Source organism: Hymenobacter sp. 102 (assembly GCF_049949205.1).
Taxonomy (GTDB): Bacteria; Bacteroidota; Bacteroidia; order Cytophagales; family Hymenobacteraceae; genus Hymenobacter.
Map to the genome: position 1 here is coordinate 4,872,535 of NZ_CP188172.1, position 224,793 is coordinate 5,097,327.

Here is a 224,793-nt window from a genome sequence, read left to right on the forward strand (position 1 = left end):
CGATATGAGCCTTTTCCCAAAAACGATTATGGGTACCTATATGACCTATGTGTAGTTTTTCATCGCAGCCTCAGCGCCCGCGATGGCCGTCGAGGACATGATAACAGCTACGAAGCAACCAGATTTTACAAAGCACTAGAAGCTAACAGAGCAGCTTCTACTCGCGAGAGAGTCACCCAGTTGCTTCTCAACGCTGAATGGGCCGAGAAGCTGAGAAATGAATTAACAGACACTCGTACTAACCTCAGAATGTACCTGAGCGCATTCATCTACCTTAAATTCCGGGGGGAATTTGAAGCAGAGGACTATCAGTTCAGCGGTAAACTTCTCGATTTAATTCGTCTGACGGCCGACCACTATCCATCGGAAACGAGAGTTGCCCTGCAATTACTAGGCGGTTTTTTAACATTCAATAAGATTTCAGGGGCTTACTATGAAGTAAGACAAATCCCCTTATTTCAGGAGCGAGGGCAGAAATATATTCCAATTTCAGAATATAAAACAAGTTCCCAGCGCAGGGCTGAATTATTTGCTGTGCCGCCGACAGCATCAATCCTTTCAGGGCCGAGTAAAAAGGTAGTTCCTGACGAAGAGGCCCCGGTTTTCGAGTGGAACTTGACAGCTGAACAGGATGCTAGGCAGAGAGCGCAGGCATCGCAGCAGATGGATGCTCCTACTCAGGAAGCAGCCTCGGTTGGGTTAGAGGAGTTGCAAAGCGGACCTAATATTGTTCCTCTTCCCGAAGCACCTGCAATCAAACCAAAGCGCTCATACCAGAAGAAAGGAAATACTTCAGCCGTTCCTAAAGCTGAGAAGCTAGTTAAGGTTAAGGAGTCAACTAAAACTAAAAATAGGAGGGGCTGCTTGATTCCATCTCTGGCCAGCTGACAATATCTTCAGAGGAATCGCATACCGAAGCACCAGCACCTGATTCTACGCCCGAGTCGTAAACCACTTTAATATGGAGCAAACTTCTTATTCGCCTCCTAGTGCTATCGATGATGCTTTCCGGTCCAGGTCTTTAGCATAAGAGCAAAGAAGCTCAACCATATCAGGGTTGAGCTTCTTTGCTCTTATGCTAGGCAGTAAATCTATTCACCGATTACATACACCGGCACAGCCTGCGCGTCGACGCCCCGGCCGGTTTCCTTCTTGACCTCTCTGCCATCCAGCAGGATAGAGCAGGTGATTTCCGAGGCCGCCGTGCCTCCGTCGATACTGGCCAGGATGGTCAGGTTGTCGCCTTGCTTCATGGTCCGCTTAAACTTGTAGCTCACCGGCAGCGGTGTGTTGCTGAGCGTCGTATTGCCGCCGCTTTCATTGGTGTAGCTCAGGTAGTCCGAGGTTGGAGCATTGGAGGTAACCTTGTATTCTACCTGATACTGGCCTTGGTTAAAAGTTTGGTCCCAAAATTACATCGGGCCACCCATGGTTAGTTCGCCACAGCAACACGGGCAGCCGTGTCGGCGGCACTGGTAACCACTTGAGCAAAGACCTTACTTGCTTGAGGGGCACTGATGCAACGGGATCCTTCGGCAAGTTCGATTATCGCCGCTTCAAGCAAGGAGGCTTCATGTGGTTATTAACCCGGCGCTCACGGGACGTCTTCGATGCCCTGTATTTCGCCCTGCGGGGAGTAGTAGAAGAGTTGGTGCTTCCGTACTATGTGGCCGAGCGTATCGCGAAACTGGTAGCGGTGGGACACGAAGCATACTCGCTGTCCTTGCTTTGTTTGACAGGTCTGCCGGCCAAACGCTACACTTTCGTAGCTGTCCGGATTCGACAGATGCTGTAGCAAATAGGAGTGCACCTCTTGTTCAGGTGAACTGCCCTTGGCGGTGTCAGTAGTGACTGATTCGGAATCCTGCTGCCACTCCTGGACTACCCGCCACCCAATCCACCCCCAACTACCAAAAGCCAGCAGCAACAGAATTGCGACGCTAGCGACGCTGACCACCCGCCATGTTGCCGTGGGAGCAGTCCTGGATTTTTTAGGAAAGCGACGCGCGTGCATGCCAGAAGTAGTGATGGTGGGTAGATACCTGAAAAGGCCCTGGTTGGCGTCAGGACTACAGCAGCACGCTGTCGACGGGCCGGGCAACGGCCGGCAGGACTGACTCACCCAGCATCTGCCGCAGGTCTACCTCGATGGAGCGGCACAGCGCGGTCATGGGCACGTCGTTCATGCGGTTTTCAAAAGGGTCTTCGCTCATGTCGCCTACCAACTCAATGGTGCTGAACACCCACGATAGGGGTCGCACTAGAGTAGGAACGGAAAACAACGCTAAGGCCAGTTGGTCGAATTTTGGCGGGTCGGGGTGTCTCAGAATACGTGCGTTTTTCCGCTCCGCTGGTCGCGCTCGTTTGGCCTCCTTACGAGTCGGGCAAAAACTGTCTCATATGCTGTTCTCACGAATCAATGGCTCGCTATCTTTGCTCCTGCTGACTTCCTGAGAATACCGCCTATGATTTTCGGCTACGCCCGTGTTAGTACCCCCGACCAGCAGCTACACCTGCAAACCGATGCCTTGCAGGCCTACGGCTGCGCGGAGGTCGCGCAGGAAAAAGTATCGTCCGTGAAAGAGCGCCCGGCGCTGCAGCACCTGCTGACCCGCCTGCGGGCGGGCGATACGCTCGTGGTCTGGAAACTCGACCGACTGGGCCGCTCGCTCAAAGACCTGGTCACACTGGTCAGCGGCTTTCAGCAACAGGGGATTCACTTTGTCAGCCTGCAGGACCATCTGGACACGACCACCGCCCAGGGCCGCCTCATGTTTAACCTGTTTGCCTCGCTGGCTGAGTTTGAGCGCGACATCATTCGGGAGCGCACCAAGGCGGGCCTGACGGCGGCCCGGGCAGGGGGCGCCAGGGCGGCCGGCCTAAAGGTCTTTCCAAAGAAGCCCTCTCCAAAGCCCAGGCCGCAAAAACGCTTTACCTGCAACAAGACAAGACGGTAGCAGAAATCGGGCAACTGCTGGGAGTGGGCCGGGCCACTATTTACCGTTACCTGGCCTATCTGGGGGTAGCAACCGGCGGAAAAGCGCAGGAAGCGGCGTAGTTCGGGCCGTTCTATCCAGACAGCTCAGTGCCCCCGTCAGAAAGTCTTCAGAATTGCCAGCTACCTTTCAGCCGTTCCTCACCTTGCACTCCCGTGAAGCTGCTGATTGTAGAAGACGAGCCGGCCCTGCGCACCTCCTTGATGGAGTACCTGCGCCAGGACGGCTACGTGGTGGAAGCAGCGGCCAGCTACGAACAGGCGCACGAGAAAATCAAGCTCTACCAGTACGATTGCGTGCTGCTGGATTTGACCCTGCCCGACGGCAACGGGCTGGACGTGGTGCGCACGCTCAAGGCCGACCGCTCCCCGGCCGGCGTGCTCATCGTCTCGGCCCGGGGCGCGCTCGACGACAAGGTGCTGGGCTTGGAACTGGGGGCCGACGACTACCTGGCCAAGCCGTTTCACCTCTCGGAACTGAGCGCCCGGCTGAAGGCCATCATCCGGCGGCGGCAGTTTCAGGGGCAGCGCCACCTACTGTTTCAGGAGTTGACCGTGTTTCCCGACCAGGCCCGGGTACTGGTCAACGGGGAACCTGTAACGCTTACGCGCAAGGAATTTGACTTGCTGCTGTATCTGCTCACCAACCCCGGCCGCGTGCTGACGAAGGAGTCCATTGCCGAGCACGTCTGGGGCGACGCGGCCGATGCGGCCGACTCCTTCGACTTCCTCTACACCCACCTCAAGAACCTGCGGCGCAAGTTGCAGGACAAAGGAGCCGGCGACTACATCCGCTCCGTGTACGGGGTGGGCTACAAGCTTAGCGCAGAATGAAGCTGCTGGCCGCCACCAACCGCTACTACCTGCTGCTGGCCACCGTGCTCTTCACGGCCGGCAGTGTGTTCCTCTACTACGGCGTGCGCTGGACGCTGCAAAGCGAAGTGGAGGAGCGCCTGTTTCAGCAGCGTGACTACTTGCGGGCGCAGGTGCAGCGCACCGGCCACCTGCCCGGCACCCCGTTTGAGGGCCGCATGCAGCTCAGTGCGCAGCCGCAGCCGGAAGGGCTGCGCGATACCCTGCTGCTGGAGCCCCTGGAAAACGAGTTGGAGCCCTACCGCCAGCTCACGTTTCGGCTGCCGCTGAACGGGCAAACCCAGTGGGTATCGCTCAGCAAGGCCCTGCTGGAAACCCATGACGTGCAGCGCCTGATTGTGCTGTTGCTGGTGGGGGTGCTGGGTACGCTGCTGCTGGGCGTGGTGGGGCTCAACCGCTGGCTGACCCGCCGCCTCTGGGCCCCGTTTGAGCAGACCCTCCACCAGCTGCGCGGCTACGACGTGCGCCAGCACCAGGTGCTGCACCTGCCTGATGCCCACATTGAGGAGTTCGCCCAGCTCAACCACACGCTCACCCACCTGAGCGAGCGGGTCGCGGCCGACTACATGTTGCTCAAAGCGTTCACGGAAAACGCCGCCCACGAAACCCGCACCCCGCTGGCCATCATGCAGGCCAAGCTGGAACAGCTGCTCCAGCTGCCGGATTTGCCCGCGCCGGCCGGCCCTTGGTGGGCGACCTGTACGCGGCCGTGCAGCGGCTGGCCCGCCTGCACCAGGGGCTGACGCTGCTCAGCAAAATTGAGAACCAGCAGTTTGCCGCCGCCCAGCCGGTGCCGCTGGCCGAGCTGCTGCGCGAAAAGCTGAGCCAGCTGGAGGAATTCATCCAGCAGAAGGAGTTGCAGCTGGACGTGCAATTAAATGCCGCGCCGTTGCTTATGCTGCACCCCGCGCTGGCCGATTCGCTGCTCAGTAACCTGCTGCACAACGCCATCCGGCACAACTTGCCGGGCGGCCTGTTGCGGGTGCAGCTGCGTGCCACCGAGCTGGTCATCACCAATGCCGGCCCCGCCCTGGCGGCGCAGCAGAAACCCGCACAGTTTTTCGAGCGGTTTCGCAAGCAGAATGCCGCTTCGGACTCGCCCGGCCTGGGGTTGTCCATCGTGCAAAGCATCACGACCTTCTATGGCTTTACCGTGGCATACGACTACGCCCCGGATTCGGCGCGGCATACGCTGCGTGTCCGGTTCGCTTCAGCGGTTCCCCGCCCCTGACCCCTACAGAATGTGCACAGAATTGCGCTCTACGTTTGGGGCGTACCTGCTGCTTTTTTGTATGCCCCGCTCCGTGTTGCTCCCCTGGCTGTGCTGGCTGCTCCCCTGTTCCCGTCCCGGGCCCAGACGGCGCCTGCTGTTTCGGTACCGCCTTCCCTGCGTGACTCCACCACCCGCCCGCCGCTCTGGCAGGGGCCGGTGGCGCGGGCGCTGCTGGTGCCTACGCTGCTGCTCACGGCCGGCGCCCTGACCACCCATCGGGTGGAGGCGCTGGAATCAGACGAGGAGCTGCGGGAGGAAATCCGCGAGCATATGGGCCGGCCCACGACGACGCTCGACAACCAGCTCCGGTACCTACCAGGGGCCGTAACGCTCGGCCTGGGCCTGGCCGGGGTGCCGGGCCGTCACAAACCCGTGGACCAGCTGCTGCTGGCGGCGCTGGCCTTCACCCTCAACGATGCGGTGACCAGCAACCTGAAGAAGCTCACGCAGGTGCAGCGCCCCGACGGTTCCGACTTCCATTCCTTTCCCAGCCAGCACACCAGCCTGGCCTTCGCCTCGGCTACGTTTCTGCACAAGGAATACGGCGGGCGTAGCGTCTGGTACAGCGTGGGCGGCTACTCGCTAGCAGCGGCCACGGGAGGTATTCGCATGGCCAAAGACGTGCATTGGTTTTCCGATGTGCTGGCCGGAGCCGGCGTGGGCATTCTGTCAACGCAGGCCGCGTACTGGCTGTACCCGCTGGTAACAAAACCACTGCGCAAGGTGCTGGGCAACCGGGCGCTGGTCGTGCCCAGCTACCAGCAGGGGGCCATCGGGGCCACCGCCGTCATGGCGTGGTAAGGCAAGAGAAGGAAACTACAGAATGCCTTCAGAATCGTGCGGGAGCTTTGTCGGGCTAACCTGCGCCAACGAGCCAGCGCATGGCTTCCTCACTAACGGTCCCTCCCATTGCCCAGCAAAAAACAGATAAAAACAAGCCTGTTGCGTACCTGGCTCACGGCCTCTCTGGGCCTGTGCGCCGCCGCTGCCTCCGCCCAACAAGTGGACAGCCTCTCCTTTATCCGCTCCAAGCGCATGTCGGATGCCGACCTGGCCAAAAAACGGGAAGGCCTGTTCGTGACCGGCTTGCCCGACCTCTCGTCCGACCCGGTGACGGGCTTCGGTGTGGGGGTTAAAACCAACATCATCTGGAACGGCACCCGCGACAACCCGCTGTTTGCCTACACGCCCTACCTCACACGCCTGCGCGCCAACGCGGCGTACTTTACCACCAACGCCCGCGAGCTGACGCTGTCCCTGGACGTGCCCTACTACAAAGGCACGCGCTGGCGTTACCGCGTGGACTTCAAGGCCCAGCAAAACCCGGCCAACCTGTACTTCGGCTCGTCCGAAACCACGCTCGGCCGCCTGCGCCTGCCCTCCAACCCGGACGAGACGTTTGCCACCTACGCGGAATATGACGCGGCCCGCAAAACCCTGCGGCCCGGGCAGGCCGGCGAAGCCGCCGAGGTCACCGATGCGCTGTCCAACCGGTTCCGGGAAACCGAGTTCATGCTCAACCTCAAAGCTGACTACGCCCTGGGCAAAGGTCGCTGGCGCGTGATGGGCGGCTACGAGATTCAGCACCTCTCCTACGACACGTTCCAGGGCACCAAGGCCGAGGCCACCCGTAACGGCGAAGAAACCACGGCGCCTAACGGCACGTCGCTACTGCAGCGCGATGCCCAGCAGGGGCGCATCTTTGGCCTGGACGGGGGGTGGGTGTCCATTATCCAGACGGCGCTGATTCACGACACGCGCGACTTTGAGCCCGACCCGACCCGCGGGGTATACTTTGAAGCCGCCAACGAGTTTTCCAGCCCCGCCATCGGTTCGCAGTTCAGTTTCAACAAGCTGTTTTTCCAGGGCCGGGCCTACCGCAAGCTGCCCGTGGGTCCGCGCACGGTGCTGGCCGGGCGGGTCGGCGCGGGCACCATTTTCGGGAAAGAAGCGCCGTTTTTTGAGTTTCAGGACCAGTGGAGCCCCGACGGCAGCATCAACGCCCTGGGCGGGCGGCAGTCGCTGCGGGGCTACCGGGCCAACCGCTTCCTGGCCCGCTCGCTGGCCTTTGCCAACGCCGAGCTGCGCATCCGGCTGGCCGATGTCAAGCTGGGCAAGCAGAACTTCGGGCTGGGCGTGGCCCCGTTCGCGGACGCCGGCACGGTGCGCGACCGGTGGCAGGACCTAGGCTTTCGCGACGTCCGGTTTTCGTACGGAGCCGGGGCGCGCATTGCCTGGAACCTGTCCACCATGCTCTACGCGGACTACGGGGTGTCCAAGGAAGACCGGCTGTTCTACTTCGGCATCGGCCAGAATTTCTAACCCCGTGGCGGCGCGGCGCTTCCCGGCCGGTTGTTCGGGTTTGATAGCGGCACCGTGCGCCATTTGGCTTATTCTTTCGCGCCTCCCTGGCCCATGCCCGTAGAATTCCTCAGTGACGAGCAGGCCGCCCGCTTCGGCTGCTACGCCGACGAGCCCAGCCCCGAACAGCTGGCCCGGTTCTTTTACCTGAGCGCAGCCGATGGCCACCTCCTGGCCGCGCGCCGACGCCCCGCCAACAAACTCGGGTGTGCCGTGCAGCTCTGCACCCTGCGCTTTTTGGGCACCTTTCTGACCGACCCGCTGCGGGTACCGGCCGTGGTGGTGCAGACGCTGGCCGAGCAGCTGCACCTGCCTGCGGACGCCTTGGCCGCGTACCGGACCCGGCCGAACACGTGGTACGACCACCAGGCCCGGATTGTGGCCCACCTCGGGTACACCCCGTTTGACGGGCGGCAGACGTTCCGGCTCACCCGCTGGCTCTACGCGCAGGTGCTGACGAGCACCGTCCGGCCCAGCGTGCTGTTTGATTTGACCACGGCCCACCTGGTCGCCCAGCGGGTCGTCTTGCCCGGCGTTTCGTTACTCGCCCGCCTGATTGCGCGGGTCCGCGAGCGCACCGGCCGCCACCTCTACCGCCAGCTGCGCACCCGCCTGAACCCGTCCCAGCAAGCGGCGCTGGAAACCCTGTTGACCGTGCCGGCCGGCGAGCGGCTCACCCACCTGGAGCGCCTGCGCACCCGCCCACCCGCGTGTCCGCCCCGGCGCTGGCGGCCGCTTTGCGCCGGGTGGGCGAAATCCGCGCCCTGGGCGTGAGCGCCGTGCCCGTGGCCGACTTACCCGAAGCCCGGTTGGCGCGCCTGGCCCGCCATGCCCAGCTGGCTTGGGCACAGACGCTGGTGCGCATGGGCGAGGAACGCCGGCTGGCCACGCTGCTGGTCTTCGCCCAGACCCTGGAGCGCACCGCTACGGACGACGTGCTCGACCTCTTCGACAGCCTGCTCACGTCGCTGGCCCTGCGGGGCGAAACCAAGCGCCGGCGCGAACGCCTGCGCTCGCTCAAGGACCTGGACCAGGCCGCGTTGCTGCTCCAACAGGCCGTGGAACTGCTGCTCGACGAGGCCGTACCGGCCGGGCAGGTACGCCAGCAGGTGTTCGACCGCCTGGGCCAGGCGCCCTTGCGCGCTGCGGCGGCCACCGTGCAGGAACTAGCCAGTCCGCCGGAGGACCCGCTGGCCGAAGCCTTGAGCGGCAGCTACGCCACGGTGCGCCGGTTCCTGCCCGCCTTGCTGGCCGGCGTCGCCTTCGAGGGGACGCCCACCGCCAAACCGCTGCTGGAGGCCTGGGCCTTTTTGCAGCAGCAGGAAGCCGGCGGTCGGGGCCGCCCGAAGTGGTCGGCCGCGCCCCGCACGGTCGTCCCGAAGGGGTGGGCCCGGCGGGTGTTTCCCGCCAAAGGGGAAGTGAATCCCCAGGCGTACACCCTCTGCGTACTGGAACGGCTGCAGCACGCCGTGCGCCGCCGCGACGTGTTCGTGCCGACCAGCGAGCGCCACGCCGACCCACGGGCCGAACTGTTGCGCGGGGACGCCTGGGAAGCCGCCCGGGATTCGGTGGCCCGGGCCCTGGACCGCTCCCTGGACCCGGCAGTGGAACTGGCCCGTCTGGGGCAACTGCTGCGCACGGCGTATGCGGACGTTGGGGAGAACCTGGCGCAGCACACCACCCTGCAGGTGGTCGAGCAAGACGGTCAGCCGGTCGTCACCCTCAGCGCCTTACCGGCGCAAGAAGAGTCCGAGCACCTGGTGCACGTGCGCGAGCAGCTGGCGGCGGCCCTGCCCCAGGTCGAAGTAGCGGCCCTGTTGCGGGAGGTGGACGCGTTTACCGGCTTTTCCCTCGCCTTTACCCACGTGGCCGACGGGCAGCCCGCCGCCGCCGACCTGCCGCTCAGTATCTGTGCCGTGCTGTTGGCCCAGGCGTGCAACCTGGGGCTAAAAACCGTGGCCCGGGCCGACGTGCCGGCCCTGACGCTGGCGCGCCTGGCGTGGGTGCAGCAAAACTACCTGCGCGCCGAAACGCTCACCGCCGCCAATGCCCGCCTGGTGGATGCCCAGGCGGGGCTGCCATTGGCCCAGGCCTGGGGCGGCGGGGAGGTGGCCTCGGCCGACGGCATGCGCTTCGTGGTGCCCGTGCGCACGCTGCACGCGGGCTGGAACCGCAAATACTTCGGCTCCCAGCGCGGGGTGACGTACTATAACTTCACCAGCGACCAGTTCACGGGCTTTCACGGCATCGTCATTCCCGGTACGCTGCGCGACTCTTTGTTCATCCTGGCCGGGTTGCTGGAACAACAAACCCGCCTGGACCCGCGCGAAATCATGGCCGATACCCACGGCTACAGCGACGTGGTATTTGGCCTGTTTTCGCTGCTGGGCTACCGCTTCAGCCCCCGCCTGGCCGACTTGGCGGACCAGCGCTTCTGGCGGCTGGAAAAAGAGGACGACTACGGTCCGCTCAACGAGTTGGGCCGCCACGTGGTCAACGCCCGCCTGATTCACGCCCACTGGGACGACATGCTGCGCCTGGCCGGCTCTCTGAAACTCGGCAAAGTCAAGGCCACGGCCGTCATGCGCACCCTGCAGCGAGCGGGCTCGCTCTCGGGGCTGGGGCGGGCGGTCGCCGAATTGGGCCGCGTCGAAAAAACATTGTATTTATTAGCCTACGTGCAGGACGAGGCCTACCGCCGGCGCATCCTGGTGCAGCTCAACCGGGGCGAGGGGCGGCACGCCGTGGCCCGGGCCGTCTTTCACGGCAAGAAAGGGGAGCTGCGCCAGCGCTACCGCGAGGGCATGGAAGACCAGTTGGGCGCCCTTGGACTCGTGGTCAACGCCCTGGTGCTGTGGAACACCCGCTATCTGCAGCACGCCCTGGAACGGTGGCAGCAGACGGAAGGCGTGCTGAACCCGGACGACGTGGCGCGCCTCTCGCCCTTGCTGCACGAGCACGTTAACATGCTGGGCCGCTACGATTTCAGCCTGCCCGAAGACATTGCCGCCGGCGAAATGCGCCCGTTGCGCAACCCCGCCAACTGGGAAGAACGGCTGGTCGAATTTCCTTAGCGTTGTTTTCCGTTCCTACTCTAGTGCGACCCCCGATACCAGCACCGAGAAGGGCACCGTCAGCCAGAAGTGGCCGTGGCCGAGCTTCTCGAACTCCGCCAGCAGCCCGAGCGGCAGAATCAGGATGAACACCCACACGAACACCAGGCTGGAGAAGGCATACTGGCGCGGGTACGGGGTATTCTTGATTCGTTCGCAGCCGCCTTGCAGGTTGGCTAGCTCCCGCAGCTCCTCCATCAGGGTCCGGCGCTGCAGGTCGTTGAACAGTCCCTCGGCCTGGGCTACGGCGCGGCCCTGTAGCAACAGCAACTGCGCCGGGGCGTTGGCCACCCGGCGCAGCTGGTTATCTTCTTCGGCGGTCAGCAACGGGGTCACGGCTTCGGCCCACAGCTCGGGCTGCCGGCGTAGGTGCAGGCGGAGCGCGTTGCACCACGCCAGCTGCCGCAGCACCAAGGCTCGTTGCGGAGCGGTGATGGTCGGTGCCGGCTCTGTATCGGTCTGCTGGGTGTTGGTTAGCACGAATACCGACCAGCTACGGCTGCGGTTGACGATGCCGCCCCAGAGCGTACGGGCCTCGTTGAAGCGGGCGTAGGCACTGTTGTTTTTGAAGCCGACGTAGAAGGACACGGCCACCCCCACAATGCTGACCAGCTGCCAGGGTACGTCCAGCCAATGGAAACCCAGCGGGCCGAACAGCACCGCCAGCGTGAGGTCATAGAGGGTAAACAGCAGCACATTTTTCCAGGCGTAGCGCCACGCTATGCGCCAATGAATATTGCGACGAACGTACATACAGGGAGAAGCAGGAAGTGAATGGGGGAGTTAGGTCCGGCTACGCCATCATGCCCAGCAGCAGGAACAGCAGAAAGCCGCCGAAGAAGGCCAGCGTCTGTAGCGTGGTTTCGGGTAGCTCGTGCGCTTCGCTCAACAGCTCTTCCGTGACCAGATACAGCAGCGAGGCCAGCCCGAAGGACAAGACGGCCTCCACGAACTGATCGGAAGCGCCCTGCAGCACAAACAGGCCCAGGCCGGCTCCCACCAGAATCATACTGGCCAGGGCCGTCAGAATCAGGACTGTCTTGCCCCGGCTCTGCCCGCTCCGGCGCAGCTCCACGGCCGTGGTCAAACTGAGGGTGAGCATTTCCAGCGCAATGGCAATGGCTAGCAACGTCCCTTCCTTGGCCCCCACCGCGAAGCCGATGCCCAGCAGCAGTCCGTCGATAACGACGTCGATACTCACGGCCGCCAGCATCCCCCAGGGCAGCGCCTCGGGCGCGTCTGGCGTCGGCGTTTCGGTCGTGGAACCGGATTTCTCCAGGCGCTGAGTGAAGTACCGCAGGCCGAACATCACGGCCAGCCCCAGCGCGAAGCCCAGCCCAACTTCCAAGGGCGCGCGACGCTCCACGATGTCCGGCAGCACATCAACGGCAACGACCGAAAACACGACGCCGGCCGCGAAGTGCAGCAGCGCCCCGCGTAGCGCGGGGCTCGGCACGCGCCAGACCCCAAGTAGGGCCCCAATGACCATGACGCCGACTGGCAGTAGGGCATAGCCCAGCACGGTGGTCCACGGGGCCAGTGCTTCGGTGGGCACGAGCAACAGGATGGTAGTTAACAGCATATTACACATCGGTTGGGAGTACCTGAACGTCCTGAGCGTGGGCGGTGCCGGTGCCGTGCTGGTGCCCGGCCGCCGATACCGGGTCGGTGTGGACCAGCGCGGTATTGAGGTACTGCACGTCGCGGATGAGCTGCGCTTCCACGCGGCTGCCCAGGTCGTGGGCCTGACTTACCGTCAGCGAGTCGTCCACCGCCACGTCTACTTCGGCGTTGAGCTTGTGGCCCAGCCAGCGCAGCCGAATGGTATCGACGCCCTGCACACCGGGCACTTGCTGGGCACTGGCCCGCACCGCGTCCACCATTGCCGGGTCTACGCCGTCGAGCAGGCGGGTGAAGATGTCCTTACCCGAGCGCCAGACGATTTTCAGGATGACCAAGCTGATGAGCAGCCCGATAATGGGGTCGGCCAGCGGGAAGCCGAGCCAAATGCCGATGACGCCCAGCAGTACCGAGAGACTGGCAATACCGTCGGTACGGGCGTGGTAGCCGTCGGCCACCAGCGCGGCGCTGCCGATTTCCTTACCCACCTTGATGCGGAAGATGGCCACGGCTTCGTTGCCCAGGAAGCCGACTACCGAGGCTACCGCCACGGCCCCAAGATACTTCACCGGCTCGGGGTGGTAGAAGCGCTGGATGGACTCGTAGCCCGCCACGATGCCACTGGCCAGGATGATGACCAGGATGATGAGGCCGGCCAGGTCTTCAATGCGGCCGAAGCCGTAGGTGAAGCGCTTGGTAGGCGGCCGGTTAGTGAAGCGAAACGCAATCCAGAGCGGGACGGCCGTAGCTGCGTCGGCCACGTTGTGGATGGTATCGGCCAGCAGGGCAGTGCTACCCGAGTAGAAGAACACCACGATTTGAAGCACCGAGGTAATGGCCAGGCCGATGAAGGACCATTTCAGGGCCCAGATGCCGCGTTCCGAAGACGTAACGACGGCATCCAAGCCCTTCTTGGCCCCAGCGGGTCCTTTCTTCAGGAAGTCCTGCAGGAATTGAGGGAGTTGCATGGGTGAATGGGTTGTGGTGGAAAAGATGATGGCCCGGTAGGCCACGGCGTACACCCAGCCGGATGCACGCCGCGGCACTGGGTCTACTGCCCGGCGGCGGTTGCCTGTTGAATGTCCTGGGCACCACGCACCACCACCCGCTCACCCTCCCGGACGCCGCTGAGCAACTGTACCTGTTGCCCGTTCGTCGCGCCGGTCTTCACCGACCGCAGCTGAAACCGCTCGCCCGTGCGCTGCACGTAGACGTGCGGCTTGCCCTTGACGTCGACCAACGCCGTGCGGGGCACCACCAGGCCGGTGGTGGCCTTCTTCCCGCTGCCCACGCTACCCTTCGTCAACAGCTGAGTGGCGAAATCCGCCAGCACCCAGGACTTTTCCTTGATGTAGGTGATGTCGCCGGCTTCCTCGTTCTTCGGCTGCTGACGCGCGGCTTCCGCGTTGGCGTACACCATCACGTTCGGGATGGTGAACTGGTCGGTAAACTCCGGCGTCACGATGTCGATGACCAGCGTGCCGGTGCCAGCCGGGGCGGGCGGCAGCTGAAACCGGAAGATGCCGGGTGCGGCCGGCGCATCCGCCGACGCCTTCACCGTGTTGCCGCCTACCTGCAGGCTGACTGTCACCTGCCCGGCCGTGTAGGGCTTGAAGGTGGTGCCGAGCTTGGTGAGGTGGGCCGTGAAGCGGTTCGGAGCCCCCGCAATGAGCGGCTTCGATTCGGCGTACAGCTCCGATTTGGTGGTGAACAGCGTGTACGATACCGTCGGCAGCGACGGGGCGGCGGGCTTGGCGCCCTCGCTCGGGCTGGGGTGCGGATGGCCGTGGTCGGCTTCCGAGGTGGTCGGCACCTGGGCTTGGGCGGCAAGGGGAGCAGCCGCCAGCAGGCAGGCGAGGACAACAAATGTGTTACGAGTCATGGAAATGAAATCAGAAGTGAAGGAATGCGCAGCCGGCAGCTACCAGCTGCGGGGTGGGTTATTCGTCACTGGCGTTTTTGAGCTTGCTCAGCAGGGAGTAAGCGCCTTCGGTCACGTAGCGGGCGGCGGTATCGGCCGTAGCTTGCCCCGGTAGGAAGACCTCGCTGTAGCCGTCGGCCTGCTCTCCGCGCCGGACTTCGAGCATGCGGTAGCTGCGCTGGCCGTTCGCCGCCGATTCCTGCCGGAACACGTACTGCTTGCCCTCGTAGTCCACCACGGCCTTGTCGGGCAGCGCCGGCACGCGCCGGGAGGTGGTTTCGATAACGGCCCGCACGAACATGCCGGGGCGGAGGGCCGGGTCACTTTCCCGGTCCAGGTGGCCGTGGACGCGCACGGTGCGCTGTTCCTCGTCCACGGTGCGGCCGATGAGGTACACTTTCGCTCCCCGCTCGACGCTGCTGTCGTTGGGCACCGTGAAGCGGATGCGCTGGCCGATTTTCAGCTGGGCCGCATCCTTCTCGAACACGGTCAGCTCGGCATGCATGTGCTCGGGGTCCACAAGTTCAAACAGGGCGTCGGTCGGCGTCACGCTCTGGCCCACGGCCACGTTGACTGCTTTCACGAAGCCGTCTTTCGGGGCGCGTAGCGTCGCCGTGGACACGAACGGCTGCTTACCCACCGGCAGCCCCGCCAGACGCAGCTGGGCCGACAAACCGGCTGCCTGCGCCACCAGCATATCGTAGCGGCTCTGGGCCTGCTGCTCATTTTTGGCCGGGGCTACCTCTTCGCGCACCAGCTCCCGCTGCCGAACCAGATCGGTCCGGGCGTAGCGCAGCTGGCTTTGGGTTTCCAGGTACTGCTGCTGCAACTGGATAAACGCGGGGTTGCGGATGACGGCCAGCGCCTGACCCCTGCGCACGGGCGTGCCCTGCAGCAGCGAGGTGCTTTCCACGATGCCGCCCAGAGGCGCGTTGATGGAGAGCATTTTATCCGGCGGCACGTCGATGACGCCGTTGACTTTGAGGCCGGCGCCCAGCACGCGCTGGTCCAGCGTGGTCGTCTGGATGCCCGCGAGTTGCTGCTCGTCCGCGGTCAGCGTAATCAGGTCCGGGGCCGCGGCTGCAGCGGTGCTGTCGGCTGGGGCGGCAGTGGTTTCGGCGGCCGGCGTTTCGGAGGGCTCGTTGCCCTGGCAGCCGGCGCCGAGTACCAACAGACTCAGGGCCGCTACCTTATACAAAGGAGAGTTCATGCAAGAAAATATCAGATATGGGAAAGACGGCGCGGTGGCTTACTCGCCGGCGCTCAGCAGGTAGTCCAGCTCGATGACGGTCTGGTTGTGCTGCAGCAGCGCATCGAGGTAGTCGGTACGCAGACGTAGGGCGCGGTCCAAGTTGAGCAGGTACTCGGTGTAGCCGTTTTCGCCCGCCTTGAAGGCTTTGGTCGATACGCGGGTAATCACGTCGGCCTGCGGCAGCGCCGTCTGCTCGTAGAACTGCAGGCGCTGCTGCTGCTCGGCGCGTTGGGTGAGCAGCGTTTCCAGCCGACCGGCCAGCTCCGCCTGGTAGCGCACGTAGCCGATCTGGGCCACCCGCTCCTGCAGCCGGGCCGACTGCACCCGCGCCCGCTGCGGACCCTGCACCAGGGGCAGGGCCACGCTGGCCTGCACACCCTGAAACCGGTCGCTGCCGGTGAAGGTCCGCGTACCGCCGCCGTCGACCAGCTGCTCACCCCGGATGGACTGGTTGAAGTACCCCACGGTGAAACCGGGCTTGCCCTGTGCCTGCGCGACGCGGGTTTCGGCCTCGGCCACCCGAATCTGCTGCCGCAGCACCTGTGACAACATGCTGTTGGCCAGCAACGTGGTGTCGTCGGCCGCAGCGGCTACTTTGGGTGTGAGCAGCGTCAGGGTACTATCAGCCACCACAACCGGCTCGACGCGCTGCAGCAGAGCTTGCAACTGACGGATGGCGACCTGGTACTCCACGCGGGTCTGGGCCAGCCGGGTGCGGGTTTCGCCCTGCTGCACCAGCGCCGTGGATACTTCCAGCCGGGCCGTTTCGCCATTGCGGAAGCGCACTTGTGAGGCCCGCACAAACTCCGTGTACAGGCTGTCCTGCACGCGCAACGTGCGCAGCCGGTGTCGGGCGTATACGGCGGCTTCGTACTGCAGCCGCACCTGCCGGCGCACGTCGGCGCGGGCTAGGGCCAGTTGCTGCTCCTTGGTCACCACCTGCGCCTTAGCCAGGGCCGTGAGCGTGCGGTAGTACCCCGGCCAGGCCAGCGGCTGCGTGATGGTGAACAGGTTGTCGTTCTTGATGGAGTTGTACTGCCCGTAGCTGCCCTGAATGGTGGTGCGGCCTACTTCGCGGGCCGCCCGTACCGATGCCTGCTGGGCCGCTACCTGCTGCTGCGCGCCCAGCACCGTGCCGCTCTGGCCTAGCGCCACGTCCACGGCCTGCGTGGCATTCAGCACGTCGCCTTCCGCTGCTCCCGGCTTCTGCGCCCAACTGGTGCCAGGCAGCAGAGTCAGCGCCAGCAAGATGCTACCCGCGACGCCCAGCTTGGTGGTGTTCACCGAATCATCCTTCTTCGCGTCCCGTTTCGCCGTCCACGCTTCTTCCAGGTAATAGAGCACCGGCAACACCAGCAGGGTGAGCAGCGTGGCCGTCACCAGCCCGCCAATCACCACCGTGGCCAGCGGCCGTTGCACCTCGCTACCACCCGACGTGCTCAGGGCCATCGGCAGGAAGCCCAATGAGGCCACCATCGCCGTCATCAGCACCGGACGCAGCCGCACGTGCGTGCCCTCCAGAATGCGCTGGCGCAGGTCCGTCATGCCTTCTTCCTTGAGCTGGTTGAAGTAACCGATGAGCACGATGCCGTTGAGCACGGCCACCCCGAACAGGGCAATGAATCCTACTCCTGCCGAAATACTGAACGGCATGTCGCGCAGCCACAGCGCCAGCACCCCACCGATAGCCGACAGCGGAATGGCGGTGAAGATCATCACCGACTGGGTGAGGGAGTTGAACGTGGCGTAGAGTAGCAGGAAGATGAGCAGCAGCGCTATCGGCACGGCAATCAGGAGTCGGTCGCGGGCCGACTGCAGGTTCTCGAACTGCCCGCCGTAGGTCGCATAGTAGCCCGGCGCGAACTTCATTTCCTTGTTGATGCGCTGCTGGGCTTCGTTGACCAGGCTTTCCACGTCGCGGCCCCGCACGTTGAAGCCCACCGTGATGCGGCGTTTGGCGTCGTCGCGCTGAATCTGGCTTGGCCCGCTGATGAGCGATACCTTCGCCACCTGGTCGAGGGTACTTGCCGGCCGCTGGGCGTGGCAATGAACAACTGCCGCAGGCTGTTGATGTCTTGACGAGAACCCTCTTTCAGGCGCACCACTAGGTCGAACCGGCGTTCCTGCTCGAACACCTGGCCGGCTACCTCGCCCGCAAACGCGGCCTGCACCGTGCGGTTGACGGCTTCTACCGTCAGGCCGTACTGGGCCAGCCGGTCCCGGTCAATCTGCGCCACAATCTGCGCCTGGCCGGTAGCCCGCTCCACGTACAGGTCGGAAGCACCGGGCAGCGTGCGGATGATGTTGCCCACGCGGCTGGCATAGTCATCGAGCTGCTGCAGGTCTTCCCCGAAAATCTTGATAACCACGTCCTGCTTGGCGCCCGAAATCAGCTCGTTGAAGCGCATCTGGATAGGCTGTTGGAAGCCGAACGTCACGCCCGGAATCCGTCCCAGCCGCTCCGACATCTTCTCAACCAGCCCTTCACGGGTATCGGCCGTGGTCCACTCTTTCTTATCCTTGAGTACGATAATCAAGTCGCAGGCTTCCACCGGCATGGGGTCGGTCGGGATGGCCGAGGAGCCGACTTTGGCTACCACTTCCTTCACCTCGGGAAACTCCTTGAGCAGGATACCGGCCGCTTGCTGGGCCTTTTCGGCGGTGTAGGTGATGGACGAGCCGGGCAACACGCGGGTCTCTACCGCGAAGTCGCCTTCCTCCAGCTGCGGGATAAACTCGCCGCCGAGGGTGCGGAACAGCAGCAGCGCCCCGACGAAAAGCGCCACCGCTACGCCCAGAATCAACGTTTTGGCACCGAGTGCCCACTCCACCACGCGCTGGTAGCGCACGGCCAGGTTGCCCAGCACCCGGTCGGAGAGATTGGGCTTGTGCTCGGTGTTGCGGCTCAGGGTCAGCGCCGACATCATCGGCACGTAGGTGAGCGAGAGAATGAAGGCGCCAAGGATGGCAAACGCCACCGTCTGGGCCATCGGGCGGAACATCTTGCCCTCCACGCCGCCCAGCGCCAGCAGCGGCAGGTACACGATGAGGATGATGATTTCGCCGAACGCGGCCGAGGAGCGGATTTTGCTGGAGGCGTGGTACACCTCGTCGTCCATCTCCTCGCGGGAAAGTATCGTTGCTCCTGCGGCCCGGGGCAGGATGGCGAGCCGGTGCACGATGGCTTCGACGATAATCACGGCTCCGTCCACAATCAGTCCGAAGTCAATAGCGCCCAGACTCAGTAGGTTACCCGATACATCGAAGGTGCGCATCAGGCCGATGGCAAAGAACATGGCCAGCGGAATCACCGACGCCACCACGAGGCCAGCGCGCAGGTTGCCCAGGAAGATAACCAGCACGAAAATCACGATGAGCGCCCCTTCGGCCAGGTTTTTCGTGACGGTGTGAATGGCCTGGTCCACCAGCTTAGTGCGATCCAGGAACGGCTCGATAACCAGGCCCTCGGGGAGGGTTTTCTGAATCGTAGCCATGCGCTCTTTCACGTTCTTGATAACCTCCGAGGAGTTGGCACCCTTGAGCATGAGCACCAGTGCGCCCACCACTTCGCCCTCCTGGTTGCGCGTCATCATGCCGTAGCGCACGGCATGGCCGAAGCGCACCTCGGCCACGTCCCGCACCAGCACCGGCACGCCGTTGGCGTCCTCGGGGGCTTTTACCACCATGCGGCCCACGTCTTCCAACGACCCGGCCAAGCCCTCCGTGCGGATGAAGTAGGCGGCCGGGTTCTTGTCGATGTAAGCGCCACCCGTGTTCTGGTTATTCTGCTCCAGCGCGTTAAACAGCTCGCCGATAGTTACGTTGTAGCTGCGCAGCCGCTCGGGGTCCACGGCCACCTCGTACTGCTTAATGTTGCCGCCGAAAGACGACACGTCGGCCACGCCGGGCGTACCCAGCAGCTGCCTACGCACCAACCAGTCCTGCAACGTACGCAGCTCCGTGGGCGAGTATTTCTTCTCGTAGCCCTTCTTCGGGTGCAGCACATACTGGTAAATCTCACCCAGGCCCGTCGTCACCGGGGCCAACGCGGGCGACGCGACACCGGCCGGAATCTGCGCTTCGGCTTCCTTAAGCCGCTCTGTTACTTGGTTGCGCGCCCAGTACACGTCCACATCGTCGGGAAAGACAATGGTGACGACGGACAGTCCAAAGCGCGAGAAGGAGCGGACCTGCTCCACGTTGGGAATGGTCGCAATGGCCTGCTCGATGGGGAAGGTCACCAGCCGCTCCACGTCGGGGGCACCGAGGGAGGGCGTTTGGGTAATGACCTGAACTTGGTTGTTGGTGATGTCGGGGACGGCGTCGATGGGCAAGTGCGCCACGGAATAACCGCCCCAGGCCACAAGGGCCAGTGTCAGCAACCCGATCAGCAGCTTGTGCTTGATCGAGAAGCGAATAATGGAGTCCAGCATGAAAAAAGTCTAAATCAACACGATGTGCCGACGGCCACAGACCTTCCCTTAGGAAAAGCCGGACGTCGGAACGTAACCCAGAAAAGCGGGGGGTGATTTAGGCCCGGGGGGGCTGCCAGCACGGGCGCAGCACTCCTTGGCGGGCGGCGGGCTCGGCATGGTTCGGCAACCGGCTGGCCGCAGCGTACTGGGCCGGGTTGGGTTGCCAGGTTAGCGCAACCGGTAGCACGTACACTGCCGCAGAGGCCGTATCGTGGCCGTGGTGCAGCGGCAGGGACTGGTGGTCGGCGGCGTGGTCACCGCTGTGCTCATGCGAGTCAGCGGCCACAAAGTGGTCGTAGACGAAGTCCAGTAGGGTGCTGCTGGCGTGCTCGTGCGTGCGGTGCTGCCAAGCCGAAGCCACTTCCGTTAGCTCACGCGCATCCCCTCCCGGCAGCAAGCTGACGGCGAGCAGGTGAAAGCTGAGCAACAGAAGCAGAAAACGCGACATGGGCACAAATATACCCAGCGTTGGGCAAAGCGTCTACGTGCGCAACTAATTCAGGTTCATTTTTAATTCCGCAGCCGCCGGGTGGTGTAAGTGTCGTATGCTGTTTGCCTGGCTGTCCTGGCGGCTGGCACGTACACGGTCACGCATCACACTTGCTGCTATGCCTGTCGCTACCTTACTCGCGCCTTTCCAGACATTACGAAACCCGGTCTTCGCCCGCCTGTACGCGGCTCAGACCATCAGCCTCTTCGGTGACGCGCTGACCTGGGTGGGGTTGGCCCTGCTGGCCTACGAGCTAGGCGGAGCCGAATCGGCCGGCGTGCTGGCCTTTGCCCTGACGCTACGCGTGACGGCCTTCGTGGTTCTCTCACCGCTGGCTGGTCTGCTGGCCGACCGCTTCAACCGTAAGATCATTATGGTCACTGCCGACGCGGTGCGCATGATGGTCATTGCTCTGCTGCCCTTCGTCACGCAGGTGTGGCAGGTCTATGCGCTGATGTTTACCGTTAACGCCTTCACCGCGTTTTTCACGCCCACCTTTCAGGCTACGTTGCCGGCCGTCACGACCGACGAGGAGCTGGCGCCCGCCCTGAGTCTGGCCAGTGCTACTCAGGAGTTGCTGGGTGTACTCGGGCCGGGCCTGGCCGGCGGCGTGGCAGTCCTACTCGGCGCCCGCGACATCTTCTTTGTGGATGCCGTTTCGTTTCTCTTATCCGGCGTGCTGATTCTGACCCTGCCCGCCCGCCTGCGCGCCGAGAACGAAAACCAAGATGAACAGCGCATCACCGTGCCGAACCTGCTGGTGGGCACGCGCCGCCTCTGGAGCGACGGCCCGATGCGCTACGCCCTATTGCTGGAGTTGGGGGCCGCTGTGAGCGGAGCCCTGATTCTGGTGAACACTGTGGGCGACGTGAAGGGCCGCCTGGGCCTGGGCGACGCGGCTTACGGCTGGGTGATGGCCGCCTTCGGCATCGGGGCCACGGCCGCCGCTCTGCTGGCTGGAGGCCTGGCCAAGCGGGTGGCCCATGCCACGTTTCTGCTGGCTGGGGCCCTGCTCACCACCTTAGCGGTGCTGCCGGCCAATTACGCGAGGCTGGGGGGACTACTGGCGCTTTGGCTGCTGGCCGGGGCCGGACAAAACGCGGTGAATCTTGCCACGCAAACCATCATTGCCGAGCAAACACCCGAGGAATACCAGGGCCGGGTGTATGGGGCGCACTTCGCCTGGAGCCACCTGTGGTGGGCTTTCGCCTACCCGCTGGCCGGCTGGCTGGGTACCCGTTTCCCCACCCACTCATTTTGGTGGGGTGGGCTGCTGGGCCTGCTGCTGCTTGCTGGTTCTTGGTTATTCACGTGGCAAGCCATGAGGCCATCGGAGCCACGAAAACCCTGAGTGTTTGTTGCTCGCTGCGCTGGAGGAGACACATTTTCCTGTTAATCGTATTCTTGCGGGCTATTCCAGCGCTTGGTTTACTAAGAGGTGGTATTTTCGCGCACTTTACCACTCGTGCCGTATGCTATTCCCGGATTCTGCAATACAGTTACCTGCCGCCTCACTGCAACTCGACGCGGAGTTGATAGTACGCGTTACCTGGACTTCTCACCGGTATCAACCAGCGGAATTCCGGGCCGTATTGGAACAGGTGCTGCGGCTATTACTCGCCAGTGGTAGCGGCAAAGTCTTGGCCGATCAACGCCTGATGATGCCCATTCCGCCGCCCGAGCAGGAATGGTTGCTGCACGAGTGGTTGCCGCGGGCTCTGCGCGACGGGGGATATCGTTACGCCGCTGTTCTGCCCTCTCATGAAGTATTTGCTCGCCTAGCCAGCACAAATGTCAGTATGCGGGTTATGACTCCCTATCCGGTGTATCGGTGGTTTGACAACGAAGGCAGCGCCCTGGAGTGGCTGCGGCAGCAGTAAGTGTTGTCTGTGCGCAGTCTGCGCTGTATTGAACAATACAGTGCCCGCCTAATGCTCCGTGCCAGGCATGTGCTGTGGCTTGCTTTTACCTAGCTGGTTGAGGGCCAAGCGGAAGCCGGCGGCCAGCTGCGCGGCCGGGCCCCGGCCGTAGTAGTGCAGGAACACCATGCGGGGCTGGTCAAAAAGCATGTGGTTGTGCACGGCCACCACTTCCAGCTTGTGCGCGCGCAGGGCTTTGATGACGGGATTGACTTCGCCTTCGAGCATGGCAATGTCGCCGGCGATGTGGGCATCGTCCTGCTTGCCGGCAAACGCGGCCCAGGAGTTCAGCCCGATGGCGGCCGTCATTTCCGTGTTCATCATCACCACCTGCAGGTCTTCACGGCCGATGGTATACTTATAGGTGGGCCCGTTAACGGTGCCCTGGGCCCCCACCAGCTTGTCCAGCGCCGGCAGGTCGAACAGCTCCTTGCCCGTGGGGGCTGCCGGGGCGGCCGGCGTTCCATTATTGCCCGTCGCGGCACTGGGCGCGGCGGCCGAGGCGGGCTGGTTGGCGGGCAGCAGCTTGGAATTTTTCAGCGTGGCGGCAAACTTCTGCGCCAGCTCGGCCGGGCTGCCCATGCCGTGCACGTGCATGTAGAAGATGCGCGGCTCCTCGTAGAAGAAGTGGTTGTGCACCGCCCCCACTTCCAGCCCGTTGGCGTGGGCCGCGTCCATCAGGGGGGCCACTTCCTCCTGCAGCAGCACCGTGTCGCTCATGAGCATGGCCGACTTGCCATCGAGCGTGTGCTTGATAGCCATCCAGCCGCCGAAGCCGAAGGGAATGGGCACCGGCTCGCCCTTGATGCGCATGTTCAGGTCGTTGCGCGGTAGACTCACCACGTGCGTGGCCTGGGCCTCGTTGTAGGTACCCTTCTTGCCCAGAGCGGCGTCGATGGCGGCCTGGTCGGGCGCAGCCAGCGGGGGCGTCTTGCCCTTGCCGGGGGCAGCCGCCGCAGCCAGCGAGTCGGCGGGGTGTAGCAGGGAGGTGGCGCCGAGCAGGGCGGTGGCGCGTAGCGCGTCGCGGCGGGAAAGTAGATGGTCCATGGCGGGTGGGGCTAGTAGGTTGATGGGGCGTTGCTATGCCCCTTTACGGGCGCCGCCTTAGCCCGGCGGGGCTGGTGGTACAGCCAGCGGAACGGCGGCCGGCGCGGGGCAAAAATCGAGGTTATGGAAGAAAAACAGGCGAATGGTGTGCTGGTTGCGGTAGGTGTCGCCGGCCGGCAGCTGCTGAAACAGGTGCATGTAGCCCGCGTGCAGCTGGGCCTGCTTGCTGACCTGGTACACCAGCCCGGCGAAGGCCCGGTTCTGGTCGAAGTAGTTGTAGCGGATTTCCCGGCCCAGGTTCACCATCAGCTCGTCGTTGAGCAGCAGTTGCAGGCCGCCGGGCTCAAACCGGCGCTTGGTCAGCGGCAGAAACAGCGCCAGGTTGTAGCGGGTGCGCCAGTTGAAGTCGAATGCGTCGGTGCGCTCGTTCTGCACGATATGACGCCGAAACCGTTCTTCCAGCCGCACCCATTGCATCAGCCGGGCCTGCGGAAAGCGGGTGAACCACTGCACCTGTTGCCAGGGCCGGTGCTCGGCCTGCCCGATGGTGCGGGCCCCGTCGGGGAAGTGGTGCACGTAGGCGTAGCCGCCAGTCAGACGCACATCGTCGGTGAGGTAGTATGTGAGCCCGCCGCGGGCCACCGTTTGAAACAGGGCCTGCACGAAGTGGTCGTGCAGCCGCACATGCAGGTCGGTCCAGGTGCCCCAGTGCTGGGAGAAGCGCGTCTGGTTGAAGTAGCCCACCCAAGTCTGCTGCTCACGCACGAACTGCTTCTGCGCCCGCGCCGGCAGGGCCAGCAGCAGCCCCAGACCCCCGAGCACCACGGGGCCCTGCCAGGTCGAAGTAAGAAAGGAAAGTCGGTTGCGCATCAGGTCCGGCTGCTGCTCCCTTCACGCGAGAGGCACCACCCGACGGCAATGCTACGGCCCGCCTAGTGGGAAAAATAGAACGGAATTTTCCGTTGGTAGAATCTTTACCTCGCCGTGCGTTTCCGGCGGTAGGCGGCGGGGCTCTGGCCGGTGTGCTGCTTGAAAATGCGGGTGAAGTGGCTTTGGTCGGAAAAGCCCGTCAGGTAGGCAATTTCGCCCACCGGGTAGGTGGTCGTATCCAACAGCTGCAGGGCCTTGTCGATGCGCATCTTACGAATATACTCCCCAAAGGAAAGGTCGTCGAAATACCGGGCAAACTCGCGAGAGAGGTAGGTCGGGTTGACCTGTAGGGTTTCGGCCACCTCCGTCAGGCGCAGCGCCAGGTTCGTGTCGAGGTGGTCCTGGATCAGCTCGCGCAGCTGCACGGTCCACGCCGGGGGCGGGGCATTGCGGTCCTTGGCGCGCTGCAGGTAAGCGGTGTATACCTGCACCAACAGCTGCTCCTCGGGCTGCTGGGTGTGGGCCTGCCCCTGCAAGTGTTGGGCCCAGGTATAAAGCGCGTCGTAGAGCACCAGCCCCTGCTGCAACAGTTGCTGGTCGTCGCGGATGTTGTAGGCCAGCCCGGCCGAAATGGCCCACAGCCCGGCCGCCTGCTGGGCCAGGGCGTGGTTGTCGGTGTCGGCGCCGCGCACCACCGGCGCCATGGCCAGCAGGGCTGGGTCGCTCAGCTGGTACTTGCGCAGGAAATAGTCGAAAGTACATTCCGCCCCGTAGTGGGTGAACTCCACCCCCGGCACGTCAAACGGAATGGCGCCGGTGCGCTCGGCCGTGGCCGTTACCTCCGCCGCGGGCACGTAGATGATTTCAGCGGCCGGGTCGATGAAGCGTAGAATCAGCCAGGGGCAGGCCAGCCGGTCAATCTTGGGACGCTCGCGGGTAATCCAGTGCATGGGCAAGAGAACAATGCAATTACGGCCCTCAAACCACCGGGGAGGATGGTGCGCCAACAATGGCCTGGCTGCCCGTAGGAACGCCTAAGTGGGCTAAGTACCGGTAAATGGTTGCCCGGCCAACGCCGAGCAGTTGCCCGATTTCGGCCACGGTTTTGTCTTGCTGGAGATACAGCGTCTTGGCGGCCTGCGCCTTGGCCAGCGCTTGTTTCGACAGGCCTTTCGGTCGGCCGCCTTGACGACCCCGGGCACGGGCGGCCGTCAGCCCGGCCGTGGTTCGCTCGCGGATAATATCCCGTTCAAACTCGGCCAAGGAAGCAAACAGGTTGAACATCAGGCGTCCCTGGGCGGTAGTGGTATCCAGGTGGTCGTGCAAGCTGACAAACTGTACGCCCTTTGCCTGAAACCCGGTCACCAGTGTCACCAACTCTTTCAAGGAACGGCCCAGCCGGTCAAGTTTCCACACCACCAGCGTATCACTCGCGCGCAGTTGCGTCAGCAGCCGCTGCAAAGCCGGGCGCTCTTTCCCGGAAGAGACTTTTTCCTCTACTACTTCAGCGCAGCCGTACGCTCGCAGCGCATCGGTCTGCAAATACACCTGCTGGTCGGGGGTGCTCACTCGGGCGTAGCCGTACATCATGCGGATTATTCTCACAAAGTCAACGAGGCCGAAGATAGTGAGTTATTGATTCGTGAGAACAGGAAATGAGACAATTTTTGGGTAGGTTGGCGCGCAACGAACCGGCCGGGACAGATGCCTCGGTAAAACGTCCGTTTCGCGAGACACCCGATGGCCCGTACCCTACCCTTGCTCGACACGGCTCAGCGCCGGGCGTTCGACGCCCCGCCCCCGTTTACGCCGCTGCAACGCGAGTTATTTTTTGCCCTGCCTGAATGGACCGCGGCTGTGCTCCAACCCATGACGGCACCCCACATGCGCGGCGGCTTCATTCTGCAGCTCGGCTATTTTAAGGCCGCCGGCCGGTTTTTTCCCGTGGAGCAGTTCATGGCCGCCGACCGGGCCTACGTCCAGCAGCGGTTCCAGTTGGGGGCCGTGGACTGGAGCCGGTACGAAAACGTAGCCAGCTTCCGCCACCGGCCTGTGCTCTTGCACCACTTCGGGGTGCGCCCCTTTGCTGACGTGCTGGTCTTGGTGCAGCAGCAAGCCATCCATTTCGCCCGTCAGCAGCCCAACCCGGCCGCCGTCTTCCGCACCGTAGCCGATTATCTGCGGTCCCACCGGTGGGAAGTGCCCACTTACGCGGCCCTGGCCGGGGTGGTCACCGATGCCTTTCGCGCCGTTGACCAGCAGGTCACGGCCCAGTTGGCCCTGTTGCTGACGCCGACGTTGCGGCAGCGATTGGACGCTTTGTTCACCACCGCCGACGATGAGCCGGCCCATGCGCACCGGCCGTACCGCCTCACCACGCTCAAGCGCAGCCTGGAGCTGATGCGCCCGGCGGCCATCCGTGCGAATGTGCAGGACTATGCCGTGCTGCAATCCTTATTTAAGCAGGTACAGCCCGTCGTGCAGGCATTGGCGCTGTCGGACGAACTGGTCCGCTACTATGCCCGCTACGTCGAGCGGGCCCAGGTCTTCCAGGTGCAGCAGCAAGCGGAGAAGAAATACCTGATGGTGCTCTGTTTCGTGGTGTATCAATACTATCAGGTGGGCGACCTGCTCACCGACACCCTGCTGCAGGCCGTGCAGACTCACCGCAACGCCGCCCAACGCGACACCCAGCAGCGGGTCTACCGCCAGCAACAAGATACGGCCGCGCAGCTGCAGCAGGTGCTCGACGGGGTTGTCACGCACGGTGCCGCCCTCCAGGAACTGGAGCGGATGGCGTTTGCCTTTGATCGAACCAATGCGGACAAGGTAGCCGCGCTGCTGGCCTGGTTGCATACCCCGTCCGTAGCGGCGTTTGGGCAGTTGCGCTTGGCCGCCCAGCAGTTGCGGCGCACGAGTGGAGGCGGCTATGACCCGTATTTCCGCGTCATTGAGGAGCGTTCCCGGGCACTACAGCGCCGGCTCGGCGATATTTTGCGTACGGTAGCCTATGAAGGCCCTTCCGACAGCCCGTTGGCCCAGGCGTTGGTCCACTATCGGATGCGCGACGGACAGCTGGGTAACCACCCCCCAACGGCGTTCCTCAAAGCCGCTGAGCGGGCGGCCTTGCAGCAGGCGGAGAGTCCTGTATCGCTCTACAAGGCTCTATTGGCCGGGCACGTGGCGGACCACTTAAAAGCTGGCAAACTCAACCTGGTGCAGTCGCTCAGCTACCGTCCCTTCGAGGCCTATCTGCTCGACGCGGCGGCGTGGGCCGCACAGCGGGACCACTGGCTGTTTCAGGCCAGCCTCTCGCACTTGGCTGCTGCCGGGCCGTGGCTGGACGCGCTCCAGGACCGATTAGCTACCAGCATCACCCGTACCCTGGACCGCTTGACGGCCGGCACAAATCCCGGCGTGCGGCAGCGGGCCGGTGGCCGGCCGTATTTTCTGACCCCGGCCCGTGCGGCCGAAGACGCGCCCGCCGGGAGCCGGCCGCTGTTTCCGGGGCCAGGGCAGATTGCCTTGCACGAAGTGCTGCATACGGTCAACCAGCAGTGCCGCTTTACCGACTGCCTCGAGCACTGGAACCCGCGGCATCGCCCGCCCCGTCCCGCCGACCGGGTGTTCTTTGCGGGCGTGATGGCCTACGGCTGCAATCTGGGCTTGACGCGCATGGCCCATGCCACCAAACACGTGGCGCAGGCCACGCTGGAGAATACGGTCAACTGGTATTTTGCGCTGGAAAACGTGCGCCGAGCCAATGACGCGGTGATTGCCCTGACGGGCAAGCTGCCGGTCAGCCGCTTGTTCCGGCGGGTTCCCGACCAGCCAGTGCACACGGCATCGGATGGCCAGAAATACTACGTGGCGGTGGACTCGATCCACGCCAATTACTCCTACAAGTACTTCGGGCAGGAAAAGGGGCTCGTCTTCTACAGCTTCATTGATGACCGTCACCGCCTGTTCCATTCCGCCGCCTTCAGCTCGGCGGAGCGGGAGGCCCCGTACATGGTCGATGGCCTGCTGCACAACGAGGTGGTCGAGTCCGCGCTGCACTCCACCGACACGCATGGGTTTACGGAGGTCAATTTCGCCCTGACGGCCCTGTTAGGCATCGAGTTTGCCCCCCGCATCCAGTCCTTCCAGGAGCAACTGCTGTACCTGTTCGCCGGCATGGGCGCCCCCGACGTTGCAGCAGTCGGCCTGCGCCTGGGCAAGCCGCTGGACCGGCACCTTATCGAGGCCCACTGGGAGACGATGCTGCGCCTGGTGGTGAGTCTGAAGCTCAAGCACGTAACGGCCTCCACTGTGCTCAAGCGCCTCAATTCCTACGCGCACCAGCATCCCCTGTATGTAGCCCTGCGCGAACTGGGCCGGGCCGTGCGCACGGAGTTTTTGCTGCGCTACATGGACGACCAGGACCTGCGCAAACGCATCGACGACCAGTTGGACAAGCTCGAAAGCGCGCACCATTTCGCCCGGGCTGTCTTTTATGGGCAAAGCGGCCAGTTGCGCTACGCCGGCAAAGAGGAGCATCAGCTGGCCGACGCCTGCAAGCGGTTGGTACAGAACGTGATCGTCTGCTGGAACTGCCTGTACCTGAACCAGCAGCTGTTTCAGACGCCGGTTGCCGAGCGTCAGGCCGTGGCCGATGCTATTGCCCGCACCTCCCCCGTGAGCTGGCAGCACCTCAACCTGCAAGGGGAGTTCGATTTCTCCGATGAGGCCTTAACGGATGCCCTTCAGTTTGATGTGCAGGCCTGGCTGACGACTGATTGGCACATGGACTCGCCCACTATGTAATTTTTGGACCAAACTTTTAACCAAGGCCGATACTCTTTCGGGCCGGAGGGCGTGGCATCGTTGTCTTTCGAGCAGCTAGTGACCAGAGCCGCGCAGCTCAGCAGTAGATAGGCAAGTTGTTTCATAGGTTAGAAGGAGTGATTAGCGAAAGTGATACCGCAGGCCAACGCTGGCCAAGCCTGGCCACTGGTCGACCAACGGATTATTGAACAGGTAGCCTTTGGTGCCCGTGGCCACGAGCGAGAGCCGGTTGCCGAGGAAGAAATCCGCTTCGGCTCCTATCTGGGGGCCGTAAGTGAAGCGCTGCGGCTCTTTCGCACCGGTCATCATCTCCCCAGTGCCGTTCTGGTTGGTCCACTCGTAGCCCGCGCCAGCCCCCACCAGCAGATGCACGTAGGCCACCTCCCCGAGGCGGAATAGCTGGGGCGAGAGCAGAACCCGGCCCTGATACACCGAGTATTCGCCGCGAGTAGTAAGGGTGCCGTGCTCATAGCCCCGCTCAGGCGCAGGGCCAGGTGGTTGGTGAGCATGGGCATATAGCTCAACTCATAGTAGTTGCCGGTTTCGGAGCGGCCGAGGTGTGCCCCCCAAGAGGCCAGGTGCTTGACGTGCCGCTGGGCGGAGGCCGGCAGAATGCCGACCCCCGCGAGCAGGAGCACCACTAACAGGAGCTTTTTCATAAGATGCTAGCGCGGCCGTGCACGGTCCATTTTAATCAGAGCGTTCCGGCTGAGGGTCGAAGCGTACACTGCTTCGGCGGCCTGGTGGGCAGGGCCGGACTGCGAGGCTTCCATGAACAGCCGGTCGCCCTGCTCGCGCAGCTGCATAGCCTTAATCAGGTTGTCGTTCGAGGAGTTCAGGGCAGCTATCCGCTCCCCTTCCGTCATGGCGTAGCGGCCCGGATTCTTCAGCGTGGCCTGCATTTCCACGCTTTGCGCGGTCATCTCGTCGGCAATCTTGTAGTAGTTCACCGCCATGGCCAGCTTGCGCTTGGCCATCATCTCTTCGGCTGCAAACAGGGAAACCGTGGATTCCTCGCGCTTGGCTTGGTACTGGTCGCTGGTCATGTTGCCGTTGGGGTCGGCCGAGCTGGTGCCGAAGCGCGAGAACACGTCGTACATCGTATTCACGTCTTGCACGGGGTTGGTCAGCTGCAGGGCTTGGCGCAGGCGCTGGGCCTTGGCGTAGACGGGCATCATCTGGTTGGTCTGGCTGCGGCCGGACATGGCCAGGGCCCGCGCAAACAGCTCCTGCGGGTTGGAGAGCCGCAAGTCCTGAATGCTCTGCACCTTCCGCAGATCAGCCTGCACCTGCTTCTGCAGGTCGAGCCCCTCCTGGGTGAGGCTGCGAACCTCGCTGGTGATGTCCTTCGTAACGCCGGCAATCTGACGGGCGTCCTTTACTACCTGGTAATTCTGCACCGTGGAGGACCACTGCTGCAGGCGCTTGGCAAACTCGCCAATCTGCACACCCATGTGCAGCGGGTCATTCACCACCATCTGCGCCCAGGCCTGACCGGCCGGGGCCAGCAGCAGCGCAACGGCCGCCAGGGCCGGAAAAAGAGTCTTTTTCATTGTCGTAGAATTGATGAAAGGATTAGCGTCCCGACGCCGTAGCCGACCCCATTTGGCCGGCGGCAGCCGTAGTAATCAGGATGGGGTAGCCGTCGGGCAGCAGCACGTCCCGCAGCTTGGTGCGGGTTTTGGGCCGACTGAGCACGCCCATGGCCACGCGTCCGCCCACGCCCACCACCGAGTTGGCCGCCGAGGCGGAGCGGTCAATGGCGGTGCTGACCTCCTGCATGGACTGCTGCTGCAGGTCCTGGCCAGCGAGGCTGGCATCTTTGGCTACCCGCTTCACGGGGTCAATCATGATGCCGGGCATGTAGTTGTAGTCGTAGATGCTGGCCGCGACCCGGTTGGGCCCGAGGCGGTTGACTTCCAGCATCACATTGTTGGTACCCACGGTGGCAACGGCGGCGAAGACGGTATTCTTTGGGAAGGTCACGCCCGACACCACGGCGTCTTCCTGCAGCCGCAGCAGCACCACGGAGCCGGTTCGCACCTTTTGCTCGCCGTTGATGACGCACTTGAAAAAGACGTCGGGCACCAGCTCCACCTGGCTGCTCTGGGCCATCATCCGAGCGGAGCCCGCGGCCTTGACAGTATTAAAGCCATCCATACCGGGCGCGCTGGTGCGGCTGGCCAACGTCTGCGCGACGGCCCTGGGGTCGCGGTAGCGCTTGCCGGTTATGCGCTCGTAGGCGGCGCGGGTTTCGGGCGGAGATGTGCTCAGCATGGCCAGCACGTCCGGGTCGGTTTCAAACGGGGTGCCGTCGGTGTCGGTCGCCGGCAGCAGCGCGGCCCGCGCCCTGCGCGCCGCGCCGGAGCTGGTCTGGCGGGCAACGCTGCCGGCTACCTGGCCCGGCCGCCGCCGGGGCACCACCAGCGTCTGGGCATGGTACGAGCCCGTTGCGGGGTCCTGCACCGTGGCTTCAATGGTGTCCACGTCGGCCGCGGCGAGGCGGGCTTCCTCCTGCCGGCGGCGCGCTGCCGCCGTGAGGGCCGCCGCCCGCTGCTTCCGCCGCTGGGCCTGCCCCATCGTATCGGCCACGAAGGCTTCCGCGACCTCGTCGGTATTGAGGCGGGTGGGCGTGCTTTGGGCTTCCTGCTCCAGCCGGCGCTGCTGCTCTATCTGCGCGGAGGGCGACACTGGCTCTGCCGCCGCCGTGGGGGCCGCCTTAATCTCGGGCTCGATGTTTTCCGAGGCTGCCGCTACGACTTCCTTCTTCTGCTGCGCGGCCTGAGTGGCGGAGCGCAGCCAGAGAAACAGGCCCATGCCGACCAGCAGCACCAGCAGGCCGGTCAGGAGTAGCCAGTTGTTGCGCAGCGTTTCCAGCGGCGTGGCCTTGGGCTGGCCGGCGGGGGCAGGCCGCTGCGGGCCGAAGTGCTCCGCGTCGTCGTGCGGCGCGGAGCCCATGGCTGGGGGTTGGGTGTGGGGATTTGCGGGTTCCATAGCAGCGGCGTTAGATGGTAGAGGCTCGATTGATGACCCGCGAAGGCACTGGCAGCACCAGAACCCGCGCCCCGTTCAGCTCTCGCAGGGTCACTTCCAGGTAGCCCCGGTCGGTGGCCGCGTAGAGCGGAATAGCATAGGTTAGATAGCCGGTGGTGCGGCCCGTAACCACTTGGTTGGCTAAGCCGCCCGAGGGAGCCAGCGGCCGGCGCGCTTCGTTCTTCTTGCGGGCCAGAAACTTCTTATGGGCGTTTTCCACCAGCTGGAAGTCGGTGAAATCGACGTTGTAGTCAATGGCCGAGTGGTTGATGACCTTGAAGCGCAGGTAGGTAAAATCCTTGTCGTTGCGCACGTTGGCCAGCGACAGTACTAGGTCGTTGTCGACGACGGCCACGGCCTGGTGCTCTTCCCGCGTTTTGCGCAGCTGGCTGAGCTTGCCCTCCACGGCCGCTTTCTTCTCCCGCTCCTTGTCTAGGGCTAACTCATTCTCCGGGGCCGCGCCGGCCGCCGTGCCCTCGCTGCTGCCGCCGCTCACGCTCAGCGCACCGTCTTTCTGAAAGTCGTAGAGCTGCAGCACCGGCCGGTTCACGTACACGAGGCGGCCCATCCAGTACTTGGAGCCGTAGCGGATGAGGATGGGCGTGGGCGGCGCGGACTTGCGGCGGGCGCGCACGAACACGGCGTTAGCTTCAATCTTCACCAGGTAGTTGTTGGCCATGCCCACGTCGACCAGCGACACGGGGCCGCCGAAAACGAGGTAAGTAGTGGAGCTGTCGGACACGGCCACGTCCAGCAGCGCCGGGGCCGCCGGTGGTGCCGCGGCGGGCCGCAGCACGGCCGTGGAGGATTGGGCTGACGTGGCCGACGCCAGCAGCAGGGGCAGGCTCAAGGCCAGCAAAAGCTTGGAAAACATAGTGCGATGCGCTTGGAGAAAGGATAGGATTAGTTGCCCGCTGCGGGGGCGGCGGGTGTAACCGGAGTTGCTGCCGGGGCGGGCGCGTCGCCGGCTGCCGGAGCCAGGGCCCCGGCGCTGCGCTGGGCTTCCAGCAGGGCCCGCTGCCGGTCGGCTTCCTGCTCCTTCAGTGCCTGTATCTCCTCCCGCGACACCTGCGGGTTGTAGGGGATGTAGTCGAAGTTGGTGATGAGCATCCCGTAGGGGTTGGCATCGGAGCGGTTGGTTTCCGTCAGGTTGAACTTGGCAGCCAGCGGCAGGGGCTCTTTCTGCTCACCCCCGATGAAGATGCGCTGCTTGATATACACCCGGCCCGACCAGGGGCGGTGGTTCATGTCGATGCTCACGCTGTCGACTGTTACCACGTTGCGGGCGGCGTACCGCTCGTAGTTCTGCAGCACCTGGCCCCGCGTGAAGCCGTCGTAGATGCGCCGGCCGCCGCGGCCCTCAATCAGGGGCAGGGCCGCGTCCAGATTGGTTTTGTAGGTGTATTGGTCGTGGCCGAACATGGTCTGCATGAAGTTGCGCACCAGGTTGCGGGCCTCATAGGGCGTGTGGGTTTCGGTGCTGGGCGCGGAGAGGGCGGCCACCGAGCCGGTTTGGCCTACCACGTACACGCGCCGGCCGCTGTTCTCGTAGGCGCGGTACACCAGAAAGCCCGCCGCCAGCGACACGAGCAGCAGGGCCAGGACGCTCCCCATCGCCAGGTTGCGCATGGTGGAGAATGAGGTACTTAGGTTTTTGGCGGAGTCCATTAAAAAGGCTGATTAAGTCAACGAGAGGAGGTTTTTAAGGCCGGGGCTTTCTTCCCCACTGCCCTTAGTTGGCCAGGGGCAGATACACTTGCTTTTCTTGGTAGGGGTACACCAGCAGCCGCTGCGCATTATCCCGGTCGAGGTAGGTGTAGAGCACCCCCTGCACCGTGATGGGCTCCCCGGGCCGCACCTGCACGACCTTGCTGCCCACGCTCATCTCCGAGATGTAGAAGCGCATCAGCGAGTCTTTTGGCGTCTGCAGCACCAGCAAGGCCGATTTGGGCTTGGTCTCCACGTAGCCCGTGGGCTTCCAGCGCAGCACCGCCTCGAACGGAATCTTGTAGCCGGGGCCTACTTTGGGGTAGCCCGGCTTCACCCCGATGCGCCACATAGGGGGCAGGCCGAGCGTGATGGGCTGCAGGGCCTGCCCCTTCACCGACACCAGCTCCAGGTAGCCTTCGGCCGGCAGCAGCTGCTCCACGCCGGCCCGCACGTCAACCGCCGAGGCCGGCCGGGCCGGGGGCAGCGCGTAAGCCGCTTTTTGCGCCGCCATACGGGCCTGCTCAGCGGGGCTTTCCGCTTGCGCTTCTAGCGCGTCGGCGAGGGCCGCGTTGGCTTTTTCTTCTTTGGATTGACAGGCAGTGGCCAGGCCCAGGGTCAGCAGGGCCAGGTAGCGGGTGGGATAGTTCATCGGAAAGGAGGGGATTGGTTAGGCCGTCCACAGCCCGGAAGGCCGTTGCCGGTAGGAAGGATTGAGGGCATCGGACATGGTAATGGAGGGCAGGCCCGCCGAGGCCGAGCTGCCGCCGCTTGGGGCCGGGCTAGGGTCGGCTGAGCCGCCACCCCCACTATTGCCCCCGCCGGAGCTGCCCCCGCCCGAGGAGCTGCTGCTGCTCATGGCCCGGCCGATGGCCCCGGACACGCCGTGGCCGCCGCCGGCCATGCCAGCCGAAACACCGGCCGCCGCCGCTGCCGCCGAAGTGGCCATGCCCACCACGGAGCCCACGAACCCTTGCGCGGCCGAGGAGCCGATAAACAGGCTCGTCAGGTAAGGCACCATGAGGTAGAGCATGATGAAAGCCACCGAGACAATCAGCTGGCGGGTATCCGACTCCGCCGCCACCGGGGCGGAGAAAACCCCGCCAAACGTGGTGTTGGAAGCCGTGTAGAAGGTGTAGAGCAAATCCAGTAGGGCGAACGAGAGCCCCCAGAACTGCACGGCCAGGAAGTTCTGCAGCCACTTGATGGCCAGCTGGCCAAAGGCCGGCACCACCGACAGGCACAGGGAAATGGGGCCGCACACGAACAGGAATCCCAGAATGAACTGCTGGATGAACTGCATGATTTGCCGAATCAGCAGCACCACTTCCCCGGTCACCAGCTGCAGCAGAATGTTGGTCAGGCTGAACGAGGTGATGGTTTTGAGCAGGTTGGCTATTTCCTGCGCCCCTTGCTCCACCACCGTTTTCTGCGAGAGCGTTTCCGAGGTGCTGATGGTCGCGCCCAGTGCCGAAGCGGCCGTGGAGCCGTCTGGGGTGGCAAACATGCGGGTGAACCCGGCAATGCCCGAGCTAAGCGTGTCAATCAGCTCCTTATAGAAGAAGAGCAGGAAGAATATCCATACTGCCTTGATGATGGGGCCCCAGTCCATGGCCAGCCCGTTGCCCGAGATAAAGCCGCGCCCGATGGTGTAGAGCAGGGCAATGAGCATGAAGGTGGGCGTGATGTAGCGGCAGGCGCGCAGCACGATTTGCAGGGTCTGGTCGCAGGCGCTCAGAAAGCCCGGGTCGGCCCCGTAGGCGACCATTAGGTACAGGCTGCTCATTGGGCCAGGACGCCCTTGCGGGCCTGTTTATCCTCCACAAACTGGTCAACGGCGTAGTCCAGCCGCTGCACCTTCACGGGCTCGTATTGCGTGTTGCCCTCGGCGTCCAGCTTCGGCCGGCCGTTTCGGTCGAGCACCGGCTTCAGGTTGGTCTGCTGATAGAACTTGACCAGCTTGTTGAGGTAGTTGCGCTCCACGGGCTTGGAGGTCAGGATGGCGTCGAGCTGCGGCGAGGCCTCCACCCCGAATATCTTGCCCTTCGCGCCCTGCTTGATGAATATCTCGCGCAGCGCCTCGGTGGAGCGCACCGACTTAATCAAATCCATCTCGTGGCCGGTCAGGCCCAGCGGGGCCTGCAGCTGGGCCAGCGAGTCGGGGTTGACGTGGCGCAGGATAATCTTGGTGGCCGAGTTGTTGATGATGGCCGGCCCGATTTTGCTGCTGGTAATCTCGGTGATGCCCTGGGTGATGATGGTGACCGAGCCGTTGGTTTTGCGGATGGTGCGGTACATCGACTCGATGAACTCCGAGAGCACGCCCGAGAGCATGGTCCAGGCCTCGTCCAGGGCGATGTACTTGATGTCGTCGGGAAACTTGCGGAACAGGTCCAGGCTTAGCTCGGTGATGAGCATGGCCACCACCGGGTAGAGGTCGGGGTCGGCTTGCACCTTGGCCAAGTCAAAGCAGATGAGCCGGTACTCCGACAAGTCCACGTCGCGCTTGGCGTTGAGCACCCGCTCGTAGCGGCCGCCGGTGATGTACTGGCCCAGCACCAGGAAGAACTGGTGCATGTCGATGTACTTCAGGTTTTTCTGGTACTGCCGGCGGGCCCCGTCCAGCGGGTCGGGCTCCACCCCGTCGCCGGGCACGGCCACGGGCTTCTGCATCTCGTGGTCGAACTGCTCCACGAAGCGGTAGAAGCTTTCCATGCCGGGAAACTCCTCGTCCTTCTGGTTCAGACGGTCACTTTCGTTCAGGCAGGCGTAGTACTCAATCAGAAAGCGCGATAGGATGGTGCGCTCCGACTTGTCCAGCCCGGTATCCTTGCCGCCCTTCCACAGGGCGGCGAGCAGGGCCAGGTGGAAGTTGGTTTTCTCGTCGTTGTAGAGCCACTTGCCCGAAGCGTCGCGGGGCACCACAAAGGGGTTGAACTCGATGGGCCGCTGCGGGTCGTACTCGAAGTAGGTGTTATCGAAGTCCTCGCCGTTGAGCGACTGCAGCACGTTGCGGTAGGTGCCGCCCACGTCCATGATGATTTGCCGGGCACCCTTCTCGAAGCGCTGCACAATCAGGTTGCCGAAGGTGTAGCTCTTGCCCGAGCCAGAAGGGCCGATGACAATGGCGTTCTGATTGTCCAGGGCCGTGTTGAAGAGGTTTACCTGCACCAGATTGCGGAACCTGTCGGTGAGGTACTCGCCCACCGGGTCGGTTTTGTAGGTGGCCGTCCAGTGGGTGTAGCACGCGCCCCGGTCCGACGAGCAGGTCAGCCAGCGGTCCGGCACTTGGTAGGCGTTGCCGGGCAGCAGGCCGAAGAACACGGGCAGGGCCAGGTAGCTTTCCACCACGCTCTCGGTACCGAACATGTATCGAAAGGCGGCCGTGGCCCGCTCCACGTTTTCCCGGCGGCTGGTGTCGTTGGTATCCCACAGTAGCAGGGAGAGGTGCAGGCCCACAATCTGCTTGTTTTCGGCCCGCACCTCGGCGGTAAATTCCTCAACCTCCGCCGCCCGCAGCGCATTGTCCTGCGTGGAGAGAAACGAGAGCGAGGCATTGAGCTTGCGGTCGGTATCCAGCGAGCTAAGCTCGGCGCGGGTATCCTGAACCAGCAGCGCCTGCGTCAGAATGTGCGGGCACTGCAGGACGTGGGTGAGCGGGTAGAGCATGGGCGCGGTGACGCCGTAGCTGTTCTTCACCGCCGGGTGGGCCTCGCTGCCCTGACCCACCATCGAGAGAATGTTTACCCGGTGCTCGCCCACGCTGAGCGCGCCCATGTCGTTGCCAATCTCACGCTCCTGCCGGGTAGGCTGGCCATCAAAGCTGAGGTTGAAATACTGCAGGTAAAGCTGGTGCATCTCCCTCCCGCCGAGGCGCTCAAACGCAACGCCGCCCAGGTTCTTGATGCCCTGCACGAATTCTACGGCGCTGGCCTCGGCCAATTCGAGGGTCTGAACGAGTTGCGCGAAGGGGTTTTTCATCAGCGCTTCGCCGGCGCGGGCCACCAAGGCATTCACGGCGTTGGTGCGGGGCGCTTTCACGGCCACCGGGGCGAAGGAGAGAAATAGGTAGGACTTCTGAAACAGCACCAGCCGCTCGAAGAAGTGCTTGTTCATCTTGCCCTCGAAGTAGGTCTGCTGGGTTTTATCCTCGCGGTAGGGCCGGTCGTAGTAGATGTCGGTTTTCTGCGCAATGGTGCCCACGGGCAGGGGCCGCAGCACGCCCACCAGCGCGGTCTGGAAGGCCTCGTAGTCATCCACCGTCCAGCTTTCCATCTCGGCCGGCTCAATAGCGAAGCCCACCGCGACGCGACCATCTTTGAAGACCACCTTGTCGCCCTCGAAGCTGTGCACGGGCATCACGGCGTCAAACGCGGCCGTTTTTGGTTTTTTTGCCATGAAGAGTGGGAATGGGAAGGGAGCCCACCGCCAGGCGGCGGGGCTGGATGAAGGTGTAGGAGAGCCAGCCCATCAGGAAGCCGGGAGCTTGCGTGCGGGTGAGGTAGCGCAGGCTCAGAATCAGGCCCACTTCCGTGAGGATGACCACCAGATAGACCATGCGCGGAATCTTGACGGCCATGCCCAGGAAGCCCAGCAGCAGCACGGAGCCGATGAACAGGCCCACCAGCAGCCCCAGGTCCTGCAGGTTCATGCCCAGCACCTGCGCGGGGCGCTCAATGGATTTGTAGGAACGCATAGCAGCGGCCTAGTCGGTGATACCACCCCCGTCGCTGCCACCCACGGCGCTGACCAAATCGTCCTTGAAGAGCTGGAAGCCGAACCAAAGCAGCACCCCGCCCACCAGCCAGCCTAAGGAGCCCAGCGCGTCGGGTGAGCCCTGGATAAACTTCATTACCACCCGAATCAGGCCGATAATCAGGATGATTGCGAAGATGACCTGCACGATGCCAATCACCTTTTCCTTGACCTGGGTGAGGGCCGCTTCGGCGCTTTGCGCCCGCGCCGCGCCGGTGGAGAGGGCCAGCACCGTCAGCAGCGCGTAGCCGCGCTGCTCCAGCTTGGAAGGTTGGTAGGCTTTGCCGGCTACCACCAGGTTTGCCGCCAGATTGAGGGGTTTGTTGAGCATAGGAGTAAGAAAAAAAGGGGAAGGAAGCAGGGCGCTTATCGCCCGAAAAGCAGGGCAGAAAGAGCGCGGAAATAAGGTGTAGTGCCGGAGGGATGCATGGCTAGGCGGAGCCTTCCTTGATGAGGGCGGTCAGGGCGGCTTTCTGGCTATCGGTGCCGTTGCGGAGGGCCGCCCGGTTGCTTTTCTCAGCTCTGCGGCGGCTTTGCGGTTGGCCTCATCATTCTTGGTGCGCGTGGCTTCCGTGAGCGGGTTGCTGTAGATGGCCTGGGGCACGGTGGCTTCCCTGGCCGCTTCTGGCTCGGCCGGTTCGCTGTCGGCAACTGTCGCCGCTTCGGCTGTGGCCGGTGCTACTGTGGGCGCAGGCCTATCAGTGCCGAGTATATCCAGCACATTCACCTTTGCGCCGGGCGCGTGGCGCGAGGACTGCAGCGGGGCCGCTGCGGCATCTTTGCCGGAAGCCAGCCCCGGCGTGTCTGGCTGTTGCGCCTGTTCAGCGGTGCGGTTCTTGGTCGCTTCGCTGTCAGCTGCCGCTGCGGCCCGGGCCTGCTCTTGCTGTACCCGCTGGTCCTCGTCGGGCATGAGCCGGGCCAGCGCATTGCCGGTAGCCGGCGGCGGACTTGGCGCGACTACCTCCCGGGAAGGTAGAATAGTTGCGGGGCCATAATGAAAAGACCACACCGAGTGGTGGTTGCTCTTGGCCACGAGGTCAGCCGGCTTGCTCTTACTCTTGATGCGCCGCCAGGCCAAGCCGGACAGGGCAAACAGTAAAAACAAGGTGAACACAACGATAAAGGCCATTTTCATATGAGCCCTGCTTACGGCTTGTGTTCTGAAAGAGTTCTGAAAGATTTCTAAAATGATTCTTTTAATATTCTGTAAAACTTCTGATAAGTTTCTTCGTTAGGGATGGGCAACCGCGTTTAGGCCGAGCCAACTGCTGTTGAGCTGCTACCGGAGCGCGGGGTACCATTGCGGGTTTTGTATTAGCCATTTGCAGCGAATGGCTTGAATTCGTGTCTTTGTAGATTATGCCTCTCGTTAGGTCTACTAGCACACCTGTTCACCCTCACAAAGCCACCTCTTGCATGGTACCATCTGCACACATTTCGGCCCCCTTGGGCTTTCCCGACCTAAATCTCACCGTCCCTTATGCCGACGTTTTACGCTATGCCCAATTCCGCCTGCTGATGCTTCCTAAAGGGGAGCTGAAATCGTTCTGCGAGCAGCATGAGCTGCCCTACACCAGTATTGTAGGACTAAAAAACAACTCCCTGAAGCGCGAAGAGCCCCGCCTGCTGCAGCGCTTGCTCCGCAACCTCGACGTGGCCACTGAGCTAATCAGGATTCCGCCCAACAGCGAGAGCCCGCGCTTTCTATTTCCCAGCCAGGAGGCCCTGACCACTTTCCAGAAGCAGTTGAAGTGCTTCGACAGCGGCACCCCTCCCCTGCCCGGCACCGAGCACGCCGCCGGCGCATCGGCAGCCCCAGCCCCGTAACCTCGACCGGATAGTTTTCTGGGTAGCCAGGCGGACTCATTCCCGTCTGCCCTTCCCCGCCCGGAGCTACTGGTCATCAACGACCACTTGTAAGCTCCCCGCGATGAATGCCCCTATTCGAGAAAACGACCCCACCGAGCTTGACCGGTTCAAGCGTGACATCGACCTCGTAGACTACGCCGAGCGGCAAGGCTACCAAGTCAGGAAGGAAGGCAAGCGCGGCGACTGGCACCAGCTCGAAAAAGACGGGGAAGTGCTCATTGTCACCCGCAAGGCCGACCACCAGGTATACCTGAACACCGGCGACGACCGGGACAAGGGCAGCGTTATTGATTTCGCGAAAACCCGGGGCGGCAACGGCCACGGATTGAATTTGGGGCAGGTTCGCCAGCAGCTACGCGAGTATCTGCATGACGGGCCTGTCCCAGCCCGTGTCTACACCGCCCCGTTGGAGGTGAGCCGACTCAATGCCCTGCCCGTGGGCGACCCCGACCATGAGCGCCAGCAGCAGGAAGACCGCAAAACGCGCCTCATTGCCGAGGTGCTGGGCGTGAATAAGGAGCTAACCGACCGCAGCTACCTGCACAGCCGGAGTATTACCGATAGCACGATTGACAGCCCGGCCTTTCAGGGGCGCATCTTCACCGCGCAGCAGAACGAGCACAAGAACACCGCTTTCCCGCTCTACAACGAGCAGGGCTTGGCCAGCGTCGAGCAGAAGAACGAGCACTACAAAAACCTGCTGCCGCTGCCCAAAAACGGCATCTGGGTATCGCACCCCACCCAGGGTAAGGATACGCCGGTCGAGCGGGTGGTCGTGTCCGAATCGGCCATTGACTCCCTCTCTCACTACCAGCTGAAGCACGCGCAGGCCCCCCGGAACACGCTTTACGTGGCTACCAGCGGCACGCCCACCGAAGCGCAGGTGGCCCTGATTCAGCGGGTGATTGACAAGCAGGAGCCCAAGGAAATCGTGCTGGCCAATGACCGCGACGCCGGCGGGCGGCAGTTCAACATGAACTACATGAACGAGCTGCACCCGGCCCGCCCGCTGGTTCCCGTAGCCGACCAGGAAGCATACAAAGAAGCCAGTCGACCAGTGGAATGGCATGCCACGTCGGACAAGTACCACACGGCCCTGAAAGTGAGCTACCGCCACGACAGCGCCGAGAGCGGGGCAGCCCAGGTGCAGCAGCTGACCGAGCGGGTAGCCCGGATGAACGGCACCCAGGAAGCCGGCCCTACCATTGAGCTGGAAGTGCAGCGCAGCACCGAGCGGGAAACCGTTCTGCGCCTGTCGGTGGCCAAGGCCGATACCGCCCAGCTCGAAGTAATCAGCCAGGAGCTGTATCGCCAGCGGGAGCAGCTGCGGCCTGAGCAGGAGCGCGGCCAGGAGACTTTCATTCGGGTCGATTATCCGCAGGCCAAAGACTGGAACCGGGAGCTGGAGCTAACGGCGCAAGGCCTGAGCGCCGAGCAAATCCGCGCCCAGGCGCAGCTGGACGAGCAGCAGCGCGCCGCCGAGCGTGACCAGCGCGAGCAGCAGCGACAGGCAGAGTACGCCCGCTCCGCCGCGATGGAGCGCGCCGAGCAGGAAACCCGCCGCCAGTACGACGAGCGGCAGCGGCAGCAGCGGGCAGACGACAACAGCCCCGAAAGCCAGGCCGAGCAGCAGGAGGAGGACCGTCGCTTCAATCAGGCAATGATGGGAGGGGCAGTCGCTGACGCCGGCCGCCAGGATGCGGAGCAGCCGTTCCGCTCTTACCGAACCGAGCAGGAAGCGGCAGCGCACACGGCGCAGTTCGTGCACGCCCGTGATGCGGGCCTAGTGCTGCTAAAGGAGTACATCAACGATAACCCCCCTCCTACCGGCCGCAAAGTTGATGAGGCCGAGCAGGCTGAGCTACGCGACCAGGCCCGCTTCGCGGCGCGCCCGGCGGCAGCCGACCTGCCGGTAGCCCAGGCGGAGGTGAAGGTAGCAACCTGGCAAATCGATGAGTTGGAGCCCAACACCACCGGCCGCGCCGAAGCCTGGAAGGAAATTCTGGATAATTCCGGCTACTCGATGCGGACGAGTGAGATTCGCAGCACCGTGGATGAGCAGGGCATCCGGCGGGCGGAGTTCGACATGACCTACCGCAACGACCAGCCCGATATTGCCATCATTCACGCCATTGTGACGAATACCAACGCCCGCGCCGAGGCTGGGCGGGAGCAGTATGCTGGTGTGCGGGTAGCGGAGAGCGAAGCCAACCAGGCAGCGCGCCAGGCGGCAGCCGAAGTTGCTCCCATTCAGCCCCACAACCGGGACCGTAGCCTGGATGTGGCTGATAAACCGCCGCTGGAATCTACGGCTAATGCGCTAAGCAGCGAAAAGCAAGTAATCATCAAAGTGGATGAGCCCGCCATTACCCCAGGCGAGCGGGGCCAGGCCGAGGCCGTACAGGCCGCGGTTATCGGCAGCGGAGCCAAAGCCGGCGACATTCAGAGCACCACCGCTAACGATGGTATCCGCCACTCGGAAATGAAAGTCACTTACCGCACCGACCAGCCGGAGCTTAGCCGGATTAGCCACACGCTGGACGCAGTGGCAGAGCAGCCCGGTAGCCACGTTGTGGAGCACAGCAGCGACCGGGCCGAGCGGCGCGAGCTAAGCAAAAGTCAGGAGGTGGCCACGCCGGCGCGGAATACGGAAATCACGCGGTGAGTGCGGCGGTTTCGGCCGACTACCCCGCAAACACCCGGGCGCTGGTGACTTTTTCAAATGACAACTCAAGGCCTTCCTCACTCACCCAAAGGTCAACGGTTTTAGAATAAGAGAAAATGTGCAGCAGGGGCTTGGTAAGCGCATTTGTTACCATGCACACCCGATAGTTGGGGCTATCTGCCAACAGACTGCTGTACTCGTTGGCCGTCAGCTCGGCGGCAATGGCGGTTCCGGATAGCCCTTTCACCTCCAGCTTCAGTCTGACATTTCCGTTGGTAGCGGTCAGGTCCCACCCGACCTTCGCGGCTTCTACGGACTCTATGTCGTACCCTAGCTTTTGATAGTAGTCCCACGTTGTTTCAATAGCCTTTTGCTCGATGGCTAGCCGTTTGAGTACGTCGGGCTGCCTGGGCGACTGGCCTTTATTTCGGGTAGCTGGAGGGGAAAGTATCCCGCCCCTGGCAATGTAGGCTTGCACCTGCTGCACAAAGTCCACGTTGGCTTCATCGTCGGCGTACCAGACGTTCGTTTTGGCTATTTTCTTCCGATTGTATTAAGGGGCTTGTAAAACTATCGACCCTCGCTACTCTTATGGCACATTTATGCCTTATCAGTAGCATTCAAGCTGTTTGGCTTCCGAGTCGGAGGTTTTGCCAATTTGTTTAACTACACATAACTTTGGAGGGGGGGGAGCGATAGGTTTGGGAAGTTGTTGAGGGTTAAAATAGGAAAGCGCGCCAACCTCAAGCCCACCAACTCTCCGTGGAGACCAGCACCCACGCTAAAAAACGGGCCTTACCAACCAAACGTGGCGACATTACGCACCAAGCACCATGAAGATGATACAGGAACTTTTTTACGTTTACTGGCGCTGCAAAAAGTGCGGAGCCGAGAGCAACAAAGGCACTAGTAATGCTCCTGACCGTGACGGCTGTCCTAAAGCTGGTGGTCGCCACGATTGGGTATCGGTGTAAGCGAAAGTTCACCCAAATCGCCTCAAAAACACCCCGCATAACCGTTTCGCGGGGTGTTTTTAAAGGGTAGCTGATTACCCAAAAGACCCATGCCAACGGTCGACCCGGAAGAATACCAGAGTCATGAGGGCCGGGCGCATCACTTGGCCCGAGCCCAACCGCTGGACTATGCTGCCCTGCTGCGTGATACCCTGGCCCTGGCCAAATGGAAGCTCACCAGCCACGACGTGTACATGGTGCACATAAAGCACATCTACCGGGCCAAAAACCCGGCCGGCGCGTTGCAGCGCAGTGCTTTCGACTTCGACTATTTCCCGAAGCGCGACAGCCTGGTGCTGGTAGCCAACAACCCCACCTACACCGACGGGCCGACCGCGCCATGAGCACCGGCCTGCCCACCCGGCTGCTGCTGGCCGCCCCTGTTGCCCGCACCCAAACCAGGCCCGCCCCCGCGCCCGCCGGCCCAGCCTGAAAACCTGGCCTTGGTTAAAAGCTTAGTCCAAAGGTTAAGCGGATTGCTTACGATGGACACATTCACCCTTCAAAATAGGGCGCCCACAGGTTAATGAGGCTGGCTTGTTCAGTAAAATGTCCGTATTCTGAAACAGCCGCCCACGCAGTTTTTCCCTACCGATACTTTCTGCTCCTACTCTTGTGCTACCCCTATAGAACTCCATCAGGTGGTCCTGCCACAGGTGACGGGAGTTAGCTGGGCGCGGCTGTTCCGTGCGGAATAACGTTGCGTTCTTATACCAACCCACGATGTAGCTGCCACCACCCTCCTTCCCACCCTTGCTCCCTGGTATGGGCCCCGCCTCCCGTGATGGTGTCGAGGTTCCGGTGGTTGCCCGCGTAAGAATCCATCCAGCCGGTATTGAAAAAGATGATGCGCGGCATGGATAGCAGGGGTGATGGTTTTAATAGATTTTGCGGATACAAGGCTTAGGCAAGCGCGGATTTCGGTTGTAAAGAACTTCCTCGCATTTTAACAGACTTCAGTGCCCGCTCAGTGCTGCCTACAAACGGATGCCATTCCAGTTGGTCGTAGTCAGTGGGCTTGGGTGGGATTGCGCCCCGGTAGAACCCGTACAGCTGGTAAGCCCGGTACTTCAGTATCTGTTTACACTCTGGGAAATGGTCCGCGAGACTGTGAATGGCACTCGGAATGAGCACCAAATTTGGCAGTGCACAGTAATACAGCGGGTCATATGCTTCGCCCTGCTCGTCGTAGATGTGGCAGGTATGAAACTTCTTGATTTCCTCCGTTTTGGTACGGTAACCAAGCGCCGTTTTGATGGCAATATTTGCTTTGGAGTTATCATCCAAGTAATTGCCATCGGCGAAAGCGCGGACCGTCTCGTTATTTTTCGTCCGGGCCCGGCGCACGTTGCGAAACCACCGGGCTGTATCGTTGCCGTCTTCCTGGCGCAGGGCTTCAATTACCTTGGGATGCACCCAGAGTGAAGTAGATGCTACAAGTTGCAGAAGCGGAGTAATATGGGCATGGAGTAGGTCGTTTCCATTCATAGTACAGCTAAGAAAAGACGCTTCACCGTCATCTTAAGACGCGGCGTCCGTGAATTGGAGAAAGTCCGTCACCGCATCTCCTGCGCGCTGGCAGATGAGCTTTTGGACTTTGGGGAGCAATTAACCATTTGGTGATTTGCTGCTTGCGTCCAGCTTCTGTTGCAGTGAGGCAAAGCGAGGGTCCAAAGTAACCTGGGCGGGAGTATACTCCACCCATTCTCTTCTATGAGCAGGAGCCGCTGCAGGTGCTGCGAGCAGGACCGTGCCGCCTGTACCGTGGAAGCCCTGCACGGCCGCGTGGGGCTCAAATCCATCGGGAAGGCAATCAGACGGTACATGTACCCGGGCCTTGGCCCGCGTCAGGGCGACGTAAAGCAGGTTGATTTCCTCGAATACACGGGCCCTGACGCCCGTCTCCGGGGGCTTGGCTGCAAATTCCTCTTCCAGCTTGTCAACGGTGGCCTGCGTGATAAAATCCGGGGTGAGCTGCACTTGGTCGTACTCCAAGCCCTTGCAGCGGTGTACCGTGGAGAAGTAGAGTTGCGCCTGGTCGCGGGCACCATCAGCAACGTGCAGGCGCTTCAACTCTTTGATAAGGTCGATAACGTCGTTGCCGTAATCCTCCACGATGGTGATGAGCATCTGCAGCTGCCCATCCTCGGTCTGCTCGGCGTAGTCGGCCAATTCATCCAGATTGGCCATTTTGCGAATCAACGGGTCTTTAATGGCCTCGCTACGGCCGTTATAGAGGGCCAGTACATCCGTTAAGCTCGCGCCCTCCCCCGCGTAGGTGTAGGAGTTAATGTTGCCCTCGAAGTACACCCGACGCAGCTGCTGCCGGTGCTCCTTAACGTACTCAATAGCCTTGAGCAGCAACCCCAGGTTGGTGCGGCCAATTACGGCGCGAGTAGTTCCCTCGCTTGGCGCTTCCTGCGCGGCACCCGTCACCACGAGTTGGGGACCCGCGCCCAGTTGCGTTTTCCAGCTCAGAACGTGTGAGGCCAGTTTGGCGATGGGAGGTCCAAACCGGAAGCTGGTACTTAGCTGCAGGCTGGGATAATCCGTTCTTTCCAGCGAGTTGACCGCGTGCCGCCAGCCGTAAATCTGCTGATGGGTATCCCCGACAATCACCTTAGTAGCGGGTTGACGGAAGAAGATATCCAGCATGGCCCCGGAGGCGTCCTGGCCCTCATCGAACAGGATAACATCAGCCGGCAGCAGGGTGTGGCTCAACTGAAATTTCTTCAGGTAGAAGTCATGGGTAATAGCAATTTCACCGCGGTCCATGCGGGCCAGCAATTCCCGGCAGCTTCGCTCGATAGTAGCGTAGTGCTTGCCGACAAATTCCCGAGCCTTCGGGTCGATTAGCGTGGACAGGTAATCGAGCCGTTGCACCTGCGCCTGGTCGCTGTTGCAGAAATAGGTCACGAACTTGGCAATGTGGTTGGCCAGCACATACTCCTGGTGGCGCTCCTGCCCGGTGCCCCGGGGCAGCTTGAGCATTTCTACCAGCTCGTGCGCCCGATACCCTTTGTTGTTGAGTTGGTAGCGGCTGCCGCGCACCACGTAGCGGTAGGCCAAGGAATGCGCTGTTTCTACCACCACGTTCGGTAAGCCAGCTGCCTGAAACTTGCGAATGGCCTCCTGCCGCACCGTCTTGTTGAAGGCGAGGTACAGGATGCGGGCCGTTGCCGGTTGGGCGCGGGCATATTCGACCATCGTAGTGGTTTTACCACTCCCGGCAACGGCGTTGATTTTCAAATGGCCACGGGAAGCCAGGATGGCAGACTGCTCAGCCGTAAGATTCATCACGAATTATTTCCGCCGGCCAGCGGCTAACGCCCTGCCGGACTTGGTATAGTGTTGTCTGCTGGAATACACCTAAAGCCCGCGGGGCAGCTACGCGTATTCCAAGATAAGTTCGGCAGAGATACCCAGCTTTTGGTAAAGGCGCTTGGCTAGGTCCAGGTTGATGGCGCGCTTGCCGTTGAGAACTTCGCTCAGTCGGCTGTTTGCAATGCCGAGCAGGGCAGCCATATCCTGCTTTTTCAGGCGGCGCGCTACCATCTCCCGCTCCAGCATGCCGACCAGCGAGGTGGGCGAGATGGGACGGTGGCCATGGTCGTTTTCGTATTCGTTCGCGGCGCGACCGAGGGACTTGATTTCGTCCAGGTTGCCGGGCTCGTTGTCGATGAGGTATTCAAGCCGCGTCATAGCGGCCTGATACTCCTTTTCAGTGTGCAGGATGAGTGCCATTGTGCGTGTGGGGTGAATGATTGGGATAGAAGAAGGTGGCTCAGACCGTCGAAGTGTCGGGGATGCGGTCGTACTCAGCGTGGGTGCCCACGAAGCGGACGTACACCTGGTAAGCCGGGAAAAAGATGCGGACAATCAGGCGGAAGCGGTTGCCCAGAATATTGAACACGTAGCGGTTGTTGCCGACGTAGCGAGCGGGTACATCAGCGGCTGTCTGCCACTCAGCCGCCTCGGCCATCTCGAACCACTCCAGCAGGGCTTGGGCTACATCAGGGTGTTGGGTATTTCCATAGTCTCTCAATGTTTTCTTAGTAAGTATCTCCATAGTCAATAAGCATAATGTCTAGCAAAAAGCGGCGCGAGGGCACGGGTTACAGGTCTTAAGTAAAGATACGTAAAATTTCTGGATAAGGTAAAAAAATTTACACAATACAGAAATTGGGGCGTGTCCCTTCGGGCCGGGCTGTTCGGAGCTGCGGCTGCGCCTACGGTCCTGCGGACTAAACCCCTGCCATCCCTCACGCAAAAGGCCGTCGCACAGGCCATCAGACGGAGCCGCCGGGCTGCCGACGACTGTGCTGCGCTACATCGACCGCAGGCCGGTGGCTCCGCCTGATGGCCTCTTCCATTGAAAAGAGAGTCGGAGCTGTGAGCCAGCCGGCTGAAAAAGCCGCCCCACTCCCAGCAGAGCGCGGATAAGTCTTCTGCCATTTCGTGGCCAAGCGGAATTAGGGGCGGTGGGGAAAAAAGGCGGAGATAGAGGGACTATAAGAAAGAAAATAACTTGTATAAAATACGAATTATAATCGCATAAAGTGCAACTAATTGTGTGCCGCTGCCGTTTAATAAGTATAACAAACGAACGGAACAACAGCCTTTTAGCCATGAAAAAGACCAGCAAGCCTGCCGCCAAGAAAGCCACCAAAGCAGCCGCAACCCGGCCCGACGTGTACCAGATTGTGACGGACCGGATTATTTCGGCGCTGGAAGGCGGCATCATTCCGTGGCGCAAGCCGTGGAACGCGGTGTATGGCCTGCCCCGCAACTACGCCACCGGCCGCGTGTACAGCGGAATCAACCTGTTTCTGCTGCATTTCAGCGGAGCCCTCCCCTTCTTCATGACATTCAAGCAGGCGCTGGCGCTAGGCGGCAACGTGAGAAAAGGGGCCAAAGGCCATCAGGTAGTGTATTACAACATCAGCAAGCGCGAGAACAAGGAAACCGGCAAGGAAGAGAAAACGCCCTTCCTGAAGTATTACACCGTGTTTTCAGTGGAAGACATTGAGGGCATCGAGTTCAATCTGCCCGAGGTAACCAAGCAGGAGTTCACCCCCAGCGAAGTGGCCGAAGGCATCGTGGAGGCGTGGGACGGCAAGCCCGCCATTCAGTACCTGCACCAGCGGGCCTACTATTCGCCGGCGCTGGACTTTGTGAACATGCCCAAGCCGGAAACCTTCACCACGTCGGAGGGCTACTATCAGACCCTGTTTCACGAACTGACGCACAGCACCGGCCACCAGAGCCGCCTTGACCGCGCCGACCTGACCGCTGGCGAGGGAAAGCAGAGCAGCAGCTACGCCCGCGAGGAGCTGACCGCTGAAATGGGCGCATCCTTTCTGAGCGCGGCGGCCGGCATTGCTACCGAGCAGACCGAAGAAAACGCCGTGGCCTACATTCAGAACTGGCTGGAACGGTTGAAGAATGATAAGAGGCTTGTGGTACAGGCCGCCAGCAAAGCCCAGCGCGCCGCTGAGATGATACTAGGGACGACAGCGGAGCCGGAGGGCGAAGCCGACGAGGTACAGGCCCCGGCAGCCGCGCCGGTAGCCAGCGAGCCGGTTGCGGTGCTCGACGACATCGACCGCGAGTTTATGGCCGCCGAGCTAAGCTGGCTGCAGCTCGCATAGCCCGCCGGGCGGGGCTGGCCGCTTGCGAGCGGCTAGCCCTAGCCTTAATCCTAGCCCTAGCTCTAATTCTAGCCTGCTTATGAAAGCCAGTGAAGCCCCACTATCCAGAGCCCAGCTTGGAACGAGTACCGCAGCCGGGTGATTGCCGCCGTTGCCGACGTAGAAAATCTGATGCGGCAGCTGGATAAAGGCATTAACAGCGAAGTGCTTACCGAGGAGGTTGCCGAGCGGCTGGAACTGGAGATTGACACGTCAGCCGCCTACGAGTCCCTTTTGAAGCTGGTACGGGCAGTTCGCCCCATTGCCTGCGAAGGTCTGCGCCGCACCAGCGAGCAGCACGGCGGGCAGTTCCAGCTAGCACTATAACCCCTAACGATGAGCAGCCCCCTATCCACCATCAGGCACGCTACCCGTGACGTGCAGCAGGCCCTTGCCAACAATTGCTGGGCGGTATTTCACCAGCCCGCCGCCACCGAAGCAGCGCCAGCGCCGGCAGCGTACCGCGTGAGCCAGGCCCGGACCCGGCGGGGCCAGTTTCAGGTTCGCTACCTGCAGACCGGAGAGTGGCACCAGGTAGCACCGGCCGACCTGCTTTTTCAACAGTAGCCCCTACCCTTTTACAGCAAAGCGTATCGAAGGCTACACATCTGGCTAGTGAGGCAATCTTCAAAATCAATCAACGGGTTCATGCCAGTCTTCCCAAGTTCCGTTTTGGCCGTCTGTCAATTCTTCCCAGTTTTCACGGTCTGAATCGTCGTCGGCTTCAGAATCTTCGGAACGCCAAAACGCTTGACGATTTTGCCACACTCGTTTACGCCTGAGGTCATATGTTTTGATGTTATTTTTAGATTCATACCACTGCTTAGTTAACTCGTCAACTTCATCTGAATGATAGGTAAATTGTAGAGAGCTGAAGTATTCATATAATATAGTAGTGTTGAATAGATTTTTATTTGGAAACGCCTGGCGGTTAATTGTGTATGATTCTAATATCTCATCGAGCAAATTTACTGGGGCATATATTGGAATTTTTTTCTTGGAATAGTATTCTGGTGTCCTTTTTTGCGCATTCGGTTTGCGCTCATGAAAGGCGACTATGTCAGCTTCAATTTCAGCATCTGTCATCTCTCGGTCTGATATCCGTTGATTTATCGTGAGATGATTATTTGCGATATGCAAGACACAGTCGGCATCGTCAGGTAGAATCCTTATCCATCCTTCTGTGCCAAAACCCATACCCTGTGGACGAAAATTTCGGCAGTCCATAGCTAATGCAAGGACAACTAAGCCGCTAGACAGTAATCGTATAACTTCAAAAGTCTTGACTCCTGGCGTACAATAAGCGGCATCATATTTTTTGAACGTTCCAAAGTCTTTGAAGTCTATAATTCTCACGGAGAATTTAATTTTGTTCTCTTCCTCTCTTGTTAATTCCTCCTGTATATATCCTTGCTTGGCATATTGCTCTTCTAATTCAACGGCTATACCTTTTGCATTAACTGTACTAGCTTTTGCTCTTTTGAAACATGCTTTTAGTGTTATTTTATCCGTATTAACATAGGCTATTTTATTAATAAAGGTTGATAATGGCCGATTGCGGCCTTCATCGTTGTGGGTATTATTTCTCAAAATACGGTTTACTTCGAATATTTTATTAATATAATATATAAAATAATTTCTACTTGTTTCATTATTGAAATACTCTTTGTCTTGATTGTATATAGCATTCCATCCACTAGTGGTTAACGTGAATTTTGGTATGCTTTCCAGGCAGAAACCAATGTATGATGGGTCCTGCTTGAATACGTCAATGACTGATTCCCCTTTATGCTTGCCAAATGGGAATATGGACTTATCATCGAACTGCCAGAATCGAGCGTTAGCCAAAATGTCTTTCATATCTGGTTGTCTTGCATACTATTTAACAAGTAAGGTAGTGTCCGGATACCAAAATGAGCAAGGGCAGCCCGGTTAGGAACTGCCCTTAACAAGCGATTTGGAAGCCGAAGCACTTAATGATGAGGACTAGTGGAATGTCGACGCCCGAACCGGCTAGTCACTCTTAACCAGTCCTGCCAAGCGCGCTAATTGACTGGGGGGAGCTTGCCCTGCTTGCGCAGGTGCGCCTCGTAGTGCCGGTGGGCCGCGTGCAGGTAGCCGATGATATTTGTCGGCATATCCGGCCCTTTAGGAAGCTGAACGATAATCCTGCGAATCTCCGACCACACAGATTCCGCAATCCGCACCCCTTTCAACTCACCCGTTGGCTCCGGTCCCGCTGCTGCCGGCTTGCGGCCACGGGGTCGGCGCTCAACCGGGGCCGCTGGCACGGAAGCAGCTGCGGCTTCCGCCACCGGCTGCTCAGCAGACGGCGCGGGCTCTGGTGCTGGCTCAACTGCTGCTACCGGCTCGGGCGTTGGCACAGGCGCGAGCGCTACTGGGGCCGTTACCGCTTCTGCAGGGGCAGCCGCCGCTGGGGTAGTTGCCTTGCCTTCGGCTTCCAGGCGGGTTTGCTCCCCTCCCATCCCGGCGCGGGCTTCGGCGCGCAAGGTCTCATCAACCGGAATACGCTTCCGGGGGCCTTCAATTTTCGCTTTTACAAAGGGAGACTTTGCCATTACTTGATTTCGGTTGGGGTGGTATCGGTCGTTTCTTCCAGCTCAGCTTCGACGTCGGCTTTGCGCCGGGGCAAGTCCAGCTTTTCTATCAGCTCTTCGCATACGCGCCGGATTTCCTCTGAGCTATCTTTGGTGCCCCCGGCGTAGTTGCGGTAGGCCGGGGTCAGCAGGCTGTGCAGCGTGGAGGCGCGGCTGTACACCATGCGGTGGCTCAGATAGGACTGGAAGCGCGAGAGGCCCAGCTCGTCAATGTAGTCGTCCATCTCCTTTTCCTCCCGTCGGCCGCTGATGCGCTTCGTGGCCAAGCCGAAATACTGGAAATCCACCTCGGCCTTGTCGGCCGCCTTTTTCAGCGCTTCGAGGATGCCCATAAACTCGGCCGTGGAGGCGCGGTCCAGGTAATCCGATACCAGCGGCACTATTACCGCGTCGCAGCCCGTGAGGGCGTTGAAAACGTCTTCCCCGTCGGCCCGGCCGGGAATGTCGATGATGATAAGGTCGTAGTCGTTTTCCGGATTGTCGATGAAATCAAAGATGCTCTTCAGCGACATGGGAAACACGTCGTAGGGGTAATCTGCCGCAGGGTCTGACTCACGCAGGATAGCCAGGCTGGGCTCGTCCAGCTGCTTGCGGGTTTTGACGATGCTCTGCTGGTAGTCACAATCCAGGATGGCGATTTTCAGTCCGTACTCGATAGCCAGAGGAGCCGCGAGGACGAGGGCCAGGGTTGACTTGCCCGAGCCCCCCTTTTGGGTAGCAAAGCTGATGACTTTTGACATGGGGTTACTGATTAAGGTAAGCTAGCGCTGATGCCCCAGATGGTCAGGCCCGGGGAAAGCAAATGTAAGCGGAAATGTCGCAAAGTAGTAAAGTAGCTTTGTCGCAAAGTTGTGTAGTAGTAAAATGACTAAGTAGTAAAAGCAACAAATTGCAAAGTATTATTTACTACAAGTAGTAAAGTTACTTTGTGGTAAAGTTGCAATGTCGTAAAATATCAAAAATAAAGAAGCGGTGCTTTGATGTACCTTGTGAGTAGTAAAGTTGCATTGTAGTAAAGTAGTAAAAATTCGGGCGGGGGTACTTCATAAACGTAGTAAAGTAGTAATGTAGTAAAGTGGTAATATGGGTGCTGGTAGGCAAGGCTGAGCTTGATGACGATAACAGTTATTATACATGGGTTAAAGTCGTAAAGTAGTAATGTTGTAAAGTAGTAATAAATCTTAAAAGGCCTTTCTGAGATAATGAGAGTGGGAAAGGATAGCAACTATAACCAGTACCCAGACACAAAATCAGGTCGGGGTAACGATAAATAAAGGCTAACCCAATGCCGCTCGTAATACGTATCCGTGATTCTGAAATAGTTCTCAAATAATTCTGAAAACCCTCTTGGATGTAGTGTATGTAGTCTTAGCAAGAAGAGTATCACATACAGGGTGCTAAGCACCTGTAAGCGTGAGACTTGTATTTAAGCAGAGCTTAAATTTGCAGGTTTGTTAAGATAACTAGCTGATTTGTAGGTTAAAAATAACCTAGAGAGGGCGGGCAGAAGATTGATTCTACCTATGCCAACCAACCCCGCTACGAAGAGCGTCAACGTACCTGCGGCTACTCATTTTCTGCTGAGCAAAGAGGCTAAGCGGCTGCAGATAAGCCAGGCCGACTACACCGGAGCGGCCGTGCGCTACTTCGCGGAGCGCGGACTACACCCGGTGGAGGATGTGGCCCGCGAAGGCCAGCTGATTATGCAGCAGGTAAAGAAGCTCGGGGACCGGGTATTTGGGTATCTGCAGGAGCAGGAGCGTAGTCTGCTGGTACCAATGCTGGAGGAAATGCTTCGTAGCCGGGTGACGCTGGAGCGCGTGCTGCGCATGAATGAAATCCTGGTAAATAACCTGACGCAGCAGCTGAGCAGCCTTAATGAGGCGCAGCTAAACGAGCAGCGGGAAGGCTTAAAGCAGTTGCGGGCGCAGAACGAAGACATGATTGAGCGGCAGGCAAAAGAGGCAATAGCTGCCGCTCAACAAGCGGGCGCAGGCAGAATAAATGATGGCGATACAGTGGCAAAAGCAGTCAAGAATTAAGCACACAGCCACCGATGTATATCAAGCTAATCAACCCCGCGACGCACGGAAAAGCGGCTTACAGCAACAGCGGAAGCAGCGCGCAAACGCTCAATTATCTGAAGCAGGAAGCCGGACGCGATGGAGAGGAAGCCACGTTTTTCGGGGCTAAACGCGACGACCTCAGCGCGGCCGAGGTGGGGCAGAATATCGATTCTAACGTGAAGGGACTGCGGGCCGGCGAGGCCAAATTCTATTCCCTGGTGATTAGCCCCAGCGAGGCTGAGTTGACGCATATTGGCAACGACGAGGCCAAGCTGAAAAACTATACCCGGCAGGTGATGGCGCAGTACGCCGCCAACTTCAAGCTGAAGGATGGACGGGAGCTAGGCAGCCAGGACCTGGTGTGGGGAGCCACGCTGCACCAGCAGCGCAGCTACCGGGGCACCGACCCGGAGGTGAGTATTGGTCAGGCCAAGATGGGCGAGCAGCGGCCGGGCCTGCAGACGCATATTCACGTCATCGTGAGTGCCCGCGACGCGCAGCAGAGAATCACGCTCAACCCCGGCGGACGCCGCAGCCGCTTCGACCTGATGCAGTGGCAGGCGGCGGCCGGGCGGCAGTTTGAAAAGCAGTTTGGCTACACGGCCCAGGCGCACGAAAAGCTACGACCCAAGCAGCGCGATGGTAGCCGGGATGCCGGCCGGGCAGTCAGGATTGGGGAGCGGGTGGCCGCCCTCAACCTGCGCGTGCTGAAGGAAGAGCGACTGGACCCGCAGCGGGTCCAGCAGATTGCCCAGGGCCGCGAGTACGACAAGACGTTTTACCGCTCCCTGGCTACCGTCGAGCGGCGGGCGCAGCAGGGCCAGCCCATTGATAACGCCTATCATCTGCTGAGCACGGGCCGCGAGCAGCCGGCACCGCAGCACGCGGCCAGTACCATGCTCCACGCCGTGCAGCAGGCGGTGCGCTCCAACACGGGCCGCGAGGAAAAGACCGAGCACCTCAGCGAGAAAAGGGGGCGCAACAGCGCGGAGCTGGATATTGAAATGTAGCGTGCCCACTCGCCCCGTCATCATCCTACCCACCTAAATCAGCTTTCAAGCCTATGACCAGTCAAGCACCCCGGCCGGCGGCCGGTACCCAGGGCGCGGGCCTCTTTGTTGTCCTGCTGCTGCTGGCCATTATCGGCGGCGACTACTACGTGCTCCTGCACGGCCCCGAAATTGCCGAGGCCCGCCGGGCGCAGTTCATTCAGGCGGCCGGCATACCAGCGGACAGCCTGACGCCCAAAGAGCGGCTGGCGGCTACCACGGCGCGCATTGCCGAGCGGCAGCGCCAGGCACGCATTGCCAAGGCCGAAGCCGCTGCCCGCCCGGTGGTAGGGGAGGGGGCAGCTAGCGGCGCGGTGGCCATAACGCACTCCACCGACCAAGCGCTTACTAAGACCAAAGGCGGGACCGACGCGCTGGCCAAAGCCGGCAGCGGTATGGGCAGCAAGCTGCTGGTAAAAGCTGCCCGCTTCTACGGAGCGGCTGGGGTGTACCTGCGGGCGCTGCTGCTGCTGGCCGGGCTGGTACTCGTATTCGTGCAGAAAGCCCCGCAGGCGAAGCCCGGGCAGGGCAGGCGCAACGTCATCAACCGGCAGGCCCTGCGCGTCGTGGCGGGCCTGTGCGGGGCCTTGTTCCTGGCAGCGGGCTATACCCTGCTGAACATGCACCGCTACTCACCGGGCTTTATCGAGTTTGGCTATCCGGGAGCCGCCGTGGCCGTGCTGGGCAGTGGGGGAGTAGTGGGGCTGCTGTGGGCCATGACTAAAAAGCCGGCTTTCGGGCTGAGCACCGAGCGCCGAAAGGTGAAAAGCCCGGATGCCGTGCACTTCCCCACGGCGGACGGGGGCTGGATTACCGTGGCCAACCCGTACCGGGGCACGCTGGTGCTGGGCGGCGCGGGCGCGGGCAAGACCTACTCGATAGGAGAGCCGCTGATTGAACAGTTTGCCTACCAGAACTTCGCCGGGCTGGTGTACGACTTCAAGTTTCCGGTGCTGGCCGAGGCGATGCAGAAAGCCCTGGTACTGGCCGAGCGCCGCAAGGAGCGCGAGCAGCAGCAAGCCACCAGCTACGCGGCCAGCTTCCAGGGCCGGCTGCAGACCAGGCTGACAGGTCTGTTCAGCAAGGCCGAGCCGCAGCCGGCGGCGGAGCCGCCCGTGCAGCTGCACATCATCAACTTCCGGGACCTGACGCGCAGCGAGCGGGTAAACCCGCTGCGACCGGCGGATATGCCAGTGGTGGCCTTCGCCGAGGAGTACAGCAAGGCCATCATCAACAACCTGAACCCGTCGAGCATCCGCAAGATGGAGTTCTTCGATACCAGCTCCGTGGCGTATCTGACCGGTATCATCTGGTTTTACAAGAAGCATTACCCGCAGTACTGCACCATTCCGCACGTGGTGGCCACGGCCATGTACAAGGACTACACCCACGTCCTGAGTATGCTGGAAACTGATTTGGAGTGCGGCGACCAGGCCCGAAGCCTTATCTCGGCGGTGCAGACCCGCGCCGACAAGCAGGTGGGCGCGGTGCTGGGCACGCTGCAGGTGAACCTGACCAAGATAAACAGCCCCGAGGTGGTGTGGGTGCTGACCCCGGACGAGGCAAACGGCGAGGGCTTTTCGCTCGACCTGAACGACAAGCAGCGGCCCAAGCTGCTGTGCATCGGCAACGACCCGACGCTGAAGGATACGTTTTCGCCGGTGGTCAGCTGCGTGATTACCGTGGCGCTCAAGCTAATGAATCAGCAGAATAAGCACCGCAGCTACGTGTTTCTCGATGAGGCCGCGACGCTCTACGTGCCGGGGCTGGAGGTGATTCCGGCCACGGCCCGCAGCAACAAGGTGGCGATGGTGTACATGACCCAGGACCTGAGCCAGATGACGGACGCCTACGGCAAGGAGAAAATGCAGGTGATGGTGAGCAACCTCAACAACCAGTTTTTCGGCAAGGTGAACTCGCTGGAAACGGCCAAGTTCATTTCTGAGCTGGTGGGCCGCGAGGACAAGCAGATGGTAAGCACAAGCACCGGCACCAGCCAGGGCAGCGGGGCGCGCAACAACTCCACTAACCAGAGCACGAGCTACCAGGAGCGCAGCCTGGTGCGGGTGCAGGATACCATCGGCCTGCAGCAGGGCGAGTTTATCGGCCAGACAGTGGAAACCGGCAGCACCTTTTTCCAGGGCACCATTGCCCGGGCCGACGTTACGCCCGAGCGGTTTCCCCTGCACCAGATGGTGAGCTTCGGCGGCCCGGGGGAAGACCCGGCCAGCGCCCTTTCGCGCGGTGCAGGAGAACTTTCTGCGGGTGCGCCAGGAGGTGAAAGAAACCTTGGCCAAGCATGTAAACACCTTAGCAGTAGGGACAAAAACAGAGGCATAAAACCGCTTAAAAGTGACAAATAGGGCCGTTTTAGCGTTCTACTAGTACCACCTTCTATTTCCGAAAAGCCATGAGCAAGACCTTTTTTGCGCCCGCCCCGGCCGGCCTCATTGCCGAAGAGCTAGCCGCCCGCCAGCAGCGCGAGCACGACAGCAACAACGCCATTGCCACGATGATGAGCAACGGCCCCGCGCCCAGCCCGGAGGCTCTGGCCCTGATGCAGCGCCACGTCGACGGCGAGCTGACCATTGAGCAGGTGATTGAGCTAACCGACGAGATGCTCAGGGCCCGCTACGCGGCCAAGCCCGGAGCCGGCACGCCCACCAGCCCGGCGCAGTAATGGCGGTGCTCAATGACCGGTTCAGCGACGAGAACGGCGTGCGGCTGAACAAGCTCGGAATTACCAACAAGGAGGATTTGGCGCAGGCCGAGTCTGATTCCTCCATTCCCCGCCTGAAGCTGCTCAACACGCAGGGCGGCATTCAGGGCGGGAAGTACGACCAGGCCCACCTGAAGCAGGTGCACGAGCGGCTATTCAGCGGCGTGTACCAGTGGGCCGGCGAGACCCGGGCCGACCGCGGGTTTCAGGGCCATAAGGATACCCGCGTCACTGGCTTCCGCGAAACCATGACTTACGCGCCCCACAAGGAAATACCTGAGCGGCTGGATGCTATCGGGGCGCAGCTTAACCGCGAGAACAACCTGAAAGGCCTCTCGGACGAGAAGTTTGCCGAGCGGGCCGCCTACTACCTCGACCAGTACAACCATGCCCACGCTTTCCGGGACGGCAACGGCCGCACCATCCAGGCCACCTTCACCCAGCTGGGCAAGGAAGCCGGCTACGACGTGGACTTTAACCGGGCCAGCCCGGAGATTCTAAACCGCAGCCGCGACCTGGCCATCGTGCGGCAGTACCCGCCCGCCGAGGCGGCGAAGAATCTGCAGCCGCTGAAAGAGATGTTTCAGAAAATTATTACCCCAACCCCGGGGGCGATAGGGGAGGAGCTGCGCGACCCCCGCCAGGCCGTGACGCCCACCCCGGAGCTGAGCCCGGCCATGAAGGCAATGGATGCCCGGCGTGAGTTGGAGGTGACCGGCTACCGCGTGGCCAGCGTAGTGGCCAACATGCCCGGACCCGGCAACCGGGAGCAGGGCATCCGGCTGGGGCAGCAGGTGGAGGCCGTGAACCTGGACTCCAAGGCTATCCAGGGCAAAAGCATCACCGAGTTTCAGCAGGCGGCGGATAAGATTCTCAAGCACCCGGCCATGAAGGATACCCCGCTCGACCTGGCCGACGCCCAGCGCCTGAAAGCCGCTTCGGTGCAGGTGCTGCAGCTTGCCGAAGGCAAAGAGTTGGTAGCGCCGCCAGCACAGCGGCAGCCTGCGGCTTCGGCGGCAAGGAGTAGCGGCCAGCCGGTGCTTGCCGCCCCCAAGACACACGCCGAGGCCCAGCCCGTGTTTGCTACTGCCGCCCGCGAGGTGGCCAAGGCGCTGGAAGCCCACGGCCAGGCTGCCGCTGGGGCCGGCCTGCGCGAGGTGGCGAAGGACGTGGCTCGTAACCCGGTAATTGTCGGCCCCAACGCGGAGAGCTTCCGCCGGTCGCTCGACGCGGCCGAGAAGCTGCCGGGGCTGGGCACCAGCAAGCATCTGGAAGACTTGCGCAGCTCCGCCCAGGTACTGACCACTGTCCCGCCACAGGAGCGCGGCAGTTCCGGCATTGGTCGCAGCAGCGGTGGCATCGAACGGTAAGCCTCGTACCTTGCTGCTATGCAGGACGACGAACTACACTTTCTGGAAGAGCAGCTGGCCGGCACCGAGCTACTGGCTTGCGTGACGTGCGGAGAGGATACGCTGCACGCCCACTTGGAAGTGCTGGAAGTTTACCTCGTAGGAACGGAGTTGCTGATGCAATGCACCCACTGCCAAACCGAGCGGAAGTGGATGGACTGGACGCCGACCAAGCCGAAAGGTCAGGAGAACTAAGGGAAGCAGAGGAAGTATGACATTTATGTTGTAAATTCTAGGTGTACCTCTTCACTCTGTTGCCATGTCAACCGCATACTACCCGCTTCTGCACCTACTAGACGAACACGTTCCCGTTACTTTCACCCTGAATATGTTCGGCAATCATTGCCATGTATTCAGGGGGCAAACCGAGCTTGGCCATGTGGGCCTCTCTGACGAAGACGTGCGCCGTATCAAAGCCCACGCGTGGGGTAACACGCACCCCTTCACTCCCGGAATCCCCATTGAGCGGCTCATCAGCATCTTAGCCCCAGCCACGTCTTAGCGCGGTAGAAGCCCTTCCTGTAGCACAGAGCTACCAAAAGCCTTTTCGGTCACGCGGCCGAAAAGGCTTTTGAGTTTTTGCATGGCAATCAGATACACCACAAGACAAGAAATATTAGCATAAAGTGCTAATAAAAATTGTATAAAATGCAACTAAGGGCAAAGGGCGAATGTTGACCATTTAGAATCAATAACCACTCTAAACGCCCTTTAAAGCATGAAAAACCCCCATCTTGCCAGCTATCAATTTGAAGTTCTCCGCCAGTACGGGGACAGCTTCCCGGCGGCGCTGTTCGCTACCATTGCTGAGGCAGCAGCCTATTGCCGCGTAGAGTTGAGCGGCTACCTTAACCGCACTGACGACAGGGCCGAGGCGGCTTCGGTGGCGGCGGGCCAGCAGGTGCGGTTTCGTGGCCCACAGGGCCTACGCTGGGTGAAAGGCCTAACTCACCCTGTACCGGCCGGAACCGCACCGGCGCGCTTTAATCCCGGGCAGACCGTGCGCCTTTTTGGGGTAGAGCAGCCGCTGACGGTAGCGGCCCGCGACTTTGTGCAGGGAGCTTGGCACTACCAGCTCAAGGATGGTTCCGGGGCAGTGGCGGAGGCATTGCTGTTTGGGGTGGACGACGAGCCCACACCACCGGCGGCAGCCGTGGCGGCTGAGCCGTTGCTGTTCAGCCTGCACAGCAGCCAGATATTGGCCGGTGACGAACAGGGGCAGCCGTTCTGGAAGCCCTTGCCGCCGCGCCTGTTTGTGCAGGTGCAGGTGGGGCAGCCTGACCAATCGCGCATCGTGGCGCTGTGCGGTACCACCGGCAAGAGGTTTCTAACCCATGCCTACGAGCATGGCCCTTTTCAACTCGCGGACGGGCAGCGGCTGGCCAGCGTGAAGGCCCTGGGCGACTACTTCGCCCGCCAGTATCGCGCCATGCTCCCGGCCGAGGGGGCGGCCATGCTGTTGGGAGTCGACGGCAGTATCCAGGAGGTGCGACCCGTGAAGGGCCGGACGTTCAAGCTGGCGCAGCTGTATGCGGCTTTGGGATGCGACTACATCGACGTGCATCATCCCCAGCACGGAGCTTACCAGGACTGGATTCTGGTCTTCGACGACGAGGGCAAATTCAAGGAGCGCCCCATCAACCCGCTGGCCACGGCCCTGTGGTACGAAACCTATCCGCTTGACCAGTACTCCCCCGTGGATGTGGTGGCCGGTCCGGTCCTGCTCATGCGGTCTGAGATGATGAGGTAATGCCCGCAGCATCCCGGTTGGCCAGTGGCCGACCGGGATGTTTTGCAAATAGGCCGCTTCCCACTGGCTTCGCAGTAAGTGCAATTATACTTCGTACATTGTGCATAGAATAGCTATGGCTGTTTCCGTTCCTATCGACCACTTTACGGCTGACCCGCTACCACTGGAAAAAGCCCGGGCCTGGCTGGCACTCGTTCTCAACCACCCGGCCTTTTCTATTGAGCGCCGGCAGAAGGCGGGCCAGCTGATGGCCGCCGCGTCGGATGCCCGGCAGGTCTGCCGGTGGGCTGTGCTGGCGCTAGTGGAAAGCGAGCGGTGGGAGGATGCGATGCTGCTCCGTGAAGAAGCGTCGCGGGGCAGCCGTTCAAGTTTCCCGCGCTGCTGCCACTAACAACGCGCCTGTACGTAAGCCGAACCTAGTACCTGAATTACCATTCCTGACCCTCTACTATTGGAAAGCCTGCTTCGCATCCCCGGTATTCAACAAGCCGAACCATTCTACTTCTTTGATGACCAGGCCCAGTCCGCCCGGTGTGAGGTACTGGTTCACCCGGCCCACGGGTGGGCCATCGCCCTTGACCTGCCCCAGTTCTTCTGGGACCGTATTGCGTTGGGCGTTGTGGACCTGGCCGGTAAGCTCTGTGAGCAGTACGCCATTGCTCCGCCGGCGCTGGTAATGCTGGTGCGATACGCTGCGCCGTATGACGACCGCTACTATCTGCTGCGATTCGTGCACGGCGACGAGAGCATATTCGGAGGGTTCACCTTTATCGGCCCTATGCGCGAGCTACTCGAACTGGAGCAGGTAGAAGAGTTGCTAGCCCAGGTGCGGGCCGGCGAGCCGCCCCAACGCTCATTCCGCGCCATTAAAAATCCTTTGCTCCCCCTTACCAGCAGAAAGTAGCCTTGCCCATGACACGTCACCTCATCTCCATCCAGGCGCAGGCTGCCACCGTCACGGCCAGCACCCTCGCCGAACTGCTGCGGCAGACCGGTACCAAGATTATGCAGCTCACGGAGGGCTTGGATATCAACCACCGCACGGCCCAGCGCCGCATCAAGGAGCCCGAAACCCTGACCATAAAGGAACTGCTGGCGCTGGCTGCGCTGCTAAGAGTGCCCGAGCAGCAGCTTATCGACCTCATTCGCGACGAGTATCAGAACCGGCCGGCGGAGCCAAGTGAGGATGCAAGCGAGGAGCCATCCCAATCTGCTGCAGCTAAGAAAAAGCCGTCCAAAAAGGCTTCAAAATCCTGATTCAGCCAGTCGCAGAAACAAGCTATGCCCAGCTACGAGCCATCCGTGATTACACTTCCCGCCAGTGAAACGGCGCATTTAATCGAAAAGCAGCTTATCCACTCCAGGCCGGCCAAGGAAAACCTGCTTAGCCGTGACCGATACTACTGCTTTCGGGCGGGTAACAGTGAAATGCAGAGAATCTATAGCATCGTGCACGTTTTATCTAACGTGGACCCGGTACTCACGCTACAGAAACTCAACCAAGCTGTCTATCCCAACTCATTTGAGTTGACTGAGGACCAAGCTACTCGCCTGAAAAACTATCTGAATGGGATAGAGAACGGTATCCGTGCAGGGCGAATTAAGCCTTACACGTACCACGAGCCGCAGGTATTCTATTTCCTGGCCACCAAAGAAGACGATACGCTCCCCCCGCATACGCGCCCGGCAAAACCAACCACAGGACCAATAAACTACACCCGGGATGAGTTGAAGGCCGGGGGCGTATTGCCTGCCAAAAGCTAGCGCCTTCGCAGCTAAAGGGCTAGGGCTTTCTCAATCCGTATTCCACGTCACGCAGTGAAACACGCCCCCTTGCTTGGCCACCGCTCTGCCATCGAGCGGAATTATTTCAAAGTCGGGGTAGAGTTCGTGCAGGCGGCGCAGGACTAGCTCATCCTCTGCTTGGTGGTAGACGGGAATAATTAGTGTCTTCCCCACACTCAGATAGTTGATATACTCGCCCACTGCCGATGTGTAATCGGTATTCTGGTAGGGATTGTAGGGCAAGGGTACACAGTCGAAGCCAGCGCGTCGCAGGGCCTTTAGCAGGCGTTGCCAGATGACGGGCTCATGCCGGCGGTAGTCATTTACCAGGGCCGTTCGCTCATCGAGCAGCTGCACCAACCCGTCAGCATGGCCGGTGAAGTCGTCGGGGTGAGCCGGTACCAAGTCAATCCGGTCTACTTCCAAGGCATCAGCCAGCATGCGCAGCAGCCGGGAGCGGGGCACCATGGGATTCTCGCGTAGCACTTTGTCCGACATAAGTACCCGGCCGAACCGGCTGACCACGTTGCCGCCGTCGACTATGAGCGGGCTCCGCTGGAGCGGTAGGCCCAGCCGGTTTGCTACTGCAGCGCCGTCGGTGATGGTCGTATGCCACCGCTTAGGGCGCAAGTAGTCCGGGAAATAGCGAAACTGCATCAGGCGTCCGCGGGCGGTAGGCACGGGCATAAAATCCCGGGCCCAGATATCCCGGGTTCCGGGCAGGGTAGCGACTGTCGCCCCACTTTTAAGCAGCGCATCAGTAAGGGCCGTCGCGGTAGCGGGGTGCCGCTGGGTGAGGGTGTCGGCCAGGTAGAAGCGGGCAACCGGGCTGGCCGCAATCATAGCCAGCATGGCTTATAGCCCAGGATGCGGCGAACCGTATCAGCATCCATGCGCTGCTGCTTGCAGATGCTTTCCTTGTTCTTGAGGCGGGATAAGTAGCCTTCGTCGGCCAGGAAGCGGTAAGGCCGCGTCACGTAGGGAAGCGCTGTGTCTTCCTCATCAGGCCGAAAGGTTAGCCCTACGCGGGCCGTGCGCCAGGCTGTGGGCGGTGCTTCCGTCGGGGTAGAACTCTCTTCCAGGGAAAGGTACGTCGCGCCGTTCAGCGCGCTGCCCCAGCTGGCTACCAGCGCTCTGGTCAGGAGCTGCGGGCCCATGATGTAGGGGTAGGAGGGCGTTACCTCGTCGGTAGGGGCAGTGCTCAGCAATTGAAGCCCCCGCAGCAGAATGCCACCAAAGCTGTTGCTGTCCCGGTCGCCAAACGTAAGGTCTAGGCTGGTAGCCTTGTTGAAATACCAGTGCAAAGGCTTTAGCTGTTCCGCGTCTCTGTGTACGTAGGGGTCGGGGTGGTTTCGGCTGTGATAGTAAAACTCAAGCTCCGTGATGCGGAAGATTTTGGTTTCTGTCCGCACCACCAAGCGATGCTGAAGCGTGGCGGCTATCTCCGTGAAGAAGTAGTCGATGTCTTCGGGCTGCGCCTCGTGAATCTGCTGCGTCAGGTACTGAAGCCATTCCTTCGGCCGGCTGTAGTTGCGGCGGTCGGCGGCCAACAGGTATTCGCTGAACTCAGCGGCAAAAGGTACTTTCTGCTCGATGAGGTAGCGGGTTTGCGGCAGCCGCCCCGCCAGTGCAGTATGATAGTAGTGACAGATGAATCCTCCCAGCTCAGGTGACCCCGCTACGCGCAGGCCTTCAAGCAGCTCGGGCAGCGAGGCCTGGTCCGTGAGCCAGCACTCGTCATACAGAAAGTAGGTATAGGTCGATGAAGGCAATGCCGCCTCGGTGATGACACGGCTGGCCGGTAGCTGGGCCGCTTTGCCGGCTTTTAAAGTCTCGATTTGATGGGAAGAGAGCATGCGTAATACTGGGCTGATTGGTAATAGATGCCACAACATTACACCGCGAATACATCCGCTCCTAGCGAATTACGAGCATTTTAAAAATGAGCTAAGTAGTTGTTTTAGTAGCAATTATAAAATTTATAATTGCTGCAATAGCAATGATTTATACTGCCGATTTTGCTTGCGCCAACTCTCAGAGGACTGCTAGCGCATCCTTAGTCAGGGTCTTCTTCTAACTCCAGGCTATTGAGATTAAGGAGTGAGTCGCAGGTCCTCTCCACGCTGGTAAGCAGCTTAGTCAGCAGTTGAACATTCGTGTCGCTGCAGCTTTCCAATAGCTCTTTCGAGATGGAGTGTACCTCTCCCTCCTCTACGGTATCCGACCAGTCTCTCAATTCATTGGTGATGGCGACCTGAAAAGTGGCGTCGAATAGTAGCTCCCGAATATATATCAGCCTGGCAGCGGCATCGGTTAAGCTCTGCTTATAGGGGTCAGGACTCATGTTATTTAAGGGCTATTGACTTGAGCCAAAGCGAAGCAGATGCAATACTGTTGGCTAGCCGCGTGGACCGCCTATGCTCTAAAGCTCACGGTGCTGCTTAAGCCTTGTAATTGGATATTTTATAACTCACTTCTTCTCATGATATGTATACGCATAGTATTTTCTTGGTCCCAAACTCAACTCTCTACGCTGATACCAAGCAGACATTTCTTCTTTATGTTTACTAATTGAAAATATACTTTCTAAAGTCAAGTATTTGTTGTAATCCGCAATGTTGTCAAGCTCTCCAAAGGTCTTGCCTACTCCCTTTGTATCTAACTGTAAAATTCTTAAAAACTTAAATGCATCACTGTAAACATTGAAAAAAGTCATTAGTCTTTCAAGTAAGTATATATTGTCTAAAGATTTTTCTTTTTCAAGAATAAAACTGATAACAGTATCATAATTTGCTTTATATTTATTATTTCTGATATATTGCCTTTTATCTCGAATGCTGTTAAGGGCTTGTTTTATGATATCTCTACCAAGGAAGTCAATGATAATATCAAATTCTATCCCAAGCATTAGCATTGCTACTGCAATTTTCGCATCTTCTTTGTAAAGCATATTAGAAATCTTTAACAAATAAGGGCCATGCGGTGAGCATCTTGCGGTTGACAGTTGAGAAATAACATGAAGAATTCTCCATTGTTTCTCAAAATCAATTTTTACGAAATTAAGGTTCTTGCCGTCGTAATACCAATCTCCTCCATAATAGCTTGAGCAAAATTCAACTGGCATGGTCCAGTAATTCCAAAAATATATCATCATTGTGTCTGCAAGCTCAAAAACACTGGATGATTGCTTTGGAGTATTCATTAACTCCCAATGAACATACCTATTGGTTATAGAATTATAAGGCAGGTCAGAACCTGGCAGTGACACCTCGCTAAGTAGTTCGAGGTTTATTGCAACCATGCCTGGAGGATAAAGAGAGTTATTGTTCTTGAAATACGAGCTTATGTGCATTATGTACTCTGTACTTAGTGCATGTGACATGTTTTAGTACGTATAGGTTATTGCAAAGCCGTGCGGTAGTACGCTTGCTATGGTAAACTGATGCTTCTTATGCACAGCATTCATGATGAGCGATGCTGTATTACCGGATTTGAGGAATCTAAATTTCTGAAACGAGTTGATATTGCCTAAAAACGTTTCATAAATTTCGTCAGCTTCAATCAGCTCAAGAGGGCTTTCAAATATTATCTCACCATTATGCGAAACTCTTAGTTGACTGTTGCTTATATCAAACAAGCAATTTTCCCATGACTTCATAGCGTCTGCAAGATTTTTCTCAGAAGCGATGGAACCATAGTTAATAGTTTCTACAGAAGGTTTGCAAACAATAGAGAATGGGGGAATATTCTTTTTAACATAATAATCTCCTAAATAGAATGTGAATAATTCGTCTACTGTAAATGTGTCATTCTTCACATGTTGAGGCAGATTGTTATAGCTAAGATGAATGCCACAAAGTTCATGGATTCTCCCAGCTAGAATCTGAACACCATCGAATGTAAAATAGCCATCGCGGCTATAATTAAAAGCACCCTTTTGTTTTAAAACTTGGGCAAGCGAATGATTCATAATGAAAGCAGTCGCAATGCATCTATCCGTCAAAGTGTTAGTATTAATTATCAACCCTGCGTCCTTCATTGCCTTCAGGCTCCCTACTTCTATGACATGGGTTAACACATTGTTTATTTCACTGGTGTCATCGCTGCCAGCGTATCTGCTAACGGTGCCTTTGCCAAATTTTTTTATCAAAGAGTCAATAATCGTTTCACTTATGTCGATAAATGTACTTTGGCTAATTTTATTGTCGATGAGCGTATATGCTTCCTTGAGGATTTCAGTGGTCGACACAAGCTTGTGTTTTGAAGGTTAAAGGTCAGTGAAGATATGGATTCTCTTTTTTTTGTGGCCTCCCCCTACGAGCATGTAAGGTAAACCTCAAACGCTAGTTACGTTTTGTCGGCTGCCGTCGCGAACAGGCCAAGCTGCAGGTCCTTGCGAACCTGCAGCGCTTCGGCTTTCTGCTCGGCCAGTAACTGCTTCGCCGCCCGCGAAATAGCCGTGTTGCAATACTTTTCCTTGCTGTTGATGCGGTCCGTTGGATGAATAGCTTTCAGGTCCCACTCCCGCAGAATCTTCTTTACCCCGTCGCGGCCCAGGGTAGGGGCATGAAGCGCGATGTTGCGGTCAGTGACCTTCCAGGCGCGGAGTCGCTCGATGAGTGAGGCCGTGACCGGGTCGGCCAGCCAGGAGGCCGGAATCTTGGTTTGCTGCTTCTGATTTAACTCAAAGCGTAGCCGCACAATCCGGGGCCGGCCCCGGGTGGCCCGCTCAGCTTCGTAGACAGGCTGCATGGTAAAGGCCACGTCGCTTTCGGCCAGCTCCTCCAGCGGCTCTTTAGTGGTGTAGTGCACCAGGTCTTTCACCAGCGGGTACTTCATGAGCACCTTGCCGGACTTGTCTTTTTTGGGCTGCTGGCGCTTGTCCAGCACCGGGCCGCAATCCATCAGCGTCCGGTATTCCTCAATGGTAACTTCCCAGAAGCCGGTATCCTTGAACGCAGATAGTATCTCGAAGAACCGCATGGAGTACCAGCTTTTCAGCCGCATATAGTGCGAGAGCTGGTAGCTGGTATAATGGGCTACGTTGATGAAGTAGTCGGATAGCGCCGGATTCAGCGGTATAGATATAATACCGTTTTTATACCCGGCCGTCTCATCCTTACTGGTATCGAGCAGGTGGCGGGCCCGCCACTCCGACGAGTCCGGGCTCTTGAATGTCCAGATAACCGCCAGCAGTTCCAGAATAGCACCCTCCACCTCTTTATAGACGGTTTCGGCCTTCACGCCGGCGTCCACTACCACGTCGCTGACGCGCATCTGGTAGAAGGGCCGCAGCTCAAAGTCATCATCCCGGATTTGGTCGAGCACCCGTGCCATAATACGCTTCGCCAGCACGCTCATCTTCCGCTGCCGGGAGAAGGTTACGTTCCAATGCTGCTTCACCAGCTCCTTGTGCTGCGGCTCGTAGACCAGCCCCAGGGGTAGCGAGGCGGTGGTCACTTTCTTGTTACTCATAGCGGCTAGATTCCAAATGCAGAAGGACAGTTGGGGATAGAGAGTGACAAAGTAACACGAAATAAAAGGAGTAAGAAATTATCAACTCCTAATAGGTAGGGGTAAAACTCCTTTTAATCATTTCCAGGGTAGGGGTAAAACTCCTTTTAATCGAGAAATGAGTGGGGGTAAAGCTCCTTTTATTCAGTTCAGCCAGTAGGGGTAAAACTCCTTTTAATGCTTCCTACTCCTTATAGTGAACTACCTTGTCTTTTTTAAAAGACAATCAGTAAAAATTCCAACTATGTAGTTTCCCCGAGAAGGAAGCTTTTAGGGATGGTATAAAACCCGTCAGAACCCCGAAAAGCAGACAAACAAAACAGTAAAAAAGAGCATAAAAGCCAAAAAATGGGATTGCACTTTTTTACTATTTAATACTATTATTTTTATAAAGCGTATACTGCTCATCTTACGCCTACGTGCCATTCCTTTGACTTGCCCCAAGCCGGCTAATTCCGATAAAGCGTGGCACTGCCTACACAACGAACAGCCCGTTCCACCCAGGATACAGCGCGTAGGAGAGATGCAGCCATTAAGGACTGAACTGCACCTGCTTCACTGGTCGAAGACGCCACACAGCGCAGATTTGGCCTTGGTTAGATATGTAGTCCAAAAGCTGACCGATAAGGCCATCAGGAGCACCACCTGATTCCATAATTTTCCGGAGTCGATTGCCACAGGCTAAGGTCTAACCAGCGAAATTGCCGCTGGGTCCGGATTGCCCCCCATGGTAGCTAGTCGCTCTTTCAGGCCCGCAATCCACCTTCCTGCCCCGTGGTTGTCCTTTGGATTGATAAGCACTAGAAATTCAAATAGGGCCAGCGCCTCGGCCCACCGCTTCGCTTTCTGCAACTCGACACCCATGGCATAATAGGCCGTTAGCACGAAGCCATTACCAGTGGACTCATAAAGCAATACGTCCCGGCCTTCCTCAAAGGCTTTGGGAAACAGTAGCCGGGCCTGCATAAAGGCCTGCATGAGATAGGTAAGGCCCAAGCCGGGCGTTCGGTTATTGAGCAGCATTCCCAAATGCGAAACCGCGTCTAGGTGCAGTTCCCCGCAGGCGGCCATAATACGCCGGTAGATTCGCTCCGCCTCTTGCGGCGCAGAGGTGTGCAGCGCTTTACCCTGCTGGAATAACGCTTCGTGCTCCAGCACGACTGCCGGATACACCACGCGCCAGTAGCGCGGCTGGTATTCTATCATGCGGAGCTGGTCCATGCGCAGGAACGATAGGAAGGAGGAAGCTCAAAAATACGGAGAAGCTGTACTGCTCCTTAACGGGAAATTCTGCTCCAACTCTAGTGGCCCGTGCGCGAGCCAACGCAATGCTTAGCGTGTAAATCCGCCCAATTGGAAGAACAGCCGCTTCTATACTTCCGCATCAAAGTCTGCCAGTTCCTGTTGAAAGCGAGCCAGACGACCCTTTGTCTTCAGGAAGAGCATGTAGCGCATCTTACCCCGTGTCGGCCCGACATCAAAGCCCAACAAGGTAGCTTGGTAGCCGAAGACATCCAGTAGGCTTTGAATCAGCTTGGGCTCCTGCTTAACAAGGGGGCCATAGTATACCCAGTCCAGCTGCTGCGCATCAACTGCCACGCCCAGGTCCGCGCAGCGGTTCAGTAGCTCCGGCAGGGCCGCCGGCTCGTAAGCGCGCAGATACCCCCGCACCAGGCGTAGTGCGTCTTCATACGTCACGGCAAACGAAGCGTCGAACGAGGGAAAATCGGCTTCAAAACGTGCGGCGGAATCATCATCAAACGTCATACGGTCTGGGGCAGAACTAAAAATGATGGTACAGAGGGGGAAACAACGCTAATATTGCCGGTATCTATGGCTCCAGCCACATAATCTCCTGGTCCCAGCCGGCCGGAAAACCCATGTGTTGCCGGTGTAGGCCCGGCGTAATGAGGTCGTATTCGCGCAGTAGCGCTACCACGCGCCGTCCAAAGCTGGAGGTCTGGCTGACCTTCACCATCAGGAAGTTGAAGATGGAGAGGGTGTAATAAATTTTGGTGTTGATGGCCGTGACATTGTGTTCCGTAAGCCAGTAGCCGGCGTGGCCCCGCTGATTGGAGAGCATGGGCTTCATGGAAATGTCCCAGAGCCGGTCGTGGTGCGCGCACTTGTTGCGGACATCGTTGATGCTTTGCATCCAGGAGTCAAACACCCGTAACGCTAGGTTGAAATGGTTGGCAATGGCCAGCTTGGGCGTGGTGTCCACAAACTGGGTAAACAGGTTATAGAGTGTGCCGAAGGAGAGCAGTTCCAGCACCATCCAGGCGGGCGGGTTACGCGGCTGGTCGTAGAAGTGGTAGTAATCGGCGATAAATGTTTTGCTTTTAGCACGGTCCAACTCCCCCCGAATAGTGGAAAGGAGTTTGGAGGAAGCCGCCTGTTCCGCCGGGGTGCCGCGCTTGAAGAAGCGGGCCTGCTCGTACCAGTTGTTGTCGCCGGTATAGCGGGTGATGTGGTAAATGATTTGGGTGCGAAACGATATTTCCAGCCTCTCAATGGCTTCCAGGCAGAGTAGGCGCAGCTGCTTGTCGAACTGATAACGGTGCAGAATGTCGTCGAAAGTAGTGCCGGGCTGAAACTGGCTAGTACCCGGCACCAGAAAGCTGCCCCAGTAGCCACTGAGTCGGTAATAGCTGATGTTGGCCAGGTAACGCAGGGCTCGCGGCTCGTCTGCCACCACCAAGCCCCTAGCCTGCAGCTTCTGCAGCTGCTGGGTAAAATCAATAGCTGGCTTGGTGAAGTGGCGGATGGGACGGGGCGGCATAGGGCAGAACGGCAGGCAAAAAAAAACCCACCCTCAGCGGGGTGGGCTTCCGGTCAAACAGCAAGCCGAAACTTGTGACCGAAGAATTTTACGGTACCAACCAAACAGCACCGGCAAAGCCGATGTGGCGGATACTTTTTTTGTAGGGCAAAGATACGGCTTTCGGAAAGAAAAGTCAATACGAACGAACTGCTGGCTCCGGCACTCAGTTCTCCAGTTGCCATTCGTAGGCTTGCCGGACTAAATGCATGGCATCGTCCAGGTCGGCGGGCGAGGCGAGGCCGACTTCTGCCTCCCCATTGCCCCAGCGGCCCAGGCCCCGCACATCCTTGCAGAGGTTGCGAGGGTCCCGAATTTCTTCAAAGGGTAAGTTCAGCGAAAGGCGTAGCCGGCTTTTCTGCGGTATGACGTCCACAAAGTTGGTGTCCAGCTTGAAGGCGATGTACAGCTTCTTTACCTCCTGCTTAACCGTGGCATCCAGGTTGAGCACTCGCTTCTGAAAGGCATGAAATAAATCGCCCATCTCGCCGGTCAGAAAGTTAAACTGCTCCAATTTGTACTCCCCATCGGCAGCGGCCTCCGGTTCACGGTAGGGGGTTAACTGCGCGTCGGTTAATGCCGGGGCCACCCAGATTTTCAGGGCCTTCGTGGCCAGGGTCTGCCCGCGCCGCTTGATGGCGTCCTCCGTCCACTGGGCTTCCTTGGCTACGCCGGCATTCAGGCGGATGGGGCTGTCGGCAAAGCCTCCCTCCACTGTTTTCTTGAAAGCAAACGGCTTGTCGCTCAACCGGGAGTTATAGCCCGTCAGCGTGAGGTTGCCGATGGTGTGCAGACGTTCCTCTTGTATCCGACGCCACTCCGGTCCCAATTCATCCCGCCAGGCTTTGGATAGGTTTTCGTTCTGGGGCAGAATATGCTCGATGGTGTATTCATCGACCAGCACCCGCTCTTTGCGCCCGAAGTTTTCCAGCCGGTCAAGGATGTAGTTGCGGAGCCGCAGGTTGTATAAATCCCGGTCCTGAAACTCGCGCTTAAACTCCGCGTCCGTGGGAAAGCGACGGTAGCTGTCTTTTAGCTGAAAGGCCGCATACAGGCTTTCCAGGTACTGTGGCTTGCGAACCAGCCGCCCCAAGGCCGCGAAGGTTTTGTTCAGGCTATTGGTGGGAATGCCGCACACGACGCGCCGGAACACATAGGCCTCAATCAGGCGAACCACCTGCTCGTGCTCCTCGGCCGTCAGATGCCCGTCTTCGTAGTCCGCGTATACTTCCAGCAGAAACGGGGTAGCGGTATCGGCCCGCAGCTCCAACAAATCCTGGTGCGCTCTGCGCAGCCGCACGTCCGCTTCGTGATTGGCTTCGGGCAGCACGATGCGCACGTAATACCCGGCGTAGCGGTGCAGGTCGCGTAGCCGCTCTTCCACCACCGCGGGCACTTTCGTGTCTTTCAGGAAGGTTTTATAGCTGGCATACACCCCGTCGATGCGGGGAATATGCCCGGTTTTGAGCGTCAGATAATCCCGGACAAACCAGTCGAAGTAGTTCGCGTAGTGCTCCCCAAACAGCTGTTCCATCGGGAACCAATAGTGCTCGTAGAGCCGAGCCTGCGTTTTAGGCTCCTGGCCCATGAGTACGTAGTTTCGAATCAGGTCGGCCTGCGAAAGCGCCAGCCCCGTCGAGTTCATGCTCTCGAATATCATCTGCGGGTTGTCAACGCCGCGCTCCAGCGCCACATCCACGATAAATAGCCGCTGCAGGCCGGCATATACCGTCCGGGCATTTTCCAGGGTCAGGTGCTTGCGGAAGTATTCGTAGTTGCGCCGCACGTTGCTGGCCACCTCGACGGGTGGTTTGGGATGCCCTTCCAGCACGTCAATTAAGGACTGCTTATCACCCCGGGTGAGCATGAGCTTGTAGCGAAGCGCACCCTCTTCTTCGGCATTGAACAGATAGTAGTTTTTCAGCTTGGTGGCCGAGGTGCTTTCCAGCACGTCAGGGTACTGCTGCACCAGTTCCGCCAGCGCTGCCAATAACAGCGTCAGCGTCGTGACCCGCTGCTGGCCGTCAATAATCAGCAGCTCCGGTACCTCCGACGCGTTGTGGTGGTCCTGCTCAAAGTAGACCACCGACCCGACAAAGTGCCCGGCATTGTCTTCGGCTTTGCTGATGCCGATAATGTCGTGCAGCAGCTGCTGGCACTGGCTTTCCTGCCAGCTGTAGGTCCGCTGATAAATCGGGATGATGAACTGCTTCGAGGTTTGCAGAAACTTGAGGAGGTTGGCCTGCTTGGCTTTCATGGGTAGGGAGGTAGCGTATGTTTGATAAGCCAGGGGCGGTTAATCCTGCAGGGCCTTCAGCAGACAGTCACGCAAATCGGTGTAATACTGAATGTTGATTTTGGTAATCATCTCATCCGAGAGGTCGTTGAGCTGCTTGCGAGCATTGAGCGGAATGAGCAAGGTAGAGGCCCCCTTCTCCACGGCCAGCTCCGCTAGGTTGACGGCGTTGTAAACCAGGTCTATTGAGCCGCCCAGGTTCAACTGCCCCACCAGGGCCAGGCCGCCCTTGGTGCTCTTTTCCAGCAGCGAGCTACACAGCGCAATTAGCACCCCCATGCCCAAGCCGCTGCCGTTTTTGGAGGCATCAAAAGAGCGCAGCTGCACAGAGAATTCGTGGGCGCGGGGCTCCCGGTCGCCCAGCAGCTCCTTGGCTTTGCTGTAGAGGTTTTGCTCGGCGAAGCGCACGCTTTCCTGGAAAGCGGGCGGGGCCGGCCGGTTGAGCACTTTCACCCCACTGCCCGGACCCACGTTGACTTCAATTTTGTAAAGGCCCGCAGGCTCATCGGTGCCTCCCGTATTCAGCGTCCACACCTGTCCGGGGGGCTGGGGGTCTTCGCCAATGGTATTCTCACTGTGCAGTTCGGGCGTCGTAACGAAGGTTTCGATGCCGTCCACGCCCAGGCGGTAGCTAAAATGGGTGTTGCGAAACTCAGCCGAGCCAATGCGCTTCTGCTGCTCTTTTACCCGGCGGCGGTATTCCAAGGCCAGTTTCACGGCCCATTCTAGCAGTTCGTCCGAGATGGGGGCCGCTGGGTCGGGCTGCATCAGCTTCAGCAGGCCGTTGATGGTTTTGTGCACGGCAGTGGTGTCGCGGCCGCTTAGGGCCCCGCCGAAATCCACCCGAGGCAGCACGGCCGAAATCCGGCTGGTGTCGCGCAGCCGCGTCCAGCACTCAGCCAGGAAGTCGCTGACCAGGCCAAAATGGGTGGTGAAGTAGGCCTTGTGCAGCTTAGGGAAGTCCCAACCGGGCACGAAGGCGTGGATGCGGTCCATAAAGGCCGTGTCGTCGCGCATCTCCTTGGGCAACGGACCGAACAGGTGCCCCACGCGCTGCTGGTGCTCCACGTCCACGTCAAAGTTGCCGACCAGCACCACGCCCCCATCGGCGCGAATAGGCTCCTTGCCGCGGCTGAACTCCCCGCTTTCCATGTAGCCCTTCATGATGTTCACGCCGTCCTTCTGGTCGAAGCTCACGCCCGACACTTCATCGAAGCACACCACGTCGTACTTGCACACCAGGCCCCGCTCCCCGTTGCTCAGGTTCACAAACATTTTGGTGACGGTGGTTTTACCTCCCGATACCAGGTGCGAATAGGGCGAAATCTGCTGGTACAGGTGCGACTTGCCCGTACCACGCGGCCCCAGCTCCACCAGGTTATAGTTGCGCTCCACGAAGGGCAGCATCCGCACGAAAAGCACGTTTTTGGCCCGCTCGCTCATGCCGCCGGGCTCCATGCCCACGCTGCGCACCAGAAAGTCCTGCCACTCGGCCAGCGTAAACTGCTCCCGGCCCCGATACAGCTCATTCAGCACGTTGCGCTGGGAGAGTTGGATGGGCCGCAGGCTGGCAATGCCGAACGGCCGGCCGCTGTTTTCCTGAGCAATGGTGGGGTCGTAGTCCAGCTCCACTTCGGCGTAGAAGCCGCCCGTCAGCATCCGGTCGTTCTCGTTCACCATCTCCGGCGCGATGCGCACGTTATTCAGGCGCAAGCTGGGCAGGGTGGCCACGTAGCTGTCGGTGCGGGCATCCAGCTTCGCGGTGATGATGTCAATGAGCTTGATGGAGCCTTTCTCGCGAGCTTTGGACTTGAAGTATTCCTCCTCGCCCGGCCGCACGGTGCGGTCGGCCAGCTGCCGCTTCACTATCTCCAGGCCTTCCTGAATTTCCTGCTCGTCGGTGGTGGCACAATAGCGCCCCAGCAGAAACTCGATAACGTAAGTGGGCACCGGGTAGGTCTTGCGGAACTGCTCCAGCAAGTCTTTGCGCACGATAAAGCCCTCGAAGGCGCGAGCGGCAATGTGGTCAATGGTATCTAATTCCATAACGTGCGCAACATCATTCGCCCACTAGCGTGGACTGTTTATCCAGAATCGTATTGTCCGGTCCCAGGAGCACCAAAATAGCCGGCTGACCCTGCTTGGCGTCATCGGCCATCAGCGAGGCCTTGCCCCCGGCAACGGCTTTGGGCGGGTGCAGCAACAGAGAGGAGCCCGCATCTGTCAGGGAGGTACGTAGGTCAACTACGGACCCTTCGGGCGCGTCTTCCACGGCCACGGTGCAGCGTAGGTTCACCCATTTTTGAGCCGTGATTTTGCCGCTGACCGGGCCTGCCGCGGCACCGCCCTTGCTGATGATGAGCACCGGCACGAGGCATTCGTGTAGGGAAAGGCCCCCGTGGGCAAACTCCACGTTGGCCTTGAAAAAGGAAATGCCTGGCGCGTAGGTGATGAATTCCTGCGGATTCCAGCTCCAGGGCAGTTGCAGCAGGGAGGAAGTGGCTCCGGGCTTCAGCAGGGCGCAGCGGCCCCAGCGGGTATCCACCAGGTCTTTCGAGAGCTGCTCTTTGGGCAGGCCGCCCGGCAGTAGCAGCCAGCCGTGGTCGGTGACGAGGCGGATGCGCGGGGCGCCGCCCTCCAGAGCCCGGTCAACGGCTTCTTTCACCCGGCGCAGCAGCTCGGGGATGCGGTGCACGATGCCCGCCTGTTCCTCGTGGCCCTTTGTGTCTACGTCGCCGATTTCCTGCCAGTAGCGCTGCCCAGCTTGTGGGGCGGTGCCGAGGGGTAGATACGAGTAGCCGACCTGGGGCAGCGCACCACGAAAGTTGGCCGTGTTCAGCACTTTGCCGGAATCGGCTAGCTGGGGCACGAAGTCGGCTACTGCGCTTTGGCGGGACACGATGCCGGCCAGCGGCGACGACCAGGCTTTAGCCGTGGGCGTCACGCTGGGCAGGGCCGACCAGGCCGTGGTCAGCTCCACCTCGTAGCCTTGCTGGCGGAGCTGCGCCACAAATTCCTGGGCCACTTCCAGACGGAAGGCATCCACGAACAACACAAAGGCTTCTTCGGAGGGCGGCGGCACACTGGCGGGCAGCAGCGCGCTGGCATCGGCCCGCAGTAGTTGCTGAAACCGGTCAGTGACCAACTCCAACCAGGGCTGGTAAAACAGCCGAACGACTGCCTGCACCGCTTCCTTATCGGGGCCGGTGCTCACGGCGGCCAGTGCCAGGCGCATGGCCTGGTCGGCCTGGTAGCCCTGCTGCTCGTAGTAGTGGCGCAGCTTAGTCAGGTCGTGGTTGGGCACGGGGCCGGTGGCCACTTGCACCAGGTGCAGCAGGTGCGGCAGAGCCTGCGCCAGCGGGGCTTGTTGCAAATCGGCCCACACCCAGGCGCGGCGCATGCCGTGGGCGGCCTCCAACGCGGCCAGCTGGGCGGCGGCGGCGGGCGGTAGCTGGGCCGCGGCTTTCACTAAGCCCTGGCGCAGCACGGTTTCCTGGTCTTCGTTTACCTGGGGCCAGCTCTCGGGGTTGGTGGTGAGCATACCGCCCAGGCCAGGCGGCTGGGCTTGCCGGAGCAGGGCCGGCAGTTCCTTGAACTTGTGCGGGGCGTGGGTGAAGTGCTGCCAAACGGGCTGCCACACCGCCTGCCGCCGAATGCCGAGCCACTGCGCCACCACCAGGCGCTGGCTGGCCTCGGGCGTGAAGTCGTAGCGGGTTTCGCAGAGGGTACGGAACAGGGCCTGGCGGCCCGGCTCCAGCCCGGCCAGGTAGGCGTCGCCTTCTTCCAGCCAGCGCAGCACGCAGGCGGGCTCGTCGGGGAACAGGGCGGCCAGCACGTGGCCGGCATCGAGGGTGCCCTTGCCGTAGAGCGTTTCGCTTTCCTCAAACAGCCAGGGCAGCGCGTGCAGCAGGGTGTCTTTGGTGGCGGTGTCGGTGGCGGTGCGGCGGCCCTGGCCACTGCCGGGGTTCTGGATGAAGGCGCTGATGGTCCATTCCTTGCCGTTGTCCTGCAGCCAAACGACGCCCGTGAACTGGTATTCGCGCAGCGGGGCCAGCTGCAGACCCTGCGGCTCGGGCGTGCGGAGGTCTTTCTTGGAAATGCCGGGCAGGTAGATAACCGGAATGGTGCCGGCTGGCCAGTCGGCGGTGGGAAGTGTGCGGGCTACCATGCACTTCAGCCACACCGCCGGGCCTTGCCGCAGGTCAGCTTTGTAGTCTCCCAAGGTCAGCAGCTCGGGCAGCACCGGGCGCAGCAGGGGCAGCACGGCCTCCCACTGTCGCTCGGGGTCGGGCCACAGAATTACCTCCGGCGGCACCATACTGCTGCTGTTGTGCTGGGCCACCTCGCGCAGGCTGGCCAGTACTTTGTCTTTCAGGGTGAGCTTGGGGGGCATGGAGGGCGCAGTGGGCTACGGAGCGGTGAAGCGAATCAGGGGGAAGCTAGGATGACTACGAGGGCTTCTTCTGACTTTCGGCGGCGTCGCGGGCGGCGCGCTTTTCGGCTAGGGTGCAGTGCTTGTCGTTGTCGCGCAGCTCGCCCCAGGGGGCGGAGGCGGGGTTTTTGCCCCGGTCGGTGCCCCACTTGATGGCGGGCTTGCGGCGCAGCACTTCGGCTTCCATGAAGGGGCGGATGTTGAGGCGCACGCCGTCGTTGAGGTCGGGCTCCCAGCCCATAGGCTGCTGGGCGAGGGGCTTCCAGCGCACGAAGATGTCGTAGGGGCTTTCGCCGGCCTGAATGGCTTTGAGCTTACGGTCGAGGGCCTGGGCGGCCAGTAGGCGGCCGTCGGCCCCGCTTTCGTTGCGCTTCACCTGCTGCTCGCACTGCCGCAGCCAGTCGCCGAGGTAGGTGTAGATGAGCTTTTGCAGGCCCTCGCGGGTGAGCTGGTGGTAATTGACGATGGCGCTGAAGCCGTCGGCGCGGCCGTCCCAGATGTGCCACAGGAAGGGGCGCTGCTGAAACAGCTTGCAGTGCTGGGCGAAAAACTCCTCGCGCAGCCACTTGTCCAGGTTGCCCTTGGCGCCTTCGCGGCCCAGCAGCGTTTCCAGAGTGGTGGTGGTGTAGGCCGCGCCGTACACGGCCTGCAGGTAGGTGCGCAAGGCCTCGGCGGCGGCTGGCTCGCCATTCACGGGGGGCAGGCACACGATGCCGTCGCGGTCGGTGAGGTGGTCGTACTGTTGGATATCCGCCAGGTGGGCGCGGGCTTCGGGGGCCAGCTCCATGTCGGCATCGGTTTCGGCGGGCCAGCGGTAGCCGAGCAGCCGCGCCAGCGCCACGTGCAGCGGGGCCGTGCTGGGCTCGGGGTGGCCGTGGAACAGCCACTGCGTTGGGTCGTCGCTGTAGGGCAGGGGCAGGCCGTTAGGGTATTGTTCTTTGGCTACTTTCTGCCAGTGAGCTAGGTCGAAGGGAACTTTGACAACTGATGACGTTGAAACAGCAAGATTAGAATCAATCTTTCTTAACTCAGATTCAAAATCTTTTGAACTTAAATAAGCTTTTACTGCTGGTAAGTGGTGTTTTTCGTTAGGAATTACAATTGTGACTTCGCTAGTGAAAGCTGTTTTGTGATAATCACTTACAACTATGCTTCCTACATTAGTCACGTATACGCCGTCCCTGCCATAAGCTTTAAAACCCTGGTATCTAGCAAAATCATTCTTCGCGTTCAACCACTTTAAAGCATAACTAGCGCCAGAAGATGCGCCCTGAGTCGGGCCACCGTAAGACAGTTTCCAGTTTTTTAGATTTTGCTGGTCCCAGAAAAAGCTTTTATATCTGAAATCATCTCCGGTTTTGATTCCTTGGAATGAAGTACAGTATTTGCCTAAAAGAGGCAAGTTGTTTTTGGGTGTGGAACCATCTTCAATGAGAATACGAGCATCTGGATTGTTCAATTGCTGCTTCTGAGACATTAACACGGGTTCATCCGTCAGAAGCGCGTTGTTCTTATTATAAGTGCCTTTGGCATCTGATATATCGAGCCCGAGTAGAGTGTCAGATTCTGATTTCAGCCCGTTGCTTATAGCTACTAAAATAGCCTTAACCACTTCTCCACCAATTTCATTAAAGGCTCCCGGACCAAGTTTGATGATTGTGTTCCAATCCTTCCTTTTTAGAAGATTCTCTCTGAAGGTCTTATAAGAGGACATGAATAGCCAATTCTGGGGCATCACACTGCAAGCGGTGCAGCCCTGTTTGGTTATTTTGAACATCCTCTCTAAGAATGTTGTGGCTAGGTCAGCTTTCGAAAGTGGGTAATAATCCGAGCAGTATTGTGCCAGCACTTTAGCCTGTTTCCCTCGCGCCAGGTAAGGCACATTGGTAATGAGCAAGGTGTATTTCTGAGCTAGAAGCTTGCCCGCCAGCGCAATGCCCTGCGCTACTACCCCACGCTCTACCTGCTCATCGTCGTGTTTGGCTTGTTCCTGCGCAATGGCAGTTTCCAGCATCGGCCGTAGTTCGTCGAAGCTGGCTGTGTAAATGTCAGCGGCTACTGTGGCAGGGTCAATAAGGCTACCTAGTTCTGGGGCTTTCTGAAACAGCTCATAGAGGCGCTTCATGCCGTTGCGCAAGCGGGTGTCGGTGCCCGCCAGGCGTTGCCATTCCTCTACTTTACCGGTAGGGGCCAGGCCACTACACGCTAGGTTCAGCACCGGCAGGGGCCGGTAACCCTTGCAGAATTTCCAGACGGTGAGGGCGAGGTTGAAGGCGGCAATCTGGGTGCAGCGAGCATCCAGCTCCAGGCCGTGCAGGTTGTCGGTGAGCACCCGGTCAGTGGCTTCTTCGGCGCTGAGGTTTTCCTCATGCATCCGCAGCCGGGCCAGCATGGGGAAGGCGGCGGCCACAAAATGGCCCGAGCCCATGCAGGGGTCCAGCAGGGTTACCTCGGCCGTAGTGGCGGGCCAGCCGGCGAAGGTGCCGGCGGCCGGCTGGCCATCGGACAGGCGGCGCAGGTAGTCGAGACGCACGGGAGGCTTTTCGCCGGGGTGGCGGGCCACCCACCATGCGCCCAGGGTGTTGTCGAGCAGGAAATGCACCATGTAGGGCTCGGTGAAGAGCTGCGTCACGGCCGGCAGCCGGGCCCCGTCAATCTTGTCGCCGCTGGCGTTTATTTCCGCTTTGCGCTCCGTCTGCCAAAACTGGTACACCCAACCCAGAGCATCGTCGGCGGTGAAAATGGCTTCTTCCAGCTTTTCCAGCAGGCTTTCCAGCGCAATCCGGTCGTCGGGCGCGAAGCTCACCTGCAGCAGCGGGTCTTCGGGCCGGAAGATGGCCGGCAGCATCCGCGAGGCGTAGGCCCCGGCGGCGCTCCACTTGTCGGCGTAGCCATCCTCGGGGCCCAGCTCGGCCACGTCTTCCAGCGTCACGCTCACGCCGTCGTACATCAGCAGGTGGTTGGCTTCCAGAAACCGGGCAAACAGCATTCGGTGCCAGTATTCGTAGGCCAGCTCGGTGTTCAGGTGGTCGAGCGGCTGGCGGCCATCGGCGGCGCGGGTATCGCCCAGCAGCCGGCCTTTCGCCCGCAGGCGTACCCGCAGCTCCCGCCCGGCCGCGTCGAGGTGGCCAAACGGCTCGGCCTGGTCCACGGCCAGCGCCGCCAGGGCGTTGCGCGCGCCCGTTTCGGCCACCTTGCGGGCTTTGATGACGGTGTTTTCGAGGGTGCCCCGTTGGGGCGCGGTCAGGACGGACATGCGGGTTTGGTTCGGGAGGGTGGGCGGTAAGGATAGGATATGCGGGCCAGGCGAGCAGGCGGTAGGAAGTAAGCAGCAGGCAGCAAAAAGAACGTCATGCTGAGCGAAGCGGAGCGTAGCCGAAGCATCCTACCGCGTCGTTGCATCGTTGCGGACGAAGCGGTAGAGATGCTTCGACAAGCTCAGCATGACGGCCAGGTGAGGTCTAGTTCAGAATCACCGACTCCCCGTTGTCTAACATTTCTTCCAACTCGGCGCGGAGGTCGTTCAGGTACTCTTCCAGCTCAGGGCGCGAGGCAATGGTGGTGCGCGGCAGCTTGTACATCTGGGCTTTGGGCTGCGTCAGCTTCACGGCCGCCGCGTGCACCGCCTGAAACTGCCCCGGCAGCGCGGCCAGCTTGGTTTCCCAGGTTTCCAACGAGGCCTTTTGCAGGTCGCTCAGCAGGCCGGCGGCGTCCAGCGGTTTTAGTTCAGGTTTCTTCAGCAGCTGGTTCTGGCTTAGCAAGTCATGCTTCTGCGGCTGGGCCAACTTGGTAAAATAGGAGTCGGCCTGCAGCGTGTTCATGCGCGCATCGTAGTCGTCGATGTAGCGTTGTTTGCGTTCGGTTAGAGCGGTTTTCAGCTCGTCGGCCAGCCGCGCCAGCAGAGGCGCTACCAGGTCGGGCTCGTGCAGCAGCAGGCGGCCGGCACGCAGCGCGTCGGCTTCCTCACGGATGGGCTCGATGACGGGCGAGACTGCCGGCGCTAGGCGCAGCAGGTCAGCCAGCAGCTGCCACTGTGGCTGGCGCTGCTTGGCAATGGCGGCTTGCTGGGTCCAGTCGGCGTGGAGCTTGCGCAGCTCGGCTTGCTGCTCCAGCAGGCCCAGCAGCCGCTCATTGCCTTCGCGGCCTTCCAGGTCGTGCAGGGCCTGGGTGTTGGGCGGCGCGGGCATAGGCGCTTCGCCGCCCGCCCGGTCGGCCAGGGCCAGCAGGGCGCGCAGGTAGTTGCCCGAGGCCGCCAGCTCCTCACCCGACTGGCACTTGATATCCGCCGAGGCGAACAGCTGACGTAGCTTCACCCGGTCCTTCGCCTCCACGGAGTGAACTTCCTTCCGGAACTCGGCCGCGCTAATCTTGCTCTGGTTGAGGGTGGTTTCGGTGGTCGAAATCTGGTCGGTCAGGCGCAGCATCAGCAGCATGGTGTCCACGGCGTCCTGCTCGAAGCCGTAGGGGCTCTTCATGAAGTGCTGCCGAATGGCCTTGCCCTGGTGGGTGCCGTTGCCCATGAAGCGCAGAATCTCCACGGCCACGGGGTGGTCTTTCACGTCGTTTTTCCAGCCCACTTTGGCCAGCGCGTCGGGCGCGTTGCCGATGGCCTTGGTCAGGGCCGCGCCCCAGCCGGTGAAGTCCCCTTTAGCCTTGAACTCCGGGAATTGCCGGTCAGCCAGGCTGCCGAGGGCGTCGCGCACGTCGGCCATTACGTCGCCGGTGTCGATTTTTTTGCCGCCGGCCAGGTACACGGCCGCTTCTTTGCACGCCGCTTCAATTAAATCCTGCAGGGCCTGGTGGGCCAGGCCGCGCTGGGTGGCCATGCTGCGCCGGGCCTGCTCCGATTCCGGCGACAGGTTATTGGCCTTTACCTTTAAGGTATGGTCGGCAGCCAGGTAGCGCACAATTTCGCGGCGAATATCCGCATCCCGGTACTTGGCCACGTACACGTAAGACAGGGGTACGGCCGCGCCCTCACTGCGTATTTCGTTAAGCAACAGGCTTTCCCCGTCGTTCCACCCATCCCGAATCCAGACGTACAGCAGCCGGTTTTCGGTGGTTGGGCGGGTGGTCAGCTGGTCCCAGATTTCAAAGTCGCGCTTCACCCGGGAGGTGCCGTGCACGATGTTGATGGCCTTGGACCGCTCCTTGAAGAAGTTCACGATACGTTCGCGTAGCTCCCGCTGAATCTGGTCGCCGCCGGTGTTGGTCAGCTTGGCTTCGTGCTTTTTGTATTCCTGCTGCCACTCGGCTCCTACTTTCGTTTGCAGGCGGTACTCGTTCGCAATCTGCATCAGGTGCTGCTGCTGCACTAGCCGCTGAATGGCGGCCTTCACTTGCTCGCGGAAGTCATCCGAGGCTTGGTTCAGGTTGTCGAGCAGCAGGTCGGCAATGGTGTTGTCGTCGGCCTGGATTTTGTTGCCCGGCACGTTGTCGGGCAGCAGGTCCAGCAGGAATACCACGGCCAGAATCCGGCTTTCCAGCTCACCGTGCGGCCCTTTGGTCTTTTGCAGCTCAATCAGGTTGAGCGTTTCGTTGAGCAATACCGGGCTCTGCGACATCTGGGCCTTTTTCTGCCAGAACACGAAGTCGGCCGGTACGATGTGGCCCAGTGGCTTGTGAGCCACGTCGTTCACCCCGTCGTTCACGATGCGCAGCTGGCTGCGCAGCTGCCCGTCCATGCCGGCGGTGTCGATGATTTGTAGGATGCGCTTCCAAAACTTGCGCGTGGAAGGCAGCATGGGGTAGTCGGCGCTCAACAGCTCCCGCTCGGCGGTGCTGTAGCTGAAATCCGAGCCGCTCAGGTTGCGCGAAATCTCGCCCAGCCGGTCTTCCAGCAGCTTATTGAGCGGTACTACCGCCGAAGGCTTTTTGTGCAGTACGGTTTTACGCGTCACCGTTTCCACGTCGGTATCCGAGAGCAGCACGCTCACCGAGAAGCGGTGAGTCAGGGGCAACAGCTGGGGCGTGTCGGTCAGGGCGTTCTGGCCCGTGGCCACCAGCAGAAATTTGCCCTCAAACTCGGCGCAGAGGTCCTGGGCCAGGTTTTGAATCTCAATGGTGCGGCTGCTGTCTTGCCCGATAAACTGCTGCACCTCATCCAGCACGATGATGGTACACGGAATCTTGTCGCCGAACTTCAGCGGCAGGATTTCCTTTTTGATGGTGTAAATCAGCTGCTCCCGGCTCAGCATTTCATTCGGGCTCTGGGGCCGGAAGTTGGTTTCAAACCGGTCCAGCACCTGGGCTTCCGAATCGGCAAAGCTGGGCAGCAGCTCCAGCACGGCCCGCGCCAGAATGGGCGAAACCGACAGGTTCTGGGCTTCTTCTTCCAGCGTGGTTCCTTCTGCCTCCATGCGGGCTACAAGTTCATCGTGAATGCCCTGCTTGATGCACCAGTGCACGAATTTGAACAGGTGCAGCTGCGCCGGCAGGTCCAGTGCCTTCAGCAGCAGACTGAGGAAGGAATATCGGATATCGGGCGAAGGAAAGTCCTTCAAGGTGCCAATCACGGCCAGCTTGCCCTGCACCTTCTGCTTGCGGCCCAGCTCCACGAACAGGTCGTTTACCGGGGTCGGCAGTTGCTTGATAGTCCGGGCGGTATCGCCCGAAGGAAACGCAAAATCCTCCCACAGGTAGCCCAGCATTTTCACCAGGTGCGACTTACCACTGCCGAAGAAGCCGCTCACCCACACGGCCGGCTGCTGCGGCTTTTCCAGATGCTTCAGGTAAGTATCCAGAATGCGCTGCAAGCCCCGCTCGTATTCGCCTTCGCACACGAAAGTCTCCAGCTCGTAGCGGACAATCTTTTGTTCCTGTGCGTTGATATTAACAACCCCATCGTTGAGCAGATTGCTGGATTGCGGGGTGAGGGTAAATAAGTCGCGGTTTAACATGGAAGGGTAAGCAAGGAGAATTAACCCGTGATGGGGCGGGCGAGGTAGTTCCAGCCGTCGCGGGCATCCAGCAGACGGTATTGATTTTGGCTGTATTCGCCGGGAAAGAAAACCAGGAGCCGGCCGCGGCAGCTGCTGGCCACAGCTTCCAGCACATCGGCCAGGCGCACGAAGCCAAATAGCGCGCCGGCGTCCCGCACCACCACCAGGGTTTGCTCGTCGGGCTGGCCCGCCTCGATGGCTGTGCGCAGGTAGTCGATGGCGTACTGCCGGAAGCCGACTTCCAGCTGTGTCATCAGGGCACTTGGCTTGGCAAAGTAGCTTTCCCGGTATTTGTGGGCAGCCATCCACTGCGGAAAGCAGGGCTTCAGGGAGACCAGCAGCCATTTCTTGCCGGCTTGCTTGGCTGCCACCTCGAAGTCGCCGAAGTTCAGGTCGATTTTTCGCTGTTCCGCCGGGTCATATACCAGGAACCACACCCGCTCGTGGCCGGAAAGCGTGTTGGCCCAGGGCTCGCGCAGCACCGACTGGAACGCCAGCAGCAGGGATTCAACTTTCGAGGCCATGCAGGTCGAGCAATTTATAGAGTTGAGGGAAAGCAAAGACCGTAACGGCGGCGGCAGCCTGATACTGGAGCAGGTTGTGCAGGGCCGCTTCGGCGGCCAGCTTGCGCACTTCGGCCTCGGGCAGGCCCAGCGCCTGAACCCATTTGCTGCGCAGAATAAACTCACCTCGCTCCCCGTGTAGATAGGCCAGCAGCAGGGCATAAGTCACCGCGTAGAGTTGCGGTTGGGGCTGCACCCGGCGGGTTTTCACTTTGCCTTCCAGGTACCCGGCCTGCTTCCAGGAACTGGCCAAGCGCTGTGCAATGGCATGGGCGCTGCCCTTGCTGTACCGGTCAGGATGCCGATGCTCCAAGCCTTCCAGGAATTGCTCCACGGTAGCGGATTCCCCCAGCCGCGTGTTCAGGACCAGGTCTGCACTCTCGGCCAGCAGCGGCTCCCGCGTCAGGGCGAGCAGCAAAGCCATGATGCGCTGGTCGGTTTCGCTGGCCAGGGGCCAGAAATAAGCAAAAGCCCGGAACGGGGCGTACTGCGGATTAAACGTGTAGAGCTTTTGGAGCAGAATGTTGGTTTTATCCAGATTCGATTTCGTGCGCTTCCCTACTACGTTCTCGCTCAGCGAATCGTGAAAAGTACCGCTGCCGGCTGCGTAATTCATCACCCGGGCCAGCTCCGCAAACATGATGGTGCGGCTCGTGTGGATAGTAGTAGTGGTGCTCAACTGTTTCGAAACAAAAGCCGGCAAAAAGGCTAAGATAAGGGTAGGACTTTTAGCGTAAAGCTACTCAATTGCGAGGGCACAAGTAATAGGAATCTCCCGTTAGTTAAGGCTTGTCGGGGTGTCCATTACAGCCCCAGGCTTTGGGCTGCATTGTAAGATACCACGTTGTTGAGCTGGGTGTAGCGCTCAATCATGGCGTCCGTTTTCTGCTTGGTCTGGTTCTTAATGGCCTTATGGGACTGCCCATTAAGCACGGCCACCGTCACAAAAGACACGCGCAGCGAGTGCGCTGAGTAATCGGGGCCGAGTCGCTTTTGCACTAGCTTGTTGATGGATATGTCCGAAAGCCGCTTGTCCGAGGGGGCGGCCATCTGCCCCGGCCGGGCCCGGGGAATCTTCACAAACAGCGGCCCCGTGGTGCGGTCCAGCAGCTTTAGCCAGGCGCGCAGGCAGCGCACGGGGCAGTAATCCGCGTTGGGCGCGTAGAAAATGGCTTTGTCCTCGACCGCCCCGTATTGGTTGGTCTTGCTTTTGGCCAGATGCACCAGCAACGCCCGCTCCGTAAACTCCAGCTGCTCGATGTTCAGGTCCACCAGCTCAGAGCGGCGGAAGGCCCCGGCGAAGCCCAGCAGCAACAGGGCCCGGTCGCGCAGGCCGGCTGACGTTTCTAAGTCGATGCGGCGGATGGCCTGCTTCAGCTCCTCGACGGTGAAGGCCTGCGCCTGCTCCTGACGCTTGCCCAGGGTGCGGGCAATACCTTCCATCACGATATTAAGGGCATCCAAAGTGGCCGGCAGCCGGTGCCCCGCGAGCTGATGGGCTTTGCGGATGGCGGCCAGGTGGCGCTTGATGGTCGCCAGTGCGTGGGGCCCAGTGAGCGGCTGCTGGCCCTTCTTTTTTCCCCGACTGCCCCTAGGTGCTGGTTCGATTTTCTCGGAGGCCAGGTAGGCGACGTACTCCGTGAGGGTATCCACGTCGGCCGGCACGGCGACGAATCCGTGCTGCTCGCAAAAGGTCACGTAGCTTTTCAGGTCCGAGGTATAGGCCCGCTCCGTGTTGGCCGCGCCCTGCAGACCGGCCTCCAGAAAGCCCACGACTTTAGCAGAGGCCCGGCCTAAGTGGTGGCTGAGCGATTGGGAAGCGTCGGGTGCTGGGAGAAGGGACAGGTCTTCGCTCATGGAATGGTTCGGCGGTGCCAACGCCGGGGCTGTCGCACACCTTATATAATAGGTGGCGGAACGGGCTAAACTGCTCCGATTTTCACGAGCAAAGATAAGTTATGATAAGTAAAGCTTATCATAACTTAAAATTAATCATTCAGATAAGGAGAGTGGGGATGATAATTAACACTTATGATTCCTAGAATCCATTGAGTAGGTAAATCATATTACTCACGAACAGAGTTGCTTTTAAAGGCCCATTACCTAGTGGTGTACCTTGTCTTAGGATATGAGAAATTCACGGAAGTCACTTTTCTCTTTCATCCCAGTTAGGCTGTGTAGGACTCCCGTCAAGGATGAACTTTGTTCATACAATTTATGCGGTCAAGGCAATGTTATTACCTGGTGGTTACACTGCTTGAGTTGAGCTTGTTGTAAGTGGGCAAAGTCCTGCGAAGCTAGTGCACCATCAGCATGGTACCGACTAAGCTGCAAAAAAGGCCCAGTGACTTCTCGCTGCCCATCCTAGCTAGACCCCGTCAATGAATCAGCGGTGAATCACTCGCAAAAGCGACTGGTCAGACGGAATGGTAGCATGGAGAAGGGGCGGAGGTAAGGCTTTCGAATATTTATAAATATCTATTATTGATTTTGTTACTGACCAAGATTGTTTGCCATATATTAGTTTCCTTTTCTGCCTTCATATGACAGCCATCGCTACTGCACTTACTATTCAAAGCCTATTTCCAGCTGTACGAAATGCAGGAGTTAGTCAAAACGGGAGAACTACAGGGATGGTCTTTGTAGGTATAGACTTTGGCACGTCAACTACAGTCATCAGTATCGCGCAGCTGAACGGCGGGCTGGAGGCACCTATTCAAGTGCAGCCCGTCTGGACCGAGCAGGCACAAGCAGATGGTATTGGCACCGAGTCCGCAGACAAATTGCCTTCAGTTATTGCTTGGCACGGGGAAAAGCTACTGATAGGAAATGGAGCGGCAGAGTTAAAGCATCAGCTCAAGCGCGGGGTGAATGTTTGGTACTCCTTTAAAATGGAGTTGGGGGAGGACTTGGGGTCTAAATATTTCAACAGTGAACTGAAGCGCAACCACCCGGTAGCCACTATTTTAAAGCCAACGGACGCGGCAACGGTCTTCTTTAGTTATCTGAAAGAACAACTAGACCGGCACCTTGACAAGCTGGGCACTCGCCCGCAAGTTGAGTATGCAGTGAGTATTCCGGCTTCATTTGAGGCGAATCAGCGGCGGGATTTACTCAACTCACTCGCAGAAGCAGGCATTAAGCTCGGCTCGCAGGCACTGATTGATGAGCCTAATGCAGCTTTTTTAAGCTACTTGGTGGCCAGCACGGCCACCGAGCGGGGAACTCAGCTACTGCTTACTCCTGATTACCCAATCCATCTACTCGTTTTTGACTTTGGTGCTGGCACCTGCGACGTTTCGGTCCTTGAAATAGGTACCGCACTGCAGGGTACTTATTCCAAAAACCTGGCTATTTCCCGTTTTGAGAAATTGGGAGGAGATGATGTAGACCGACTTATTGCGCTGCGGGTGCTGTTGCCACAGCTGCTGGCCGAAAATGGCGTTACTCTGAAGGACTTCCGGACTCCCCAAATCAATAAAGGCATTTTGCCTCGATTGCTGAAGGCTGCGGAAGAGCTGAAAATTCGCCTCTGCAAACAAGTGGCAATGGAGATGCAGACGGCATCGGAACTTCCAATTGTAGCGAATAGTGAAACGGCCGTTACGTTGGGATTCCCGATTGAGATTTTTCTTCCCAAACATCAGCTAACGCTCAAGCAACCGCGCTTGTCCTATAGGGAGTTTCAAGAGCTAATGGGGACGTTTACGGGCAAGGCCGGGCGCACTGCGGCGCATCAGGAAGGTCAGGAAGAGTTTGTCAGCATCTTCAGTCCCGTTGAATCGGCGTTGAAAAAGGCAGGGCTAGCCAAGGCAGAAATTGATTATGTTCTGCTGATAGGGGGCAGTGCCAAAAACCCTTACATCCAACAAGCTTTAGCAGCTTATTTTGACGACTCGGAACTGATAATCCCGCAGGACTTGCAAACGCATGTGGCCGCAGGAGCGGCAATTCATTCCCTCATCTACAATGGCTTCGGCAAGAACATTATTCAGCCGATTGTTAGTGAACCGCTACTCATCGTGACAAAGGGTGGCCAGCCTGAGGTGTTGGTCAAGGCTGGAACCTGCATACCGTGCGAACCGGTGGCGTTGGACGAGCTGGTGACTCAGCGTGACGGACAGGCGCAGATTGAAATTCCTATCTGCGTATCGAGCACAGATAAGGTATTACAGGTGCTCAAAGTATTTGCGCCCGCCAACCAGCCTTTTAAGGCCGGAACACCTATTCGACTGGAATGCAGCATTAGCGCTGACAAGCTCGTACACGTGCAAGCCACTGTCAATGGGCAGGTGGTACGCGTAGAGCCTATGAATCCGTTTGCGAACCGCGCTCTGAGCACAGCCGAGCGGATGCTTTACCAGGCGGAACGCAATGCTAACATTGCGGCCGAGCAGCAAGGCGGCAAACCAGCTGAGAGCACCTTGTATAAGCTTTTCCAAGCTTATGAGTTTGCAGAGAATCATTTGCGGGCGGCAGAGACCCTTGAACTCATTCAGGAGTTGTATCCAACTAATGCGTATCATAACAGCATTGGCTACCACTATGACATGGCCGGGCATCGCGACAGGAGCCAGCCTTGGTACGAACAAGCCTATCAGCGCAATCCGGCTCCGGTAACGGCCTTCAACTTGGGTATGAGCTTCAGGTACAAAGAACCTGCCCGGTATGAAGAGCTTATGGAGGAGGTAATGCGAATGGACCCCTCCTACCCCTATGCTCCGCACTATTATGGGGAGTATTTGATGAATCGGGGCGATGCCAGGGGAAAGCCTCTGGTGCAGAAGGCGTTTGATATTTTCAATGCCCGTTTTGAGGCCGGTACACTAGGTTCCAACGACTATCATCGACTAGCTGACTGCGCGCGAATTTTGGGCGACAAGGCCACAGCCCAACGAGTGGAGAGCAGGGCACCTACAAGGCAGGAAAAGGGGCTGTACGACGACCAAAACCTGGCAAAACTGCGCGATAACACTGGTTTAGCAAAGCTATAACCCTTCACCTTTTACTACTCTGCAAGATTATGAAATGGATGGTTCAACGCACGAAGCTGGACAGCGACCAAGAAGAGTTGATTACGCGCCACATCAGGGGCGGTAGCGGCAACGTCTGGATAAAGGGGCACGCTGGCAGTGGTAAGTCGGTACTGCTGGTACACGGGCTTCGTGACAAGCTAGTTGAAAACAAAAATCTAAAAGTGGGCGTTGTGCTGTTCACGCGGGCATTGGTGGATTTGATACGAACCGGCCTTGATGAGTTGGGAGTGGAGAAGGAGTTTGGCGTTCGGGTGCCTGTGATGACGTACTATGAATTGCAAAAGACCAGTCAGCAATTTGACTTGCTGTTTTGCGATGAAGTACAGGATTTGCCCTCCAGTATGATAACGCTGCTGCGCAATAAGGCGAAACGAGTTATTGTAGCGGGCGATTCGCAGCAGTCAATTTTTACGCATGACCCACAGACTCGTGAGCCGGTAGTAAGACCAGAGGAAATTGGCGCTTTGCTGGGCGGGCAGTCCCACGAGCTGCCGACGATTTATCGGTTAACACGGTCCATTATTAAGATGGTCAGCAGCCTGATTGGCGGCACCATTCTCGGAGCACGTCGCGATGCTACCAAGCTCGATGTGCAGGTACGCCTAGGCTACACCAATGATGTATCAAGGGAAATTAAGTATGTGTGGCGTGAAGCCAGTAAGCGGGCTCAAGCAAGCGAGTCAACGGTTATCCTGTTGCCTTTCCGGGAAAACATCGCGGCTTTTTGTAACGCCGTATTAACGATCAATGGCAAACCCGCTTGGACTGTTGTTCCTGACCGGTGGGGCAAAAACGAGGATTTTGCAGCCATGAACCGGCATTTAGAAGCACAAGGCATCAAGCTCGAATACATTGGTAATGGGGTTGGTACACTCGATGGGGCTTATACCAACCATCGGGTCGCGGTCATGACTTATCACAGCTCGAAAGGATTGGACTACGAAAACGTGTATTTGCCATGGGTATCAGCAGGACTGCACTTGAACGGTGGTGGCAAAGACAAGACCCTATTCATGGTTGCCATGACTCGCAGCCGCAAAAACCTGGTTCTAACCTATTGTGGTACTCGCAGCAGCATGGTGGACACGCTGGCCGGCGACTGCACCTTGTTTGAAATCACAGATGCCACAACAGCCTCGGCTCAACCACAGGCTACTACTTACGACTTCTAATTTATGGCTGCTCAACGTGCCTTGCTGCCTATTTATAGGCTTCGGTTCAATCTGTTGTATCAATTTGGTTTCATTGAGGTTAATCCGGATGAGTGGGTCCTTTATGAAAAGGACACGCCTGCAGGGCACCCTGATGTATCAGAGGCAAGCTTACTCGCTAAAATTCCTGCCTTCAGCACAGCTGACGAGGTAATTCTGTTGGATATTGAATTGCCAGAGCAAAGCAAAGCTGCTTTACAAGCTGCTAGTGCATCTATAGGGATACACTATCCACAACTCAGCATAGAGGCCCAAGCAGCTTTTGATACCCTAGCCGCAGAATTGAGTAAGCCGCATTCTATTAGCGAGAAATCTCGGTTAAACATTGTGCAGGTGCGGCGTCTGTATCCGCTCACTACACAAGCCGGACAATTATTAGCTTCTCGTTTAGACCCGCGTATTAAGCGGCAGCCAGCGGTGTTTGAAGCTGTAGCAGAGCAGGCTGACCACCGGTTATTGGCGTCGGAAACCCGATTAGGCAGCGAAGCACTTCTGGAAATAGCTGGGGTCCCTAGTAAACATCTTGACGAAGGGTTATTGCAAGATGTGGAAAAGGCTGTGGCAGTACGCCTAGAGCGACGTGAAATTCAAACGAGCGATTCTTTCTGGGTGCATTTAATCGTTTATGGACGATATGAGCCTTTTCCCAAAAACGATTATGGGTACCTATATGACCTATGTGTAGTTTTTCATCGCAGCCTCAGCGCCCGCGATGGCCGTCGAGGACATGATAACAGCTACGAAGCAACCAGATTTTACAAAGCACTAGAAGCTAACAGAGCAGCTTCTACTCGCGAGAGAGTCACCCAGTTGCTTCTCAACGCTGAATGGGCCGAGAAGCTGAGAAATGAATTAACAGACACTCGTACTAACCTCAGAATGTACCTGAGCGCATTCATCTACCTTAAATTCCGGGGGGAATTTGAAGCAGAGGACTATCAGTTCAGCGGTAAACTTCTCGATTTAATTCGTCTGACGGCCGACCACTATCCATCGGAAACGAGAGTTGCCCTGCAATTACTAGGCGGTTTTTTAACATTCAATAAGATTTCAGGGGCTTACTATGAAGTAAGACAAATCCCCTTATTTCAGGAGCGAGGGCAGAAATATATTCCAATTTCAGAATATAAAACAAGTTCCCAGCGCAGGGCTGAATTATTTGCTGTGCCGCCGACAGCATCAATCCTTTCAGGGCCGAGTAAAAAGGTAGTTCCTGACGAAGAGGCCCCGGTTTTCGAGTGGAACTTGACAGCTGAACAGGATGCTAGGCAGAGAGCGCAGGCATCGCAGCAGATGGATGCTCCTACTCAGGAAGCAGCCTCGGTTGGGTTAGAGGAGTTGCAAAGCGGACCTAATATTGTTCCTCTTCCCGAAGCACCTGCAATCAAACCAAAGCGCTCATACCAGAAGAAAGGAAATACTTCAGCCGTTCCTAAAGCTGAGAAGCTAGTTAAGGTTAAGGAGTCAACTAAAACTAAAAATAGGAGGGGGCTGCTTGATTCCATCTCTGGCCAGCTGACAATATCTTCAGAGGAATCGCATACCGAAGCACCAGCACCTGATTCTACGCCCGAGTCGTAAACCACTTTAATATGGAGCAAACTTCTTATTCGCCTCCTAGTGCTATCGATGATGCTTTCCGGTCCAGGTCTTTAGCATAAGAGCAAAGAAGCTCAACCATATCAGGGTTGAGCTTCTTTGCTCTTATGCTAGGCAGTAAATCTATTCACCGATTACATACACCGGCACAGCCTGCGCGTCGACGCCCCGGCCGGTTTCCTTCTTGACCTCTCTGCCATCCAGCAGGATAGAGCAGGTGATTTCCGAGGCCGCCGTGCCTCCGTCGATACTGGCCAGGATGGTCAGGTTGTCGCCTTGCTTCATGGTCCGCTTAAACTTGTAGCTCACCGGCAGCGGTGTGTTGCTGAGCGTCGTATTGCCGCCGCTTTCATTGGTGTAGCTCAGGTAGTCCGAGGTTGGAGCATTGGAGGTAACCTTGTATTCTACCTGATACTGGCCTTGGTTAAAAGTTTGGTCCCAAAATTACATCGGGCCACCCATGGTTAGTTCGCCACAGCAACACGGGCAGCCGTGTCGGCGGCACTGGTAACCACTTGAGCAAAGACCTTACTTGCTTGAGGGGCACTGATGCAACGGGATCCTTCGGCAAGTTCGATTATCGCCGCTTCAAGCAAGGAGGCTTCATGTGGTTATTAACCCGGCGCTCACGGGACGTCTTCGATGCCCTGTATTTCGCCCTGCGGGGAGTAGTAGAAGAGTTGGTGCTTCCGTACTATGTGGCCGAGCGTATCGCGAAACTGGTAGCGGTGGGACACGAAGCATACTCGCTGTCCTTGCTTTGTTTGACAGGTCTGCCGGCCAAACGCTACACTTTCGTAGCTGTCCGGATTCGACAGATGCTGTAGCAAATAGGAGTGCACCTCTTGTTCAGGTGAACTGCCCTTGGCGGTGTCAGTAGTGACTGATTCGGAATCCTGCTGCCACTCCTGGACTACCCGCCACCCAATCCACCCCCAACTACCAAAAGCCAGCAGCAACAGAATTGCGACGCTAGCGACGCTGACCACCCGCCATGTTGCCGTGGGAGCAGTCCTGGATTTTTTAGGAAAGCGACGCGCGTGCATGCCAGAAGTAGTGATGGTGGGTAGATACCTGAAAAGGCCCTGGTTGGCGTCAGGACTACAGCAGCACGCTGTCGACGGGCCGGGCAACGGCCGGCAGGACTGACTCACCCAGCATCTGCCGCAGGTCTACCTCGATGGAGCGGCACAGCGCGGTCATGGGCACGTCGTTCATGCGGTTTTCAAAAGGGTCTTCGCTCATGTCGCCTACCAACTCAATGGTGCTGAACACCCACGATAGGGGTCGCACTAGAGTAGGAACGGAAAACAACGCTAAGGCCAGTTGGTCGAATTTTGGCGGGTCGGGGTGTCTCAGAATACGTGCGTTTTTCCGCTCCGCTGGTCGCGCTCGTTTGGCCTCCTTACGAGTCGGGCAAAAACTGTCTCATATGCTGTTCTCACGAATCAATGGCTCGCTATCTTTGCTCCTGCTGACTTCCTGAGAATACCGCCTATGATTTTCGGCTACGCCCGTGTTAGTACCCCCGACCAGCAGCTACACCTGCAAACCGATGCCTTGCAGGCCTACGGCTGCGCGGAGGTCGCGCAGGAAAAAGTATCGTCCGTGAAAGAGCGCCCGGCGCTGCAGCACCTGCTGACCCGCCTGCGGGCGGGCGATACGCTCGTGGTCTGGAAACTCGACCGACTGGGCCGCTCGCTCAAAGACCTGGTCACACTGGTCAGCGGCTTTCAGCAACAGGGGATTCACTTTGTCAGCCTGCAGGACCATCTGGACACGACCACCGCCCAGGGCCGCCTCATGTTTAACCTGTTTGCCTCGCTGGCTGAGTTTGAGCGCGACATCATTCGGGAGCGCACCAAGGCGGGCCTGACGGCGGCCCGGGCACGGGGCGCCAGGGCGGCCGGCCTAAAGGTCTTTCCAAAGAAGCCCTCTCCAAAGCCCAGGCCGCAAAAACGCTTTACCTGCAACAAGACAAGACGGTAGCAGAAATCGGGCAACTGCTGGGAGTGGGCCGGGCCACTATTTACCGTTACCTGGCCTATCTGGGGGTAGCAACCGGCGGAAAAGCGCAGGAAGCGGCGTAGTTCGGGCCGTTCTATCCAGACAGCTCAGTGCCCCCGTCAGAAAGTCTTCAGAATTGCCAGCTACCTTTCAGCCGTTCCTCACCTTGCACTCCCGTGAAGCTGCTGATTGTAGAAGACGAGCCGGCCCTGCGCACCTCCTTGATGGAGTACCTGCGCCAGGACGGCTACGTGGTGGAAGCAGCGGCCAGCTACGAACAGGCGCACGAGAAAATCAAGCTCTACCAGTACGATTGCGTGCTGCTGGATTTGACCCTGCCCGACGGCAACGGGCTGGACGTGGTGCGCACGCTCAAGGCCGACCGCTCCCCGGCCGGCGTGCTCATCGTCTCGGCCCGGGGCGCGCTCGACGACAAGGTGCTGGGCTTGGAACTGGGGGCCGACGACTACCTGGCCAAGCCGTTTCACCTCTCGGAACTGAGCGCCCGGCTGAAGGCCATCATCCGGCGGCGGCAGTTTCAGGGGCAGCGCCACCTACTGTTTCAGGAGTTGACCGTGTTTCCCGACCAGGCCCGGGTACTGGTCAACGGGGAACCTGTAACGCTTACGCGCAAGGAATTTGACTTGCTGCTGTATCTGCTCACCAACCCCGGCCGCGTGCTGACGAAGGAGTCCATTGCCGAGCACGTCTGGGGCGACGCGGCCGATGCGGCCGACTCCTTCGACTTCCTCTACACCCACCTCAAGAACCTGCGGCGCAAGTTGCAGGACAAAGGAGCCGGCGACTACATCCGCTCCGTGTACGGGGTGGGCTACAAGCTTAGCGCAGAATGAAGCTGCTGGCCGCCACCAACCGCTACTACCTGCTGCTGGCCACCGTGCTCTTCACGGCCGGCAGTGTGTTCCTCTACTACGGCGTGCGCTGGACGCTGCAAAGCGAAGTGGAGGAGCGCCTGTTTCAGCAGCGTGACTACTTGCGGGCGCAGGTGCAGCGCACCGGCCACCTGCCCGGCACCCCGTTTGAGGGCCGCATGCAGCTCAGTGCGCAGCCGCAGCCGGAAGGGCTGCGCGATACCCTGCTGCTGGAGCCCCTGGAAAACGAGTTGGAGCCCTACCGCCAGCTCACGTTTCGGCTGCCGCTGAACGGGCAAACCCAGTGGGTATCGCTCAGCAAGGCCCTGCTGGAAACCCATGACGTGCAGCGCCTGATTGTGCTGTTGCTGGTGGGGGTGCTGGGTACGCTGCTGCTGGGCGTGGTGGGGCTCAACCGCTGGCTGACCCGCCGCCTCTGGGCCCCGTTTGAGCAGACCCTCCACCAGCTGCGCGGCTACGACGTGCGCCAGCACCAGGTGCTGCACCTGCCTGATGCCCACATTGAGGAGTTCGCCCAGCTCAACCACACGCTCACCCACCTGAGCGAGCGGGTCGCGGCCGACTACATGTTGCTCAAAGCGTTCACGGAAAACGCCGCCCACGAAACCCGCACCCCGCTGGCCATCATGCAGGCCAAGCTGGAACAGCTGCTCCAGCTGCCGGATTTGCCCGCGCCGGCCGGCCCCTTGGTGGGCGACCTGTACGCGGCCGTGCAGCGGCTGGCCCGCCTGCACCAGGGGCTGACGCTGCTCAGCAAAATTGAGAACCAGCAGTTTGCCGCCGCCCAGCCGGTGCCGCTGGCCGAGCTGCTGCGCGAAAAGCTGAGCCAGCTGGAGGAATTCATCCAGCAGAAGGAGTTGCAGCTGGACGTGCAATTAAATGCCGCGCCGTTGCTTATGCTGCACCCCGCGCTGGCCGATTCGCTGCTCAGTAACCTGCTGCACAACGCCATCCGGCACAACTTGCCGGGCGGCCTGTTGCGGGTGCAGCTGCGTGCCACCGAGCTGGTCATCACCAATGCCGGCCCCGCCCTGGCGGCGCAGCAGAAACCCGCACAGTTTTTCGAGCGGTTTCGCAAGCAGAATGCCGCTTCGGACTCGCCCGGCCTGGGGTTGTCCATCGTGCAAAGCATCACGACCTTCTATGGCTTTACCGTGGCATACGACTACGCCCCGGATTCGGCGCGGCATACGCTGCGTGTCCGGTTCGCTTCAGCGGTTCCCCGCCCCTGACCCCTACAGAATGTGCACAGAATTGCGCTCTACGTTTGGGGCGTACCTGCTGCTTTTTTGTATGCCCCGCTCCGTGTTGCTCCCCTGGCTGTGCTGGCTGCTCCCCTGTTCCCGTCCCGGGCCCAGACGGCGCCTGCTGTTTCGGTACCGCCTTCCCTGCGTGACTCCACCACCCGCCCGCCGCTCTGGCAGGGGCCGGTGGCGCGGGCGCTGCTGGTGCCTACGCTGCTGCTCACGGCCGGCGCCCTGACCACCCATCGGGTGGAGGCGCTGGAATCAGACGAGGAGCTGCGGGAGGAAATCCGCGAGCATATGGGCCGGCCCACGACGACGCTCGACAACCAGCTCCGGTACCTACCAGGGGCCGTAACGCTCGGCCTGGGCCTGGCCGGGGTGCCGGGCCGTCACAAACCCGTGGACCAGCTGCTGCTGGCGGCGCTGGCCTTCACCCTCAACGATGCGGTGACCAGCAACCTGAAGAAGCTCACGCAGGTGCAGCGCCCCGACGGTTCCGACTTCCATTCCTTTCCCAGCCAGCACACCAGCCTGGCCTTCGCCTCGGCTACGTTTCTGCACAAGGAATACGGCGGGCGTAGCGTCTGGTACAGCGTGGGCGGCTACTCGCTAGCAGCGGCCACGGGAGGTATTCGCATGGCCAAAGACGTGCATTGGTTTTCCGATGTGCTGGCCGGAGCCGGCGTGGGCATTCTGTCAACGCAGGCCGCGTACTGGCTGTACCCGCTGGTAACAAAACCACTGCGCAAGGTGCTGGGCAACCGGGCGCTGGTCGTGCCCAGCTACCAGCAGGGGGCCATCGGGGCCACCGCCGTCATGGCGTGGTAAGGCAAGAGAAGGAAACTACAGAATGCCTTCAGAATCGTGCGGGAGCTTTGTCGGGCTAACCTGCGCCAACGAGCCAGCGCATGGCTTCCTCACTAACGGTCCCTCCCATTGCCCAGCAAAAAACAGATAAAAACAAGCCTGTTGCGTACCTGGCTCACGGCCTCTCTGGGCCTGTGCGCCGCCGCTGCCTCCGCCCAACAAGTGGACAGCCTCTCCTTTATCCGCTCCAAGCGCATGTCGGATGCCGACCTGGCCAAAAAACGGGAAGGCCTGTTCGTGACCGGCTTGCCCGACCTCTCGTCCGACCCGGTGACGGGCTTCGGTGTGGGGGTTAAAACCAACATCATCTGGAACGGCACCCGCGACAACCCGCTGTTTGCCTACACGCCCTACCTCACACGCCTGCGCGCCAACGCGGCGTACTTTACCACCAACGCCCGCGAGCTGACGCTGTCCCTGGACGTGCCCTACTACAAAGGCACGCGCTGGCGTTACCGCGTGGACTTCAAGGCCCAGCAAAACCCGGCCAACCTGTACTTCGGCTCGTCCGAAACCACGCTCGGCCGCCTGCGCCTGCCCTCCAACCCGGACGAGACGTTTGCCACCTACGCGGAATATGACGCGGCCCGCAAAACCCTGCGGCCCGGGCAGGCCGGCGAAGCCGCCGAGGTCACCGATGCGCTGTCCAACCGGTTCCGGGAAACCGAGTTCATGCTCAACCTCAAAGCTGACTACGCCCTGGGCAAAGGTCGCTGGCGCGTGATGGGCGGCTACGAGATTCAGCACCTCTCCTACGACACGTTCCAGGGCACCAAGGCCGAGGCCACCCGTAACGGCGAAGAAACCACGGCGCCTAACGGCACGTCGCTACTGCAGCGCGATGCCCAGCAGGGGCGCATCTTTGGCCTGGACGGGGGGTGGGTGTCCATTATCCAGACGGCGCTGATTCACGACACGCGCGACTTTGAGCCCGACCCGACCCGCGGGGTATACTTTGAAGCCGCCAACGAGTTTTCCAGCCCCGCCATCGGTTCGCAGTTCAGTTTCAACAAGCTGTTTTTCCAGGGCCGGGCCTACCGCAAGCTGCCCGTGGGTCCGCGCACGGTGCTGGCCGGGCGGGTCGGCGCGGGCACCATTTTCGGGAAAGAAGCGCCGTTTTTTGAGTTTCAGGACCAGTGGAGCCCCGACGGCAGCATCAACGCCCTGGGCGGGCGGCAGTCGCTGCGGGGCTACCGGGCCAACCGCTTCCTGGCCCGCTCGCTGGCCTTTGCCAACGCCGAGCTGCGCATCCGGCTGGCCGATGTCAAGCTGGGCAAGCAGAACTTCGGGCTGGGCGTGGCCCCGTTCGCGGACGCCGGCACGGTGCGCGACCGGTGGCAGGACCTAGGCTTTCGCGACGTCCGGTTTTCGTACGGAGCCGGGGCGCGCATTGCCTGGAACCTGTCCACCATGCTCTACGCGGACTACGGGGTGTCCAAGGAAGACCGGCTGTTCTACTTCGGCATCGGCCAGAATTTCTAACCCCGTGGCGGCGCGGCGCTTCCCGGCCGGTTGTTCGGGTTTGATAGCGGCACCGTGCGCCATTTGGCTTATTCTTTCGCGCCTCCCTGGCCCATGCCCGTAGAATTCCTCAGTGACGAGCAGGCCGCCCGCTTCGGCTGCTACGCCGACGAGCCCAGCCCCGAACAGCTGGCCCGGTTCTTTTACCTGAGCGCAGCCGATGGCCACCTCCTGGCCGCGCGCCGACGCCCCGCCAACAAACTCGGGTGTGCCGCAGCTCTGCACCCTGCGCTTTTTGGGCACCTTTCTGACCGACCCGCTGCGGGTACCGGCCGTGGTGGTGCAGACGCTGGCCGAGCAGCTGCACCTGCCTGCGGACGCCTTGGCCGCGTACCGGACCCGGCCGAACACGTGGTACGACCACCAGGCCCGGATTGTGGCCCACCTCGGGTACACCCCGTTTGACGGGCGGCAGACGTTCCGGCTCACCCGCTGGCTCTACGCGCAGGTGCTGACGAGCACCGTCCGGCCCAGCGTGCTGTTTGATTTGACCACGGCCCACCTGGTCGCCCAGCGGGTCGTCTTGCCCGGCGTTTCGTTACTCGCCCGCCTGATTGCGCGGGTCCGCGAGCGCACCGGCCGCCACCTCTACCGCCAGCTGCGCACCCGCCTGAACCCGTCCCAGCAAGCGGCGCTGGAAACCCTGTTGACCGTGCCGGCCGGCGAGCGGCTCACCCACCTGGAGCGCCTGCGCACCCCGCCCACCCGCGTGTCCGCCCCGGCGCTGGCGGCCGCTTTGCGCCGGGTGGGCGAAATCCGCGCCCTGGGCGTGAGCGCCGTGCCCGTGGCCGACTTACCCGAAGCCCGGTTGGCGCGCCTGGCCCGCCATGCCCAGCTGGCTTGGGCACAGACGCTGGTGCGCATGGGCGAGGAACGCCGGCTGGCCACGCTGCTGGTCTTCGCCCAGACCCTGGAGCGCACCGCTACGGACGACGTGCTCGACCTCTTCGACAGCCTGCTCACGTCGCTGGCCCTGCGGGGCGAAACCAAGCGCCGGCGCGAACGCCTGCGCTCGCTCAAGGACCTGGACCAGGCCGCGTTGCTGCTCCAACAGGCCGTGGAACTGCTGCTCGACGAGGCCGTACCGGCCGGGCAGGTACGCCAGCAGGTGTTCGACCGCCTGGGCCAGGCGCCCTTGCGCGCTGCGGCGGCCACCGCAGGAACTAGCCAGTCCGCCGGAGGACCCGCTGGCCGAAGCCTTGAGCGGCAGCTACGCCACGGTGCGCCGGTTCCTGCCCGCCTTGCTGGCCGGCGTCGCCTTCGAGGGGACGCCCACCGCCAAACCGCTGCTGGAGGCCTGGGCCTTTTTGCAGCAGCAGGAAGCCGGCGGTCGGGGCCGCCCGAAGTGGTCGGCCGCGCCCCGCACGGTCGTCCCGAAGGGGTGGGCCCGGCGGGTGTTTCCCGCCAAAGGGGAAGTGAATCCCCAGGCGTACACCCTCTGCGTACTGGAACGGCTGCAGCACGCCGTGCGCCGCCGCGACGTGTTCGTGCCGACCAGCGAGCGCCACGCCGACCCACGGGCCGAACTGTTGCGCGGGGACGCCTGGGAAGCCGCCCGGGATTCGGTGGCCCGGGCCCTGGACCGCTCCCTGGACCCGGCAGTGGAACTGGCCCGTCTGGGGCAACTGCTGCGCACGGCGTATGCGGACGTTGGGGAGAACCTGGCGCAGCACACCACCCTGCAGGTGGTCGAGCAAGACGGTCAGCCGGTCGTCACCCTCAGCGCCTTACCGGCGCAAGAAGAGTCCGAGCACCTGGTGCACGTGCGCGAGCAGCTGGCGGCGGCCCTGCCCCAGGTCGAAGTAGCGGCCCTGTTGCGGGAGGTGGACGCGTTTACCGGCTTTTCCCTCGCCTTTACCCACGTGGCCGACGGGCAGCCCGCCGCCGCCGACCTGCCGCTCAGTATCTGTGCCGTGCTGTTGGCCCAGGCGTGCAACCTGGGGCTAAAAACCGTGGCCCGGGCCGACGTGCCGGCCCTGACGCTGGCGCGCCTGGCGTGGGTGCAGCAAAACTACCTGCGCGCCGAAACGCTCACCGCCGCCAATGCCCGCCTGGTGGATGCCCAGGCGGGGCTGCCATTGGCCCAGGCCTGGGGCGGCGGGGAGGTGGCCTCGGCCGACGGCATGCGCTTCGTGGTGCCCGTGCGCACGCTGCACGCGGGCTGGAACCGCAAATACTTCGGCTCCCAGCGCGGGGTGACGTACTATAACTTCACCAGCGACCAGTTCACGGGCTTTCACGGCATCGTCATTCCCGGTACGCTGCGCGACTCTTTGTTCATCCTGGCCGGGTTGCTGGAACAACAAACCCGCCTGGACCCGCGCGAAATCATGGCCGATACCCACGGCTACAGCGACGTGGTATTTGGCCTGTTTTCGCTGCTGGGCTACCGCTTCAGCCCCCGCCTGGCCGACTTGGCGGACCAGCGCTTCTGGCGGCTGGAAAAAGAGGACGACTACGGTCCGCTCAACGAGTTGGGCCGCCACGTGGTCAACGCCCGCCTGATTCACGCCCACTGGGACGACATGCTGCGCCTGGCCGGCTCTCTGAAACTCGGCAAAGTCAAGGCCACGGCCGTCATGCGCACCCTGCAGCGAGCGGGCTCGCTCTCGGGGCTGGGGCGGGCGGTCGCCGAATTGGGCCGCGTCGAAAAAACATTGTATTTATTAGCCTACGTGCAGGACGAGGCCTACCGCCGGCGCATCCTGGTGCAGCTCAACCGGGGCGAGGGGCGGCACGCCGTGGCCCGGGCCGTCTTTCACGGCAAGAAAGGGGAGCTGCGCCAGCGCTACCGCGAGGGCATGGAAGACCAGTTGGGCGCCCTTGGACTCGTGGTCAACGCCCTGGTGCTGTGGAACACCCGCTATCTGCAGCACGCCCTGGAACGGTGGCAGCAGACGGAAGGCGTGCTGAACCCGGACGACGTGGCGCGCCTCTCGCCCTTGCTGCACGAGCACGTTAACATGCTGGGCCGCTACGATTTCAGCCTGCCCGAAGACATTGCCGCCGGCGAAATGCGCCCGTTGCGCAACCCCGCCAACTGGGAAGAACGGCTGGTCGAATTTCCTTAGCGTTGTTTTCCGTTCCTACTCTAGTGCGACCCCCGATACCAGCACCGAGAAGGGCACCGTCAGCCAGAAGTGGCCGTGGCCGAGCTTCTCGAACTCCGCCAGCAGCCCGAGCGGCAGAATCAGGATGAACACCCACACGAACACCAGGCTGGAGAAGGCATACTGGCGCGGGTACGGGGTATTCTTGATTCGTTCGCAGCCGCCTTGCAGGTTGGCTAGCTCCCGCAGCTCCTCCATCAGGGTCCGGCGCTGCAGGTCGTTGAACAGTCCCTCGGCCTGGGCTACGGCGCGGCCCTGTAGCAACAGCAACTGCGCCGGGGCGTTGGCCACCCGGCGCAGCTGGTTATCTTCTTCGGCGGTCAGCAACGGGGTCACGGCTTCGGCCCACAGCTCGGGCTGCCGGCGTAGGTGCAGGCGGAGCGCGTTGCACCACGCCAGCTGCCGCAGCACCAAGGCTCGTTGCGGAGCGGTGATGGTCGGTGCCGGCTCTGTATCGGTCTGCTGGGTGTTGGTTAGCACGAATACCGACCAGCTACGGCTGCGGTTGACGATGCCGCCCCAGAGCGTACGGGCCTCGTTGAAGCGGGCGTAGGCACTGTTGTTTTTGAAGCCGACGTAGAAGGACACGGCCACCCCCACAATGCTGACCAGCTGCCAGGGTACGTCCAGCCAATGGAAACCCAGCGGGCCGAACAGCACCGCCAGCGTGAGGTCATAGAGGGTAAACAGCAGCACATTTTTCCAGGCGTAGCGCCACGCTATGCGCCAATGAATATTGCGACGAACGTACATACAGGGAGAAGCAGGAAGTGAATGGGGGAGTTAGGTCCGGCTACGCCATCATGCCCAGCAGCAGGAACAGCAGAAAGCCGCCGAAGAAGGCCAGCGTCTGTAGCGTGGTTTCGGGTAGCTCGTGCGCTTCGCTCAACAGCTCTTCCGTGACCAGATACAGCAGCGAGGCCAGCCCGAAGGACAAGACGGCCTCCACGAACTGATCGGAAGCGCCCTGCAGCACAAACAGGCCCAGGCCGGCTCCCACCAGAATCATACTGGCCAGGGCCGTCAGAATCAGGACTGTCTTGCCCCGGCTCTGCCCGCTCCGGCGCAGCTCCACGGCCGTGGTCAAACTGAGGGTGAGCATTTCCAGCGCAATGGCAATGGCTAGCAACGTCCCTTCCTTGGCCCCCACCGCGAAGCCGATGCCCAGCAGCAGTCCGTCGATAACGACGTCGATACTCACGGCCGCCAGCATCCCCCAGGGCAGCGCCTCGGGCGCGTCTGGCGTCGGCGTTTCGGTCGTGGAACCGGATTTCTCCAGGCGCTGAGTGAAGTACCGCAGGCCGAACATCACGGCCAGCCCCAGCGCGAAGCCCAGCCCAACTTCCAAGGGCGCGCGACGCTCCACGATGTCCGGCAGCACATCAACGGCAACGACCGAAAACACGACGCCGGCCGCGAAGTGCAGCAGCGCCCCGCGTAGCGCGGGGCTCGGCACGCGCCAGACCCCAAGTAGGGCCCCAATGACCATGACGCCGACTGGCAGTAGGGCATAGCCCAGCACGGTGGTCCACGGGGCCAGTGCTTCGGTGGGCACGAGCAACAGGATGGTAGTTAACAGCATATTACACATCGGTTGGGAGTACCTGAACGTCCTGAGCGTGGGCGGTGCCGGTGCCGTGCTGGTGCCCGGCCGCCGATACCGGGTCGGTGTGGACCAGCGCGGTATTGAGGTACTGCACGTCGCGGATGAGCTGCGCTTCCACGCGGCTGCCCAGGTCGTGGGCCTGACTTACCGTCAGCGAGTCGTCCACCGCCACGTCTACTTCGGCGTTGAGCTTGTGGCCCAGCCAGCGCAGCCGAATGGTATCGACGCCCTGCACACCGGGCACTTGCTGGGCACTGGCCCGCACCGCGTCCACCATTGCCGGGTCTACGCCGTCGAGCAGGCGGGTGAAGATGTCCTTACCCGAGCGCCAGACGATTTTCAGGATGACCAAGCTGATGAGCAGCCCGATAATGGGGTCGGCCAGCGGGAAGCCGAGCCAAATGCCGATGACGCCCAGCAGTACCGAGAGACTGGCAATACCGTCGGTACGGGCGTGGTAGCCGTCGGCCACCAGCGCGGCGCTGCCGATTTCCTTACCCACCTTGATGCGGAAGATGGCCACGGCTTCGTTGCCCAGGAAGCCGACTACCGAGGCTACCGCCACGGCCCCAAGATACTTCACCGGCTCGGGGTGGTAGAAGCGCTGGATGGACTCGTAGCCCGCCACGATGCCACTGGCCAGGATGATGACCAGGATGATGAGGCCGGCCAGGTCTTCAATGCGGCCGAAGCCGTAGGTGAAGCGCTTGGTAGGCGGCCGGTTAGTGAAGCGAAACGCAATCCAGAGCGGGACGGCCGTAGCTGCGTCGGCCACGTTGTGGATGGTATCGGCCAGCAGGGCAGTGCTACCCGAGTAGAAGAACACCACGATTTGAAGCACCGAGGTAATGGCCAGGCCGATGAAGGACCATTTCAGGGCCCAGATGCCGCGTTCCGAAGACGTAACGACGGCATCCAAGCCCTTCTTGGCCCCAGCGGGTCCTTTCTTCAGGAAGTCCTGCAGGAATTGAGGGAGTTGCATGGGTGAATGGGTTGTGGTGGAAAAGATGATGGCCCGGTAGGCCACGGCGTACACCCAGCCGGATGCACGCCGCGGCACTGGGTCTACTGCCCGGCGGCGGTTGCCTGTTGAATGTCCTGGGCACCACGCACCACCACCCGCTCACCCTCCCGGACGCCGCTGAGCAACTGTACCTGTTGCCCGTTCGTCGCGCCGGTCTTCACCGACCGCAGCTGAAACCGCTCGCCCGTGCGCTGCACGTAGACGTGCGGCTTGCCCTTGACGTCGACCAACGCCGCGGGGCACCACCAGGCCGGTGGTGGCCTTCTTCCCGCTGCCCACGCTACCCTTCGTCAACAGCTGAGTGGCGAAATCCGCCAGCACCCAGGACTTTTCCTTGATGTAGGTGATGTCGCCGGCTTCCTCGTTCTTCGGCTGCTGACGCGCGGCTTCCGCGTTGGCGTACACCATCACGTTCGGGATGGTGAACTGGTCGGTAAACTCCGGCGTCACGATGTCGATGACCAGCGTGCCGGTGCCAGCCGGGGCGGGCGGCAGCTGAAACCGGAAGATGCCGGGTGCGGCCGGCGCATCCGCCGACGCCTTCACCGTGTTGCCGCCTACCTGCAGGCTGACTGTCACCTGCCCGGCCGTGTAGGGCTTGAAGGTGGTGCCGAGCTTGGTGAGGTGGGCCGTGAAGCGGTTCGGAGCCCCCGCAATGAGCGGCTTCGATTCGGCGTACAGCTCCGATTTGGTGGTGAACAGCGTGTACGATACCGTCGGCAGCGACGGGGCGGCGGGCTTGGCGCCCTCGCTCGGGCTGGGGTGCGGATGGCCGTGGTCGGCTTCCGAGGTGGTCGGCACCTGGGCTTGGGCGGCAGGGGCAGCCGCCAGCAGGCAGGCGAGGACAACAAATGTGTTACGAGTCATGGAAATGAAATCAGAAGTGAAGGAATGCGCAGCCGGCAGCTACCAGCTGCGGGGTGGGTTATTCGTCACTGGCGTTTTTGAGCTTGCTCAGCAGGGAGTAAGCGCCTTCGGTCACGTAGCGGGCGGCGGTATCGGCCGTAGCTTGCCCCGGTAGGAAGACCTCGCTGTAGCCGTCGGCCTGCTCTCCGCGCCGGACTTCGAGCATGCGGTAGCTGCGCTGGCCGTTCGCCGCCGATTCCTGCCGGAACACGTACTGCTTGCCCTCGTAGTCCACCACGGCCTTGTCGGGCAGCGCCGGCACGCGCCGGGAGGTGGTTTCGATAACGGCCCGCACGAACATGCCGGGGCGGAGGGCCGGGTCACTTTCCCGGTCCAGGTGGCCGTGGACGCGCACGGTGCGCTGTTCCTCGTCCACGGTGCGGCCGATGAGGTACACTTTCGCTCCCCGCTCGACGCTGCTGTCGTTGGGCACCGTGAAGCGGATGCGCTGGCCGATTTTCAGCTGGGCCGCATCCTTCTCGAACACGGTCAGCTCGGCATGCATGTGCTCGGGGTCCACAAGTTCAAACAGGGCGTCGGTCGGCGTCACGCTCTGGCCCACGGCCACGTTGACTGCTTTCACGAAGCCGTCTTTCGGGGCGCGTAGCGTCGCCGTGGACACGAACGGCTGCTTACCCACCGGCAGCCCCGCCAGACGCAGCTGGGCCGACAAACCGGCTGCCTGCGCCACCAGCATATCGTAGCGGCTCTGGGCCTGCTGCTCATTTTTGGCCGGGGCTACCTCTTCGCGCACCAGCTCCCGCTGCCGAACCAGATCGGTCCGGGCGTAGCGCAGCTGGCTTTGGGTTTCCAGGTACTGCTGCTGCAACTGGATAAACGCGGGGTTGCGGATGACGGCCAGCGCCTGACCCCTGCGCACGGGCGTGCCCTGCAGCAGCGAGGTGCTTTCCACGATGCCGCCCAGAGGCGCGTTGATGGAGAGCATTTTATCCGGCGGCACGTCGATGACGCCGTTGACTTTGAGGCCGGCGCCCAGCACGCGCTGGTCCAGCGTGGTCGTCTGGATGCCCGCGAGTTGCTGCTCGTCCGCGGTCAGCGTAATCAGGTCCGGGGCCGCGGCTGCAGCGGTGCTGTCGGCTGGGGCGGCAGTGGTTTCGGCGGCCGGCGTTTCGGAGGGCTCGTTGCCCTGGCAGCCGGCGCCGAGTACCAACAGACTCAGGGCCGCTACCTTATACAAAGGAGAGTTCATGCAAGAAAATATCAGATATGGGAAAGACGGCGCGGTGGCTTACTCGCCGGCGCTCAGCAGGTAGTCCAGCTCGATGACGGTCTGGTTGTGCTGCAGCAGCGCATCGAGGTAGTCGGTACGCAGACGTAGGGCGCGGTCCAAGTTGAGCAGGTACTCGGTGTAGCCGTTTTCGCCCGCCTTGAAGGCTTTGGTCGATACGCGGGTAATCACGTCGGCCTGCGGCAGCGCCGTCTGCTCGTAGAACTGCAGGCGCTGCTGCTGCTCGGCGCGTTGGGTGAGCAGCGTTTCCAGCCGACCGGCCAGCTCCGCCTGGTAGCGCACGTAGCCGATCTGGGCCACCCGCTCCTGCAGCCGGGCCGACTGCACCCGCGCCCGCTGCGGACCCTGCACCAGGGGCAGGGCCACGCTGGCCTGCACACCCTGAAACCGGTCGCTGCCGGTGAAGGTCCGCGTACCGCCGCCGTCGACCAGCTGCTCACCCCGGATGGACTGGTTGAAGTACCCCACGGTGAAACCGGGCTTGCCCTGTGCCTGCGCGACGCGGGTTTCGGCCTCGGCCACCCGAATCTGCTGCCGCAGCACCTGTGACAACATGCTGTTGGCCAGCAACGTGGTGTCGTCGGCCGCAGCGGCTACTTTGGGTGTGAGCAGCGTCAGGGTACTATCAGCCACCACAACCGGCTCGACGCGCTGCAGCAGAGCTTGCAACTGACGGATGGCGACCTGGTACTCCACGCGGGTCTGGGCCAGCCGGGTGCGGGTTTCGCCCTGCTGCACCAGCGCCGTGGATACTTCCAGCCGGGCCGTTTCGCCATTGCGGAAGCGCACTTGTGAGGCCCGCACAAACTCCGTGTACAGGCTGTCCTGCACGCGCAACGTGCGCAGCCGGTGTCGGGCGTATACGGCGGCTTCGTACTGCAGCCGCACCTGCCGGCGCACGTCGGCGCGGGCTAGGGCCAGTTGCTGCTCCTTGGTCACCACCTGCGCCTTAGCCAGGGCCGTGAGCGTGCGGTAGTACCCCGGCCAGGCCAGCGGCTGCGTGATGGTGAACAGGTTGTCGTTCTTGATGGAGTTGTACTGCCCGTAGCTGCCCTGAATGGTGGTGCGGCCTACTTCGCGGGCCGCCCGTACCGATGCCTGCTGGGCCGCTACCTGCTGCTGCGCGCCCAGCACCGTGCCGCTCTGGCCTAGCGCCACGTCCACGGCCTGCGTGGCATTCAGCACGTCGCCTTCCGCTGCTCCCGGCTTCTGCGCCCAACTGGTGCCAGGCAGCAGAGTCAGCGCCAGCAAGATGCTACCCGCGACGCCCAGCTTGGTGGTGTTCACCGAATCATCCTTCTTCGCGTCCCGTTTCGCCGTCCACGCTTCTTCCAGGTAATAGAGCACCGGCAACACCAGCAGGGTGAGCAGCGTGGCCGTCACCAGCCCGCCAATCACCACCGTGGCCAGCGGCCGTTGCACCTCGCTACCACCCGACGTGCTCAGGGCCATCGGCAGGAAGCCCAATGAGGCCACCATCGCCGTCATCAGCACCGGACGCAGCCGCACGTGCGTGCCCTCCAGAATGCGCTGGCGCAGGTCCGTCATGCCTTCTTCCTTGAGCTGGTTGAAGTAACCGATGAGCACGATGCCGTTGAGCACGGCCACCCCGAACAGGGCAATGAATCCTACTCCTGCCGAAATACTGAACGGCATGTCGCGCAGCCACAGCGCCAGCACCCCACCGATAGCCGACAGCGGAATGGCGGTGAAGATCATCACCGACTGGGTGAGGGAGTTGAACGTGGCGTAGAGTAGCAGGAAGATGAGCAGCAGCGCTATCGGCACGGCAATCAGGAGTCGGTCGCGGGCCGACTGCAGGTTCTCGAACTGCCCGCCGTAGGTCGCATAGTAGCCCGGCGCGAACTTCATTTCCTTGTTGATGCGCTGCTGGGCTTCGTTGACCAGGCTTTCCACGTCGCGGCCCCGCACGTTGAAGCCCACCGTGATGCGGCGTTTGGCGTCGTCGCGCTGAATCTGGCTTGGCCCGCTGATGAGCGATACCTTCGCCACCTGGTCGAGGGGTACTTGCCGGCCGCTGGGCGTGGCAATGAACAACTGCCGCAGGCTGTTGATGTCTTGACGAGAACCCTCTTTCAGGCGCACCACTAGGTCGAACCGGCGTTCCTGCTCGAACACCTGGCCGGCTACCTCGCCCGCAAACGCGGCCTGCACCGTGCGGTTGACGGCTTCTACCGTCAGGCCGTACTGGGCCAGCCGGTCCCGGTCAATCTGCGCCACAATCTGCGCCTGGCCGGTAGCCCGCTCCACGTACAGGTCGGAAGCACCGGGCAGCGTGCGGATGATGTTGCCCACGCGGCTGGCATAGTCATCGAGCTGCTGCAGGTCTTCCCCGAAAATCTTGATAACCACGTCCTGCTTGGCGCCCGAAATCAGCTCGTTGAAGCGCATCTGGATAGGCTGTTGGAAGCCGAACGTCACGCCCGGAATCCGTCCCAGCCGCTCCGACATCTTCTCAACCAGCCCTTCACGGGTATCGGCCGTGGTCCACTCTTTCTTATCCTTGAGTACGATAATCAAGTCGCAGGCTTCCACCGGCATGGGGTCGGTCGGGATGGCCGAGGAGCCGACTTTGGCTACCACTTCCTTCACCTCGGGAAACTCCTTGAGCAGGATACCGGCCGCTTGCTGGGCCTTTTCGGCGGTGTAGGTGATGGACGAGCCGGGCAACACGCGGGTCTCTACCGCGAAGTCGCCTTCCTCCAGCTGCGGGATAAACTCGCCGCCGAGGGTGCGGAACAGCAGCAGCGCCCCGACGAAAAGCGCCACCGCTACGCCCAGAATCAACGTTTTGGCACCGAGTGCCCACTCCACCACGCGCTGGTAGCGCACGGCCAGGTTGCCCAGCACCCGGTCGGAGAGATTGGGCTTGTGCTCGGTGTTGCGGCTCAGGGTCAGCGCCGACATCATCGGCACGTAGGTGAGCGAGAGAATGAAGGCGCCAAGGATGGCAAACGCCACCGTCTGGGCCATCGGGCGGAACATCTTGCCCTCCACGCCGCCCAGCGCCAGCAGCGGCAGGTACACGATGAGGATGATGATTTCGCCGAACGCGGCCGAGGAGCGGATTTTGCTGGAGGCGTGGTACACCTCGTCGTCCATCTCCTCGCGGGAAAGTATCGTTGCTCCTGCGGCCCGGGGCAGGATGGCGAGCCGGTGCACGATGGCTTCGACGATAATCACGGCTCCGTCCACAATCAGTCCGAAGTCAATAGCGCCCAGACTCAGTAGGTTACCCGATACATCGAAGGTGCGCATCAGGCCGATGGCAAAGAACATGGCCAGCGGAATCACCGACGCCACCACGAGGCCAGCGCGCAGGTTGCCCAGGAAGATAACCAGCACGAAAATCACGATGAGCGCCCCTTCGGCCAGGTTTTTCGTGACGGTGTGAATGGCCTGGTCCACCAGCTTAGTGCGATCCAGGAACGGCTCGATAACCAGGCCCTCGGGGAGGGTTTTCTGAATCGTAGCCATGCGCTCTTTCACGTTCTTGATAACCTCCGAGGAGTTGGCACCCTTGAGCATGAGCACCAGTGCGCCCACCACTTCGCCCTCCTGGTTGCGCGTCATCATGCCGTAGCGCACGGCATGGCCGAAGCGCACCTCGGCCACGTCCCGCACCAGCACCGGCACGCCGTTGGCGTCCTCGGGGGCTTTTACCACCATGCGGCCCACGTCTTCCAACGACCCGGCCAAGCCCTCCGTGCGGATGAAGTAGGCGGCCGGGTTCTTGTCGATGTAAGCGCCACCCGTGTTCTGGTTATTCTGCTCCAGCGCGTTAAACAGCTCGCCGATAGTTACGTTGTAGCTGCGCAGCCGCTCGGGGTCCACGGCCACCTCGTACTGCTTAATGTTGCCGCCGAAAGACGACACGTCGGCCACGCCGGGCGTACCCAGCAGCTGCCTACGCACCAACCAGTCCTGCAACGTACGCAGCTCCGTGGGCGAGTATTTCTTCTCGTAGCCCTTCTTCGGGTGCAGCACATACTGGTAAATCTCACCCAGGCCCGTCGTCACCGGGGCCAACGCGGGCGACGCGACACCGGCCGGAATCTGCGCTTCGGCTTCCTTAAGCCGCTCTGTTACTTGGTTGCGCGCCCAGTACACGTCCACATCGTCGGGAAAGACAATGGTGACGACGGACAGTCCAAAGCGCGAGAAGGAGCGGACCTGCTCCACGTTGGGAATGGTCGCAATGGCCTGCTCGATGGGGAAGGTCACCAGCCGCTCCACGTCGGGGGCACCGAGGGAGGGCGTTTGGGTAATGACCTGAACTTGGTTGTTGGTGATGTCGGGGACGGCGTCGATGGGCAAGTGCGCCACGGAATAACCGCCCCAGGCCACAAGGGCCAGTGTCAGCAACCCGATCAGCAGCTTGTGCTTGATCGAGAAGCGAATAATGGAGTCCAGCATGAAAAAAGTCTAAATCAACACGATGTGCCGACGGCCACAGACCTTCCCTTAGGAAAAGCCGGACGTCGGAACGTAACCCAGAAAAGCGGGGGGTGATTTAGGCCCGGGGGGGCTGCCAGCACGGGCGCAGCACTCCTTGGCGGGCGGCGGGCTCGGCATGGTTCGGCAACCGGCTGGCCGCAGCGTACTGGGCCGGGTTGGGTTGCCAGGTTAGCGCAACCGGTAGCACGTACACTGCCGCAGAGGCCGTATCGTGGCCGTGGTGCAGCGGCAGGGACTGGTGGTCGGCGGCGTGGTCACCGCTGTGCTCATGCGAGTCAGCGGCCACAAAGTGGTCGTAGACGAAGTCCAGTAGGGTGCTGCTGGCGTGCTCGTGCGTGCGGTGCTGCCAAGCCGAAGCCACTTCCGTTAGCTCACGCGCATCCCCTCCCGGCAGCAAGCTGACGGCGAGCAGGTGAAAGCTGAGCAACAGAAGCAGAAAACGCGACATGGGCACAAATATACCCAGCGTTGGGCAAAGCGTCTACGTGCGCAACTAATTCAGGTTCATTTTTAATTCCGCAGCCGCCGGGTGGTGTAAGTGTCGTATGCTGTTTGCCTGGCTGTCCTGGCGGCTGGCACGTACACGGTCACGCATCACACTTGCTGCTATGCCTGTCGCTACCTTACTCGCGCCTTTCCAGACATTACGAAACCCGGTCTTCGCCCGCCTGTACGCGGCTCAGACCATCAGCCTCTTCGGTGACGCGCTGACCTGGGTGGGGTTGGCCCTGCTGGCCTACGAGCTAGGCGGAGCCGAATCGGCCGGCGTGCTGGCCTTTGCCCTGACGCTACGCGTGACGGCCTTCGTGGTTCTCTCACCGCTGGCTGGTCTGCTGGCCGACCGCTTCAACCGTAAGATCATTATGGTCACTGCCGACGCGGTGCGCATGATGGTCATTGCTCTGCTGCCCTTCGTCACGCAGGTGTGGCAGGTCTATGCGCTGATGTTTACCGTTAACGCCTTCACCGCGTTTTTCACGCCCACCTTTCAGGCTACGTTGCCGGCCGTCACGACCGACGAGGAGCTGGCGCCCGCCCTGAGTCTGGCCAGTGCTACTCAGGAGTTGCTGGGTGTACTCGGGCCGGGCCTGGCCGGCGGCGTGGCAGTCCTACTCGGCGCCCGCGACATCTTCTTTGTGGATGCCGTTTCGTTTCTCTTATCCGGCGTGCTGATTCTGACCCTGCCCGCCCGCCTGCGCGCCGAGAACGAAAACCAAGATGAACAGCGCATCACCGTGCCGAACCTGCTGGTGGGCACGCGCCGCCTCTGGAGCGACGGCCCGATGCGCTACGCCCTATTGCTGGAGTTGGGGGCCGCTGTGAGCGGAGCCCTGATTCTGGTGAACACTGTGGGCGACGTGAAGGGCCGCCTGGGCCTGGGCGACGCGGCTTACGGCTGGGTGATGGCCGCCTTCGGCATCGGGGCCACGGCCGCCGCTCTGCTGGCTGGAGGCCTGGCCAAGCGGGTGGCCCATGCCACGTTTCTGCTGGCTGGGGCCCTGCTCACCACCTTAGCGGTGCTGCCGGCCAATTACGCGAGGCTGGGGGACTACTGGCGCTTTGGCTGCTGGCCGGGGCCGGACAAAACGCGGTGAATCTTGCCACGCAAACCATCATTGCCGAGCAAACACCCGAGGAATACCAGGGCCGGGTGTATGGGGCGCACTTCGCCTGGAGCCACCTGTGGTGGGCTTTCGCCTACCCGCTGGCCGGCTGGCTGGGTACCCGTTTCCCCACCCACTCATTTTGGTGGGGTGGGCTGCTGGGCCTGCTGCTGCTTGCTGGTTCTTGGTTATTCACGTGGCAAGCCATGAGGCCATCGGAGCCACGAAAACCCTGAGTGTTTGTTGCTCGCTGCGCTGGAGGAGACACATTTTCCTGTTAATCGTATTCTTGCGGGCTATTCCAGCGCTTGGTTTACTAAGAGGTGGTATTTTCGCGCACTTTACCACTCGTGCCGTATGCTATTCCCGGATTCTGCAATACAGTTACCTGCCGCCTCACTGCAACTCGACGCGGAGTTGATAGTACGCGTTACCTGGACTTCTCACCGGTATCAACCAGCGGAATTCCGGGCCGTATTGGAACAGGTGCTGCGGCTATTACTCGCCAGTGGTAGCGGCAAAGTCTTGGCCGATCAACGCCTGATGATGCCCATTCCGCCGCCCGAGCAGGAATGGTTGCTGCACGAGTGGTTGCCGCGGGCTCTGCGCGACGGGGGATATCGTTACGCCGCTGTTCTGCCCTCTCATGAAGTATTTGCTCGCCTAGCCAGCACAAATGTCAGTATGCGGGTTATGACTCCCTATCCGGTGTATCGGTGGTTTGACAACGAAGGCAGCGCCCTGGAGTGGCTGCGGCAGCAGTAAGTGTTGTCTGTGCGCAGTCTGCGCTGTATTGAACAATACAGTGCCCGCCTAATGCTCCGTGCCAGGCATGTGCTGTGGCTTGCTTTTACCTAGCTGGTTGAGGGCCAAGCGGAAGCCGGCGGCCAGCTGCGCGGCCGGGCCCCGGCCGTAGTAGTGCAGGAACACCATGCGGGGCTGGTCAAAAAGCATGTGGTTGTGCACGGCCACCACTTCCAGCTTGTGCGCGCGCAGGGCTTTGATGACGGGATTGACTTCGCCTTCGAGCATGGCAATGTCGCCGGCGATGTGGGCATCGTCCTGCTTGCCGGCAAACGCGGCCCAGGAGTTCAGCCCGATGGCGGCCGTCATTTCCGTGTTCATCATCACCACCTGCAGGTCTTCACGGCCGATGGTATACTTATAGGTGGGCCCGTTAACGGTGCCCTGGGCCCCCACCAGCTTGTCCAGCGCCGGCAGGTCGAACAGCTCCTTGCCCGTGGGGGCTGCCGGGGCGGCCGGCGTTCCATTATTGCCCGTCGCGGCACTGGGCGCGGCGGCCGAGGCGGGCTGGTTGGCGGGCAGCAGCTTGGAATTTTTCAGCGTGGCGGCAAACTTCTGCGCCAGCTCGGCCGGGCTGCCCATGCCGCACGTGCATGTAGAAGATGCGCGGCTCCTCGTAGAAGAAGTGGTTGTGCACCGCCCCCACTTCCAGCCCGTTGGCGTGGGCCGCGTCCATCAGGGGGGCCACTTCCTCCTGCAGCAGCACCGTGTCGCTCATGAGCATGGCCGACTTGCCATCGAGCGTGTGCTTGATAGCCATCCAGCCGCCGAAGCCGAAGGGAATGGGCACCGGCTCGCCCTTGATGCGCATGTTCAGGTCGTTGCGCGGTAGACTCACCACGTGCGTGGCCTGGGCCTCGTTGTAGGTACCCTTCTTGCCCAGAGCGGCGTCGATGGCGGCCTGGTCGGGCGCAGCCAGCGGGGGCGTCTTGCCCTTGCCGGGGGCAGCCGCCGCAGCCAGCGAGTCGGCGGGGTGTAGCAGGGAGGTGGCGCCGAGCAGGGCGGTGGCGCGTAGCGCGTCGCGGCGGGAAAGTAGATGGTCCATGGCGGGTGGGGCTAGTAGGTTGATGGGGCGTTGCTATGCCCCTTTACGGGCGCCGCCTTAGCCCGGCGGGGCTGGTGGTACAGCCAGCGGAACGGCGGCCGGCGCGGGGCAAAAATCGAGGTTATGGAAGAAAAACAGGCGAATGGTGTGCTGGTTGCGGTAGGTGTCGCCGGCCGGCAGCTGCTGAAACAGGTGCATGTAGCCCGCGTGCAGCTGGGCCTGCTTGCTGACCTGGTACACCAGCCCGGCGAAGGCCCGGTTCTGGTCGAAGTAGTTGTAGCGGATTTCCCGGCCCAGGTTCACCATCAGCTCGTCGTTGAGCAGCAGTTGCAGGCCGCCGGGCTCAAACCGGCGCTTGGTCAGCGGCAGAAACAGCGCCAGGTTGTAGCGGGTGCGCCAGTTGAAGTCGAATGCGTCGGTGCGCTCGTTCTGCACGATATGACGCCGAAACCGTTCTTCCAGCCGCACCCATTGCATCAGCCGGGCCTGCGGAAAGCGGGTGAACCACTGCACCTGTTGCCAGGGCCGGTGCTCGGCCTGCCCGATGGTGCGGGCCCCGTCGGGGAAGTGGTGCACGTAGGCGTAGCCGCCAGTCAGACGCACATCGTCGGTGAGGTAGTATGTGAGCCCGCCGCGGGCCACCGTTTGAAACAGGGCCTGCACGAAGTGGTCGTGCAGCCGCACATGCAGGTCGGTCCAGGTGCCCCAGTGCTGGGAGAAGCGCGTCTGGTTGAAGTAGCCCACCCAAGTCTGCTGCTCACGCACGAACTGCTTCTGCGCCCGCGCCGGCAGGGCCAGCAGCAGCCCCAGACCCCCGAGCACCACGGGGCCCTGCCAGGTCGAAGTAAGAAAGGAAAGTCGGTTGCGCATCAGGTCCGGCTGCTGCTCCCTTCACGCGAGAGGCACCACCCGACGGCAATGCTACGGCCCGCCTAGTGGGAAAAATAGAACGGAATTTTCCGTTGGTAGAATCTTTACCTCGCCGTGCGTTTCCGGCGGTAGGCGGCGGGGCTCTGGCCGGTGTGCTGCTTGAAAATGCGGGTGAAGTGGCTTTGGTCGGAAAAGCCCGTCAGGTAGGCAATTTCGCCCACCGGGTAGGTGGTCGTATCCAACAGCTGCAGGGCCTTGTCGATGCGCATCTTACGAATATACTCCCCAAAGGAAAGGTCGTCGAAATACCGGGCAAACTCGCGAGAGAGGTAGGTCGGGTTGACCTGTAGGGTTTCGGCCACCTCCGTCAGGCGCAGCGCCAGGTTCGTGTCGAGGTGGTCCTGGATCAGCTCGCGCAGCTGCACGGTCCACGCCGGGGGCGGGGCATTGCGGTCCTTGGCGCGCTGCAGGTAAGCGGTGTATACCTGCACCAACAGCTGCTCCTCGGGCTGCTGGGTGTGGGCCTGCCCCTGCAAGTGTTGGGCCCAGGTATAAAGCGCGTCGTAGAGCACCAGCCCCTGCTGCAACAGTTGCTGGTCGTCGCGGATGTTGTAGGCCAGCCCGGCCGAAATGGCCCACAGCCCGGCCGCCTGCTGGGCCAGGGCGTGGTTGTCGGTGTCGGCGCCGCGCACCACCGGCGCCATGGCCAGCAGGGCTGGGTCGCTCAGCTGGTACTTGCGCAGGAAATAGTCGAAAGTACATTCCGCCCCGTAGTGGGTGAACTCCACCCCCGGCACGTCAAACGGAATGGCGCCGGTGCGCTCGGCCGTGGCCGTTACCTCCGCCGCGGGCACGTAGATGATTTCAGCGGCCGGGTCGATGAAGCGTAGAATCAGCCAGGGGCAGGCCAGCCGGTCAATCTTGGGACGCTCGCGGGTAATCCAGTGCATGGGCAAGAGAACAATGCAATTACGGCCCTCAAACCACCGGGGAGGATGGTGCGCCAACAATGGCCTGGCTGCCCGTAGGAACGCCTAAGTGGGCTAAGTACCGGTAAATGGTTGCCCGGCCAACGCCGAGCAGTTGCCCGATTTCGGCCACGGTTTTGTCTTGCTGGAGATACAGCGTCTTGGCGGCCTGCGCCTTGGCCAGCGCTTGTTTCGACAGGCCTTTCGGTCGGCCGCCTTGACGACCCCGGGCACGGGCGGCCGTCAGCCCGGCCGTGGTTCGCTCGCGGATAATATCCCGTTCAAACTCGGCCAAGGAAGCAAACAGGTTGAACATCAGGCGTCCCTGGGCGGTAGTGGTATCCAGGTGGTCGTGCAAGCTGACAAACTGTACGCCCTTTGCCTGAAACCCGGTCACCAGTGTCACCAACTCTTTCAAGGAACGGCCCAGCCGGTCAAGTTTCCACACCACCAGCGTATCACTCGCGCGCAGTTGCGTCAGCAGCCGCTGCAAAGCCGGGCGCTCTTTCCCGGAAGAGACTTTTTCCTCTACTACTTCAGCGCAGCCGTACGCTCGCAGCGCATCGGTCTGCAAATACACCTGCTGGTCGGGGGTGCTCACTCGGGCGTAGCCGTACATCATGCGGATTATTCTCACAAAGTCAACGAGGCCGAAGATAGTGAGTTATTGATTCGTGAGAACAGGAAATGAGACAATTTTTGGGTAGGTTGGCGCGCAACGAACCGGCCGGGACAGATGCCTCGGTAAAACGTCCGTTTCGCGAGACACCCGATGGCCCGTACCCTACCCTTGCTCGACACGGCTCAGCGCCGGGCGTTCGACGCCCCGCCCCCGTTTACGCCGCTGCAACGCGAGTTATTTTTTGCCCTGCCTGAATGGACCGCGGCTGTGCTCCAACCCATGACGGCACCCCACATGCGCGGCGGCTTCATTCTGCAGCTCGGCTATTTTAAGGCCGCCGGCCGGTTTTTTCCCGTGGAGCAGTTCATGGCCGCCGACCGGGCCTACGTCCAGCAGCGGTTCCAGTTGGGGGCCGTGGACTGGAGCCGGTACGAAAACGTAGCCAGCTTCCGCCACCGGCCTGTGCTCTTGCACCACTTCGGGGTGCGCCCCTTTGCTGACGTGCTGGTCTTGGTGCAGCAGCAAGCCATCCATTTCGCCCGTCAGCAGCCCAACCCGGCCGCCGTCTTCCGCACCGTAGCCGATTATCTGCGGTCCCACCGGTGGGAAGTGCCCACTTACGCGGCCCTGGCCGGGGTGGTCACCGATGCCTTTCGCGCCGTTGACCAGCAGGTCACGGCCCAGTTGGCCCTGTTGCTGACGCCGACGTTGCGGCAGCGATTGGACGCTTTGTTCACCACCGCCGACGATGAGCCGGCCCATGCGCACCGGCCGTACCGCCTCACCACGCTCAAGCGCAGCCTGGAGCTGATGCGCCCGGCGGCCATCCGTGCGAATGTGCAGGACTATGCCGTGCTGCAATCCTTATTTAAGCAGGTACAGCCCGTCGTGCAGGCATTGGCGCTGTCGGACGAACTGGTCCGCTACTATGCCCGCTACGTCGAGCGGGCCCAGGTCTTCCAGGTGCAGCAGCAAGCGGAGAAGAAATACCTGATGGTGCTCTGTTTCGTGGTGTATCAATACTATCAGGTGGGCGACCTGCTCACCGACACCCTGCTGCAGGCCGTGCAGACTCACCGCAACGCCGCCCAACGCGACACCCAGCAGCGGGTCTACCGCCAGCAACAAGATACGGCCGCGCAGCTGCAGCAGGTGCTCGACGGGGTTGTCACGCACGGTGCCGCCCTCCAGGAACTGGAGCGGATGGCGTTTGCCTTTGATCGAACCAATGCGGACAAGGTAGCCGCGCTGCTGGCCTGGTTGCATACCCCGTCCGTAGCGGCGTTTGGGCAGTTGCGCTTGGCCGCCCAGCAGTTGCGGCGCACGAGTGGAGGCGGCTATGACCCGTATTTCCGCGTCATTGAGGAGCGTTCCCGGGCACTACAGCGCCGGCTCGGCGATATTTTGCGTACGGTAGCCTATGAAGGCCCTTCCGACAGCCCGTTGGCCCAGGCGTTGGTCCACTATCGGATGCGCGACGGACAGCTGGGTAACCACCCCCCAACGGCGTTCCTCAAAGCCGCTGAGCGGGCGGCCTTGCAGCAGGCGGAGAGTCCTGTATCGCTCTACAAGGCTCTATTGGCCGGGCACGTGGCGGACCACTTAAAAGCTGGCAAACTCAACCTGGTGCAGTCGCTCAGCTACCGTCCCTTCGAGGCCTATCTGCTCGACGCGGCGGCGTGGGCCGCACAGCGGGACCACTGGCTGTTTCAGGCCAGCCTCTCGCACTTGGCTGCTGCCGGGCCGTGGCTGGACGCGCTCCAGGACCGATTAGCTACCAGCATCACCCGTACCCTGGACCGCTTGACGGCCGGCACAAATCCCGGCGTGCGGCAGCGGGCCGGTGGCCGGCCGTATTTTCTGACCCCGGCCCGTGCGGCCGAAGACGCGCCCGCCGGGAGCCGGCCGCTGTTTCCGGGGCCAGGGCAGATTGCCTTGCACGAAGTGCTGCATACGGTCAACCAGCAGTGCCGCTTTACCGACTGCCTCGAGCACTGGAACCCGCGGCATCGCCCGCCCCGTCCCGCCGACCGGGTGTTCTTTGCGGGCGTGATGGCCTACGGCTGCAATCTGGGCTTGACGCGCATGGCCCATGCCACCAAACACGTGGCGCAGGCCACGCTGGAGAATACGGTCAACTGGTATTTTGCGCTGGAAAACGTGCGCCGAGCCAATGACGCGGTGATTGCCCTGACGGGCAAGCTGCCGGTCAGCCGCTTGTTCCGGCGGGTTCCCGACCAGCCAGTGCACACGGCATCGGATGGCCAGAAATACTACGTGGCGGTGGACTCGATCCACGCCAATTACTCCTACAAGTACTTCGGGCAGGAAAAGGGGCTCGTCTTCTACAGCTTCATTGATGACCGTCACCGCCTGTTCCATTCCGCCGCCTTCAGCTCGGCGGAGCGGGAGGCCCCGTACATGGTCGATGGCCTGCTGCACAACGAGGTGGTCGAGTCCGCGCTGCACTCCACCGACACGCATGGGTTTACGGAGGTCAATTTCGCCCTGACGGCCCTGTTAGGCATCGAGTTTGCCCCCCGCATCCAGTCCTTCCAGGAGCAACTGCTGTACCTGTTCGCCGGCATGGGCGCCCCCGACGTTGCAGCAGTCGGCCTGCGCCTGGGCAAGCCGCTGGACCGGCACCTTATCGAGGCCCACTGGGAGACGATGCTGCGCCTGGTGGTGAGTCTGAAGCTCAAGCACGTAACGGCCTCCACTGTGCTCAAGCGCCTCAATTCCTACGCGCACCAGCATCCCCTGTATGTAGCCCTGCGCGAACTGGGCCGGGCCGTGCGCGGAGTTTTTGCTGCGCTACATGGACGACCAGGACCTGCGCAAACGCATCGACGACCAGTTGGACAAGCTCGAAAGCGCGCACCATTTCGCCCGGGCTGTCTTTTATGGGCAAAGCGGCCAGTTGCGCTACGCCGGCAAAGAGGAGCATCAGCTGGCCGACGCCTGCAAGCGGTTGGTACAGAACGTGATCGTCTGCTGGAACTGCCTGTACCTGAACCAGCAGCTGTTTCAGACGCCGGTTGCCGAGCGTCAGGCCGTGGCCGATGCTATTGCCCGCACCTCCCCCGTGAGCTGGCAGCACCTCAACCTGCAAGGGGAGTTCGATTTCTCCGATGAGGCCTTAACGGATGCCCTTCAGTTTGATGTGCAGGCCTGGCTGACGACTGATTGGCACATGGACTCGCCCACTATGTAATTTTTGGACCAAACTTTTAACCAAGGCCGATACTCTTTCGGGCCGGAGGGCGTGGCATCGTTGTCTTTCGAGCAGCTAGTGACCAGAGCCGCGCAGCTCAGCAGTAGATAGGCAAGTTGTTTCATAGGTTAGAAGGAGTGATTAGCGAAAGTGATACCGCAGGCCAACGCTGGCCAAGCCTGGCCACTGGTCGACCAACGGATTATTGAACAGGTAGCCTTTGGTGCCCGTGGCCACGAGCGAGAGCCGGTTGCCGAGGAAGAAATCCGCTTCGGCTCCTATCTGGGGGCCGTAAGTGAAGCGCTGCGGCTCTTTCGCACCGGTCATCATCTCCCCAGTGCCGTTCTGGTTGGTCCACTCGTAGCCCGCGCCAGCCCCCACCAGCAGATGCACGTAGGCCACCTCCCCGAGGCGGAATAGCTGGGGCGAGAGCAGAACCCGGCCCTGATACACCGAGTATTCGCCGCGAGTAGTAAGGGTGCCGTGCTCATAGCCCCCGCTCAGGCGCAGGGCCAGGTGGTTGGTGAGCATGGGCATATAGCTCAACTCATAGTAGTTGCCGGTTTCGGAGCGGCCGAGGTGTGCCCCCCAAGAGGCCAGGTGCTTGACGTGCCGCTGGGCGGAGGCCGGCAGAATGCCGACCCCCGCGAGCAGGAGCACCACTAACAGGAGCTTTTTCATAAGATGCTAGCGCGGCCGTGCACGGTCCATTTTAATCAGAGCGTTCCGGCTGAGGGTCGAAGCGTACACTGCTTCGGCGGCCTGGTGGGCAGGGCCGGACTGCGAGGCTTCCATGAACAGCCGGTCGCCCTGCTCGCGCAGCTGCATAGCCTTAATCAGGTTGTCGTTCGAGGAGTTCAGGGCAGCTATCCGCTCCCCTTCCGTCATGGCGTAGCGGCCCGGATTCTTCAGCGTGGCCTGCATTTCCACGCTTTGCGCGGTCATCTCGTCGGCAATCTTGTAGTAGTTCACCGCCATGGCCAGCTTGCGCTTGGCCATCATCTCTTCGGCTGCAAACAGGGAAACCGTGGATTCCTCGCGCTTGGCTTGGTACTGGTCGCTGGTCATGTTGCCGTTGGGGTCGGCCGAGCTGGTGCCGAAGCGCGAGAACACGTCGTACATCGTATTCACGTCTTGCACGGGGTTGGTCAGCTGCAGGGCTTGGCGCAGGCGCTGGGCCTTGGCGTAGACGGGCATCATCTGGTTGGTCTGGCTGCGGCCGGACATGGCCAGGGCCCGCGCAAACAGCTCCTGCGGGTTGGAGAGCCGCAAGTCCTGAATGCTCTGCACCTTCCGCAGATCAGCCTGCACCTGCTTCTGCAGGTCGAGCCCTCCTGGGTGAGGCTGCGAACCTCGCTGGTGATGTCCTTCGTAACGCCGGCAATCTGACGGGCGTCCTTTACTACCTGGTAATTCTGCACCGTGGAGGACCACTGCTGCAGGCGCTTGGCAAACTCGCCAATCTGCACACCCATGTGCAGCGGGTCATTCACCACCATCTGCGCCCAGGCCTGACCGGCCGGGGCCAGCAGCAGCGCAACGGCCGCCAGGGCCGGAAAAAGAGTCTTTTTCATTGTCGTAGAATTGATGAAAGGATTAGCGTCCCGACGCCGTAGCCGACCCCATTTGGCCGGCGGCAGCCGTAGTAATCAGGATGGGGTAGCCGTCGGGCAGCAGCACGTCCCGCAGCTTGGTGCGGGTTTTGGGCCGACTGAGCACGCCCATGGCCACGCGTCCGCCCACGCCCACCACCGAGTTGGCCGCCGAGGCGGAGCGGTCAATGGCGGTGCTGACCTCCTGCATGGACTGCTGCTGCAGGTCCTGGCCAGCGAGGCTGGCATCTTTGGCTACCCGCTTCACGGGGTCAATCATGATGCCGGGCATGTAGTTGTAGTCGTAGATGCTGGCCGCGACCCGGTTGGGCCCGAGGCGGTTGACTTCCAGCATCACATTGTTGGTACCCACGGTGGCAACGGCGGCGAAGACGGTATTCTTTGGGAAGGTCACGCCCGACACCACGGCGTCTTCCTGCAGCCGCAGCAGCACCACGGAGCCGGTTCGCACCTTTTGCTCGCCGTTGATGACGCACTTGAAAAAGACGTCGGGCACCAGCTCCACCTGGCTGCTCTGGGCCATCATCCGAGCGGAGCCCGCGGCCTTGACAGTATTAAAGCCATCCATACCGGGCGCGCTGGTGCGGCTGGCCAACGTCTGCGCGACGGCCCTGGGGTCGCGGTAGCGCTTGCCGGTTATGCGCTCGTAGGCGGCGCGGGTTTCGGGCGGAGATGTGCTCAGCATGGCCAGCACGTCCGGGTCGGTTTCAAACGGGGTGCCGTCGGTGTCGGTCGCCGGCAGCAGCGCGGCCCGCGCCCTGCGCGCCGCGCCGGAGCTGGTCTGGCGGGCAACGCTGCCGGCTACCTGGCCCGGCCGCCGCCGGGGCACCACCAGCGTCTGGGCATGGTACGAGCCCGTTGCGGGGTCCTGCACCGTGGCTTCAATGGTGTCCACGTCGGCCGCGGCGAGGCGGGCTTCCTCCTGCCGGCGGCGCGCTGCCGCCGTGAGGGCCGCCGCCCGCTGCTTCCGCCGCTGGGCCTGCCCCATCGTATCGGCCACGAAGGCTTCCGCGACCTCGTCGGTATTGAGGCGGGTGGGCGTGCTTTGGGCTTCCTGCTCCAGCCGGCGCTGCTGCTCTATCTGCGCGGAGGGCGACACTGGCTCTGCCGCCGCCGTGGGGGCCGCCTTAATCTCGGGCTCGATGTTTTCCGAGGCTGCCGCTACGACTTCCTTCTTCTGCTGCGCGGCCTGAGTGGCGGAGCGCAGCCAGAGAAACAGGCCCATGCCGACCAGCAGCACCAGCAGGCCGGTCAGGAGTAGCCAGTTGTTGCGCAGCGTTTCCAGCGGCGTGGCCTTGGGCTGGCCGGCGGGGGCAGGCCGCTGCGGGCCGAAGTGCTCCGCGTCGTCGTGCGGCGCGGAGCCCATGGCTGGGGGTTGGGTGTGGGGATTTGCGGGTTCCATAGCAGCGGCGTTAGATGGTAGAGGCTCGATTGATGACCCGCGAAGGCACTGGCAGCACCAGAACCCGCGCCCCGTTCAGCTCTCGCAGGGTCACTTCCAGGTAGCCCCGGTCGGTGGCCGCGTAGAGCGGAATAGCATAGGTTAGATAGCCGGTGGTGCGGCCCGTAACCACTTGGTTGGCTAAGCCGCCCGAGGGAGCCAGCGGCCGGCGCGCTTCGTTCTTCTTGCGGGCCAGAAACTTCTTATGGGCGTTTTCCACCAGCTGGAAGTCGGTGAAATCGACGTTGTAGTCAATGGCCGAGTGGTTGATGACCTTGAAGCGCAGGTAGGTAAAATCCTTGTCGTTGCGCACGTTGGCCAGCGACAGTACTAGGTCGTTGTCGACGACGGCCACGGCCTGGTGCTCTTCCCGCGTTTTGCGCAGCTGGCTGAGCTTGCCCTCCACGGCCGCTTTCTTCTCCCGCTCCTTGTCTAGGGCTAACTCATTCTCCGGGGCCGCGCCGGCCGCCGTGCCCTCGCTGCTGCCGCCGCTCACGCTCAGCGCACCGTCTTTCTGAAAGTCGTAGAGCTGCAGCACCGGCCGGTTCACGTACACGAGGCGGCCCATCCAGTACTTGGAGCCGTAGCGGATGAGGATGGGCGTGGGCGGCGCGGACTTGCGGCGGGCGCGCACGAACACGGCGTTAGCTTCAATCTTCACCAGGTAGTTGTTGGCCATGCCCACGTCGACCAGCGACACGGGGCCGCCGAAAACGAGGTAAGTAGTGGAGCTGTCGGACACGGCCACGTCCAGCAGCGCCGGGGCCGCCGGTGGTGCCGCGGCGGGCCGCAGCACGGCCGTGGAGGATTGGGCTGACGTGGCCGACGCCAGCAGCAGGGGCAGGCTCAAGGCCAGCAAAAGCTTGGAAAACATAGTGCGATGCGCTTGGAGAAAGGATAGGATTAGTTGCCCGCTGCGGGGGCGGCGGGTGTAACCGGAGTTGCTGCCGGGGCGGGCGCGTCGCCGGCTGCCGGAGCCAGGGCCCCGGCGCTGCGCTGGGCTTCCAGCAGGGCCCGCTGCCGGTCGGCTTCCTGCTCCTTCAGTGCCTGTATCTCCTCCCGCGACACCTGCGGGTTGTAGGGGATGTAGTCGAAGTTGGTGATGAGCATCCCGTAGGGGTTGGCATCGGAGCGGTTGGTTTCCGTCAGGTTGAACTTGGCAGCCAGCGGCAGGGGCTCTTTCTGCTCACCCCCGATGAAGATGCGCTGCTTGATATACACCCGGCCCGACCAGGGGCGGTGGTTCATGTCGATGCTCACGCTGTCGACTGTTACCACGTTGCGGGCGGCGTACCGCTCGTAGTTCTGCAGCACCTGGCCCCGCGTGAAGCCGTCGTAGATGCGCCGGCCGCCGCGGCCCTCAATCAGGGGCAGGGCCGCGTCCAGATTGGTTTTGTAGGTGTATTGGTCGTGGCCGAACATGGTCTGCATGAAGTTGCGCACCAGGTTGCGGGCCTCATAGGGCGTGTGGGTTTCGGTGCTGGGCGCGGAGAGGGCGGCCACCGAGCCGGTTTGGCCTACCACGTACACGCGCCGGCCGCTGTTCTCGTAGGCGCGGTACACCAGAAAGCCCGCCGCCAGCGACACGAGCAGCAGGGCCAGGACGCTCCCCATCGCCAGGTTGCGCATGGTGGAGAATGAGGTACTTAGGTTTTTGGCGGAGTCCATTAAAAAGGCTGATTAAGTCAACGAGAGGAGGTTTTTAAGGCCGGGGCTTTCTTCCCCACTGCCCTTAGTTGGCCAGGGGCAGATACACTTGCTTTTCTTGGTAGGGGTACACCAGCAGCCGCTGCGCATTATCCCGGTCGAGGTAGGTGTAGAGCACCCCTGCACCGTGATGGGCTCCCGGGCCGCACCTGCACGACCTTGCTGCCCACGCTCATCTCCGAGATGTAGAAGCGCATCAGCGAGTCTTTTGGCGTCTGCAGCACCAGCAAGGCCGATTTGGGCTTGGTCTCCACGTAGCCCGTGGGCTTCCAGCGCAGCACCGCCTCGAACGGAATCTTGTAGCCGGGGCCTACTTTGGGGTAGCCCGGCTTCACCCCGATGCGCCACATAGGGGGCAGGCCGAGCGTGATGGGCTGCAGGGCCTGCCCCTTCACCGACACCAGCTCCAGGTAGCCTTCGGCCGGCAGCAGCTGCTCCACGCCGGCCCGCACGTCAACCGCCGAGGCCGGCCGGGCCGGGGGCAGCGCGTAAGCCGCTTTTTGCGCCGCCATACGGGCCTGCTCAGCGGGGCTTTCCGCTTGCGCTTCTAGCGCGTCGGCGAGGGCCGCGTTGGCTTTTTCTTCTTTGGATTGACAGGCAGTGGCCAGGCCCAGGGTCAGCAGGGCCAGGTAGCGGGTGGGATAGTTCATCGGAAAGGAGGGGATTGGTTAGGCCGTCCACAGCCCGGAAGGCCGTTGCCGGTAGGAAGGATTGAGGGCATCGGACATGGTAATGGAGGGCAGGCCCGCCGAGGCCGAGCTGCCGCCGCTTGGGGCCGGGCTAGGGTCGGCTGAGCCGCCACCCCCACTATTGCCCCCGCCGGAGCTGCCCCCGCCCGAGGAGCTGCTGCTGCTCATGGCCCGGCCGATGGCCCCGGACACGCCGTGGCCGCCGCCGGCCATGCCAGCCGAAACACCGGCCGCCGCCGCTGCCGCCGAAGTGGCCATGCCCACCACGGAGCCCACGAACCCTTGCGCGGCCGAGGAGCCGATAAACAGGCTCGTCAGGTAAGGCACCATGAGGTAGAGCATGATGAAAGCCACCGAGACAATCAGCTGGCGGGTATCCGACTCCGCCGCCACCGGGGCGGAGAAAACCCCGCCAAACGTGGTGTTGGAAGCCGTGTAGAAGGTGTAGAGCAAATCCAGTAGGGCGAACGAGAGCCCCCAGAACTGCACGGCCAGGAAGTTCTGCAGCCACTTGATGGCCAGCTGGCCAAAGGCCGGCACCACCGACAGGCACAGGGAAATGGGGCCGCACACGAACAGGAATCCCAGAATGAACTGCTGGATGAACTGCATGATTTGCCGAATCAGCAGCACCACTTCCCCGGTCACCAGCTGCAGCAGAATGTTGGTCAGGCTGAACGAGGTGATGGTTTTGAGCAGGTTGGCTATTTCCTGCGCCCCTTGCTCCACCACCGTTTTCTGCGAGAGCGTTTCCGAGGTGCTGATGGTCGCGCCCAGTGCCGAAGCGGCCGTGGAGCCGTCTGGGGTGGCAAACATGCGGGTGAACCCGGCAATGCCCGAGCTAAGCGTGTCAATCAGCTCCTTATAGAAGAAGAGCAGGAAGAATATCCATACTGCCTTGATGATGGGGCCCCAGTCCATGGCCAGCCCGTTGCCCGAGATAAAGCCGCGCCCGATGGTGTAGAGCAGGGCAATGAGCATGAAGGTGGGCGTGATGTAGCGGCAGGCGCGCAGCACGATTTGCAGGGTCTGGTCGCAGGCGCTCAGAAAGCCCGGGTCGGCCCCGTAGGCGACCATTAGGTACAGGCTGCTCATTGGGCCAGGACGCCCTTGCGGGCCTGTTTATCCTCCACAAACTGGTCAACGGCGTAGTCCAGCCGCTGCACCTTCACGGGCTCGTATTGCGTGTTGCCCTCGGCGTCCAGCTTCGGCCGGCCGTTTCGGTCGAGCACCGGCTTCAGGTTGGTCTGCTGATAGAACTTGACCAGCTTGTTGAGGTAGTTGCGCTCCACGGGCTTGGAGGTCAGGATGGCGTCGAGCTGCGGCGAGGCCTCCACCCCGAATATCTTGCCCTTCGCGCCCTGCTTGATGAATATCTCGCGCAGCGCCTCGGTGGAGCGCACCGACTTAATCAAATCCATCTCGTGGCCGGTCAGGCCCAGCGGGGCCTGCAGCTGGGCCAGCGAGTCGGGGTTGACGTGGCGCAGGATAATCTTGGTGGCCGAGTTGTTGATGATGGCCGGCCCGATTTTGCTGCTGGTAATCTCGGTGATGCCCTGGGTGATGATGGTGACCGAGCCGTTGGTTTTGCGGATGGTGCGGTACATCGACTCGATGAACTCCGAGAGCACGCCCGAGAGCATGGTCCAGGCCTCGTCCAGGGCGATGTACTTGATGTCGTCGGGAAACTTGCGGAACAGGTCCAGGCTTAGCTCGGTGATGAGCATGGCCACCACCGGGTAGAGGTCGGGGTCGGCTTGCACCTTGGCCAAGTCAAAGCAGATGAGCCGGTACTCCGACAAGTCCACGTCGCGCTTGGCGTTGAGCACCCGCTCGTAGCGGCCGCCGGTGATGTACTGGCCCAGCACCAGGAAGAACTGGTGCATGTCGATGTACTTCAGGTTTTTCTGGTACTGCCGGCGGGCCCCGTCCAGCGGGTCGGGCTCCACCCCGTCGCCGGGCACGGCCACGGGCTTCTGCATCTCGTGGTCGAACTGCTCCACGAAGCGGTAGAAGCTTTCCATGCCGGGAAACTCCTCGTCCTTCTGGTTCAGACGGTCACTTTCGTTCAGGCAGGCGTAGTACTCAATCAGAAAGCGCGATAGGATGGTGCGCTCCGACTTGTCCAGCCCGGTATCCTTGCCGCCCTTCCACAGGGCGGCGAGCAGGGCCAGGTGGAAGTTGGTTTTCTCGTCGTTGTAGAGCCACTTGCCCGAAGCGTCGCGGGGCACCACAAAGGGGTTGAACTCGATGGGCCGCTGCGGGTCGTACTCGAAGTAGGTGTTATCGAAGTCCTCGCCGTTGAGCGACTGCAGCACGTTGCGGTAGGTGCCGCCCACGTCCATGATGATTTGCCGGGCACCCTTCTCGAAGCGCTGCACAATCAGGTTGCCGAAGGTGTAGCTCTTGCCCGAGCCAGAAGGGCCGATGACAATGGCGTTCTGATTGTCCAGGGCCGTGTTGAAGAGGTTTACCTGCACCAGATTGCGGAACCTGTCGGTGAGGTACTCGCCCACCGGGTCGGTTTTGTAGGTGGCCGTCCAGTGGGTGTAGCACGCGCCCCGGTCCGACGAGCAGGTCAGCCAGCGGTCCGGCACTTGGTAGGCGTTGCCGGGCAGCAGGCCGAAGAACACGGGCAGGGCCAGGTAGCTTTCCACCACGCTCTCGGTACCGAACATGTATCGAAAGGCGGCCGTGGCCCGCTCCACGTTTTCCCGGCGGCTGGTGTCGTTGGTATCCCACAGTAGCAGGGAGAGGTGCAGGCCCACAATCTGCTTGTTTTCGGCCCGCACCTCGGCGGTAAATTCCTCAACCTCCGCCGCCCGCAGCGCATTGTCCTGCGTGGAGAGAAACGAGAGCGAGGCATTGAGCTTGCGGTCGGTATCCAGCGAGCTAAGCTCGGCGCGGGTATCCTGAACCAGCAGCGCCTGCGTCAGAATGTGCGGGCACTGCAGGACGTGGGTGAGCGGGTAGAGCATGGGCGCGGTGACGCCGTAGCTGTTCTTCACCGCCGGGTGGGCCTCGCTGCCCTGACCCACCATCGAGAGAATGTTTACCCGGTGCTCGCCCACGCTGAGCGCGCCCATGTCGTTGCCAATCTCACGCTCCTGCCGGGTAGGCTGGCCATCAAAGCTGAGGTTGAAATACTGCAGGTAAAGCTGGTGCATCTCCCTCCCGCCGAGGCGCTCAAACGCAACGCCGCCCAGGTTCTTGATGCCCTGCACGAATTCTACGGCGCTGGCCTCGGCCAATTCGAGGGTCTGAACGAGTTGCGCGAAGGGGTTTTTCATCAGCGCTTCGCCGGCGCGGGCCACCAAGGCATTCACGGCGTTGGTGCGGGGCGCTTTCACGGCCACCGGGGCGAAGGAGAGAAATAGGTAGGACTTCTGAAACAGCACCAGCCGCTCGAAGAAGTGCTTGTTCATCTTGCCCTCGAAGTAGGTCTGCTGGGTTTTATCCTCGCGGTAGGGCCGGTCGTAGTAGATGTCGGTTTTCTGCGCAATGGTGCCCACGGGCAGGGGCCGCAGCACGCCCACCAGCGCGGTCTGGAAGGCCTCGTAGTCATCCACCGTCCAGCTTTCCATCTCGGCCGGCTCAATAGCGAAGCCCACCGCGACGCGACCATCTTTGAAGACCACCTTGTCGCCCTCGAAGCTGTGCACGGGCATCACGGCGTCAAACGCGGCCGTTTTTGGTTTTTTTGCCATGAAGAGTGGGAATGGGAAGGGAGCCCACCGCCAGGCGGCGGGGCTGGATGAAGGTGTAGGAGAGCCAGCCCATCAGGAAGCCGGGAGCTTGCGTGCGGGTGAGGTAGCGCAGGCTCAGAATCAGGCCCACTTCCGTGAGGATGACCACCAGATAGACCATGCGCGGAATCTTGACGGCCATGCCCAGGAAGCCCAGCAGCAGCACGGAGCCGATGAACAGGCCCACCAGCAGCCCCAGGTCCTGCAGGTTCATGCCCAGCACCTGCGCGGGGCGCTCAATGGATTTGTAGGAACGCATAGCAGCGGCCTAGTCGGTGATACCACCCCCGTCGCTGCCACCCACGGCGCTGACCAAATCGTCCTTGAAGAGCTGGAAGCCGAACCAAAGCAGCACCCCGCCCACCAGCCAGCCTAAGGAGCCCAGCGCGTCGGGTGAGCCCTGGATAAACTTCATTACCACCCGAATCAGGCCGATAATCAGGATGATTGCGAAGATGACCTGCACGATGCCAATCACCTTTTCCTTGACCTGGGTGAGGGCCGCTTCGGCGCTTTGCGCCCGCGCCGCGCCGGTGGAGAGGGCCAGCACCGTCAGCAGCGCGTAGCCGCGCTGCTCCAGCTTGGAAGGTTGGTAGGCTTTGCCGGCTACCACCAGGTTTGCCGCCAGATTGAGGGGTTTGTTGAGCATAGGAGTAAGAAAAAAAGGGGAAGGAAGCAGGGCGCTTATCGCCCGAAAAGCAGGGCAGAAAGAGCGCGGAAATAAGGTGTAGTGCCGGAGGGATGCATGGCTAGGCGGAGCCTTCCTTGATGAGGGCGGTCAGGGCGGCTTTCTGGCTATCGGTGCCGTTGCGGAGGGCCGCCCGGTTGCTTTTTCTCAGCTCTGCGGCGGCTTTGCGGTTGGCCTCATCATTCTTGGTGCGCGTGGCTTCCGTGAGCGGGTTGCTGTAGATGGCCTGGGGCACGGTGGCTTCCCTGGCCGCTTCTGGCTCGGCCGGTTCGCTGTCGGCAACTGTCGCCGCTTCGGCTGTGGCCGGTGCTACTGTGGGCGCAGGCCTATCAGTGCCGAGTATATCCAGCACATTCACCTTTGCGCCGGGCGCGTGGCGCGAGGACTGCAGCGGGGCCGCTGCGGCATCTTTGCCGGAAGCCAGCCCCGGCGTGTCTGGCTGTTGCGCCTGTTCAGCGGTGCGGTTCTTGGTCGCTTCGCTGTCAGCTGCCGCTGCGGCCCGGGCCTGCTCTTGCTGTACCCGCTGGTCCTCGTCGGGCATGAGCCGGGCCAGCGCATTGCCGGTAGCCGGCGGCGGACTTGGCGCGACTACCTCCCGGGAAGGTAGAATAGTTGCGGGGCCATAATGAAAAGACCACACCGAGTGGTGGTTGCTCTTGGCCACGAGGTCAGCCGGCTTGCTCTTACTCTTGATGCGCCGCCAGGCCAAGCCGGACAGGGCAAACAGTAAAAACAAGGTGAACACAACGATAAAGGCCATTTTCATATGAGCCCTGCTTACGGTTTGTGTTCTGAAAGAGTTCTGAAAGATTTCTAAAATGATTCTTTTAATATTCTGTAAAACTTCTGATAAGTTTCTTCGTTAGGGATGGGCAACCGCGTTTAGGCCGAGCCAACTGCTGTTGAGCTGCTACCGGAGCGCGGGGTACCATTGCGGGTTTTGTATTAGCCATTTGCAGCGAATGGCTTGAATTCGTGTCTTTGTAGATTATGCCTCTCGTTAGGTCTACTAGCACACCTGTTCACCCTCACAAAGCCACCTCTTGCATGGTACCATCTGCACACATTTCGGCCCCCTTGGGCTTTCCCGACCTAAATCTCACCGTCCCTTATGCCGACGTTTTACGCTATGCCCAATTCCGCCTGCTGATGCTTCCTAAAGGGGAGCTGAAATCGTTCTGCGAGCAGCATGAGCTGCCCTACACCAGTATTGTAGGACTAAAAAACAACTCCCTGAAGCGCGAAGAGCCCCGCCTGCTGCAGCGCTTGCTCCGCAACCTCGACGTGGCCACTGAGCTAATCAGGATTCCGCCCAACAGCGAGAGCCCGCGCTTTCTATTTCCCAGCCAGGAGGCCCTGACCACTTTCCAGAAGCAGTTGAAGTGCTTCGACAGCGGCACCCCTCCCCTGCCCGGCACCGAGCACGCCGCCGGCGCATCGGCAGCCCCAGCCCCGTAACCTCGACCGGATAGTTTTCTGGGTAGCCAGGCGGACTCATTCCCGTCTGCCCTTCCCCGCCCGGAGCTACTGGTCATCAACGACCACTTGTAAGCTCCCCGCGATGAATGCCCCTATTCGAGAAAACGACCCCACCGAGCTTGACCGGTTCAAGCGTGACATCGACCTCGTAGACTACGCCGAGCGGCAAGGCTACCAAGTCAGGAAGGAAGGCAAGCGCGGCGACTGGCACCAGCTCGAAAAAGACGGGGAAGTGCTCATTGTCACCCGCAAGGCCGACCACCAGGTATACCTGAACACCGGCGACGACCGGGACAAGGGCAGCGTTATTGATTTCGCGAAAACCCGGGGCGGCAACGGCCACGGATTGAATTTGGGGCAGGTTCGCCAGCAGCTACGCGAGTATCTGCATGACGGGCCTGTCCCAGCCCGTGTCTACACCGCCCCGTTGGAGGTGAGCCGACTCAATGCCCTGCCCGTGGGCGACCCCGACCATGAGCGCCAGCAGCAGGAAGACCGCAAAACGCGCCTCATTGCCGAGGTGCTGGGCGTGAATAAGGAGCTAACCGACCGCAGCTACCTGCACAGCCGGAGTATTACCGATAGCACGATTGACAGCCCGGCCTTTCAGGGGCGCATCTTCACCGCGCAGCAGAACGAGCACAAGAACACCGCTTTCCCGCTCTACAACGAGCAGGGCTTGGCCAGCGTCGAGCAGAAGAACGAGCACTACAAAAACCTGCTGCCGCTGCCCAAAAACGGCATCTGGGTATCGCACCCCACCCAGGGTAAGGATACGCCGGTCGAGCGGGTGGTCGTGTCCGAATCGGCCATTGACTCCCTCTCTCACTACCAGCTGAAGCACGCGCAGGCCCCCCGGAACACGCTTTACGTGGCTACCAGCGGCACGCCCACCGAAGCGCAGGTGGCCCTGATTCAGCGGGTGATTGACAAGCAGGAGCCCAAGGAAATCGTGCTGGCCAATGACCGCGACGCCGGCGGGCGGCAGTTCAACATGAACTACATGAACGAGCTGCACCCGGCCCGCCCGCTGGTTCCCGTAGCCGACCAGGAAGCATACAAAGAAGCCAGTCGACCAGTGGAATGGCATGCCACGTCGGACAAGTACCACACGGCCCTGAAAGTGAGCTACCGCCACGACAGCGCCGAGAGCGGGGCAGCCCAGGTGCAGCAGCTGACCGAGCGGGTAGCCCGGATGAACGGCACCCAGGAAGCCGGCCCTACCATTGAGCTGGAAGTGCAGCGCAGCACCGAGCGGGAAACCGTTCTGCGCCTGTCGGTGGCCAAGGCCGATACCGCCCAGCTCGAAGTAATCAGCCAGGAGCTGTATCGCCAGCGGGAGCAGCTGCGGCCTGAGCAGGAGCGCGGCCAGGAGACTTTCATTCGGGTCGATTATCCGCAGGCCAAAGACTGGAACCGGGAGCTGGAGCTAACGGCGCAAGGCCTGAGCGCCGAGCAAATCCGCGCCCAGGCGCAGCTGGACGAGCAGCAGCGCGCCGCCGAGCGTGACCAGCGCGAGCAGCAGCGACAGGCAGAGTACGCCCGCTCCGCCGCGATGGAGCGCGCCGAGCAGGAAACCCGCCGCCAGTACGACGAGCGGCAGCGGCAGCAGCGGGCAGACGACAACAGCCCCGAAAGCCAGGCCGAGCAGCAGGAGGAGGACCGTCGCTTCAATCAGGCAATGATGGGAGGGGCAGTCGCTGACGCCGGCCGCCAGGATGCGGAGCAGCCGTTCCGCTCTTACCGAACCGAGCAGGAAGCGGCAGCGCACACGGCGCAGTTCGTGCACGCCCGTGATGCGGGCCTAGTGCTGCTAAAGGAGTACATCAACGATAACCCCCCTCCTACCGGCCGCAAAGTTGATGAGGCCGAGCAGGCTGAGCTACGCGACCAGGCCCGCTTCGCGGCGCGCCCGGCGGCAGCCGACCTGCCGGTAGCCCAGGCGGAGGTGAAGGTAGCAACCTGGCAAATCGATGAGTTGGAGCCCAACACCACCGGCCGCGCCGAAGCCTGGAAGGAAATTCTGGATAATTCCGGCTACTCGATGCGGACGAGTGAGATTCGCAGCACCGTGGATGAGCAGGGCATCCGGCGGGCGGAGTTCGACATGACCTACCGCAACGACCAGCCCGATATTGCCATCATTCACGCCATTGTGACGAATACCAACGCCCGCGCCGAGGCTGGGCGGGAGCAGTATGCTGGTGTGCGGGTAGCGGAGAGCGAAGCCAACCAGGCAGCGCGCCAGGCGGCAGCCGAAGTTGCTCCCATTCAGCCCCACAACCGGGACCGTAGCCTGGATGTGGCTGATAAACCGCCGCTGGAATCTACGGCTAATGCGCTAAGCAGCGAAAAGCAAGTAATCATCAAAGTGGATGAGCCCGCCATTACCCCAGGCGAGCGGGGCCAGGCCGAGGCCGTACAGGCCGCGGTTATCGGCAGCGGAGCCAAAGCCGGCGACATTCAGAGCACCACCGCTAACGATGGTATCCGCCACTCGGAAATGAAAGTCACTTACCGCACCGACCAGCCGGAGCTTAGCCGGATTAGCCACACGCTGGACGCAGTGGCAGAGCAGCCCGGTAGCCACGTTGTGGAGCACAGCAGCGACCGGGCCGAGCGGCGCGAGCTAAGCAAAAGTCAGGAGGTGGCCACGCCGGCGCGGAATACGGAAATCACGCGGTGAGTGCGGCGGTTTCGGCCGACTACCCCGCAAACACCCGGGCGCTGGTGACTTTTTCAAATGACAACTCAAGGCCTTCCTCACTCACCCAAAGGTCAACGGTTTTAGAATAAGAGAAAATGTGCAGCAGGGGCTTGGTAAGCGCATTTGTTACCATGCACACCCGATAGTTGGGGCTATCTGCCAACAGACTGCTGTACTCGTTGGCCGTCAGCTCGGCGGCAATGGCGGTTCCGGATAGCCCTTTCACCTCCAGCTTCAGTCTGACATTTCCGTTGGTAGCGGTCAGGTCCCACCCGACCTTCGCGGCTTCTACGGACTCTATGTCGTACCCTAGCTTTTGATAGTAGTCCCACGTTGTTTCAATAGCCTTTTGCTCGATGGCTAGCCGTTTGAGTACGTCGGGCTGCCTGGGCGACTGGCCTTTATTTCGGGTAGCTGGAGGGAAAGTATCCCGCCCCTGGCAATGTAGGCTTGCACCTGCTGCACAAAGTCCACGTTGGCTTCATCGTCGGCGTACCAGACGTTCGTTTTGGCTATTTTCTTCCGATTGTATTAAGGGGCTTGTAAAACTATCGACCCTCGCTACTCTTATGGCACATTTATGCCTTATCAGTAGCATTCAAGCTGTTTGGCTTCCGAGTCGGAGGTTTTGCCAATTTGTTTAACTACACATAACTTTGGAGGGGGGGGAGCGATAGGTTTGGGAAGTTGTTGAGGGTTAAAATAGGAAAGCGCGCCAACCTCAAGCCCACCAACTCTCCGTGGAGACCAGCACCCACGCTAAAAAACGGGCCTTACCAACCAAACGTGGCGACATTACGCACCAAGCACCATGAAGATGATACAGGAACTTTTTTACGTTTACTGGCGCTGCAAAAAGTGCGGAGCCGAGAGCAACAAAGGCACTAGTAATGCTCCTGACCGTGACGGCTGTCCTAAAGCTGGTGGTCGCCACGATTGGGTATCGGTGTAAGCGAAAGTTCACCCAAATCGCCTCAAAAACACCCCGCATAACCGTTTCGCGGGGTGTTTTTAAAGGGTAGCTGATTACCCAAAAGACCCATGCCAACGGTCGACCCGGAAGAATACCAGAGTCATGAGGGCCGGGCGCATCACTTGGCCCGAGCCCAACCGCTGGACTATGCTGCCCTGCTGCGTGATACCCTGGCCCTGGCCAAATGGAAGCTCACCAGCCACGACGTGTACATGGTGCACATAAAGCACATCTACCGGGCCAAAAACCCGGCCGGCGCGTTGCAGCGCAGTGCTTTCGACTTCGACTATTTCCCGAAGCGCGACAGCCTGGTGCTGGTAGCCAACAACCCCACCTACACCGACGGGCCGACCGCGCCATGAGCACCGGCCTGCCCACCCGGCTGCTGCTGGCCGCCCCTGTTGCCCGCACCCAAACCAGGCCCGCCCCCGCGCCCGCCGGCCCAGCCTGAAAACCTGGCCTTGGTTAAAAGCTTAGTCCAAAGGTTAAGCGGATTGCTTACGATGGACACATTCACCCTTCAAAATAGGGCGCCCACAGGTTAATGAGGCTGGCTTGTTCAGTAAAATGTCCGTATTCTGAAACAGCCGCCCACGCAGTTTTTCCCTACCGATACTTTCTGCTCCTACTCTTGTGCTACCCCTATAGAACTCCATCAGGTGGTCCTGCCACAGGTGACGGGAGTTAGCTGGGCGCGGCTGTTCCGTGCGGAATAACGTTGCGTTCTTATACCAACCCACGATGTAGCTGCCACCACCCTCCTTCCCACCCTTGCTCCCTGGTATGGGCCCCGCCTCCCGTGATGGTGTCGAGGTTCCGGTGGTTGCCCGCGTAAGAATCCATCCAGCCGGTATTGAAAAAGATGATGCGCGGCATGGATAGCAGGGGTGATGGTTTTAATAGATTTTGCGGATACAAGGCTTAGGCAAGCGCGGATTTCGGTTGTAAAGAACTTCCTCGCATTTTAACAGACTTCAGTGCCCGCTCAGTGCTGCCTACAAACGGATGCCATTCCAGTTGGTCGTAGTCAGTGGGCTTGGGTGGGATTGCGCCCCGGTAGAACCCGTACAGCTGGTAAGCCCGGTACTTCAGTATCTGTTTACACTCTGGGAAATGGTCCGCGAGACTGTGAATGGCACTCGGAATGAGCACCAAATTTGGCAGTGCACAGTAATACAGCGGGTCATATGCTTCGCCCTGCTCGTCGTAGATGTGGCAGGTATGAAACTTCTTGATTTCCTCCGTTTTGGTACGGTAACCAAGCGCCGTTTTGATGGCAATATTTGCTTTGGAGTTATCATCCAAGTAATTGCCATCGGCGAAAGCGCGGACCGTCTCGTTATTTTTCGTCCGGGCCCGGCGCACGTTGCGAAACCACCGGGCTGTATCGTTGCCGTCTTCCTGGCGCAGGGCTTCAATTACCTTGGGATGCACCCAGAGTGAAGTAGATGCTACAAGTTGCAGAAGCGGAGTAATATGGGCATGGAGTAGGTCGTTTCCATTCATAGTACAGCTAAGAAAAGACGCTTCACCGTCATCTTAAGACGCGGCGTCCGTGAATTGGAGAAAGTCCGTCACCGCATCTCCTGCGCGCTGGCAGATGAGCTTTTGGACTTTGGGGAGCAATTAACCATTTGGTGATTTGCTGCTTGCGTCCAGCTTCTGTTGCAGTGAGGCAAAGCGAGGGTCCAAAGTAACCTGGGCGGGAGTATACTCCACCCATTCTCTTCTATGAGCAGGAGCCGCTGCAGGTGCTGCGAGCAGGACCGTGCCGCCTGTACCGTGGAAGCCCTGCACGGCCGCGTGGGGCTCAAATCCATCGGGAAGGCAATCAGACGGTACATGTACCCGGGCCTTGGCCCGCGTCAGGGCGACGTAAAGCAGGTTGATTTCCTCGAATACACGGGCCCTGACGCCCGTCTCCGGGGCTTGGCTGCAAATTCCTCTTCCAGCTTGTCAACGGTGGCCTGCGTGATAAAATCCGGGGTGAGCTGCACTTGGTCGTACTCCAAGCCCTTGCAGCGGTGTACCGTGGAGAAGTAGAGTTGCGCCTGGTCGCGGGCACCATCAGCAACGTGCAGGCGCTTCAACTCTTTGATAAGGTCGATAACGTCGTTGCCGTAATCCTCCACGATGGTGATGAGCATCTGCAGCTGCCCATCCTCGGTCTGCTCGGCGTAGTCGGCCAATTCATCCAGATTGGCCATTTTGCGAATCAACGGGTCTTTAATGGCCTCGCTACGGCCGTTATAGAGGGCCAGTACATCCGTTAAGCTCGCGCCCTCCCCCGCGTAGGTGTAGGAGTTAATGTTGCCCTCGAAGTACACCCGACGCAGCTGCTGCCGGTGCTCCTTAACGTACTCAATAGCCTTGAGCAGCAACCCCAGGTTGGTGCGGCCAATTACGGCGCGAGTAGTTCCCTCGCTTGGCGCTTCCTGCGCGGCACCCGTCACCACGAGTTGGGGACCCGCGCCCAGTTGCGTTTTCCAGCTCAGAACGTGTGAGGCCAGTTTGGCGATGGGAGGTCCAAACCGGAAGCTGGTACTTAGCTGCAGGCTGGGATAATCCGTTCTTTCCAGCGAGTTGACCGCGTGCCGCCAGCCGTAAATCTGCTGATGGGTATCCCCGACAATCACCTTAGTAGCGGGTTGACGGAAGAAGATATCCAGCATGGCCCCGGAGGCGTCCTGGCCCTCATCGAACAGGATAACATCAGCCGGCAGCAGGGTGTGGCTCAACTGAAATTTCTTCAGGTAGAAGTCATGGGTAATAGCAATTTCACCGCGGTCCATGCGGGCCAGCAATTCCCGGCAGCTTCGCTCGATAGTAGCGTAGTGCTTGCCGACAAATTCCCGAGCCTTCGGGTCGATTAGCGTGGACAGGTAATCGAGCCGTTGCACCTGCGCCTGGTCGCTGTTGCAGAAATAGGTCACGAACTTGGCAATGTGGTTGGCCAGCACATACTCCTGGTGGCGCTCCTGCCCGGTGCCCCGGGGCAGCTTGAGCATTTCTACCAGCTCGTGCGCCCGATACCCTTTGTTGTTGAGTTGGTAGCGGCTGCCGCGCACCACGTAGCGGTAGGCCAAGGAATGCGCTGTTTCTACCACCACGTTCGGTAAGCCAGCTGCCTGAAACTTGCGAATGGCCTCCTGCCGCACCGTCTTGTTGAAGGCGAGGTACAGGATGCGGGCCGTTGCCGGTTGGGCGCGGGCATATTCGACCATCGTAGTGGTTTTACCACTCCCGGCAACGGCGTTGATTTTCAAATGGCCACGGGAAGCCAGGATGGCAGACTGCTCAGCCGTAAGATTCATCACGAATTATTTCCGCCGGCCAGCGGCTAACGCCCTGCCGGACTTGGTATAGTGTTGTCTGCTGGAATACACCTAAAGCCCGCGGGGCAGCTACGCGTATTCCAAGATAAGTTCGGCAGAGATACCCAGCTTTTGGTAAAGGCGCTTGGCTAGGTCCAGGTTGATGGCGCGCTTGCCGTTGAGAACTTCGCTCAGTCGGCTGTTTGCAATGCCGAGCAGGGCAGCCATATCCTGCTTTTTCAGGCGGCGCGCTACCATCTCCCGCTCCAGCATGCCGACCAGCGAGGTGGGCGAGATGGGACGGTGGCCATGGTCGTTTTCGTATTCGTTCGCGGCGCGACCGAGGGACTTGATTTCGTCCAGGTTGCCGGGCTCGTTGTCGATGAGGTATTCAAGCCGCGTCATAGCGGCCTGATACTCCTTTTCAGTGTGCAGGATGAGTGCCATTGTGCGTGTGGGGTGAATGATTGGGATAGAAGAAGGTGGCTCAGACCGTCGAAGTGTCGGGGATGCGGTCGTACTCAGCGTGGGTGCCCACGAAGCGGACGTACACCTGGTAAGCCGGGAAAAAGATGCGGACAATCAGGCGGAAGCGGTTGCCCAGAATATTGAACACGTAGCGGTTGTTGCCGACGTAGCGAGCGGGTACATCAGCGGCTGTCTGCCACTCAGCCGCCTCGGCCATCTCGAACCACTCCAGCAGGGCTTGGGCTACATCAGGGTGTTGGGTATTTCCATAGTCTCTCAATGTTTTCTTAGTAAGTATCTCCATAGTCAATAAGCATAATGTCTAGCAAAAAGCGGCGCGAGGGCACGGGTTACAGGTCTTAAGTAAAGATACGTAAAATTTCTGGATAAGGTAAAAAAATTTACACAATACAGAAATTGGGGCGTGTCCCTTCGGGCCGGGCTGTTCGGAGCTGCGGCTGCGCCTACGGTCCTGCGGACTAAACCCTGCCATCCCTCACGCAAAAGGCCGTCGCACAGGCCATCAGACGGAGCCGCCGGGCTGCCGACGACTGTGCTGCGCTACATCGACCGCAGGCCGGTGGCTCCGCCTGATGGCCTCTTCCATTGAAAAGAGAGTCGGAGCTGTGAGCCAGCCGGCTGAAAAAGCCGCCCCACTCCCAGCAGAGCGCGGATAAGTCTTCTGCCATTTCGTGGCCAAGCGGAATTAGGGGCGGTGGGGAAAAAAGGCGGAGATAGAGGGACTATAAGAAAGAAAATAACTTGTATAAAATACGAATTATAATCGCATAAAGTGCAACTAATTGTGTGCCGCTGCCGTTTAATAAGTATAACAAACGAACGGAACAACAGCCTTTTAGCCATGAAAAAGACCAGCAAGCCTGCCGCCAAGAAAGCCACCAAAGCAGCCGCAACCCGGCCCGACGTGTACCAGATTGTGACGGACCGGATTATTTCGGCGCTGGAAGGCGGCATCATTCCGTGGCGCAAGCCGTGGAACGCGGTGTATGGCCTGCCCCGCAACTACGCCACCGGCCGCGTGTACAGCGGAATCAACCTGTTTCTGCTGCATTTCAGCGGAGCCCTCCTTCTTCATGACATTCAAGCAGGCGCTGGCGCTAGGCGGCAACGTGAGAAAAGGGGCCAAAGGCCATCAGGTAGTGTATTACAACATCAGCAAGCGCGAGAACAAGGAAACCGGCAAGGAAGAGAAAACGCCCTTCCTGAAGTATTACACCGTGTTTTCAGTGGAAGACATTGAGGGCATCGAGTTCAATCTGCCCGAGGTAACCAAGCAGGAGTTCACCCCCAGCGAAGTGGCCGAAGGCATCGTGGAGGCGTGGGACGGCAAGCCCGCCATTCAGTACCTGCACCAGCGGGCCTACTATTCGCCGGCGCTGGACTTTGTGAACATGCCCAAGCCGGAAACCTTCACCACGTCGGAGGGCTACTATCAGACCCTGTTTCACGAACTGACGCACAGCACCGGCCACCAGAGCCGCCTTGACCGCGCCGACCTGACCGCTGGCGAGGGAAAGCAGAGCAGCAGCTACGCCCGCGAGGAGCTGACCGCTGAAATGGGCGCATCCTTTCTGAGCGCGGCGGCCGGCATTGCTACCGAGCAGACCGAAGAAAACGCCGTGGCCTACATTCAGAACTGGCTGGAACGGTTGAAGAATGATAAGAGGCTTGTGGTACAGGCCGCCAGCAAAGCCCAGCGCGCCGCTGAGATGATACTAGGGACGACAGCGGAGCCGGAGGGCGAAGCCGACGAGGTACAGGCCCCGGCAGCCGCGCCGGTAGCCAGCGAGCCGGTTGCGGTGCTCGACGACATCGACCGCGAGTTTATGGCCGCCGAGCTAAGCTGGCTGCAGCTCGCATAGCCCGCCGGGCGGGGCTGGCCGCTTGCGAGCGGCTAGCCCTAGCCTTAATCCTAGCCCTAGCTCTAATTCTAGCCTGCTTATGAAAGCCAGTGAAGCCCCACTATCCAGAGCCCAGCTTGGAACGAGTACCGCAGCCGGGTGATTGCCGCCGTTGCCGACGTAGAAAATCTGATGCGGCAGCTGGATAAAGGCATTAACAGCGAAGTGCTTACCGAGGAGGTTGCCGAGCGGCTGGAACTGGAGATTGACACGTCAGCCGCCTACGAGTCCCTTTTGAAGCTGGTACGGGCAGTTCGCCCCATTGCCTGCGAAGGTCTGCGCCGCACCAGCGAGCAGCACGGCGGGCAGTTCCAGCTAGCACTATAACCCCTAACGATGAGCAGCCCCCTATCCACCATCAGGCACGCTACCCGTGACGTGCAGCAGGCCCTTGCCAACAATTGCTGGGCGGTATTTCACCAGCCCGCCGCCACCGAAGCAGCGCCAGCGCCGGCAGCGTACCGCGTGAGCCAGGCCCGGACCCGGCGGGGCCAGTTTCAGGTTCGCTACCTGCAGACCGGAGAGTGGCACCAGGTAGCACCGGCCGACCTGCTTTTTCAACAGTAGCCCCTACCCTTTTACAGCAAAGCGTATCGAAGGCTACACATCTGGCTAGTGAGGCAATCTTCAAAATCAATCAACGGGTTCATGCCAGTCTTCCCAAGTTCCGTTTTGGCCGTCTGTCAATTCTTCCCAGTTTTCACGGTCTGAATCGTCGTCGGCTTCAGAATCTTCGGAACGCCAAAACGCTTGACGATTTTGCCACACTCGTTTACGCCTGAGGTCATATGTTTTGATGTTATTTTTAGATTCATACCACTGCTTAGTTAACTCGTCAACTTCATCTGAATGATAGGTAAATTGTAGAGAGCTGAAGTATTCATATAATATAGTAGTGTTGAATAGATTTTTATTTGGAAACGCCTGGCGGTTAATTGTGTATGATTCTAATATCTCATCGAGCAAATTTACTGGGGCATATATTGGAATTTTTTTCTTGGAATAGTATTCTGGTGTCCTTTTTTGCGCATTCGGTTTGCGCTCATGAAAGGCGACTATGTCAGCTTCAATTTCAGCATCTGTCATCTCTCGGTCTGATATCCGTTGATTTATCGTGAGATGATTATTTGCGATATGCAAGACACAGTCGGCATCGTCAGGTAGAATCCTTATCCATCCTTCTGTGCCAAAACCCATACCCTGTGGACGAAAATTTCGGCAGTCCATAGCTAATGCAAGGACAACTAAGCCGCTAGACAGTAATCGTATAACTTCAAAAGTCTTGACTCCTGGCGTACAATAAGCGGCATCATATTTTTTGAACGTTCCAAAGTCTTTGAAGTCTATAATTCTCACGGAGAATTTAATTTTGTTCTCTTCCTCTCTTGTTAATTCCTCCTGTATATATCCTTGCTTGGCATATTGCTCTTCTAATTCAACGGCTATACCTTTTGCATTAACTGTACTAGCTTTTGCTCTTTTGAAACATGCTTTTAGTGTTATTTTATCCGTATTAACATAGGCTATTTTATTAATAAAGGTTGATAATGGCCGATTGCGGCCTTCATCGTTGTGGGTATTATTTCTCAAAATACGGTTTACTTCGAATATTTTATTAATATAATATATAAAATAATTTCTACTTGTTTCATTATTGAAATACTCTTTGTCTTGATTGTATATAGCATTCCATCCACTAGTGGTTAACGTGAATTTTGGTATGCTTTCCAGGCAGAAACCAATGTATGATGGGTCCTGCTTGAATACGTCAATGACTGATTCCCCTTTATGCTTGCCAAATGGGAATATGGACTTATCATCGAACTGCCAGAATCGAGCGTTAGCCAAAATGTCTTTCATATCTGGTTGTCTTGCATACTATTTAACAAGTAAGGTAGTGTCCGGATACCAAAATGAGCAAGGGCAGCCCGGTTAGGAACTGCCCTTAACAAGCGATTTGGAAGCCGAAGCACTTAATGATGAGGACTAGTGGAATGTCGACGCCCGAACCGGCTAGTCACTCTTAACCAGTCCTGCCAAGCGCGCTAATTGACTGGGGGGAGCTTGCCCTGCTTGCGCAGGTGCGCCTCGTAGTGCCGGTGGGCCGCGTGCAGGTAGCCGATGATATTTGTCGGCATATCCGGCCCTTTAGGAAGCTGAACGATAATCCTGCGAATCTCCGACCACACAGATTCCGCAATCCGCACCCCTTTCAACTCACCCGTTGGCTCCGGTCCCGCTGCTGCCGGCTTGCGGCCACGGGGTCGGCGCTCAACCGGGGCCGCTGGCACGGAAGCAGCTGCGGCTTCCGCCACCGGCTGCTCAGCAGACGGCGCGGGCTCTGGTGCTGGCTCAACTGCTGCTACCGGCTCGGGCGTTGGCACAGGCGCGAGCGCTACTGGGGCCGTTACCGCTTCTGCAGGGGCAGCCGCCGCTGGGGTAGTTGCCTTGCCTTCGGCTTCCAGGCGGGTTTGCTCCCCTCCCATCCCGGCGCGGGCTTCGGCGCGCAAGGTCTCATCAACCGGAATACGCTTCCGGGGGCCTTCAATTTTCGCTTTTACAAAGGGAGACTTTGCCATTACTTGATTTCGGTTGGGGTGGTATCGGTCGTTTCTTCCAGCTCAGCTTCGACGTCGGCTTTGCGCCGGGGCAAGTCCAGCTTTTCTATCAGCTCTTCGCATACGCGCCGGATTTCCTCTGAGCTATCTTTGGTGCCCCCGGCGTAGTTGCGGTAGGCCGGGGTCAGCAGGCTGTGCAGCGTGGAGGCGCGGCTGTACACCATGCGGTGGCTCAGATAGGACTGGAAGCGCGAGAGGCCCAGCTCGTCAATGTAGTCGTCCATCTCCTTTTCCTCCCGTCGGCCGCTGATGCGCTTCGTGGCCAAGCCGAAATACTGGAAATCCACCTCGGCCTTGTCGGCCGCCTTTTTCAGCGCTTCGAGGATGCCCATAAACTCGGCCGTGGAGGCGCGGTCCAGGTAATCCGATACCAGCGGCACTATTACCGCGTCGCAGCCCGTGAGGGCGTTGAAAACGTCTTCCCCGTCGGCCCGGCCGGGAATGTCGATGATGATAAGGTCGTAGTCGTTTTCCGGATTGTCGATGAAATCAAAGATGCTCTTCAGCGACATGGGAAACACGTCGTAGGGGTAATCTGCCGCAGGGTCTGACTCACGCAGGATAGCCAGGCTGGGCTCGTCCAGCTGCTTGCGGGTTTTGACGATGCTCTGCTGGTAGTCACAATCCAGGATGGCGATTTTCAGTCCGTACTCGATAGCCAGAGGAGCCGCGAGGACGAGGGCCAGGGTTGACTTGCCCGAGCCCCCCTTTTGGGTAGCAAAGCTGATGACTTTTGACATGGGGTTACTGATTAAGGTAAGCTAGCGCTGATGCCCCAGATGGTCAGGCCCGGGGAAAGCAAATGTAAGCGGAAATGTCGCAAAGTAGTAAAGTAGCTTTGTCGCAAAGTTGTGTAGTAGTAAAATGACTAAGTAGTAAAAGCAACAAATTGCAAAGTATTATTTACTACAAGTAGTAAAGTTACTTTGTGGTAAAGTTGCAATGTCGTAAAATATCAAAAATAAAGAAGCGGTGCTTTGATGTACCTTGTGAGTAGTAAAGTTGCATTGTAGTAAAGTAGTAAAAATTCGGGCGGGGGTACTTCATAAACGTAGTAAAGTAGTAATGTAGTAAAGTGGTAATATGGGTGCTGGTAGGCAAGGCTGAGCTTGATGACGATAACAGTTATTATACATGGGTTAAAGTCGTAAAGTAGTAATGTTGTAAAGTAGTAATAAATCTTAAAAGGCCTTTCTGAGATAATGAGAGTGGGAAAGGATAGCAACTATAACCAGTACCCAGACACAAAATCAGGTCGGGGTAACGATAAATAAAGGCTAACCCAATGCCGCTCGTAATACGTATCCGTGATTCTGAAATAGTTCTCAAATAATTCTGAAAACCCTCTTGGATGTAGTGTATGTAGTCTTAGCAAGAAGAGTATCACATACAGGGTGCTAAGCACCTGTAAGCGTGAGACTTGTATTTAAGCAGAGCTTAAATTTGCAGGTTTGTTAAGATAACTAGCTGATTTGTAGGTTAAAAATAACCTAGAGAGGGCGGGCAGAAGATTGATTCTACCTATGCCAACCAACCCCGCTACGAAGAGCGTCAACGTACCTGCGGCTACTCATTTTCTGCTGAGCAAAGAGGCTAAGCGGCTGCAGATAAGCCAGGCCGACTACACCGGAGCGGCCGTGCGCTACTTCGCGGAGCGCGGACTACACCCGGTGGAGGATGTGGCCCGCGAAGGCCAGCTGATTATGCAGCAGGTAAAGAAGCTCGGGGACCGGGTATTTGGGTATCTGCAGGAGCAGGAGCGTAGTCTGCTGGTACCAATGCTGGAGGAAATGCTTCGTAGCCGGGTGACGCTGGAGCGCGTGCTGCGCATGAATGAAATCCTGGTAAATAACCTGACGCAGCAGCTGAGCAGCCTTAATGAGGCGCAGCTAAACGAGCAGCGGGAAGGCTTAAAGCAGTTGCGGGCGCAGAACGAAGACATGATTGAGCGGCAGGCAAAAGAGGCAATAGCTGCCGCTCAACAAGCGGGCGCAGGCAGAATAAATGATGGCGATACAGTGGCAAAAGCAGTCAAGAATTAAGCACACAGCCACCGATGTATATCAAGCTAATCAACCCCGCGACGCACGGAAAAGCGGCTTACAGCAACAGCGGAAGCAGCGCGCAAACGCTCAATTATCTGAAGCAGGAAGCCGGACGCGATGGAGAGGAAGCCACGTTTTTCGGGGCTAAACGCGACGACCTCAGCGCGGCCGAGGTGGGGCAGAATATCGATTCTAACGTGAAGGGACTGCGGGCCGGCGAGGCCAAATTCTATTCCTGGTGATTAGCCCCAGCGAGGCTGAGTTGACGCATATTGGCAACGACGAGGCCAAGCTGAAAAACTATACCCGGCAGGTGATGGCGCAGTACGCCGCCAACTTCAAGCTGAAGGATGGACGGGAGCTAGGCAGCCAGGACCTGGTGTGGGGAGCCACGCTGCACCAGCAGCGCAGCTACCGGGGCACCGACCCGGAGGTGAGTATTGGTCAGGCCAAGATGGGCGAGCAGCGGCCGGGCCTGCAGACGCATATTCACGTCATCGTGAGTGCCCGCGACGCGCAGCAGAGAATCACGCTCAACCCCGGCGGACGCCGCAGCCGCTTCGACCTGATGCAGTGGCAGGCGGCGGCCGGGCGGCAGTTTGAAAAGCAGTTTGGCTACACGGCCCAGGCGCACGAAAAGCTACGACCCAAGCAGCGCGATGGTAGCCGGGATGCCGGCCGGGCAGTCAGGATTGGGGAGCGGGTGGCCGCCCTCAACCTGCGCGTGCTGAAGGAAGAGCGACTGGACCCGCAGCGGGTCCAGCAGATTGCCCAGGGCCGCGAGTACGACAAGACGTTTTACCGCTCCCTGGCTACCGTCGAGCGGCGGGCGCAGCAGGGCCAGCCCATTGATAACGCCTATCATCTGCTGAGCACGGGCCGCGAGCAGCCGGCACCGCAGCACGCGGCCAGTACCATGCTCCACGCCGTGCAGCAGGCGGTGCGCTCCAACACGGGCCGCGAGGAAAAGACCGAGCACCTCAGCGAGAAAAGGGGGCGCAACAGCGCGGAGCTGGATATTGAAATGTAGCGTGCCCACTCGCCCCGTCATCATCCTACCCACCTAAATCAGCTTTCAAGCCTATGACCAGTCAAGCACCCCGGCCGGCGGCCGGTACCCAGGGCGCGGGCCTCTTTGTTGTCCTGCTGCTGCTGGCCATTATCGGCGGCGACTACTACGTGCTCCTGCACGGCCCCGAAATTGCCGAGGCCCGCCGGGCGCAGTTCATTCAGGCGGCCGGCATACCAGCGGACAGCCTGACGCCCAAAGAGCGGCTGGCGGCTACCACGGCGCGCATTGCCGAGCGGCAGCGCCAGGCACGCATTGCCAAGGCCGAAGCCGCTGCCCGCCCGGTGGTAGGGGAGGGGCAGCTAGCGGCGCGGTGGCCATAACGCACTCCACCGACCAAGCGCTTACTAAGACCAAAGGCGGGACCGACGCGCTGGCCAAAGCCGGCAGCGGTATGGGCAGCAAGCTGCTGGTAAAAGCTGCCCGCTTCTACGGAGCGGCTGGGGTGTACCTGCGGGCGCTGCTGCTGCTGGCCGGGCTGGTACTCGTATTCGTGCAGAAAGCCCCGCAGGCGAAGCCCGGGCAGGGCAGGCGCAACGTCATCAACCGGCAGGCCCTGCGCGTCGTGGCGGGCCTGTGCGGGGCCTTGTTCCTGGCAGCGGGCTATACCCTGCTGAACATGCACCGCTACTCACCGGGCTTTATCGAGTTTGGCTATCCGGGAGCCGCCGTGGCCGTGCTGGGCAGTGGGGGAGTAGTGGGGCTGCTGTGGGCCATGACTAAAAAGCCGGCTTTCGGGCTGAGCACCGAGCGCCGAAAGGTGAAAAGCCCGGATGCCGCACTTCCCCACGGCGGACGGGGGCTGGATTACCGTGGCCAACCCGTACCGGGGCACGCTGGTGCTGGGCGGCGCGGGCGCGGGCAAGACCTACTCGATAGGAGAGCCGCTGATTGAACAGTTTGCCTACCAGAACTTCGCCGGGCTGGTGTACGACTTCAAGTTTCCGGTGCTGGCCGAGGCGATGCAGAAAGCCCTGGTACTGGCCGAGCGCCGCAAGGAGCGCGAGCAGCAGCAAGCCACCAGCTACGCGGCCAGCTTCCAGGGCCGGCTGCAGACCAGGCTGACAGGTCTGTTCAGCAAGGCCGAGCCGCAGCCGGCGGCGGAGCCGCCCGTGCAGCTGCACATCATCAACTTCCGGGACCTGACGCGCAGCGAGCGGGTAAACCCGCTGCGACCGGCGGATATGCCAGTGGTGGCCTTCGCCGAGGAGTACAGCAAGGCCATCATCAACAACCTGAACCCGTCGAGCATCCGCAAGATGGAGTTCTTCGATACCAGCTCCGTGGCGTATCTGACCGGTATCATCTGGTTTTACAAGAAGCATTACCCGCAGTACTGCACCATTCCGCACGTGGTGGCCACGGCCATGTACAAGGACTACACCCACGTCCTGAGTATGCTGGAAACTGATTTGGAGTGCGGCGACCAGGCCCGAAGCCTTATCTCGGCGGTGCAGACCCGCGCCGACAAGCAGGTGGGCGCGGTGCTGGGCACGCTGCAGGTGAACCTGACCAAGATAAACAGCCCCGAGGTGGTGTGGGTGCTGACCCCGGACGAGGCAAACGGCGAGGGCTTTTCGCTCGACCTGAACGACAAGCAGCGGCCCAAGCTGCTGTGCATCGGCAACGACCCGACGCTGAAGGATACGTTTTCGCCGGTGGTCAGCTGCGTGATTACCGTGGCGCTCAAGCTAATGAATCAGCAGAATAAGCACCGCAGCTACGTGTTTCTCGATGAGGCCGCGACGCTCTACGTGCCGGGGCTGGAGGTGATTCCGGCCACGGCCCGCAGCAACAAGGTGGCGATGGTGTACATGACCCAGGACCTGAGCCAGATGACGGACGCCTACGGCAAGGAGAAAATGCAGGTGATGGTGAGCAACCTCAACAACCAGTTTTTCGGCAAGGTGAACTCGCTGGAAACGGCCAAGTTCATTTCTGAGCTGGTGGGCCGCGAGGACAAGCAGATGGTAAGCACAAGCACCGGCACCAGCCAGGGCAGCGGGGCGCGCAACAACTCCACTAACCAGAGCACGAGCTACCAGGAGCGCAGCCTGGTGCGGGTGCAGGATACCATCGGCCTGCAGCAGGGCGAGTTTATCGGCCAGACAGTGGAAACCGGCAGCACCTTTTTCCAGGGCACCATTGCCCGGGCCGACGTTACGCCCGAGCGGTTTCCCCTGCACCAGATGGTGAGCTTCGGCGGCCCGGGGGAAGACCCGGCCAGCGCCCTTTCGCGCACGGTGCAGGAGAACTTTCTGCGGGTGCGCCAGGAGGTGAAAGAAACCTTGGCCAAGCATGTAAACACCTTAGCAGTAGGGACAAAAACAGAGGCATAAAACCGCTTAAAAGTGACAAATAGGGCCGTTTTAGCGTTCTACTAGTACCACCTTCTATTTCCGAAAAGCCATGAGCAAGACCTTTTTTGCGCCCGCCCCGGCCGGCCTCATTGCCGAAGAGCTAGCCGCCCGCCAGCAGCGCGAGCACGACAGCAACAACGCCATTGCCACGATGATGAGCAACGGCCCCGCGCCCAGCCCGGAGGCTCTGGCCCTGATGCAGCGCCACGTCGACGGCGAGCTGACCATTGAGCAGGTGATTGAGCTAACCGACGAGATGCTCAGGGCCCGCTACGCGGCCAAGCCCGGAGCCGGCACGCCCACCAGCCCGGCGCAGTAATGGCGGTGCTCAATGACCGGTTCAGCGACGAGAACGGCGTGCGGCTGAACAAGCTCGGAATTACCAACAAGGAGGATTTGGCGCAGGCCGAGTCTGATTCCTCCATTCCCCGCCTGAAGCTGCTCAACACGCAGGGCGGCATTCAGGGCGGGAAGTACGACCAGGCCCACCTGAAGCAGGTGCACGAGCGGCTATTCAGCGGCGTGTACCAGTGGGCCGGCGAGACCCGGGCCGACCGCGGGTTTCAGGGCCATAAGGATACCCGCGTCACTGGCTTCCGCGAAACCATGACTTACGCGCCCCACAAGGAAATACCTGAGCGGCTGGATGCTATCGGGGCGCAGCTTAACCGCGAGAACAACCTGAAAGGCCTCTCGGACGAGAAGTTTGCCGAGCGGGCCGCCTACTACCTCGACCAGTACAACCATGCCCACGCTTTCCGGGACGGCAACGGCCGCACCATCCAGGCCACCTTCACCCAGCTGGGCAAGGAAGCCGGCTACGACGTGGACTTTAACCGGGCCAGCCCGGAGATTCTAAACCGCAGCCGCGACCTGGCCATCGTGCGGCAGTACCCGCCCGCCGAGGCGGCGAAGAATCTGCAGCCGCTGAAAGAGATGTTTCAGAAAATTATTACCCCAACCCCGGGGGCGATAGGGGAGGAGCTGCGCGACCCCCGCCAGGCCGTGACGCCCACCCCGGAGCTGAGCCCGGCCATGAAGGCAATGGATGCCCGGCGTGAGTTGGAGGTGACCGGCTACCGCGTGGCCAGCGTAGTGGCCAACATGCCCGGACCCGGCAACCGGGAGCAGGGCATCCGGCTGGGGCAGCAGGTGGAGGCCGTGAACCTGGACTCCAAGGCTATCCAGGGCAAAAGCATCACCGAGTTTCAGCAGGCGGCGGATAAGATTCTCAAGCACCCGGCCATGAAGGATACCCCGCTCGACCTGGCCGACGCCCAGCGCCTGAAAGCCGCTTCGGTGCAGGTGCTGCAGCTTGCCGAAGGCAAAGAGTTGGTAGCGCCGCCAGCACAGCGGCAGCCTGCGGCTTCGGCGGCAAGGAGTAGCGGCCAGCCGGTGCTTGCCGCCCCCAAGACACACGCCGAGGCCCAGCCCGTGTTTGCTACTGCCGCCCGCGAGGTGGCCAAGGCGCTGGAAGCCCACGGCCAGGCTGCCGCTGGGGCCGGCCTGCGCGAGGTGGCGAAGGACGTGGCTCGTAACCCGGTAATTGTCGGCCCCAACGCGGAGAGCTTCCGCCGGTCGCTCGACGCGGCCGAGAAGCTGCCGGGGCTGGGCACCAGCAAGCATCTGGAAGACTTGCGCAGCTCCGCCCAGGTACTGACCACTGTCCCGCCACAGGAGCGCGGCAGTTCCGGCATTGGTCGCAGCAGCGGTGGCATCGAACGGTAAGCCTCGTACCTTGCTGCTATGCAGGACGACGAACTACACTTTCTGGAAGAGCAGCTGGCCGGCACCGAGCTACTGGCTTGCGTGACGTGCGGAGAGGATACGCTGCACGCCCACTTGGAAGTGCTGGAAGTTTACCTCGTAGGAACGGAGTTGCTGATGCAATGCACCCACTGCCAAACCGAGCGGAAGTGGATGGACTGGACGCCGACCAAGCCGAAAGGTCAGGAGAACTAAGGGAAGCAGAGGAAGTATGACATTTATGTTGTAAATTCTAGGTGTACCTCTTCACTCTGTTGCCATGTCAACCGCATACTACCCGCTTCTGCACCTACTAGACGAACACGTTCCCGTTACTTTCACCCTGAATATGTTCGGCAATCATTGCCATGTATTCAGGGGGCAAACCGAGCTTGGCCATGTGGGCCTCTCTGACGAAGACGTGCGCCGTATCAAAGCCCACGCGTGGGGTAACACGCACCCCTTCACTCCCGGAATCCCCATTGAGCGGCTCATCAGCATCTTAGCCCCAGCCACGTCTTAGCGCGGTAGAAGCCCTTCCTGTAGCACAGAGCTACCAAAAGCCTTTTCGGTCACGCGGCCGAAAAGGCTTTTGAGTTTTTGCATGGCAATCAGATACACCACAAGACAAGAAATATTAGCATAAAGTGCTAATAAAAATTGTATAAAATGCAACTAAGGGCAAAGGGCGAATGTTGACCATTTAGAATCAATAACCACTCTAAACGCCCTTTAAAGCATGAAAAACCCCCATCTTGCCAGCTATCAATTTGAAGTTCTCCGCCAGTACGGGGACAGCTTCCCGGCGGCGCTGTTCGCTACCATTGCTGAGGCAGCAGCCTATTGCCGCGTAGAGTTGAGCGGCTACCTTAACCGCACTGACGACAGGGCCGAGGCGGCTTCGGTGGCGGCGGGCCAGCAGGTGCGGTTTCGTGGCCCACAGGGCCTACGCTGGGTGAAAGGCCTAACTCACCCTGTACCGGCCGGAACCGCACCGGCGCGCTTTAATCCCGGGCAGACCGTGCGCCTTTTTGGGGTAGAGCAGCCGCTGACGGTAGCGGCCCGCGACTTTGTGCAGGGAGCTTGGCACTACCAGCTCAAGGATGGTTCCGGGGCAGTGGCGGAGGCATTGCTGTTTGGGGTGGACGACGAGCCCACACCACCGGCGGCAGCCGTGGCGGCTGAGCCGTTGCTGTTCAGCCTGCACAGCAGCCAGATATTGGCCGGTGACGAACAGGGGCAGCCGTTCTGGAAGCCCTTGCCGCCGCGCCTGTTTGTGCAGGTGCAGGTGGGGCAGCCTGACCAATCGCGCATCGTGGCGCTGTGCGGTACCACCGGCAAGAGGTTTCTAACCCATGCCTACGAGCATGGCCCTTTTCAACTCGCGGACGGGCAGCGGCTGGCCAGCGTGAAGGCCCTGGGCGACTACTTCGCCCGCCAGTATCGCGCCATGCTCCCGGCCGAGGGGGCGGCCATGCTGTTGGGAGTCGACGGCAGTATCCAGGAGGTGCGACCCGTGAAGGGCCGGACGTTCAAGCTGGCGCAGCTGTATGCGGCTTTGGGATGCGACTACATCGACGTGCATCATCCCCAGCACGGAGCTTACCAGGACTGGATTCTGGTCTTCGACGACGAGGGCAAATTCAAGGAGCGCCCCATCAACCCGCTGGCCACGGCCCTGTGGTACGAAACCTATCCGCTTGACCAGTACTCCCCCGTGGATGTGGTGGCCGGTCCGGTCCTGCTCATGCGGTCTGAGATGATGAGGTAATGCCCGCAGCATCCCGGTTGGCCAGTGGCCGACCGGGATGTTTTGCAAATAGGCCGCTTCCCACTGGCTTCGCAGTAAGTGCAATTATACTTCGTACATTGTGCATAGAATAGCTATGGCTGTTTCCGTTCCTATCGACCACTTTACGGCTGACCCGCTACCACTGGAAAAAGCCCGGGCCTGGCTGGCACTCGTTCTCAACCACCCGGCCTTTTCTATTGAGCGCCGGCAGAAGGCGGGCCAGCTGATGGCCGCCGCGTCGGATGCCCGGCAGGTCTGCCGGTGGGCTGTGCTGGCGCTAGTGGAAAGCGAGCGGTGGGAGGATGCGATGCTGCTCCGTGAAGAAGCGTCGCGGGGCAGCCGTTCAAGTTTCCCGCGCTGCTGCCACTAACAACGCGCCTGTACGTAAGCCGAACCTAGTACCTGAATTACCATTCCTGACCCTCTACTATTGGAAAGCCTGCTTCGCATCCCCGGTATTCAACAAGCCGAACCATTCTACTTCTTTGATGACCAGGCCCAGTCCGCCCGGTGTGAGGTACTGGTTCACCCGGCCCACGGGTGGGCCATCGCCCTTGACCTGCCCCAGTTCTTCTGGGACCGTATTGCGTTGGGCGTTGTGGACCTGGCCGGTAAGCTCTGTGAGCAGTACGCCATTGCTCCGCCGGCGCTGGTAATGCTGGTGCGATACGCTGCGCCGTATGACGACCGCTACTATCTGCTGCGATTCGTGCACGGCGACGAGAGCATATTCGGAGGGTTCACCTTTATCGGCCCTATGCGCGAGCTACTCGAACTGGAGCAGGTAGAAGAGTTGCTAGCCCAGGTGCGGGCCGGCGAGCCGCCCCAACGCTCATTCCGCGCCATTAAAAATCCTTTGCTCCCCTTACCAGCAGAAAGTAGCCTTGCCCATGACACGTCACCTCATCTCCATCCAGGCGCAGGCTGCCACCGTCACGGCCAGCACCCTCGCCGAACTGCTGCGGCAGACCGGTACCAAGATTATGCAGCTCACGGAGGGCTTGGATATCAACCACCGCACGGCCCAGCGCCGCATCAAGGAGCCCGAAACCCTGACCATAAAGGAACTGCTGGCGCTGGCTGCGCTGCTAAGAGTGCCCGAGCAGCAGCTTATCGACCTCATTCGCGACGAGTATCAGAACCGGCCGGCGGAGCCAAGTGAGGATGCAAGCGAGGAGCCATCCCAATCTGCTGCAGCTAAGAAAAAGCCGTCCAAAAAGGCTTCAAAATCCTGATTCAGCCAGTCGCAGAAACAAGCTATGCCCAGCTACGAGCCATCCGTGATTACACTTCCCGCCAGTGAAACGGCGCATTTAATCGAAAAGCAGCTTATCCACTCCAGGCCGGCCAAGGAAAACCTGCTTAGCCGTGACCGATACTACTGCTTTCGGGCGGGTAACAGTGAAATGCAGAGAATCTATAGCATCGTGCACGTTTTATCTAACGTGGACCCGGTACTCACGCTACAGAAACTCAACCAAGCTGTCTATCCCAACTCATTTGAGTTGACTGAGGACCAAGCTACTCGCCTGAAAAACTATCTGAATGGGATAGAGAACGGTATCCGTGCAGGGCGAATTAAGCCTTACACGTACCACGAGCCGCAGGTATTCTATTTCCTGGCCACCAAAGAAGACGATACGCTCCCCCCGCATACGCGCCCGGCAAAACCAACCACAGGACCAATAAACTACACCCGGGATGAGTTGAAGGCCGGGGGCGTATTGCCTGCCAAAAGCTAGCGCCTTCGCAGCTAAAGGGCTAGGGCTTTCTCAATCCGTATTCCACGTCACGCAGTGAAACACGCCCCCTTGCTTGGCCACCGCTCTGCCATCGAGCGGAATTATTTCAAAGTCGGGGTAGAGTTCGTGCAGGCGGCGCAGGACTAGCTCATCCTCTGCTTGGTGGTAGACGGGAATAATTAGTGTCTTCCCCACACTCAGATAGTTGATATACTCGCCCACTGCCGATGTGTAATCGGTATTCTGGTAGGGATTGTAGGGCAAGGGTACACAGTCGAAGCCAGCGCGTCGCAGGGCCTTTAGCAGGCGTTGCCAGATGACGGGCTCATGCCGGCGGTAGTCATTTACCAGGGCCGTTCGCTCATCGAGCAGCTGCACCAACCCGTCAGCATGGCCGGTGAAGTCGTCGGGGTGAGCCGGTACCAAGTCAATCCGGTCTACTTCCAAGGCATCAGCCAGCATGCGCAGCAGCCGGGAGCGGGGCACCATGGGATTCTCGCGTAGCACTTTGTCCGACATAAGTACCCGGCCGAACCGGCTGACCACGTTGCCGCCGTCGACTATGAGCGGGCTCCGCTGGAGCGGTAGGCCCAGCCGGTTTGCTACTGCAGCGCCGTCGGTGATGGTCGTATGCCACCGCTTAGGGCGCAAGTAGTCCGGGAAATAGCGAAACTGCATCAGGCGTCCGCGGGCGGTAGGCACGGGCATAAAATCCCGGGCCCAGATATCCCGGGTTCCGGGCAGGGTAGCGACTGTCGCCCCACTTTTAAGCAGCGCATCAGTAAGGGCCGTCGCGGTAGCGGGGTGCCGCTGGGTGAGGGTGTCGGCCAGGTAGAAGCGGGCAACCGGGCTGGCCGCAATCATAGCCAGCATGGCTTATAGCCCAGGATGCGGCGAACCGTATCAGCATCCATGCGCTGCTGCTTGCAGATGCTTTCCTTGTTCTTGAGGCGGGATAAGTAGCCTTCGTCGGCCAGGAAGCGGTAAGGCCGCGTCACGTAGGGAAGCGCTGTGTCTTCCTCATCAGGCCGAAAGGTTAGCCCTACGCGGGCCGTGCGCCAGGCTGTGGGCGGTGCTTCCGTCGGGGTAGAACTCTCTTCCAGGGAAAGGTACGTCGCGCCGTTCAGCGCGCTGCCCCAGCTGGCTACCAGCGCTCTGGTCAGGAGCTGCGGGCCCATGATGTAGGGGTAGGAGGGCGTTACCTCGTCGGTAGGGGCAGTGCTCAGCAATTGAAGCCCCCGCAGCAGAATGCCACCAAAGCTGTTGCTGTCCCGGTCGCCAAACGTAAGGTCTAGGCTGGTAGCCTTGTTGAAATACCAGTGCAAAGGCTTTAGCTGTTCCGCGTCTCTGTGTACGTAGGGGTCGGGGTGGTTTCGGCTGTGATAGTAAAACTCAAGCTCCGTGATGCGGAAGATTTTGGTTTCTGTCCGCACCACCAAGCGATGCTGAAGCGTGGCGGCTATCTCCGTGAAGAAGTAGTCGATGTCTTCGGGCTGCGCCTCGTGAATCTGCTGCGTCAGGTACTGAAGCCATTCCTTCGGCCGGCTGTAGTTGCGGCGGTCGGCGGCCAACAGGTATTCGCTGAACTCAGCGGCAAAAGGTACTTTCTGCTCGATGAGGTAGCGGGTTTGCGGCAGCCGCCCCGCCAGTGCAGTATGATAGTAGTGACAGATGAATCCTCCCAGCTCAGGTGACCCCGCTACGCGCAGGCCTTCAAGCAGCTCGGGCAGCGAGGCCTGGTCCGTGAGCCAGCACTCGTCATACAGAAAGTAGGTATAGGTCGATGAAGGCAATGCCGCCTCGGTGATGACACGGCTGGCCGGTAGCTGGGCCGCTTTGCCGGCTTTTAAAGTCTCGATTTGATGGGAAGAGAGCATGCGTAATACTGGGCTGATTGGTAATAGATGCCACAACATTACACCGCGAATACATCCGCTCCTAGCGAATTACGAGCATTTTAAAAATGAGCTAAGTAGTTGTTTTAGTAGCAATTATAAAATTTATAATTGCTGCAATAGCAATGATTTATACTGCCGATTTTGCTTGCGCCAACTCTCAGAGGACTGCTAGCGCATCCTTAGTCAGGGTCTTCTTCTAACTCCAGGCTATTGAGATTAAGGAGTGAGTCGCAGGTCCTCTCCACGCTGGTAAGCAGCTTAGTCAGCAGTTGAACATTCGTGTCGCTGCAGCTTTCCAATAGCTCTTTCGAGATGGAGTGTACCTCTCCTCCTCTACGGTATCCGACCAGTCTCTCAATTCATTGGTGATGGCGACCTGAAAAGTGGCGTCGAATAGTAGCTCCCGAATATATATCAGCCTGGCAGCGGCATCGGTTAAGCTCTGCTTATAGGGGTCAGGACTCATGTTATTTAAGGGCTATTGACTTGAGCCAAAGCGAAGCAGATGCAATACTGTTGGCTAGCCGCGTGGACCGCCTATGCTCTAAAGCTCACGGTGCTGCTTAAGCCTTGTAATTGGATATTTTATAACTCACTTCTTCTCATGATATGTATACGCATAGTATTTTCTTGGTCCCAAACTCAACTCTCTACGCTGATACCAAGCAGACATTTCTTCTTTATGTTTACTAATTGAAAATATACTTTCTAAAGTCAAGTATTTGTTGTAATCCGCAATGTTGTCAAGCTCTCCAAAGGTCTTGCCTACTCCCTTTGTATCTAACTGTAAAATTCTTAAAAACTTAAATGCATCACTGTAAACATTGAAAAAAGTCATTAGTCTTTCAAGTAAGTATATATTGTCTAAAGATTTTTCTTTTCAAGAATAAAACTGATAACAGTATCATAATTTGCTTTATATTTATTATTTCTGATATATTGCCTTTTATCTCGAATGCTGTTAAGGGCTTGTTTTATGATATCTCTACCAAGGAAGTCAATGATAATATCAAATTCTATCCCAAGCATTAGCATTGCTACTGCAATTTTCGCATCTTCTTTGTAAAGCATATTAGAAATCTTTAACAAATAAGGGCCATGCGGTGAGCATCTTGCGGTTGACAGTTGAGAAATAACATGAAGAATTCTCCATTGTTTCTCAAAATCAATTTTTACGAAATTAAGGTTCTTGCCGTCGTAATACCAATCTCCTCCATAATAGCTTGAGCAAAATTCAACTGGCATGGTCCAGTAATTCCAAAAATATATCATCATTGTGTCTGCAAGCTCAAAAACACTGGATGATTGCTTTGGAGTATTCATTAACTCCCAATGAACATACCTATTGGTTATAGAATTATAAGGCAGGTCAGAACCTGGCAGTGACACCTCGCTAAGTAGTTCGAGGTTTATTGCAACCATGCCTGGAGGATAAAGAGAGTTATTGTTCTTGAAATACGAGCTTATGTGCATTATGTACTCTGTACTTAGTGCATGTGACATGTTTTAGTACGTATAGGTTATTGCAAAGCCGTGCGGTAGTACGCTTGCTATGGTAAACTGATGCTTCTTATGCACAGCATTCATGATGAGCGATGCTGTATTACCGGATTTGAGGAATCTAAATTTCTGAAACGAGTTGATATTGCCTAAAAACGTTTCATAAATTTCGTCAGCTTCAATCAGCTCAAGAGGGCTTTCAAATATTATCTCACCATTATGCGAAACTCTTAGTTGACTGTTGCTTATATCAAACAAGCAATTTTCCCATGACTTCATAGCGTCTGCAAGATTTTTCTCAGAAGCGATGGAACCATAGTTAATAGTTTCTACAGAAGGTTTGCAAACAATAGAGAATGGGGGAATATTCTTTTTAACATAATAATCTCCTAAATAGAATGTGAATAATTCGTCTACTGTAAATGTGTCATTCTTCACATGTTGAGGCAGATTGTTATAGCTAAGATGAATGCCACAAAGTTCATGGATTCTCCCAGCTAGAATCTGAACACCATCGAATGTAAAATAGCCATCGCGGCTATAATTAAAAGCACCCTTTTGTTTTAAAACTTGGGCAAGCGAATGATTCATAATGAAAGCAGTCGCAATGCATCTATCCGTCAAAGTGTTAGTATTAATTATCAACCCTGCGTCCTTCATTGCCTTCAGGCTCCCTACTTCTATGACATGGGTTAACACATTGTTTATTTCACTGGTGTCATCGCTGCCAGCGTATCTGCTAACGGTGCCTTTGCCAAATTTTTTTATCAAAGAGTCAATAATCGTTTCACTTATGTCGATAAATGTACTTTGGCTAATTTTATTGTCGATGAGCGTATATGCTTCCTTGAGGATTTCAGTGGTCGACACAAGCTTGTGTTTTGAAGGTTAAAGGTCAGTGAAGATATGGATTCTCTTTTTTTTGTGGCCTCCCCCTACGAGCATGTAAGGTAAACCTCAAACGCTAGTTACGTTTTGTCGGCTGCCGTCGCGAACAGGCCAAGCTGCAGGTCCTTGCGAACCTGCAGCGCTTCGGCTTTCTGCTCGGCCAGTAACTGCTTCGCCGCCCGCGAAATAGCCGTGTTGCAATACTTTTCCTTGCTGTTGATGCGGTCCGTTGGATGAATAGCTTTCAGGTCCCACTCCCGCAGAATCTTCTTTACCCCGTCGCGGCCCAGGGTAGGGGCATGAAGCGCGATGTTGCGGTCAGTGACCTTCCAGGCGCGGAGTCGCTCGATGAGTGAGGCCGTGACCGGGTCGGCCAGCCAGGAGGCCGGAATCTTGGTTTGCTGCTTCTGATTTAACTCAAAGCGTAGCCGCACAATCCGGGGCCGGCCCCGGGTGGCCCGCTCAGCTTCGTAGACAGGCTGCATGGTAAAGGCCACGTCGCTTTCGGCCAGCTCCTCCAGCGGCTCTTTAGTGGTGTAGTGCACCAGGTCTTTCACCAGCGGGTACTTCATGAGCACCTTGCCGGACTTGTCTTTTTTGGGCTGCTGGCGCTTGTCCAGCACCGGGCCGCAATCCATCAGCGTCCGGTATTCCTCAATGGTAACTTCCCAGAAGCCGGTATCCTTGAACGCAGATAGTATCTCGAAGAACCGCATGGAGTACCAGCTTTTCAGCCGCATATAGTGCGAGAGCTGGTAGCTGGTATAATGGGCTACGTTGATGAAGTAGTCGGATAGCGCCGGATTCAGCGGTATAGATATAATACCGTTTTTATACCCGGCCGTCTCATCCTTACTGGTATCGAGCAGGTGGCGGGCCCGCCACTCCGACGAGTCCGGGCTCTTGAATGTCCAGATAACCGCCAGCAGTTCCAGAATAGCACCCTCCACCTCTTTATAGACGGTTTCGGCCTTCACGCCGGCGTCCACTACCACGTCGCTGACGCGCATCTGGTAGAAGGGCCGCAGCTCAAAGTCATCATCCCGGATTTGGTCGAGCACCCGTGCCATAATACGCTTCGCCAGCACGCTCATCTTCCGCTGCCGGGAGAAGGTTACGTTCCAATGCTGCTTCACCAGCTCCTTGTGCTGCGGCTCGTAGACCAGCCCCAGGGGTAGCGAGGCGGTGGTCACTTTCTTGTTACTCATAGCGGCTAGATTCCAAATGCAGAAGGACAGTTGGGGATAGAGAGTGACAAAGTAACACGAAATAAAAGGAGTAAGAAATTATCAACTCCTAATAGGTAGGGGTAAAACTCCTTTTAATCATTTCCAGGGTAGGGGTAAAACTCCTTTTAATCGAGAAATGAGTGGGGGTAAAGCTCCTTTTATTCAGTTCAGCCAGTAGGGGTAAAACTCCTTTTAATGCTTCCTACTCCTTATAGTGAACTACCTTGTCTTTTTTAAAAGACAATCAGTAAAAATTCCAACTATGTAGTTTCCCCGAGAAGGAAGCTTTTAGGGATGGTATAAAACCCGTCAGAACCCCGAAAAGCAGACAAACAAAACAGTAAAAAAGAGCATAAAAGCCAAAAAATGGGATTGCACTTTTTTACTATTTAATACTATTATTTTTATAAAGCGTATACTGCTCATCTTACGCCTACGTGCCATTCCTTTGACTTGCCCCAAGCCGGCTAATTCCGATAAAGCGTGGCACTGCCTACACAACGAACAGCCCGTTCCACCCAGGATACAGCGCGTAGGAGAGATGCAGCCATTAAGGACTGAACTGCACCTGCTTCACTGGTCGAAGACGCCACACAGCGCAGATTTGGCCTTGGTTAGATATGTAGTCCAAAAGCTGACCGATAAGGCCATCAGGAGCACCACCTGATTCCATAATTTTCCGGAGTCGATTGCCACAGGCTAAGGTCTAACCAGCGAAATTGCCGCTGGGTCCGGATTGCCCCCCATGGTAGCTAGTCGCTCTTTCAGGCCCGCAATCCACCTTCCTGCCCCGTGGTTGTCCTTTGGATTGATAAGCACTAGAAATTCAAATAGGGCCAGCGCCTCGGCCCACCGCTTCGCTTTCTGCAACTCGACACCCATGGCATAATAGGCCGTTAGCACGAAGCCATTACCAGTGGACTCATAAAGCAATACGTCCCGGCCTTCCTCAAAGGCTTTGGGAAACAGTAGCCGGGCCTGCATAAAGGCCTGCATGAGATAGGTAAGGCCCAAGCCGGGCGTTCGGTTATTGAGCAGCATTCCCAAATGCGAAACCGCGTCTAGGTGCAGTTCCCCGCAGGCGGCCATAATACGCCGGTAGATTCGCTCCGCCTCTTGCGGCGCAGAGGTGTGCAGCGCTTTACCCTGCTGGAATAACGCTTCGTGCTCCAGCACGACTGCCGGATACACCACGCGCCAGTAGCGCGGCTGGTATTCTATCATGCGGAGCTGGTCCATGCGCAGGAACGATAGGAAGGAGGAAGCTCAAAAATACGGAGAAGCTGTACTGCTCCTTAACGGGAAATTCTGCTCCAACTCTAGTGGCCCGTGCGCGAGCCAACGCAATGCTTAGCGTGTAAATCCGCCCAATTGGAAGAACAGCCGCTTCTATACTTCCGCATCAAAGTCTGCCAGTTCCTGTTGAAAGCGAGCCAGACGACCCTTTGTCTTCAGGAAGAGCATGTAGCGCATCTTACCCCGTGTCGGCCCGACATCAAAGCCCAACAAGGTAGCTTGGTAGCCGAAGACATCCAGTAGGCTTTGAATCAGCTTGGGCTCCTGCTTAACAAGGGGGCCATAGTATACCCAGTCCAGCTGCTGCGCATCAACTGCCACGCCCAGGTCCGCGCAGCGGTTCAGTAGCTCCGGCAGGGCCGCCGGCTCGTAAGCGCGCAGATACCCCCGCACCAGGCGTAGTGCGTCTTCATACGTCACGGCAAACGAAGCGTCGAACGAGGGAAAATCGGCTTCAAAACGTGCGGCGGAATCATCATCAAACGTCATACGGTCTGGGGCAGAACTAAAAATGATGGTACAGAGGGGAAACAACGCTAATATTGCCGGTATCTATGGCTCCAGCCACATAATCTCCTGGTCCCAGCCGGCCGGAAAACCCATGTGTTGCCGGTGTAGGCCCGGCGTAATGAGGTCGTATTCGCGCAGTAGCGCTACCACGCGCCGTCCAAAGCTGGAGGTCTGGCTGACCTTCACCATCAGGAAGTTGAAGATGGAGAGGGTGTAATAAATTTTGGTGTTGATGGCCGTGACATTGTGTTCCGTAAGCCAGTAGCCGGCGTGGCCCCGCTGATTGGAGAGCATGGGCTTCATGGAAATGTCCCAGAGCCGGTCGTGGTGCGCGCACTTGTTGCGGACATCGTTGATGCTTTGCATCCAGGAGTCAAACACCCGTAACGCTAGGTTGAAATGGTTGGCAATGGCCAGCTTGGGCGTGGTGTCCACAAACTGGGTAAACAGGTTATAGAGTGTGCCGAAGGAGAGCAGTTCCAGCACCATCCAGGCGGGCGGGTTACGCGGCTGGTCGTAGAAGTGGTAGTAATCGGCGATAAATGTTTTGCTTTTAGCACGGTCCAACTCCCCCCGAATAGTGGAAAGGAGTTTGGAGGAAGCCGCCTGTTCCGCCGGGGTGCCGCGCTTGAAGAAGCGGGCCTGCTCGTACCAGTTGTTGTCGCCGGTATAGCGGGTGATGTGGTAAATGATTTGGGTGCGAAACGATATTTCCAGCCTCTCAATGGCTTCCAGGCAGAGTAGGCGCAGCTGCTTGTCGAACTGATAACGGTGCAGAATGTCGTCGAAAGTAGTGCCGGGCTGAAACTGGCTAGTACCCGGCACCAGAAAGCTGCCCCAGTAGCCACTGAGTCGGTAATAGCTGATGTTGGCCAGGTAACGCAGGGCTCGCGGCTCGTCTGCCACCACCAAGCCCTAGCCTGCAGCTTCTGCAGCTGCTGGGTAAAATCAATAGCTGGCTTGGTGAAGTGGCGGATGGGACGGGGCGGCATAGGGCAGAACGGCAGGCAAAAAAAAACCCACCCTCAGCGGGGTGGGCTTCCGGTCAAACAGCAAGCCGAAACTTGTGACCGAAGAATTTTACGGTACCAACCAAACAGCACCGGCAAAGCCGATGTGGCGGATACTTTTTTGTAGGGCAAAGATACGGCTTTCGGAAAGAAAAGTCAATACGAACGAACTGCTGGCTCCGGCACTCAGTTCTCCAGTTGCCATTCGTAGGCTTGCCGGACTAAATGCATGGCATCGTCCAGGTCGGCGGGCGAGGCGAGGCCGACTTCTGCCTCCCCATTGCCCCAGCGGCCCAGGCCCCGCACATCCTTGCAGAGGTTGCGAGGGTCCCGAATTTCTTCAAAGGGTAAGTTCAGCGAAAGGCGTAGCCGGCTTTTCTGCGGTATGACGTCCACAAAGTTGGTGTCCAGCTTGAAGGCGATGTACAGCTTCTTTACCTCCTGCTTAACCGTGGCATCCAGGTTGAGCACTCGCTTCTGAAAGGCATGAAATAAATCGCCCATCTCGCCGGTCAGAAAGTTAAACTGCTCCAATTTGTACTCCCCATCGGCAGCGGCCTCCGGTTCACGGTAGGGGGTTAACTGCGCGTCGGTTAATGCCGGGGCCACCCAGATTTTCAGGGCCTTCGTGGCCAGGGTCTGCCCGCGCCGCTTGATGGCGTCCTCCGTCCACTGGGCTTCCTTGGCTACGCCGGCATTCAGGCGGATGGGGCTGTCGGCAAAGCCTCCCTCCACTGTTTTCTTGAAAGCAAACGGCTTGTCGCTCAACCGGGAGTTATAGCCCGTCAGCGTGAGGTTGCCGATGGTGTGCAGACGTTCCTCTTGTATCCGACGCCACTCCGGTCCCAATTCATCCCGCCAGGCTTTGGATAGGTTTTCGTTCTGGGGCAGAATATGCTCGATGGTGTATTCATCGACCAGCACCCGCTCTTTGCGCCCGAAGTTTTCCAGCCGGTCAAGGATGTAGTTGCGGAGCCGCAGGTTGTATAAATCCCGGTCCTGAAACTCGCGCTTAAACTCCGCGTCCGTGGGAAAGCGACGGTAGCTGTCTTTTAGCTGAAAGGCCGCATACAGGCTTTCCAGGTACTGTGGCTTGCGAACCAGCCGCCCCAAGGCCGCGAAGGTTTTGTTCAGGCTATTGGTGGGAATGCCGCACACGACGCGCCGGAACACATAGGCCTCAATCAGGCGAACCACCTGCTCGTGCTCCTCGGCCGTCAGATGCCCGTCTTCGTAGTCCGCGTATACTTCCAGCAGAAACGGGGTAGCGGTATCGGCCCGCAGCTCCAACAAATCCTGGTGCGCTCTGCGCAGCCGCACGTCCGCTTCGTGATTGGCTTCGGGCAGCACGATGCGCACGTAATACCCGGCGTAGCGGTGCAGGTCGCGTAGCCGCTCTTCCACCACCGCGGGCACTTTCGTGTCTTTCAGGAAGGTTTTATAGCTGGCATACACCCCGTCGATGCGGGGAATATGCCCGGTTTTGAGCGTCAGATAATCCCGGACAAACCAGTCGAAGTAGTTCGCGTAGTGCTCCCCAAACAGCTGTTCCATCGGGAACCAATAGTGCTCGTAGAGCCGAGCCTGCGTTTTAGGCTCCTGGCCCATGAGTACGTAGTTTCGAATCAGGTCGGCCTGCGAAAGCGCCAGCCCCGTCGAGTTCATGCTCTCGAATATCATCTGCGGGTTGTCAACGCCGCGCTCCAGCGCCACATCCACGATAAATAGCCGCTGCAGGCCGCATATACCGTCCGGGCATTTTCAGGGTCAGGTGCTTGCGGAAGTATTCGTAGTTGCGCCGCACGTTGCTGGCCACCTCGACGGGTGGTTTGGGATGCCCTTCCAGCACGTCAATTAAGGACTGCTTATCACCCCGGGTGAGCATGAGCTTGTAGCGAAGCGCACCCTCTTCTTCGGCATTGAACAGATAGTAGTTTTTCAGCTTGGTGGCCGAGGTGCTTTCCAGCACGTCAGGGTACTGCTGCACCAGTTCCGCCAGCGCTGCCAATAACAGCGTCAGCGTCGACCACGTCCAGCACGGTTTGGTTGCTGACTTCGGGATCCGCCAGCTGGCCGCTGTGGGCGTCCCGGGCTTCGTAGCTGGAGACGATGCCCATGTCCTGGTTGTAGGCCGTGGCCGTTTGGTGCAGCAAGTCGTAGGCAGCCGCTTTTTTGCCGAAGCGCCCGAGGTGCCGCCCGCCCCGGGTGCGGGTGACGGGGCGCTCGGTGACGTAGCCCGGGGCCTGAATCCAGTTGGGCCGGCCGCTGATGCCGTCGCCGTCCGCGTCCTGCGGGTCGGCCAGGGCCAGCAGGGTTTGGTCTGGCACCGCGTCCAGAAAGCCCAGGCCCGTGTTGGCCGGGGGGGTAAAGCGGCTGTGCGCCACCCCGGCCGGCAGCTGCTCAGGCTGAAAGCCCGGCAAGGCCCGGTGCTGCAGCTGCGGGCCGCCGCGGGCCAGAAACAAGTTGCCGGTGCTGTCCACCTGTCCGAAACGCGTGAGCGTGGTTGACGGGTGGCCCTTGCCGTCGCCGGCGTGGCAGCTGCCGCAGCTCGCGGCTACGAAGACCGGCCCCAGGCCCGTGCGGGAGGTGAATACCTCGTCGTTGAAGGCTACGTCTCCGCGCAGAAACTGCGCGTGCTGCTCGGGCGTAAGGCCTGCTACGGGGCCGTCCAGCGCGGCGTCGTCGGCTGGGGCAGCGGGAAAAATCAGCTCGCACGAGGCTAGCATGAACCCCAGCGCCGCTGCGGCCACCGCGCTGCGGCGCAGTCCCGGTCCTGTTACGTACGTGTGCAGCCGCATAGGAGCAAGGATAAGTTTAGGCAAAAGAACGAAATTTAGACCAATCTAAAAATATTTTTAGTACGCCTTAATACTGATTAGCCTTAAGAGTGTTCACTCAGGCTTTCGGAACTCGTTGGGCCGGTCTTTGGAGGAGCAACAAGACCGGTAGCGTAGGCTCCTTGCTTGGCCAGACGCTAGCAATTCCTCCGTAGAGGGCTTGGCGAGCATATCCGCAAGGGGAAGAATCGGCTGCTACTCCAACAGCATTTGGCAAACCAGCAACATGCAGGGGCCCTTCGTTTCCGCAGCCGATAAGCCGCAGGCACGAAGGGGCCCTTTCCCCACTTAAGTAATATATAGGTTAGCGCAGCCCCTGCATTTTCAAAAACAGGCCGCCCGGGTTCTTGGTGGCCTTGATTTTATCGGTTTTCAGCTTGTAGATGAAGGCAAACAGCGCATCCACGTGCTTGGACGACTGCAGAATGTCCTGCACCAGCGGGCTCGGCGATGCCTAAGGTTTCAAGGTGCTTGCGGGCCAGCTGCACCTTGGCGTCGTCGGCTTCCAGCTCGAAGGGGATGGGCAGCTGCTGGGGTACCTGGGTGTTGACGTAGAACTTGATGCTCTGGTAGGAGCGGCCCTTTTTCAGGAGCTCGTACTTGATGCGCAGGTCGGTGTGCTCGTTGATTTGATTCGTGGCCACGTCGAGCACGTACTTCTGCAGGGCCGAAATCTGGGAGTACTGCTCGGGCTCCTTGCCGGCCGGGTCCTTGAGCTTGAGCATGCCCTTGAACTCGTCCAGCGAGTAGGTCTTGGTTTCCCCGATGTCCTTCCACTGCGAGGCCAGCTGGTAGATGCGCTTGGCGTACTTGCTGCTCAAGCTGAAGGCGGCCTGCAAGCGGTAGGACGTGAAGTTGCTTTTCAGGTCAATCAGGAAAGGCCGCATGCGCTCGGATATCTCCAGCTCAATGGTGCCCTCGCCCTTGCGGTACAGCGCCGAGGCCAGCAGACTCACCTGCAACAGGGTCTTGCCGTTCTCGATGTGGTAGACGCGGCTGTTGAGGTTCTCGGTGGATTCGAGCAGCTGCTTGTAGTTCCAGGTGCGGCCGGTCATCTCCATGAGCTCCTGCACCCGGATTTCGTAGATGGTGCCGGCCTTATCCTGCTTGGTGAGCTTGGAGAGCAGCGAAAAGACAATGTCCATCTCGCAGGCGCTCATCTCGTAGCGGGCCGTCGTCAGCGCGTTGTGCTGCCGGATTTCAATCGGAACGGTGGATTCGGGCGCGGCCATACGCAGCTACTGGGGTGATACAAAGCAAACATACGGCTTAAATCGGAAACTAATAGAGCCAAATCCTGAATCTATGAGCAAGGAACTGGCGCAGGGCCAAGGCGGCTTATAAAAGCTATTAGTTAGACTTATGAAAGCTATTAGTTAGCCGGGCGCGAGCTTTCCGCGAGACTTATAAAAGCTATTAGTTCGGCTTATAAAACCTATTAGTTCAGGGCCGTCAGCTTCGGGCTGCTCCTGGGGCCGCACCCGAAGTGACTTATAAAATCTATTAGTTGGGCCCAGACAGCGAATTAATAGCTTATGCAAGGACGCTCTATTAATCAGCTTATGAAAGCTATTAGCTGGACTTATAAAACCTATTAGTCCGCTTATGAGACCTATTACTTGGCTTATAAAACCTATTAGCTCGCTTATAAAACCTATTACTGAAGCGGCTTAAGTTGCTGTGATACAAAAAGTTGTGGCCCCTGTACCTTAAATACTTAAAATACTCACAAACTTGTTGAAGCTGGGGTACAAAAGCATTTAAAGTGGTGGTTTAGGGCGATACCCGAACGAAAACAACAAAAAAAGGAGTCTAAATAAGCACAAAACGCGATTGCACTTTTTAAAGATTTTTTTACCTTTTTCTACTATTTAGAACACTCTTACCAACCCCAAAGGTACTTAAAAACTACGCTGAAAGCTCACGAAGGGCTCATTAATAGATTTTATAAGTCTCACAGGTTTCCTTCGCCAGCATCTTCAGCGGCAACTGTAGCAGGCCAGCAGGGAGCCCTAACCAGGAAAATGGTGCCCACAAGGACCCCAAGGCTTATAAAATCTATTTTTTAGCTGGCCCACCACCTACAGTCGAGCTATGCATTTTCGTGAACTAATAGGTTTTATAAGCCGGAAAGCGAGGTAGTAGCACCTGGCAGGCGGTTATTCAACGCGATACTAAGGCCTTACTGAGGAGTTAACCCGGCTGACCTAACCATACCAGGTGTAGCGGCAAGTGCTAAAAAAGGGCTCCTACGTACCCGGAAAGGGCATTGAGCCGTAGGTAGCATCGATTTGACCTGTTTCCTTTGCCTTAGAATAGCCCATCTGTCCCTGAGGTGGTCTAGGCAAGACGGACAGAAGAAGGACGTATATTTCTTCTGTGATGACAGCCAAAAAGAACGGGGCGTCGCCCGACAAACGGCGTAAATACGACGAGGCGTTTAAGACCGAGGCCCTGCGCCTGGCCAGCGAGAGCCGCAGCACCCAAGCGGCGGCGCGGCAGTTGGGCATCAGCCCCAAGCTGCTCTACCGCTGGCAGCAGGCGCAGCTCGTGGCCGAAGTGGGCAGTGAGGAAGTGGCGCGCGACCCGGAAGTGCGCGCCCTGCGGGCCGACTGAAACGGGCCGAGCAGGAGCTCGACATTTTAAAAAAAGCCTTGGTCATCTTCGGCCAGCCGACCCGGTGAGCACCTACCAGCACATCGCCCAACGCCGGGCCCACGTACCCGTGCGCCAGCTTTGCCAGGTGCTGCGCGTGGCCCCGGCCGCCTACTATGCGTGGCAGCGCCGCCGGCAGCAGCCGGTGGTCGAGCCGGCCTGGCAACTGGCCGTGCGCGAGGTATTTGCGCACCACAACCAACGCTACGGCACCCGCCGGCTGCGGGCGGAGGTACAGGCGCAAGGCCACGCGGTGGGCCGCTGGCGCATCCGCCGCGTGCTAAAGGCGCGGCTTGTGGGCCCAGCAGCCGCGCTCGTTTGTGCCCCGCACCACCGACTCGGACCCGGCCGTGCGCGCGGCGCCTAACCGCTTGCTCGGCCAGCCGGCCCCACCGCCCCGAACCGGGTCTGGGTGGGCGACATCACCTACCTGCCCCGCCAGGGCGGCGGCTGGCTCTACCTGGCCGTCTGGCTCGACCGCTGCTCGCGCAAAATCGTGGGCTGGGACGTACGCGACACCATGCCGGAGGACCTAGTCAGCGAGGCGCTCCGTCGCGCCCTGGTCGTGCGCCGCCCCCCGGCCGGGCTGGTCGTGCACTCCGACCAGGGCAGCCAGTACACGGCCACCCGCTTCAAGGACTTACTGGCCCGCCACGGGGCCGTGCAAAGCATGAGCCGGCGCGGCAATTGCTACGATAACGCCCACGCCGAGTCCTTTTGGAGCCGCTTCAAAGCCGAACTGCTCGACGGCGGCAGTTTCCCCGGCCTGGCCGAAGCCAAGCTCGAAATCAGCCACCACATCGCCTACTAGGGGTCGCACCGAGTAGGAACGGAAAACAACGCTAAGGAAATTCGACCAGCCGTTCTTCCCAGTTGGCGGGGTTGCGCAACGGGCGCATTTCGCCGGCGGCAATGTCTTCGGGCAGGCTGAAATCGTAGCGGCCCAGCATGTTAACGTGCTCGTGCAGCAAGGGCGAGAGGCGCGCCACGTCGTCCGGGTTCAGCACGCCTTCCGTCTGCTGCCACCGTTCCAGGGCGTGCTGCAGATAGCGGGTGTTCCACAGCACCAGGGCGTTGACCACGAGTCCAAGGGCGCCCAACTGGTCTTCCATGCCCTCGCGGTAGCGCTGGCGCAGCTCCCCTTTCTTGCCGTGAAAGACGGCCCGGGCCACGGCGTGCCCCTCGCCCCGGTTGAGCTGCACCAGGATGCGCCGGCGGTAGGCCTCGTCCTGCACGTAGGCTAATAAATACAATGTTTTTTCGACGCGGCCCAATTCGGCGACCGCCCGCCCCAGCGAGAGCGAGCCCGCTCGCTGCAGGGTGCTGACGGCCGTGGCCTTGACTTTGCCGAGTTTCAGAGAGCCGGCCAGGCGCAGCATGTCGTCCCAGTGGGCGTGAATCAGGCGGGCGTTGACCACGTGGCGGCCCAACTCGTTGAGCGGACCGTAGTCGTCCTCTTTTTCCAGCCGCCAGAAGCGCTGGTCCGCCAAGTCGGCCAGGCGGGGGCTGAAGCGGTAGCCCAGCAGCGAAAACAGGCCAAATACCACGTCGCTGTAGCCGTGGGTATCGGCCATGATTTCGCGCGGGTCCAGGCGGGTTTGTTGTTCCAGCAACCCGGCCAGGATGAACAAAGAGTCGCGCAGCGTACCGGGAATGACGATGCCGTGAAAGCCCGTGAACTGGTCGCTGGTGAAGTTATAGTACGTCACCCCGCGCTGGGAGCCGAAGTATTTGCGGTTCCAGCCCGCGTGCAGCGTGCGCAGGCACCACGAAGCGCATGCCGTCGGCCGAGGCCACCTCCCCGCCGCCCCAGGCCTGGGCCAATGGCAGCCCCGCCTGGGCATCCACCAGGCGGGCATTGGCGGCGGTGAGCGTTTCGGCGCGCAGGTAGTTTTGCTGCACCCACGCCAGGCGCGCCAGCGTCAGGGCCGGCACGTCGGCCCGGGCCACGGTTTTTAGCCCCAGGTTGCACGCCTGGGCCAACAGCCGGCACAGATACTGAGCGGCAGGTCGGCGGCGGCGGGCTGCCCGTCGGCCACGTGGGTAAAGGCGAGGGAAAAGCCGGTAAACGCGTCCACCTCCCGCAACAGGGCCGCTACTTCGACCTGGGGCAGGGCCGCCGCCAGCTGCTCGCGCACGTGCACCAGGTGCTCGGACTCTTCTTGCGCCGGTAAGGCGCTGAGGGTGACGACCGGCTGACCGTCTTGCTCGACCACCTGCAGGGTGGTGTGCTGCGCCAGGTTCTCCCCAACGTCCGCATACGCCGTGCGCAGCAGTTGCCCCAGACGGGCCAGTTCCACTGCCGGGTCCAGGGAGCGGTCCAGGGCCCGGGCCACCGAATCCCGGGCGGCTTCCCAGGCGTCCCCGCGCAACAGTTCGGCCCGTGGGTCGGCGTGGCGCTCGCTGGTCGGCACGAACACGTCGCGGCGGCGCGGCGTGCTGCAGCCGTTCCAGTACGCAGAGGGTGTACGCCTGGGGATTCACTTCCCCTTTGGCGGGAAACACCCGCCGGGCCCACCCCTTCGGGACGACCGTGCGGGGCGCGGCCGACCACTTCGGGCGGCCCCGACCGCCGGCTTCCTGCTGCTGCAAAAAGGCCCAGGCCTCCAGCAGCGGTTTGGCGGTGGGCGTCCCCTCGAAGGCGACGCCGGCCAGCAAGGCGGGCAGGAACCGGCGCACCGTGGCGTAGCTGCCGCTCAAGGCTTCGGCCAGCGGGTCCTCCGGCGGACTGGCTAGTTCCTGCGGTGGCCGCCGCAGCGCGCAAGGGCGCCTGGCCCAGGCGGTCGAACACCTGCTGGCGTACCTGCCCGGCCGGTACGGCCTCGTCGAGCAGCAGTTCCACGGCCTGTTGGAGCAGCAACGCGGCCTGGTCCAGGTCCTTGAGCGAGCGCAGGCGTTCGCGCCGGCGCTTGGTTTCGCCCCGCAGGGCCAGCGACGTGAGCAGGCTGTCGAAGAGGTCGAGCACGTCGTCCGTAGCGGTGCGCTCCAGGGTCTGGGCGAAGACCAGCAGCGTGGCCAGCCGGCGTTCCTCGCCCATGCGCACCAGCGTCTGTGCCCAAGCCAGCTGGGCATGGCGGGCCAGGCGCGCCAACCGGGCTTCGGGTAAGTCGGCCACGGGCACGGCGCTCACGCCCAGGGCGCGGATTTCGCCCACCCGGCGCAAAGCGGCCGCCAGCGCCGGGGCGGACACGCGGGTGGGCGGGGTGCGCAGGCGCTCCAGGTGGGTGAGCCGCTCGCCGGCCGGCACGGTCAACAGGGTTTCCAGCGCCGCTTGCTGGGACGGGTTCAGGCGGGTGCGCAGCTGGCGGTAGAGGTGGCGGCCGGTGCGCTCGCGGACCCGCGCAATCAGGCGGGCGAGTAACGAAACGCCGGGCAAGACGACCCGCTGGGCGACCAGGTGGGCCGTGGTCAAATCAAACAGCACGCTGGGCCGGACGGTGCTCGTCAGCACCTGCGCGTAGAGCCAGCGGGTGAGCCGGAACGTCTGCCGCCCGTCAAACGGGGTGTACCCGAGGTGGGCCACAATCCGGGCCTGGTGGTCGTACCACGTGTTCGGCCGGGTCCGGTACGCGGCCAAGGCGTCCGCAGGCAGGTGCAGCTGCTCGGCCAGCGTCTGCACCACCACGGCCGGTACCCGCAGCGGGTCGGTCAGAAAGGTGCCCAAAAAGCGCAGGGTGCAGAGCTGCGGCACACCCGAGTTTGTTGGCGGGGCGTCGGCGCGCGGCCAGGAGGTGGCCATCGGCTGCGCTCAGGTAAAAGAACCGGGCCAGCTGTTCGGGGCTGGGCTCGTCGGCGTAGCAGCCGAAGCGGGCGGCCTGCTCGTCACTGAGGAATTCTACGGGCATGGGCCAGGGAGGCGCGAAAGAATAAGCCAAATGGCGCACGGTGCCGCTATCAAACCCGAACAACCGGCCGGGAAGCGCCGCGCCGCCACGGGGTTAGAAATTCTGGCCGATGCCGAAGTAGAACAGCCGGTCTTCCTTGGACACCCCGTAGTCCGCGTAGAGCATGGTGGACAGGTTCCAGGCAATGCGCGCCCCGGCTCCGTACGAAAACCGGACGTCGCGAAAGCCTAGGTCCTGCCACCGGTCGCGCACCGTGCCGGCGTCCGCGAACGGGGCCACGCCCAGCCCGAAGTTCTGCTTGCCCAGCTTGACATCGGCCAGCCGGATGCGCAGCTCGGCGTTGGCAAAGGCCAGCGAGCGGGCCAGGAAGCGGTTGGCCCGGTAGCCCCGCAGCGACTGCCGCCCGCCCAGGGCGTTGATGCTGCCGTCGGGGCTCCACTGGTCCTGAAACTCAAAAAACGGCGCTTCTTTCCCGAAAATGGTGCCCGCGCCGACCCGCCCGGCCAGCACCGTGCGCGGACCCACGGGCAGCTTGCGGTAGGCCCGGCCCTGGAAAAACAGCTTGTTGAAACTGAACTGCGAACCGATGGCGGGGCTGGAAAACTCGTTGGCGGCTTCAAAGTATACCCCGCGGGTCGGGTCGGGCTCAAAGTCGCGCGTGTCGTGAATCAGCGCCGTCTGGATAATGGACACCCACCCCCCGTCCAGGCCAAAGATGCGCCCCTGCTGGGCATCGCGCTGCAGTAGCGACGTGCCGTTAGGCGCCGTGGTTTCTTCGCCGTTACGGGTGGCCTCGGCCTTGGTGCCCTGGAACGTGTCGTAGGAGAGGTGCTGAATCTCGTAGCCGCCCATCACGCGCCAGCGACCTTTGCCCAGGGCGTAGTCAGCTTTGAGGTTGAGCATGAACTCGGTTTCCCGGAACCGGTTGGACAGCGCATCGGTGACCTCGGCGGCTTCGCCGGCCTGCCCGGGCCGCAGGGTTTTGCGGGCCGCGTCATATTCCGCGTAGGTGGCAAACGTCTCGTCCGGGTTGGAGGGCAGGCGCAGGCGGCCGAGCGTGGTTTCGGACGAGCCGAAGTACAGGTTGGCCGGGTTTTGCTGGGCCTTGAAGTCCACGCGGTAACGCCAGCGCGTGCCTTTGTAGTAGGGCACGTCCAGGGACAGCGTCAGCTCGCGGGCGTTGGTGGTAAAGTACGCCGCGTTGGCGCGCAGGCGTGTGAGGTAGGGCGTGTAGGCAAACAGCGGGTTGTCGCGGGTGCCGTTCCAGATGATGTTGGTTTTAACCCCCACACCGAAGCCCGTCACCGGGTCGGACGAGAGGTCGGGCAAGCCGGTCACGAACAGGCCTTCCCGTTTTTTGGCCAGGTCGGCATCCGACATGCGCTTGGAGCGGATAAAGGAGAGGCTGTCCACTTGTTGGGCGGAGGCAGCGGCGGCGCACAGGCCCAGAGAGGCCGTGAGCCAGGTACGCAACAGGCTTGTTTTTATCTGTTTTTTGCTGGGCAATGGGAGGGACCGTTAGTGAGGAAGCCATGCGCTGGCTCGTTGGCGCAGGTTAGCCCGACAAAGCTCCCGCACGATTCTGAAGGCATTCTGTAGTTTCCTTCTCTTGCCTTACCACGCCATGACGGCGGTGGCCCCGATGGCCCCCTGCTGGTAGCTGGGCACGACCAGCGCCCGGTTGCCCAGCACCTTGCGCAGTGGTTTTGTTACCAGCGGGTACAGCCAGTACGCGGCCTGCGTTGACAGAATGCCCACGCCGGCTCCGGCCAGCACATCGGAAAACCAATGCACGTCTTTGGCCATGCGAATACCTCCCGTGGCCGCTGCTAGCGAGTAGCCGCCCACGCTGTACCAGACGCTACGCCCGCCGTATTCCTTGTGCAGAAACGTAGCCGAGGCGAAGGCCAGGCTGGTGTGCTGGCTGGGAAAGGAATGGAAGTCGGAACCGTCGGGGCGCTGCACCTGCGTGAGCTTCTTCAGGTTGCTGGTCACCGCATCGTTGAGGGTGAAGGCCAGCGCCGCCAGCAGCAGCTGGTCCACGGGTTTGTGACGGCCCGGCACCCCGGCCAGGCCCAGGCCGAGCGTTACGGCCCCTGGTAGGTACCGGAGCTGGTTGTCGAGCGTCGTCGTGGGCCGGCCCATATGCTCGCGGATTTCCTCCCGCAGCTCCTCGTCTGATTCCAGCGCCTCCACCCGATGGGTGGTCAGGGCGCCGGCCGTGAGCAGCAGCGTAGGCACCAGCAGCGCCCGCGCCACCGGCCCCTGCCAGAGCGGCGGGCGGGTGGTGGAGTCACGCAGGAAGGCGGTACCGAAACAGCAGGCGCCGTCTGGGCCCGGGACGGGAACAGGGGGAGCAGCCAGCACAGCCAGGGGAGCAACACGGAGCGGGGCATACAAAAAAGCAGCAGGTACGCCCCAAACGTAGAGCGCAATTCTGTGCACATTCTGTAGGGGTCAGGGGCGGGGAACCGCTGAAGCGAACCGGACACGCAGCGTATGCCGCGCCGAATCCGGGGCGTAGTCGTATGCCACGGTAAAGCCATAGAAGGTCGTGATGCTTTGCACGATGGACAACCCCAGGCCGGGCGAGTCCGAAGCGGCATTCTGCTTGCGAAACCGCTCGAAAAACTGTGCGGGTTTCTGCTGCGCCGCCAGGGCGGGGCCGGCATTGGTGATGACCAGCTCGGTGGCACGCAGCTGCACCGCAACAGGCCGCCCGGCAAGTTGTGCCGGATGGCGTTGTGCAGCAGGTTACTGAGCAGCGAATCGGCCAGCGCGGGGTGCAGCATAAGCAACGGCGCGGCATTTAATTGCACGTCCAGCTGCAACTCCTTCTGCTGGATGAATTCCTCCAGCTGGCTCAGCTTTTCGCGCAGCAGCTCGGCCAGCGGCACCGGCTGGGCGGCGGCAAACTGCTGGTTCTCAATTTTGCTGAGCAGCGTCAGCCCCTGGTGCAGGCGGGCCAGCCGCTGCACGGCCGCGTACAGGTCGCCCACCAAGGGCCGGCCGGCGCGGGCAAATCCGGCAGCTGGAGCAGCTGTTCCAGCTTGGCCTGCATGATGGCCAGCGGGGTGCGGGTTTCGTGGGCGGCGTTTTCCGTGAACGCTTTGAGCAACATGTAGTCGGCCGCGACCCGCTCGCTCAGGTGGGTGAGCGTGTGGTTGAGCTGGGCGAACTCCTCAATGTGGGCATCAGGCAGGTGCAGCACCTGGTGCTGGCGCACGTCGTAGCCGCGCAGCTGGTGGAGGGTCTGCTCAAACGGGGCCCAGAGGCGGCGGGTCAGCCAGCGGTTGAGCCCCACCACGCCCAGCAGCAGCGTACCCAGCACCCCCACCAGCAACAGCACAATCAGGCGCTGCACGTCATGGGTTTCCAGCAGGGCCTTGCTGAGCGATACCCACTGGGTTTGCCCGTTCAGCGGCAGCCGAAACGTGAGCTGGCGGTAGGGCTCCAACTCGTTTTCCAGGGGCTCCAGCAGCAGGGTATCGCGCAGCCCTTCCGGCTGCGGCTGCGCACTGAGCTGCATGCGGCCCTCAAACGGGGTGCCGGGCAGGTGGCCGGTGCGCTGCACCTGCGCCCGCAAGTAGTCACGCTGCTGAAACAGGCGCTCCTCCACTTCGCTTTGCAGCGTCCAGCGCACGCCGTAGTAGAGGAACACACTGCCGGCCGTGAAGAGCACGGTGGCCAGCAGCAGGTAGTAGCGGTTGGTGGCGGCCAGCAGCTTCATTCTGCGCTAAGCTTGTAGCCCACCCCGTACACGGAGCGGATGTAGTCGCCGGCTCCTTTGTCCTGCAACTTGCGCCGCAGGTTCTTGAGGTGGGTGTAGAGGAAGTCGAAGGAGTCGGCCGCATCGGCCGCGTCGCCCCAGACGTGCTCGGCAATGGACTCCTTCGTCAGCACGCGGCCGGGGTTGGTGAGCAGATACAGCAGCAAGTCAAATTCCTTGCGCGTAAGCGTTACAGGTTCCCCGTTGACCAGTACCCGGGCCTGGTCGGGAAACACGGTCAACTCCTGAAACAGTAGGTGGCGCTGCCCCTGAAACTGCCGCCGCCGGATGATGGCCTTCAGCCGGGCGCTCAGTTCCGAGAGGTGAAACGGCTTGGCCAGGTAGTCGTCGGCCCCCAGTTCCAAGCCCAGCACCTTGTCGTCGAGCGCGCCCCGGGCCGAGACGATGAGCACGCCGGCCGGGGAGCGGTCGGCCTTGAGCGTGCGCACCACGTCCAGCCCGTTGCCGTCGGGCAGGGTCAAATCCAGCAGCACGCAATCGTACTGGTAGAGCTTGATTTTCTCGTGCGCCTGTTCGTAGCTGGCCGCTGCTTCCACCACGTAGCCGTCCTGGCGCAGGTACTCCATCAAGGAGGTGCGCAGGGCCGGCTCGTCTTCTACAATCAGCAGCTTCACGGGAGTGCAAGGTGAGGAACGGCTGAAAGGTAGCTGGCAATTCTGAAGACTTTCTGACGGGGGCACTGAGCTGTCTGGATAGAACGGCCCGAACTACGCCGCTTCCTGCGCTTTTCCGCCGGTTGCTACCCCCAGATAGGCCAGGTAACGGTAAATAGTGGCCCGGCCCACTCCCAGCAGTTGCCCGATTTCTGCTACCGTCTTGTCTTGTTGCAGGTAAAGCGTTTTTGCGGCCTGGGCTTTGGAGAGGGCTTCTTTGGAAAGACCTTTAGGCCGGCCGCCCTGGCGCCCCGTGCCCGGGCCGCCGTCAGGCCCGCCTTGGTGCGCTCCCGAATGATGTCGCGCTCAAACTCAGCCAGCGAGGCAAACAGGTTAAACATGAGGCGGCCCTGGGCGGTGGTCGTGTCCAGATGGTCCTGCAGGCTGACAAAGTGAATCCCCTGTTGCTGAAAGCCGCTGACCAGTGTGACCAGGTCTTTGAGCGAGCGGCCCAGTCGGTCGAGTTTCCAGACCACGAGCGTATCGCCCGCCCGCAGGCGGGTCAGCAGGTGCTGCAGCGCCGGGCGCTCTTTCACGGACGATACTTTTTCCTGCGCGACCTCCGCGCAGCCGTAGGCCTGCAAGGCATCGGTTTGCAGGTGTAGCTGCTGGTCGGGGGTACTAACACGGGCGTAGCCGAAAATCATAGGCGGTATTCTCAGGAAGTCAGCAGGAGCAAAGATAGCGAGCCATTGATTCGTGAGAACAGCATATGAGACAGTTTTTGCCCGACTCGTAAGGAGGCCAAACGAGCGCGACCAGCGGAGCGGAAAAACGCACGTATTCTGAGACACCCCGACCCGCCAAAATTCGACCAACTGGCCTTAGCGTTGTTTTCCGTTCCTACTCTAGTGCGACCCCTACTACAACGCCGAACGACGCCATTCCGCCCTCGGCTACCAAGCTCCCAACCATTTCGAACTCCACCTTCAAACAACGTCCCAACTCTGTCCAGCTTAGCTAGACCACCTCAATGGATCCCGTATTCTTAAGCACTTTTTTCCAATCCCTCATCGCACCGATAAGCGCCTGCACGTATTCTGCAGGCGTCGCTTCTTGGCCCAATTGATCAGCGTGCCCATAATCCCTCTTCTGCCAATACGGTGGAGAGGTCACAATAAGGTCAACCGACTTAGCAGGAATAACTGATGAAACGCGAGTGGCATCTCCGAGAATCCGTTGAACAAAGGCCGGTTGGGAAGAAGCAGGAGGAGGCATGTCTACCGATGCCTCAACGGGCACAAGCATCACTGCTGGCTTGCCGTCACTCACCTTGGGTTGGTTCAGGCCAATGTCACCTTGTATATATAGTGGAGAGGCTGTAACAGCCTCTTTTTGACGTCGGGTTGGAGCAGTCATTGTTGTCATTTCAGACGAAAGTTAAGCCCATTCTTTTCAGGAATCGTTACGGCGTGCTATTGAATTTAGCAAAGCATTGTGCTATAAATAATAGTTTTTAGAAAATGAAGGCGTTATAAGCCCAGTTTTTGCGCCGCATTGTGTTGCCGCACGTTGTCAAGGCGAGTATAGCGTCGAATCATTTCGCTCGTCTTGTGCTTCGTCTGGTTCATCACTTCGCTGTCATCGGCTCCGTTGAGCTTGGCCACCGTCACAAACGAGGCTCGCAGCGAATGAGCCGTAAACTTCGGGCCCAGGTGTCGCTGCACGATTTTGTTGAGGTGCACATCGGTCAGCCGGCGGTCGGTGAGTCGGCCACCCTTGCGAAACGAAACCAGAATGGGCCCCGACGGGCGCTCCAACAGTCTTAACCAAGCCTGCAGCGTTCGAATGGGACAAAGCGCCGGGTCCGGCGAATAGAAAATGGCCTTTTCTTCCGCTTCCCCCAACTGGTTGGTCTTGCTGCGTTTGAGGTTAATGGTAAGCCCATCCTCGGAAAACGTCAAGTCGTCCAGGTCCAGGGCCGACAGCTCGGACCGGCGGAAGGCCCCAGTAAAGCCCAGCAGCAGGATGACCTTGTCGCGCAAGCCCACCGGCGTGCTGGCATCGAGATGTTTAATGGTGCGCTTGAAGCTGGCCAGTGAAAACGCCGGCGCCTGCTTTTGCCGCACGCCTTTCAACCGGCTGATGCCGTCCATCAGCACCTTAAATTTCTTATCATCTGTGGGCGAAGCCAGGTCACGCAGCGCGTGGCCTTGCTGATGGCCGCGCAACTGCGCTGAATGGTCGACACCTTCTTACCCGCTTCGGCCAGGTGGGTCACAAAACCCGCGAGCGTATCCACCGACGCCGGCAGCGCCACCTGACCGTGCGTGGTGCACCACTCGGTGAAGCGGCGCCAGTCACCAGCATAAGCCCGGGCCGTGTTTGGTGCTCCTTGCAGGCCGGCTTCGACATACCGAGTCGTGTGTTCGGTCAGGTGCGCCAGACCGGCGGAAGCGGGCGATGAGGGAATGACGGGGACGGAGCTCACGGCAGCCTATATATAAGGAGTGAAAACACGAAAACGGAGCGTTTCCCAAAAGTAGTGAATAGGGTATGATAACTAAGACTTATCATACCTTATCGAAAAAGAGTTGGCTCAGCGTTGCGCGAGAACTTTGGCATCTTAAGTAACAAGTACGACGTCCCAACTTGCTGCCTACCCATTCATGTAGCCCCATGTGAGAATTAGACACAAAGCGACTTGTCAGTACATTTACCAACCGCTACTCTGTCTTTTCCGCTGGCTTACTCTGTATGGTAAAACTTTACTTTCTGCAGTTCCTACTCCTTATTAGTACTGTTACCGCGCTGGCCCAGCGTCCCAAGCCGGCCTCGGTAACGCTTCCTCCAGCCGATACCGTCTACTTCGACCGGGACTGGGAGCGCACCGAAACGTTGGAGGAAGTGGCCTACGCCCGTATTGCCCGCCACGACGCGGCTGGTAAAACCGTGGGCACGGTGCGCGACTATTTCTACCCTTCCTGGCAAAAGCAGTGGGAAGGCAAGATGGTTAAAGAGCACCCCGACGTGCCTTCAGGGCTGTGCGGGCTGGCACGAACGGAGCTGAGCTTTCGGGGCACGTACGTCAACGGCGCCCAGCAATCCGACTTTCGCAGCTGGCACGACGACGGCCGCGAAATCAAATGCACATACGCCGTGGAGGATGCCCTGCCGCTCAGCAGCGCGGAGATTCACTGCAGCAACTGCATGCACCTGAGCCGGAAAGTGTTTGAAATCGACGTACCCGAGGGCACGGTAGGCATCGTGTACAAGCTCGACATCCGTGACGGCCACCAGCCCGCTTCCTGGTCCACGGCCTTGAGCATGGCCGCGGCTTTGAGCAATCCGGCCACCGGTACGGTGGCCCTGTTGTCCATGGCTGCTTCCTCCTTATCGAAGCAGGACACCAAGCCGCCCACGACGTCCACCAAATGTCACTGGTACATCACCACGAATCCGGCAGCGGTGCAGCAGTTTCTGGCCACAAAAGGCTCGATAACCATTCCCAATTCCTGCCTGCGCATGGAAACCAATACCCCTCAGGAAACCCGGCCAATGTCGTTGCCTTCCGGAACGCGCCGCTTCTTCGTGTGCGTGAACAACGACAACTACACGACCGATGCCACGGCCACGCTCAGCGTGACCGCCCTGGTGAAGGCCTGCAATTAACGCTACACCTCCGGGCGATTAATAGTGGAGCGTCAGGCCGGCGCCCCACTTGTAGTCACTGTCGTAGTTGGTGCTCAAGGACACATACTTGCTGACCATGTAGCGGAAGGCGACGTTGTATTCCCGGTCCGTGTTCACCAGCAGGTCGGCGAAGAAGTTGTTGCTTAGGGGCAGGTCCGTGCGCTCCAGCTGCAGGCGCACCTTGCCGTTGCTGTCCAGGCGCAGCTCCGAGCGCACGAGCAGGGGCAGCAGGTAGTACAGGCCCACGTCGAACACCCGCCGGTTGTTTTTGGTGTTCCGCTCGCCCTCTGCGAGCAGCGTGCGGTTGTTACGGTAGTCAAAGCCGACAAAGGCGGCGAGAAACTGCCGATTGTCGAGGTAGCGCAGCAGGTGGGTTTCGGTTTCGAAGTTGCCCTGGTAGTTCACGCGGCCCTCGAATTCGAGCGCGTTGCGGTTGTTGGACAGGGTGCTTTCCAGAAAAGCGCCCTGCGAGTGCGCCATCAGGTCGGCCCAGAGGTAAGGCTGGTTGTCTTCTTTTTTCAGCTCTTTGTAGTCGGTGCGGGCGTACTCATTCTGCGGGGTGCCCTCGTAGCTCACGATGCGGGCCATGCCGGCCATCATGTGGTAGAGGATGTGACAGTGGAAAAACCAGTCCTGTTCCTCGTTGGCGTCGAACTCGATGGTGACCTTGCCCATGGACTGAATGTCGAAGGTGTGCTTCATCGGCGAATAAGCACCCTGGGCATTCACGAGCCGGAAAAAGTGCCCGTGCAGGTGCAGCGGGTGGCGCATCATGGTGGTGTTGGTAAAGGTCATGCGCACGTTCTCGCCCTTGCGGATGGGAATCTTGTCGGCCTGCGAGAGGGTCTTGTTGTCAAACGACCACACGTAGCGCAGCATGTTGCCGGTCAGGGTGAGGTTGATTTCCCGCCACTGCTTGGTCGAATCCAGCGTGGTGGGGTTAAGGGCCCGCAACATGTTGTAGTTGAAGTCGCCGGCGCTGCCGCCCATGCCGCTCATCCCGGCCATACCGCCCATGTCCATGCCCGCCATGCCGCCCATGTCCTGCATGCTGCCCATGCTTTTGCCAGCTTTTTCCTGGGCATTTTCGGGCCGGCTCTGCGGTGAGGGGGCCGTGGCAGCGGGCGCGGCGCCGTGCTGCATGTCCATGCCCGGCATGGGCGAACCAGCAGCCGGACTGGCTGGCTTCGGGCCCTGGTGGCCCGCCATGTCCATGCCTTTCATCTCCCCACTGCCCTGCTCTTTGGTCATGCCGGCGCCGCCCATGTCCATGCCGCTCATGCCTTCCATGCTGTTCATCTCCCGCATCATCTGGAAGTAGTTGATGCGGGGCAGGTCCGGGGCTTTCATCGGCTCGCCCTGCCCGATGAAGGTGGAGGTGTAGCCGGTGATGTCGTTGGCCGTGGCCCGAAACTCGGCCGCGCCCACAGCGGGCACCGTGACCAGCAGGTCGTAGGTTTCGGCCGTGGCTATTTCGAGCTTGTTGACGGGGAAGGGCTCCACGTTGATGCCGTCGGCGGCGATGACCTGCATAGGACCGCCGGCGTACTGCAGGTAAAAGTAGGACGAGGCGCTGCCGTTGATGACGCGCAGGCGCACCACCTCCCGGGCTTGGCGTCCTTGAAATAGCCCTTTTCCTGCCCGTTCGTGAGGAATTTGTTGTAGTAGATGTCCGTCAAATCCATGGCCGGCATGCGGCCCCACTCCTGCTTGAGCTTGTCCTTGAAGTAGCCGGCGGCCAGGGCCTCGCCGTAGCTCTGCGTAGCCCCTTTCTGCACGGCGAACCACTCGCCGGTGCGCTTGAGGTAGCGCAGCACCTCCTTGGATTTGTGGTCGGTCCAGTCGGAGAGCACCAGCACGTACTCCCTCATCTCGTAGGGAATGCGCTTGGGGTGGATGACGATGGAGCCGTACACGCCGTCCTGCTCCTGCAGCATGGTGTGGGAGTGGTACCAGTAGGTGCCGCTCTGAATCAGGGGAAACGTAAACGTGTGGGTGCCGCCCGGCTCGACCGGGGCCGTGTTGAGGTAGGGCACGCCGTCCTGCTCGTTGGGCAGCAGCAGGCCGTGCCAGTGGATGCTGGTTTCCATGTGCATCTGGTTGTGCACCCGAATCACGGCGGTGTCCCCCTCGTTGAAGGTGAGCGTGGGGGCCGGAATCTGGCCGTTGATGCCGATGGCCCGGCGGGTGCGGCCCGTGAAGTTGACCAGGCGCTCGTCCACGTACAGGTCGTACTCCACCCGCTTGCCCACGTAGCTCGTGCGAGGCGTCACGACCTTGCCCTGCAGCTGAGCAGCCGGGGGCGCAGACTGGGTCAGGTGAGGCTCGGCGCTTTTGCCCATACGCATGCCCGGCGTGTGCTGCGCCCAGGCGGGCATGGCGGCCAGCAGGGCAGCCAGTAGAAAGAGTATTCGCATCGGTCGTTACTTGTCGCGTTTGGGGGTGCTGCGGGCCGGGTTGTTGTCCTCGAACCGGTACTTATCCATGGGGCTGCTGGGCATGGCCATTCCCGGCATGCCCGGCATGGCGCCCGTTCCGGGCTTCTCCATTCCCTTCCTATCGCCCATACCGGGCATAGCCTCGCCCTTTTTCATGCCCGGCATTCCGGACATATCGTCCATCTGCTGGCGCGTTGTCACAGGCTTTTGGCCGCCGGCGGGCTGCATGCCGGGCATGTTTTCCATGCCTTTCATAGTACCTATGGCGGGTTTGCTTGGGGAGGTGTTTTTCGAGCGGGCAGGACCCATGTCCATGCCGGGCATGTTGCCCATGTCCATCGGGGCGGGCGGCGCTTTGCGCGGGCTGCCTTGGCCGGAGGGACGTTGCGTGCTCATCCCGGGCATGTTCATCCCCGGCATATCGGCCATGGCTCCCTGCTGGGCGGCCCGTCCTGCCGGCGCCGGCTGCGGTTGGCCGCCGCGCCGTTGGGTGGGCATGTTCATGCCTTCCATTTGTTCCATGGGTTGACGGCGCTGACCTAGCTGGGCGGCCTGCGGGCCGGGGCCCATGTTCATGCCTTCCATGCTGGCCGGGGAGGTACCTGGCGTAGCCACTGATGGTGGGCGAGTCCCGTCGCTTGGGCCAACCTCCTCGTTGTGGGCGTCCGCTTCGGAAGCCGGCATGTCCATGCCGGGCATGGCATCCTCCCCGCCGTGGCCGTGGCTTTTATCGAGCAGGTTGCCCTTGGGACCCACGCCCTCGACGTACACCAGCTGCGCACCTCGGTGCCCGGCCACGGAAAGCGCGCCGGCCGCCGCCACGGCTGCCACCAGCACCAGCACCTCGTAGGCCCGGCGCTGCACCTTAAAGTAAAACCCGATGCCGGCCAATAGCAGCGTGATGCCCGAGAGCCAGGTGGTGTAGCCGGCGAACTGCTCGTGGGCCGCGTACACGGCCGCTGCCCGGGGCGAAAGGCCAATTGCCGCCGCATGAAACACGGTGCTGGCCGCCACCGCCCCGGCAAAGCCCCCAGCCATCACGGCCAAGGCAATCCAGCGCACCTGGGGCCAGTCCTTGAATACCAGCAGGGCCTGCAATGCCGCAGCCAGCAGTATCAGGACAATGGGCAAGTGCACCACCAGGGGGTGCAGATTGGGAAAATCTGAAAACATAGAGCCGAATGAGCCAAGGCCGGTACACGGAAAAACCCCGGCTGACCGCAAGCAGCAGTGCCGGGGCAAATCCCAATGGGTAATGGAGAGGCCGCGCTGACCACTGGTCCTAGCCAGGCGGTCGTTGCTTTCCCTGTTGGGTACCATACGTAGTCAAACCGCGACAATGTTTACACGCAAACGGCCGCACGGTTGCATAATTTCAAGCAACCTGGTCCTGACTACAGGCCGTCCCAGGAAACGCTAAAACGAAAAACGCCCGACCTACTGGGGCCGGGCGTTTTACACGAGCGTGGGCAGCTTACTTGGCCGCGCAGCAGCTAGGGCTCCCGCCGTGCAGGCCGGAGTGCCGGCCTGGGCGCAGTTTTGCACCAGCGGGCAATCGGGGGTGCCCTTCAGTGGACAATCCGCCGCGGTCGGGGTTGGGCTGGTGAAGCCAAACAAGGCGCCGCCGGAGAGCAGCGCCGCGGCGCCGAACATCATCATCTTGCGTTTCATCGGTTCTGGTGGTTAAGATGGGCCCGCCGGGTACGGCCGTGGGGTAGTTCAAACAGCCACGGTCCGTACTCCGTGGGTGGCACTCATTAAAATGTCTAAGCCTTTTCAGCCTTGAAGCCGGCATCTTCTACGAGCGCCAGCACCTGCTCCTCGGTCACGTCGCCGGTCACGGTGAGCACCTTGTTGGGGTTGGCCGTGTCGACCTGCCAGGAGGCAATTGCCTTCTCGCCGTTGAGGGTGGGCGTTACGGCTTTGATGCAGCCGCCGCAGTTGATGTTGGTGTTGAATTGGAGCGTTTTCATGGGAGTAAATGCGTGGCGCCCGTGGTGGGCGGGTTCGGAATTAAAACACCCAAAAGTAGCGGCACGTGCCCGGGAAGGGGTACACAATTAGGCTTCAGGCTTGCATGATTTGTAGCAGCTAATCCCCCTTTGCCTGCCTGACACGTCGCACGCTAGCTTTAATGGTGGCCCATGCCCCCGCCGAGCAAGTGTTTGCCGATGACAAAGAGTAGGAGCAGCACCAGCCCGGCGATGAGCAAATAGCGGCCCCAGGGGGTGGGCATAGCAGTTGCGTGGCCCGCGGCCACGGCTTGGGCATGCGCCTGCTTTTGCAGCCGCCACTTACCAATGCGGCCCCAGGGCTTGTACACCGAAATGGCGGTGGCTGCCAGCAGCACGACCAGCGCGGCCGCGGCATCGGCCAGCAGCTGCAGGCGCAACCCGCGCAGGTCAGTTGCCGAGAGGTCGGCTTTGGCGGCTACCTCGGCCAGGTAGGCGATGGGCTGGATGTGCAGCAGCAACAGCAGCGTGGCCGCTACCGTGAGCACCAGCTTGACCAGCACCCAGTAATGCTTAAACAAGCCCCAGGGCGTGCCCAGCGCCTGCACCACGCCGGTGGCCAGCGCGGCCAGGCTGGAGGGCACAATAACAAACCAGCCGCTCAGCCCCATGGCCAGGTAGGCCGTGCGCACCAGCAACGCATCAGAACTGGTCAGGCCGGTGATGGCCAGGGCCAGGAACACGGCCACGGCGCCGAGCCAGCCCACCGAGAACGTGATGTGGGCGGTGAGCATGAACTTGCGCAGGGCGGGAGCCATTGTCATCAGCGAGGCAGTTGGGGCGGGTGAAGGACCCCGCAAAAGTAGGGGTGTCGCCCAGGCCCGGCGTACAGAATTAGGCCGCGAACCAGCATAATTAACACACCGGGGCCCACGAAAAAGCCAGCCCGTACGCGACGAGCTGGCTTCCCATGGTATCGAGGATATTTAAGCAGCAATGCCCTGGCGGCAGGCCTGCTCGCAGCGGCGGCAGGCCTCGGCGCACTGGCGGCAGTGCTCGGGTGAGCGCCGTGCTTCTCGCACTCGTCGGCGCAGGCCTTGCAGATTTCAGCGCACTCGCGTAGCAGATGGGCGGCGTGCTCCGAGCCGCGGGCAGTGAAGCGGGCGGTGAGGGCGCAGATGTCGGCACAGTCGCGGTCCAACAGCACGCAGCGGGCCATCATCTTCACATTGTCTTCCTGCAGGCAGGCCGTAGCACAATGCTCACAGGCGGCGATACAGGCATTGAGGGCGTCGAGCAGGCTTTGGTTTTGTGTATGCATGGGAAAGGGGTTAGGTGAACAAGTAAGGCAACCCAACCGGGTCGCTGCCTAAGTATACCTTCTCTGTGGCCCAAGGTTTTACATATTAGTCTTCTTCCCTTGCATGATTTGGCGCCTCATCCCCCACAACCGGCGCCATGTCAGCGCGCAGCAGGCGGCGATACGCGGAAGGCGAGCAGTGGGCCAAGCGCCGGAATTGGCCGGAGAAGTGCGCCAGGCTGGTGTAGCCCAGGTGCCGGGCAATTAGGCCCACGCTCAGGGAGGAAGAAAGCAGCAGCTCCTGCGCATAAGCCAGGCGCTGACTCAGGATGTAGGCCGCCAGCGTCTTATCGCCCACCAAGCGGGCAAAGGCCGCGCTCAGCTGCCCGTACGTCAGGTCCAGCTCACGGGCCACCGCCGCCCCGAATGCCCGGTGCCGCAGGCTTTCGCCGGGCTCGCGCAACAGGCGGTTCACGGCCACGCTGACCCGTTCCACCAAGGTCTGGTGAAAGGTTTCGAGCAGCGCAAACCGGGCTGCTTCCAGCGTGGCCCGCAGGCGGGGCCAGTCCAGGTCTTCCGGCTCTCCGGCGACCGTGGCGGCCCCCAGGCGCACGTCGAGCACCTGCAAGCCCAGCCCTTCCAGCTCCTGCCGAACCACCCGGATACCGCGCGCGCACACCATGTGCTTGATGTAAAGCACAGTGGTGGGCGAAGCAGAAGCGGAGCGATTAGGCATCAGCAAGCGAGGTTAAGGCAGGTAAATGCCGCGCTGCCAGCATTCGGTGTAGTCCAGCACCATGTGCAGCAGGAAGCCCACGGCCCAGATGCGCGTGCGGGCGGGTAGCAGCAGTAGCACGTAGCCGCCGATGGCCCAGTAGGTGTGAAAGGTGTGGAAGTTGATGCTGCAGCGGCCCGGGTCGTAGAAGGGGGTGGCCCAGAGGTGGTCCAGGTCGAGCAGCAGGGCACTGGCCAGCACCAGCCACACCCGCCGCCAGTGGGGGCGGTGAAAGGCCAGGGCGTAGAGCCCTGGCACCGTGATATGCAGAAAGGCGTGCAGCATCGCCTAGCGGGTGGGCAGCACCGGATTCATATCCGAAGGCGGGGTGAGCGGCTGCGCGTCGAGTTCCTGCGGGTGGTCATCCAACCCCGTTTCCTGGTGGGAAGCGAAGTACTGCGCCAGCGCTTTTTCGCCCACCAGCCAGAAGACCACGGGCGTCACGATGATGTCGAGGAACGTGGAAGAAAGCAAACCGCCGAGAATGACGGTGGCCACCGGGTAGAGGATTTCTTTGCCCGGCGCGTCCTTGGCCAGGGTAAGCGGCACCAGGGCCAGCGCGGCTACCAGGGCCGTCATCAGCACCGGCACCAAGCGTTCGAGTGAACCGCGGATAATCATGGGGATGCCGAACTTCTCGCCCTCGTGCTCCACGAGGTGGATGTAGTGCGAAATCATCATGATGCCGTTGCGCGAGGCAATGCCGGTAAGCGTGATAAAGCCCACCAGCGAGGCAATGCTGAACGTGCCGCCCGTGAGCAGCACCGCCACCACCGAGCCGATGAGGGCCAAGGGGATGTTGAGCATAATCTGCCCTACCATGTAGCTGGACTTAAAGTGCGAGAACAGCACCAGGAAGATGCCGGCCAGCGAAAACAGGCTCAACCAGAGAATCTTCTGCGAGGCCGACTGCTGGCTTTCAAACTGGCCGCCGTAGGTGAGGTAATACCCGGGGGGCAGCTTCACCTGCGAATTCACCTTCGCTTGAATCTCCTTGACCGTCGAGCCCAAATCACGCTCGGCTACGTTCAGGGAGATGGTGATGCGGCGTTGGGTATTCTCGTGGTTCACGGTGTTGGGGCCCGGCTCGTAGAGCACTTCTGCCACCTGGCTTAGGGGAACCATGGCGCCCGAGGGCGTTTCGACGCGGGTCTGGCCGATGGCGGCGATGTCGTTGCGCTCGGCTTCGGGCAGCTTCACCACCAAGTCAAAGCGCTTCTGCCCGTCGAGCATCTGCGAGACGACGGCGCCCTGGAAGAGCGTTTCCAAATCGCGCACCACCTCGCCGCGCTCCATGCCGTAGGCGCGCAGGGCCTCGTCGCGGGGCCGGATAAGCAGCTGGGGAATCTGCACCTGCTTTTCTACCTGCAAATCGACCACACCGGGCACCGTGCTGGCGGCAGCGCGCACCTCATTGGCGTAGCGGCGCAACTCCAGCAAATCGTTGCCGAAAACCTTGATGGCCACTTGGGCGCGCACCCCGCTCAGCAAGTGGTCGAGGCGGTGGGAGATGGGCTGGCCGATGTTGACGTTCACGCCCGTAATCAGGCTGAGCTTCTCCCGCATGTCGGCCAGAATCTCGTCGCGGCTGCGCATGGTTTTGCCTTCCTTCTCCAACTCCTCTTCCGTTTTGAAGGCCACTTCGATTTCCGAGTTGTTCACCGACTCGGCGTGCTCGTCCAATTCGGCGCGGCCGGTGCGGCGGGCGGTATAGGCCACTTCCGGAATCTTAAGCATCTGCTGCTCGCCCAGCGTGCCCAGGCGGTTCGACTCGGCCAGCGAGGTGCCGGCGGGCGCCGAGAAGTTGACCGTGAGCGAGCCTTCGTTGAAGGGCGGCAGAAACTCGGTGCCGAAGAACGGAATCAGCGCCATGGCCGCCACGAACAGCGCCCCGGTTACCCCAAGGATGGCCTTGGGATGCTGCAGGCCCCAACCCAACAGGCGAGTATCTTTTTTCTTAAGCCAGCGCACCAGGCCCCCGTCGGTTTCGGGGTGGTCCATCTGCTTCATTTTGGGCAGCAGGTAGTAGCAGAGCACCGGCGTGACGGTGAGCGACACGAACAGCGAGGCCACAATGCTGGTGATGTAGGCAATGCCCAGCGGCGCAAAAATGCGGCCTTCCATGCCTTCCAGGGCAAACAGCGGCAGGAACACCAGCACCACGATGATGGTGGCGTACACAATGGAGTTGCGTACTTCGGAGCTGGCCTTGTAAATAACCTTGAGCACCGGCTGCGGGTGCGGCAGCTGCTTGTTTTCGCGCAGGCGCCGGTAGACGTTTTCCACGTCCACGATGGCGTCGTCGACCAATTCGCCGATGGCAATGGCCAGGCCGCCGAGGGTCATGGTGTTGATGCTGATGCCGGCAAAGCGAAACACCAGCGCCGTGACCAGCAGCGAGAGCGGAATGGCCACCAAAGAAATAAACGTGGTGCGTACGTTCAGCAGAAAGGCAAACAGGATGATAACCACCAGAATGGCCCCGTCGCGCAAGGCTTCCTCGACGTTGGTAATCGAGGACTCGATAAACTCCGACTGCTTGAACAAGCGCGTGTTCACCTGCACGTCCTTGGGCAAAGAAGGCTTCAGCTCCACCAGGGCTTTTTCCACGGCTGCTGTCAGGCCCACCGTGGCCGCGCCGGGCTGCTTCTCGATGCTCAGAATCACGGCGGGCCGGCCGTTCACGCTGCCGTCGCCCCGCTTGAAGCGGGCCCCGAACTCCACCTTGGCCACGTCGGCCACCCGGATGGGAGACTGCTCGCGGTAGCCGACAATGATGTTTTCGATGTCGGCCACCGAGCGCAGCCGGCCCAGGTTGCGGATGAGCACCTCCGAGCCGTTGCGGTCAATGAAGTTGCCCGTCGTGTTCAGGTTGGACTGGCGCAGGGCTTCCTCCACCTGGTTTACCGTCAGGCCCGTGGCATTGAGCCGGGGCATATCGAGCAGGACTTGGTACTGCAAATTGTCGCCGCCGATGGGAATGACCTGGGCCACGCCGGGAATGCTGAGCAGGCGCTGCCGCACGGTGTAGTTGGCCAGCGTGCGCAAATCGGCGGCGTTGGTCTGTTTGCCGCCCGACAAGCCCACCAGCATAATCTGGCCCATGACCGAGGAAATGGGGCCCAGCACCGGCGTAATGCCCTGGGGCAGCTGCTCGCCCGTGGTCTGCAGCTTCTCGCTCACAATCTGGCGGGCCGTGAAAATGTCGGTGCCGTAGTCGAACTCCACGAACACCATGCCCAGGCCAATGGCCGAGTTGGAGCGCACGGCCGACACGCCGGTGGCCCCGTTCAGGGCCGTTTCCACGGGCAGCGTCACCAGGGCCTCCACCTCCTCGGGGGCCATGCCGGGCGCTTCCAGGAACACGGTCACGCGCGGGCGGTCGAGGTCGGGCAACACGTCCACCGGCAGCTGGCTGGCGGTGTAGGAACCGGCAATGATGAGGCCCATGGCGAAGGCCAGCATCAGCAGCCGGTTCTGCAGGGCAAAGCGAATTATCTTATCAAGCATGGGGTATTAGCGCAAAGTGGAAGGAGCCTCAAGGGCGACTTCGGTGTAGTCCGGCCGGTGGGCCAGTGGGTCGGACAGGGCACGCCCTGTGCGTCTTATTTCTTGACCCGGGGCGTGCGGGCCGAGGTGTGGGTGCTCATGATTTGCCACTGGCCGGCGGCGTTTTTGCGCAGCACCGACGTGGCCACCCCGCGGCGCACGATGGGCGCCTTGGCCTCTTTCTCCTTGGGGTCCTTCTTGAGGTTAATGGTGTAGGTGTAGGTTTCCGTCGCAAAAGCATAAGGACCGTCTACCTGCACGGCGGCTTTGTAGTCGCTGAAGGTGAAGGCGCTAAACTCCTTGAGCTCCGGGGCCAGGTGGTGCTCGGCGTAGTGCCGGTAGGAGCCTTCCACCCCGCCCGACTCGAACACCTGGGAGTTGGCCGTGAAGAGGCGGTGCGTGCCCGTGGTATCGAGCTTTTGCACGGCCTGCTGGTACTTGCTCAGCACCGCCCGCACGGCCACCTCATCGGCGGAACCAGCCGCGGCAGTTGTCTGGGCTTGCGCCGTGGCGGCGGCAAAGGGAAGCGTGGCAGACAGCACCGCGAGAGCAAAAAGATTTTTCATGGGGAGGGAGAAAGAAGCCACCGCGGAGCGGGACTTATTGGTTGAGGTAAATGGATTTGAGCTGGTAGGTGCCGGTGGTGACCACCCGGTCGTTTTCGTTGATTTCGCCCTGCACCAGCACGGTCTGCTGGCCGTTGACGGCGCCGGGCTGCACGTAGCGAATCTTGAACCGCTCGGGCTCGGTGTGCACAAACACCACGGGCTTGCCATTCAGATCGGTGATGGCCGAGGTGGGCACCACCAGCTGGGGCTTGCCCCCGCCGGTCTGGCCCACGACCTGCACGTTCACGGCCTGGCCGGCGCGGTAGGCGCTGCCCTGCTGGGCGTCGAGCTCCAGCACCAGCTGACGGGCTTGGTTGACCGGGTTCACCACGTTGCTGAACACCACCAGGCGGGCGGGCACGCCGGCCTGGCCCTGCAGGCCTTCCACCCGGAACACGGCCCCGGGCGTGACTTTGTCCAGATCCTGGGCAAACACCTGGGCTTCGACGCGCAGCTTGCCGGGGTTGATGACGCGAAACAGCTCGTCGCCCTGGTTGACTTGTTGACCGACAGCGAGATTAAACACGTCCACGGTGCCGCTCACGGGCGAGGTGATGCTCACGCGGCGCTGCTGGGCCTGGCCGTTGTAGATGCTGGCGTTCTGGCGGGCCTGGCGCAGGCGCAGCTCGGCGGCCACCACGTCCTTGCGGGCGGCGATGTCGGCGATGCTCTGCAGGCGGGCGTAGTCCTGCTGGGCGGCGCGCAGCTCGGCCTGGGCGTTGGCCCGCTCGGTGCTGAGCCCGATTTGCTGGGTGGCGTCCAGCGTTTGCTCGATGACGGCCAGGGTCTGCCCGGCCCGCACCGTTTTGCCCACCTGCGCGGCGAGGCTCACGATGCGCCCGGTTTGGGGCACCACGATGCGGCCCTCGCCCCCGGCCGCGGCCGACACCGTGCCGTAGAGCGTGGCCCGGCTGTAGGTGGTGGAAAAGGCGGCCAGGTTGGTGCGCACCTGAAACAGGAACTGGCTTTCCTTGGGCAGCAGTACCTCGTCGGAAAGGGCCACGCCGGTGCTGGCTTTGGCCGTGCCACCGTGGTCTTCGCCACCGTGGGCCTGCACCAAACCCGGTGGAGGGAGCAGCACCGTCAGGACCAGTCCCGCGGCGGCCGTAGCGGCCAGGATTTTATGCTTGGTTTTCATATCGGGGTAGCATTAAGGGAAGGGGGTGCGGCGGCTGGCGGTCAACGCCTGCTCGGAAGTCTGGGGCACGGGCTCGGGACGGCGGCGGCGCATGAGCAGGGCCGTGAGTACGATGCCGAGCACAAAGGCCCCGGCCAAGGCCAGGATGGTTTTCCAGGAGGAAAAAAGCCCGGTTGCCTCCGCGTGGGGAGCCGCGGCGACGGGCAGCTTCTCTCCTACTTTGATGCCTTCGAGCAAGAGCAAATCGGCTTTCTCACCCGCCACGATGTTGAGGGCGAAGCTGTAAGCCTTGTTGGCCGGAAACTGGCCTTCGACGAGGTACACGCCCGGCTCCTGCTCTTTCACGGCCCATTTCAGGTTGGCATCTTCCGGGTTGGTGAGCGTGAGCTTGGCGCCCTTGATCGGGGCGTTGGTGGCGTAGTCGGAGAGGAACAGGCGCAAATCGGCGGGCTTACCCCCTTCCAGGGGCTCGTAGCGCAGCAAGGCCTCGAACTGTTCCGAGAGCGCGGCCACGGAAAAGGACGTGGCGCCCGCGGCCGTGCCGGCCTTGGGCCCGTCGCCGTGGTCCTCGCCCCCGTGGGCGTAGGCCGTGCCGCTCAGCACAAGCAGGCCCAGGAGCAAAATCAGGAGTTGTTTCATGTTATTCACCCCGCAGGTAGTTAAGTTCGATGAGGGCCTGGCGGTAGTCCCGAATGGTCGTCAGGTAGGTATTCTGGATGGCAAAGGCCTGGTTCAGGCTCAGGATGAGCTGCAGGTAGCTTACTTCGCCGGCCCGAAACAGGCGCTGCGACTGGCTGATGATGGCCCGCGACTGCGGCAGCCCGGTTTGCTCGTAGTAGCCCAGCGAGGCCGAGAACTTGCGCGTGTCGGCCAGGGCCTGCTGGTACTGACTACTCAACTCCAGGCGCTGGGCCTGCAGCTGGTAGCCGGCGGCCTGGGAGCGGGCCGTGGCCGCCTGCAGCTGGGAGCGGTAGGTCCAGAACCAGATGGGCACCGACAGGCCGAATTGAAAGCGGTATTTCAAGGCTGAATTCTCAAATGCCTGGTTCTGGTAGCCCACCGTGAGGGCCGGGGTGCGCCGGGCCCGGACCAGGCTGATGCCTGACTGGCTCAGGGCTACGTTTTGGGCAGCGGCGGCCAGCGTGGGGCTGCGCACCAGGGCCGTGCTGTCCTCGGTGGGCAGGCCCGCGAGCAGCGCAGTGCCCGTTTGGGCCAGCTCCGCGCCGGTGCGGCCCAGGTCGGTGCTGGTGGCCAAGGCTTCGCTGGGGCGGCCCAGCAGCAAGGCCAGGCGGCGCTGGGCGGCCTGCCGGTCGGCGGTGGCTTGCTGCAGCAGCACGGTCACCTGCCGGGCTTCGGCGTCGGTGCTGATGCGCTGCAGCGAGGTGACTTCGCCGGCCGTAAACAGGCGCTCGGTGGCCAGGCGCAGCACTCGAAACAAGCTGTCCTGGTAGGTGAGCTGCCGCACCTGGGCCTCAGCAAATTGCAGGGTCAGGTACGCCAGGCGGGTGTCGCGCAGCACGCTGGCCCGGCTCACGTCGCGGTTGCGCTCGGCCAGGGTAATGCCGGCCTGCGCCACGCGCCGCTGCTGGCGGTAGACGTTGGGCAGGTCGATGGTTTGCACCACGCCCGGGGCCCACATCTCGCCGGTAGGGGCCGAGAACAGAAAGTCCGGGTTGGCGGGCGCAAACGAGCCCCGCTTGAGGGCGCGCTGCTCCTCAATTTCCTGGGTTGACTGCCGCAGCCGGGGGTGCCGGCGCAGGGTCTGGGCTTCGGCGCTGTCCAGGCTGATGATGGTTTGGGCGCGCGCAGCTTCGAAACCTAATCCCAGCAAAAGGGCCAGAACCAGCAGGAAACGCACGCCACTTCTCAATTTCAGATACTTCATATAATCAGGTTAGAGCGAGCCAGCGGGCCGCCTACCGTTGCAGCGGCAGACGACCCGGACGAAGCGGGTCCGGACGCCCGGCGTCCGAAAAGCAGGCGACGTCTATGACTTTTTCACCAGGGCCATGCCGCACTTCGGGCAGCTGCCGGGCTTGTCGCTGGCCGAGCCTTCGCAGTTCATGGGGCAGGTGTAGGCGGCGGCCGTGGCCTTGCTGGCTTTGGCCGCCGCGTCGAGCTTTTCAAAGCGGGCGCTGAGCGAGCTGCCGTTGGCTTTCAGGCTCACGATGGCCGTGCGCAGGGTAGTGCCGGCGGGCACGGCGGCCACGAAATGGTCGCCGGTGGGCGTCAGCTTCACGCTGGTGGTTTTGCCCGCCGTGCTCAGCAGCATGGCCGTGCCGGTGGAACGGTCCAGGGGCATGGTTTTCTCGTTGGCGTCGAGCAGGTACACGTGCACCTCCCCGGCTTGCTGCACCAGTTCGAGGTGGTACTTGCCGGCCGTGCGGACCGTTCCGCCGTGGGGGGATTTGTGGGCGTGGGTTTCGCCGGCGGCTTTGTGGCCGTGGGCAGCGGTGCCGGGCTTGTGGCTGTGCTGGGCGGCAACGTTGAGCGGGGCGGCGAGCAACAGGGCGGCGGCGAGAATTTGCGAAATCTTCATGGGGAGGGGGATGTGAGTGGTTGGAATGGGGTAGCCGGTGGGCTACATTTTGTCGGCGTTCTTATTGTGCCAGTCCTTGAAGGCAGCTATTTCCTTCTCCTGGGCGTCGATTATCTGCTGAGCCATTTGCTTGAGCTTGGTGTCCTTGCCGTGGGCCAGCTCGGCCTTGGCCATGTCCACGGCGCTCTGGTGGTGCATGGTCATGAGCATGTTGAAGTTCATGTCCGGGTCTGCCACGCTTTTTGGCATCGGCATCATGGCGTCCATCGAGGCCTTCATCTTGCTGGTGAAGGGGTCGGTGGGGTCGTTGGGCTTGTAATTGGTCGGGGCATTGTCGAGGCGGGTGGCCGCGGCTTCCAGCTCGGCGATTTCCTTTTGCTGGTCGGCTTTGATTTTCTCGGCCATCTGGCGCATGGTGGCGTCTTTGCCGTCGCGCAGCTGAATGTCGGCCATGACAACCGCGCCCTTGTGGTGCTCCAGCATGTGGTGGGCGAAGTCGTGGTCGGTGTTGCCCTTGGGCTTGCTGGCGTGCATCTTCTGCATCATCTCGTTCATGGCCACCAGTTGGGGCGAGTCGCCGGCCGCGGCGCTGCCCGTAGCCCCGGCGGAGTGGTCCATGCCGGCCATGTCACCGGAGGCGGTGCCCTCGGCGGTGGTCGTTTCGGTGGTGGTAGCCGTCGAATCGGCGGCCTTGTCGCTGTTGCAGCTGGCAACCAGCAGGGAGCCCGAGCAGAGGGCTGCGAGGAAAAAAGCGGACTTTTTCATGGGTGTGGTTGGGTTAGTTGAAGAAAGAGAGGGGCAAGCCGGAAGGGAGCCAGCCCCCACGCTAGGCCTTCACGTTGATGGTGAAGTCACCGGTGTGAATCTTACCGGCGTGGTTAAACTGGAGGAACACGCGGTAGAGGCCGGGCTTTTCGAAGTTGGTGTTGAAGCCGATGTTCGGGCCCTTGTCGGCCTGGTCGTTGGGATGCACGTGCAGGTACTGCTCGGTGTCCTCGCTGATGACCACCACGTGGCCCAGCGCGCCGAGGTAGTTGGCGAGGTCCATCACCGGCTGGCCGTCCTTGCTGATGTTGATTTTCATACCCAGCAGCTGGCCCACTTTCAGGTCTTTGTCGAAGGCGAGGGTGGCCTTATAGCCGTCCTTCTCCCACTGCATGTCGTCGTTCTTGAACTTGACCGGCGCATACGCCGTGCCCTTCACGGTGAGGGGCTGGCGGCCGAGCTGGTGGCCTGAGCCGGTAGGCGTATAGTCCTGAAACAGCACGTAGTCGCCGCCCTTGGGGAAGGTGTACTTCACCTTGTAGTCGCCCTCAGCCGTGTACTCGGGGTGCTCGTGGTAGAACTGGCCCAGGTCCTTGCTGACGATGATGAGGTGAATCTTCTTCTCGTGCACCACGTCCAGGGGCACGGGAGCCGAGCCCTTGCCCGTTTCCACCGGCGTGAAGGCCAGCGTGGTGGGCTGCCCGGCCGTCACCTGCGTGGGCGTGGGCACCAGCTTCATTTCGTAAGTTTTGCCGTTGGCCACCTTGTCGTTGTGCTCCAGGTTCATGCCGCACTTGGGGCACTTGTCGCCCTCTTTGGTGCTGGTCACCTCGGGGTGCATGGGGCAGGCGTAGGTGTGGCCCCCGCCGTGCTCGGCGGTGCCTTCGGCCGGGCCGTTGGTGGGCGTGGTGACGGTGTCGGTGGTTTTGCTGGACTCGGTTTCGGACGAGCAGCTGCTGGCGGTGAGCAGGCCAGCCAAAGCCAGCAGGGAAAGCGGTATGCGGTACATAAAAGGGGAATGGGGTTAAACTGATGGGGAGACTATATCCAGTAGTCCGGGGCGCTGCTGCCGGACGGCTAGGCCTGCCACTGCTGCCAGAGCACGAAGCCCAGCCCGGCAGCTACCGCGGCGTAGAGCAGGTAGGACAGCAGGCGGCGAACCGGGCCTTGGGGGGCGGGTGCGCCGGCTTCTTCGCAACAACTTTTCATTGTCAGGCGAGGGTAAAACCAGGAAGATGAAGGAGGGAGGGGGCAGCTAAGCGCCGGGCGGACACGACAATGCAAAGGCCCGCCCCGGACATAGCAGAGCTATGCCAGGGCGAGCCTTGGGCGCGTCAAATCAATCAGACCGTCAGGGACTGAATAAAGATGCGGATATCGGGTATTTTGGGGGGCAGGTGCTCGCGGAGCACCAGAACGACCGAGTGGGTGCGGTCCCACTGCCCGGCAGCGGGCCGGAAAAAGAAGTCGCTGCTGGCCGGCAACAAGGCCGGCGCGGGTGTCATCAGCTGCTTTTCAGCCGGCGTGGTGAGGGACTTAAGGATAGCAGCCGAGTTGTCCTTGCAGCAGTCATCCTTGCCCACGGGCTTGGAGTTGTGCTGGGCATGGTCCTGCTTGGTCTTGGTGGGTTGCTGCTTTGCCGTGGCTTTGTCGTGACCGTGGCAGCCGGGATGCGTAGTCTTCTCTACGGCAATGACTTTCGCCACCGGCGCGGGTGCGGCCAGCACCGGGTTCAGGGTGGCGCAGTAGCACTGGCCCACGAACACGTTGACGAAGACGAGCAGGAAGCTCGTCGCCAGCAAACGGCGGAAGGGGAACAGGCTACGGAACATGACAGGCGCTAAGCAACCGCAAAAGTAGACTTCTCCACGAAAAGGCGGTACCGCTTATCTACCCCATTTCTAAATAAAGAGTTTCCGGGCCGTTCCTGTGGGTGGCCGCTTAACCTGCGAAAAAGGACCGCAAATGGCCACCAGGCTGTTTTAGGCGGCAGTCAGGGAAAAAAGCCCCCGGCAAGCAGCGCAAAATTATGCAAGCCTTCGGCCGGATTATGTAAATCCCTTGCCCACCTGCAACGTGCAAATTATGCAAGTTTCGGGTGAGATTCCGTACTAACCCCGCCGCAGGGGCGCCGTTCCTTTGTACTGTACTTTCTAGCCTAGGGAGCCTTGGGTTTCCCGGCCCAATGCAGCACTACAGCTGCTTATTTTTTATGGAACCAACGACCAAAACCGAAACCCTCGACATTGAAGGCATGACCTGCGCCTCGTGCGCGTCCTTCGTTGAGAAGTCCCTGACCCGCACGCCCGGGGTGCAGCGGGCCATGGTCAACTTCGCTACCGAAAAAGCGACGATTGAATACCTGCCCGCCCAGGCCACCCCGGCCACCTTAAAAGAGGCCGTGGTCAACGCCGGCTACGGCGTAACCGAGCGCGCGCCAGACACCAGCGCCGCCGACCGGCAAGCGGAAATTGACCAGCAAAAGGCCCTCGCTTACGTCAAGCTCAAGCGCCGCTTCTGGGTAGCCACGGTGCTGGCCATTATCATCATGCCCCTGAGCATGCTCATGCTCTGGCCCGCGATGATGGCCCGCGTGAATATGCACTGGCTGAACTACGGCCTCTTGGTGCTGACCCTGCCGGTGCTGCTTTACAGTGGGCGCGAATTCTTTACCTCGGCCTGGAACGGCTTCAAGCACCGCGCCGCCAACATGGACACGCTGATTGCCGTGGGCACCGGGGCTGCCTTTCTGTACAGCCTGGCGGCCACCGTGGTGCCGGGCTGGTTTATGCGCCGGGGCCTCATGCCCGAGGTGTACTATGATACCACGGCCACCATCATTGCCCTGATTCTGCTGGGCAAAGTGCTGGAGCTGCGGGCCAAGACGCAAACGTCGGCCGCTATCAAGGCGCTGATGGGCTTGCAGGCCAAAACGGCCCGGGTGGTGCGGCCCGACGGCCAGGAGGTGGACGTGCCCATCGAGCAGGTGCAGCTGGGCGACCTCGTCGTGGTGCGCCCCGGCGAGAAGGTAGCTACCGACGGCGTTATTGAAGAAGGCCGCTCGGCCGTGGACGAGGCCATGCTCACGGGCGAAAGCCTGCCGGTGGAAAAGAAGACCGGGGACCCGGTATTCGGCGCCACGCTCAACAAGACGGGCTCTTTCCGCTTCCGGGTGACCAAGGTGGGGGCTGATACCATGCTCTCGCAGATTGTGAAGCTGGTGGAAGACGCCCAGGGCAGCCGTGCCCCCATCCAGCGGCTGGCCGATAAGGTCAGCGCCATCTTCGTGCCCACCGTGGTGGTCATCGCCATCCTCACGTTCGTGCTCTGGTTTGACCTGGCCCCCGTGGAAGCCCGCCTGCCGCTGGCCTTGGTCAACTTCGTGGCCGTGCTCATCATTGCTTGTCCTTGTGCTTTAGGTTTGGCCACGCCCACGGCTATCATGGTCAGCACCGGCAAGGGCGCCGAGCACGGCGTGCTGATTCGCAACGCCGAGGCCCTGGAAAAAGCCCACCAGGTAAATACCGTGCTGCTCGACAAGACCGGCACCATCACCCGCGGCGAACCGGCCGTGACGGACTTTGTGCCCGCCGAGGGACAGGACGCGGCCCAACTGCTGCAGGTAGTGGCCGCCGTGGAGCGGCAGAGCGAGCACCCGCTGGCCGAAGCCGTGGTGCGCTACGCCGATGCCCAGCAGGCCCCGGCCATTCCGGCCACCGGTTTTCAGGCCATCGAGGGCAAAGGAGCGCAGGCATCGGTGAACGGGCAGGCCGTGCTCATCGGCAACTTCCGCCTGCTGGATGAGGCGGGTATCAGCCTTTCGCCGGCTGTGCGCCGGCAGGCCGATGAGTTGCTGGCCCAGGCCAAGACCGTACTGTATGTCGCCGTTGACCAGCAGGCCGTGGGCCTCGTCGGCGTGGCCGACACCGTGCGCGAGACGTCGGCCGCCGCCATCAAGCGGCTGCAGGCCATGGGCATCGAGGTGGTGATGATGACGGGCGACAACCCCCAGACGGCGGCCCAGGTAGCCGCGCAGGTGGGCATCATGCGCTACTTCGCCGAGGTGCTGCCCAGTGGTAAGGCCGGCAAAGTCAAGGAGCTGCAGGCCGAAGGGCGCATCGTGGCTATGGTCGGCGACGGCATCAACGACGCGCCGGCCCTGGCCCAGGCCGACATCGGTTTGGCCATGGGCGGCGGCACTGACGTGGCCATGGAAGCGGCGGGCATCACGCTCATGCGCTCGGATTTGCAGGGCGTGGTCACGGCCATTGAGCTCTCGCGCCAGACCATCCGCACTATTAAGCAAAACCTGTTTTTCGCCTTCATCTACAACACGCTGGGCATTCCGGTGGCGGCGGGGCTGCTCTACCCCTTCTTCGGCATTTTGCTCTCGCCCATGCTCGCGGCCGGGGCCATGGCCCTGAGCTCGGTGTCGGTGCTCACCAACTCGCTGCGGCTGCGCAGCTTCTCCCCCGCTAAGAACTAAGCCATGGATACCGCCGAAATCATCGTGACGCTGACGGGCCTGGCCCTATCGGCTTTTGTTATCTGGTACTTCTTCTTTTCCGCCCGCCAGACGGCTGCGGCCGTTTCTACCTCCAGCGGGGTGCAGGAAGTGGACATCACCGTCAAGGGCGGCTATTCGCCCGACGTCATCGAAGTGGAGCGCGGCAAGCCCGTGCAGCTGAGCTTTTACCGGGACGAGGAGAACAGCTGCTCGGAGGAACTGCTCATGCCCGACTTCAGCATCCGCCGCGACCTGCCGGCTTTCAAGACGACGCTGGTGGAGCTGCTGCCCCAGCAGGCCGGTACCTTTACGTTTACCTGCGGCATGGGCATGCTGCGCGGTAGCCTGGTCGTAAAATAGATGCCGCTCATGAACTCCCAACTCCGCTCCGGCTTCACGCTGCCTGCCCCCGGCACCCACCGGCTGCTGATTAAGAACATGGTCTGCCCCCAGTGCATCCGGGTGGTGACGGAAGACCTGACGGCCCTGGGTTTGCAGGTGCAGCGCGTGGTGCTGGGCGAGGCCGACGTGACCACTGCCGATGGTCAGGCGCCGGACCTGGAGCCCGTGCGCGCCAGCCTGCTGGCAGCGGGCTTTGCCCTGCTCGAAGACCCGCGGGCCCAACTCGTGGAGCAGATTAAAACCCTGCTGGTGACGCTCATTCATTATCCCGAGCCGGGCCCCCGCCTGCTCACCTACTCGGATTACCTGGTTCAGCACCTGGGGCGCGACTACCATTACCTATCGCACCTGTTCTCCTCCGAGGAAGGCCTGACCATTGAGAAGTTCATCATCCGCCAGAAGGTGGAGCGCGCCAAGGAGCTCATCGGCTACGGCGAGCTGACCATTGCCCAGGTGGCGGGGCAGCTGGGCTACAGCTCCCCGGCCCACCTCTCGCGGCAGTTTGGGCAGGTGACGGGCCTGACGCCCTCGGAATTTCAACGGCTCGGACCCGCCAGCCATGCCCGGCGCAGCCTGGACTCGCTGCTGTAGCCGCGGAAATTATGCAAGCAAAAAGGCCAACGGTGTAAAAACCGGGCGGGTAGCCCGGGCGTTTATATTGTTCACCACCAGACCCCACCGACCGTGCGCATGAACCGCTTATTCCGTTTGCCTATTTTGTCTCTGCTAGTGCTGGTTTCCTTGTTTTCGGCCTGCAAAGACCATGACATGGACGACATGAAGCACGACACTCCGCTGATGAAAATCATGATGGACATGATGACGCAGATGGACGCGCAGGCCAAGACCCAGGACCCCGACCACGACTTTGCCGCCCAGATGGTGCTACACCACGACGCGGCCATCAAGATGAGCGAGGAAGAACTTCGCGCGGGCAGCAACCAGGAGATGAAAACCATCGCCCAGGACGTCATCACCAAGCAACGCGCCGAAATCACGCAGTTCAACTCGTTCCTGAGCAGCCACCAGCCCACGCAGCCGCTGGTACCGCAGTTCAACCAAATCCAGAAAACCAACATGGACCGCATGATGGCCGCGAGCAACGCGCGCACCATGACCATGCGCACCGACGTGGACTACGCCCAGATGATGATTGACCACCACCAGGCGGCCATCGACAACTCGGAGGCGTTGCTCCAGCACGGCCGCAACGCCACGATGCGCCAGTTGGCGCAGGCCATCATCGCCGACCAGCGCCAGGAGATTGGCGTCCTGCAGAACTGGCTCACGCGCAACCGCTAGGTCTTGGCTTAGCCACAAAAAAGGCAGCTCTCGCGGAGCTGCCTTTTTGCTTTTAGGGTACGGTGGGTGGCCAAGAGCACTATCCGGCGGCCTGAGTCCGCTACCGGCCGAGGTGGCCACCGTCGCCCGCTACGTGGCCCTAACAACCCCCATGCTCGCACTACCTGCTTTCCGCCTCATTCTAGTCTTGGCAACCGGTGTGGTCTTAGCCGGTTGCCGGTCATCGGCTGTCGTCCCCAAGTTTTCGGCCGCCCCCCGGGTACCACCACCCGCCACAGGCCCAGCACGGTGATACAGCGGCAGTCACCCCCGCCCGGGAGCAGCCCACTACCCAGCAGGGGCGGGTAAAGGCAGAAGAGCGCGCTACGTCTTCCGGCACGCGGGACCGCGTGGCCAAGAAGAAGAAACCGGCAGTCGGGCCGGGCAGCAGGCAGGCCAAAGCAACGCCCGCAGATACCGCAAGCAGCGCCATCCGGCCGATGGCCCCGCCCGGGCCCGGCCAGTTTGCCTCCCCCAAGCTCTTCAGCGCCCAAACGCTGGTCCATTATGGCCTGCACTTTGTTTTTCCGCTCGTGTTGGCGCTGGTGTTTTTTCCCTTGGTGTGGCAGACTGCTTACCTGGTTATGTTGGCCACAATGGCCATTGACCTGGACCACCTGCTGGCAAAACCCATCTTCGACCCGTTGCGCTGCAGCGTGGGGTACCATCCGTTGCACTCCTTTCATATCATACCGGTGTATGCGCTGCTGCTCCTGTGGCCGGCAACGCAAATTGTCGCTGTCGGCTTGCTTTTCCACATGTTCACGGATACGGTGGACTGCTTGTGGAACTTCAGCCACTGCCAGGACTGCTACCGGAACTCCCGTATTCGTCGCTTGTACAACGGGGTGCGGAAGCTGCTGGGCCTTGAGGTGGTCGAGTAAGCTGGGACGAGACGGGAGATTGAGCGGGCTGTTGCCTAAGTGGCCCGATTCAGAATTGTCGCTAGAACCTTCCCGAGCGACTAATGCTTTTTAACAGCTGATTCTGCAGCAGCTGGTCCCGGTAAGCGCCTTCCACCGCCTGTCGTGCCGGCCCGGGCTTGCCCGCTTCGTGAATCAGCCGGTCAGCTTCCTGGCGCAGCTGCAGGGCTTTTACCATGTTGTCGTTGGCCTGCCCCATGGCGCGCAGGCGCTCGGCCTCGGTCATGGAATAGCGGCCCGGGTTCTTCAACGTGGCCATGAGCTCCACGCTTTGGGCAGTCATCTCGTCGGCAATCTTCTGGTAGTTGAAGGCCGTTTCGACGTTCTTTTTCTTGAGCACTTCCTCGTAGGCGTATGCCGAAGCGAAGGCTTCTTCCCGCATGTTCTTATAGTCACGGTAGGTAAAGGACTGGGCCCCGTTGCGGCCGATATCCAGCCCGGAAAAGGCTTGGTATACCGTTTCAACGTCCTGCTCAGTGCGACCCTGCAGCGCCTGGCGCAGGCGCCGGGCCTTGTTCACCGGCGGCATGTAGTCGGGCTGCGAGCTGGTGTTCATGGCCATGCCCCGGCCAAACAGCTCCAAGGGGTTGGCGTAGCGCAAATCCTTCACCGATGCTACTTTGCGCAGGTCGGCCTGAATCTGCCGCTGCAGCTCCAGCCCCTCGGAAGTTAACTGCTTTACCTGACCCGTGATGTCGCGAGTGACACCGGCAATCTGCCGGGCGTCCTTGATGACCTGGTAGTTCTTGACGGTCTCGACCCATTGCTTGAGCTGCTTGGCAAACTGGCCGATGTGGATGCCCATGTGCGGCGGGTCGTTGACGACCATCTGAGCCGAAGCGAAGTAGGAAGTGGTGCCGGCCAGAACGGCCAGGACCACAACAAACAGTCCCTTTTTCATGGCTGAAGAGCTAAAGTAAGGTTTAATTGCTGGCCGTCGGCGCGCCGGCATCCGTCGCGCCCGTGGTGATGAGCACGGGGTAGCCATCGGGCAGACGCACGTCGCGCAGCTTCTGGCGGGGTGTCGATGCCCGGCCCACCATCGCGGCCGCCACCCGGCCCCCCACGCCCACTACCGAATTAGCAGCCGAGGCCGAGCGGTCAATGGCCATGCCCACTTCCTGGGCACCGATGGAGCGGGCATCGTTGAGGGGATTGTCAGCCGCGGGCAGCGGCTGGCGCTTCTGCGGGTCAATCATCAACCCCGGCAGGTAATGGTAGTCGTAGATGTCGGCGGTTACCCGGGTAGGGCCCAGCCGGGAGATGCGGATGGCCACATGGTTGGTCTCGACGCTGGCCACGCCGGCAAATACCAGGTTCTTAGGAAAGGTCTGCCCGCTGATAACGGCATCCTCGACGAGGCGCAACAGCACGACGGAACCAGTCCGAATCTTCTGCTCCCCGTTGATAACGGCCTTGTAGAAAATGTCCGGCAGCAGCTGCGCCTGATTATCGGGGGCATACCGGAAATAGCCGGCTTTAATAGTGCCAAAGGCATCGTAGCCCGAAGCGTTGTTTGCCGCGGCACCAGACGCCCCGCTGGCCCGGAGGGCAGCCCGCCGGTCGAAATAGCGGCGCCCGGTCATCTGCTCGTACGAGGCGCGGGAGGCGGCAGGGGCTGCGTCGAGCATGTCCAGCACGTCGTCGTTTTGCTCGTAGGGCACCCCGTCGGGCGCCGTGCGGGGCCGGGCCGCAGCCCGCAAACGCCGACGCGGGTCGACACTGGCACTGCTACCCCGGTAGCTGGCCTGCACCACCGGGATGCGCACGGCCCGGTAGGCACCGGTCTGCGCATCCACTGCTGTTACTTCCGTGGAATCAGGGGGCGGTAGCGCCGCCCGGTTGGCTGCGGCCCGGGCCTGACGCTCCGCGGCGGCCAAGGCCGTGCGGCGGCGCAAAGCGGCTTGCCCCACCGTATCGACCGCCATGCCGCCGGCCAATTGGTCCGGGGAGGGAACGGTGCCCAGGGTCTGCACGCCGGCCTGTCGCGCAGCCGCCTGCTTTTGCTCCAGCACGTCCGTGGGCGCCGGGGCCGCTTCGGGCGTGGCGGGCGCAATCGTGGGCTCCAAATTTTGAGAGGTAGCCGCCACGGGGCTGGCCTGCTGCGCTACTTCCTGGGAAAGGGAGCGGGCGTAGAAAAACAGCGTCACCGCCGTCAGCATGCCGATGCCCACGAGCAGGGGCAGCCAGTGCCGGCGGGCCAGCTCCCCTATCGAGGGGCGGGGCGTAGCGGAAGTAGCAGGGGCAGAAGCAGAGCCGGAGGCCGGTTGCGGTTCGGTACTGGGGTTGTCGCCGGCAGGATACACCGGCTGCATGTTGTGCTCGGACATGAGAGGAAAGGATTAAATGGCGGCCGCCGTGTTGATGACTTTGCTGGGGACTTTGAGCACCAGCACCCGGGCCCCGAACTTCTCGCGCAAGGTGATTTCAAGGTGGCCCCGGTCGGTGGCCGCATACAGCGGCACGGCGTAAAGCAGGTAGCCCGTAGCCCGGGCCGGGATGGTCTGGCTTTCGGCCCCGCCGGCGGGCGCCAGGGGCCGCCGGGCCTCGTTCTTCTTCTTGCCCAGAAACTTCTTGCGCGAGTTTTCCACCAGCTCGAAGTCGGTAAAATCCACCGCGTAGTCGATGGTGGTGGTATTGCGCAGCTTCAGGCGCAGGTAGGTGAAGTCTTTGTCGTTGCGCACGTTGGCCAGCGAAAGCACCAGGTCGTTATCGGCCGTGCGTAGCCCGCTGGAATCGGCGTGCTTGGCGGTGGCCAGCTTAGCCAGGCGCGCCTCGGCCAGCTCGCGCTTGTCGTGGCCCTGGTTCAGGGCCAGCGCGTCATCCACGCCGGCGCCGTTGCGGGCCTTGCCGCCGGCGCTCACGCCCAGGGCGCCGCCGTCCTGAAAGTCGTAGAGCTGCAGCACCGGCCGGTGGGTGTACACCAGGTGCCCCATCCAGTAGCGCGAGCCGTAGCGCACCAGAATGGGCGTGGGCGGCGGGTTGCGGCGCCTGGCCCGCACGAACACGGCGTTGCTTTCAATCTTGACCAGGTAGTGCGGCGCCTGGCCCACGTCGACCAGCGACACCGGCCCCGGAAAGACCAGGTACGTGGTGGAGGAGTCGGAAACGGCGATTTCCAGCTGCATTTTCGGCGCTACGTTGGCCGGATGCGGGGTTTGCACGCCGGCAGGACGCGTGGCAGTCGAAGCAAGGGTCTGCGCTTGCGACAGGCCGGGTAAAAGCGCCAGCAGCGCGCAGGAAGCAAAGGAGAAGGGGAAACGCATAAGAAGGGGATAGAGGTAGCTTACTGGGCAGGTTGAGCGGCGGGGGCAGGCGTCGTGGGGGCGGGTTGCGGCAGGGGCACGCCGGCGGCTTCGGCTTCTTCGCGCAGCTTGCGCTGCCGGGCCTGCTCCTGGTCGCGCAGCTGGTCTTTCTCTTCCTGCGAGACAGGCGGGTTGTAGGCGATGAAGTCGAAGTCGGTAATGAGCAGCCCGAAGGGGTTGGCATCCGAGCGGTCGGTTTCGACGAGGGCAAACTTGGCGCCCAGGGGCTTGCTCTGGCTTTGCTGGTCGCCGATGAACACCGTCTGCTTGATGTAGGCGCGGCCGGTGATGGGTCGGTGGTTCATGTCCAGGTGGATGCTGTCCACGGTCACGGCCTGGCGGGCGCCGTAGCGGATGTAGTTCTGCAGCACCTGCCCGCGCTGGAAGCTCTCAAACAGAAAACGCCCGCCGCGCTCTTCAATCAGGGGCAGGCCCGCATCGAGGTTGTGCTTGAAGGAGTACTGGTCGTGGCCGAACATGGTCAGCAGGAAGGTCTTGACCAGGTTGCGGGCCTCGAAGGGCGTGTGCCCCGCGCCGCGGCCAATCTGGGCCGAGAAGGAGCCGGTGTCACTCACCACGTACACGCGCTGGCCTGTGGATTCGTAGGCGCGGTAGAGCAGCGCACCGGAGGCCACTGTCACCACCCCCAGCAGGGCGAGGGCAGCCAGCGCCATCGTGCGCATGGTGATAAACGTCTTGTTCAGGTCTTGGACTGAGTTCATAGGTAAGTCGAAGAAGTTGGAGGATGAAAGGGGCTGAGTCAACCGGGACTTTTTGCCCCAATGCCCGCGCTTAGAGGGTCAGGTAGACCATTTTGCGCGGGTCAGGCGGCCCTAATGGGTTTTGGTAGGGATAGAGGATTAGGCTTGGCTGCTGGCTAGCGTTTGGGGTCGTCGCATAAGCGTACAGGACTCCCCGAACAGTCACTCCCTGGCCGGGCTTCACAAGTGTTGGAGTCTGCTGTGATTGCCCGGGAATCGTGGCTCCAGGCTCCAGGAGGGCGAAGGTGCCCAGCGTATCAGGCGCTTCAGGGGTGCGCAAGGCAAGGACGGCGGGGACCTTTTCTCCCTTGGCATAGCCCGTTGGTCGCCATTCCAATACTGCTTCGAAAGGCAGGCGGTAGCCAGGGGCTACGGTCGGGTAATCAGCTTTTACATGCCGCCACAGGACTGGCAGCGCCATAATTCCCGGTTGTGCGGCTCTGGTTTGCTTGACTGATATCAGCTTCAGGTAGCCCTCTTTAGGCAGTAGCTGCTCGACTGCTGGACGAAGATTAGCGGGTGAGCCATTAGGTAATGCTGGTGGGCGCGTTGTGGCAAGCTTCCAGGCTGCCTGCCGCGCTTTCGCTTCTGGTGAATTAGCCGCTGCCTTGGCTACTTGCTGTAGAGCGTCGGCTGCGGCTTCATTGTCGTTTTTGCAAGCTGTAAGAAACGCCGAGGCACTCAGCATGCTGATGAGAAGGTATTTCATTGGAAAGAAGGGTTAGCGCCGACGGCGCGTTGGCGCGCCCGAGTCGGCTGAGGATATAGTGGGCAACTCTGACGAGGCGGATGGCGCAGAAGCGCTGGCCGAGGACCCACCGGAACTGCCTCCGCCCGATTTATCTGGTCCAAAGCCCATTTTGCGACCCAGTGCGCCACTTGCCCCACCGCCGTAGGCGCCGGGGAATACTACCCCGCTAACTGCCCCAGCAGCCCCGGCTACGGCTCCGGTAAACATGCCCACGAAGCCCTGCACTGCTGAGGAGCCGATAAGGAAGCTCGTCAGCCAAGGCACCATGCAGTAGAGGATGACGAAACCGATAGAGTTAATCAAGTAGGTTAAATCATCAGCGTAAGCACTTGGCGTCAGTCCTGTGGGCATGAGCACATTACCAGTGCCTGGGCGGGTAGCCGCATAGTTTGCATAAATGGTGTCCAGCAGCGAGTAGGTCAGGGACCAGAACTGAACGGCCATGAAATTCTGCAGCCACTGTTTGCCTAGCTGTGCAAAGGGAGGCAAGGCCGAAAGGCAGATGGCAATAGGCCCTCCCACGTACAAAAAAGCCACGATGTACTGGCGAATCATGACCAGCAGCTGCCGAATCAGCGCCACGGTACTGGTGGTGAATAGCTCGGTGAGCAGGTTTATAAGCGAGAACCGGGTCAGCTTGTCGAAGGTGGAGGAGATGTTGCTTATCTGCTCGTTTACAAACCCCGCGGTATTAGTGGCCTGGTCAGGTTGAATGGCCGGCGAGCCGACCGGGTTTGTCAGGCTTCGCAAGGACTGGGCGATAAATCCCGGCTCGTCCGGCGCTACTAGGCTGGAAAACGCCCCAATGGCCCCGCCAAGCAAGTCCATGAAGTCCCGGTAGAAGAACAGGATGAAGTACACGAACAGGGCCTTGAGCAGGGGCGAGAAGTCCATGCGCAACTGCCCGCCCTGCAGGTAGCCACGGCCCACGGTGTAGAGTAGCGCTACCGAGAGAAAGGGCGGAATCAGGTAGAGCTGGCAGGCCTGCAGCACCTTGCGCAGGGCCCCGTCGGCGGCCGTGATAAAGTCGGTGTCCAGGTCCATGCCGACCAGCAGAAAAAGCGCACCACTCATGCCGACAGCGCCCCCTTGCGCTTGCGCTTTTCTTCCACGAACTGGTCGACGGCAAAGTCCAGCCGCTGCTCGGTAACGGTGGTGTAGGTGGGCCGCCCGTCGGCGTCGCGTACCAGGTTGCCCAGCGCGTCGCGCACTTCCACCGGCCGCTGGCGCTGGTAGTGGCGCACGAGCTGGTTGAGATAGTTGCGCTCGGCCGGCCGCGAGGTCAGCACGGCGTCGAGCTGGGGCGAGGCTTCGAGCGCGTACACCTTGGCCTGGGCTCCCTGCTTGATGAAGAACTCCCGGAACGAGTCGGTCGAGCGCACCGAGCGAATCAAATCCATCTCGTGCCCGGTGAGGCCCAGCGGCGCCTGCAGGCGGTTGAGCGAAGCCTCGTTGGAGTGGCGCAGGATGATTTTGGTGCTGGAGTTGTCAATCAGCGTGTAGCCGATGGGCGAGTCGATGATTTCCTGAATGCCCTGGGTGATGATGGTGATGGAGCCGTTGGTTTTGCGGATGGTGCGGTACATCGAGACGATGAACTCCTCGAGCACACCCGAAAGCAGCGCCCAGGCCTCGTCGAGGGCGATGTACTTCACGGCATCGGGAAACTGCCGGAACAGGTCCAAACTCAGCTCGGTGATGAGCATGGCCACCACCGGGTAGAGCGTGGGGTCCGTTTTTACCCGGGCCAGGTCAAAGCAGATAAGCGGGTACTGGCTTAGCTGGGCCTCGCGGGTGGAGTTGAGCACCTTGGCGTAGCGCCCGCCCGACACGAACTCGCCCAGCACGAGGAAGAACTCGTGCATGTCGATGTACTTCATGTCGGTCTGGTACTGGGCCCGCTGCAGAGCCAGCACCGCGATGCTTTCATCCGTGGCGTCGCCCTCCCCGGGCGCGGGCGTTTCGGCCCGCATCCACTGGTCGTAGCGCTGCACGTACCTATAAAAGCTTTCCATTCCGGGAAACTCCTCGTCCGACTGGCCCAGCCGCTCGTGCAGGTTCAAATCGTGGTAGTAGCCGGTCAGAAAGCGCGAAAGGATGGTGCGCTCACTCTTGCTCAGGGCGCGGTCCTTGCCGCCCTTCCAGAGCGCGGCCAGCAGGGCCAGGTGGAAGTTGAGCTTCTCGTCGGAATAGTGCCAGGGACCGTTTTCGCCCTCCCGCGGCAGCAGGAAGGGGTTGAACTCAATCGGGTTCTGCGGGTCGTACTCGAAGTAGGTGTTCTCAAAGTCCGGCCCCGTCAGGCTCTGGAACACGTTGCGGTAGGTGCCGCCGATGTCGATGATAATCTGGCGGGCGCCGCGCTCGTAGCGCTGCACGATGAAGTTGCCGAAGGTGTAGCTCTTGCCCGAGCCCGAGGGGCCGATGACCAGGGCGTTCTGGTTGTCGAGGTCGGTGTTGAACAGGTTTACCTTGACCAGGTTGCGAAACCGGTCGCAGAGGTACTCGCCCGTGGGCTCCGGCCGGTACGTGGTAGTCCAGTGGAAGTAGCAGGCCGCCCGGTCGGCTGAGGTGGTCAGCCAGCGGTCCGGCACCTGGTAGGCGTTGCCGGGCGCCAGGCCAAAGAACAGCGGCAGGGTCAGGTAGCTCTCCACCACGGCCTCGGCCCCGAAGATGGACCGGAAGGCCGCCGTGGTCTTTTCCACGTGCTCGCGCCGGGCCTGGTCGTCCACGTCCCAGAGCAGCACCGACAGGTGCAGGCCCACGACCTGCTTGCTGCCCGAGCGGACCTCGGCGGTGAACTCGTCAATCTCGGCCGCCCGCAGGTGGTTGTCCTGCGTGGCCAGGAAGGAAAGCGAGTTGTTAATTTTCTTGTCGTTGTCGAGGCTTTTTAGCTCGGCGCGGGAGTCCTGAATCAGCAGCGCCTGGGTCAGCACGTGGGGGCAGGAGAGAAACGCCGTCAGCGGGTAGAGCATGGGCGAGGTGACCCCGTAGCCGTTGCGGACGGCGGGGTGGGCCTCACTCCCCTGCCCCACCAGCGAGACGATGCTCACGCGGTTTTCGCCCACGGTGAAGGCGCCCGGCACGTTGCTGATTTCGCGGGTCAGCCCGGCGGGCTGCTGGTCGAACTCCAGGTTGAAGTACTGGGTGAAGACCTGCGGCAACTGGGCTTGATTGAGTCGGCGGTAGTCCAGGCCCCCGAGGCCGCGCAGGCTTTGCAGCAGCTCGGTGGCGATGCGCTCGGCTGTGTCCAGGGTTTGCACGACGCCGGCAAACGGGTTCTTGGCCAGCTTCTCGCCGGCGCGGTTCACCAGGGCGCTCAGGGCATTCGGCCTTACGGGCTTGGCTTCGTCCGAGGGGGCGAAGGAGATGAACAGGTACGCCCGGTGGAAGAGCACCAGCCGCTCGGCGAAGTGGGCATTCATCTTGCCCTCAAAGTAGCCGGGACGGGCGTCGCCGCCGGTATTCTGAAAGGGACGGTCGTAGTAGATGTCAGTTTTTTGCACCACCGTGCCCACGGGCAGGGTGCGCAGCGCGCCGAGCAGGGCCGACTGTAAGTTGGCAAACTCTTCGGCCTGCCAGCTCTCCATTTCGGGGCATTCAAGCACGAAGCCGACGCCCACGCGGCCATCCCGATAGATGACCTTGTCGTCCTGGAAGGCGTAGGCCGGGTGCAGGTCCGCAAAATCAGCGGTGCGGGCCGCGGTGCGGTCAGCGGCCTTAGTGGGAAACATGTTCATGCGGGGTGGGAATAGCGGCGGAGCCGCCCGCCGATGGCCCTGTCCGTGCGCGGCCCAGGGCGATGCGGCGCGGCTGCCGCCGGTGGAAGGAAAGCCAGCTGAGCAGAAAGCCCGGGGGCCGGTGCTTGGCCAGGTAGCGCAGGGCGTAGAGCAGCACCACTAGCACGACCAGAATCAGCAGGTAGAGAAAGCGTGGCACGGTAACCACCAGGCCCGCGACGCCGATGGCCAGCACGGCGGCCAGAAACAGGCCCACCACCAGCCCCAGGTCCGGCAGGTTCATGCCCAGCACCTGGGCGGGGCGCTCGATGCTTTTGTAGGAACGCATGGGCCAGTCAGCTTACGGAGTTACCCCGCCTTCACCGCCGCCCATGGCGCTGGCCAGGTCTTCCTTGAAGTAGTTGAAGCCGAACCAGAGGATGACGCCGCCCATGAGCCAGCCCAGGGCCCCGAGCGCGTCGGGGGCGCCGCTGATAAACTTCTGCACGACGCGCACCAGGCCGATGGCCAGCACGATGATGAAGAGCACCTGCACGATGCTGATGACGATGGTTTGCACGCTGCGCAGGGCGCCCACGGCGCGGCCGCCGGCGCCGGCCTGGCCGAATACCAGGGCCGGGGACGTGGCCAGCAGCAGGGCCATGGCCAGGCGTTCAGCGCGGGATGGATGGTAGGTGTGCCCGGCCGCGAGCAGGCGCAGGCCTCCGGCAGCTACCTGGGCAGCGCCCTGGTGCAGGCGCGTGAGCAAGGGAGTTTGCATGGAAAAGGAAATAGGTGGAAGGATTGGGAAAAGGTAAAAAGCAGGGAAAATGCCTTTAGGCAGTGGCCGGGGCGGCCCGCCGGTTTTCCAGGGCCGTGCTCATCAGCTCGCGCATTTTGGCGCGGCGCTGGGCGGCGGTGAGCTCCACGCCACGGTTGTGCTCGTCCGTGGCCGTGGGCGCGGGTGCCGAGAGGTAGTTGTGCAGGGCGCCCTCCGGTAAGCGGCCGGCCTCGGCAGGCGCGGGCATGGCCTCACTCTCGTCCGGTACAGCCGCTGGCGTGGGCGCCGCTCCTGCCGCCGCTTCGGCCGTGGGAGGCAGAGTTTCAGCGGGCTCTGGTGGCGTCACTTCCTCATTGGTACTAGGCGCCACCTCTGGCACTACCAGGGGCGCTGGATGGAAATCGGCCAGCCGGTAGTGCCGGGTGCGCAGCGAGGGATGGTTGCCCTCCAGGGGCGGCGGAACCACGGCGGCCCCGGCACTGGCCGGCATGGCGAAGCGCCACCAGAGTACCCCCAGCGCCGCCATCAGCAGCAAAAGCAGCAACCACAGCATCGATTTCAAGCGAAAGGCCGAAGTTTTTTATGAGCAATTGCGGCAACTATACGGAGCACTTCCGTATAAGTTCTGGTTTTGCAGAAGTTTTGAAGCAGCTATGCCGAAGCTTTGGGGTCACTAGATGGTAAGCCCGGCGTAGCCATGTACCGACAGCAATCGGGTAGTGCACGCGGCCGGCTGGTTTGTTACCTTGCACGCCCCTTATTGCTGCTGCATGACCACCTCTGTACCCACTCCCCCGGCTGCCCCCCCCATCGAGCCGGTCAACGCGGGGTTTCCCGACCCCGCGCTTATTGTTTCCTATGCCACTGTTCTGCGCTATATCCGCCACCGCCTCAACACGCTGCTGCACGGGCAGCTCAAGCCCTGGGCCCAGCAGCACAAGTTCAACTACGCCCGGCTGATTGAAATCAAGAAGCTGGAGGAGGAAACCCAGGCCGTGCTGCTGCAGCGCCTGATGGCCCACTTCCAGTTCCCCACCGAGCTGCTGCGCATCATCGTGCACCAGTCGCGCCGCCACTTTTTCCTGTTCACCTCGCCCGAGAGCCTGACCCGGTTTAAGGCCGAGCTCAACCTGTTCGACAACCCACCATTCGACGCCCCGGCGTCCCCACTTTCACCTCCTAACTAGCGGAAAGGCCCCGGAGCCTTTTCGCTCCCACGTTGCCTTTTTGCTATGCCTGCTACCGTTGCTTCCCGCCCCAAGGCGAAACCCGCGCCTGTGGCGGCCTCCCTGGCCCGCTTGCTGCCTGACCCGGCCCTGGCCATTCCCTATGACGAGGCCCGGCGCTACGTGCAGCTGCGCCTGCGCAGCCTGCCCCACGGGGGCCTGCGCGCCACCTGCAATGCCTTTGGCTTTCCCTACACCACCAGCGTGGGCCTGAAAACGGGCAGCCTGCAGCGCGAGGAATACCGCCTGGTGCAGAAACACCTGCGCGTGTTTGGCTTCGACACGGAGCTGGTGCGCCTGCCGGTAGGTGGCCAGCTCTGCGAGCACTATCTCTTTTCCGACGCCGCGCTGCTGGCTACCCTGCGCGAGCAGCTGGCCGCCCACGAGCAGCTGGTGAGCTAGCGCCTCTTCTTCCCTACTGCCTTCAGGATGTACTCCCCACCCCGGATGCCGGCGGTGCGGCTGGTCTGTACCCGTTTCTGTACCCTTTCCTATCACTCTTATGCCCGCAGCCTCTCCTACTCCGCGCGAAAACGACCCCCAGGAGCTCAACCGCTTCAAGCAATCCATTGACCTGGTAGACTACGCCACCCGGCGCCACGGCTACGACGTGAAAAAAGCCGGCCCCCGTGGCCACTGGCACCAGCTCGAAAAGGACGGCGAGATGCTCATCGTTTCCCGCAAAGGCGACCACCAGGTGTACCTGAACCCCGGCGACGACCGGGATTCGGGCTCCATCATCGACTTCGTAAAAACCCGCGAAAATCAGACGCTAGGCCAGGTGCGCCAGACCCTGCGCCAGTACCTGGGCGAGCCGGAGCAGGGAATGCAGGCGGCCACCTCTCCCCCACTGCCCCCCTCTACGGCCTACGCGCCTAGGCCCAGCGAGCCGGCGGAGGTGGAAACCGAGGCCGAACGCCGGGCCCGGCTCGTCGCCGCCGTGATTGGCACCCATGCTGCCCTGACGGACCGCAGCTACCTGCACCACCGCCACCTCTCGGATGAAACCATTGACAGCCCGGCTTTTCAGGGACGGGTATTCACCAGCCAGCAGGGAAACTTCCGTAACACAGCCTTTCCCCTGTACAACGAGCACGGCATTGCCACCGTGGAGCAGCGCAACGACGACTACAAGCACCTGCTGCAGCTGCCCAAGACCGGGGTGTGGGTGTCGCACCCCACCGAAGGCAAGGATACCCCGGTGCAGCGCCTGGTCGTGTCGGAGAGCCCCGTGGATGCCATGAGCTACCACCAGCTGCACCACCGCGGCGCCGAAGGGCAGCCCAACACGCTCTACGTGGCTACCAGCGGCACCGTCACCGAGCGGCAGGTGGAGCTGATTCAAAAGCTTATCGACAAGCAGGAGCCCAAGGAAGTGGTGCTGGCCAACGACAATGACGCCGCCGGCCGGCGCTTCAACATCAATTACCTCAACGAGCTGCAGGCCCCGCGGCGGGCCCGCGAAGTAGCCGACGGTCAGGTCGCTTATGACGAGGCGCCCCGCCCGGTAGAGTGGCACGCCACGGCCGCCGGCAAGTACCACACGGCCCTGCGCGTGGAGTTTCACCACGCCACCCGCGCCGAGGGCACCGAACACCTGACCCAACTCACCGCCCAGGTGCAGCAATTGCGGCCTTCGGCGGATGAAGCCGTGGCGCTGGAGGTGCAGCGGGCCACCCGGCAGCAGACTGTGGTGCGGCTGGTGGTTCCCAATGCCGACAGCCACGCCCTCGAAGAGCTGGCCCGCACACTCCACGCCCAGCGGGAAACGCAGCGCGGGCAGCTGGAGCGGCTGCCCCACGAGCCCGGCCGCCAGCCCGAGAACTTCATTCGCACCGAGTACGCCATCAGCAAGGATTTCAACCGCGACCTGGAGCTGCTCAGCCAAGGCCTCAACCGCGAGCAGGCCGCCCAACAGGCCCGCGCCGACGAGCTGGCCAAGGAGCAGCAGCGCCAGGAACGCGCCCGGCAGCAACAGGAGCAGCGCCAGCAGGCGCAGCAGCGCGAAGCCGGGCGGGAGCAGGAGGCCAGCTCCCCGGAAGCCCAGCGCCGCGAGGCTGAGCAGCAGCGCCAGGTCGCAACGATGGCCGTAGCCGCGGCCGGCGGCGACCCGGCGTTGCAGCGCGCGGTCCAGCTTACGGTGACTGAACCTACCCCGGCGGACGAGGCTACCCCCAGCCAGGCCCAGCAGATGCGCGAGCTGCTGCGCAAGGCCGGCGCGCAGGTGGAGCTGCGGGCGGAAGCAGACCCCACCAGTGGCCAGCTGCGCAGCGAGCTCGACGTGCGCTACCAGCCCCATGCCACCCCCGGCGGCCTGCGTCAGCTCAGCCAGACGCTGGATGCACTCGACAAGTCCCCGCTGGTGACGCTGCGGGAAGATGCCGCCGAGCAGGCCGAGCGCCGCCAGCTGGCCGCCCTGCCCCCGGGGCAGTCAGTTACCAAAACAGCCATCGTCCGCATTGACGAGCCCGAGCCCCGAGCCGGCGCACCCGGCCGGGCCGAAGCTGTGGCCGAGCAGCTGCGCGAAGGCGGCCTGAACACCGGCTCGCTGCGCTCGGCCACCGACCCGACCACGCACCAGCGCCACAGCGAGATTGAAGTCAGCTACCGGCTCGACCAGCCCAACCTGGCCCGGGCCAGTGCGGCCCTCGACGACGTGGCCCGCCAGCCCGGCGTACAGCTGCACGAACATTCCGGCGACCGGGCCGAGCGCCACCGTCTGGCGCCTAGCGGCATAAATACCAATGGCCTGGCCGAACGCACGGCCGGCCCGGAGCGGTAGGGACTGTTGGGCTTGCCGAGCGAATCCCCTTGGAATATGCCCTGGTTTTTTAGTTTTGCAGCATTAGCAAGCTGCCTACCATGCTGGCGAAAACAGGTTATTCTTCTTTTCAAGCGCCATTCGGTCTGCTGCAGGCAGGCCGGACCCTGGCCCCGGCTGCCCTTCACCTGCTGCCGATTTCCGAGCGCCCGGCCCTGTTCGTGGGTCCGCATCGAGGCTAATCCAACCTTCTGGTAAACACCCCCCGCAGTTGCTGCGGTTGCCCGCGGCTTGCCTGTAGCCGACGGGTCGGGCTGTCATTTCCCGGACGCCGCTTTTGCGGCCGTCCCGGAACCCTCGTTGCATTCTTTTCCACGCCATTACCCCGCTATGCTATTTACCGGCCACCGGCATTTTTCTGGGTTTTGCCCCGACATGAAGGGGATACTTTTAGAACTCATTCGCGACACGTACACGCCCTTGCTGCAGCTGCCGCCCCACCTGCCCGATGAATCCTGGCTGCTGGCAGTCAGCAAAGCCGACCCCGTGTTTTTCTACCTCTACGATGGGGTAGGCCAGTTACAGATTGGCGAAGCCTCCCGGGAGAGCCTGCTCAAATGCCTGAAGCAGGAACTCGGTAGGTCCGAATAAGTCGGGTCTCCAACAAGCAGAAGTGCCCGACAGCCCGTTCCTGTCGGGCACTTCTGTTTTTCATTCTAACAGCGGAACAGCAGCCTAAATCCAGGGACAGGGGCAGTGGGGAAAAAATGGTTTGGCGACTGCAAATAAATGGAAAATTGTTGTCATAAAAGCAACAATAAGCCCTTGTTTTGCGTTTAATAAGTAAGGAAACGGTTTTAGAAACAGTCACTTAGACCTTACTTAGCGATGAAAAAGCAAGCCCGCCCCACCGCCGAAAAAACTACCCGCCCCGACGTGTACCAGATTGTGACGGACCGCGTCATTGCCGCTCTCGAATCCGGTCAGATTGCCTGGCGCAAGCCCTGGCATGCCGCCTACGGGCTGCCCCGCAATTACGTCAGCGGGCGGGCCTATACCGGCATCAACGCCTTTCTGCTGCACCTGGTGGGCGGCACGCCGTTCTTTCTCACCTTCCGGCAGGCCCGGGAGCTGGGCGGCAACATCCGCAAGGGCGCCAAAGGCATGCCCGTGATTTACTACAACGTCACGACCCGCACCGACAAGCAAACCGGTGAGGAAGAGAAAACGCCCTTTATCAAGTACTACACCGTCTTTTCCATCGATGACGTGGAAGGCGTGGACATCGTCCTGCCCGAGCAGCCCCGGGACCGCGCCCACGAGCCCCTGGCCGCCGCTGAAGCCCTGGTCGCCAACTGGGCCGGCTGCCCCCGCATCGAGCACGGCGGCGCCCAGGCCTACTACGCCCCCGGTCCCGACTTCGTGAGCGTACCCCGTCCGGAAACCTTCGTTAGCGGCGAAGCCTACTATTCGACCCTGTTTCACGAGCTGACCCACGCCACCGGCCACCCCAGCCGCCTGGACCGCCCCGACCTGGCCGAAGCCCTGCGCCCGAGCGGCCGCGCTAGCTACGCCCGCGAGGAGCTAACGGCCGAGATGGGTGCCGCCTTTCTGTGTGGTCACGCGGGGCTGGACCCCAGCGCGACGCTGGAAAATACCGCGGCTTACCTGCAGTTTTGGCTGGAGCAGCTGCGCGGGGATAAGAAGCTGGTGGTGCAGGCCGCCAGCCGCGCCCAGCGGGCCGCCGAGCTGATTCTCGGCAACGCAACCCCCGACGAAACCGAGCCCGACCCCATGCGCACGCCTCCCGCCGCCGCGGCGGAGGTCGTGGCCAGCGAGGAAGCGCAGCCAGCGCCCCGGGTGGAGGCTGGCGCCTTGTCGCCCCGCCCGGCGCTGCCCACGCTGCCGCCGGTGGTATTGGGGCAGGAAACCCTGCCTTCGCTGACCACGGTCGTCGTTGCCACGCAGCGCATTGAGCTGACCCGCCTGCTGGAACATCCCGCTTTTACCGAGGAGCAGCGCCGCACGGCCACGGGCCGGATTCTGGCCGAAACCGACCCCGCCCGCCTGGGCCGCTGGTTGACCAACATCATGCGGCAGATAACGGAGTGGGAGGAACGCACCTTGGCCGAGGAGGCGAAGCAGAACCCGCACTTCGCTGCCTTCGAGCAGGTGCCGGAGTAGCGCTTGACCTTGACCTTGACCTTGACCTTGTCGCCTCGTCCGGTTCCGGGCGGGGCCGGGGGCGGTGGGGTATCGTCCCGCAGCCCCCGACTTACTGCTTTACTCTCTTGCTGCCTATGCCTTCCCCTCCCCCACTGTCCCCCGATGACGCCACCAGGGCGCCGCGCCGCTTTACCGACTTGCTGCGCCACGGCCGCTTCACCTTCACCGAGCGCGAGCTGATGGAGCACCTGCGCATGACCTACCGCACCATTAAGCAGCGCGAGGCTGACCCCTCTACCCTCACCATTGCCGAGCTGCTGCGCGTGGCCGACCTGCTCGACGAGCCCGTGCACGACATTATCGCCGTGGTGCTGGCCGAAGTGCAAGGGGCCACTCAGCCACCCTCGAAAGGAACACCGGTCGGTTAAACGATGTCAAGTTTTTACATGTAAAAACTTGACATCGTTTCGTACTTCTGCCCCGCCACTTCCCGCGTTACCCATGTCCGAGTCCATTATGCAGCGCGTCCGCCAGCAGGTGCTGGCTTACCCGCCGGGCGAGCTGCTGACCTATGCCGACCTGGTGACAGAGCCGGCGCAGTTCGGTGCCGTCGCCGCGGCCCTGAGCCGGCTGAGCCGGGAAGGACTGCTGGCCCGCTACGCCAAAGGGCAGTACTACCGGCCGCAAACGGGACGCTTTGGCACGCTAAAGCCTTCTGAGGGCGCCGTGATGCGCACGCTGACGGCCCCAGCAGGCAAAGTGGCAGCCTATCCCACCGGCGTCGCGCTCTACAACCAACTGGGCCTAACCACCCAGGTGCCCGCTCAGCTCCAGGTTACCACTCCCAAGCCGCGCCGCACCAGGTCCCCGCGCATGGGGTTCGTGGTGCGCCCGGCCCCGGAGCAGGCCAGCGATGTGCCGCTGCTGCAGTGGCTGGAGGTGCTGCGCGACCTGCGCCGCATTCCTGACGCCCGGCCCGACGAGGTGCTCTCCCGGGTGCAGCGCTTTATCAAAGGCCTCTCCCCTGCCCGGCGCAGCCGCCTCGTGGAACTGGCCCTTGGCCAAGCCCCGCCCCGTGCCCGCGCCGTGCTGGGGGCCGTGCTGGAGCAACAGGCTGACCAAAAAGGCGCCGCCCGGCTGCGGGCCACGCTCAACCCCCTGACCACTTACCGGCTCGGCCTCAGCGCCGCCGCCCTGCCCAACTGCGCCGCATGGAACATCCGATAAATCCTGGCCGGCACTCAAGGGCATAGAAGGGGCCGACGCATGCCGGTGCCTGCAAACAGGCTTAAGAATTGAATACGCCTATGCTATTTTACCGTGCCAAACTGCCGTTAATCGAAAATAAAAGCCGAAATTGTCGCTTTAACAGTAAATAATTAACGCCATCAGCCTGCAGCGGCCTCTTAATGGAAAAAAATGTACAGTGGCCGTTGCTGGTGTTTGGCACGTCCGACCCGGCGCTAAACCGCCGGATTCGGCAGGCGCGCCAGCGGGAGGAGCTACGCGAAGTAGCGCCGCGTATCTACTCGCCGGATTTGACAACGCCCCCGGCCGTGTTAGTGCGCAAGAACTGGCTGCCCATTATCCAGCATCTTTTCCCAGGGGCCATTATCAGCCACCGCTCCCAGCTCGAAGGCCAGCCCACGGGCGATGGGCACTTGTTTCTGACGTACAAATACACGCGCAACGTTGAGTTGCCCGGCCTGACGGTGCACCTGCTCGAAGGGCCCGGGCCCCAGCCCGGCGATGCTCCCTTTGGGGGGGGCGACATCCTTTTCGCATCGGAGGCCCGGGGGCTGCTGGAAAACCTGCAGCCGGCCCGCGTCCGCAAGGGGGGCGTCAGCAAGGCCCTGCCCATCGAGACCGTGGAAGAGCGGCTGGAGATGGTGCTGCGCGTGCGGGGGGAAGCGGGCCTAAATGCCCTGCGCGACCAGGCCCGCGACGTGGCCACGGCCCTGAACTGGCCCGATGAGCTGGCCGCGCTGCAGCGCATTGTGGGCGCGCTGCTCACCACCCACTCGATTAAGGTGCTTTCCTCGCCGGTGGCGCGGGCCCGGGCCCTGGGACTGCCCTTTGATGCCGGCCGGGTGGCCTTGTTTACCACGCTCGCGGGGGCGCTGCGCACCACGGCCCTGCCGGAGCGCGTGGACCCGGCCCCCGTGGCCCCGGCGTATTACACGGTGGCGTTCTTCGAGGCATACTTCTCCAATTTCATCGAGGGCACGGTCTTCCAGGTCGACGAGGCGCACCGGATGGTGGAAACGGGCCAGGCGGTGGGCGGACGGCACGCTGATTCGCACGATGTGCTGAGCACGTATCAACTCTGCAGCAACCCGGCCGAGATGCGCGTCGTGCCCCGCTCGGCGGAAGAGCTGCTGGCCCTGCTGCAGCGGCGCCACGGCCAGCTGATGCGGGCGCGGCCCGACAAGCGGCCCGGCCAGTGGAAAGAATACGCCAACCAGGCCGGCCTGACCAACTTCGTGGAGCCCGAGCTGGTGCGCGGCACTCTGCACGAAGGCTTTGCCCTGTGCCAGGGCCTGACGGACCCGCTGGCCCGGGCCATGTTCATGATGTTTTTAATCAGCGAGGTGCACCCCTTCGACGACGGCAACGGCCGCCTGGCCCGCCTGATGATGAACGCCGAGCTGGTCAGCGCCGGCCAGTGCCGGATTATCGTCACCACCCGGGCCCGGGAAGCCTACCTGGATGCGCTGCGCCGCCTGAGCCGGCAATCGGACCCGAGCCTGTACATCCGCATGCTAAGCGGTGCCCAGCAGTTTGTGGCCGCCCTGCGGGTAGGCACCTACGAAGAGGTAAAGCAGCAACTCGAAGCCCAGGACGCCTTTACTGAAGTGAACTCGCAGCTGCGCTGGTAGCGGGCCGCTTGCCGGTGCGCTCCCCCCCTCCCCTACCTGCCTTTGGCGGGCGGGCCGTGCTGCAAGTAATAGTTGACCGCCTCGTCGACCAGCTCTTTCAGGTACACCCGCCGGCTGTGGTGCATCAGCTCCTCGTGGATGTAAGCCAGGGCCGCCCGCTGGGTTTCTCCTTCCAAGCGAATCAGAGATGGCTGCAGCCCCGAGGAACTGCCTTCTACGGGAGCGGGGGCTTGCACTTTCGGGGGCCGGCCCCTCCCCTTCTTGGGCGCAGCGGCTACCGCGGCCGGCTGCGGTCTGGCGGGTGGCGCAGGCGCTAACACCGGTGCTGCAGCAGCTTCTGGAGCGGCTGCTACTGGCGGAGCAACTACCGTTGCTGGTTCCGGGGCCGCTACGGGCACCGGGGCGGCGGCCGCGGGCTCAGGCGCAGTTGGGGCGGCCGGCATGTGGCCGGGCTGCCCGCGCAGCATGGACATCTTTTCGTCCGTGGAGATTTTCAGGCGTTGAATCTTGGCCATTACGATATGAGTTCAGAGGTGAGTTGGGCGCGGGCAATCAGCTCATCGCACAGGGCGCGCACTTCGGCTTCCACGGAGGCATCGGCCCCCACCGCCCGCCGGTAGGCCGGGTTGAGGTAGCTGTAGCGGGTCGAGAGACGCTTGTAGCAGCCGAGCTGGCGCAGCGAAGCCTGCAGGCGCGGCAGGCCCAGCGCGTCGGTGAACTCGTCCATGTCCTTTTCCTCTTTCAGGTTGGTGCGGTGCGAGTGCACGCCGAAGAACTGGAAGTCCAGCCCCTGCTCCCGCGAAAGCCGGGAAATCTCCTGCAGCAGCTGCATAAAGGAAATCGTGGCCAGGCGCTCGGCATCGGAGGCCCCCACGGGCACGAGCACCACGTTGGCGCCGCTGAGCACGTCAATCATGGCCGTATCGTCCGAGCGGCCGGGCACGTCAATGAACACCACGTCGTAGTCGTCGCTAACTTCGTCGAGCCGGTCGTACACTTGGCCCATACCGACCGATTCCAGCGCGTAGGGAAAGGCCGGCTCGGCGAGCGTGCCGGCTTCGCGCTCCAGGTCCACGCTGGGCTGGTCGTTGGTGAGGCGCACCCCGGCCAGGGTTTGCTGGGAGTCGGCATCGACCACGAGCACGCGGTAGCCATAGTCGGCCGAGAGGGCACCGGCCAGCACGGTGATGAGGGTACTCTTACCAATGCCGCCCTTCTGGTTGGCAACGCAGATGATTTTCATAAAGCAGGGAACTAACGGGTAAAGCCACGACGGGCGCAAGCAGCTTGCAAATAAAGCAGCTTGTTTCTCAATTTTCAAAGCTACTCGGAAACTTGTTTTTTTATTTCCTAGAAAATAAGCTTTCAAACTTACTTGTAAACAAGTCATTTTGTTTTCAAGATTACTTGTTTCTGATTTTCTGAGAAATATCATTTACAATTTTCTCAGTAAACATTTAACAAAAGCTCTCAAGAAACTTATTTCTTAAAATACTAAGAAACAAAGCGTCATACGGGGCGTACTGTCGGGAGGATGCTAGGTTTTTAACCTTCCTGTTTTACTTGTTTCTCAGGAAATAAAAAATGGTTCACACTCCCATTGAATTGCCTTCTGAACGCATGGAGATGCGTTTTGCTGGTCAGCAGTCTTTCATAAGGGAAGCAAAACCACATTCAAAAACACTTTTCCGATTACGATTTGCCCAGGCAGCTTACCGGGGATGGGAAAAGCCAGGCCTGGTATCACTTACGGCTCACCGGGCACGCGCTCAACATGCCCCTAATAGGGTAGTTAGCAAGAAGACTACCATTTACCCGCGCTAACGCGCTGGCTAAATGGTAGTTGGATATCAACAGCGTTGATATTGCTTAACCCAAGCCAGTAACATCTTGATATAGAATAAGTAAGAGTTAAAACCCGCCCTATGCCGGATCAGAAACAGAAAATAGGCCCTCAGCCCACTAATGCTTCAGCTGTCAAGCACCTCACGGTTAGCGGACCGGCGCACCGGCTGGTGGGCGCGGAGGCCGCCCGGCTGGGGCTGACCCGCACGGAGTACGCCGACGCGGCCATCCGCTACTTCGCCGAGCGGAGCCTGAACCCGGTGGAAGCCCAGGCCCGGGAAGGCCAGCTTATCATGACTGAGGTGAAGCGTTTGGGCGACCGGGTGTTTTCATACCTGCAGGAGCAGGAGCGGGGCGTACTGCTAGAAATGCTGCGCTTTCAGCTTCAGCAGCAGGCCGTGCAGCAGCAGACGCTACGGGTGGTAGAGAATTTATTAGCTCCAGAAGGGGGGGAGGTACTGCACAAAATTCAGCAGAAAAATCAGGAGCGTATTGCCGAAGCGACGGCGGCCGGGCTGGCAGCTCTTGATATAAAGGCGCTGAATAAACCGCACAAAAACGGTAACTGACGCGATGCACGCCAAGCTGATTAACCCAAATGTGCACGGCAAAAAGGCCTATAATAACCAGGGCAGCGCCGCGCAGACCCTGAATTACCTGACCCAAGAGGCCCGAAAGAATGGCCTGGAGGCTCGCTTTTTTGACGGGCAGCTAGACGCGCTGGACCGGGATTCCGTGCTGGCAGCCCTGGACAACAACGTGAAAGGGCTGCGGGCCAATGAGGCCAAGTTCTACTCCCTGGTGCTGAGCCCCAGTCCGGAGGAGCTGGCCCACGTCGGGGGCGGCGAGGAAGAGAAGCTGCGCACGTTTACCCGGGAGGTAATGGCCG

General features: G+C 60.8%; 219 protein-coding genes and 11 pseudogenes (2 of these 230 cut by a window edge). 87 read left to right on the forward strand and 143 right to left on the reverse strand.

Annotated elements, in window-relative coordinates; all coding sequences use genetic code 11:
• A protein-coding gene (locus ACN19L_RS21120; protein WP_426491371.1) for a hypothetical protein crosses the window boundary here: on the forward strand, nt 1-888 show its 3' portion. The gene continues 666 nt to the left of window position 1, outside the view; 888 of the gene's 1,554 nt are visible here — the last part of the coding sequence; its start codon lies beyond the left edge, outside the window; the stop codon is at nt 886-888.
• Between the two features lie 203 nt (nt 889-1,091).
• On the opposite strand, the gene ACN19L_RS21125 is transcribed toward ACN19L_RS21120, so the two are convergent.
• Nucleotides 1,092-1,277 (reverse strand): hypothetical protein, encoded by a 186-nt coding sequence (locus ACN19L_RS21125; RefSeq protein WP_426491372.1) that lies wholly within the window; start codon nt 1,275-1,277, stop codon nt 1,092-1,094.
• A gap of 206 nt (nt 1,278-1,483) precedes the next feature.
• Between ACN19L_RS21125 and ACN19L_RS21130 the strand changes: the two genes are divergently transcribed.
• On the forward strand, nt 1,484-1,795 hold the full coding sequence (locus ACN19L_RS21130; protein ID WP_426491373.1) for a hypothetical protein: 312 nt from the start codon (nt 1,484-1,486) through the stop codon (nt 1,793-1,795).
• Nucleotides 1,796-2,069: 274 nt separating this feature from the next.
• Here the strand turns inward: ACN19L_RS21130 and ACN19L_RS21135 are convergent, their stop codons facing one another.
• Nucleotides 2,070-2,261 (reverse strand): hypothetical protein, encoded by a 192-nt coding sequence (locus ACN19L_RS21135; RefSeq protein ID WP_426491374.1) that lies wholly within the window; start codon nt 2,259-2,261, stop codon nt 2,070-2,072.
• A gap of 204 nt (nt 2,262-2,465) precedes the next feature.
• On the opposite strand from ACN19L_RS21135, the gene ACN19L_RS21140 reads away from it, so the two are divergent.
• From ACN19L_RS21140 to ACN19L_RS21180, 9 genes and pseudogenes are all read left to right on the forward strand, one after another.
• Nucleotides 2,466-2,957, forward strand: a complete 492-nt coding sequence (locus ACN19L_RS21140) for a recombinase family protein (RefSeq protein ID WP_426491375.1) — start codon at nt 2,466-2,468, stop codon at nt 2,955-2,957.
• Nucleotides 2,933-3,058, forward strand: a pseudogene (locus ACN19L_RS21145) (hypothetical protein); the annotation flags it as partial. The gene ACN19L_RS21140 and the pseudogene ACN19L_RS21145, both read left to right, overlap by 25 nt.
• Before the next feature lie 93 nt (nt 3,059-3,151).
• Nucleotides 3,152-3,829: a response regulator transcription factor gene (locus ACN19L_RS21150; RefSeq protein WP_426491376.1), complete on the forward strand. Its 678-nt coding sequence runs from the start codon at nt 3,152-3,154 to the stop codon at nt 3,827-3,829.
• On the forward strand, nt 3,826-4,611 hold the full coding sequence (locus tag ACN19L_RS21155) for a hypothetical protein (RefSeq protein WP_426491377.1): 786 nt from the start codon (nt 3,826-3,828) through the stop codon (nt 4,609-4,611). Before ACN19L_RS21150 ends, ACN19L_RS21155 begins: the two co-directional genes overlap by 4 nt.
• Nucleotides 4,557-5,099, forward strand: coding sequence for a sensor histidine kinase (locus ACN19L_RS21160; protein WP_426491378.1), 543 nt, complete (start codon nt 4,557-4,559; stop codon nt 5,097-5,099). The genes ACN19L_RS21155 and ACN19L_RS21160 overlap by 55 nt, the downstream gene beginning before the upstream one ends.
• A 90-nt stretch (nt 5,100-5,189) precedes the next feature.
• Entirely contained in the window at nt 5,190-5,942 is a 753-nt protein-coding gene (locus tag ACN19L_RS21165; protein ID WP_426491379.1) for a phosphatase PAP2 family protein, read from the forward strand.
• A gap of 108 nt (nt 5,943-6,050) precedes the next feature.
• Nucleotides 6,051-7,463 carry an Omp85 family outer membrane protein gene (gene omp85 / locus ACN19L_RS21170; RefSeq protein ID WP_426491380.1) on the forward strand — a complete coding sequence of 471 codons (1,413 nt, stop codon included), beginning with the start codon at nt 6,051-6,053 and terminating at the stop codon, nt 7,461-7,463.
• Between the two features lie 93 nt (nt 7,464-7,556).
• On the forward strand, nt 7,557-8,276 hold the full coding sequence (locus ACN19L_RS21175; RefSeq protein ID WP_426491381.1) for a DUF4158 domain-containing protein: 720 nt from the start codon (nt 7,557-7,559) through the stop codon (nt 8,274-8,276).
• Nucleotides 8,249-10,576, forward strand: a complete 2,328-nt coding sequence (locus ACN19L_RS21180; protein WP_426493614.1) for a Tn3 family transposase — start codon at nt 8,249-8,251, stop codon at nt 10,574-10,576. Before ACN19L_RS21175 ends, ACN19L_RS21180 begins: the two co-directional genes overlap by 28 nt.
• 15 nt (nt 10,577-10,591) lie before the next feature.
• On the opposite strand, the gene ACN19L_RS21185 is transcribed toward ACN19L_RS21180, so the two are convergent.
• The 8 genes and pseudogenes from ACN19L_RS21185 to ACN19L_RS21220 form a co-directional block, all read right to left on the reverse strand.
• The gene (locus ACN19L_RS21185; RefSeq protein ID WP_426491382.1) at nt 10,592-11,368 is read right to left on the reverse strand and encodes a bestrophin family protein; all 777 of its coding nucleotides are present in this window, start codon (nt 11,366-11,368) and stop codon (nt 10,592-10,594) included.
• A 40-nt stretch (nt 11,369-11,408) separates the two neighbouring features.
• Nucleotides 11,409-12,197, reverse strand: a complete 789-nt coding sequence (locus ACN19L_RS21190) for a ZIP family metal transporter (protein ID WP_426491383.1) — start codon at nt 12,195-12,197, stop codon at nt 11,409-11,411.
• A gap of 1 nt (nt 12,198) precedes the next feature.
• Nucleotides 12,199-13,203, reverse strand: a complete 1,005-nt coding sequence (locus tag ACN19L_RS21195) for a cation diffusion facilitator family transporter (RefSeq protein WP_426491384.1) — start codon at nt 13,201-13,203, stop codon at nt 12,199-12,201.
• 83 nt (nt 13,204-13,286) lie between these two features.
• Nucleotides 13,287-14,117, reverse strand: a complete 831-nt coding sequence (locus ACN19L_RS21200) for a hypothetical protein (protein WP_426491385.1) — start codon at nt 14,115-14,117, stop codon at nt 13,287-13,289.
• A 58-nt stretch (nt 14,118-14,175) separates the two neighbouring features.
• Entirely contained in the window at nt 14,176-15,366 is a 1,191-nt protein-coding gene (locus tag ACN19L_RS21205; protein WP_426491386.1) for an efflux RND transporter periplasmic adaptor subunit, read from the reverse strand.
• Between the two features lie 39 nt (nt 15,367-15,405).
• A complete protein-coding gene (locus tag ACN19L_RS21210; protein WP_426493615.1) occupies nt 15,406-15,960 on the reverse strand; it encodes a TolC family protein in 555 nt (184 codons plus the stop codon).
• A 159-nt stretch (nt 15,961-16,119) separates the two neighbouring features.
• Nucleotides 16,120-19,841 (reverse strand): annotated as a pseudogene (locus tag ACN19L_RS21215) (CusA/CzcA family heavy metal efflux RND transporter); the annotation flags it as partial.
• 97 nt (nt 19,842-19,938) lie between these two features.
• Nucleotides 19,939-20,331 carry a hypothetical protein gene (locus ACN19L_RS21220; protein WP_426491387.1) on the reverse strand — a complete coding sequence of 131 codons (393 nt, stop codon included), beginning with the start codon at nt 20,329-20,331 and terminating at the stop codon, nt 19,939-19,941.
• Nucleotides 20,332-20,491: 160 nt separating this feature from the next.
• On the opposite strand from ACN19L_RS21220, the gene ACN19L_RS21225 reads away from it, so the two are divergent.
• Nucleotides 20,492-21,724 carry an MFS transporter gene (locus ACN19L_RS21225; protein ID WP_426491388.1) on the forward strand — a complete coding sequence of 411 codons (1,233 nt, stop codon included), beginning with the start codon at nt 20,492-20,494 and terminating at the stop codon, nt 21,722-21,724.
• A 121-nt stretch (nt 21,725-21,845) separates the two neighbouring features.
• Complete coding sequence (locus ACN19L_RS21230) at nt 21,846-22,253, forward strand: hypothetical protein (protein WP_426491389.1); 408 nt, start codon at nt 21,846-21,848, stop codon at nt 22,251-22,253.
• A 48-nt stretch (nt 22,254-22,301) separates the two neighbouring features.
• Here ACN19L_RS21230 and ACN19L_RS21235 read toward each other — a convergent pair whose 3' ends face one another.
• The 4 genes from ACN19L_RS21235 to ACN19L_RS21250 all read right to left on the reverse strand — a co-directional run bounded on the left by ACN19L_RS21235 (nt 22,302) and on the right by ACN19L_RS21250 (nt 25,799).
• Nucleotides 22,302-23,339: a DUF1259 domain-containing protein gene (locus tag ACN19L_RS21235; protein WP_426491390.1), complete on the reverse strand. Its 1,038-nt coding sequence runs from the start codon at nt 23,337-23,339 to the stop codon at nt 22,302-22,304.
• Nucleotides 23,340-23,396: 57 nt separating this feature from the next.
• A complete protein-coding gene (locus ACN19L_RS21240) occupies nt 23,397-24,209 on the reverse strand; it encodes a DUF2490 domain-containing protein (protein WP_426491391.1) in 813 nt (270 codons plus the stop codon).
• A gap of 104 nt (nt 24,210-24,313) precedes the next feature.
• Nucleotides 24,314-25,159: a chromate resistance protein ChrB domain-containing protein gene (locus ACN19L_RS21245; RefSeq protein WP_426491392.1), complete on the reverse strand. Its 846-nt coding sequence runs from the start codon at nt 25,157-25,159 to the stop codon at nt 24,314-24,316.
• Between the two features lie 28 nt (nt 25,160-25,187).
• Nucleotides 25,188-25,799 carry a recombinase family protein gene (locus ACN19L_RS21250; RefSeq protein ID WP_426491393.1) on the reverse strand — a complete coding sequence of 204 codons (612 nt, stop codon included), beginning with the start codon at nt 25,797-25,799 and terminating at the stop codon, nt 25,188-25,190.
• Nucleotides 25,800-25,949: 150 nt separating this feature from the next.
• On the opposite strand from ACN19L_RS21250, the gene ACN19L_RS21255 reads away from it, so the two are divergent.
• The gene (locus tag ACN19L_RS21255) at nt 25,950-29,015 is read left to right on the forward strand and encodes a Tn3 family transposase (protein WP_426491394.1); all 3,066 of its coding nucleotides are present in this window, start codon (nt 25,950-25,952) and stop codon (nt 29,013-29,015) included.
• Nucleotides 29,016-29,156: 141 nt separating this feature from the next.
• On the opposite strand, the gene ACN19L_RS21260 is transcribed toward ACN19L_RS21255, so the two are convergent.
• The 11 genes from ACN19L_RS21260 to ACN19L_RS21310 all read right to left on the reverse strand — a co-directional run bounded on the left by ACN19L_RS21260 (nt 29,157) and on the right by ACN19L_RS21310 (nt 39,660).
• Nucleotides 29,157-29,468 carry a conjugal transfer protein TraO gene (locus tag ACN19L_RS21260; protein ID WP_426491395.1) on the reverse strand — a complete coding sequence of 104 codons (312 nt, stop codon included), beginning with the start codon at nt 29,466-29,468 and terminating at the stop codon, nt 29,157-29,159.
• A gap of 233 nt (nt 29,469-29,701) precedes the next feature.
• On the reverse strand, nt 29,702-30,589 hold the full coding sequence (locus ACN19L_RS21265) for a hypothetical protein (protein ID WP_426491396.1): 888 nt from the start codon (nt 30,587-30,589) through the stop codon (nt 29,702-29,704).
• Between the two features lie 22 nt (nt 30,590-30,611).
• The gene (gene traM / locus ACN19L_RS21270) at nt 30,612-32,030 is read right to left on the reverse strand and encodes a conjugative transposon protein TraM (RefSeq protein ID WP_426491397.1); all 1,419 of its coding nucleotides are present in this window, start codon (nt 32,028-32,030) and stop codon (nt 30,612-30,614) included.
• 10 nt (nt 32,031-32,040) lie between these two features.
• On the reverse strand, nt 32,041-32,943 hold the full coding sequence (locus ACN19L_RS21275; protein WP_426491398.1) for a DUF4138 domain-containing protein: 903 nt from the start codon (nt 32,941-32,943) through the stop codon (nt 32,041-32,043).
• A 29-nt stretch (nt 32,944-32,972) separates the two neighbouring features.
• Nucleotides 32,973-33,737 carry a conjugal transfer protein TraK gene (locus ACN19L_RS21280; protein ID WP_426491399.1) on the reverse strand — a complete coding sequence of 255 codons (765 nt, stop codon included), beginning with the start codon at nt 33,735-33,737 and terminating at the stop codon, nt 32,973-32,975.
• Nucleotides 33,738-33,801: 64 nt separating this feature from the next.
• Nucleotides 33,802-34,428, reverse strand: coding sequence for a hypothetical protein (locus ACN19L_RS21285; protein WP_426491400.1), 627 nt, complete (start codon nt 34,426-34,428; stop codon nt 33,802-33,804).
• 18 nt (nt 34,429-34,446) lie between these two features.
• A complete protein-coding gene (locus tag ACN19L_RS21290; protein ID WP_426491401.1) occupies nt 34,447-35,562 on the reverse strand; it encodes a hypothetical protein in 1,116 nt (371 codons plus the stop codon).
• Nucleotides 35,559-38,174 (reverse strand): type IV secretion system protein VirB4, encoded by a 2,616-nt coding sequence (locus ACN19L_RS21295; protein WP_426491402.1) that lies wholly within the window; start codon nt 38,172-38,174, stop codon nt 35,559-35,561. The genes ACN19L_RS21290 and ACN19L_RS21295 overlap by 4 nt, the downstream gene beginning before the upstream one ends.
• Complete coding sequence (locus tag ACN19L_RS21300) at nt 38,143-38,472, reverse strand: hypothetical protein (RefSeq protein ID WP_149072702.1); 330 nt, start codon at nt 38,470-38,472, stop codon at nt 38,143-38,145. The genes ACN19L_RS21295 and ACN19L_RS21300 overlap by 32 nt, the downstream gene beginning before the upstream one ends.
• A 9-nt stretch (nt 38,473-38,481) precedes the next feature.
• Nucleotides 38,482-38,862, reverse strand: a complete 381-nt coding sequence (locus ACN19L_RS21305) for a DUF4134 domain-containing protein (RefSeq protein ID WP_073288146.1) — start codon at nt 38,860-38,862, stop codon at nt 38,482-38,484.
• A gap of 129 nt (nt 38,863-38,991) precedes the next feature.
• Nucleotides 38,992-39,660 (reverse strand): hypothetical protein, encoded by a 669-nt coding sequence (locus ACN19L_RS21310; RefSeq protein ID WP_426491403.1) that lies wholly within the window; start codon nt 39,658-39,660, stop codon nt 38,992-38,994.
• Nucleotides 39,661-39,947: 287 nt separating this feature from the next.
• On the opposite strand from ACN19L_RS21310, the gene ACN19L_RS21315 reads away from it, so the two are divergent.
• Both ACN19L_RS21315 and ACN19L_RS21320 read left to right on the forward strand, forming a co-directional pair.
• Nucleotides 39,948-40,358 carry a hypothetical protein gene (locus ACN19L_RS21315; RefSeq protein WP_149072666.1) on the forward strand — a complete coding sequence of 137 codons (411 nt, stop codon included), beginning with the start codon at nt 39,948-39,950 and terminating at the stop codon, nt 40,356-40,358.
• A 103-nt stretch (nt 40,359-40,461) separates the two neighbouring features.
• Complete coding sequence (locus ACN19L_RS21320) at nt 40,462-43,065, forward strand: toprim domain-containing protein (protein ID WP_426491404.1); 2,604 nt, start codon at nt 40,462-40,464, stop codon at nt 43,063-43,065.
• A 19-nt stretch (nt 43,066-43,084) separates the two neighbouring features.
• On the opposite strand, the gene ACN19L_RS21325 is transcribed toward ACN19L_RS21320, so the two are convergent.
• Nucleotides 43,085-43,561: a protein NO VEIN domain-containing protein gene (locus tag ACN19L_RS21325; protein WP_426491405.1), complete on the reverse strand. Its 477-nt coding sequence runs from the start codon at nt 43,559-43,561 to the stop codon at nt 43,085-43,087.
• Between the two features lie 567 nt (nt 43,562-44,128).
• Between ACN19L_RS21325 and ACN19L_RS21330 the strand changes: the two genes are divergently transcribed.
• Nucleotides 44,129-44,422, forward strand: coding sequence for a hypothetical protein (locus ACN19L_RS21330; protein WP_426491406.1), 294 nt, complete (start codon nt 44,129-44,131; stop codon nt 44,420-44,422).
• Nucleotides 44,423-44,786: 364 nt separating this feature from the next.
• Here ACN19L_RS21330 and ACN19L_RS21335 read toward each other — a convergent pair whose 3' ends face one another.
• From ACN19L_RS21335 to ACN19L_RS21355, 5 genes are all read right to left on the reverse strand, one after another.
• A complete protein-coding gene (locus tag ACN19L_RS21335) occupies nt 44,787-44,936 on the reverse strand; it encodes a hypothetical protein (RefSeq protein ID WP_426491407.1) in 150 nt (49 codons plus the stop codon).
• Between the two features lie 45 nt (nt 44,937-44,981).
• On the reverse strand, nt 44,982-45,566 hold the full coding sequence (locus ACN19L_RS21340; RefSeq protein ID WP_426491408.1) for a hypothetical protein: 585 nt from the start codon (nt 45,564-45,566) through the stop codon (nt 44,982-44,984).
• 120 nt (nt 45,567-45,686) lie between these two features.
• Complete coding sequence (locus tag ACN19L_RS21345; protein ID WP_426491409.1) at nt 45,687-47,375, reverse strand: UvrD-helicase domain-containing protein; 1,689 nt, start codon at nt 47,373-47,375, stop codon at nt 45,687-45,689.
• 90 nt (nt 47,376-47,465) lie between these two features.
• Nucleotides 47,466-47,822: a helix-turn-helix domain-containing protein gene (locus ACN19L_RS21350; protein WP_426491410.1), complete on the reverse strand. Its 357-nt coding sequence runs from the start codon at nt 47,820-47,822 to the stop codon at nt 47,466-47,468.
• 40 nt (nt 47,823-47,862) lie between these two features.
• A complete protein-coding gene (locus ACN19L_RS21355) occupies nt 47,863-48,147 on the reverse strand; it encodes a type II toxin-antitoxin system HigB family toxin (RefSeq protein ID WP_345228239.1) in 285 nt (94 codons plus the stop codon).
• A 559-nt stretch (nt 48,148-48,706) separates the two neighbouring features.
• On the opposite strand from ACN19L_RS21355, the gene ACN19L_RS21360 reads away from it, so the two are divergent.
• From ACN19L_RS21360 to ACN19L_RS21370, 3 genes are all read left to right on the forward strand, one after another.
• Entirely contained in the window at nt 48,707-49,729 is a 1,023-nt protein-coding gene (locus tag ACN19L_RS21360; protein WP_426491411.1) for an ArdC family protein, read from the forward strand.
• Nucleotides 49,730-49,867: 138 nt separating this feature from the next.
• Complete coding sequence (locus ACN19L_RS21365) at nt 49,868-50,095, forward strand: hypothetical protein (RefSeq protein WP_426491412.1); 228 nt, start codon at nt 49,868-49,870, stop codon at nt 50,093-50,095.
• Between the two features lie 9 nt (nt 50,096-50,104).
• Nucleotides 50,105-50,335 (forward strand): hypothetical protein, encoded by a 231-nt coding sequence (locus ACN19L_RS21370; protein ID WP_426491413.1) that lies wholly within the window; start codon nt 50,105-50,107, stop codon nt 50,333-50,335.
• Nucleotides 50,336-50,401: 66 nt separating this feature from the next.
• On the opposite strand, the gene ACN19L_RS21375 is transcribed toward ACN19L_RS21370, so the two are convergent.
• From ACN19L_RS21375 to ACN19L_RS21385, 3 genes are all read right to left on the reverse strand, one after another.
• Nucleotides 50,402-51,628 carry a hypothetical protein gene (locus tag ACN19L_RS21375; protein ID WP_426491414.1) on the reverse strand — a complete coding sequence of 409 codons (1,227 nt, stop codon included), beginning with the start codon at nt 51,626-51,628 and terminating at the stop codon, nt 50,402-50,404.
• A gap of 185 nt (nt 51,629-51,813) precedes the next feature.
• The gene (locus tag ACN19L_RS21380) at nt 51,814-52,347 is read right to left on the reverse strand and encodes a hypothetical protein (protein ID WP_426491415.1); all 534 of its coding nucleotides are present in this window, start codon (nt 52,345-52,347) and stop codon (nt 51,814-51,816) included.
• Nucleotides 52,347-53,126, reverse strand: a complete 780-nt coding sequence (locus tag ACN19L_RS21385) for a ParA family protein (protein ID WP_426491416.1) — start codon at nt 53,124-53,126, stop codon at nt 52,347-52,349. The genes ACN19L_RS21380 and ACN19L_RS21385 overlap by 1 nt, the downstream gene beginning before the upstream one ends.
• 783 nt (nt 53,127-53,909) lie before the next feature.
• On the opposite strand from ACN19L_RS21385, the gene ACN19L_RS21390 reads away from it, so the two are divergent.
• The 11 genes from ACN19L_RS21390 (at nt 53,910) to ACN19L_RS21440 (ending at nt 63,143) form a co-directional block, all read left to right on the forward strand.
• On the forward strand, nt 53,910-54,428 hold the full coding sequence (locus ACN19L_RS21390; RefSeq protein ID WP_426491417.1) for a BfmA/BtgA family mobilization protein: 519 nt from the start codon (nt 53,910-53,912) through the stop codon (nt 54,426-54,428).
• A 14-nt stretch (nt 54,429-54,442) separates the two neighbouring features.
• The gene (locus tag ACN19L_RS21395) at nt 54,443-55,462 is read left to right on the forward strand and encodes a DUF5712 family protein (protein ID WP_426491418.1); all 1,020 of its coding nucleotides are present in this window, start codon (nt 54,443-54,445) and stop codon (nt 55,460-55,462) included.
• A 53-nt stretch (nt 55,463-55,515) separates the two neighbouring features.
• On the forward strand, nt 55,516-57,864 hold the full coding sequence (locus tag ACN19L_RS21400; RefSeq protein ID WP_426491419.1) for a TraM recognition domain-containing protein: 2,349 nt from the start codon (nt 55,516-55,518) through the stop codon (nt 57,862-57,864).
• A gap of 47 nt (nt 57,865-57,911) precedes the next feature.
• Nucleotides 57,912-58,181, forward strand: coding sequence for an antitoxin VbhA family protein (locus ACN19L_RS21405; RefSeq protein ID WP_426491420.1), 270 nt, complete (start codon nt 57,912-57,914; stop codon nt 58,179-58,181).
• Nucleotides 58,181-59,590: a Fic/DOC family protein gene (locus ACN19L_RS21410; protein ID WP_426491421.1), complete on the forward strand. Its 1,410-nt coding sequence runs from the start codon at nt 58,181-58,183 to the stop codon at nt 59,588-59,590. The genes ACN19L_RS21405 and ACN19L_RS21410 overlap by 1 nt, the downstream gene beginning before the upstream one ends.
• Nucleotides 59,591-59,608: 18 nt before the next feature.
• Nucleotides 59,609-59,824 (forward strand): hypothetical protein, encoded by a 216-nt coding sequence (locus ACN19L_RS21415; protein WP_426491422.1) that lies wholly within the window; start codon nt 59,609-59,611, stop codon nt 59,822-59,824.
• 523 nt (nt 59,825-60,347) lie between these two features.
• Complete coding sequence (locus ACN19L_RS21420) at nt 60,348-61,379, forward strand: hypothetical protein (protein ID WP_426491423.1); 1,032 nt, start codon at nt 60,348-60,350, stop codon at nt 61,377-61,379.
• Between the two features lie 115 nt (nt 61,380-61,494).
• Entirely contained in the window at nt 61,495-61,770 is a 276-nt protein-coding gene (locus ACN19L_RS21425; protein WP_426491424.1) for a hypothetical protein, read from the forward strand.
• Between the two features lie 60 nt (nt 61,771-61,830).
• Nucleotides 61,831-62,283 (forward strand): hypothetical protein, encoded by a 453-nt coding sequence (locus ACN19L_RS21430; RefSeq protein WP_426491425.1) that lies wholly within the window; start codon nt 61,831-61,833, stop codon nt 62,281-62,283.
• 8 nt (nt 62,284-62,291) lie between these two features.
• The gene (locus ACN19L_RS21435; RefSeq protein ID WP_426491426.1) at nt 62,292-62,636 is read left to right on the forward strand and encodes a hypothetical protein; all 345 of its coding nucleotides are present in this window, start codon (nt 62,292-62,294) and stop codon (nt 62,634-62,636) included.
• 192 nt (nt 62,637-62,828) lie between these two features.
• On the forward strand, nt 62,829-63,143 hold the full coding sequence (locus ACN19L_RS21440; RefSeq protein ID WP_426491427.1) for a hypothetical protein: 315 nt from the start codon (nt 62,829-62,831) through the stop codon (nt 63,141-63,143).
• 30 nt (nt 63,144-63,173) lie between these two features.
• Here ACN19L_RS21440 and ACN19L_RS21445 read toward each other — a convergent pair whose 3' ends face one another.
• The 16 genes from ACN19L_RS21445 to ACN19L_RS21520 all read right to left on the reverse strand — a co-directional run bounded on the left by ACN19L_RS21445 (nt 63,174) and on the right by ACN19L_RS21520 (nt 87,588).
• A complete protein-coding gene (locus tag ACN19L_RS21445; RefSeq protein WP_426491428.1) occupies nt 63,174-64,016 on the reverse strand; it encodes an agmatine deiminase family protein in 843 nt (280 codons plus the stop codon).
• The gene (locus tag ACN19L_RS21450; RefSeq protein WP_426491429.1) at nt 64,004-65,020 is read right to left on the reverse strand and encodes a hypothetical protein; all 1,017 of its coding nucleotides are present in this window, start codon (nt 65,018-65,020) and stop codon (nt 64,004-64,006) included. The genes ACN19L_RS21445 and ACN19L_RS21450 overlap by 13 nt, the downstream gene beginning before the upstream one ends.
• A gap of 614 nt (nt 65,021-65,634) precedes the next feature.
• A complete protein-coding gene (locus tag ACN19L_RS21455) occupies nt 65,635-66,546 on the reverse strand; it encodes a hypothetical protein (protein WP_426491430.1) in 912 nt (303 codons plus the stop codon).
• A gap of 3 nt (nt 66,547-66,549) precedes the next feature.
• The gene (locus ACN19L_RS21460; protein ID WP_426491431.1) at nt 66,550-67,413 is read right to left on the reverse strand and encodes a hypothetical protein; all 864 of its coding nucleotides are present in this window, start codon (nt 67,411-67,413) and stop codon (nt 66,550-66,552) included.
• 98 nt (nt 67,414-67,511) lie between these two features.
• Nucleotides 67,512-68,639: a replication initiation protein gene (locus tag ACN19L_RS21465; RefSeq protein WP_426491432.1), complete on the reverse strand. Its 1,128-nt coding sequence runs from the start codon at nt 68,637-68,639 to the stop codon at nt 67,512-67,514.
• A 720-nt stretch (nt 68,640-69,359) separates the two neighbouring features.
• A complete protein-coding gene (locus tag ACN19L_RS21470; RefSeq protein ID WP_426491433.1) occupies nt 69,360-69,899 on the reverse strand; it encodes a hypothetical protein in 540 nt (179 codons plus the stop codon).
• A 150-nt stretch (nt 69,900-70,049) separates the two neighbouring features.
• The gene (locus tag ACN19L_RS21475; RefSeq protein WP_426491434.1) at nt 70,050-70,445 is read right to left on the reverse strand and encodes a hypothetical protein; all 396 of its coding nucleotides are present in this window, start codon (nt 70,443-70,445) and stop codon (nt 70,050-70,052) included.
• 64 nt (nt 70,446-70,509) lie between these two features.
• Complete coding sequence (locus tag ACN19L_RS21480; RefSeq protein WP_426491435.1) at nt 70,510-71,460, reverse strand: Abi family protein; 951 nt, start codon at nt 71,458-71,460, stop codon at nt 70,510-70,512.
• A gap of 205 nt (nt 71,461-71,665) precedes the next feature.
• On the reverse strand, nt 71,666-73,756 hold the full coding sequence (locus ACN19L_RS21485; protein ID WP_426491436.1) for a GmrSD restriction endonuclease domain-containing protein: 2,091 nt from the start codon (nt 73,754-73,756) through the stop codon (nt 71,666-71,668).
• 39 nt (nt 73,757-73,795) lie between these two features.
• On the reverse strand, nt 73,796-75,841 hold the full coding sequence (gene brxL / locus ACN19L_RS21490) for a protease Lon-related BREX system protein BrxL (RefSeq protein ID WP_426491437.1): 2,046 nt from the start codon (nt 75,839-75,841) through the stop codon (nt 73,796-73,798).
• 13 nt (nt 75,842-75,854) lie between these two features.
• Entirely contained in the window at nt 75,855-78,188 is a 2,334-nt protein-coding gene (pglZ, locus tag ACN19L_RS21495; RefSeq protein ID WP_426491438.1) for a BREX-1 system phosphatase PglZ type B, read from the reverse strand.
• Between the two features lie 55 nt (nt 78,189-78,243).
• Entirely contained in the window at nt 78,244-81,483 is a 3,240-nt protein-coding gene (locus ACN19L_RS21500; protein WP_426491439.1) for an Eco57I restriction-modification methylase domain-containing protein, read from the reverse strand.
• A gap of 205 nt (nt 81,484-81,688) precedes the next feature.
• The gene (gene brxC / locus ACN19L_RS21505; protein ID WP_426491440.1) at nt 81,689-85,126 is read right to left on the reverse strand and encodes a BREX system P-loop protein BrxC; all 3,438 of its coding nucleotides are present in this window, start codon (nt 85,124-85,126) and stop codon (nt 81,689-81,691) included.
• 20 nt (nt 85,127-85,146) lie between these two features.
• On the reverse strand, nt 85,147-85,692 hold the full coding sequence (locus ACN19L_RS21510; protein WP_426491441.1) for a BREX protein BrxB domain-containing protein: 546 nt from the start codon (nt 85,690-85,692) through the stop codon (nt 85,147-85,149).
• A complete protein-coding gene (locus ACN19L_RS21515) occupies nt 85,676-86,434 on the reverse strand; it encodes a hypothetical protein (protein WP_426491442.1) in 759 nt (252 codons plus the stop codon). The genes ACN19L_RS21510 and ACN19L_RS21515 overlap by 17 nt, the downstream gene beginning before the upstream one ends.
• 101 nt (nt 86,435-86,535) lie before the next feature.
• On the reverse strand, nt 86,536-87,588 hold the full coding sequence (locus tag ACN19L_RS21520) for a tyrosine-type recombinase/integrase (protein WP_426491443.1): 1,053 nt from the start codon (nt 87,586-87,588) through the stop codon (nt 86,536-86,538).
• Nucleotides 87,589-88,274: 686 nt separating this feature from the next.
• On the opposite strand from ACN19L_RS21520, the gene ACN19L_RS21525 reads away from it, so the two are divergent.
• The 3 genes from ACN19L_RS21525 to ACN19L_RS21535 are packed head-to-tail and all read left to right on the forward strand — an operon-like array spanning nt 88,275 to nt 93,559.
• Nucleotides 88,275-90,725 (forward strand): Hsp70 family protein, encoded by a 2,451-nt coding sequence (locus ACN19L_RS21525; RefSeq protein WP_426491444.1) that lies wholly within the window; start codon nt 88,275-88,277, stop codon nt 90,723-90,725.
• A gap of 29 nt (nt 90,726-90,754) precedes the next feature.
• The gene (locus ACN19L_RS21530; protein WP_426491445.1) at nt 90,755-91,939 is read left to right on the forward strand and encodes a 3'-5' exonuclease; all 1,185 of its coding nucleotides are present in this window, start codon (nt 90,755-90,757) and stop codon (nt 91,937-91,939) included.
• A 3-nt stretch (nt 91,940-91,942) separates the two neighbouring features.
• A complete protein-coding gene (locus tag ACN19L_RS21535) occupies nt 91,943-93,559 on the forward strand; it encodes a hypothetical protein (protein ID WP_426491446.1) in 1,617 nt (538 codons plus the stop codon).
• A 141-nt stretch (nt 93,560-93,700) separates the two neighbouring features.
• On the opposite strand, the gene ACN19L_RS21540 is transcribed toward ACN19L_RS21535, so the two are convergent.
• A complete protein-coding gene (locus ACN19L_RS21540) occupies nt 93,701-93,886 on the reverse strand; it encodes a hypothetical protein (RefSeq protein WP_426491372.1) in 186 nt (61 codons plus the stop codon).
• Nucleotides 93,887-94,092: 206 nt separating this feature from the next.
• Here ACN19L_RS21540 and ACN19L_RS21545 point away from each other — a divergent pair, with 206 nt between their 5' ends.
• The gene (locus tag ACN19L_RS21545) at nt 94,093-94,404 is read left to right on the forward strand and encodes a hypothetical protein (protein WP_426491373.1); all 312 of its coding nucleotides are present in this window, start codon (nt 94,093-94,095) and stop codon (nt 94,402-94,404) included.
• A 274-nt stretch (nt 94,405-94,678) separates the two neighbouring features.
• Here ACN19L_RS21545 and ACN19L_RS21550 read toward each other — a convergent pair whose 3' ends face one another.
• Complete coding sequence (locus tag ACN19L_RS21550; RefSeq protein WP_426491374.1) at nt 94,679-94,870, reverse strand: hypothetical protein; 192 nt, start codon at nt 94,868-94,870, stop codon at nt 94,679-94,681.
• A 204-nt stretch (nt 94,871-95,074) separates the two neighbouring features.
• On the opposite strand from ACN19L_RS21550, the gene ACN19L_RS21555 reads away from it, so the two are divergent.
• From ACN19L_RS21555 to ACN19L_RS21585, 7 genes and pseudogenes are all read left to right on the forward strand, one after another.
• A complete protein-coding gene (locus tag ACN19L_RS21555) occupies nt 95,075-95,566 on the forward strand; it encodes a recombinase family protein (protein ID WP_426491447.1) in 492 nt (163 codons plus the stop codon).
• A pseudogene (locus tag ACN19L_RS21560) lies at nt 95,542-95,667 on the forward strand (hypothetical protein); the annotation flags it as partial. The gene ACN19L_RS21555 and the pseudogene ACN19L_RS21560, both read left to right, overlap by 25 nt.
• A gap of 93 nt (nt 95,668-95,760) precedes the next feature.
• Complete coding sequence (locus tag ACN19L_RS21565; protein ID WP_426491376.1) at nt 95,761-96,438, forward strand: response regulator transcription factor; 678 nt, start codon at nt 95,761-95,763, stop codon at nt 96,436-96,438.
• Nucleotides 96,435-97,709: a sensor histidine kinase gene (locus tag ACN19L_RS21570; protein ID WP_426491448.1), complete on the forward strand. Its 1,275-nt coding sequence runs from the start codon at nt 96,435-96,437 to the stop codon at nt 97,707-97,709. The genes ACN19L_RS21565 and ACN19L_RS21570 overlap by 4 nt, the downstream gene beginning before the upstream one ends.
• 90 nt (nt 97,710-97,799) lie before the next feature.
• Entirely contained in the window at nt 97,800-98,552 is a 753-nt protein-coding gene (locus ACN19L_RS21575) for a phosphatase PAP2 family protein (RefSeq protein WP_426491379.1), read from the forward strand.
• A 108-nt stretch (nt 98,553-98,660) separates the two neighbouring features.
• Complete coding sequence (omp85, locus tag ACN19L_RS21580; protein WP_426491380.1) at nt 98,661-100,073, forward strand: Omp85 family outer membrane protein; 1,413 nt, start codon at nt 98,661-98,663, stop codon at nt 100,071-100,073.
• A 93-nt stretch (nt 100,074-100,166) separates the two neighbouring features.
• Nucleotides 100,167-100,665, forward strand: a pseudogene (locus ACN19L_RS21585) (DUF4158 domain-containing protein); the annotation flags it as partial.
• Between the two features lie 240 nt (nt 100,666-100,905).
• Here the strand turns inward: ACN19L_RS21585 and ACN19L_RS21590 are convergent.
• Nucleotides 100,906-101,163 carry a hypothetical protein gene (locus tag ACN19L_RS21590; protein ID WP_426493623.1) on the reverse strand — a complete coding sequence of 86 codons (258 nt, stop codon included), beginning with the start codon at nt 101,161-101,163 and terminating at the stop codon, nt 100,906-100,908.
• Between the two features lie 91 nt (nt 101,164-101,254).
• On the opposite strand from ACN19L_RS21590, the gene ACN19L_RS21595 reads away from it, so the two are divergent.
• On the forward strand, nt 101,255-103,183 hold the full coding sequence (locus ACN19L_RS21595; RefSeq protein ID WP_426493616.1) for a Tn3 family transposase: 1,929 nt from the start codon (nt 101,255-101,257) through the stop codon (nt 103,181-103,183).
• A gap of 15 nt (nt 103,184-103,198) precedes the next feature.
• Here ACN19L_RS21595 and ACN19L_RS21600 read toward each other — a convergent pair whose 3' ends face one another.
• From ACN19L_RS21600 to ACN19L_RS21630, 7 genes are all read right to left on the reverse strand, one after another.
• Complete coding sequence (locus ACN19L_RS21600; RefSeq protein WP_426491382.1) at nt 103,199-103,975, reverse strand: bestrophin family protein; 777 nt, start codon at nt 103,973-103,975, stop codon at nt 103,199-103,201.
• Between the two features lie 40 nt (nt 103,976-104,015).
• A complete protein-coding gene (locus ACN19L_RS21605; protein WP_426491383.1) occupies nt 104,016-104,804 on the reverse strand; it encodes a ZIP family metal transporter in 789 nt (262 codons plus the stop codon).
• Nucleotide 104,805: 1 nt separating this feature from the next.
• Complete coding sequence (locus tag ACN19L_RS21610) at nt 104,806-105,810, reverse strand: cation diffusion facilitator family transporter (RefSeq protein ID WP_426491384.1); 1,005 nt, start codon at nt 105,808-105,810, stop codon at nt 104,806-104,808.
• 141 nt (nt 105,811-105,951) lie between these two features.
• Nucleotides 105,952-106,719 (reverse strand): hypothetical protein, encoded by a 768-nt coding sequence (locus ACN19L_RS21615; RefSeq protein ID WP_426491449.1) that lies wholly within the window; start codon nt 106,717-106,719, stop codon nt 105,952-105,954.
• A gap of 58 nt (nt 106,720-106,777) precedes the next feature.
• On the reverse strand, nt 106,778-107,968 hold the full coding sequence (locus tag ACN19L_RS21620) for an efflux RND transporter periplasmic adaptor subunit (protein WP_426491386.1): 1,191 nt from the start codon (nt 107,966-107,968) through the stop codon (nt 106,778-106,780).
• A 39-nt stretch (nt 107,969-108,007) separates the two neighbouring features.
• Nucleotides 108,008-112,444: a CusA/CzcA family heavy metal efflux RND transporter gene (locus tag ACN19L_RS21625; protein WP_426491450.1), complete on the reverse strand. Its 4,437-nt coding sequence runs from the start codon at nt 112,442-112,444 to the stop codon at nt 108,008-108,010.
• Between the two features lie 97 nt (nt 112,445-112,541).
• Entirely contained in the window at nt 112,542-112,934 is a 393-nt protein-coding gene (locus ACN19L_RS21630) for a hypothetical protein (RefSeq protein ID WP_426491387.1), read from the reverse strand.
• Between the two features lie 160 nt (nt 112,935-113,094).
• On the opposite strand from ACN19L_RS21630, the gene ACN19L_RS21635 reads away from it, so the two are divergent.
• The 3 genes from ACN19L_RS21635 (at nt 113,095) to ACN19L_RS21645 (ending at nt 114,855) form a co-directional block, all read left to right on the forward strand.
• Complete coding sequence (locus tag ACN19L_RS21635; RefSeq protein ID WP_426491451.1) at nt 113,095-114,081, forward strand: MFS transporter; 987 nt, start codon at nt 113,095-113,097, stop codon at nt 114,079-114,081.
• The gene (locus tag ACN19L_RS21640) at nt 114,078-114,326 is read left to right on the forward strand and encodes a hypothetical protein (protein ID WP_426491452.1); all 249 of its coding nucleotides are present in this window, start codon (nt 114,078-114,080) and stop codon (nt 114,324-114,326) included. Before ACN19L_RS21635 ends, ACN19L_RS21640 begins: the two co-directional genes overlap by 4 nt.
• A gap of 121 nt (nt 114,327-114,447) precedes the next feature.
• A complete protein-coding gene (locus tag ACN19L_RS21645) occupies nt 114,448-114,855 on the forward strand; it encodes a hypothetical protein (RefSeq protein WP_426491389.1) in 408 nt (135 codons plus the stop codon).
• Between the two features lie 48 nt (nt 114,856-114,903).
• On the opposite strand, the gene ACN19L_RS21650 is transcribed toward ACN19L_RS21645, so the two are convergent.
• The 5 genes from ACN19L_RS21650 to ACN19L_RS21670 form a co-directional block, all read right to left on the reverse strand.
• Nucleotides 114,904-115,476 carry a DUF1259 domain-containing protein gene (locus ACN19L_RS21650; protein ID WP_426491453.1) on the reverse strand — a complete coding sequence of 191 codons (573 nt, stop codon included), beginning with the start codon at nt 115,474-115,476 and terminating at the stop codon, nt 114,904-114,906.
• Nucleotides 115,361-115,939, reverse strand: a complete 579-nt coding sequence (locus ACN19L_RS21655; protein ID WP_426491454.1) for a DUF1259 domain-containing protein — start codon at nt 115,937-115,939, stop codon at nt 115,361-115,363. The genes ACN19L_RS21650 and ACN19L_RS21655 overlap by 116 nt, the downstream gene beginning before the upstream one ends.
• A gap of 57 nt (nt 115,940-115,996) precedes the next feature.
• Nucleotides 115,997-116,809 (reverse strand): DUF2490 domain-containing protein, encoded by an 813-nt coding sequence (locus tag ACN19L_RS21660; protein WP_426491391.1) that lies wholly within the window; start codon nt 116,807-116,809, stop codon nt 115,997-115,999.
• A 104-nt stretch (nt 116,810-116,913) separates the two neighbouring features.
• Complete coding sequence (locus tag ACN19L_RS21665; RefSeq protein ID WP_426491392.1) at nt 116,914-117,759, reverse strand: chromate resistance protein ChrB domain-containing protein; 846 nt, start codon at nt 117,757-117,759, stop codon at nt 116,914-116,916.
• 28 nt (nt 117,760-117,787) lie between these two features.
• Nucleotides 117,788-118,399: a recombinase family protein gene (locus ACN19L_RS21670; RefSeq protein WP_426491393.1), complete on the reverse strand. Its 612-nt coding sequence runs from the start codon at nt 118,397-118,399 to the stop codon at nt 117,788-117,790.
• 150 nt (nt 118,400-118,549) lie between these two features.
• Between ACN19L_RS21670 and ACN19L_RS21675 the strand changes: the two are divergent.
• Nucleotides 118,550-121,460 (forward strand): annotated as a pseudogene (locus ACN19L_RS21675) (Tn3 family transposase); the annotation flags it as partial.
• Nucleotides 121,461-121,484: 24 nt separating this feature from the next.
• Nucleotides 121,485-121,613 (forward strand): hypothetical protein, encoded by a 129-nt coding sequence (locus ACN19L_RS21680; RefSeq protein WP_426493624.1) that lies wholly within the window; start codon nt 121,485-121,487, stop codon nt 121,611-121,613.
• 141 nt (nt 121,614-121,754) lie between these two features.
• Here the strand turns inward: ACN19L_RS21680 and ACN19L_RS21685 are convergent, their stop codons facing one another.
• From ACN19L_RS21685 to ACN19L_RS21735, 11 genes are all read right to left on the reverse strand, one after another.
• A complete protein-coding gene (locus ACN19L_RS21685; protein ID WP_426491455.1) occupies nt 121,755-122,294 on the reverse strand; it encodes a hypothetical protein in 540 nt (179 codons plus the stop codon).
• 6 nt (nt 122,295-122,300) lie between these two features.
• Nucleotides 122,301-122,924 carry a hypothetical protein gene (locus ACN19L_RS21690; RefSeq protein WP_426491456.1) on the reverse strand — a complete coding sequence of 208 codons (624 nt, stop codon included), beginning with the start codon at nt 122,922-122,924 and terminating at the stop codon, nt 122,301-122,303.
• A gap of 285 nt (nt 122,925-123,209) precedes the next feature.
• Nucleotides 123,210-124,628, reverse strand: a complete 1,419-nt coding sequence (traM, locus tag ACN19L_RS21695) for a conjugative transposon protein TraM (protein WP_426491397.1) — start codon at nt 124,626-124,628, stop codon at nt 123,210-123,212.
• A gap of 10 nt (nt 124,629-124,638) precedes the next feature.
• A complete protein-coding gene (locus tag ACN19L_RS21700) occupies nt 124,639-125,541 on the reverse strand; it encodes a DUF4138 domain-containing protein (protein ID WP_426491398.1) in 903 nt (300 codons plus the stop codon).
• A gap of 29 nt (nt 125,542-125,570) precedes the next feature.
• Entirely contained in the window at nt 125,571-126,335 is a 765-nt protein-coding gene (locus ACN19L_RS21705) for a conjugal transfer protein TraK (protein WP_426491399.1), read from the reverse strand.
• Between the two features lie 128 nt (nt 126,336-126,463).
• On the reverse strand, nt 126,464-127,024 hold the full coding sequence (locus ACN19L_RS21710) for a hypothetical protein (RefSeq protein WP_426491457.1): 561 nt from the start codon (nt 127,022-127,024) through the stop codon (nt 126,464-126,466).
• Nucleotides 127,025-127,042: 18 nt separating this feature from the next.
• Complete coding sequence (locus ACN19L_RS21715) at nt 127,043-128,158, reverse strand: hypothetical protein (protein WP_426491401.1); 1,116 nt, start codon at nt 128,156-128,158, stop codon at nt 127,043-127,045.
• Nucleotides 128,155-130,770 carry a type IV secretion system protein VirB4 gene (locus ACN19L_RS21720; RefSeq protein WP_426491402.1) on the reverse strand — a complete coding sequence of 872 codons (2,616 nt, stop codon included), beginning with the start codon at nt 130,768-130,770 and terminating at the stop codon, nt 128,155-128,157. The genes ACN19L_RS21715 and ACN19L_RS21720 overlap by 4 nt, the downstream gene beginning before the upstream one ends.
• Nucleotides 130,739-131,068 (reverse strand): hypothetical protein, encoded by a 330-nt coding sequence (locus ACN19L_RS21725; RefSeq protein WP_149072702.1) that lies wholly within the window; start codon nt 131,066-131,068, stop codon nt 130,739-130,741. Before ACN19L_RS21725 ends, ACN19L_RS21720 begins: the two co-directional genes overlap by 32 nt.
• 9 nt (nt 131,069-131,077) lie before the next feature.
• Nucleotides 131,078-131,458 (reverse strand): DUF4134 domain-containing protein, encoded by a 381-nt coding sequence (locus ACN19L_RS21730; RefSeq protein WP_073288146.1) that lies wholly within the window; start codon nt 131,456-131,458, stop codon nt 131,078-131,080.
• Between the two features lie 100 nt (nt 131,459-131,558).
• A complete protein-coding gene (locus ACN19L_RS21735; protein WP_426491458.1) occupies nt 131,559-132,257 on the reverse strand; it encodes a hypothetical protein in 699 nt (232 codons plus the stop codon).
• 287 nt (nt 132,258-132,544) lie between these two features.
• On the opposite strand from ACN19L_RS21735, the gene ACN19L_RS21740 reads away from it, so the two are divergent.
• Together ACN19L_RS21740 and ACN19L_RS21745 are read left to right on the forward strand one after the other, a co-directional pair.
• Entirely contained in the window at nt 132,545-132,955 is a 411-nt protein-coding gene (locus tag ACN19L_RS21740; protein WP_149072666.1) for a hypothetical protein, read from the forward strand.
• 103 nt (nt 132,956-133,058) lie between these two features.
• Nucleotides 133,059-135,662, forward strand: a complete 2,604-nt coding sequence (locus ACN19L_RS21745; RefSeq protein ID WP_426491404.1) for a toprim domain-containing protein — start codon at nt 133,059-133,061, stop codon at nt 135,660-135,662.
• 19 nt (nt 135,663-135,681) lie between these two features.
• Here the strand turns inward: ACN19L_RS21745 and ACN19L_RS21750 are convergent, their stop codons facing one another.
• Entirely contained in the window at nt 135,682-136,041 is a 360-nt protein-coding gene (locus ACN19L_RS21750) for a protein NO VEIN domain-containing protein (RefSeq protein WP_426493617.1), read from the reverse strand.
• A gap of 683 nt (nt 136,042-136,724) precedes the next feature.
• On the opposite strand from ACN19L_RS21750, the gene ACN19L_RS21755 reads away from it, so the two are divergent.
• Nucleotides 136,725-137,018 (forward strand): hypothetical protein, encoded by a 294-nt coding sequence (locus tag ACN19L_RS21755; protein WP_426491406.1) that lies wholly within the window; start codon nt 136,725-136,727, stop codon nt 137,016-137,018.
• 364 nt (nt 137,019-137,382) lie between these two features.
• Here ACN19L_RS21755 and ACN19L_RS21760 read toward each other — a convergent pair whose 3' ends face one another.
• The 5 genes from ACN19L_RS21760 to ACN19L_RS21780 all read right to left on the reverse strand — a co-directional run bounded on the left by ACN19L_RS21760 (nt 137,383) and on the right by ACN19L_RS21780 (nt 140,742).
• Nucleotides 137,383-137,532, reverse strand: coding sequence for a hypothetical protein (locus ACN19L_RS21760; RefSeq protein ID WP_426491407.1), 150 nt, complete (start codon nt 137,530-137,532; stop codon nt 137,383-137,385).
• A gap of 45 nt (nt 137,533-137,577) precedes the next feature.
• The gene (locus ACN19L_RS21765; RefSeq protein ID WP_426491408.1) at nt 137,578-138,162 is read right to left on the reverse strand and encodes a hypothetical protein; all 585 of its coding nucleotides are present in this window, start codon (nt 138,160-138,162) and stop codon (nt 137,578-137,580) included.
• A gap of 359 nt (nt 138,163-138,521) precedes the next feature.
• On the reverse strand, nt 138,522-139,970 hold the full coding sequence (locus tag ACN19L_RS21770) for a UvrD-helicase domain-containing protein (protein ID WP_426491459.1): 1,449 nt from the start codon (nt 139,968-139,970) through the stop codon (nt 138,522-138,524).
• Between the two features lie 90 nt (nt 139,971-140,060).
• Entirely contained in the window at nt 140,061-140,417 is a 357-nt protein-coding gene (locus tag ACN19L_RS21775) for a helix-turn-helix domain-containing protein (protein ID WP_426491410.1), read from the reverse strand.
• Nucleotides 140,418-140,457: 40 nt separating this feature from the next.
• Nucleotides 140,458-140,742 carry a type II toxin-antitoxin system HigB family toxin gene (locus ACN19L_RS21780; RefSeq protein ID WP_345228239.1) on the reverse strand — a complete coding sequence of 95 codons (285 nt, stop codon included), beginning with the start codon at nt 140,740-140,742 and terminating at the stop codon, nt 140,458-140,460.
• Between the two features lie 558 nt (nt 140,743-141,300).
• On the opposite strand from ACN19L_RS21780, the pseudogene ACN19L_RS21785 reads away from it, so the two are divergent.
• The 4 genes and pseudogenes from ACN19L_RS21785 to ACN19L_RS21800 all read left to right on the forward strand — a co-directional run.
• A pseudogene (locus tag ACN19L_RS21785) lies at nt 141,301-141,504 on the forward strand (ArdC-like ssDNA-binding domain-containing protein); the annotation flags it as partial.
• Nucleotides 141,505-141,532: 28 nt separating this feature from the next.
• A complete protein-coding gene (locus ACN19L_RS21790; protein ID WP_426491460.1) occupies nt 141,533-142,321 on the forward strand; it encodes an ArdC family protein in 789 nt (262 codons plus the stop codon).
• Between the two features lie 138 nt (nt 142,322-142,459).
• A complete protein-coding gene (locus ACN19L_RS21795; RefSeq protein ID WP_426491412.1) occupies nt 142,460-142,687 on the forward strand; it encodes a hypothetical protein in 228 nt (75 codons plus the stop codon).
• Nucleotides 142,688-142,696: 9 nt separating this feature from the next.
• Entirely contained in the window at nt 142,697-142,927 is a 231-nt protein-coding gene (locus ACN19L_RS21800) for a hypothetical protein (protein ID WP_426491413.1), read from the forward strand.
• Nucleotides 142,928-142,993: 66 nt separating this feature from the next.
• On the opposite strand, the gene ACN19L_RS21805 is transcribed toward ACN19L_RS21800, so the two are convergent.
• The 3 genes from ACN19L_RS21805 to ACN19L_RS21815 form a co-directional block, all read right to left on the reverse strand.
• Nucleotides 142,994-144,220 (reverse strand): hypothetical protein, encoded by a 1,227-nt coding sequence (locus ACN19L_RS21805; protein ID WP_426491414.1) that lies wholly within the window; start codon nt 144,218-144,220, stop codon nt 142,994-142,996.
• 185 nt (nt 144,221-144,405) lie between these two features.
• Complete coding sequence (locus tag ACN19L_RS21810; protein WP_426491415.1) at nt 144,406-144,939, reverse strand: hypothetical protein; 534 nt, start codon at nt 144,937-144,939, stop codon at nt 144,406-144,408.
• Nucleotides 144,939-145,718, reverse strand: coding sequence for a ParA family protein (locus ACN19L_RS21815; protein ID WP_426491416.1), 780 nt, complete (start codon nt 145,716-145,718; stop codon nt 144,939-144,941). The genes ACN19L_RS21810 and ACN19L_RS21815 overlap by 1 nt, the downstream gene beginning before the upstream one ends.
• A gap of 783 nt (nt 145,719-146,501) precedes the next feature.
• Between ACN19L_RS21815 and ACN19L_RS21820 the strand changes: the two genes are divergently transcribed.
• The 10 genes and pseudogenes from ACN19L_RS21820 to ACN19L_RS21865 all read left to right on the forward strand — a co-directional run bounded on the left by ACN19L_RS21820 (nt 146,502) and on the right by ACN19L_RS21865 (nt 154,360).
• On the forward strand, nt 146,502-147,020 hold the full coding sequence (locus tag ACN19L_RS21820) for a BfmA/BtgA family mobilization protein (protein ID WP_426491417.1): 519 nt from the start codon (nt 146,502-146,504) through the stop codon (nt 147,018-147,020).
• A gap of 14 nt (nt 147,021-147,034) precedes the next feature.
• A pseudogene (locus tag ACN19L_RS21825) lies at nt 147,035-148,053 on the forward strand (DUF5712 family protein).
• Nucleotides 148,054-148,106: 53 nt separating this feature from the next.
• On the forward strand, nt 148,107-148,415 hold the full coding sequence (locus tag ACN19L_RS21830; protein WP_426491461.1) for a hypothetical protein: 309 nt from the start codon (nt 148,107-148,109) through the stop codon (nt 148,413-148,415).
• Nucleotides 148,406-148,987 carry a hypothetical protein gene (locus ACN19L_RS21835; RefSeq protein WP_426491462.1) on the forward strand — a complete coding sequence of 194 codons (582 nt, stop codon included), beginning with the start codon at nt 148,406-148,408 and terminating at the stop codon, nt 148,985-148,987. The genes ACN19L_RS21830 and ACN19L_RS21835 overlap by 10 nt, the downstream gene beginning before the upstream one ends.
• Nucleotides 148,905-150,431 (forward strand): TraM recognition domain-containing protein, encoded by a 1,527-nt coding sequence (locus tag ACN19L_RS21840; protein ID WP_426491463.1) that lies wholly within the window; start codon nt 148,905-148,907, stop codon nt 150,429-150,431. Before ACN19L_RS21835 ends, ACN19L_RS21840 begins: the two co-directional genes overlap by 83 nt.
• Nucleotides 150,432-150,501: 70 nt before the next feature.
• Nucleotides 150,502-150,771, forward strand: a complete 270-nt coding sequence (locus ACN19L_RS21845; RefSeq protein ID WP_426491420.1) for an antitoxin VbhA family protein — start codon at nt 150,502-150,504, stop codon at nt 150,769-150,771.
• Nucleotides 150,771-152,180 (forward strand): Fic/DOC family protein, encoded by a 1,410-nt coding sequence (locus ACN19L_RS21850; protein WP_426491421.1) that lies wholly within the window; start codon nt 150,771-150,773, stop codon nt 152,178-152,180. The genes ACN19L_RS21845 and ACN19L_RS21850 overlap by 1 nt, the downstream gene beginning before the upstream one ends.
• Nucleotides 152,181-152,198: 18 nt before the next feature.
• Nucleotides 152,199-152,414, forward strand: coding sequence for a hypothetical protein (locus tag ACN19L_RS21855; RefSeq protein ID WP_426491422.1), 216 nt, complete (start codon nt 152,199-152,201; stop codon nt 152,412-152,414).
• 523 nt (nt 152,415-152,937) lie between these two features.
• On the forward strand, nt 152,938-153,969 hold the full coding sequence (locus ACN19L_RS21860; protein ID WP_426491423.1) for a hypothetical protein: 1,032 nt from the start codon (nt 152,938-152,940) through the stop codon (nt 153,967-153,969).
• A 115-nt stretch (nt 153,970-154,084) separates the two neighbouring features.
• Nucleotides 154,085-154,360 (forward strand): hypothetical protein, encoded by a 276-nt coding sequence (locus ACN19L_RS21865; protein ID WP_426491424.1) that lies wholly within the window; start codon nt 154,085-154,087, stop codon nt 154,358-154,360.
• A 57-nt stretch (nt 154,361-154,417) separates the two neighbouring features.
• On the opposite strand, the gene ACN19L_RS21870 is transcribed toward ACN19L_RS21865, so the two are convergent.
• Entirely contained in the window at nt 154,418-154,705 is a 288-nt protein-coding gene (locus tag ACN19L_RS21870; protein ID WP_426491464.1) for a hypothetical protein, read from the reverse strand.
• Nucleotides 154,706-154,880: 175 nt separating this feature from the next.
• Here ACN19L_RS21870 and ACN19L_RS21875 point away from each other — a divergent pair, with 175 nt between their 5' ends.
• Complete coding sequence (locus ACN19L_RS21875) at nt 154,881-155,225, forward strand: hypothetical protein (RefSeq protein WP_426491426.1); 345 nt, start codon at nt 154,881-154,883, stop codon at nt 155,223-155,225.
• 192 nt (nt 155,226-155,417) lie between these two features.
• On the forward strand, nt 155,418-155,732 hold the full coding sequence (locus ACN19L_RS21880) for a hypothetical protein (RefSeq protein WP_426491427.1): 315 nt from the start codon (nt 155,418-155,420) through the stop codon (nt 155,730-155,732).
• 30 nt (nt 155,733-155,762) lie between these two features.
• On the opposite strand, the gene ACN19L_RS21885 is transcribed toward ACN19L_RS21880, so the two are convergent.
• The 13 genes from ACN19L_RS21885 to ACN19L_RS21945 all read right to left on the reverse strand — a co-directional run bounded on the left by ACN19L_RS21885 (nt 155,763) and on the right by ACN19L_RS21945 (nt 168,132).
• Nucleotides 155,763-156,605, reverse strand: a complete 843-nt coding sequence (locus ACN19L_RS21885) for an agmatine deiminase family protein (protein ID WP_426491428.1) — start codon at nt 156,603-156,605, stop codon at nt 155,763-155,765.
• Entirely contained in the window at nt 156,593-157,609 is a 1,017-nt protein-coding gene (locus ACN19L_RS21890; protein ID WP_426491429.1) for a hypothetical protein, read from the reverse strand. Before ACN19L_RS21890 ends, ACN19L_RS21885 begins: the two co-directional genes overlap by 13 nt.
• Before the next feature lie 613 nt (nt 157,610-158,222).
• Nucleotides 158,223-158,468 carry a hypothetical protein gene (locus tag ACN19L_RS21895; protein ID WP_426491465.1) on the reverse strand — a complete coding sequence of 82 codons (246 nt, stop codon included), beginning with the start codon at nt 158,466-158,468 and terminating at the stop codon, nt 158,223-158,225.
• Nucleotides 158,469-158,494: 26 nt separating this feature from the next.
• A complete protein-coding gene (locus ACN19L_RS21900; protein ID WP_426491466.1) occupies nt 158,495-159,052 on the reverse strand; it encodes a hypothetical protein in 558 nt (185 codons plus the stop codon).
• An 84-nt stretch (nt 159,053-159,136) separates the two neighbouring features.
• The gene (locus tag ACN19L_RS21905; RefSeq protein WP_426491431.1) at nt 159,137-160,000 is read right to left on the reverse strand and encodes a hypothetical protein; all 864 of its coding nucleotides are present in this window, start codon (nt 159,998-160,000) and stop codon (nt 159,137-159,139) included.
• Nucleotides 160,001-160,098: 98 nt separating this feature from the next.
• Nucleotides 160,099-161,226: a replication initiation protein gene (locus ACN19L_RS21910; protein WP_426491432.1), complete on the reverse strand. Its 1,128-nt coding sequence runs from the start codon at nt 161,224-161,226 to the stop codon at nt 160,099-160,101.
• A gap of 720 nt (nt 161,227-161,946) precedes the next feature.
• Nucleotides 161,947-162,486, reverse strand: a complete 540-nt coding sequence (locus ACN19L_RS21915) for a hypothetical protein (RefSeq protein WP_426491433.1) — start codon at nt 162,484-162,486, stop codon at nt 161,947-161,949.
• Between the two features lie 150 nt (nt 162,487-162,636).
• Nucleotides 162,637-163,032, reverse strand: coding sequence for a hypothetical protein (locus ACN19L_RS21920; protein ID WP_426491434.1), 396 nt, complete (start codon nt 163,030-163,032; stop codon nt 162,637-162,639).
• Between the two features lie 63 nt (nt 163,033-163,095).
• The gene (locus tag ACN19L_RS21925) at nt 163,096-163,959 is read right to left on the reverse strand and encodes an Abi family protein (RefSeq protein WP_426491467.1); all 864 of its coding nucleotides are present in this window, start codon (nt 163,957-163,959) and stop codon (nt 163,096-163,098) included.
• A 290-nt stretch (nt 163,960-164,249) separates the two neighbouring features.
• Nucleotides 164,250-165,776 (reverse strand): GmrSD restriction endonuclease domain-containing protein, encoded by a 1,527-nt coding sequence (locus ACN19L_RS21930; protein ID WP_426491468.1) that lies wholly within the window; start codon nt 165,774-165,776, stop codon nt 164,250-164,252.
• Entirely contained in the window at nt 165,754-166,050 is a 297-nt protein-coding gene (locus tag ACN19L_RS21935) for a hypothetical protein (RefSeq protein WP_426491469.1), read from the reverse strand. The genes ACN19L_RS21930 and ACN19L_RS21935 overlap by 23 nt, the downstream gene beginning before the upstream one ends.
• A complete protein-coding gene (locus ACN19L_RS21940; RefSeq protein ID WP_426491470.1) occupies nt 166,034-166,861 on the reverse strand; it encodes a di-heme oxidoredictase family protein in 828 nt (275 codons plus the stop codon). Before ACN19L_RS21940 ends, ACN19L_RS21935 begins: the two co-directional genes overlap by 17 nt.
• A 401-nt stretch (nt 166,862-167,262) precedes the next feature.
• Complete coding sequence (locus tag ACN19L_RS21945; RefSeq protein ID WP_426491471.1) at nt 167,263-168,132, reverse strand: replication initiation protein; 870 nt, start codon at nt 168,130-168,132, stop codon at nt 167,263-167,265.
• A 1,150-nt stretch (nt 168,133-169,282) separates the two neighbouring features.
• Between ACN19L_RS21945 and ACN19L_RS21950 the strand changes: the two genes are divergently transcribed.
• The 3 genes and pseudogenes from ACN19L_RS21950 to ACN19L_RS21960 all read left to right on the forward strand — a co-directional run.
• Complete coding sequence (locus tag ACN19L_RS21950) at nt 169,283-169,516, forward strand: transposase (protein ID WP_426491472.1); 234 nt, start codon at nt 169,283-169,285, stop codon at nt 169,514-169,516.
• 64 nt (nt 169,517-169,580) lie between these two features.
• Nucleotides 169,581-169,922 (forward strand): IS3 family transposase, encoded by a 342-nt coding sequence (locus ACN19L_RS21955; protein ID WP_426491473.1) that lies wholly within the window; start codon nt 169,581-169,583, stop codon nt 169,920-169,922.
• A gap of 21 nt (nt 169,923-169,943) precedes the next feature.
• Nucleotides 169,944-170,366: pseudogene (locus ACN19L_RS21960) on the forward strand (IS3 family transposase); the annotation flags it as partial.
• Nucleotides 170,367-170,397: 31 nt separating this feature from the next.
• On the opposite strand, the pseudogene ACN19L_RS21965 reads toward ACN19L_RS21960, so the two are convergent.
• Nucleotides 170,398-171,538: pseudogene (locus ACN19L_RS21965) on the reverse strand (transposase).
• Complete coding sequence (locus ACN19L_RS21970; protein WP_426493625.1) at nt 171,511-171,969, reverse strand: hypothetical protein; 459 nt, start codon at nt 171,967-171,969, stop codon at nt 171,511-171,513. The pseudogene ACN19L_RS21965 and the gene ACN19L_RS21970 overlap by 28 nt, the downstream one beginning before the upstream one ends.
• Nucleotides 171,970-172,403: 434 nt before the next feature.
• Here ACN19L_RS21970 and ACN19L_RS21975 point away from each other — a divergent pair, with 434 nt between their 5' ends.
• Nucleotides 172,404-172,661 carry a hypothetical protein gene (locus tag ACN19L_RS21975; protein WP_426493623.1) on the forward strand — a complete coding sequence of 86 codons (258 nt, stop codon included), beginning with the start codon at nt 172,404-172,406 and terminating at the stop codon, nt 172,659-172,661.
• A 240-nt stretch (nt 172,662-172,901) separates the two neighbouring features.
• Here the strand turns inward: ACN19L_RS21975 and ACN19L_RS21980 are convergent.
• The 11 genes and pseudogenes from ACN19L_RS21980 to ACN19L_RS22030 all read right to left on the reverse strand — a co-directional run.
• Nucleotides 172,902-173,400, reverse strand: a pseudogene (locus ACN19L_RS21980) (DUF4158 domain-containing protein); the annotation flags it as partial.
• Nucleotides 173,401-173,493: 93 nt separating this feature from the next.
• The gene (gene omp85, locus ACN19L_RS21985; RefSeq protein ID WP_426491380.1) at nt 173,494-174,906 is read right to left on the reverse strand and encodes an Omp85 family outer membrane protein; all 1,413 of its coding nucleotides are present in this window, start codon (nt 174,904-174,906) and stop codon (nt 173,494-173,496) included.
• 108 nt (nt 174,907-175,014) lie between these two features.
• Nucleotides 175,015-175,767, reverse strand: coding sequence for a phosphatase PAP2 family protein (locus tag ACN19L_RS21990; protein ID WP_426491474.1), 753 nt, complete (start codon nt 175,765-175,767; stop codon nt 175,015-175,017).
• Nucleotides 175,768-175,857: 90 nt separating this feature from the next.
• Nucleotides 175,858-176,106 carry a hypothetical protein gene (locus ACN19L_RS21995; protein ID WP_426491475.1) on the reverse strand — a complete coding sequence of 83 codons (249 nt, stop codon included), beginning with the start codon at nt 176,104-176,106 and terminating at the stop codon, nt 175,858-175,860.
• 238 nt (nt 176,107-176,344) lie between these two features.
• Nucleotides 176,345-177,130, reverse strand: a complete 786-nt coding sequence (locus ACN19L_RS22000) for a hypothetical protein (protein ID WP_426491377.1) — start codon at nt 177,128-177,130, stop codon at nt 176,345-176,347.
• On the reverse strand, nt 177,127-177,804 hold the full coding sequence (locus ACN19L_RS22005) for a response regulator transcription factor (protein ID WP_426491376.1): 678 nt from the start codon (nt 177,802-177,804) through the stop codon (nt 177,127-177,129). Before ACN19L_RS22005 ends, ACN19L_RS22000 begins: the two co-directional genes overlap by 4 nt.
• A 93-nt stretch (nt 177,805-177,897) precedes the next feature.
• Nucleotides 177,898-178,023 (reverse strand): annotated as a pseudogene (locus ACN19L_RS22010) (hypothetical protein); the annotation flags it as partial.
• Entirely contained in the window at nt 177,999-178,490 is a 492-nt protein-coding gene (locus ACN19L_RS22015; RefSeq protein WP_426491447.1) for a recombinase family protein, read from the reverse strand. The gene ACN19L_RS22015 and the pseudogene ACN19L_RS22010, both read right to left, overlap by 25 nt.
• Before the next feature lie 313 nt (nt 178,491-178,803).
• Complete coding sequence (locus tag ACN19L_RS22020; RefSeq protein ID WP_426491476.1) at nt 178,804-179,211, reverse strand: DNA methyltransferase; 408 nt, start codon at nt 179,209-179,211, stop codon at nt 178,804-178,806.
• Between the two features lie 104 nt (nt 179,212-179,315).
• Nucleotides 179,316-180,014, reverse strand: a complete 699-nt coding sequence (locus ACN19L_RS22025; protein ID WP_426491477.1) for a site-specific integrase — start codon at nt 180,012-180,014, stop codon at nt 179,316-179,318.
• On the reverse strand, nt 179,939-180,274 hold the full coding sequence (locus ACN19L_RS22030; RefSeq protein ID WP_426491478.1) for a site-specific integrase: 336 nt from the start codon (nt 180,272-180,274) through the stop codon (nt 179,939-179,941). Before ACN19L_RS22030 ends, ACN19L_RS22025 begins: the two co-directional genes overlap by 76 nt.
• 266 nt (nt 180,275-180,540) lie before the next feature.
• On the opposite strand from ACN19L_RS22030, the gene ACN19L_RS22035 reads away from it, so the two are divergent.
• The gene (locus ACN19L_RS22035; RefSeq protein ID WP_426491479.1) at nt 180,541-181,455 is read left to right on the forward strand and encodes a hypothetical protein; all 915 of its coding nucleotides are present in this window, start codon (nt 180,541-180,543) and stop codon (nt 181,453-181,455) included.
• Nucleotides 181,456-181,473: 18 nt separating this feature from the next.
• Here the strand turns inward: ACN19L_RS22035 and ACN19L_RS22040 are convergent, their stop codons facing one another.
• From ACN19L_RS22040 to ACN19L_RS22130, 19 genes are all read right to left on the reverse strand, one after another.
• A complete protein-coding gene (locus tag ACN19L_RS22040) occupies nt 181,474-183,060 on the reverse strand; it encodes a multicopper oxidase domain-containing protein (protein ID WP_426493618.1) in 1,587 nt (528 codons plus the stop codon).
• Nucleotides 182,946-183,893, reverse strand: coding sequence for a multicopper oxidase domain-containing protein (locus tag ACN19L_RS22045; RefSeq protein ID WP_426491480.1), 948 nt, complete (start codon nt 183,891-183,893; stop codon nt 182,946-182,948). Before ACN19L_RS22045 ends, ACN19L_RS22040 begins: the two co-directional genes overlap by 115 nt.
• Before the next feature lie 6 nt (nt 183,894-183,899).
• Nucleotides 183,900-185,087 carry a DUF2231 domain-containing protein gene (locus tag ACN19L_RS22050; RefSeq protein WP_190786136.1) on the reverse strand — a complete coding sequence of 396 codons (1,188 nt, stop codon included), beginning with the start codon at nt 185,085-185,087 and terminating at the stop codon, nt 183,900-183,902.
• A 282-nt stretch (nt 185,088-185,369) separates the two neighbouring features.
• Nucleotides 185,370-185,585: a hypothetical protein gene (locus ACN19L_RS22055; RefSeq protein ID WP_426491481.1), complete on the reverse strand. Its 216-nt coding sequence runs from the start codon at nt 185,583-185,585 to the stop codon at nt 185,370-185,372.
• Between the two features lie 95 nt (nt 185,586-185,680).
• Complete coding sequence (locus tag ACN19L_RS22060; protein ID WP_111480615.1) at nt 185,681-185,887, reverse strand: heavy-metal-associated domain-containing protein; 207 nt, start codon at nt 185,885-185,887, stop codon at nt 185,681-185,683.
• Nucleotides 185,888-186,045: 158 nt separating this feature from the next.
• Nucleotides 186,046-186,690 (reverse strand): hypothetical protein, encoded by a 645-nt coding sequence (locus tag ACN19L_RS22065; RefSeq protein WP_426491482.1) that lies wholly within the window; start codon nt 186,688-186,690, stop codon nt 186,046-186,048.
• Nucleotides 186,690-187,187 carry a four-helix bundle copper-binding protein gene (locus tag ACN19L_RS22070; protein ID WP_426491483.1) on the reverse strand — a complete coding sequence of 166 codons (498 nt, stop codon included), beginning with the start codon at nt 187,185-187,187 and terminating at the stop codon, nt 186,690-186,692. Before ACN19L_RS22070 ends, ACN19L_RS22065 begins: the two co-directional genes overlap by 1 nt.
• An 85-nt stretch (nt 187,188-187,272) precedes the next feature.
• Nucleotides 187,273-187,902, reverse strand: coding sequence for a helix-turn-helix domain-containing protein (locus ACN19L_RS22075; protein ID WP_426491484.1), 630 nt, complete (start codon nt 187,900-187,902; stop codon nt 187,273-187,275).
• Nucleotides 187,903-187,914: 12 nt separating this feature from the next.
• Nucleotides 187,915-188,226 carry a DUF6122 family protein gene (locus tag ACN19L_RS22080; RefSeq protein ID WP_111480612.1) on the reverse strand — a complete coding sequence of 104 codons (312 nt, stop codon included), beginning with the start codon at nt 188,224-188,226 and terminating at the stop codon, nt 187,915-187,917.
• Nucleotides 188,227-188,229: 3 nt separating this feature from the next.
• Nucleotides 188,230-191,451, reverse strand: a complete 3,222-nt coding sequence (locus tag ACN19L_RS22085; protein ID WP_426491485.1) for an efflux RND transporter permease subunit — start codon at nt 191,449-191,451, stop codon at nt 188,230-188,232.
• A 95-nt stretch (nt 191,452-191,546) separates the two neighbouring features.
• Nucleotides 191,547-192,056: a YybH family protein gene (locus ACN19L_RS22090; protein WP_190786139.1), complete on the reverse strand. Its 510-nt coding sequence runs from the start codon at nt 192,054-192,056 to the stop codon at nt 191,547-191,549.
• Nucleotides 192,057-192,090: 34 nt separating this feature from the next.
• Entirely contained in the window at nt 192,091-193,236 is a 1,146-nt protein-coding gene (locus ACN19L_RS22095; protein WP_426491486.1) for an efflux RND transporter periplasmic adaptor subunit, read from the reverse strand.
• A 12-nt stretch (nt 193,237-193,248) separates the two neighbouring features.
• Nucleotides 193,249-193,875 carry a hypothetical protein gene (locus ACN19L_RS22100; protein ID WP_426491487.1) on the reverse strand — a complete coding sequence of 209 codons (627 nt, stop codon included), beginning with the start codon at nt 193,873-193,875 and terminating at the stop codon, nt 193,249-193,251.
• 1 nt (nt 193,876) lies between these two features.
• A complete protein-coding gene (locus ACN19L_RS22105; protein WP_426491488.1) occupies nt 193,877-195,121 on the reverse strand; it encodes a TolC family protein in 1,245 nt (414 codons plus the stop codon).
• Between the two features lie 102 nt (nt 195,122-195,223).
• Entirely contained in the window at nt 195,224-195,775 is a 552-nt protein-coding gene (locus ACN19L_RS22110; protein WP_426491489.1) for a heavy metal-binding domain-containing protein, read from the reverse strand.
• Nucleotides 195,776-195,817: 42 nt separating this feature from the next.
• Complete coding sequence (locus ACN19L_RS22115; RefSeq protein ID WP_215139133.1) at nt 195,818-196,540, reverse strand: DUF305 domain-containing protein; 723 nt, start codon at nt 196,538-196,540, stop codon at nt 195,818-195,820.
• 61 nt (nt 196,541-196,601) lie between these two features.
• Nucleotides 196,602-197,549, reverse strand: a complete 948-nt coding sequence (locus ACN19L_RS22120; protein WP_426491490.1) for a heavy metal-binding domain-containing protein — start codon at nt 197,547-197,549, stop codon at nt 196,602-196,604.
• Nucleotides 197,550-197,617: 68 nt separating this feature from the next.
• A complete protein-coding gene (locus ACN19L_RS22125) occupies nt 197,618-197,749 on the reverse strand; it encodes a hypothetical protein (protein ID WP_262898883.1) in 132 nt (43 codons plus the stop codon).
• Between the two features lie 134 nt (nt 197,750-197,883).
• Entirely contained in the window at nt 197,884-198,372 is a 489-nt protein-coding gene (locus ACN19L_RS22130; RefSeq protein ID WP_426491491.1) for a hypothetical protein, read from the reverse strand.
• 380 nt (nt 198,373-198,752) lie between these two features.
• On the opposite strand from ACN19L_RS22130, the gene ACN19L_RS22135 reads away from it, so the two are divergent.
• The 5 genes from ACN19L_RS22135 to ACN19L_RS22155 all read left to right on the forward strand — a co-directional run bounded on the left by ACN19L_RS22135 (nt 198,753) and on the right by ACN19L_RS22155 (nt 203,674).
• The gene (locus ACN19L_RS22135; protein WP_426491492.1) at nt 198,753-201,026 is read left to right on the forward strand and encodes a heavy metal translocating P-type ATPase; all 2,274 of its coding nucleotides are present in this window, start codon (nt 198,753-198,755) and stop codon (nt 201,024-201,026) included.
• Between the two features lie 3 nt (nt 201,027-201,029).
• Nucleotides 201,030-201,407 (forward strand): cupredoxin domain-containing protein, encoded by a 378-nt coding sequence (locus ACN19L_RS22140; protein ID WP_215139129.1) that lies wholly within the window; start codon nt 201,030-201,032, stop codon nt 201,405-201,407.
• A gap of 9 nt (nt 201,408-201,416) precedes the next feature.
• Nucleotides 201,417-202,040, forward strand: a complete 624-nt coding sequence (locus ACN19L_RS22145) for a helix-turn-helix domain-containing protein (RefSeq protein ID WP_190786147.1) — start codon at nt 201,417-201,419, stop codon at nt 202,038-202,040.
• Nucleotides 202,041-202,157: 117 nt separating this feature from the next.
• Nucleotides 202,158-202,751 carry a DUF305 domain-containing protein gene (locus ACN19L_RS22150; protein WP_426491493.1) on the forward strand — a complete coding sequence of 198 codons (594 nt, stop codon included), beginning with the start codon at nt 202,158-202,160 and terminating at the stop codon, nt 202,749-202,751.
• 389 nt (nt 202,752-203,140) lie between these two features.
• On the forward strand, nt 203,141-203,674 hold the full coding sequence (locus tag ACN19L_RS22155; protein ID WP_426491494.1) for a DUF6122 family protein: 534 nt from the start codon (nt 203,141-203,143) through the stop codon (nt 203,672-203,674).
• A 61-nt stretch (nt 203,675-203,735) separates the two neighbouring features.
• Here ACN19L_RS22155 and ACN19L_RS22160 read toward each other — a convergent pair whose 3' ends face one another.
• The 10 genes from ACN19L_RS22160 to ACN19L_RS22205 all read right to left on the reverse strand — a co-directional run bounded on the left by ACN19L_RS22160 (nt 203,736) and on the right by ACN19L_RS22205 (nt 213,580).
• Complete coding sequence (locus ACN19L_RS22160) at nt 203,736-204,614, reverse strand: hypothetical protein (RefSeq protein ID WP_190786149.1); 879 nt, start codon at nt 204,612-204,614, stop codon at nt 203,736-203,738.
• Between the two features lie 22 nt (nt 204,615-204,636).
• Nucleotides 204,637-206,043, reverse strand: coding sequence for a conjugative transposon protein TraM (gene traM, locus ACN19L_RS22165; RefSeq protein ID WP_190786150.1), 1,407 nt, complete (start codon nt 206,041-206,043; stop codon nt 204,637-204,639).
• A 12-nt stretch (nt 206,044-206,055) separates the two neighbouring features.
• On the reverse strand, nt 206,056-206,979 hold the full coding sequence (locus ACN19L_RS22170) for a DUF4138 domain-containing protein (protein ID WP_190786151.1): 924 nt from the start codon (nt 206,977-206,979) through the stop codon (nt 206,056-206,058).
• A gap of 20 nt (nt 206,980-206,999) precedes the next feature.
• On the reverse strand, nt 207,000-207,740 hold the full coding sequence (locus ACN19L_RS22175) for a conjugal transfer protein TraK (RefSeq protein WP_190786152.1): 741 nt from the start codon (nt 207,738-207,740) through the stop codon (nt 207,000-207,002).
• A gap of 70 nt (nt 207,741-207,810) precedes the next feature.
• Nucleotides 207,811-208,488, reverse strand: coding sequence for a hypothetical protein (locus tag ACN19L_RS22180; RefSeq protein WP_190786153.1), 678 nt, complete (start codon nt 208,486-208,488; stop codon nt 207,811-207,813).
• 12 nt (nt 208,489-208,500) lie between these two features.
• A complete protein-coding gene (locus tag ACN19L_RS22185) occupies nt 208,501-209,604 on the reverse strand; it encodes a hypothetical protein (RefSeq protein WP_426491495.1) in 1,104 nt (367 codons plus the stop codon).
• The gene (locus ACN19L_RS22190) at nt 209,601-212,267 is read right to left on the reverse strand and encodes a VirB4 family type IV secretion system protein (RefSeq protein WP_426491496.1); all 2,667 of its coding nucleotides are present in this window, start codon (nt 212,265-212,267) and stop codon (nt 209,601-209,603) included. The genes ACN19L_RS22185 and ACN19L_RS22190 overlap by 4 nt, the downstream gene beginning before the upstream one ends.
• Complete coding sequence (locus ACN19L_RS22195) at nt 212,248-212,595, reverse strand: hypothetical protein (protein ID WP_190786156.1); 348 nt, start codon at nt 212,593-212,595, stop codon at nt 212,248-212,250. The genes ACN19L_RS22190 and ACN19L_RS22195 overlap by 20 nt, the downstream gene beginning before the upstream one ends.
• A gap of 12 nt (nt 212,596-212,607) precedes the next feature.
• Nucleotides 212,608-213,027 carry a hypothetical protein gene (locus ACN19L_RS22200; RefSeq protein ID WP_190786157.1) on the reverse strand — a complete coding sequence of 140 codons (420 nt, stop codon included), beginning with the start codon at nt 213,025-213,027 and terminating at the stop codon, nt 212,608-212,610.
• Between the two features lie 55 nt (nt 213,028-213,082).
• Nucleotides 213,083-213,580 carry a hypothetical protein gene (locus tag ACN19L_RS22205; protein ID WP_426491497.1) on the reverse strand — a complete coding sequence of 166 codons (498 nt, stop codon included), beginning with the start codon at nt 213,578-213,580 and terminating at the stop codon, nt 213,083-213,085.
• A 217-nt stretch (nt 213,581-213,797) separates the two neighbouring features.
• Between ACN19L_RS22205 and ACN19L_RS22210 the strand changes: the two genes are divergently transcribed.
• The 8 genes from ACN19L_RS22210 (at nt 213,798) to ACN19L_RS22245 (ending at nt 222,059) form a co-directional block, all read left to right on the forward strand.
• Complete coding sequence (locus ACN19L_RS22210; RefSeq protein ID WP_190786159.1) at nt 213,798-214,214, forward strand: hypothetical protein; 417 nt, start codon at nt 213,798-213,800, stop codon at nt 214,212-214,214.
• 45 nt (nt 214,215-214,259) lie between these two features.
• Complete coding sequence (locus ACN19L_RS22215; protein ID WP_426491498.1) at nt 214,260-214,655, forward strand: hypothetical protein; 396 nt, start codon at nt 214,260-214,262, stop codon at nt 214,653-214,655.
• A 100-nt stretch (nt 214,656-214,755) separates the two neighbouring features.
• Nucleotides 214,756-217,035 carry a toprim domain-containing protein gene (locus ACN19L_RS22220; protein ID WP_426491499.1) on the forward strand — a complete coding sequence of 760 codons (2,280 nt, stop codon included), beginning with the start codon at nt 214,756-214,758 and terminating at the stop codon, nt 217,033-217,035.
• A gap of 414 nt (nt 217,036-217,449) precedes the next feature.
• Entirely contained in the window at nt 217,450-217,665 is a 216-nt protein-coding gene (locus ACN19L_RS22225; RefSeq protein ID WP_111480587.1) for a hypothetical protein, read from the forward strand.
• 237 nt (nt 217,666-217,902) lie between these two features.
• The gene (locus ACN19L_RS22230) at nt 217,903-219,198 is read left to right on the forward strand and encodes an ArdC family protein (protein WP_190786162.1); all 1,296 of its coding nucleotides are present in this window, start codon (nt 217,903-217,905) and stop codon (nt 219,196-219,198) included.
• Between the two features lie 116 nt (nt 219,199-219,314).
• A complete protein-coding gene (locus ACN19L_RS22235) occupies nt 219,315-219,608 on the forward strand; it encodes a hypothetical protein (RefSeq protein ID WP_190786163.1) in 294 nt (97 codons plus the stop codon).
• Nucleotides 219,609-219,681: 73 nt separating this feature from the next.
• On the forward strand, nt 219,682-220,407 hold the full coding sequence (locus ACN19L_RS22240; RefSeq protein WP_111480584.1) for a DUF6088 family protein: 726 nt from the start codon (nt 219,682-219,684) through the stop codon (nt 220,405-220,407).
• 182 nt (nt 220,408-220,589) lie between these two features.
• On the forward strand, nt 220,590-222,059 hold the full coding sequence (locus ACN19L_RS22245; protein ID WP_111480583.1) for a Fic family protein: 1,470 nt from the start codon (nt 220,590-220,592) through the stop codon (nt 222,057-222,059).
• A 32-nt stretch (nt 222,060-222,091) separates the two neighbouring features.
• Here the strand turns inward: ACN19L_RS22245 and ACN19L_RS22250 are convergent, their stop codons facing one another.
• Together ACN19L_RS22250 and ACN19L_RS22255 are read right to left on the reverse strand one after the other, a co-directional pair.
• Entirely contained in the window at nt 222,092-222,574 is a 483-nt protein-coding gene (locus ACN19L_RS22250; protein WP_190786164.1) for a hypothetical protein, read from the reverse strand.
• Nucleotides 222,574-223,302, reverse strand: a complete 729-nt coding sequence (locus ACN19L_RS22255; RefSeq protein WP_165822274.1) for a ParA family protein — start codon at nt 223,300-223,302, stop codon at nt 222,574-222,576. The genes ACN19L_RS22250 and ACN19L_RS22255 overlap by 1 nt, the downstream gene beginning before the upstream one ends.
• A 682-nt stretch (nt 223,303-223,984) precedes the next feature.
• Here ACN19L_RS22255 and ACN19L_RS22260 point away from each other — a divergent pair.
• Entirely contained in the window at nt 223,985-224,473 is a 489-nt protein-coding gene (locus ACN19L_RS22260; RefSeq protein ID WP_247977153.1) for a hypothetical protein, read from the forward strand.
• Nucleotides 224,474-224,477: 4 nt separating this feature from the next.
• Nucleotides 224,478-224,793, forward strand: partial view of a DUF5712 family protein gene (locus ACN19L_RS22265; protein ID WP_426491500.1) — the 5' end (the start) only. 710 nt of this gene lie beyond the right edge of the window; 316 of the gene's 1,026 nt are visible here — the first part of the coding sequence; its start codon is at nt 224,478-224,480; its stop codon lies beyond the right edge, outside the window.

Bases quoted from the DNA above. Each gene is read 5' to 3' on its own strand.
- ACN19L_RS21140 (WP_426491375.1), top strand. From the start codon at position 2,466: ATGATTTTCGGCTACGCCCGTGTTAGTACCCCCGACCAGCAGCTACAC.
- ACN19L_RS21155 (WP_426491377.1), top strand. From the start codon at position 3,826: ATGAAGCTGCTGGCCGCCACCAACCGCTACTACCTGCTGCTGGCCACC.
- ACN19L_RS21175 (WP_426491381.1), top strand. From the start codon at position 7,557: ATGCCCGTAGAATTCCTCAGTGACGAGCAGGCCGCCCGCTTCGGCTGC.
- ACN19L_RS21185 (WP_426491382.1), bottom strand. From the start codon at position 11,368: ATGTACGTTCGTCGCAATATTCATTGGCGCATAGCGTGGCGCTACGCC.
- ACN19L_RS21190 (WP_426491383.1), bottom strand. From the start codon at position 12,197: ATGCTGTTAACTACCATCCTGTTGCTCGTGCCCACCGAAGCACTGGCC.
- ACN19L_RS21195 (WP_426491384.1), bottom strand. From the start codon at position 13,203: ATGCAACTCCCTCAATTCCTGCAGGACTTCCTGAAGAAAGGACCCGCT.
- ACN19L_RS21200 (WP_426491385.1), bottom strand. From the start codon at position 14,117: ATGACTCGTAACACATTTGTTGTCCTCGCCTGCCTGCTGGCGGCTGCT.
- ACN19L_RS21205 (WP_426491386.1), bottom strand. From the start codon at position 15,366: ATGAACTCTCCTTTGTATAAGGTAGCGGCCCTGAGTCTGTTGGTACTC.
- ACN19L_RS21210 (WP_426493615.1), bottom strand. From the start codon at position 15,960: ATGTTGTCACAGGTGCTGCGGCAGCAGATTCGGGTGGCCGAGGCCGAA.
- ACN19L_RS21220 (WP_426491387.1), bottom strand. From the start codon at position 20,331: ATGTCGCGTTTTCTGCTTCTGTTGCTCAGCTTTCACCTGCTCGCCGTC.
- ACN19L_RS21225 (WP_426491388.1), top strand. From the start codon at position 20,492: ATGCCTGTCGCTACCTTACTCGCGCCTTTCCAGACATTACGAAACCCG.
- ACN19L_RS21230 (WP_426491389.1), top strand. From the start codon at position 21,846: ATGCTATTCCCGGATTCTGCAATACAGTTACCTGCCGCCTCACTGCAA.
- ACN19L_RS21235 (WP_426491390.1), bottom strand. From the start codon at position 23,339: ATGGACCATCTACTTTCCCGCCGCGACGCGCTACGCGCCACCGCCCTG.
- ACN19L_RS21240 (WP_426491391.1), bottom strand. From the start codon at position 24,209: ATGCGCAACCGACTTTCCTTTCTTACTTCGACCTGGCAGGGCCCCGTG.
- ACN19L_RS21245 (WP_426491392.1), bottom strand. From the start codon at position 25,159: ATGCACTGGATTACCCGCGAGCGTCCCAAGATTGACCGGCTGGCCTGC.
- ACN19L_RS21250 (WP_426491393.1), bottom strand. From the start codon at position 25,799: ATGATGTACGGCTACGCCCGAGTGAGCACCCCCGACCAGCAGGTGTAT.
- ACN19L_RS21255 (WP_426491394.1), top strand. From the start codon at position 25,950: ATGGCCCGTACCCTACCCTTGCTCGACACGGCTCAGCGCCGGGCGTTC.
- ACN19L_RS21265 (WP_426491396.1), bottom strand. From the start codon at position 30,589: ATGAAAAAGACTCTTTTTCCGGCCCTGGCGGCCGTTGCGCTGCTGCTG.
- traM (WP_426491397.1), bottom strand. From the start codon at position 32,030: ATGGAACCCGCAAATCCCCACACCCAACCCCCAGCCATGGGCTCCGCG.
- ACN19L_RS21275 (WP_426491398.1), bottom strand. From the start codon at position 32,943: ATGTTTTCCAAGCTTTTGCTGGCCTTGAGCCTGCCCCTGCTGCTGGCG.
- ACN19L_RS21280 (WP_426491399.1), bottom strand. From the start codon at position 33,737: ATGGACTCCGCCAAAAACCTAAGTACCTCATTCTCCACCATGCGCAAC.
- ACN19L_RS21285 (WP_426491400.1), bottom strand. From the start codon at position 34,428: ATGAACTATCCCACCCGCTACCTGGCCCTGCTGACCCTGGGCCTGGCC.
- ACN19L_RS21290 (WP_426491401.1), bottom strand. From the start codon at position 35,562: ATGAGCAGCCTGTACCTAATGGTCGCCTACGGGGCCGACCCGGGCTTT.
- ACN19L_RS21295 (WP_426491402.1), bottom strand. From the start codon at position 38,174: ATGGCAAAAAAACCAAAAACGGCCGCGTTTGACGCCGTGATGCCCGTG.
- ACN19L_RS21300 (WP_149072702.1), bottom strand. From the start codon at position 38,472: ATGCGTTCCTACAAATCCATTGAGCGCCCCGCGCAGGTGCTGGGCATG.
- ACN19L_RS21305 (WP_073288146.1), bottom strand. From the start codon at position 38,862: ATGCTCAACAAACCCCTCAATCTGGCGGCAAACCTGGTGGTAGCCGGC.
- ACN19L_RS21310 (WP_426491403.1), bottom strand. From the start codon at position 39,660: ATGGCCTTTATCGTTGTGTTCACCTTGTTTTTACTGTTTGCCCTGTCC.
- ACN19L_RS21315 (WP_149072666.1), top strand. From the start codon at position 39,948: ATGGTACCATCTGCACACATTTCGGCCCCCTTGGGCTTTCCCGACCTA.
- ACN19L_RS21320 (WP_426491404.1), top strand. From the start codon at position 40,462: ATGAATGCCCCTATTCGAGAAAACGACCCCACCGAGCTTGACCGGTTC.
- ACN19L_RS21330 (WP_426491406.1), top strand. From the start codon at position 44,129: ATGCCAACGGTCGACCCGGAAGAATACCAGAGTCATGAGGGCCGGGCG.
- ACN19L_RS21335 (WP_426491407.1), bottom strand. From the start codon at position 44,936: ATGCCGCGCATCATCTTTTTCAATACCGGCTGGATGGATTCTTACGCG.
- ACN19L_RS21340 (WP_426491408.1), bottom strand. From the start codon at position 45,566: ATGAATGGAAACGACCTACTCCATGCCCATATTACTCCGCTTCTGCAA.
- ACN19L_RS21345 (WP_426491409.1), bottom strand. From the start codon at position 47,375: ATGAATCTTACGGCTGAGCAGTCTGCCATCCTGGCTTCCCGTGGCCAT.
- ACN19L_RS21350 (WP_426491410.1), bottom strand. From the start codon at position 47,822: ATGGCACTCATCCTGCACACTGAAAAGGAGTATCAGGCCGCTATGACG.
- ACN19L_RS21355 (WP_345228239.1), bottom strand. From the start codon at position 48,147: ATGGAGATACTTACTAAGAAAACATTGAGAGACTATGGAAATACCCAA.
- ACN19L_RS21360 (WP_426491411.1), top strand. From the start codon at position 48,707: ATGAAAAAGACCAGCAAGCCTGCCGCCAAGAAAGCCACCAAAGCAGCC.
- ACN19L_RS21370 (WP_426491413.1), top strand. From the start codon at position 50,105: ATGAGCAGCCCCCTATCCACCATCAGGCACGCTACCCGTGACGTGCAG.
- ACN19L_RS21375 (WP_426491414.1), bottom strand. From the start codon at position 51,628: ATGAAAGACATTTTGGCTAACGCTCGATTCTGGCAGTTCGATGATAAG.
- ACN19L_RS21380 (WP_426491415.1), bottom strand. From the start codon at position 52,347: ATGGCAAAGTCTCCCTTTGTAAAAGCGAAAATTGAAGGCCCCCGGAAG.
- ACN19L_RS21385 (WP_426491416.1), bottom strand. From the start codon at position 53,126: ATGTCAAAAGTCATCAGCTTTGCTACCCAAAAGGGGGGCTCGGGCAAG.
- ACN19L_RS21390 (WP_426491417.1), top strand. From the start codon at position 53,910: ATGCCAACCAACCCCGCTACGAAGAGCGTCAACGTACCTGCGGCTACT.
- ACN19L_RS21395 (WP_426491418.1), top strand. From the start codon at position 54,443: ATGTATATCAAGCTAATCAACCCCGCGACGCACGGAAAAGCGGCTTAC.
- ACN19L_RS21400 (WP_426491419.1), top strand. From the start codon at position 55,516: ATGACCAGTCAAGCACCCCGGCCGGCGGCCGGTACCCAGGGCGCGGGC.
- ACN19L_RS21405 (WP_426491420.1), top strand. From the start codon at position 57,912: ATGAGCAAGACCTTTTTTGCGCCCGCCCCGGCCGGCCTCATTGCCGAA.
- ACN19L_RS21410 (WP_426491421.1), top strand. From the start codon at position 58,181: ATGGCGGTGCTCAATGACCGGTTCAGCGACGAGAACGGCGTGCGGCTG.
- ACN19L_RS21415 (WP_426491422.1), top strand. From the start codon at position 59,609: ATGCAGGACGACGAACTACACTTTCTGGAAGAGCAGCTGGCCGGCACC.
- ACN19L_RS21420 (WP_426491423.1), top strand. From the start codon at position 60,348: ATGAAAAACCCCCATCTTGCCAGCTATCAATTTGAAGTTCTCCGCCAG.
- ACN19L_RS21425 (WP_426491424.1), top strand. From the start codon at position 61,495: ATGGCTGTTTCCGTTCCTATCGACCACTTTACGGCTGACCCGCTACCA.
- ACN19L_RS21435 (WP_426491426.1), top strand. From the start codon at position 62,292: ATGACACGTCACCTCATCTCCATCCAGGCGCAGGCTGCCACCGTCACG.
- ACN19L_RS21445 (WP_426491428.1), bottom strand. From the start codon at position 64,016: ATGCTGGCTATGATTGCGGCCAGCCCGGTTGCCCGCTTCTACCTGGCC.
- ACN19L_RS21450 (WP_426491429.1), bottom strand. From the start codon at position 65,020: ATGCTCTCTTCCCATCAAATCGAGACTTTAAAAGCCGGCAAAGCGGCC.
- ACN19L_RS21455 (WP_426491430.1), bottom strand. From the start codon at position 66,546: ATGTCACATGCACTAAGTACAGAGTACATAATGCACATAAGCTCGTAT.
- ACN19L_RS21465 (WP_426491432.1), bottom strand. From the start codon at position 68,639: ATGAGTAACAAGAAAGTGACCACCGCCTCGCTACCCCTGGGGCTGGTC.
- ACN19L_RS21470 (WP_426491433.1), bottom strand. From the start codon at position 69,899: ATGGACCAGCTCCGCATGATAGAATACCAGCCGCGCTACTGGCGCGTG.
- ACN19L_RS21475 (WP_426491434.1), bottom strand. From the start codon at position 70,445: ATGACGTTTGATGATGATTCCGCCGCACGTTTTGAAGCCGATTTTCCC.
- ACN19L_RS21480 (WP_426491435.1), bottom strand. From the start codon at position 71,460: ATGCCGCCCCGTCCCATCCGCCACTTCACCAAGCCAGCTATTGATTTT.
- ACN19L_RS21485 (WP_426491436.1), bottom strand. From the start codon at position 73,756: ATGAAAGCCAAGCAGGCCAACCTCCTCAAGTTTCTGCAAACCTCGAAG.
- brxL (WP_426491437.1), bottom strand. From the start codon at position 75,841: ATGGAATTAGATACCATTGACCACATTGCCGCTCGCGCCTTCGAGGGC.
- pglZ (WP_426491438.1), bottom strand. From the start codon at position 78,188: ATGCCCCCCAAGCTCACCCTGAAAGACAAAGTACTGGCCAGCCTGCGC.
- ACN19L_RS21500 (WP_426491439.1), bottom strand. From the start codon at position 81,483: ATGTCCGTCCTGACCGCGCCCCAACGGGGCACCCTCGAAAACACCGTC.
- brxC (WP_426491440.1), bottom strand. From the start codon at position 85,126: ATGTTAAACCGCGACTTATTTACCCTCACCCCGCAATCCAGCAATCTG.
- ACN19L_RS21510 (WP_426491441.1), bottom strand. From the start codon at position 85,692: ATGGCCTCGAAAGTTGAATCCCTGCTGCTGGCGTTCCAGTCGGTGCTG.
- ACN19L_RS21520 (WP_426491443.1), bottom strand. From the start codon at position 87,588: ATGAGCGAAGACCTGTCCCTTCTCCCAGCACCCGACGCTTCCCAATCG.
- ACN19L_RS21525 (WP_426491444.1), top strand. From the start codon at position 88,275: ATGACAGCCATCGCTACTGCACTTACTATTCAAAGCCTATTTCCAGCT.
- ACN19L_RS21530 (WP_426491445.1), top strand. From the start codon at position 90,755: ATGAAATGGATGGTTCAACGCACGAAGCTGGACAGCGACCAAGAAGAG.
- ACN19L_RS21535 (WP_426491446.1), top strand. From the start codon at position 91,943: ATGGCTGCTCAACGTGCCTTGCTGCCTATTTATAGGCTTCGGTTCAAT.
- ACN19L_RS21555 (WP_426491447.1), top strand. From the start codon at position 95,075: ATGATTTTCGGCTACGCCCGTGTTAGTACCCCCGACCAGCAGCTACAC.
- ACN19L_RS21570 (WP_426491448.1), top strand. From the start codon at position 96,435: ATGAAGCTGCTGGCCGCCACCAACCGCTACTACCTGCTGCTGGCCACC.
- ACN19L_RS21600 (WP_426491382.1), bottom strand. From the start codon at position 103,975: ATGTACGTTCGTCGCAATATTCATTGGCGCATAGCGTGGCGCTACGCC.
- ACN19L_RS21605 (WP_426491383.1), bottom strand. From the start codon at position 104,804: ATGCTGTTAACTACCATCCTGTTGCTCGTGCCCACCGAAGCACTGGCC.
- ACN19L_RS21610 (WP_426491384.1), bottom strand. From the start codon at position 105,810: ATGCAACTCCCTCAATTCCTGCAGGACTTCCTGAAGAAAGGACCCGCT.
- ACN19L_RS21615 (WP_426491449.1), bottom strand. From the start codon at position 106,719: ATGACTCGTAACACATTTGTTGTCCTCGCCTGCCTGCTGGCGGCTGCC.
- ACN19L_RS21620 (WP_426491386.1), bottom strand. From the start codon at position 107,968: ATGAACTCTCCTTTGTATAAGGTAGCGGCCCTGAGTCTGTTGGTACTC.
- ACN19L_RS21625 (WP_426491450.1), bottom strand. From the start codon at position 112,444: ATGCTGGACTCCATTATTCGCTTCTCGATCAAGCACAAGCTGCTGATC.
- ACN19L_RS21630 (WP_426491387.1), bottom strand. From the start codon at position 112,934: ATGTCGCGTTTTCTGCTTCTGTTGCTCAGCTTTCACCTGCTCGCCGTC.
- ACN19L_RS21635 (WP_426491451.1), top strand. From the start codon at position 113,095: ATGCCTGTCGCTACCTTACTCGCGCCTTTCCAGACATTACGAAACCCG.
- ACN19L_RS21645 (WP_426491389.1), top strand. From the start codon at position 114,448: ATGCTATTCCCGGATTCTGCAATACAGTTACCTGCCGCCTCACTGCAA.
- ACN19L_RS21650 (WP_426491453.1), bottom strand. From the start codon at position 115,476: ATGGGCAGCCCGGCCGAGCTGGCGCAGAAGTTTGCCGCCACGCTGAAA.
- ACN19L_RS21655 (WP_426491454.1), bottom strand. From the start codon at position 115,939: ATGGACCATCTACTTTCCCGCCGCGACGCGCTACGCGCCACCGCCCTG.
- ACN19L_RS21660 (WP_426491391.1), bottom strand. From the start codon at position 116,809: ATGCGCAACCGACTTTCCTTTCTTACTTCGACCTGGCAGGGCCCCGTG.
- ACN19L_RS21665 (WP_426491392.1), bottom strand. From the start codon at position 117,759: ATGCACTGGATTACCCGCGAGCGTCCCAAGATTGACCGGCTGGCCTGC.
- ACN19L_RS21670 (WP_426491393.1), bottom strand. From the start codon at position 118,399: ATGATGTACGGCTACGCCCGAGTGAGCACCCCCGACCAGCAGGTGTAT.
- ACN19L_RS21685 (WP_426491455.1), bottom strand. From the start codon at position 122,294: ATGAAAAAGCTCCTGTTAGTGGTGCTCCTGCTCGCGGGGGTCGGCATT.
- traM (WP_426491397.1), bottom strand. From the start codon at position 124,628: ATGGAACCCGCAAATCCCCACACCCAACCCCCAGCCATGGGCTCCGCG.
- ACN19L_RS21700 (WP_426491398.1), bottom strand. From the start codon at position 125,541: ATGTTTTCCAAGCTTTTGCTGGCCTTGAGCCTGCCCCTGCTGCTGGCG.
- ACN19L_RS21705 (WP_426491399.1), bottom strand. From the start codon at position 126,335: ATGGACTCCGCCAAAAACCTAAGTACCTCATTCTCCACCATGCGCAAC.
- ACN19L_RS21710 (WP_426491457.1), bottom strand. From the start codon at position 127,024: ATGAACTATCCCACCCGCTACCTGGCCCTGCTGACCCTGGGCCTGGCC.
- ACN19L_RS21715 (WP_426491401.1), bottom strand. From the start codon at position 128,158: ATGAGCAGCCTGTACCTAATGGTCGCCTACGGGGCCGACCCGGGCTTT.
- ACN19L_RS21720 (WP_426491402.1), bottom strand. From the start codon at position 130,770: ATGGCAAAAAAACCAAAAACGGCCGCGTTTGACGCCGTGATGCCCGTG.
- ACN19L_RS21725 (WP_149072702.1), bottom strand. From the start codon at position 131,068: ATGCGTTCCTACAAATCCATTGAGCGCCCCGCGCAGGTGCTGGGCATG.
- ACN19L_RS21730 (WP_073288146.1), bottom strand. From the start codon at position 131,458: ATGCTCAACAAACCCCTCAATCTGGCGGCAAACCTGGTGGTAGCCGGC.
- ACN19L_RS21735 (WP_426491458.1), bottom strand. From the start codon at position 132,257: ATGGCCTTTATCGTTGTGTTCACCTTGTTTTTACTGTTTGCCCTGTCC.
- ACN19L_RS21740 (WP_149072666.1), top strand. From the start codon at position 132,545: ATGGTACCATCTGCACACATTTCGGCCCCCTTGGGCTTTCCCGACCTA.
- ACN19L_RS21745 (WP_426491404.1), top strand. From the start codon at position 133,059: ATGAATGCCCCTATTCGAGAAAACGACCCCACCGAGCTTGACCGGTTC.
- ACN19L_RS21755 (WP_426491406.1), top strand. From the start codon at position 136,725: ATGCCAACGGTCGACCCGGAAGAATACCAGAGTCATGAGGGCCGGGCG.
- ACN19L_RS21760 (WP_426491407.1), bottom strand. From the start codon at position 137,532: ATGCCGCGCATCATCTTTTTCAATACCGGCTGGATGGATTCTTACGCG.
- ACN19L_RS21765 (WP_426491408.1), bottom strand. From the start codon at position 138,162: ATGAATGGAAACGACCTACTCCATGCCCATATTACTCCGCTTCTGCAA.
- ACN19L_RS21770 (WP_426491459.1), bottom strand. From the start codon at position 139,970: ATGAATCTTACGGCTGAGCAGTCTGCCATCCTGGCTTCCCGTGGCCAT.
- ACN19L_RS21775 (WP_426491410.1), bottom strand. From the start codon at position 140,417: ATGGCACTCATCCTGCACACTGAAAAGGAGTATCAGGCCGCTATGACG.
- ACN19L_RS21780 (WP_345228239.1), bottom strand. From the start codon at position 140,742: ATGGAGATACTTACTAAGAAAACATTGAGAGACTATGGAAATACCCAA.
- ACN19L_RS21790 (WP_426491460.1), top strand. From the start codon at position 141,533: ATGACATTCAAGCAGGCGCTGGCGCTAGGCGGCAACGTGAGAAAAGGG.
- ACN19L_RS21800 (WP_426491413.1), top strand. From the start codon at position 142,697: ATGAGCAGCCCCCTATCCACCATCAGGCACGCTACCCGTGACGTGCAG.
- ACN19L_RS21805 (WP_426491414.1), bottom strand. From the start codon at position 144,220: ATGAAAGACATTTTGGCTAACGCTCGATTCTGGCAGTTCGATGATAAG.
- ACN19L_RS21810 (WP_426491415.1), bottom strand. From the start codon at position 144,939: ATGGCAAAGTCTCCCTTTGTAAAAGCGAAAATTGAAGGCCCCCGGAAG.
- ACN19L_RS21815 (WP_426491416.1), bottom strand. From the start codon at position 145,718: ATGTCAAAAGTCATCAGCTTTGCTACCCAAAAGGGGGGCTCGGGCAAG.
- ACN19L_RS21820 (WP_426491417.1), top strand. From the start codon at position 146,502: ATGCCAACCAACCCCGCTACGAAGAGCGTCAACGTACCTGCGGCTACT.
- ACN19L_RS21830 (WP_426491461.1), top strand. From the start codon at position 148,107: ATGACCAGTCAAGCACCCCGGCCGGCGGCCGGTACCCAGGGCGCGGGC.
- ACN19L_RS21845 (WP_426491420.1), top strand. From the start codon at position 150,502: ATGAGCAAGACCTTTTTTGCGCCCGCCCCGGCCGGCCTCATTGCCGAA.
- ACN19L_RS21850 (WP_426491421.1), top strand. From the start codon at position 150,771: ATGGCGGTGCTCAATGACCGGTTCAGCGACGAGAACGGCGTGCGGCTG.
- ACN19L_RS21855 (WP_426491422.1), top strand. From the start codon at position 152,199: ATGCAGGACGACGAACTACACTTTCTGGAAGAGCAGCTGGCCGGCACC.
- ACN19L_RS21860 (WP_426491423.1), top strand. From the start codon at position 152,938: ATGAAAAACCCCCATCTTGCCAGCTATCAATTTGAAGTTCTCCGCCAG.
- ACN19L_RS21865 (WP_426491424.1), top strand. From the start codon at position 154,085: ATGGCTGTTTCCGTTCCTATCGACCACTTTACGGCTGACCCGCTACCA.
- ACN19L_RS21875 (WP_426491426.1), top strand. From the start codon at position 154,881: ATGACACGTCACCTCATCTCCATCCAGGCGCAGGCTGCCACCGTCACG.
- ACN19L_RS21885 (WP_426491428.1), bottom strand. From the start codon at position 156,605: ATGCTGGCTATGATTGCGGCCAGCCCGGTTGCCCGCTTCTACCTGGCC.
- ACN19L_RS21890 (WP_426491429.1), bottom strand. From the start codon at position 157,609: ATGCTCTCTTCCCATCAAATCGAGACTTTAAAAGCCGGCAAAGCGGCC.
- ACN19L_RS21895 (WP_426491465.1), bottom strand. From the start codon at position 158,468: ATGACTTTTTTCAATGTTTACAGTGATGCATTTAAGTTTTTAAGAATT.
- ACN19L_RS21900 (WP_426491466.1), bottom strand. From the start codon at position 159,052: ATGGTTGCAATAAACCTCGAACTACTTAGCGAGGTGTCACTGCCAGGT.
- ACN19L_RS21910 (WP_426491432.1), bottom strand. From the start codon at position 161,226: ATGAGTAACAAGAAAGTGACCACCGCCTCGCTACCCCTGGGGCTGGTC.
- ACN19L_RS21915 (WP_426491433.1), bottom strand. From the start codon at position 162,486: ATGGACCAGCTCCGCATGATAGAATACCAGCCGCGCTACTGGCGCGTG.
- ACN19L_RS21920 (WP_426491434.1), bottom strand. From the start codon at position 163,032: ATGACGTTTGATGATGATTCCGCCGCACGTTTTGAAGCCGATTTTCCC.
- ACN19L_RS21940 (WP_426491470.1), bottom strand. From the start codon at position 166,861: ATGCGGCTGCACACGTACGTAACAGGACCGGGACTGCGCCGCAGCGCG.
- ACN19L_RS21945 (WP_426491471.1), bottom strand. From the start codon at position 168,132: ATGGCCGCGCCCGAATCCACCGTTCCGATTGAAATCCGGCAGCACAAC.
- ACN19L_RS21950 (WP_426491472.1), top strand. From the start codon at position 169,283: ATGACAGCCAAAAAGAACGGGGCGTCGCCCGACAAACGGCGTAAATAC.
- ACN19L_RS22000 (WP_426491377.1), bottom strand. From the start codon at position 177,130: ATGAAGCTGCTGGCCGCCACCAACCGCTACTACCTGCTGCTGGCCACC.
- ACN19L_RS22015 (WP_426491447.1), bottom strand. From the start codon at position 178,490: ATGATTTTCGGCTACGCCCGTGTTAGTACCCCCGACCAGCAGCTACAC.
- ACN19L_RS22020 (WP_426491476.1), bottom strand. From the start codon at position 179,211: ATGACAACAATGACTGCTCCAACCCGACGTCAAAAAGAGGCTGTTACA.
- ACN19L_RS22035 (WP_426491479.1), top strand. From the start codon at position 180,541: ATGGTAAAACTTTACTTTCTGCAGTTCCTACTCCTTATTAGTACTGTT.
- ACN19L_RS22045 (WP_426491480.1), bottom strand. From the start codon at position 183,893: ATGCGAATACTCTTTCTACTGGCTGCCCTGCTGGCCGCCATGCCCGCC.
- ACN19L_RS22050 (WP_190786136.1), bottom strand. From the start codon at position 185,087: ATGTTTTCAGATTTTCCCAATCTGCACCCCCTGGTGGTGCACTTGCCC.
- ACN19L_RS22055 (WP_426491481.1), bottom strand. From the start codon at position 185,585: ATGAAACGCAAGATGATGATGTTCGGCGCCGCGGCGCTGCTCTCCGGC.
- ACN19L_RS22060 (WP_111480615.1), bottom strand. From the start codon at position 185,887: ATGAAAACGCTCCAATTCAACACCAACATCAACTGCGGCGGCTGCATC.
- ACN19L_RS22065 (WP_426491482.1), bottom strand. From the start codon at position 186,690: ATGACAATGGCTCCCGCCCTGCGCAAGTTCATGCTCACCGCCCACATC.
- ACN19L_RS22070 (WP_426491483.1), bottom strand. From the start codon at position 187,187: ATGCATACACAAAACCAAAGCCTGCTCGACGCCCTCAATGCCTGTATC.
- ACN19L_RS22075 (WP_426491484.1), bottom strand. From the start codon at position 187,902: ATGCCTAATCGCTCCGCTTCTGCTTCGCCCACCACTGTGCTTTACATC.
- ACN19L_RS22080 (WP_111480612.1), bottom strand. From the start codon at position 188,226: ATGCTGCACGCCTTTCTGCATATCACGGTGCCAGGGCTCTACGCCCTG.
- ACN19L_RS22085 (WP_426491485.1), bottom strand. From the start codon at position 191,451: ATGCTTGATAAGATAATTCGCTTTGCCCTGCAGAACCGGCTGCTGATG.
- ACN19L_RS22090 (WP_190786139.1), bottom strand. From the start codon at position 192,056: ATGAAAAATCTTTTTGCTCTCGCGGTGCTGTCTGCCACGCTTCCCTTT.
- ACN19L_RS22095 (WP_426491486.1), bottom strand. From the start codon at position 193,236: ATGAAAACCAAGCATAAAATCCTGGCCGCTACGGCCGCCGCGGGACTG.
- ACN19L_RS22100 (WP_426491487.1), bottom strand. From the start codon at position 193,875: ATGAAACAACTCCTGATTTTGCTCCTGGGCCTGCTTGTGCTGAGCGGC.
- ACN19L_RS22105 (WP_426491488.1), bottom strand. From the start codon at position 195,121: ATGAAGTATCTGAAATTGAGAAGTGGCGTGCGTTTCCTGCTGGTTCTG.
- ACN19L_RS22110 (WP_426491489.1), bottom strand. From the start codon at position 195,775: ATGAAGATTTCGCAAATTCTCGCCGCCGCCCTGTTGCTCGCCGCCCCG.
- ACN19L_RS22115 (WP_215139133.1), bottom strand. From the start codon at position 196,540: ATGAAAAAGTCCGCTTTTTTCCTCGCAGCCCTCTGCTCGGGCTCCCTG.
- ACN19L_RS22120 (WP_426491490.1), bottom strand. From the start codon at position 197,549: ATGTACCGCATACCGCTTTCCCTGCTGGCTTTGGCTGGCCTGCTCACC.
- ACN19L_RS22125 (WP_262898883.1), bottom strand. From the start codon at position 197,749: ATGAAAAGTTGTTGCGAAGAAGCCGGCGCACCCGCCCCCCAAGGCCCG.
- ACN19L_RS22130 (WP_426491491.1), bottom strand. From the start codon at position 198,372: ATGTTCCGTAGCCTGTTCCCCTTCCGCCGTTTGCTGGCGACGAGCTTC.
- ACN19L_RS22135 (WP_426491492.1), top strand. From the start codon at position 198,753: ATGGAACCAACGACCAAAACCGAAACCCTCGACATTGAAGGCATGACC.
- ACN19L_RS22140 (WP_215139129.1), top strand. From the start codon at position 201,030: ATGGATACCGCCGAAATCATCGTGACGCTGACGGGCCTGGCCCTATCG.
- ACN19L_RS22145 (WP_190786147.1), top strand. From the start codon at position 201,417: ATGAACTCCCAACTCCGCTCCGGCTTCACGCTGCCTGCCCCCGGCACC.
- ACN19L_RS22160 (WP_190786149.1), bottom strand. From the start codon at position 204,614: ATGAAAAAGGGACTGTTTGTTGTGGTCCTGGCCGTTCTGGCCGGCACC.
- traM (WP_190786150.1), bottom strand. From the start codon at position 206,043: ATGTCCGAGCACAACATGCAGCCGGTGTATCCTGCCGGCGACAACCCC.
- ACN19L_RS22170 (WP_190786151.1), bottom strand. From the start codon at position 206,979: ATGCGTTTCCCCTTCTCCTTTGCTTCCTGCGCGCTGCTGGCGCTTTTA.
- ACN19L_RS22175 (WP_190786152.1), bottom strand. From the start codon at position 207,740: ATGAACTCAGTCCAAGACCTGAACAAGACGTTTATCACCATGCGCACG.
- ACN19L_RS22180 (WP_190786153.1), bottom strand. From the start codon at position 208,488: ATGAAATACCTTCTCATCAGCATGCTGAGTGCCTCGGCGTTTCTTACA.
- ACN19L_RS22185 (WP_426491495.1), bottom strand. From the start codon at position 209,604: ATGAGTGGTGCGCTTTTTCTGCTGGTCGGCATGGACCTGGACACCGAC.
- ACN19L_RS22190 (WP_426491496.1), bottom strand. From the start codon at position 212,267: ATGAACATGTTTCCCACTAAGGCCGCTGACCGCACCGCGGCCCGCACC.
- ACN19L_RS22195 (WP_190786156.1), bottom strand. From the start codon at position 212,595: ATGCGTTCCTACAAAAGCATCGAGCGCCCCGCCCAGGTGCTGGGCATG.
- ACN19L_RS22200 (WP_190786157.1), bottom strand. From the start codon at position 213,027: ATGCAAACTCCCTTGCTCACGCGCCTGCACCAGGGCGCTGCCCAGGTA.
- ACN19L_RS22205 (WP_426491497.1), bottom strand. From the start codon at position 213,580: ATGCTGTGGTTGCTGCTTTTGCTGCTGATGGCGGCGCTGGGGGTACTC.
- ACN19L_RS22210 (WP_190786159.1), top strand. From the start codon at position 213,798: ATGACCACCTCTGTACCCACTCCCCCGGCTGCCCCCCCCATCGAGCCG.
- ACN19L_RS22215 (WP_426491498.1), top strand. From the start codon at position 214,260: ATGCCTGCTACCGTTGCTTCCCGCCCCAAGGCGAAACCCGCGCCTGTG.
- ACN19L_RS22220 (WP_426491499.1), top strand. From the start codon at position 214,756: ATGCCCGCAGCCTCTCCTACTCCGCGCGAAAACGACCCCCAGGAGCTC.
- ACN19L_RS22225 (WP_111480587.1), top strand. From the start codon at position 217,450: ATGAAGGGGATACTTTTAGAACTCATTCGCGACACGTACACGCCCTTG.
- ACN19L_RS22230 (WP_190786162.1), top strand. From the start codon at position 217,903: ATGAAAAAGCAAGCCCGCCCCACCGCCGAAAAAACTACCCGCCCCGAC.
- ACN19L_RS22235 (WP_190786163.1), top strand. From the start codon at position 219,315: ATGCCTTCCCCTCCCCCACTGTCCCCCGATGACGCCACCAGGGCGCCG.
- ACN19L_RS22240 (WP_111480584.1), top strand. From the start codon at position 219,682: ATGTCCGAGTCCATTATGCAGCGCGTCCGCCAGCAGGTGCTGGCTTAC.
- ACN19L_RS22245 (WP_111480583.1), top strand. From the start codon at position 220,590: ATGGAAAAAAATGTACAGTGGCCGTTGCTGGTGTTTGGCACGTCCGAC.
- ACN19L_RS22250 (WP_190786164.1), bottom strand. From the start codon at position 222,574: ATGGCCAAGATTCAACGCCTGAAAATCTCCACGGACGAAAAGATGTCC.
- ACN19L_RS22255 (WP_165822274.1), bottom strand. From the start codon at position 223,302: ATGAAAATCATCTGCGTTGCCAACCAGAAGGGCGGCATTGGTAAGAGT.
- ACN19L_RS22260 (WP_247977153.1), top strand. From the start codon at position 223,985: ATGCCGGATCAGAAACAGAAAATAGGCCCTCAGCCCACTAATGCTTCA.